This window comes from Halanaeroarchaeum sp. HSR-CO (assembly GCF_024972755.1).
Classification (GTDB): domain Archaea; phylum Halobacteriota; class Halobacteria; order Halobacteriales; family Halobacteriaceae; genus Halanaeroarchaeum.
Genome location: NZ_CP087724.1, coordinates 1568463 through 1799148, shown reverse-complemented (window position 1 = coordinate 1799148; position 230686 = coordinate 1568463). Strand labels below are relative to the sequence as shown.

Here is a 230686-nt window from a genome sequence, read left to right as displayed (position 1 = left end):
ATGGAAGTCGTCGGCACGTTTCATTCAGAATCACCAGAATCTGAAGGAACGTTCGAGCGGTTGGATATCCGAGACGGGGACAAATTTGAACGGGTGCTCGATCGCTACGGGCCTGATGTCGTTATCAACTGTGCGGCGATGACGGACGTGGATGGATGTGAGCAAAATCGTGACGAGGCTTTCCAAATCAACGCCCAGGCACCACGTAAAATGGCCAAACGGTGTCGTGTACGTGGGATTGATTTTGTCCAGATCTCGACTGATTACGTCTTCAATGGGGGTACTGAAACCCCATACACCGAAGAATCAGCGCCGAACCCCGTACAGGCATACGGGCAAACGAAATTAGCCGGGGAAATTGGCGTCCATGAGGTGGACTCGGAGTCTCTAATCGTTCGAACGTCATTCAATTACGGAATTCATGGGTTTACCGGACAATTGAATGGATTCCCTGCCTGGGTCAGAGACCAGCTGAAATCTGAAGGGGAGGTTTCCCTCTTCACCGATCAGCGAATCACGCCGACCCGTGTGGGCTTCGCTGCGCAGGCAATTCTTTCACTGATTCAAAGGGGTGCGTCTGGCCACTTCCACGTGGCATCTTCTTCATGCGTAACTCCGAAGGAGCTCGGCCGGATTCTCACGGAGTCCCTCAATTTGAAAGGCACTCTCCACTCATCGACGATGTCTGCTGTAGATTTTCTCGCAGAACGCCCACAATACAGCTGTCTTGCGACGGATAAGATCGCCCAGGAACTCACTGAATCCGTTCCGACAGTAGATGCTGATGTGTCCTTTATTGCGAGGTCGCTGTCCGATTAAACAGCGTATCGATCTGTATGGGCTTCGAGATGGTTCTGCGCCTCTTCAGGCAGATCTGAAAACGAGAGGACGTTGTCACAGGTAATTCTGGGGCACTTTATTTCGCGGCGCTTCTCGAGAATATTCCCTGCGACGACGGTACCGCATTGTTCACACGTTGTGGTGTAAATTTTCATCGTTACAATTTGAGGTTCGAATTCTCCCCGACGATCAGTCGCTTCCCTTCTGGCTTGAGGCCTTCAGCAGTAGATATGACCGTCCCACTGCCAAGGAGGCTATCGACGATTTTCTCCGATGTCGTTATCGTCGAGTCGCCGATGATGACACTGTTCTCGATGTGCGTGTTCTCTATCGTACTGTTTGGTCCGACCGAGGTGTACGGTCCAATGTACGTCCCGTCCTTGATTGTCGTTCCCTCAGCGATACTGACAGGGCCTCTAATGACGGCGTTTCCTTCTACTTTGGCAGTAGCGTGCAGGTCGACGTATCCCTCGATTGTCGCCCCGTCCTCGACAGTCCCGTTGAGCCCCCCGGGATGCTGCTCAAGTACGAGACGATTTGCCTCCAAGATGTCTTCCGGTTTCCCAGTGTCCTTCCACCATCCCTCCACGACGTGTGAGTCGATTGCATAGCCATCGTCGAGTAATGACTGTATGGCATCAGTGATTTCGAGTTCACCGCGCCAGGAGGGCTCCAGGTCATCGATGGCATCGAAGACGAGTGGCGAAAAGGCATAGATGCCGATCAGAGCGAGATTACTCGGTGGGTCGTCTGGTTTTTCGATGAGCTCCTGAACGGTTCCATTTTCGTCGACGTCGGCGATTCCAAATTGTTGGGGATTGTCTACCTCTTGTAATGCGATTCCGGCCGCGTAATCTCCCGCCTTGAAACTATCGACGAGATCGGAGATTCCCTGTTTGAGTATATTATCGCCCAGGAACATCACGAAGTCGTCATCACCAACGAAATCCTTTGCACATCCGGCGGCGTGTGCCAGTCCAAGTGGTTCACCCTGAACGATGTACGTGATCTCAACGCCGAAGTCCGAGCCGTCACCCAGGAATTCCTGGACGTCTTCTCGGCCCGTATTTCCGAGAATGACCCCGATTTCCGTGATTCCCGCCTCCCGATACGCCTCAATCGCATACTGGAGCACTGGTTTGTTTGCCACTGGGACCAACTGTTTCGGTCCAGTATGCGTAATTGGCCGAAGCCGAGAGCCAGTGCCACCGGAGAGGAGCACTCCTTTCATTGTCTTCAGTGGGTCTCCTCGTCCCAGTCTAACGGAATTTTGTCCGTGTCTGGAGGAAGGCGCTCTTCGTCGGGGTCGTCGTAATCGTAGAGGTTGGTGGGGTAGTTGATTAGGAGGGCCTGTTCATTACCTACGACTTTGAAGCCGTGCCAACATTCCCCCGGTATTCGAATCACCTGTTGATTGTGTTCACCGATTACGAATGTGTTAAGTTCACTCTGAGTTGGGGAGTCAGAACGGTCGTCGTAGATGCCAACCTTCACATGTCCTTGTGGGACGACAAAGTGGTCCACCTGTCCTCGGGTATGTCGGTGCCAGGCACGGACGACTCCCGGATAAGAGAGAGAGAAGTACGACATCGCTGGAGAAGGGTCGTAAATGTCCCAATCCTCCCTGAACATTTCGACGAGGTGTCCACGTTCGTCAGTATTGACTTCCAAGTTTCGTGTTTTTACCCCTTGAATCATCGTCTAGTACCTAAAATGGCGTGTACTTAGTGGTTATGTAACTTCCGAAAAACCGTCCAGATCAGCAGGAGACCCAATTTCAACTAGAGAGCCTGATTTCTTTGGTTTGGACTACGGAAGTTCTCGACTCAGAGAACGTCAAAGAGGGAAGACCCGTAACGCGGCGACCCCCCTTTTCGAGGTCTTCAGTGAACAGATGTTATTGGTTCCCCGCAATCTTAACAACGGTATAATGGTAGTCTTATGATCAAAATCTGAATGAATGAAGTGATTTTGAAAGGGTTTTTTCGTGCGGAGCTTCAATAATTAACTGCTCCAATTCTATGAAACACGAATATTTAGTTTATGATGATGGCTGGAAGCGTAATAATCATTCATAATAACAGTCAAATACACCTACTTGGATGGACAATTATAATGAACCCAATGAACGTGTCGGTAAAAGGTTTGGCTATGTCACGTATACCTGAGGATATTGAATTTGTAGCAATGGCTATCACTCCGTTCCATGCTCGGGGAATACGAGCAGCAGCCTTAAAATATGATCTTTCAAAAGGTATAATTCTCATCAAGCCCCATCTAGCAGATGGTTATTTATTGGAAAAGAATGATTTTAGTTACCTTGATGACGATATTAATGTATTTTATTGGGACGATATATTCGAAGACAACTTTCTATCGTGGATGCTGCTAAATATCTCATCTACAAAGGAATTATTACATCAGAATCTATCTGATAGCGGAAATATACTCTATATCATTGCCCCAATGAAGCCAGACATTAACTTGCTTTCAATCGGTCGTCATTTTTATGAATACTTTTCTCCTCAATTCATTACTATTGATGAAGGGTTCGGCACTTATATTAAGCAGGAAGAATTTCGGAAAATTAATCGCAAAGACCGATTACGAAAGTTTGATTTAGATTCTGGTCTGCGGCAAGTGGTGGCTGATACAGTCGGACAAATTCACAAACTAATCGAATCGCGATTGTTACAGCAATTTACCATCAAAACCTTCCATATTTTTTCACTTGAGGATTCCAAGCTTAGTGTTAATGATGACATCGCCGGTTTTTACCGCCAAACCTTCCATGTGGAGAAATCCATTCAAGAATATGACTGCATAATTATCACACAACCTTTCGGTGAGGCAAGCGATCTCTCTGAAAATGATGAATTATCTCTTATCCACGATATTATATCTCAGCTGCCAGGAGACTCTCACATAGGAATCAAGCCACACCCAAGGGAGACTGAGGATAAATATGAATCAATACAATCCAGATACGACTCTGTCGAAGTTTTGGCAAAATCGATTCCAGTTGAGGAAATTTATGATATCTCGGATCCCGATTCCGTCGTAGGCTTCACTAGCACAGCGTTACTAACTGCAGCAGCGATATTTGATATCCAAAGTTATACCGCAGCAAATTTATTGAGGTCTTATACATCATCCGACAGGCTATGCGATAATATTGATCACTTCTTGAATTTGACTGAAAATATTGTCACGATACTTTAATTATGCTTTGCAATTCGAATTTCAGTCGATTCTCGGTGTAAGTTCATTGATATCGTAAAGCCATTTTCCAGTCGCCCTTAGTGATTCTCGATCAACACTAATGCCAAATCTATCCTCCATTTGCGATAACGTCATATGATTTTCCACGACCTTTTCTTTGAATTTTCCAATATCTTGAAAATTTTCTGGCGTTTTTAACTTTTCAAACCGCATAGAATTCACATATGCGGGAATTGCCACGGAGAGATGCATTGCACCCCGCACCTTCGAAATTCGGGTCCTCTTTCCTACCATTTCCTCTGCAGCCCATTTCAGATAAGGAAGTAAATGGACCCCGCTCCGAAATTGATTGGATATAGTTTCGACACCGTTCGTAATCCAATCAATTATCGAGTCATGGTACCCAATTTCTGCACTAATTCCCCTGTGACTCAAACTTAGCCACGCATCTTTTGCAAGCAATCTCCTATATAGATCTCTGTCCTCACCATATCCAATACTACGATATGGAATATCGATTAGCAATTGTCGAGGCGCAATGTAAATACCAGTTCCGAGAAGCATAAAATTCTCTTCCTTTACGTCTTCTATTTGGTGGTAAATCTTCACGAATTCTTCTATTGATGGGCAGTAGACGTTATCAGCGTCAATATCGCCTATAATATACTCACCTTCGGCAAGCTGAACCGCATGATTTCTTGCTTCGCCATGATTTTCATTTCCCGCATGAAAATCTATCTTGAGATTTTCATATACATTTTCTAGTCGTTTCAGAATTTCTTCGCTGCCATCGGTGGAACCGTCATCTACTACGACTACTTCATATTCAGAGCCTATTTGATCTAGAATACTCGTTAATGATTGCGCAACAGTATCAACCATATTTAGGTGGATTATTGCGATGGAGTACCTTGGACTCATCTCATATGACTATCTTCAACCGAGTAAGATAATCTTTTGTCTATTTTCGGCTCTATTGAATTTAGAGACAGAATCTAGTTAATCTGACGGAACTAGTAGTACGATGCGGGAGAGTACAGTTGTGCCAAAAGTACTCTTCCGCTTCGTCAAGCAAATCAAGAGTCTTGCTCAAAAATATTCCGCCGCCGGTCTCCTCAAGGTTAGCAATCCGAAAGGTAACGGATTTGCTGGATGGAAACACGTTGTTCTTCACTACCTTCGAGTACATGAAGAAAAGTCGTACGAAGGCGTGGCTGACTTGGCCTCAGAGATGGATCACGTCCGTGGATTGTTTCAGTTACCACATCACGGTTTTCCATCTGGACCAACGCTCTACCGTTCGTTTAATCGTGCGCCGATGCAGGTCTGGCGAACATTGTTGTGACGGTCCGCAACCTTGCTAGAACGGTCCGGACGTGGGGCGGTTGATGCGACGTTTTTTGATCGGAATCAAGCGTCCTCAGATTACTCACGGCGGATTGATAGGTCGGTCGAACTACTCAAAGTAACGTTACTGATCGACACTGCCGACCAGGCAATAATTGACCTTGATGTCTCGGCGAAATGGCCAAATGACGCGAAAATTGGGCCGGAACTTTCACGTCGGAATACTGTCAGTTTGGAGAGTTTGGCTGCCGATAAGGGATATGATTAGGCGGCTTTCAGAGACCAGCTCCGTGAAAACGGTGTTCGTCCACTCATCAAACATCGTTTCTATCAACCGATAGACCACGCGCATAATGCGCGGCTTGATGCGGATTTGTACAATCAACGACCGTTGACAGAAACCGTGGACTTTTCGATAAAACGCTCAATCCTTGATTCCGTATCCTATCGGGCCTGGTTTCGTCAATTTCGGGAGATAGCTCTCGGCCCCCCGGTTCACAATGTTAAATGGTCCGTGAAACCGTGATTCCCGCGCCCTCTGTGGATTCAAAAGAGCCGTCCAAAACAAAACTAATGGTTTTATAGTTTGTAACCCAACGCTTTTAGCTGTTGATTAGCATCAAAAGTGTTCCGATCGGTACCGCTTCCCAATAGATCTGGGGTGTACGTTTGATTATTAGTGGCTGACGTTTCTACCCAAGGTACTTTTCGGATTTGAGGATGGATGGATCCAATCTTATGACCCAAAATCCCAAATTCACCAAAGGCCTCACCATGATCAGCAGTTATCACAACCCTGTCTGCATCAACATTATTTAATAATGTTTCAATACTATTTAGCACATATTTCAATTCATTAATATATGATTTCCAGACTTTGGTTTTATCTCCTTTGTTTTTTAAATAATCCCATGGGTTCTTCTCAAACTTTTTCAATGGTCTATTTTCGGTCAACCCCTTAACTGACCACGGAAAGTGAGGTTGGAAATAATGCGCAATAACCCGATCCGTTGAATTATTTCTCATGTGGTCTATAGTGTTATTAGTGACATATTCTGGCGGAGTCATTCCCTCTTCATGGCCCAGCGGTCCTCTCTGTCCAATACCTTCATGATCAAATACATAGATGAGTTCATTCAAAGCGGCATCGTCAACTGTGTGATGTCGGCGTAAACTCCTCAATAATAAATGGGCATTTTCACTATTTTGAACAGAATCTTCCAATATTGATTTTGCCATAGCATTAGCAGTAATATACGTTGTATTGCTGATCTCATCAGTGTAATCACTTACAAATGTACTCGCAACCCATTCTGGTGTTGCGCTTCCAAGGGATGTTATAGAATCAATCTCATTAATAAATTCATATTCACTACTAACCAAATTTAATGCATCGATACGACAAGTATCGAGAATGATTAACAAATCCCACTGTTTATCAAATACATTGGTTCCGATGTTGTATTTTGTATTCAATCGGGTCAAAAAGTATCTAAGTGTATAGTACAATAAAACATCATCAACAGCACGTTTTGGATACTTTATTGCTTTAGTAATATTTTCAATATTTAATTCATGGTCTGTGTTCGTCATTAATTCCGAATAATCGTACAACCCCCTTAAGGGTTACAATATACATCAAATAGCCAATTGATCATCGTAATAAATATATTTGGTTGTGTTTCAGACCTGTTTAGAACTAAAGTCCTGGAATGGGACGTATCGGGTGATCACCACGGAAACATCCCATACACGCCACAACCGACGTGAGGCTAGTCATACGAATAGCACAGGACAAATGCATCACGGTGGGTGCACTTGCCCAGGAGTTTCAGGAGACTGGATTCGGCCGGATCCAGTTTAAGCAATTGATCGAAAGTCTCGATGACCAAGCCGTCTAGGCATATTGCGGGTAGAAGCACAACCCCGGAAATGGGAGGAAGCGATACCGGCGAAGTGCCACATCGACTCGCACCATCGTCACGGTACTCGGTGAGTCGACGATTTGGCTCACGTACCTCGAAGATACGGCAGCAGATGATGACCAGCAATCACACTTCCGACCGATTGGCGACATTCTCACTTTCAACGGTTGAAAACAGTACCAACAGTGCAATTCATTCAGCGAGGCCACCTTAGCAACCAAGACCAGTTACTGGGACGCCACGGCGCTCGGCGAGCGAGTCCTTCCGATGTTGTCTCCCGCCACGATCAACCGGCGTGTCATCGAGTATTGACCACAACTTCGGGAACCTCTCACCGAACACACCGAGGAAGAAGGGTTCCAGACAGTCATTCCGGACGGCACGAAAGTCCATAGTTAAGAAGAAGACGCCTACTACACCATCCACGTCTCCCTTTCACGGGAGGTGTTGGCGAAGAATTCGATACCTCGCTGCTTGACGTGAGTGTTGACGAACCCTGGGAAGAGATAGCCACAGAGCTGACTGAGCGGTCGGTAATCACTCAAGACGCTGCCGTGGTGGGTGATGGCGAAGAACCTCTTGTCGGAGCATTCAGTCACGGCGATCGGCCCCATCAGTTCGATTTCGTGCAGGCACCTCAGTCGCTCCTGCATACGTTGTGGGAAGACGAGTAACTTCCCCTCACAGAACACAAAGCCTACGCGAACGAAATCCGTGGAGACGTCTCTATTTGAAGAATACCGTTGAGTTACACCACCCAGCCGGGGAATGGGATGCAATCCGTAAGCGCATTGCTTCGACGGAAAGCCGGCTGGAGCGCACTGCGTGGCATCTCGAATTGGATGGATGTGAGGGATCAGCCAGTTTCCTGAGGAAATGGATACTAGCTTTGACTCGGTTTGCTGAAGGTGCTATTGAGGGCCGTCGTGTGCCTTGGACCTCAAATTTGCTTGAACGGGTTATGGGAGAAGTCTCGAAACGGTGTAAGAACCGTGGATGCGTGGACTCGGGACGGAATTCAGGCGATGTTGACGCTTACGTTCGTCAATGTAATTCATCCCGAATTGTATGCTGACTTCGCTCGCGAACAGATCGGCACAACCGCCACTACAAACTTAGCAATCGAGGTGGAAAAACCGACTACCCGAGACCAATTCTAAACGCCTCTGCAACGGGACCAAAAGTTCGTCGAACTTTTTGACCAATTAATCAGCCTTGGTCATATACGTTCGTTGGCAACTATAAACCCTTTGCGTAAAAGGTCGAACGTAGGTTTTCTCCCGATTGGGAGCGAAGTGACGCAGCGCCAAGATTGTCGTTCTAGCCAGTGAAAAACATCATCATCCCCGAAACTTTGGTTGAGTCGTTTATTGTTTCCGTCTGCGAAATTCAGCAGAGAGTTTCGTTGTGATGTATAGGTGAGCGAAACGGGGTCTGAATCTGATATTAATCCGCGCTCAGCTGATAAGCGCCGATAATAATCTTCGAGCCGAGATACGACATTTTGGACGGAGAATCGATTGACGCGTATACCTGCCGCTTTCCCGAACTGCCGCCGTAATTTGTTGTCATTGAGTAATTTCGTTATTGCCTCACCGTACGACTGTGGTGAATTGGCTACATAGCCTGAGTGGCCATGGTTCACAAGCTCGATCTGCGCGTTGTCACGCATAGGTGTCGAATCGACCACGGGTACTACCCCATTGGCCATCGCTTCTGCGATAACGTATCCGTAACTTTCACCTATCGCACTCGTGTGTGCGAGCACGTCTATTGTTGCATAGAAATCTTTCACTTTGTCGGGGGGGAGAACGCCTTCATACGTTACTTTATGCCCCCACCCATAACTCTGAATTGCATTCTTGATTTTGTCTGGAACCCCTACGAGAAAGAGTTGGGCGTTCGGTACAGATTTAACTACCCGATCAAATGCGTCAATGGTGAGTTTTCCCCACTTTTCAGGGGCAGGCCTACCAATCTTACCGACTACAGGAGCAGTTTCGGGTATATTATATCTCGAACGCATCGACATCCCCTGAGAGACATTGTCAATATCCAGCGGATTATATAAAAGACCCATTTTTCGAGGCCAATCTTCTTCGAGACTAATTTGATTTAGCATGAGCGTTCGCAGGAGAATCGACTGGGAGGGGAAGAAAAAATAGTCAATAACTTTTCCATTATCTGGCTGGAAATATCTTCCAAATTGATCGGTTCGAACTACTATCGGGGTTCCGGCTTTGGCTGCGGCTTCGCTGATCAACTCGGGATCGCCAGAATGACTATGAATGATATCAATAGCGTTGTTCTGTAGATAATTGGCGAAATCGTCGGAATCGTCGGGAAAATAGATGTCGTACTCGTCTTCTAGTAACGAATCAGCTCTTGCACCGCCGCGATGGAGACCTGCCCCGTAGGCGTTGAAGTCTGAACCGAGATTTCTCAACAATAACTCTGCTGCCTTCTCCGTACCCCCTATACCCCATTGCCCTGAAGCAATAAGGACATTTAGTGTCATCTTATTAAAGATACTCGTCCGCAACTCTATTAATGGTTCTTCTCTCAGCACCTTCCGAAATGTGATAATCATAAATATATACCGTATTTATTGCACAAACCAAATAATCTAGGAATGAGAAGATCTGTAATTAACTAGTCGTCGGAACAACAAAGATTTTACTGACGGATATCGGCGTTCTTTGTAAGATGAAGGCTGTCATTCCAGCCGCCGGACAAGGAACCCGACTTTATCCGCAGACCCACACCAAACCTAAAGCCATGGTTCGACTCGCTGGGGAGCCAATACTTGGCCACATTCTCTCGAACCTAACGAAGACCTCTGTCCATCAAGTAGTGATCGTGGTGGGGGGACCAATGCAGAATCAGATTATAGAGTACGCGGAGACCTCGTTCAATGATGAGTTCGAAATTAATTTCGTTGAACAGGAAACTGCAGAAGGCCTCGGTCACAGCATCTATCAGACTGAAGCCGCAGTGCGAGGAGACTCAGCTCTGATCGCTCTCGGTGATATGCTGTTTGAGAACGGATATGGAACCTTTCTCGACGCTCACAATTCGCTCGACGAGCCGGATGCGAGTATTGGAGTGAAGACCGTCGAGGAACCGCGGCACTACGGTGTGGCGGAACTTGCCGAAAGCGGTCAAGTTGAGCGGGTCGTCGAGAAGCCAGAAGAGCCCCGATCAAACTACGCGATAAGTGGTGTCTACATCGTTGAAAATACGGATCTCCTGTTCGACGCACTCGCCCACTTAGTCGAAAACAATATCCGGGGAGCTGGTTACGAGTATCAGCTTACGGACGCCCTCCAACACATGATTCAATCCGATGCTTGCATCGACATCTTCGAGGTTGAGGACTGGTACGACTGTGGGCGACCCGAGACGCTTCTCGAGGCGAACCGCGTTCTCCTATCGAAGGGCGAGACGAACGGAGCAGACTCTTTGGATAATGCAGTCGTGATTCCACCGGTCGATTTCGGAGATAATGTCGTCGTCAAAGAGGGAATAGTCGGGCCTAATGTCAGCGTCGACAACGACGTTCGTATTACGGACAGCATCGTTCGTAACGGTATAGTCGGCGAAAATGCTACCTTAGAGAGTGTTCACCTCGAAGGCAGCATCGTCGGTAATGGGGCTACCGTTCGTAGCGAGGCGAATCAGCTAAACGTCGGTGACAATAGCATTATTGAACTGTGATGTCGAACCCTCACGCAGTTGTCACTGGGGGTGCAGGATTCGTCGGGAGTCATCTGGTCGACTCCTTGCTTGACGATGACTTCGAAGTTACGTCCCTCGACAACTTTGGAAGTGGTCGCCCGGAAAATCTCGAGCACATCAAGTCCGACCGCTTCAATTCAGTGGAGCACGATGTGCGAAATCCGTTCCCGGATCTAGATGACGCTGACTACGTGTTCCACTTTTCATCACGAGCAAGTCCGAAGGATTTCGAGTCCCATGCTGTCGAAATTGCATTGGCGAACAGCGAGGGGACCCACAACGCACTCGAATTCGCACGTAAACATGACGCTCGTACGATTTTGGCATCAACGAGCGAGATATATGGGGATCCTGAAGTCCACCCTCAAAACGAGGAATACAACGGAAACGTGAACCTCCGCGGACCTCGGTCGCCATATGACGAGAGCAAGCGCTTCTCGGAAGCACTTGCCGTAGCGTACCAGGAGCAGTACGACCTCGATATTCGGACGGTACGCATTTTCAACACCTACGGTCCTCGTATGCGCCCCGATGACGGTCGGGTAATTCCGAATTTCTTATCTCAAGCGCTGAACCGTGAGCCACTTACGGTCTATGGGGATGGAACCCAGACCAGAAGTTTTTGTTACGTGAGTGATCTCTTGGACGGAATTCGCCCATTCGCTAGAGCCGAAAAAGAAACTGCCGCCGGTGAGGTCATCAATCTCGGTAGCACAGAAGAGATCAAAATCTTGACTCTCGCAGAGACTATAATTGATGTCCTCGATGCTGACTCAGACATCGTATTCAGGGACTTGCCGGAAGACGATCCCAAGGTGCGGCGCCCGGACATTTCCCGAGCTAAACAATTACTCAGTTGGGAACCGAACGTCTCACTCGAATCTGGGATCAAGCGGACGCTACCATATTTCGAAAACGAACTTGGTGTATCCATAGATTAAAGTGACGGAAGGCAAAGGGATGACCGCACTGAATTCACATTATGATTGTGGGGAAGAACGGAAACGCGCTATTACTGGCATTTAGAGCGATTACAGCCGGTATTTCCGGCTGTAGCGGTCTTCGAGTCGGGCAGAGCCGTCGCTGTCGAGAGAAGGCTTTAGGCCGATGACTGGAGTGATCCTAGACCGGGACGTTTGGATCGTACACATCCTATATGGAGAGCATGTAGAAGATTGAGACGAGCATCTTGCGAGCCGTCGCAACGATCGCTATATGGTGGTCCTTGCGTTCTTTCAAGTGCGTGTTGAAATTCCCGAGATATTCATTGAATCGAACTGCGACGTTCGCACATTGCACGAATGCCCATCGCAGTGGTGCAGATCTTTCCTTGACGATTCCACCCCAGATTTCCTTGTCTCCCGGCTGCCGCACCGATGGGGTCAGGCCGGCGTAACTCACCAGTTGATTGGCACTTGGGACCGATTGATGTCTCCAATCTCGGATTTGATCAACAGCGACGCAAATTTACTCAGGCCCGGATCGACATCAGGCGTTGAGTGTCTTCGTCGGCACCGGCCACCTCTTCAGTGGTACGTTCAAGCTTCTCGATTTCCTCGTTCAACGTGTTTTTCAAGAAATAATACGTCGAACTAACCACTTTTATAACACGTTTTCGCGAGCATCGGTTGAATCAGCGGAAAATTGGTTCAAAGCGCTCGCGTGGGTATGGAATCAGCTAATCTGAACAACGCCTTAAGGAGGGACTTTATTTTAGATATCCTAGTGCCTTAAGTTGTTTACGCTCCTGATGGTCATCTGGAACTTGGATTTCTTCAGCCTTCTGATTAAATAATCGTTTTGGAATGGCCATTTTAAAATTTTGTACTACTTTCGGATAATTAGTTGCTATTGATTCTTTCTCTTGGGGGTCGGCCGATAAATCATAGAGTTCTTCTTCTCCCTCAATGTGAATGTACTTCCATTTGTTCCAACGACCTGCAACTACTGAACCATCATTCATTTGTGATCCTATAGCTATTACTCGCCGTTCTTTTTCATCAAAAAGATTATGACCATCAAAATGCTTGTCATCAAAATCAACACCATGGTAGTCTAGAATAGTTGGGGCTAAGTCTACCAACTCTCTTTGTTTAACTATATTATCATATTCGTCTGACGTAGGCCCTTTTACGATTAAGGGAACGTGAATCAATTCCTCGTAGGGTTGATATCCATGGAAGTAATGTTCATGTTCACCAAATCCCTCTCCATGGTCACTTGTGAATATTATATTTGTTTCGTCCCATATTTCCTCATTTTTCAAATACCTGAATAATTTCGAAATATGTTTTGAACCATATCGGATATCTGAATCATAAAGATTAATTAACATATTTTGCTCATCTTTAGTTAAGCTATTTGGCCTGATGTCCGCTCTCCGAGCTATGGCATTTGCTTCCTCAACATTAACAGTACCCTCGATGTATTTATGACTAGCATCATGGACTCCATATGGTCTGTGTGCTTCCATATAATGAAGCCATAAAAAATACTCCTCATTTTGATGGGCTTCCATCCATTCTATTGCGTTCTCTGTGACAGTTTCAGCGCTGGTATACCCAGCTGTTGGTACTGGATTACCGATCGATAATGGTAACTTATTGTGTATATATTTTGCCAAAGAATAAATCATATCATTCTTCAATAATTGGCTTTGTGCTATCTGTTCTGCTACTTTGTCCCTATAAGGCCTATTTTGTTCGAATTTATTTTTATTTTGATCTTGACCAAAATCAATAAACGTATCAAATATTAAGTCACCCTCAACATCAACCTTGTTTAGTCCTGCTTGGGTACCAAATCCCGCAGTCACTACCCCATTGTCTCCTAGGATTGATGCGATAGTTGGTGAATTTTGAATGATTTCATAGCCTAAATATTGTCCCGTATGGATTGATGGTACTGAAATTCTAGTGTACGGGCCATTTGCAAATGCGTTCTCAAACCGAACACTTTCTCCCTCTAACAAATCTAGTGCTGGTAGGGTTTTTCTATGATAACCATATTGGGATAAATGGTCTGCTCTCAACGCATCCACTGTAATCAATATTGTCTTCATTCGTCCTATTTACCACTCTTGTATACTTTAATCGTACTATTTCATTTGTAGGCGCTGTTCAGATCAGCTGTTTCCATGCCCACGCGAGCGCTTTGAGCCAATTTTCCGGCGATTCAGCTGATGCGCGGGAGAATATATTATAGAATTGTTGAGTTTGATGTTTTATTTTTTGAAAGACACGTTCTACAGGATTCCGCTCACCGAAGGTTTCGTGGCGAAAGTGCATGCCCAGTTCGAACAGCCCGGCATGCAGCCAGGGCGCCCCGTCCACGAAAAATTCAGCGTCTTCGACGTCGTGTTTCTCGCCCAATTCACGAAGAAACATCTTCGTTAAAGCCGTCGTTCTGGACGGATAGAGGGCTAAATACAGGATTTCATTGTTTTCTACATCGACCGCAGAATACAGCCAGAACCGTTCTCCGTTGACTTTGATGACCGTCTCATCGAGAGCAATTTTCCCGGGTTCTCGCCCAGCTTCCGGTTCGAGATCCGCTTTCTGCACCCAGTTGTGAATGGTCGATCGAGCACGAGAGATTCCTAACCTATCAAGAACAGAGACTGTATTTGAAATAGATAGTCCACAGAGATGAAGGTGAATTGCCAGCTCCATCATCTCTTTCGGCGTGGCTACGCGTTCCACAAAATCTAACTCGATAGGGTCGCTAGAACCATTGAGGCGGCTGATTTCTTCCATAAACACTTGAAATCATCCGCCTCATTTTTCTATAAAATTACCTTTCTAGTTTCTAGTACTAATCTAAACAGCACCCATTTGTGGAGGGTTATTTATATATGACTCCTTAAGAGACGGTATCGTTCAGCTTAGTGAATTTTCGGCCCATGCCAGTGCGGGCAACCGATTTTCGACGTTTTCGGCATCGGCGTTTCCAAAATGGTTGCAGAACTGTTCAGTTCGGCGTTTTTATCTCCTGAAAAACACGTTCAACGGGATCTTGTTCGCAGAATGTTTCATGACGAAAATACACACCATGCTCAAACAATCCTGCTTGGAGCCACGGCGCTCCGTCGATGAAAAATTCGGCGTCTCTGATGTCGTGTTTCTCGTCGAGTTCACCCAGAAACATCTTTGTGACTGCTGTATTTCGGGTGGGTAGTGTCTAACGTGAAGAATCTAGTTGTTTTCGGGATTGACTGCAGCATGGCTCTATTGAATCCGGGGAAGGCGTCTAGTTCATCCGACAGAACTAGTAGTATGAAGCGGGAGAGTGCAAGTGTGACCAAAGTACTCTTCCGCTTCGTGAAGCAAGTGGCGAGTCTCGGTCAAAAGTATTCCGCCGCCGGACTTCTCAAAGTCAGTATTCCGAAAGGAAACGGATTTGTCGGCTGGAAACACGTCGTTCTTCACTACCTTCGCGTCCATGAAGAACAGTCCTACGCCGGTGTCGTAGATTTGACTCCAAAGATGGATCGGGTCCGGGGATTGCTACACCTTTTTCTACTTGGTTTTCCCGACGCGTCAACGCTGTATCGGTCGTTTAACCGTGCGCCGATGCACGTCTGGTGAACATTGGTAAGACGGTCCGTAGGCTTGCTAGAACGGTCCGGACTTGGGGCGGTTGATGCGACGTTTATTTGATCGGAATCAAGCGTCCTCACATTATTTACGGCGGATTGATAGGCCGGTTGAAACACTCAAAGTACCGTTCCTGATCGGCACTGCCGACCAGGCAAATTTGCCCTCGATGTCTCGGCGAAATGGCCGAATGACGCGAAATACGGGCCGAAACTTTCACGTCGGAATACTGGCAATTTTGAGAGTTTGGCTGCCGATACGGGATATGATTCGGCGGCTTTCAGAGACCAACTCCGTGAAAACGGCGTTCGTCCACTCATCAAACATCATCTCTACCAGCCGATAGATCACGCGCACAATGCGCGGCTTGATGCGGATTTGTACAATCAACGAGCAATGACAAAAATTGTGAACTCTTCCATCAAGCGCTCGATCCTCGATTCCGTGTCTGCTCGGGCTTGTTACCGGCAGTTCCGCGAAATCATCCTCGCCGCCTCAGTTCACAACGTCAAACGGGCCGTGAAACCGTAATCCCCGCGCCCTCGGCGGATTCAATAGAGCCATCTTGTACATTAATTCGATAAAAACTACGACCCAACAAACATATCTATCGACATAGTGCATTACGCTCAAAACAGTTCTATCTTGCTTTGATTGTAATTGCGGAATCCCCGTTACACCCCTTGTCGGGGCGTTTTCTAGTAGAACTTGCAAATATCATTATTTTTCGAAACCGAGGATTCTTTACTTTGGCGCTGGACTCTTATCTATGGATAAGGCCTCTGAACCGATTTCACTTTTTGAAATCGATTGGGACGATTTTGATGTTTCAGGTGTGACGAATTCTGTCGAAAGAGGTAGTCACTGGGCGAAAGGTCCATTTGTCACCGAATTCGAATCAAATCTTGAGCAATATCTCGACGTGGAACATGCTGTGGTAGTAAATTCAGGTACTACTGCATTAGTAGCGGCATTTAATGCGGTTGGGATTAGTGATGGTGACGAAGTAATTGTTCCCTCCTTTACTTTCATAGCCACTGCAAACGCTGTCCGCCTTGCAGGTGCTGAACCGATATTTGCCGATATTGAACCAGAATACTATGGGCTGGACCCATCTGCAGTTGAAAAGAAAATTTCCGAATTGACGACCGCAATCGTGCCTGTACACCCATACGGAACGCCAAGTCACGTCGACGAACTCACTAAAATCGCCCAAAATCACGACATTTCTCTAATTGAAGATGCTGCAGAAGTCCTCGGTGCGGAACTTGAGAACCAAAAACTCGGCTCTTTCGGCGACGCGGCAACCCTCAGCTTTTGCCAGAATAAAATCGTCTCGACGGGGGAAGGAGGGGCCGTCGTTACTGACGACGACGACCTAGCTGAAAAGCTGAAATTATATCGATCGCATGGTCGCGCGTCAAACGACTATTTCGAGAGCTCGGACTCTGGACAGTACGTCGACCTCGGTACCAATATTCGGATGTCAGATCTTACGGCTGCACTAGGTTGTTCACAACTCAATCGAATCGACTCGCTCATCGGAGGACGTCGGCAAGCTGCAGCGGAACTTGATGACGGATTCGCAGACGTCGATGGAGTACAACCTCACGAGTCGCCAGAGAATGGAACTCATGTTTATCAACTGTACACTGTCGAACTAGCTCACTGGATCGATCGGGATCACGTGATCGAAACGCTAGACGCCCGAAATATCGCCTCGAAGGTGTACTGGGATCCGCCAGTCCATCGAACTGAGTACTACACAAACACGAAGGAAGTAATTCCGGACCTTCCGGTCACGGATGACATCTCGAGCCGGGTGCTATCGTTGCCCATGCACCCGAACCTCTCAACGGAGGAGGTAACTCGGATTGTTGACGGAGTGGCTGACGCGGTCGAATAGCTCTCTACGCTCGGACTTAGAAAACGGTTTAATCTTTGAATGAGGGTGTGAACACATGACATCTCTCGCTGGAAAGGACGTACTCGTTACTGGTGGCTGTGGTTCTATCGGCTCTCATCTGGTCGAAGAAATTCTGAAGCAGGATCCTTCCGTGGTTCGCGTTCTCGATAACAACGAGGAGGGCCTGTTCGAACTCCAAAACGAACTGGGTGAGGATAACTCCGTTCGATATCTTTTGGGGGACGTCCGTGATCAGGATCGCCTTGAGCTTGCAATGGAGAATATCGATGTCGTTTTTCATGCAGCTGCACTAAAGCATGTTAGTATAAACGAATACAACCCATTTGAGACTGTTCAGACGAACGTACAGGGAACGCAAAACCTGATTCGGGCGGCACTCGAGACCGAGGTCGGATCTTTCGTCACCGTAAGTACCGACAAGTCATCGAACCCGACATCCGTAATGGGTGCTACTAAACTCCTCTCGGAGCGCTTGACGATCGCTGCTAACGCGTACAAAGGGGATCGCGAAACCAAGTTCGGCTGTGTTCGCTTCGGGAACGTTCTAGGATCGAGTGGATCTGTGGTTCCTCTTTTCTTACAACAAATAAAGGACGGGGGGCCAGTGACAGTGACTAATCCGGAGATGACGCGGTTCATTATGCCGATTGAAGAAGCATCGGCACTGGTCCTTGAAGCTCATGAGCGCATGACCAGCGGAGAGGTCTTTGTGCTCAAAATGCCAAGCTTCGAGGTTGGTACTCTGGCCGACGGGATGGTTGAGGAGTATGCACCGCGTATAGGACAGAGTCCTGAGGAGATCGACATCGAAATCATGGGCTCGAGACCGGGCGAACGAATGCACGAAAAACTCGTCTCCGTTGACGAAAGTGTGCAGGCTCGTGAGTTGGACGACATGTACGTTATTCTTCCTCAGATTGATGTTCCTGGATACGACTCAGTGAACTATGCGGACGCTGAACTCGTCGACGATGAGTACACCTCTAAAGATGCACAGCGGCTTTCCAAAAACGAATTGATTGATCTCATCGAATCTGCCTCTCTTGACGTGGAAATGCCTGATATGGTGTGCTAGATTGATTGCAACTTGAGGCTCTTGTCCAGAAGATCACGATCAAATGTTGTCGTTACAAGGATGTCTACGATACGCTCAGCTACCCCTCCATGATAGTATGGGCTTTTCTTACAATCAACTGTTCTTTTGGGATGGTCTTCTGCAAGTCGGCGTTGTATCTCCTTCTTGATTTCGTCTTGTTTGTGCGAGACACGAGAAATTGTAACTGCCCGCTCTCGATTTCCTTGTCTCGTTCCAACATCAATCGTGGGCAATTCGAAACAGGGGGCTTCAATGATTCCGCTGCTAGAATTGCCAACAAGAAGGTCTGCGACGTGGAGTAGCCCGAGATAATCCTCCCGAGGAAGGTTCTCGGTTTCCACGATTTTTTCGTTTCTTTCACATACCTGTTTAATGTGGCTCACCATCCTGTCCCTCCCCGGATCTGAGTTTGGATGGATAATGACTGCTTGTTCACCGGATTGTTCTACCGCCCTGATCGTCGACTCTATTTGTTCGCCGGCTAACTCCGGTTTGGTAGTTATCGGGTGTTGTATGACCAAGATCAATTTCTCGCTTGGATCTAAATCAAGTCGATTGATCACTTCGTCCCCGTCTGAAAACTCGCCGGCAGAGATCTGATCCAGAGCTGGGGCACCAACGAGATGGATTCGCTTTGGATCTTCCCCGACTTGTTCAAGAACTCTTTTATCTGATTCTGATTGGACCAGATGTATGTGAGCAAAGCGAGTCAATGCATGGCGAATGGATTCATCGATCATTCCCCCTCCTCGAACACTTCCCCCGGCAATGTGAACAACCGGGATATTCATCGTTGCAGCGGACACTCCACCAGCCAACGCCTCAATTCGATCTCCCAGTACTAAAAGAGCTTCTGGTTCTAGAGAATCTAACGCTTGTGAGATACCCGTTATCCCGGTTCCGATTGACTTTGCAGTGCTGATCCCCGAATCACCTTCCAAAAGCATGTGGACTCTCTCATCGATATCGAACCCATCAGATGTGATTTCGGCAACTGTATTCCCAAATCGCGGAACGAGATGCATTCCAGTGACGACTATTTTTAAGTGGAGGTGGCCTGCAGCGTCGATTTGATTCATGGTTTCCTTTAGGAGACCATACTCTGCGCGTGTTCCGGTGAGTATAGCGATTTCCTTCATTGCAGATGATATTTTTGTATGGGGTTATTTTCGTCGATGGAAGAAGTGACTGTCGATCCGACTACAGTGTCGAAATCTACTGGTGATATACCGTCATTCGGACGGCATATCTTTATATCATCTTCAGTTATTTTGTCCCCTGATTCTAGTTTGTTGGATGCATGTATACTTCGGCGAACCTTGCGACGGTTTTCAGATTCCGCTTCCGTCGGACACTTCGTACCGTCCCCCAGCATACGGTATGCCAGTCGGGAGAGGGAAACTGATTTTTTGAGTTCTGCCGGTTCTAGAGACGCTTCTTGGTCTGGTCCTTCAAGGGACCGATCGAGTGTAAAATGTTTTTCGATAATGGTTGCTCCAGAACTCACGGCTATTGCTGGTGTTTCGGGATTCATCGTGTGATCCGAATACCCGATTTGAACTGGGAGATTTTGTCCCATTGTTCGGATTGCTTTCAAATTCACCGTGTCGTTGTCAGCTGGATAATCTGAAACACAATGTAAAAAGGCGAGGTTGACCTTTGCGTTTTGGTTTCTGATCACTTCGAACGCATCATTAACCTCTTGCATATATGACATTCCCGTACTCACGATCATCGGCTTACCGAGGTCAGCTGTAGAGGACAACAGCGGATGGTTGGTAATATCACTTGACCCGATCTTCAATATGGGAATATCCATCCCCTGAATGAGGTCCAGACTAGCCCTGCTTGATACCGTTGTCATAAATTCTATCCCCTTGCCTTCACAATATTTCAATAGTTCGTAATGGTCCTCTTGGGACAGTTCATATCGTTTAAGCATCTCGTATTGTGATTCTTCTGTTTTGGTGTTTTCCTCTTGGTAATCCGCCTTCCGCTCCTCCTTTCTTACTGATTCTTCTGCGACGAATGATTGGAATTTAATAGCATCTGCACCCGCCCCTTCCGCGGTATCTATCATCTTTTTGGCCCGATCTATAGACCCGCTGTGGTTGACTCCCGCCTCCGCAATATAGAAAATCCCGTCACCCCACGGTGATTCTGTGTTTGACATATAGGTACAATATAGAAGAAACCTTTAATACTTTCTTGAGCAAGTTTCGAATAGGGTATAAGAAGAGGTACTCATCAAACATGGTTACAAAAACAGTCGTTTTCGGTAATATTCCTCTCGCTCGAAATGTGATAAAGTATCTATCAGATCGCACAGATGCTAAACTAGTCGGTGTTGTTACAACGAACGAACCTGTTTCGGGATGGCGAAACACTGAGTTGAAAACTCCCGTATTGGACACTGCAAATTCTCTCGGGATCCCGATATATGATCTAGAACGTATACCCCAACTTGATCCCGATCTCGGATTTACCGTTCGGTATAATAAGATAATTCCTGAAGAAGTTCTAAATGTATTTGACCAGGGTGTTGTTAATTTTCACGGAGGTTATTTGCCGGAATATCGTGGTGTGGATACAGCTACCCATGTTATTCTTGATGATGCAGACTACTTTGGCGTCACGCTTCACTACCTAGACGTTGATATTGATACTGGGCCTGTGATTGATAGAAAGAAAGAAACGATTTCCACTGATGATACAAGCTACTCTCTTTATAAAAAGGGGGAACGAATGCTATGGGAACTCTTTGTGGCGAATATTGAAGATATACTTGAAAATGACGTGCAGACAGAACCACAACAGGAGTTACTTACAGATTCGACGACAAAATATTATAAGAAGGCTGATCTTGCAGGTGAAAGGGAAGTCGGTCTTGACGAGGACCCCAGCGAGATCGTTCGTCGTATTCGAGCGTTCGACTTTCCTGGGCATGAACCGGCGTTTACGCGAATAAATGGTAAAAAAGTCAATCTGAGATTAGAATCCAATGACGAAATCTCGTGAGTACTTGGAAGACAAAATCGAATTGTTCTCAAAACCTACCCCTCTTGAGGAACTCACTCGGGTGTCCTCTACATATCGGGCGAACTTCTGGATAAAAAGGGATGATCTTACCTCCATTGGTGCTGGAGGAAATAAGGCACGTAAATTGGAGTATATTTTATATGACGCAGTAGACTCGGGAGCGGATACGTTAGTGACTCTTGGTTCAATTCAGTCTAATCATGCGAGAATGACCGCGGCTACGGCAGCTAAACTTGGGCTTGAATGCCATCTTATTTTGATCACTGACACTGGGAGTCCTCCTGATAAGATTGAGGGGAATAGACTTCTTGAAGAGATACTCAATGTCGATATCTCATATACCACATCTTCGAATGCAAGTGCTGAAATCGATCGTATAATGGAGAACCTTAAGTCGAAAGGGAAATCTCCCTATTTCATAGAAGGAGGAGGTCATTCCGGAGAAGGCGCTTTGGGATATTTTAGCATCGTAGGGGAGCTTCTTGATCAAATAAGCGGGGATTCCATTGATTATCTCGTGACTGCAACGGGGACCGGAACGACCCATGCGGGTCTCCTCGCAGGATTGGCGCAACAAAACATCGATGTTGATGTTGTTGGGATTAGTGTGGCTCGTTCTACCGAACGGTGTAAAGAAGAAATCAAAGATATTCTGACTGATATAAATCGGAAAGAAGGATTAACCATCACAAATTTCGGTGATATCATCGTTTACGACGAGTATGTCGGGGAGGGTGGATACGGGACGGCTACGGATCGTGCTCTTGATGCAGTGAAATCGGTCGCCCAGTTGGAGGGCATTTTCCTAGAACCCACATATACTGGGAAGGCATTTGGAGCAATGCTTGACTTATTAAACGGAGGAGAGTTAGACGACGAATCGAATATCGTCTTCCTTCATACAGGTGGCTTCCCGGGCCTATTTGTATCTCGCTTCCAAAACGGGAGTGTATGGACGACGTAAATCGCGTTCTAATAACTAGTTCTGGCCGACGTAGTTATCTTGTAGAGTATTTTAAGGAGGCGTTGGGATCGTCTGGTAATGTGTTCGCTGCCGATTGTGACCCTCTTGCTCCTGTATTTGGAGATTGCGATCACGGATTTGTAGTTCCCCCATTCGACGAGGATAATTATATCTCGAGCATTCGGAATATTTGTATGGATAAAAACATTGATCTAGTTGTTCCCACGAACGACCAGGAATTACGGGTATTCGCTGAAAACACGGATGTTTTTAATGAGAATGGGACACGAATTTTGATTTCCGAACCACGTTGTATTGATGTCGCAAATGATAAATTAAGTACGTATGAGTTCCTCACTTCTAATGGAATCCTCACTCCATTTACTACGTCTAATCTAGATGCGATAAAGAGAAAAATTAACACAAATGAAATAGTGCTCCCTGTAATCGTGAAACCCCGGTTTGGAAGCGGGAGTGAAGACGTGTACGAAGCATCAAGCATGGACGAACTTGAGGTGTTCTGGAAGCGAATCGACCGACCGATTGCGCAGGAAAAATTACAGGGTCAAGAATACGGGGTAGATGTCTTCAATAACCAGGATCGAGAACCGATCTCGATAGTGCCCCGAAAAAAAATCGCCATGCGGGCGGGCGAAACTGACAAAGCAGTCTCTGTTGATGAGTCAGAACTCATAGAAATTGGCAAGACTGTGGGGGAGAAATTAGGACATCTTGGACCGCTTGATATCGATTGCTTCTATGATGGTGATAATGCGTATGTTATGGAGCTGAATGCCCGTTTTGGTGGGGGTTATCCGCTGACTCATCTAGCGGGAGGTGATTTTGTTACTGCTGCAGTTTCAATTGGTTCTGGAGAAAAAGTCGACTCGCGAATTGGTGATTTTGATTCGGGAATACACATGGTTAAGACCTACCGCATTTATTCACCTGAATTGGATCGTGGCCTAATAACAAACGCCAAACAAATATGAGTAACCGAATTCTCGCACTAATTCCTGCCAGGGGAGGGTCATCGAGAGTACCAGGAAAGAATATTCGTGATTTAGGAGGAAAACCGCTAATCGCTCATACAATCGAAGACGCTCTACATTCGGAGGTAGTTGATGATACGATTGTCTCCACGGACGACGAAGAGATTGCAGCCATCTCCGAAGAATGGGGTGCCGAAGTTCCCTTTCGACGTCCGGAAGAACTTGCCAGGGATACATCGCCTACAGGTCCCGTTGTTCGTCATGCTCTAGACTGGCTTGAATCAAACAGGGGTGACTATTACGATATTCTCGTTCTATTACAAGCAACATCTCCTTTCCGAAAATCTGAAGATATCGACAAATCCATCAGAAAACTTTCAAGCACAACGGGATTCTCTCTCATTTCAACTACAGAATACAGCGTTCCTCCTCAATGGGCCATTTCGGAGAACAGTCGCGGGTTTCTTCAACCACACTATGAAGACAGTCCATTATGGTCTATTTCATCTTCTAGAAGCCAGGATTTCGATCTCAAACACCCAAACGGTGCAATATTCGCTACATACACTGATAGTTACAGAGAGACTGGAACGTTCTATACCAAAAAAACGGTTGGGTATGAGATGCCGAGAGAACGTTCGATAGACATTGATGAACGGATCGATCTTGAAATTGCGCGAGCTCTCATTAGCGAAGAATAGTAACTGTTTGTAAATATTATATTGAAATTCTGATAAGTATGGACTGGTGGGCGTGGCGGAGTTAGATACTGATGGATGGAATCATATACTCAATTGAATCCTACAGTTTAGCATATTTGCCACCATTTTCGAGCAATTCTCGATGATCGCTGGTCTCTTTAATCCCCGTCGACGGTGGATCCGATCGACACACTTCACGGTCTACAGCTGATGTGCAACCCTCATGATCGCGTAATTGCACTACAACTTTTGGATCGCCTGCTGTACCAGTTTTCGTGATTCGAGCCGATGTCGCTGGCCACCTTGTTGAGGGATAAAAGGTCGGTGTCCTCAACAACCGTGCCACTCATCGATGCCTATCTCGTTGACTGTCTCTTTTAAGAAATGGACACTTCTACAAACATTTTGGGAATTCCGATCTTAAATTTGTGGAAAAATCGTTGCTCGCAGTGTAATGGAACGGAACTTGTTCAAATTGGATATGATAGAAAGCGTCTTGTCTGTATACTTATTATAAATATCTAATATATATTTATAATATCCGAAATATAGAATTAAACTAACCTTGGCCAAAATCCTCGTGGATTGCGAATATTCTAGTTTGGGAGTGTATAGTGACATCATTATCTCTATTTTCACACAGGGAACTCCGTATATTAACTTATCTCGGTATCGTATGAACCTAGCGTGGATAACTAAATCGTCGTCTGGGTTATGACTGATTACAGTCGTGATCTGAGCAATCCTAGACTGAGGGGCCATGCCGACACAATGCGCAGGATATTGATTATAAATGCCTCTCCTGTCTTGGCTATGACGAGTAGCGAGCCAATCCTGTACGCACTGGCAATTATTTCACACAGTATATTGTAAGGAATGTGGACCTTGCGCCGACCATCTTTGACTCTTTGGATGAGAAAATCTGGCAGTCATGAATCCTCACCGCTTTGTCGTCCCTTATCCATTTCGTAAGATCGTTTACGCCTTTGACTGTATTTCGTACAACTCTGCGTATTCTCCATTTTGCTCCAACAATTTTTCGTGGGTCCCCGCCTCGACGATCTCCCCGCTATCTACCGTATAGATCGCATCGGCATTCTGCACCGTGGACAACCGGTGCGCGATGGCGATCATCCCGTACTCACGATCCATCGCCTCGATGGACGCCTGCACCTGCCGCTCGAGATTCGAATCGAGATCGCTCGTGGCTTCGTCGAGTACCAGAAAGTCGGCGTCCTTCAAGAGCGCCCTCGCCAGAGCGATCCTCTGGCGCTGGCCACCTGAAAGCCGAACACCATCGTCACCTAGCTGTGAATCATAGCCATTCGGCAACTCTTCGAGAAATTCGTTCACCTTCGCAATCTCGCAAACATGCTTCACATCCTCCCGAGTCGCGTCCCGATTCCCGATAGTCACGTTGTTCTCGAGGGTGTCGTTGAAGATGAATGGTTGCTGGCGTACTACCGCGATTCGCTCTCGCCACTCACGAAGATCGTACTCCCCGATCGGAGAACCATTCGCTCGAATTTCTCCCCCGTCCGGCTCGTACATTCGCGCTAGGAGAGACACGATCGTCGATTTCCCCGCACCCGACTGACCGACGAAAGCGATAAACTCCCCTTTCGAGACGTCGAAGCTGATCCCGTTTAGGACGGTCTCATCCTCCGTATAGGAGAACTCCACGTCGTCAAATTTTACCTCGCGAATCTCGTCTATCGATCTGTCGCCGTCCGATTCGTGGCGCGATTGAAGCTCATCGACAAACCGCTGGGTCCGAACGAGATGCGAGAGGTTCCCCTCGAGGTCGTATATTCGACTATTGAGGCGACTAGCGAGTGGCGAGAGTCTGAACATCGCGAACAGGAATATTCCCAGTGCCCCGAGTGAAAGCCCCGAGTACGTGAATCCGACGTAGATCAAAGCGAATAGCGATACTGCGGCAGCGAGGTCGTAGCCATTCTGCAGTGCGGCCTTGTTCCGGGACAACTTGATCGACGAATCGGTATAACGCTCGATAGCCCCCCAAAATTCTGCGAACACTTCTCGTGTGAGGTTGAACAACTTCACGTCCCGGATCCCCTGTGTTCCGGCCTGCACTGATTGCTGTACCGATTCGTTCGCCTGAGCAACTCGATTTCCGATCGTGTAACCGGGTTCCAGGACGTTCCGGAGAAGGTAGGTGATGCCGCCCAGCAACACGATAGCGTAGACCGTCATGTCCGGCGCGATGTAGAGCATGATGGCGAGGTAGACGCCCACCAGTGCAAGTGTCTCCATTGACTCCACCCCACGCCGGATTACCTTCCCCGAGTATCGCGTCTCCGTGATTATCGCGTTCAGAATGTCGTCCGAACCCTCATCGTCGAAGTACCCGATTCGAGCGTTGAGTGCAGCACTGAATGCCTCCGTCCGCAGATACTGTTCGTAATTTCGTTGCAGGATGGCCTTCATCCAGGCGACCGTAAACGAAGAGGAAAATCGAACCGTCATGATGAGCGAAATTCCGATGATAAGATAGCCCAGCTCGAACGGAATTCCGAGTACTTCGTAGATCATCAAGAATATCTCCATGATCGTGTCCTGTGGGGTGACTTCCCCTTCGGATTGAGCGACCTCCATGATCGGGTAGATGAAACTCAATCCGATCCCCTCGAGAAACGCGGTCAGCCCACCGAGTCCCACGATCGGGAGGATGAACAGCGGGCGATATTTCACGACCTGGACGATTGCATCGAGCTTCTCGCGCCAGGTGATTTCCTCCGAATGGTCGACCATTGGACGTTGGTTCTGGTTTTCGTCCTCCAGTGATAAGGATGCTGTTTCCGCGTATCCTATTGTCCCGGGTCAGTCTCACAATTCATTCACGATAGCCAAAGTCGTCCAGTGCTGGTAACTAGCGAAAAGTACCTCAATGTTATGAACTGGATGAGTAGTCCGCTGATTTGAGGCGCCTACTTCACTGTAACGCTCTTCGCCAGATTTCGTGGTTTATCGATATTTCGCCCACGTAGATCCGCCACATAATACGCGAACAGCTGCAAATACACGTTCCCCACGAGCGGTTCGAGAATCCCGGTCTCCGGTACTGCAAGCGACGCATCCAGGTACTTCTCCGCGCTGTCAATCGACGACACGCCGATAACGGGCGCGCCCCGAGACTGGACTTCTTTCACGTTGTGAAGTGTCTCCTCTGGCTTCCCGCCCGCGGTCATAATTGCAATGACTGGCGTTTTCTCGGTAACCAGCGCCAACGTCCCGTGTTTCAACTCACCAGCAGCGAACCCTTCGGCGTGACAGTAGCTGATTTCTTTGAGCTTCAACGCCCCTTCCAGCGAAACCGGTGCCCCCATCGCTCGTCCAATGAAGAAAAAGGCTGACCCGTCCACGTACTCCTCCGCGATTTCCGCAACTGACTCGTCTACATCGAGTACCTGCTGAATCGCCCCTGGCAAACTTCGTACACTCTTCAACAATGCAGTCGCCCGGGTGCCATCCAGCACCCCACGCTCCCGCCCGAGATACACGGTGAACATCGCGAGGGTCGCCACCTGTGCGGCGAACGTTTTCGTCGCGGCCACGCCGATCTCCGGCCCGGCACGAATATACACCACGTCGTCGGCTTCACGGGCGGCCGTACTCCCGACCGTATTCGTGATGGCTAACGTCTTCGCCCCCGCATTCGCGGCCGTTCGCATCGCGTCGAGTGTATCGGCCGTCTCTCCGCTCTGCGTCACTGCGATGACCAGCGTTCGCCAGGGATCCCGGCCACCCCGGAACTCGTATTCGCTCGCCACCTCGACGGATACTCTGACCTCCGCGTACTCCTCTAGCAGTTGTCGAGCGTATAGGCCGGCGTGATACGACGTCCCTGCTGCGACGATCTGAATCTCCTCGAGGGATTGTAGGTACTCGGTCGGCAGTTCGACGTCGAGATCCACTTGACCATCGGTGAGGTCGATCCGCCCCGAAATCGTCTGGCGAAGCGCCGTCGGCTGTTCGTGAATCTCTTTGAGCATGTAGTGCTCGTAGCCCGCTTTCCCCGCCCGTTCGGGCTCCCAGTCGACCTGCTGATGCTCGCCCTCGACGACATCTCCATTCCGATAGATGGTGACGTCATCCCGAGTCAGCACGGCAACGTCACCGTTTTCGAGATACGTCACCTCCTGGGTATGCTCGACGAAGGCCGGAACGTCACTCGCGATGAACTGTCCATCGTCACCATATCCAACGACGAGTGGACTGTCTTGCCGGACTGCAACGATCCCGTCGAATCCGGTCGCGGTCACGCCGAGCGCGAAACTACCGGTTAGCTGCGTAACGACTTCATTGACCGCAGCAGGAAGGTCCGTTCCGTCGTACTCCTCTTCGAGGAGATGGGCGACGACCTCGGTATCCGTCTCGCTGGTGAAGGTGTGGCCGTCGAGGCCGTCCTTGAGCTCGTCGAAATTGTCGATGATCCCATTGTGGACGACGGCTATCTCACCCGAACAATCCGTATGAGGGTGCGCGTTTGCATCGGTCGGCTTTCCGTGAGTACTCCAGCGTGTGTGACCGATGCCAATCGTCGCCGGATCTTCATCTGGGAGCGTGAGATGGTCGATTTCACCTTTGCTCTTGTAGATGCGCATTCCCTCGGCGTCGGTCAGGGCGACACCTGCGGAGTCGTACCCGCGATATTCGAGATTCTTCAATCCGTCCGCGACGATTGGAAGCGACTCCTGGTCACCCACGTAGCCGATGATGCCACACATTATCCCCGTCGCACCTCCGTATTGGGCGGCACTCGATCATCGATCGTTACGCCAGTACCGATTCGCGCGTTCTCACCGACGATCGTTCCGGGTGCGACGGTAACGCCGCCACCGACACGCGAATTATCCCCGATAACACCCCCGAGTCGGACGTCTCGATGCACCTCGTCATCGACGACGATTTTGGATTCACCGCCAACGATCGTCGTGTTGGGGCCGACGACGGTATTCTCTCCCACAATTGCGTCTCGGAGAACGGCACCGTCCGCTATCGTAGCATCAGGGAGGACGACGGTATTCGAGAGCACTACGTTCGCCCCGATCGAGACGTTCGCTCCCAGCGCAACGCGCGAACGTACCGTCGAATTCGATCCGATCCTGACGTCTTTGCCGATAGCGATGTCATTCGCCACCGACGCACCCGTTCTGTCGTGGTCTTGACCGTCCCCCTCGACGAGTGACCCGGTGACGGTGAGCAAATCCCAGGGATAGGAGACGTCTAGCCACTGTCCGCGATACTGGACCGCAGTCAACGCATCTTTCTTGGCAATCGAATTCAGTGCCGTCGTCAATTCGACTTCGCCCGCTCCTTGGCTGTTCGTCTCTCGAATCACATCGAAGATGGACCGCTCGAAGCCGTAGACGCCAGCGTTGATGAGATTAGAAGTGGATTCGTAGTCCGTAGGCTTCTCGTGAATGTTCGTGACGCGTTCGTCGACGAGTTCGACGACCCCGTAGTTTCTCGCCTCCGAAACCCGCGTCACACTAACGACAGGACCTCCCTCATCCCGGAGTCGTTGGGCCACTTCCGAAACGAGCTTCGACTCGATGATACGATCGCCGTTTAGAACAAGAAATTGGTCTTCGACGTCGGCTTCCGCCTCGAGAACGGCATGTCCCGTCCCGAGTTGATGTTCCTGTACCGCATAGCTGATATCGACACCGTAGTCCTGTCCATTCCCGAAATGTGTCTGGATGCGCTCCCGCTTGTACCCGACCACCAACACGATCTCCTCGATACCGGCCCCGGACACGGCTTCGATCACGTGTTCGAGGATCGGTTGGTTCGCGACCGGTAACATCGGCTTGGGCCGGTGATTCGTCAGCGGTTCCAGACGGCGGCCTTCGCCTGCAGCCAGTATTACAGCTTTCATTGGGCATCACCCGGATCTTCGTACACGACTGTCCCCGGTCGCGTTCGGTGATTGCTGGGCAATTTGATACCCGGGTTCAAACTCGTGTTGATTCCTGTTTTCACGTTGTCACCACAGACGACCCCGAACTTTCGCCTCCCGGTGTCGACCGAATTACCCTTGACCAACACGTTCACCGTCTCCTCGTCGTGGCGGAGGTTCGCCACGTTCGTCCCAGCACTGAAGTTCACATTGGACCCGAGGACACTGTCGCCGACGTACGAGAGATGAGGGACATTCGTGTCTTCGAATAGTACTGAGTTTTTCACCTCGACTCCATGGCCGACGTGACAGTTTTCGCCGATTACCGTTGCACCGCGTATGTATGAGTTTGGACCAACTTCCGAACCGGATTTGATCACCGCTGGCCCTTCGATTACCACGCCAGACCGGATCTCGGCTCCGGATTCTACGACGACGTCGCCGACCAGTTGCGCGCCGTCGTCGACTGCCCCAGCGATTCGCCCCGTTTGGTCCTCGAGCAGTATCGATGTCGCCTGGAGTACGTCCCAGGGGTACCCCACGTCGAGCCAGGCTCCCTCGTGCTCGACGACCCGTACACGTTCCCTTGACTCGACGAGCGACTCGATAGCATCCGTGATTTCGTACTCCCCGCGAGTGCTTCGATCGACGGTCGCTATCGCGTCGAACACGGATGGTTCGAACGAATAGATGCCGAGATTTGCAAGATCTGTTGGGGGTTGGTCGGGCTTTTCGATCAGCCCGTCCAATTCGCCATCACTCACCTGGAGCACGCCGTAATTGCGTGGGTCTGGGACCGATTTGGCAGCGATAGCGTGCCCGCCCGCCTCCGCGAGTGCCCTTACGAGTGACTTCCGAACGATTACGTCTCCATTGAGCACGAGAAAACGCTCCGAGACGTGCTCTTCGGCCATTCCTACCGCGTCAGCCGTCCCGACCTGCTCGTCTTGCGTAACGTATTCGACGGGAACGTTCCGATAAGATGACCCGATCCGATCTTTCACGGCATCGCCTCGGTACCCCACCACTATCACGAACCCATCGACGACCGGGGTTGCGGCATCGAGCACGTGCTCGAGGATCGGCGTCCCGGCGACAGGCACGAGCGGCTTCGGCCGGGTATCGGTCAGAGGACGGAGCCGCGTCCCCTGACCGGCAGCCAGCACCACTGCTTTCATGGCCCACAATTCATCCCACGCCTGAAATAAATCCACGCATTGGGACGCCACAGCTCTTTCCGGGCGTCCTATTTCTATTCCGTGAAATTGTAACCGCAATGTGAGTGGGGCTTCGAAAGGGGCCGACTGGGTGGTCGGCTACGCCAACCACGTCAAAAGTGGCGGAGGAAGCCGCCACGGGGTCGACTCGGTGAGACGTTCACGAGAAGTAACGTGGCGCCGAAGGCGTCACGCATGTCTCGGGCGTTTCGGCTGCCCCCTTCCCGAGCGATGCGAGTGATATCCCAGCGAGCGTGCGTGAGCAGGAGGGGGTTTCGGGAGTGGCTGTATCTAAATTCCCCCTTTCCGATCACCCCTTGAAATCCACTATTGCAAAAGACCTACTCTCTTGAACAACGACAATTCGACTGAGACATCGTGAACCTCGACGGTGCCTTCCGCAAACTCTTCAAAGGTGGCGGAATCGTTCTCGACTGCTTCGTCGTCGAGATGGGCGTGTCCTTCTTTGCAAAGGTCGTCATCGCCCGCGTTCTAGGCCCGTTCGACTACGGCGCCGTCTCGCTCGGCGTCACAACCCTTGGCCTCCTGTCCACCCTCTCCCTCCTCGGCCTCCACGCGAGCATCGGCCGCTACCTCCCACGCTTCGACACGGACGAAGACCGCCGCGGCGTCATCATCTCCGGATTCCAGATCGCCCTCCCCGTCGCCACCGTCACGGGCCTCGCAGTCGTCGCCCTCGCGAACCCGATCGCGACCCACCTCTTCACCGACCCGGCTGTCACGCCCTACATCCGGGTGTTCGGGTTCGCGATTCCCTTCGCAGCACTGATGAAGCTCTCCATAGGTGTCGTCCGGGGCCTCCAGCAGGTGGTCCCGAAGGTCGTCGTACAGAACGTCACGCCCCCGGTCACCCGGTTCACGGCAGTCCTTCTCGCCGTCGGCATCGGCGCGGGAGCGCTCGGCATTACGACGGCGTACGCACTCGCGTATGTCGTGGCCGCCCTCGTCGGCCTCTATTTTGTGTTCAAACAATCGCCAATCCGCGGACCAGCCAAACCATCGCGAATGCACGGAGAACTCTTGACCTTCTCGGCTCCGCTCATCGTCAGCGCGGCGATGGCGTTCGTCCTCTCCGACCTTGACACGTTCATGCTCGGGTACTTCGCTAGCTAGGGCGATATCGGCGTCTACAACGTGGTCTACCCTATCGCCCAACTCCTCACGGTCGGCCTCTCCGCGTTCGGCTTCCTCTTCATGCCGATCCTCTCCGAACTAGAGGCAGAGGGTGCCACGGACGAAATGTGCCGCCCCTATTAGGTCGTCACCAAATGGGTGTTCATGGGCACCGTCCCAGTATTTCTCGTGGTCGCGCTCTTCTCCGACATGACCATCACGGTCACCTTTGGGAGCGAGTACATGGAGGGCGGGACGGCGCTCTCCCTGCTGGCCGTCGGTTACTTTATCCATGCCATCGCCGGCCCGAACGCCAACACCCTCACCGCCGTCGGCCGGACGCGCCTCATTATGTGGGACAACGTCGCCATCGGTATCACAACTTCGTCCTAAACCTCCTCCTCATTCCTGATTACGGTTACCTCGGGGCCGGGCTTGCGACGGCCATCTCGTATATGGTCCTGAATCTACTCTACTCCTCGCAACTCTACCGGGAGACGGGCATCCATCCGTTCTCGAGGGCTTTGGTCCAACCCGGAGTCGTTGCAGCTATTCTCGTCGCCGTTGTTCACTGGATCACAAGTATTTTCCTCCCCGTAACGGTCCCAGTTTTGATTGGGATGTTCGCGGTTTTTCTTACATTGTACGGTCTCGCCATCCTGCAATTTGGTGGAATCGAGGAAGAGGAGTTCATGCTTGTATTGAGCTTCGAGGACCGCTTTGGCGTGGATCTCGGACTGCTTAAGCGTGTCGGGAGGTTCCTGATGCGGTGACAGGCATCATTATCACCCCATTCTGTCATTTAATGTTACTATTAAACACGACATGTTTGATAAGTAACGGACGTCACTCGACTGAAGCACCGAGCGGGAAATCAGCCCCGTATCATCCGGCTATAATGCCTCAAAATCCGCAATATTTTAGGCGATAAAAATTTATAATCTCACTGAATAAAATGATTTCCGGCAAATATTCATTCGAGGACATTTTGAGGGGGGTTCGAAACCCCTATCTTATTTGGAATGAGATGTTGCACCAATTGCCATTTTCATTATTTGTAGACATTCCTTCGGGCCTTCCAATATCATCGCCTCATGCCATTCATAATTCTGCAAAAATAAGCCACAGATGTACAATTAGTGGAGAACTGGACGCGAAAGAGTCGGCAATAATCAAACCCTATTGCCAAATTGGGGGATCGGTCTCTTTGGGGCAAGAGGCAATTATTGGACCAAATAGCACGGTATACGGAAATATCTCAATTGGAAGATATTCAAATTTGAACGGCAATAATTTAGTTGCTGGTGAAATTGATATAGGTTCATTTTGTGCCATTGCGAACTCAGCTGATTTTCTTCAAACTAATCATCCTAGAAATTATCCTGCCATCCAGGCTCGATTTCATGAGAGTGTGATTGACTCAAAGCTTGAACCCGTAAATAAAGGGCCTATAAAGATCGGAAGTGATGTATGGATTGGTAGGCGAGCGATGATATTAAGTGGTGTAGAAATTGGTCATGGAGCAATTATCGGTGCTGGCGCTGTAGTAACTAAAAATGTGCAACCATATGAGATAGTTGCGGGAGTTCCAGCTATGCATCGGGGATGGAGATTTTCAGAGGAATTACGTGACCAATTATTATCTATTGCATGGTGGACATGGGATGATGAAAGAATTAACAATAATAAACAATTTTTTAAAACCGATCTTAGTAAGGTTGATGATATTTATAATATTATTAATTAAACCACACATTGAGAAATATAGTCACATCCATAATATGACTAATTATACTTATTATGATTTGTGCAATCATACAAATTGAAATTTGAACTCAAAAATCAATAATATACATTCTGGCAATATCCGCAATCATCCGGGAATTTCTGTGCCAGCTTAGAAAGCAAAGCGATAAATCGTAGTGTTGAAAAGCCAAAACTCCCATTTAGTTTCGAATGTTAAGTAAAACACGCCCTCATACAAAACATTCTTGGAAACACTGGTCATAAGAGTCTCGCCGTCCCTATTATTAACAATAATATTTTCATTCATCTCAAAACGTGGATCTCGGCCTGATGCTCGTTCCACTCTATCGCTTCGGTGAATAGCAATAATTCGTTTTTCAAGTTAGTTATGAGATTAACTGAAAACGTGACTCCAAGGTAAGTGCCGACCGCTTATCCACTTAATCTGTTATTATAAACACTGTTATAATTAATAATACGTGGCATTGAGGCAAAAGATGACTATCACACTATGCCTATAGTTCCGCTTCAAACAGTAACAATCAGACCGGATTTTCGGATCAAAAATTGAGATCGAAATATAAACATATATATAGTTACCCTCCATAAGAAATTTCTGATGAAGGATAATCTCGAAAAATTTTTTAATATACTTCAGAATCATGGCATATCAGTATCATTGATAAGAACTAAGAGATACTTTAAATCTAAAATGGTGGAAAAATATATTGGGTTATTCGAATATATATATATGGCTCCTTATTTGAGAAAATTCACGGGGAGGGAATATATGTAATGGAACACGATTGGGATAATTTAATATTATTGGATGCGTGCCGATGGGACGTTTTTCATGAGTATTCACAATTGGACGGAAAATTAATGAAGGTGGTTTCTAGGGGGAATTACAGCTGGGAATTCATGGAGGAGAACTTTATCGGCCGTGAACTAAACGATACTGTATACGTAACCGCCAATCCATATTCTGAAAATTTAGATCAAGAGCAATTTTATAAAATTGAATCTTTACTAAATGAATGGAACGAAGAAAAGGAAACAGTATTGCCAAATGATGTTGTAAATGCTGCTTTAAATGCCAGAGAAAAATACCCGAACAAACGATTAATTATCCATTTTATGCAACCCCATTTACCACATATTAGTGACATTGCGGAAGAAATTGAGTATGACCAAGTTGGATGGTACCATGGTGATGATGACTTACTTGACAGATCTGAGAAAAAGACTATATTTTCAGCGTACAAAAATAACGAAATATCTCAAAAAGAATTATTTGAAAGTTATCGACAAAATTTTACTTTTGTTGAAGGATATGTTAGTTCATTAGTGAATGACTTGAAGGGTAAAACAGTTATAACCTCTGATCACGGTGAAAACTTAGGTGAAAATTATTTTGGCTGTGAAATTTTTGGACATCGAAATGAAACTAAAGAATGTCGTTTTGTCCCTTGGTTGGAACTTCCCTATGACGAACGTATAAGGGTGGAAAAGGAAGATCCGATAGAGGATACAACTGTAGGCGATTCAATTGTAAATCAAAGACTCGAGGATTTGGGATATATTTAATACTTAATTCATTTTTAGGGACTATGGATAACTATACAATATAATAGAAATCCAAGTAATTATGGGGTATTATAATAAATGAATCACCAAAACTAAACGTCTTTGCGGAAATACGGAAAAATCCAATCAATTGTCGTTGTGGTGGATTATATTACCGGGATGGCGTAGCTCGCCATCTACTTCTAATGTTGAGGTTTATTGTTTATAAATACATAATCTTTTTATTGTTGTGTTTAATATGATTTATTTTTAACCTGGAATCACGGTGCTCCTTTTGGCCAGGTGGTATACCTGACGACTGCCTGGATGGATGTCGACAAAAACCTTACAGAAGACAAATTAACGGCATTTGTCGAGATCAACGGGAAAACCCCTCGTTGCACATGTTTTTGACCGCCTCATGACCTCCACGCCTCCGAACTGGTCGGCGTCGGCTATAAAATTATAATTAATCAGCATTTCGGCGGTGATTATCCCGACACTCCGTTCACCTAGACTCATCACCGAGAACAGTCGGGGATCGCTCAGCCCCTCCTCACCGACGAAGATCTTCGACTCCTCCGAGTTGGGTTCGGATTCGTGCACAGAACCCTGGCTGGTCGTCGATGAAGGCTGGGAGTCGGTGTCTTCTCTGGCCATACACCCTGCCAACCCGACTCCCACACCAGTGGCTCCGGCCACCCGAAGGAATTGCCGTCTGGTCTGCCTTCGCTCTCCGGTCACGGCTTCACGACCATGTGAGTGGGTCTCTCGAGTAGTTGCTAAATAGGTGTTCCTTGGTGGCCACTCTATCTCGGGATTTTACGTGACGTGCCCCCTCACTCTCCCCATCATCGACGACCCACAACACCCAATCCAACGTGAGTGAACGAACTCCCGAGCACTATCGACGAATCCCGCCGAGACCGGAACGTCGATGCCCCGCTCACCCAACTGTCGAATCGACGATGACCCAGCCTACCGTCGACGACCACTTCGACGAGATCGGGGAGTACGACTCCAAGGCCATCTTCAAACCGACGGTCCCCGCCCTCGTGGTGAGCAAACACGAAGACGAGGGGCCGAACATCATGACCGCCTCGTGGTGGATGCTGGCCGGCTATAACCCCTTCCGCTACCTCCTCGCGGTCAGCCAGAAGATTTACACCCACGACCTCATCGAGGAGAGCGGGGAGTTCGTCCTCGCCGCTCCCTCCACAGAATTGATCGACGCGGTCACCCTCGCGGGCATGGTGAGCGGCCGTGACATCGACAAGATCGACCACCTCGACCTGGAGACCGTGCCCGGGAAATCGGTGGACGTCCCCCTCCTCGCGGACGCCGTGGGCAACATCGAACTGAGCGTCATGGACTCCTTCGAGTTCGAGAACACGACGTACTTCTTCGGGAGCGTCGAGAGTGCGTTCGTCTCGAAGGGTGCCCTCGATGGTCGTATCCTCTCGCTCGACGCCGACATCCTCGCGTACATGGGCAGTGACTGGGCCGAAGAAGATGCACAGTCCAAACACCGTTTCTACGCGGACCTCGATCCCGAGAATCTGGAATCCTTCCCCGGTGACGAGATCATCGAGTCGCTGCCGCCGGAATTGCGCGAGCAGGTTACCGACTGAACGCTTTCACACACATATCTCGAACGGGAATTTCCCTTGGGTGGGGCTTCGAAAGGGGCCGACCGGTCGGGGAAGGCGGACGCAGCAAGCACTGGAGGGCGCGAAGCGCCCGAAGCGCGCAGCAAGTCCCCCGACCCGAGCGGGAGGGGGCTTTCGGAGGCACTGAATTCTCCGTGGAAACACACTCACCAGAGAACTAGCGGCGAAAGCAAATCTTTTCCACCCCTCCGAACACACTCCCGGTAATGCCGGAGTACGAGGACGTCTGCGCGCTCATCCCCACCCTGGACGAGGCCGAGACCATCGGCGACGTGGTCGACGGCCTCCAGGCCGAAGGTCTCGCAAACGTCCTCGTCGTCGACGGACACTCGACGGACGGAACCAGAAAAGTCGCCGCCGAACACGGTGCCGAGGTCATCGAGCAGTCGGGCCAGGGCAAGGGACAGGCAGTCCGTGAAGCCCTGGAGTACATCGAACGACCGTACATCCTCATGCTCGATGGCGACGGCACCTACCGCCCTGACGAGGCCCACCGACTCCTCACGCCACTCCTCGACGGAGATGCCGAGCACGTCATCGGCGACCGCTTCGCCAACATGGAACCGGGGGCGATGACTCGCTTCAACAAATTCGGCAATCGCCTCTTCAACGGGATGTTCCGCAAAGTCCACGGCCAGGACTTCGCGGACATCCTCTCGGGCTATCGCGCGTTCACGGTCGACTCGATGGAGAAACTCTACCTCGACGCCGAGGGCTTCGGCATCGAGACGGAGATGGCCGTCGAGTGCGCCAAACACAGTATCTCGACCACGGTCGTCCCCATCACCTACGAGGCGCGACCCGACGGGTCGGATACGAACCTCCATCCCGTCAAGGACGGCGGGCGCATCCTCTACACGCTCTACGCGCTCGCGAAGACCTCGAACCCGATGTTCTACTTCGGGAGCGTCGGCAGCCTCTCGCTGCTGGTCGGCGTGCTCCTCGGCCTCTACGTGGGCTACGAGTGGTTCGCCTTCGGCATCTCGCACAACGTCATCGCGCTCCTCGCCACGCTCGCCACCCTCTTCGGGGGGATGCTCGTCATGTTCGGCTTCCTCTCCGACCTGATGGTCACGCTCCACCGCGAGCAACTCAGACGCATCGAACGATTGGAAGACGACTGAATACGAGAGCGAACGTCTGGAAGACGAATGAGGGGACTGCCGACCAAATCGCGGCCCCTGACCCATCCGTACTGACCCAATTCTTTTTGTCCTGCTGGGTACCAGTTACCGTACTCACCGATGGATATTCTCCCCAAATCGTTCTCTGTCGGCAGCTATTCGCGGCGGAACCGTCGGGTCGTCTATTACCTTGTCGGCCTCGGCGTCATCATCGGCCTCTACACCGTGCTCTACAACGTCGGCATGCGCGTCTTCGAGGACGATCCCCGGTCGCTGTTCCACTCCCTCCAGATCGTCGTGGAGACGATGACGACCACGGGGTACGGCGCCGACTCGCCCTGGGAGTCGCCGGCCATGAACCTCTACATCGTGTTCATGCAACTGACGGGCATCGCCATCGGCTTTTTCACCCTGCGTCTCATCGTCATCCCGCTGTTCTCGAGTGCCGAGGTCGACCTCGACGACCGCCTCTCGCCGAAAAACGACCACGTCATCATCTGCGAGTACCGCCGCGACTCCGCGGTCCTCCTCGACGAACTCGAGGACCTGGACATCGAGTACGTCCTCATCTCCTCCGACGAGGAGAACGCCATCGACCTCTCGAACGACGGCTACTCCACTATCCACGGGTCGCCACAGGAGGAATCGGCCTTCAAACGCGCCAGCATCGATTCGGCTCAGGCCGTCATCACGGACGCCCACGAAGCCAACGTCGACACCATCCTGACGGTCCGGTCCATCCGGCCCGACGTGGAGATCGTGGCCTTGACGGACGACAGCGCGATGGAGGACGTCCTCCTCGACACGGGGGCCGACACCGTCCTCTCGCCACACGGCGTCCTCGGCCATCGGCTGGCGGAGAAGGCGGTCGCCTCCTTCGACGCGGAGATCCGTGACGCCGTCGAACTCGGTGAAGACCTCAACGTCTCGGAGATTCCCATCTCTCACGATAGTCGGCTGATCGACAAACGGATCCGCGAGTCGCGGATCCGCGAGCGGACCGGCGCGAACGTCATCGGCGCGTGGATCGACGGTGAACTCCAGCTCCCACCGAGTCCGGACGCCGTCATCAAGGCCAACACCGTGTTGCTGGTCTCCGGCGACGACGCAGCCCTCGACGAACTGGGCGAGTTCACCCGCCGACCGCGAACGTTCGGCGAACACGATCGGATCGTCCTCCTGGGGATGGGCGAAGTGGGACGTGCGGCGCACTCGGTGATCGAGGCGGCCGACATCGACGTCACGGTCGTCGACCGAGACGACGAACCCGGTGTGGACATCGTCGGTGACGCCAGTTCGCGGTCGACCTTAGAGGAGGCTGGCGTGGCAGATGCCGGAGCGATAATCGTCGGCCTTCCAAACGACTCGGCGGCGCTGCTGGCGACCGTCCTCACGAGGTCGATGAACCCCGACGCCGAGATTCTGGTCCGCATCAGCAAGGCAGGCGATACCCGGAAGGCCCTCAGCGCCGGCGCCGATTACGTCCTCTCGGTCCCGCAGGTCAGCGCGCGGATGGTCGCGCGGGAACTGCGCGGCGAGGAGGTCCTCGAACCGGCGAGCCAGATTCGACTCGTGCAGGTGTCTGCGGAGCCATTCGCTGGCAAGACGCTGGCGCAATCTCGCATCTACGAGACGACCGGGTGTCGGGTCGTCGCCATCGAAGACGACGACGGGATCACGAGCACCCTCGACCCGGAGCGCGTCCTGGCGGCACGCGACCGCCTGACCATCGTCGGAACGGACGACGCCATGCACGAGTTCTTCAAGCGCTTCGACGTCACGCGACCGGAGACGACCGAGGAGTGATTAGGGTTATACCAGCGACCGAAGACTCTTCAGCCACGCCTGGGGCAACCGGTTTCGCGAGCCGTCGATAGCTCTCGCGAGAGCGCACTCCGCGTCCTCGAAGACGCCCTCGCCGTGTCCGGTGAGGATCCGTGCCGGCGTCAGGTCTCGTAACGTGGTCGGGGGCACCGGGCGCAACATCGGATGGACGCCGATGCGCTCGGGGCGGACGACGAAGTACTCCACCGTGCCGAGTGCGTCCGCGACGATCAGCGTCTCGCCGTCGAAGAGGGCGCCCTCCTGCCAGAACGGCAGGTCGACCGTGTGGAGGACGCGGACGGTCGTCTCCGGCAGCCGAACACCGAGGCGCTCGACCGGCGCATCGAACTCGCGGTCGATGTAGGGAGGAAGGTAGACCGGCACGTCGAATCGCTGGGCGAACGCGTCGGCGTCCCGCTGATGCCGATCCAGAAGAACGACGACGCCCACCACCTCGCCGAGACCGGTGAGCAGGTCGTCGACGCCCGGTGCGTCGACCGGATCGATGACCCAGACGTCGCCGTCCACGACGATGGCGTGACTGGCCCGTTGCATCGTCTCCTCGGGATGGGGCATCCAGCCAACGCCCTCGTCCCACTCGTCGACGACGGTCAGGTCGCCCGGGTCCCCGGTCGCTTTGAACGGCATATCCCGTTGTACGGCAGGCGAGGGGATAAATGTCCACCTGGGGTACGCTATTGGGGCTTCGGCCCGTCCTGTCGGGTATGCTCGACGACCTGGCGTGGCTCTCGCTGGAGGTGCTCTACGCCGAGCGCGCGAGCGAGTTCTACGCGGAGACGTTCGACCTCGAACCCGCCTACCGAGACGGGTCGGTCGTGTTCCCCGTCGGCGACCACGAACTCCGCCTGGTCGAACCGGGACCGGTTCCGCGGGGTGGCCTCCACGTCCACTTCGCGATGGCGACGCCGCCAGCACAGTACGACGGGTGGGTCTCGCGTCTCGAGCGGGACCACGATATCGAAGAACACTCATTCGGCTCCTCGCAGTCGGTGTACCTGTTCGACCCGGACGGTCACTGCGCAGAGATTGGAAGCGTCGGCGATCCGGCTGCCGAGGAGTCGCTCACCGGTATCTTCGAGGTGGTCTTCGAGGTCGAGGACCTCGAGCGGGCGGAGACGTTCTATTCTGAGCTCGGCTTCTCGGTCGTCGACCGTGGGGACTCGCGCCGACGCGTCCGGATGACCGGCCCTGTCGACCTCGAACTCTGGGAACCCCAGCGAGGACTCGCCGATGCCAGGGGCGGCGTCCACGTCGACGTCGGGTTCACCGCGACCGACCCGGTGGCAGTGCGGGACCGGGTCGCCGATCTGGCGAGTGAGACCACTCGCGACGACGATTGGGTGCGGATTCGCGATCCAGACGGCCACTTTCTCACCATTACGCCGACCGGGTGAGGACGACTCGTCCCACGGGTTAGGCGCTGGCTATCTCACGGTCGCGACGCCTACCGGTGTGACGAACTAGTGTCCGCTGGAACTATCGCTGAACACATTACCCCCGAAATCGATACTGCCAGCATGGACGCTGGTCTCGGTCGCAAGCGCGCCCTCCTCGCCGCGCTCGTTGTCCTCTCTACTGCGGTCCTGACGGTCGGCTACGTCGATGCGGTCCGGCAGAGCGACCGGATCACCGGCGATCCGGTCGTCGAGCAGGCGTTCGTCACCGGTGATCGCTCCCCGGTCGTCGCCCCCAGGGAGAACGTGACCGTGGTCGCGACCGACTCGAACGCCTTCGTCGCCGACGAGGGTGACGGCCCACGTGCCCGCTCCGAACTCGTCGCGTTCGCGCCCGACGGCAGCATCTACTACTACGAGGACCAGTACACCCGATACTGGGACGTCGATCCGGTCGCGGGCACGACCGCCACCGTGGAGTTCGTCTACTCCGAACACCTCGAGGGCAGCGACTGCGACGGCAGCGGCGCCTGCACCCGAAACGGGGTCGACCGTGTCAACCTCACCACGGGTGAACGAGAGACCATCTACGAGCGCATCACCCCGGGCAAACACTCGAGTCGGTGGCACGACGTCGATCGGATCGACGAGGAGCGACTGCTCGTGGCCGACATCGACCGCGATCGCGTGTACATCGTGAATACCGTGACCGACGTGATCGAGTGGGAGTGGGACGCCCAGGCTGAGTACTCCATCCAGGGTGGCGGCCCCTGGCCCGACGACTGGACACACAGCAACGACGTCGAGTACGTCGAGATCGACGGGCAGGAGGCCGTCATGGTGAGCCTCCGCAACCAGGACCAGGTTGCTTTCGTCGGCCTCGAGAAGGGCCTTCTGGAGGACTGGACACTCGGTGCTGACGGCGAACTGGACACGCTCTACGAACAGCACAACCCGGATTTCATCCCCGCGGAGCGAGGCGGCCCCGCTGTGTTGATCGGTGACTCTGAGAACGGTCGCATCGTCGAGTACCAGTGGACGGGCGAGGGGTGGGAGCAGTCCTGGGAGTACGCCGATGCACGGATCACCTGGCCTCGTGACGCCGACCGACTGCCCAACGGGCATACGCTGGTCACCGACTCCAACGGTGATCGGGTGTTCGAACTCGACGAGCAGAGCGAAATCGTCTGGTCGGCGGACATCGGGTTCCCCTACGAATCCGAACGACTGGGGACCGACGACGAGAGCAGCGGCGGAGAGAGCGCGGCGAGCCTCGATCTCCCGTCCCGGAGCGCCGGTGATGACCCCGAGGACGTCGGCCTCTATCGCTCGGTCGTCCCGACGGATATCCAGAACCTCGTCTCGTACGCGTTCCCGCGCTGGGTCGGGCCACTCCAGCTCGGTGCGATAGTGGTCCTGATCCTCTCGGTTTCCACCTGGACCGCCGTGGAGTACCGCCACCGGAACGTCTCGGTGCGCCTTCGCTGGCCAGTTCGATTCGAGCGACGATGAGCGATCGAACCGCCCAACCGCGCCGTCGGGCGCTCCACCGATACACCCGCCTACTCCCTGTCGATCGTCGAGACGCTCGTTGGCTGGCACTGGCCATCCTCCCGGCGGTCATCGCGGTGGCCGTCTATCTGGCGACGAACCCGTATCCAGCTTACGGCGCTGGCCTGTACACGAAGATCGCCGAAGAGATCGTGGCCGGTGGGTATCTGCCCCCGGAACGGATTCCCGGGTACACCGCCGACGGCGTTCCGTTCGCCTATCCGCCGTTGCAGTTCTACGTCCTCGCCGTGCTCCTCGACCTCGGCTTGGACGCCGTGTCGCTCGCACGTGTCGTTCCGGGAATGGCGGTCGTCCTCGCGCAAGTGCCGTTATACCTCCTCGCGCGGGACCTCAGCGGTTCGCGGCCGGCGGGGGCGGTCGCCGCGACCGTCGTCGCACTGACGCCCCAGGCCATGCAATGGCACCTCTCCGCCGGTGGGCTGGTCAGGTCGTTCGCGTTCCTCTACGCACTCCTCGCAATCTACGCGGGATACCACGTCTTCGAGCGCAGGCGACCCGTACCGGTGATCGGCGGCACCGCTGCGTTCGGGCTGACCGTGTTGACCCACCCGACGTATTCGCTGTTCGTCGTCGTCACCTACCTGCTCTGGTGGGCGGTCGGCGATCGAACGGCATCCGGGTTCCTTCGCGGAGCCGTGGTGGGCGTGGGGGGACTGCTCATCGCCAGCCCGTGGCTCGTCTGGGTCCACGCGGTCCACGGGATCACCACGCTCACCGCCGCGGCCGGAACCCACGGAGGTATCGGTGGCGGCCTCGTCGCCATCCTCCTCGACCCGCCGACGCATGCAATACTCGCCGGGCTGGTCGCACTGCTCCTCGTGATCCGGGGGCGCCGATTTCTCCCGGCGTGGATCGTCGTCACCACCTTCGTCTTCGTGCAACCGCGGTTCGCGGCCGTCACCGCGGCCGTGGGTGTGGCGGTGCTCGTCGCCGCGACGCTCGAATTCGAGTCGCCGAACCACGACGACCTGCCCGATCTCGGGACCGCCGTCATGACGGTCGCGCTCGTTCTCGCGGCCGTCGGTGGTGGCGTCTACTACGCCCACACGATGACCCAGGTGAACGATCGGATGACGCCGTCGTTCCTCGACGACGACGCCATGGCCGCGATGGACTGGGTCGAACGCGAGACGCCGAAGGACGCGACGTTCGTCGTCCTCGGGGATACCGCAGAGGAGTTTTCCGCCCACGCTGATCGCACCATTCTGCTCGGTCCGTGGGGCGTCGAGTGGACGACGCCCGCGGCCTACGACCGCCACCTCGAGGGATTCGAGGCGGTCTCGGCGTGCCATAGCGTCGAGTGCGTCACCGCCGTCGCCGAACGCGTGGACGCAGCGCCGGCGTACGTCTACGTGCAGAAAGGGCAGTACACGATCCGTGGCGAGAACGCCGTGCAGTTCGGCACGCTCGAACGGTCGTTCGAACACTCGGGCGAGTGGCAACGGGTCATGGAGAACGACGGCGTCGTCATCTACCGGTCGGTGGATCGCTGATCCGTCGGTCGCGGCGGAAGTTCACAGCCTGTCTGTATCGACCTCGACGCCTGGTGGGGCGACGACGAGGAACTTGCGGAAGTGCATGAGCGTTCCGTCCACTTCCTTTATGTCCCGGGCGAATCCGGCGGCCAGTTCGTTCAGGTCGCCTTCGACGGCCAGAAAGCAGACGTTGTCGTCGGCGATCTCGGTTAGCCACTCCTCGTCGGGGGTCTCGCCGTCTAGAACGCCGAGTACCACGCCGACGTCGCGGACCTCGCCGTCGTCCTCGGCGACCTCGATGTGCTCTTCGGCATTACGCAGGTCGAGGCTGAAGTCGTCCATCGTGACGTACTCGGGTTGGGTCGGCCAAAAACCTTCGTTCGGGATGTGAACCGCGTATCGACCGTGGTCCGTACCGGGTATCTCGCCCTCCTCGATCCGTCAGAGCATCCGGTAGGCGTCTTTCATGTCGCCGTCGGACAGGCTCTCTAGCGATTCGGTGAGCGACGATTTGAGTTCTTTCATCCGGCGAGTGATCGCCCGGTACTCCGCTCGGTTCTCCCCGTCGAACGATGGACTGGCTTCGAGGGCCGCCCGTTTCGTCGCGAGCTGGAAGAATTCGCGGCTCTTCTCGTCGTAGTCCTTCCGCTCGAGAAGCAGGGAGACGACGTCGGTGAGCTTCGCTCTGTCGACTGGTTTCGTGACATAGTCGTCGAACGGCATATCGACGATATCGGCGCCCGGGTTGACCGCCGTAATCATCGCGATAGGGAACTGATATCCCCGCTCCCGGATCGCTTCGAGTATCTCGTCGCCGGTCATTCCTGGTATCCGGCGGTCGAGCAACGCGACGTCGACGTCGCCGTCGACCTGCGCCAATGCCGCTTCGCCATCGGTCGCGGTCCTGGTTTCGTACTCATCCTTGAGATACTGCTCGAACAGTTCGACGAGTGGTGGTTCGTCGTCGACGATGAGAACGGTTGCACGGTCGGGAGAAGCCATATAATTTCTGTGTGTGGCCCCTTCGCCTCATACCACCTTTAACCTGTGGACGAAATTTCGGCAAGAAATCCTGTGGTGTTTACATTTTGTCCAGGCACGATCGTCGACTGATGACAATTTGGCCAGGCACATTCGTCGACTGATGACAATTTGGCCAGGCCCAACCGACGACGCGACTGTCTGCTCGTGGGCGATCTGGACCACCAATGGACGATCATCGCGAACTTCCATAACAATCTTCGCGGTTTCGAAGCGATTATTACCACCACCAGGGGCGAATGTAGCATGTCGCTCGTATCGAGATACGAAGCCGGCCTCTGGTGGACGATCGAGGCATTGGGAATCTCGGAGTCCATCCGGGATAAAATTCTCGTGGCGGTGGGCATCCAGTTCGTCGTCTCGATCGGCCAGGCCGCAATCCCGCTATTTTTCACCGGTCCACTGCGGGTCGACCTCGCCGCGGTGCTGTTCGTCTTCGCGATCGTTGCGTTCGCCAACACGGTTCTGATCGTCAGACGGGATCTCCTGGAACCGATAGCGGGCCTCGAAGCCGCGGCGACAGACATTGCAAACGGTGAGATCCAGACGACCACCCCCACCACGAGACACGACGACGAAATTGCGGAGCTGGTGTCCGCGTTCGCTGCGATGGTCGACAACCTCCAGTTGGTCGCCGACCAGGCGACCGCACTCGCCTCCCAGGAGTTCGACGACCCCGTCCTCGACGAGCAGGTCCCTGGACGGTTCGGGCAGCTGCTCTCCACGATGACCGCCGAACTGACCGAGTACATCGACCGGATCGAGGCGGACCGAGATCGGTTCCAGCTGTTGAACTACCTGGTCGGACACGACATCCCGAACATTCTGACGGTCCTCTATGGTCGAATTGATCTAATCAAGACCACCAGTGAGGACCCCGCTGTCCTCGAGGAGGTGGAGACGATCGAGCGTCACGTCGAAGAGATTGAAGCGGTTTCGACATCGGTTAGCCAGTTGACGTCAGATAAACTTCTCCTGCAGATGGACGTCGTCGATATCGTAGCGGAGGTGGTCGCGGACGTCCAGCACAGCCATCCCGAGGCAACGATCAGCGTCCAGACGCCCGATTCGTCGATGTACGTGCGAGCAAACGAGTTACTATCTCGGGCATTCGTGAATCTCGTGACCAATGCGATCGAACACAACGACGCGCGCGACCCCGAAGTCGAGGTGTCCGTATTTTCGAACACCCAGGACGACGTGACGGTTCAGATCGAGGACAACGGGCCTGGGTTGGGGGTAGAAGAGAGCGACGCGTTCCTCGATTCGCTCTCGCCCGGGACGGGCCTTCACATCTCGATGACCATCATCGAACGATTTGGCGGCGACTTCGCGGTTTCCTCCGACGATTCCGGGACGACCGTCACCGCGACGATGCCTCGAAGCAGACCCTGATCGTTCTCCGGTGGCTGCCGAGACATTGCCAGCAACGGTGCCGGCGCCCTCACTCGCTATCGTCTGCCGACGCTGCCATCTCCCGAATCTCTTCCCACCGGCCGTTCGCTTCGAGGTGGTCCTGGAGTTGGGTTGCATACGCTTCCACCAGATCGATCGCCTCCGCACGCCGGGCTGCGTCGTCGTCTGACCCGTCGCCATTGTTGAGGCCGAGTGCGCTGGCGATGGAGCCGAATAGTCCATCTCCCGCGGCCGTTTGGTTCGAGTCCCTCCCGGCCATCGCCCCCATCTGTCGTTCGATCTCGTCGAGTTCCGGGAGGATCGCATCGAGTTCGTCGGTGTTGGCGACGATGCGGGCCCTGTCGGGGTCGTCGGCGTCCACGATCTCGAACGCCGTCGCCGTCATGATGAGACTCCACTGCTGTCTGGAAAAGGATGAGCCAGTGACGCGGTCTTCGAAATCCGAGTCCACCGCCATCCGGGCACCAACCACGCGGTCCTGCCAGGAGTCGTCGGTCATGCCCCAGGGTTCGGCGAGCGGGCGCTTGAGCCTTGCCCCGGCTGGTCCCGCTCGTCGGTGCGTCAGGCGGCGGAACCGCACGGCGGAGGAGGCAAGGCTTATGTACCAAACCCTGTGATTGTGTCTCAAGGTAACGAAATCATGCCAGAGACGCATTCTTTCGGTCGACGTGAGTTCCTCAAGACGACTGCCGCGGGGACCGGCGCCATCGCCCTCTCGGGGCTTGCGGGGTGTGCCGGTCTCGGCGGTGACGAACCGAGCGGCCCGCTGACCGTCGCCGTCTACGGCGGCGTGTTCAAGGAAGTTCTGGACGAACAGCTGTTCGCTCCGTTCAGCGAGGAGGTCGACTACGAGGTGGAATCGGAGGCCTCGCCGACGGCGGAGGAGGCCCTGACACAGTACGAGAACGCGGTCTCGGCCGGCGAGGCGCCGGTCGACGTCGCGATCATGTCGAACACCGGCGTCCTCAAGGGAATGAACTCCGACCTCTGGCACCTGTGGGGCGGCGACGAGTTCGAGAACCTCCAGTACATCAGCGACGGGCTGGTCAAGGAGACGGACGACGGTATCCCCAGCATCGGGGCGCTGTCGTGGTACATCAACCTCGTCCAGAACACGGAGGTCATCGAGGAACCGATCGACACCTGGCAGGCGCTCTGGGACGACCAGTACGAGGATCAACTCGGCCTGCTCAGCTACGCGTCGAACTCCTTTTTGCTCGAGGTGACCGCCACGGTTCACTTCGACGGGAAAGAGATCCTCGACACCCAGGACGGCGTCCTCGAGGTCCTGGAGAAACTCGAGGAGGTCAAGCCACAGGCCAACTTCTGGTACGAGAACGAGGCGGACTTCCAACAGCGACTCCGGGATGCCGAGGTCCCCGCCGGGATGCTGTACAACGACGTCACGCTGGTCATGCAGGACGAAGGGGCCCCCGTGCAGTCCAACTTCGTCGAGGAGGGGTCCATCCTGGACTCCGGCCACTGGGTGACGCTGGCCTCGACGGACCTGACCGAGCAGGCCAGAGAGTTCATCGACTTCGCCAGCCAGCCATCGATCCAGGACCGGATCGCCGAGAACCTCTACACGAGTCCAACCATCGAACGCCAGTACTCCGAGATCGACGACGACATGTACGAGACGATCGCCGGCCCCGGTCCCGGAGCGGCCATCGTGCCGAAGTACGAACTCTACGTCGAGCAAGAAGACTGGGTCAAAGAGCGCTGGAACGAGTTCCTCATCGAGTAGTGAATGAGCGGAATTTCACTCACGGGAATCACGAAGCGGTACGGGAGCGATGTGCTCGCCGTCGACGGTATCGACCTCGAGATCAAGAGCGGCGAGTTCGTCACGCTCGTCGGCCCCTCGGGCTGTGGGAAGACGACCACCCTGCGAACGATCGCCGGCTTCGAAATGCCGACGTCGGGGCGGGTCCACATCGCGGGCCAGGACGTCACGGACGTGCCACCGTACGAGCGACACACGGGAATGGTCTTCCAGGATTTCGCGTTGTTCCCACACCTGACCGTCGCGGAGAACGTTGCCTACGGCATGGAAGCCGAAGGCGGATACGACCGCGAGGAGATCGACGCTCGCGTCGCGGAGATGCTCGAACTGGTGGAGCTACCGGAGCTCGGCGAACGCTATCCCGAACAGCTCTCCGGCGGCCAGCAACAGCGGATCGCGCTGGCGCGGGCACTGGCACCGAAACCCGATGCCCTGTTGCTAGACGAACCGCTAGCGAGCCTCGACAAGAAACTGCGCGAGCAGATGCAAGTCGAGTTACGCCGTATCCAGCAGGACGTCGGGATTACCACCGTCTTCGTCACGCACAACCAGGAGGAGGCGCTGACGATGTCCGATCGCATCGCCGTGATGAACGCAGGGACGTTCGAGCAGGTCGGGCCACCGGAGGAGGTATACGACCACCCCGAGACCCGCTTCGTCGCCGATTTTCTCGGGACCGCGAACGTCTTCGACGGGGAGGTCGTCGCGGCGGACGACGATGGAGTCACCGTGGATGCGGGAGACCTGCAGATTACCGCGGGTAACACAGGTACTGCCGCGGTCGGGGATCGCGTGTCGGCGGTCGTTCGCCCCGAACGGTTCGCGTTCGAATCGATCGACGCGGCGACGGCGACCGACGAGCGCGAAACGGCCGACCGAACCGACTCGGCCGCCGACAACCGATACACCGGCGAGATCACGTTCAAACGCCATCTGGGCAGCAGCGTCGAGTATCGTCTGGAGACCGAACACGGACGGGAACTGATCGTGGTCCGCCAGAGCGGATCGACGCGCCGATCGCCCGGCGATCGGGTGGCCGTCTCGGTGGACCGCGCGGACTGTCGGATCGTGACGGGGTAATCGATGACGACGGAATCCTCCACCGACGACGCGACGCCCGCCGGTCGCGCTGGCCGCCGCGCTCGCTCGCGCTGGTACGTCCTCTCGTATCCACTGGCCTGGCTGGTGGCCATCTTCATGGTCCCGCTCGGCCTGCTGGTGGTCTTTAGCTTCTGGGTCAATATCCCCGGCGGGCAGTACGAGATGGGGCTGACCCTCGAGAACTACCGGCGCTTTCTCGGTAGCTCGCTGTACATGGGGCAACTGTGGGTCACCATCGAACTCTCGCTGGTGACCGCCGGCGTCTCCTTGCTGCTGGGCTATCCGCTGGCGTACTTTCTCGCTCGCATCGACTCCTCGCGCCTGCGCAGCGTGCTCCTCGTGACCATCGTCTCCTCGCTGTGGGTGACCTACGTGATCCGGGCGTACGCCTGGCAGGTCATTCTGGCGTCGGGCGGGATCGCCAGCTCCGTCGGCGTCGCCCTCGGACTCATCCCCGAACCACAGTCGTTCTTCCCGGGGTACTGGGCGCTCGTCGTCGGCATGGTCTACGTCTTCCTTCCCTTCATGATCCTCACGCTGTACAGCAGCCTGCGGAACATCGACGGCGAACTCCTCGAGGCTTCGAAGAACCTGGGCGCCGGCCCCGTGCGTACGTTCCGGAAAGTGACGCTGCCACTCTCGAAGAACGGCATCGCCAGCGGCACCGCCCTCGTGTTCATCCTGGCCCTCGGGGCGTACGTCATGCCCCGTCTCCTGGGAGGGACCGCCCAGCGCACGCTCCCGGTGTTGATCGAACAGCAGATCATGAGCGAGAGCAACTACCCCTTCGGGGCCGCGATGAGTTTCGGTCTCATCGTCGTCGTCCTGGCGTTCCTCTGGGTCCTTCTCCGGGTGACCAACGTCACGACCGGCGACCTCGGCGGGACCGATGCCATCGATGGCGAGAGCACGGGTAGGTACGCGGGAAGCGCTGGCGGCTTGCTCGAACGCCTCGGCGCGCTCCTCCGACGTGGATTCGCCGCGACCGGTCTCCCGGCGGTAATCGCCGCCTTCGGTCGAACACTGGGACGACCCATCGCCGCGGTGGACGCGAACCGGCGGGAAGCGATCCTCGGAGCGGCCTTTCGCACCTACGTCGCTGCCGTGATGGTGTTCGTCACGGCTCCGCTGGCGATCATCGTGGCCATCTCGGTGACGCCCGAGCAGTTCCTGACCTTCCCGCCGGGTGGCGTCTCGGCGCAGTGGTACGTGGAGTTCTTCACGAATCCGGCGTGGACGGGAGCGCTCGCGAACAGTCTGTTCATCGCCGTCGCGGCGGCCCTCCTCGCGACCTCGATCGGCGGGATCCTGGCGTTCGCCATCGACCGGTTCGAGTACCCCTTCGGACGCGCCCTCGCGACCGTCGGCGTCCTCCCTATTTTGATCCCGCCGGTGATCATCGGGGTGGCATTCCTCGTCTTCTTCCTGCAGTTCGGCCTCGCGGGGAGTCGGCTGAGCATCGTCGTCGCCCACGGGATCTTCTACGCACCCTTCCCCTTCATCCTCATCACGCAGGGCCTCCGGGAGATCGATCGGACCTTCGAGGAGGCGGCGATGAACCTCGGGGCTGGACCGGTCCGCACGATCAGGACGATTACGTACCCGCTGTTGCGGACGAACGTGATCTCTGGCGCCCTGTTCGCGTTCATCCTCTCGTTGAACGAGTACATCATCGCGTGGCTCCTGTCGCTGTTCCTCGTCGACACCATCCCGATCCAGATATTCAATCAACTCCGGTACTCCTATCCGCCGACCATCGCGGCAGCCAGCACGGTGTTCATCGCGCTCACCGTCGTCGTGATGACGGCCATCGACCGCCTGTCGGGAGGCATCTGGGAGTGACCGACGACGGCGGGACCCGCGTCGCAGTCGTCCAGACGGTCCCGGAATTCGGACAGGTCGCGGAGAACCGTGCCGAGACGGTCGACGCGATCCGGGCCCAGGCGGACGCCGACCTCGTCGTGCTGCCGGAACTGGCGACCTCCGGGTACGTCTTCGAATCGCGCTCGGCGGTCGTCGACGTCGCCGAACGGAACGACGGTCCCACGGCGGACGCGTGGACGTCGGTCGCGGCCGAGACCGAGACGTGGATCGTCGGGGGATTCCCCGAGGTCGACGGAGAGCGGCTGTACAACAGCGCGTTGGTCGTCTCGCCCGACGGCGTCGAGGGGGTGTACCGAAAGATCCACCTGTGGCACGACGAGAAGCGGTGGTTCGAACCGGGCGATGACGTGCCCGTCTTCGAGACGCCGTTCGGGCGGCTCGGGGTGCAGATCTGCAACGACCTCTGGTTCCCGGAACTCACGGGGACGCAGGCCCGCGCTGGCGTCGACATCGTCGCCGTTCCCACGAACTGGGTTCCCGAACCGCCCGAACGCCCGGCAAGCTGGACGATGGGGATCCATCAGGCGATCGCGAACGCCAACGCCAACCGGGTATTCGTCGCCTGTGCAGACCGTGCTGGAACGGAGCGCGGCGTCCGGTTCGAGGGACAGAGCGTCGTCGTCGACCAGGATGGGCTCCCGGTCGCCGGACCGCTTCCCGACCGCGGTAGTCACTCGGTCGCCGTCGACTGTGACCTGCACCTGGCTCGAGAGAAGTCGTTGACCGACCGCGATCACGTCCTCGAGGACAGACGGCCGGCCGTCTACGATCGGGACTAGACTGATGGCGTCGCCGCTGGAGTGCTGGCTGTCGGTCGGTGCCTTCCTGACTCCTCCTTGCGAATGTTTATTGCCAGGGCACCACGAGTTGTGGTGACACACCAACACCACCTGGAGATGATGACGAGCAACACCTATTCGATGGACGCGGCCGTCGCCGTACGGTTCGGCGTGTCCGTCCCGATCGACCGGAGTATCGCAGGGAGCGCGACCGACCGAGTTGACGACCGGCCAGGTTCCAGCGGACGAAAGCGGCCCGGTCGATCGTGGGCACCGACCGAGCCACTGGGGCGGGGCGAGGGGGTAACTCAATGAGCGACCCGCGTGACCGGGCGACCGCGTTCCGTGAATCGACGGCCGGTTCCGACGTCGAACTGGCGTACGCCGGTCTCGACACGTTCCTCAAGGGGGAGGCCCGGGCCATCGACGACGTCGACGACGTCGACGCGGCAGTTTTCGGCGTCCCCTACGACGGCGCGGCGTCGAATCGGCCCGGTGCCCGATACGGCCCTGGCGCGATACGGAAGGCCAGTCACTGGTGGGCGTACCTCTCCCAGTACAAGGGCGAACTGACCGACATGCGCAACGGCGACCAGATCGACTTCGGCCAGTTCTCGGTGGCCGACGTCGGCGACGTGCCGGTGTTCCCGATGGACCACGAGAAGACGGGCGAGAGCATCACGGCACACGCCGCGACGGTCGCCGCCCAGACGTTCCCCATCATGCTCGGCGGCGACCACTACTGCAGTTTCCCTGCCTTCCGGGGGTTCGCCGAGGGGACCGACTTCGACCGGATCGGTCTCGTCCAGATCGACGCCCACACCGACACCGTCGCCGAGAGTCCGGTCTTCGGCACCGACTTCCACGGGTCCAGCACCGCCCGCATCGCCGACCTGCCGAACGTGGACTACGACTCGGTCAGCCAGGTCGGGATCCGCGGCTACGAATCGCCGGACTTCTTCGAGTTCGCCGACGAGAGCGGCCTCAACCTGTTCCCGATGAGCGAGGTCGAACGGCGGGGGATGGGTGCGGTCATCGTCGATGCCATCGAGGCCGCCGCGGCAGGGACCGATGCGGTGTACGTCACCTTCGACATCGACTCGGTGGATCCAGGATTTGCCCCCGGTACCGGAACCCCCGCGCCCGCCGGTCTCTCCTCTCAGCAGGCTCTCGAGGCGATGAGCGTGCTGGGCGAACACGACGCCGTCGGTGCCATCGACATGATGGAGGTCGCCCCCCGGTACGACTCGACGGAGGGGACCGAACGGCTCGCGGCGTTCCTGCTCGTGAAATTCCTCGAACGGAGGTTCGCCCGATGACGGCCATTCGACACGACTGCCATCGACGAACATTGCAGGGACAGAGAGCCACTGGAGGTGTCGACTCGTGACCGAGTACAGGCAACCGGCCCGTGACGTAGGGACGGACCGCCTCGACGTGGTCTCCGAGTCGGTCATCCGCGAGATGACTCGCGAAGCCCACAGCCACGACGCCATCAACCTCTCGCAGGGGATTCCCGACGTGGGCGAGACGCCGGAATCGATCATGACGGCCGCGAAGGACGCCATCGACGCCGAGAGCCAGTATACGATCACGTGGGGGTTACCCGACCTCCGCGAGGCACTGAGCGACCGGTATCAGGACTGGAAAGGCGTCGAGTACGACCCCGAGACGGAGGTGACGGTGACGGCCGGCACCAGCGAGGCGATCGTCTCCTCGATGCTCGCCCTGGCGGGCCCCGGCGACGAGGTCGTGGTCTTCGAACCGGTCTACGAGAACTACATTCCAGCGATCCGGTTCGCGGGCGCGACGCCGGTCCCGATCGACATTACGGACTCACTCGAACTCCCGGTCGACCGTCTCGCCGAGGTCGCCGAGGACGCGACGATCCTGGTGTTGAACACCCCGATGAACCCAACGGGAAAGGTGTTCAGCCGGGAGGAACTCGAACGCATCGAGGAGATCGTCTTCGAACACGACCTCGTCGTGATCACCGACGAGATCTACGAGCACATCGTCTACGACGACGCGTATCGCAGCCCCGTCGAGGTCGGCGACCTCGCCGATCGAACCGTCGTCTGTACCGGGATGTCGAAAACGTACAGCGTTACCGGGTGGCGGGTTGGCTTCACACTGGCTCCCGAGTACCTCTCCAGAGAACTCAGGAAGGTCCACGATTACACCACCATCTGCGCCCCGACCCCGTTTCAGCGCGCGGGCGTCGAGGCGTTATCGCTCGATGAATCGTACTACACGGAGCTGTCGGAATCGTACGAACGACGGCGTGACCTCCTGTACGAAGGACTCTCGGCAGTGGGTCTCGACCCGCTCGAACCGGACGGCGCGTACTACATGATGGCGCGCTATCCGACCGACGAGACGGACGTCGAATTCAGCTACCGGCTCGTCAGAGAGGCGGGGGTCGCCGTCGTCCCGGGGAGCAGCTTCTACACGGATCCCGATGCAGAAGCGGACTGGGTCCGATTCACCTTCTCTCGGGACGAGTCGACGATCCAGGCGGCGATCGACCGCCTGCGCGAGAATCGGTGGTGGTGACCCGGGGCGCCTCCCTCGCCCACCGTCGCAGAAGTGTGGTCCGCCGTCATCCATGAGGGTGGCTCTCACTGCCACTCGTTCTTGGAGACGGGATTGCGCGGCTCGCGCCCCTGGATCGTTCGTTTCACCTCTTCGGCCGCGGACTGTCGAAGTTCGACGAGGGAGTCCTCCGAATACCAGGCCGAATGGGGCGTGGCGACGACGTCGTCGCGTGACAGGAGCGACTCGTCGACCGGCGGTTCGGTCTCGAGGACGTCGAGGCCGGCCGCCGCGATGGTCCCGTCGTCGAGGGCCGATTCGAGGGCGTCCTGGTCGATCACCTCGCCACGACTCGTGTTGACGAGGATCGCCCCCTCGCCCATCGTCTCAAGCGCCGCCGCATCGATCATCCCCGTGGTTTCGTCGGTCAGCGGTGGATGGAGGCTGACGACGTCCGATCGGGCGAGCAGCGTCTCGAAGGAGACGGGATCCACGCCACGGGACCGCAGCTCTTCCGGCGGGACGTACGGGTCGTAGGCCACGAGGTCGCCGAAAATCGGGGACGCTTTCGCCGCCATCCGCCGGCCGATGTTCCCCACACCGACCAGGCCGAGCGTCAGGTCACTGAGTCGGTCGATGCGCACGCCATCGGACCACTCCCAGCGACCGTCGCTGGTCGCCCGGTCGTAGACGTGGACCTTCCGCGCCAGGGTCAACAGGAGGGCGAGCGCGTGTGTCGATACCTCCTCGAGACAGTAGTCCGGAACGTTGGTCACCCTGATATTCCGGTCGGCCGCCGCCTCGAGGTCGATGTTGTCGAACCCGATCCCGGAGCGAGCGACGATTCGGAGGTCGTCCAGGCGCTCGATCACCGACGCCGGAACCGGGACGTTCGCGTCGACGATGATCCCGAACGCGTCGCTCGCCTCGGTGGCAACTCGTTCGGGACTGATGCCGTCGGCCAACGTCAGATCGACGCCAACGTCGTCGAAGACGGCCCGCTCGATCGACAGATCCGCGATTCGCTCGTCGAAGACGACGACACGAGGCGTATGCATACGTGCCAGCGAGGCGTCGTGCCGGTATAAATGGTGGTCCTTCGCTCGAGGCCTCGGGGAGATGCCCCGAGCCGGCGCTCACCCGGAGAGGGAGACGAGGATCGCCCCGACGACCACGATGGTCGCGGCCGCAGCCAGTTTCCACGTCACGCGTTCGAGTTCCCGGGGGAGGAACGCCGCGGAGATGGCGATGACTCCCAGCGGTGAGAGCTGGATGATGGGGATGACGACCACCACCGGCGCCAGCTGGAGTGCGAGAAAATACGCGGTGAGGCCGAACGTACTGGCCAGCGCCGCGACGACGTACCACCGGAGATCCGCCTGGCGGCCCGGTCGATAGAGCCGCCCGCCAGTGAGCCGATGGTAGGCCGTGTGGCTGAGGAGTGCCGCGGCCGTCATGATCGTCAGCCCGACGAGGACCGGGGTGCCCGAATCGAGGCCGATCCGAACGAATATCGGTTCGATACCGATGAACAGCGCCGCTCCCAGCGGCAACAGCATGGCGGTCCAGGCCTCTCGGAGCGACGGTTTCTCGGCTGCGTCGGCGGCGGTCAACCAGGAGATGGTCGCGATGCCGGCCACGATTAACACGATTCCGATGCCGTGTCTCGGGGTCAGAGTCTCGCCGAGGAACCTGACCGCCAGCACGGCGGAGACGAGTGCAGACGCCGAGACCACCGGCGTCGTTCGACTGGCGCCGACCGCCCTGATACCCCTGAACAGACAGATCCGGCCGAGCATGAGCCCGGAGAGGCCGGCCGCCGCGAAGACGGCCACGGCGAGCGGGGAGAGCCCGAACGTCGGATAGTGGAGAAGTACCGCGATGGGGCCGATGACGGCCAGGTTCGTCACCATGACGACGGTTATCGCGTCGGTGACGCTCCCGCGAACCGTTCCGAGTCGTATCGCGACGTTGTGGACGGCCCAGAGGAGGGCGGTGAGTCCCGAGAGGGCGATTCCCCCGATGTAGACGAGTTCCACGGCTGGTCTTCTTCGAGGGTGTTAATCAAAGAACCGAAATGTCGAGTCGAATCGTCCGGCCAACCGCCGACGGTGGGCAGAGGAGAAGGCCCCGATTCAGACCGTTATCGTCTCGCTCAGATCGAACGGTTCGTCGCCCTCGAGGACGTGCACCTCGGCGTCGCTCCCGGTCGCCTTCACCTCGCGACGGAAGTCCTCGGGGTCCTGTTCGATCGGTGGGAAGGTGTCGTAGTGCATCGGGAAGACGTGGTCGACGTCGAGCCAGTCGGTCGCGACGGCCGCCTGCCACGGTCCCATCGTGAAGTGGTCGCCGATGGGGAGTGCGGCCGCGTCCGGCTCGAGGAACGGTCCGATGACGTCGCGCATCTCGGTCATGAGGCCGGTGTCGCCGGCGTGGTAGAACGTCTCGCTCTCCTCGTCTGTGACCTGGGTCGGCTTCGTGTCGCTGATGACGACTCCGGCCGGCATGTCGCCCGAGACCTGGTAGTCGGTCTCGAAACCGTTGGTGTGGTCCGCCCGATGCATCGTCACGTAGGCGTCACCCACCTCGACGGTCCCACCGAGATTCATACCGATGGTGTCTTCGACGCCGTATTCGTCGGCGACGTAGCCGGCCAGTTCGGGGGTCGCGACGACGGTCGCCTCGGCGAACTCGCCGACGTGCGCGATGTGGTCGGCGTGGCCGTGGGTCAGCAGGACGAAGTCCGGGGTGTCGACGTCCGCCGGCGACAGGTCCGTCTTCGGGTTGTCGAAGAAGGGGTCGATGAGGATGTCGGTGCCGTCCAGCGTTACGTACCACGTCGAGTGGCCGTGCCAGGTGAGCTCCATACCACCCTAGGGTACGGGGGAAGGCGACTTAAATGATGATGAATCGACCAGTTCGCCACCGCCACACCGCGGCGGACACGGAAATCCTTAGGGTGGGTGGGTCGAAAGCGGAGGGCATGCGACGTGTACGCTTCCGAGACCCAGCAGGGGCCGTCAGAATCGGGGAATGGACCGACGATGCGATCGAATTCGCCGACGAGACCTACGATCCGGCCGAAGTCGACGTCATCGCACCGACGGACCCCTCGAAGATCGTCTGTGTCGGGCTCAATTACGCCGACCACGCAGCCGAGCGGAACAAGGACGTTCCGGACCGGCCGCTGCTCTTCTTGAAGACCCCGAACACCGTCTCCCATCACGGCGCGACGGTCACCCTCCCGGCCGGCAAAGACCGCGTCGACCACGAAGCCGAACTCGCCGTCGTCATCGGAGAGCAGGCGCGGAACGTCGACGCCGACGAGGGGATGGACTACGTAGCGGGCTACACCATCCTGGACGACGTTTCGAACCGGACCGACCAGGACAAGGAGACCAACTGGGTCCGTGGGAAGTCTTTCGACGGCGCCGCACCGATGGGTCCGGTGCTCGTCGACCCCGAGGACGTCCCCGACGACGCTGCGATCGAACTTCGCGTCAACGGCGAGGTTCGCCAGCACTCGTCCATCGATCAGTTCATCTTCTCCGTCCCGGACCTCATCGAGGAGATCACGACGTACATGACCCTCGAAGCCGGGGACGTCATCAGTACGGGGACGCCCTCGGGGGTCGCCCCACTGTCGGACGGCGACCACGTCGCAGTCGAGATCGACGGTATCGGCGTCCTCGAACACGACGTTCGTGTTCCGTAACGTCGGTTTCCCGTCTCTAGATGCCGGCCACCAGGAGTCCGACGTCGAGCAACAGCAGGAGGGCGACGATTCCGGCGACGCCGAGGATCGTGCGCCCACTCTTCTGGTCGTCGAGCACTCGCGATGCACCGATCTCGACGGTGACCATGAGTACGAGCCAGAGTACGACCATCGTGGAGAGCAACAGGCCCCGCGTCGAACTCGTGAAGTAACTGTGTGAGTAGCCGGTAGCCATGTAGCCACCGCTGAGCAGGGTGATGACCGCACTCGAGCGCGAGACGAGTCGCAGTCTGTCGACGACGAGGTCCGAGAGTGCACTCGCGGTGTCACTCGCCAATCCCCCGGCGAGCAGGGCGGTGAACACGACGGCGCCGGTCCAGAGCCCCCCGAAGACGACGTGGGAGACGACGGCGACGGAGTCGAGAAGTGCCATGGTCGAGACTTACCCGCTCGACCATTAAAGCCGGGGGTGGCGGCGAGGTGGGCCGTTTGCGGTGGGCACGTTTAAGGGCCACCGCCGAGTTCCTCCGGGCATGCAACCGCGGGACCTTGCTGCCCACGAGGAGTACGTCGCCGGTCGCGGTATCGAGGAGGTCGCCCGCGAACTCGGCCGGGATCCAGGGGAGTTCGTGAAGCTGGCGTCGAACGAGAATCCGCTCGGCCCGAGTCCCGCTGGCGTCGCGGCGATTCGGGACATCGCCGACGAGATCCATCACTATCCGAAGGCGGTCCACGCGGACCTGGTCGCCGCGCTGGCGAACCGGTGGGACGTCGCAGACGAACAGATATGGCTGGCCAACGGTGGTGACGGCGCCCTCGATTACCTGGGCCGGGCCATGCTCGACCCCGGCGACGCCGTCCTCGTTCCCGATCCTGGGTTCGCGTACTACGGGATGAGTGCACGATTCCACCACGGGACGGTCAACACCTACCCGGTCACCGAGGCCGACGGCTTCGCGCTCTCGCCGGCCAACGTCTTCGAGACCTACGACGGCGAGCGTATCGTCTATCTCACGAGTCCCCACAACCCCACGGGGAGTCGTTTCTCGCTCGAAGACGTGACGACCATCGCCGAGGGGACGGACGAGGAAACGCTCGTGGTCGTGGACGAAGCCTACGGCGAGTTCACCGAGGCCCCGTCGGCGGTCGAATTGCTCGATGACCGCGACGACGTGGCCGTCCTCCGAACCTTCTCGAAGGCGTACGGCCTCGCCGGTCTCCGACTGGGCTACGCCATCGTTCCAGGCGCGTGGGCGGATGCGTACGCCAAGGTGAATACACCGTTCGCCGCCAGCGCCGTCGCCTGCACGGCAGGGCTGGCCGCCCTCGGGGACGACGAACACGTCGAGAAGACCACGGACCTCGTCCGCTGGTCCCGTGAGTATATGCGAGAGCGCCTCGAAGCCTCCACCTACGAGAGCCACGGGAACTTCGTGCTGGCCGAGGTGGGTGACGCGAGCGACGTTACCGAGACCCTCAAACAGCGGGGCATCATCGTGCGCGATTGCTCGTCGTTCGGCCTCCCCGAGCACGTCCGGATCACCTGTGGGACGAAACGGGAGACCAAACGGGTCGTCTCGGCACTCAACGAGGTGCTGGCCGAGTGAGACTCGCGGTCACCGGCACCCCGGGGACGGGAAAGACCACGGCGACCGACCGTGTGGAGACCGACCTCGACGTCGTCCACCTGAACGAACTCATCCGTCGGGAGGGGCTCTACACCGAGGTCGACGAAGACCGGGAGAGCGTCGTCGCCGACCTCGACGCCGTGGCGACCAGACTCGAGGGGTTGGACGACATCATCGTGGACTCACACCTCTCGCACTATCTGGAAGTGGAGGACGTCGTCGTCCTGCGGTGTGAACCGGGCGAACTCGAACGACGCCTTCGGCGCCGGGGTGCATCGGCGGCGAAAGCGGCGGAGAACGCGGAGAGCGAGGCGCTCGACGTTATCCTCTCCGAAGCGGTCCAGGGACATGGCGAGGACCACGTCTACGAGGTAGATACCACTGACCGGTCCCCGGAGGAGGTCGCCGAAGAGATCGAACGGATCCTCCAGGGTGACGTGCGACCCTCGGCCGGGACCGTCGACTTCACGGGATATCTATGACCCTGGATAGACTCCGGCCGCTGGCGACGCGAGCGCTCCGACCGTTCGTCGCGGGGGCCGTTCGTCTCGGACTCTCTCCTGATGGCGTGAGCGTAATCGCGTTCGTCTTCGCCGTCGTCGCTGCCGCGGGGTTCTACGTAGCGACGCCGCTCGCCTACCTGCTGGGCGCGTTCTTCGTCTTCCTCAACGGGTGGCTCGACCTCCTGGATGGCGCTCTTGCCCGGGAACTCGACGTCGATTCACGGGCGGGCGACCTCCTCGATCACGTCCTCGACCGGTACGCGGACGTGATCGTCGTGGGCGGCCTGGCCGCGGGCATCGAGCAGTACGCCCTCGGGTTCCTGGCGGTTACCGGCGTCCTCCTTACGTCGTACCTCGGCACCCAGGTTGAAGCCGTCGGGCTGTCTCGCCAGTACGGCGGGTTGCTCGGGCGGGCCGACCGCCTGGCGCTCATTGGCCTGGTCGGGTTCGCGATGGCCATCGTCCCGCGGGTCGGTGGCATGTCCCTCGTCGCCTGGTTGCTCGTGCTCTTCACGGTCGTCGGCCATCTCACCGCGCTGCAGCGCTTCTGGGGTGCCTGGCGCGACCTCGCGGCGTAGCGGCGCACCATTTATAGGTTGTCGTCGGTAACTCCTTCCCATGGTCCAGTGTGAGATGTGTGGCGCGGAGACCGGGAGTCCCAAGACGGTCAAGGTCGAGGGGGCGGAACTCCAGGTCTGTGACTCCTGTGCCGACTTCGGCACGGAGGTCGAGACGCAGACCTCGAGCAGTACGTCCACCAAGTATTCGACGAGTTCGTCGTCGGGCAGTTCCTCGTCATCGAGTGGCGGCAGTAGCTCCGGCGGTTCCTCGGGTGGCCGACGCCGCCGTGACATGTTCGACGAGATGGACGAGGTCGCCGCGGATTACGACCAGCGAATCAGGAACGCCCGCGAGGCCGAAGGACTCACCCAGGAGGAACTGGCCGACCAGTTGAACGAGAAGGCGAGTCTCGTCCGCAAACTCGAACACGGGGACATCCTCCCCAGCGACGACGTCCAGCGCAAGCTCGAGAAGCACCTGGGTATCTCGCTCACCGAATCTGCAACCGGCGACGACGAGGAGTGGGAGTCCGGCGGCGACGGCCAGGGACTCACCCTCGGCGACATGGTCAAGCGCAAGGATTGAACCGACCCAAAGAACAACCTTTTTCGCTGCGCGCCGACCCGTCTGGGGTATGTTCGTTCTCGTCAATCTCAAGGCGTATCCCGCGGACCCCGTGGCCGTCGCGGAAGCAGCCGCGGCCGTCGCGGAGTCGTCCGGGGTAGACATCGCGGTCGCACCGCAGGCGGCCGACGTCGCTCGCGTCGTCGACACCGGCGCGGAGACCTGGGCCCAGCACGTCAGTCCCGTCGACTACGGGAGCCACACCGGGAGTACACTCGCCGAATCCGTGGCCGCGAACGGTGCCGTGGGCACCCTGATCAATCATTCGGAGCGGCGCCTGAAACTCGCCGACATCGACGCCGCCCTCGAGGCCGCCGACCGGGCCGACCTGGAGACGGTCGTCTGCGCGAACAACCCCGAGCAGATCGCCGCAGCGGCCGCCCTCGGCCCCGACGCGGTCGCCGTCGAACCACCCGAACTCATCGGGACGGGGACGCCGGTCAGCCAGGCCGACCCCGACATCGTCGAGGACGCCGTCGCGGCAGCCGAAGCCGTCGACCCGTCCATCGACGTCTACTGTGGCGCGGGTATCAGCACCGGGGAGGACCTCGTCGCGGCCCAGGACCTGGGCGCAGATGGCGTCCTCCTCGCCAGTGGCGTCGCGAAAGCGGACGATCCGAAAGCTGCTCTCGAAGACCTCGTCAGCCAGCGCTGAACGCTACCAGGTCAGCCCTTCGTAAACCAGTCCGTCGCGCCGTTCGATTATCCGCCGTCCGTCGATGACGACCGGCGTCGCCATCGCGTCGAATTCCTCGTCCAGGTCCGCGAACTCGGGCCAGTCAGTGACGACGAGTACCCCGTCCGCGCCATCGAGTGCGGTGGCCGCGGAATCGACGTAGCGAACCTCGGGGAACCGCTCTTCCATCTCGTCGGTAGCGACCGGATCGTAGGCGACGACGTCCGCCCCTCTCTCTTCGAGCCCGCGGATGACGGGGATGGCTCGGGAATTCCGGATGTCGTCGGTGTGCGGTTTGAACGAGAGGCCGAGGACGGCGACCTGTTTACCCTCGACGTCGACGTGTTCCTCCAGGAGGCCGAGCAGTCGCCGGGGCTGTTTGTCGTTCACTTCGACGACCGCATCCAGTACCCCGGGCTCGTAGTCGACGTCGCGGGCGGCGGCGCGGAGGGCGTCGACGTCTTTCGGGAAACACGATCCACCCCACCCAACGCCGCTCCGGAGAAAGTGCTCGCTGATGCGGTGGTCGAGTCCGATGGCGTCGGCCACCTCGTATGAATCCACCTCGAACTCCTTGGCCACGTTGCCGAGTTCGTTGACGAGGCTGACCTTCGAGGCGAGGAAGGCGTTGTTAGCGTACTTGATGAACTCCGCCTCGCGGATGCCGGTGTCGACGACGGCGGGGTCGGCCGTCTCGACGAGTGGCGCGAAGACGTCGTGCATCGCCTCGCCGACCCAGTCGGTCTCCCATCCGAGGACGACCTTGTCCGGGTCGAGGAAGTCGTCGACGGCACTCCCCTCGCGGAGGAATTCGGGGTTCATGCCGATCCCCACGTTCTCGCCGAGTTCGTTGCCCTCCACCGCAGCAAGCGCCGTACCGACCAGATCCTCGGTCGTCCCGGGGATCACGGTGCTCTTGACGACGACCGTGTGCCGGTCTTCTTTCGTCGAGAGTGCGTCGGCCACCGACCCAGCACCGGCCTCGACGATAGAGCGGTCGATGCTGCCGTCGTCCCGCGAGGGCGTCGGAAGGGCGAGGAAGGTGACGTCCGTCTCCCGGATGGCCTCGTAATCCGTCGTCGCCCGGAGGCCCGCCCCGGCGTGTTCGGCGACCAGGTCGTCGAGTCCTGGTTCGTGGATCGGAGCATCGCCGTCGTTGATGGCCCCGACGATCGATTCGTCGATATCGACGTTGATCACGTCGTGTCCCAGGTCCGCGAAGCAGGCGGCGATGGTCGATCCGACGTAGCCGCTCCCGACGATACTGACGTCCATTGGTGGCACAAGGGCGGGACCGCCTTTTACGGTTTCCGTGTCGGCTCAATCCTCGTCCGTCCGGTCCGGGTCGTACTCGAAGAGTCTCGCCTGGTCGTTCGTGTATCGGTCGGTCTCTTTCGGTTCAGTGTCCCGTCCGCCCGTCGCAGTGGCTTCCTCTTCCCCACCGCCGTCCCAGCTATCGAGGTCCGCCTGGTCCCGGTCCGAGAAGCTGAGATTGGCGACGCGAACCCCGACCTTCCTGATACGTTCGCCGTCGAACTCCTCGAGGAGGTCGTGAGCGACCGATTCGACCAGGTCGGGTTCGTCGACCGGTCCCGGAAGCGTTTTCGCTCGGGTGTTGACATCGTACGGCGGTGTCACTACTTTTACACCGATGGTGCGGTAGAGGGCCCCGCGGCGCTTCGCTCGCTGGGCAACGGCCCCTGCCAGGCCGGTCGCCCGTTCGACTACCAGGTCGAAGTCCTCGACTGCGCCGTCGAAGGCCGATTCCCGCGAGAGGCTCTTCGGCTTCCCGCGTGGCTCTACCTGACGGGGGTCGTCGCCCAGGGCCCGACGGTGAAACTCCTCGCCCCGCTCGCCGAATTTCGCCCGTAGTTCGGCGGGATCGGCGGCTGCCAGGTCGCCGGCCGTCTCGATGCCCATTGAGGTCAGTTCGTCTGCAGTCACCGGCCCGATGCCGTGGATGTCTCCCACCGGGAGCGGTGCGAGGAAGTCCGCGACCTCGTCCGGGGAAACGACCACGAGGCCGTCGGGTTTGTCGTGATCGCTCGCGATCTTGGCCGTGCTCATGTTGGGGGCGACACCGACGCTCGCCGGCACCCCGACCTCGCGAGCGATGCGCTGTTTGACGTGCCGGCCGAAGCCCTCGGCGACCTCCCAGGCGGTCCGCTCGGTCACGTCCAGATACGCCTCGTCGATGCTCACGACCCGCAGCGTGTCCGCCAGTTCGGTCAGTATCTCGCGGACCTGTTCGCTCACCGCCTCGTAGAAATCCATATCGACGGGGCGGTACCAGGCCGTCTCGGGGTCGTTCGGATTCTCTTCGCGGCGGGGGAGTCTGTCGAGGGCACTCGAGATGCCCATCGCGCTCTCGACGCCGTGGTCGCGGGCCTCGTAACTCGCGGTGGCGACCGCACCGGTCTGTTCGCCCGCCTCGTAGCCCATGCCGACGACGACCGGTTCGCCCCGGAGGGTTGGCTCGCGCAACCGCTCGCAGGACGCGTAGAAGCAGTCCATGTCGACGTGGAGGACGATGCGCTCTTCCTCCGTCGGGGCGCCTGGAAGGGTCTCCCCGCGCGGCATACCCGCCGGTAGGCGCCCGTCGGCCATTACCCTTCGGAACATCGTATCGAAGTAATCGGGCGTATGCGTCGATCGATGTCCGATTCGCGAGGCAGGTATCGAGCAATACTGGCCCAACGCAATCGTCATCGGCGTATCGGAGATGTCGGCGCTGGAACTAGTGGCCTTTTGTGATTGTTCGCGCTCTCCGGCGGTCGTCACTTGTTTGCCGGTGGATTACCGGGCGCCCCTCGATTGATAGTTGGATGAATTAGCGTTCTTTCATATGTTGGCACGTAACAATGTGGTCCCGGTCACAGAGGTAAAGGGATGACGCCAGCACCCATGTCGACGGTCACAGTACTCCATTCTCTCATTGGTCCCCAGACGGCCGCCGGAAACCGAGGAACGCGAAAAACACTCGACGTGATTCCCGGAACACCGCGGTGGGTCTCCGACCTGGGAAGATGACTACTGGCATCTCGGTCGTGATACCGACGTATAACGAACGCCGGAACATCTCCGGTATCGTGGCGCATTCGTTGGATGCGCTCGAAGAGTTCGAGTCCGAGATTATCGTCGTCGACGATGACTCTCACGATCTGACATGGCAAGTTGCCAGGACCGTCTACGACGATCACGATCACGTGCAAATCGTTCGTCGGACTGAGGAATCTGGACTTGCGACGGCAGTATCACGGGGATTCGAGGAGGCTTCATACGACTACTACGCGGTAATCGATGCTGATTTTCAGCATCCACCCGAGGTTCTCTCCGATATTGCTCGCGCCTTGGAAGAGGGCGCTGACATCGCAATTGGGAGTCGGTATGTTGCAGATGGTGCCATCGATAACTGGACGTCATATCGGAAATTCGTTAGTCAGTCCGCATCGTCCATCGCCAAGATCAGCATTCCTTGGATTCGTGATATTTCCGATCCGCTTTCCGGGTTTTTTGGTGTGGACAGTGACGTCATTGACGCGGTCGAGCTCGACCCCATCGGTTACAAAATCCTTCTCGAAATCCTCGCCAAGGGTGAGTATCGAACAGTTGCGGAGATCCCATACACCTTTCACGATCGGGAGCGGGGAGAGAGTAACCTCGGCTTCGAGGAGTATCTCAATTTTGTCTATCATTTGCTTTCGCTGCATTCGGAGCGATTGATAGCAGACGTGCGAGAGTACACGGGCAATCATGGTGCAAATCAGCGAACGTCGAGTGTGCATGGAAAAAACCGATGACCACGAGAATCGCGATCTGTACTCACTTCTCGATCGAACATTTTCGAGGGGGTGAGAAATGGGCTGTCAACCTGGCGAACGATCTTGTGAAAGACGACTCGATCGCTGTTTCCGTGCGGTCGCTCCCGTATGCTCCGAATGGTGATCGAAAGGTCGTTGCGGAGGACGTCCTCGACGAAGCAGTACCATATGTCGAAGCGTGGCGACACGACCTCGCTGGTGTTGATGCTGCGTACGTGATGTACCACCCTGGAGCGAGCGTCGTGAATTTCCATGGCGCAGATCATTATATCGCCGGCATCCACTCCTGGCTCTACGTTTCCCCACAATTGTTCGAACAACACTATGGCGTCATTCCGACGGTGACGAAACTCGCCTATCGGGCGTTTGGAAGATACGATTTGGATCGCTATGACGCGGTCCACTCGGTCACTCCCGTCACAGAACATATCTTCAGTCCCAGTATATTCATTCCAAATTTCGTCGACACAACACTGTTCGAACCAGATCGGGCGTCCTTATTCGATCGATTTACCGCGTTCGTCCCTGCCGCACATATCGACGAAAAAGGGTGGGACATTTCTAGAGCGGTCGCCGCACGAGCATCGCCCGATATTTCGTTCATCACCACCGGGACGACGGATTCGCCCGATATCGAGACGACCGGATTTCTCTCGGAACGTGAGTTGGCCGACCTGTATTCCAGGTCACATGTAGTCCTTCATCCAGCGCGTGTGGATACCGATAGCATGGTGATCAACGAAGCGATTGCCTCCGGTACCCCGGTCGTAACGACTCCATTACCCACACACGTTCGAGAAAACGACGCGATCGTGCACGCCAGCTCCGTCGACGAGATAGTCTCCGTTATCTCGGGACTAGCGTCCGAATTTTCGACAACCCGTGGGGCATACGATGCCCGGAGCGAGTTGGCACGCACCATCGCAGCAGATCGTAGCAAGGAAAAGATCCTCCCGAAATTACAGAAACTCCTCACGACAGTCGCAGACAGCGCGGAAGACCTGCATCCGGATGTCACTGAACGAACAGATCATCGATCAGCTCTCGCGAGCACACCACCAGGTCACGCCGAGGAGAAACTGTGAGTGGATTCGAACCAATCGCCTTGGTTAGAACCGTGGCCACTCCCAAAAATCGACGGTTATTGAAATATTTGTTGGTTGGAATTATCGGTGTGGCAATCAATCAAAGCGTCCTCTATGTTTCGACGGGGATTATCGGGATTTCGTATCTCATCGGTGGGTTCCTCGGCCAACTCGTCAGTCTCACCTCGAATTATGCCATCAATGACGCGTGGACGTGGCAAAAATTCGGCGCTACTGGATTCAGAGCATGGATGTATCGCGGCGTGAAATATGGCGGCACTCGCGCCGTTGGAGTTCTGATACACCTCATCTCCCTCGGTGCCCTCGTCGAACTGTTGCAGATTCACTATTTGATTGCGAATCTCATCGCGATCGGCCTCGGCGTTGCATGGGGATTTGGTGCGAGTGACAAATTGGTGTGGCAGACCGGGGAAACTTCGCCCCTCGAGCGACGGCTACGCTCCGTTTTGACATCTACCCTCGAATCGATCGATCATGGAACTCGGCAGGTTCTCCTCCTCTCCACGGTGGTATTCGTGCTCCTATCGACGTATACGATTTTACTCTATCACAGCTTTTGGATGACCGGGGGCGATTTCGGTTCGTACGTCCACGCGTTCGAGACGACTCGCCTGGGAACCGACTTTTTACACACTGGCCGCTACCGGGTTGGAAATCTCACGAGTTCGTACTGGGGGGAACACTTCTCCGTCACGTTACTTTTCGTCTACCCGATATACTGGCTCTTCCCCTATCAGGAGACGTTATTGGTCGTCAAATCGCTATTCCTGTCGCTTAGCATCCCTGTTCTTTGGTTCATTGCCCGTGAACACACGTCTTCTCGGCTCGCAAAACTCGTCGTCCTCGCATACGTATTTAACCCGTTTTTGTATTCTGCGTGGTTGTTCGACTTCCAAGAACAGATCTTCCTCCCTGCTCTCATCATGGGCGCGTACTACTTCTATCTGAAACGATACTACGCTCTATTTCTCGGGGCGATTGTCGCTGTCTTACTCACGAACGAATTCATGGTCTTTCTTATTGGCGGATCCGCAATCGGGCTTGGAATTGCCGCCTACCGATCTGAAAACCGATCGTTACGTCGGGAATGGGCCATATTCGCCATGTTGTTACTGATGGTGATTGGAACCCACCAACTAGCCGGATACGTAATCTCTCAATTCAACCAGTTCAGTGGGATCCCGGTGCGATCAATTGCAGAGCCATTTCGCCCGTATATCGACTCCCATCGGGTCGGTGCCGGTGAACTTATCCACGTTCTACTGAGTAATCCGGCAGTCGCCTGGGACAGTCTTTCTCATAATTTGTTAATGAAAGCGATATTCCTCGTCATGTTTCTCGTACCCGTGGCGTTCCTCTCGCTGTGGGACGATATCGCCGTGATGAGTCTTGTCCCATTCATCGGCTTTGCCTGGGTGTTTTCTAGCTCCTCCCAATACTACATGTTCGGCGCCCACTACCCGCTGTATCTTCTCCCATTCCTCTTTATTGGCCTCGTCAGGGTCATCGGATCGTTATCACTGACGGACGAGGCGTACCGAACACTCAAGCGAATTTTCGTCACGATCATCGTGGTGAACGCGTTCGTTGGCATCGCCGCTGGAATCGAACACCAGGCGATCCCTTCGCAATCCGAGCATGCAGAGACAGTTACCGAAGCGCTGGAAACGATACCACGGGATGCCTCCCTCGTCACTCAGAATGACATCTACCCACACGTTGCCGATCGGCCAAATGCCGTTTTCATCGCATCTGAGCACATCTATCTGAAGTATAAATCGACTCACGGCGTCGACCAGCCAGAGTATATACTGTTCGATACTGAGACCGACTCTCGACCCGAGCAGTGGTCACGGCCGGTACAGAATGCATACGCTGGAGAACTGACGGAGGACTACGGTCTCATTCGATACCAGGACGGTATCTGGATCTTCAAGAAAGGATATTCCGGTGCTCCACGGGGAATTACCGACGAGTATCATCCCCCCCGCGAAGCGTATGATACGACGGAGCTCATTCGAGGGAGCGGTGTCATCTCCGGTAACACCATCGAAAGTAGTCACGGAAACGAACAGGACGTCATTTGGTTTGGACCGTATGCTTCACTCCCACCCGCTACCTACAATGTCACATTCGAAGTGAACACTGAGACAGAACCCGGCGACGCGGCTGCACGTTTGGAAGTCGTCGACGACGTCGATAGTGAGCCGCTCAATTATAAACGGATTTCTCAGACGGATGGATGGGAGCAAGTCACCCTCACGGTCAGTTTGGCGAACTACTCCAACTCTCTCGAATTTCGTGGCATACGTTTGTCTAACGATAGCACGATATCTGTTAGAAGGGTCACGGTGACGCCTGTACCGGAAGAGTCCCTGAGGAGCACACCGTAGGAAAGGCCAACGCAGTTTGCAACGGCATTGGTATTCGCCGACGACTGCGCCCGTCTGGCAGCCGACCGGCAGTCAAGCCACAGTCTGCGTTGCCGTACGGTGTCGATTCGTGACAGGGATCCTGTGGGTGATGCAGTCGACTAACTGACCGCTCGTCATCTGGTAGCCGTTGTACCGGTATCCGTTACCCGGGCCTGTACCTACGCTTCAGGAGAACTGGCCCTCGATTCGCGTGCCCTTCTCCCGGCAGATTTCGAGGCCGTGTTTGGCAGCCATACCCGCATCGTGGGCGGTCGTCCCCCTCCCGACACCGACCTGGAGTTCGACGTCCGCGTCATCGTTGACGAAGTCGATTGTTTCCTCGAAGTCGTCGTGGCCCATTCCCGAGGTGATGGCGATGACGTTGTCGCCGCCGACGAAGAAGGCGAGCGAGCCGTGTGCGTCGTGGAGGTGGCGCATGAGCGAGGCGTATCCCTGCTCGATCTCGATGAACGTCGAGAAGGCGTCGAGTTCGTCGGTGTACTTGCCGGTCGCGTTGACGACGTCGTAGTGGGCGATCTGGACGTCTTCGTCCGTGCGTTCGTCCTCGTCGAGTGTCTGGCCCCGGAGGATCTCCGTCCGGTTCTCGTCCTGAGCGCTGCCCTCTTCCTGCAGTCGGGCGGTCGCATCCACGAGCGCGTTCGCGGGAGCTGGCCCGTGACCGATGCCCAGACTGATGGTCACCGGATACCGGTTCCGGATGGACTCCTGGATGCGCGCGTGGTCTTCCTCGTCCATCCCGTTCGTGATGGCGATCATGTTGTCGAACCGCGTGAAGAAGACGTAGCCGTCCTGCATCCCGAACGACTGGGAGAGATCCGCGAAGAGCCGTGACTGCATCGTCTGGAGGTCCACCTCGCGGCGAGGGGTCGGCGTGACGGTCCACGGGCCGTAGTTGTCGATCTGGATGAGGGTGACCTGTGTGTTCGACACGTTGGTCACGGGTTCGTACGACTGTGGTTAACCGCTTTCGATTGGTGGTCGATACCGCCGGGGCTGTTCGCACGTGGCTGTCTACCGTCTCGCCGCCGCCCGTTCACTCCTCGCGTTCGAGTTTCTGCTTCCGGCGATCGAACTCCTCTTCACTCAGGTCTCCCCGGGCGTACGCGGTCCGTAACTCCTCCATCGCGGTGTCGTGCTCGCGCGTGCCTCCGCTGGCGCGCTGGAGGAGCAGAACGCCCCCTCCGATGACGAGGAAGAAGAACAACAACATCACGAGGAAGCCGGCGAATGGAACCCACCCGGTTGCCGTCCCGAACTGCCCCGTCATTCCGCCGTACCCCATCATCCCACCGACCCCGATCGTCATCATGAGCAGCGGCAGGAGGACGATCACGCCCAGGATCAGGAGGACGATCGTCGTCGCGTCGAGGTCGTTCGCGGCCATCGCCGATCAGGTCTCCGTCGCGGCTCCGGGGCCCGCCGCGAGCGACTCGATGATCCGATCGTACCGTTCTTTGACCTCCGTGGCGATGCTGTCGAGTGCGTCGTTGTCGGCGATGCCGACGAGTTGCTCGGGATCCCCTGCGCTGACCACGACCTCCCCCTCGTCGGTCTCGTAGACGATGAGATTACACGGCAACAGTGCCCCCAGTTCTATCTCCTCGTTGAGTCCCTCGTGTGCGAGCGGCGGGTTGCAGGCAGCGAGGATGCGGTATCGCTGGAACTCCTCACCGAGTTTCTCCTGGAACGTCGCCTGGATGTCGATGTCGCAGAGCACGCCGAATCCCTCGTCTTCGAGTGCGGCCATCGTCGCATCGATCGCGTCGTCGAAACTGGCGTCCACCGTCGTTCGGGTCGTGTATCCCATGGTTCATCCTTCCATCCGAACCCGCTTAACAGTTTGTAACACTGACATGATATCGCTGTCTCACACCTTTTCTATCGACAGCCATCGCGACTGATGCGGTACGTCCCCGCTCAGGCGGCACAGTTGTTCGGCCCGAGTTCGAGTTCGGTCGCTTCACTCTCGCTACCGGCGGATTCGGCCCCGGTATTGATCGCGATGACCGACTCGTAGTTCGGGGGTTTCTCGGGGATGTCCTCTGTCAGGCGTTTCACGAACGTCTCCCGATCGAGGTGGAGCAACTCGAGGGCATCGTGAAGGTCGCCCAGGCGAGCAGTGACGGCCTCACCCGGGGACCCCTGCTCGTATCGACCGTCGTTCGTGACCGAGCGGTGTCCCGGGAGCACTGTCGTATCGGCTGGCAGTTCGAGGATGGTCTCGTGAAGCGTGTCGAATAGCATGTCCGCCCCGTGGGCGGCTTCGCCCTCGCCGAACTGGAGTTCGGTGCGACCGACCGAATCGACGAACAGGGTGTCACCCGTCAGAAGCAGTTCGCCGTCGACCAGATAGACCATCATCTCCGAAGTGTGTCCCGGAGCCGAGAACGCCTCGATATCCATGCCGTGTCGGTCGACGAGCTGCCCGTCCGAAAGCGGTACGTAGTCGTGCGTGACGTCTCGTTCCCGGGCGGACTCGCCGAGGGTGTACGGAACGTCGAGGTCGTCGGCAAGCGCCGCTCCTCCGGAAATGTGGTCGGCGTGGACGTGCGTATCGAGTACCCACTCGATGGTCAGTCCAGCGCCCTGGGCCGCGAGTTTGAACTCATCGGTCTGCCTGGTCGGGTCGACGACCACGGCTTCGTTCGTCACCCTCGATCCGATGACGTATCCCAGACAGCCCTTGGCTCGCCGCTGGACCTGTCGAACGACGAGGTCCTCGTTGTCCACCTCGATAGGAACGACTTCGTAGACCTTGCTCCACGCCTCCATCCCGCCGTCGACGATCGAAACGTCGTATCCATGCTCCTCGAGTTCGAAACTGAAGGGTACAGAGGTACGCCCCTTCCCACAGATGGTAACGATCGGTTCGCCATCGGTCACCGCGGCTATCTCCTCGAGCTGGGCTGCATCGATTCCCTCTTCCGGATCGTACGGGACGTTTCTGGCGTTCTGTACGTGCCACGCCTCGAAGCTCTCCGCGTCTCTGGTGTCGATGAGCGTGAAGCGTTCGTTCGCGTCGATCATGTCCGCGAGCCGTTCGGCGGTGATGGTCTCGACCATGGGTGTTGGGGAAGTGCGTTCGGTTTCCGAAGCCGACCACTGTAATCCGTGGCTGGTGTGGCCGACGAGGTCGGTGAAGTATGACTTCGGGCGTGAGCCACATTCAAGCTTGCTGTCAACCCCGTCCGATATCGGGGTGGGTCGTCCAGGAAACCGCGGATGCTGGTCCCTGCTTGGCATCGACTCGTCGGGACGAATCGGTAATTGAATCGGCTCGGGGTGCGGCCATCCCATCCCACACGATGCACGACTGTCCCGTGATGGATGCAACCGGCCGGCGGGCTCCCGGCCGACTGACCACGATCGAGGACTGGATCCGCGGCACGCCCGAGCCGTCCTTCGGTCAACTCGAGCGGTGCACGGTCGCCGTCCCCGTGAAGTACCGTGCTCTCCTTTCGAATCAACGAGATGCTGGCACAGTTGCTTCCGCGAGTGACTGTCGATTCAAACTCGTCAATAACTCTCCTTCGCCCAGCGCACCGACTGTCGATTGACAACTGTCCGGGGCCGATCCGATCTAGCGGGGGTGACCCACTGCCGTCAGCGGGCCCCACTCTCTCGACCGCGTTCGGTCAGTCGACCAGTCGCCGAGCGTACTTCTCCGCGATCTGCCGGCGCGCGGCCGTCAACCGCTTGGAGACGGCTCCCTGAGAGATGTCGAGTTCGTCGGCGATCTCCTCCTGTGTGGTCCCTCTCGGTCGTTCGTAGTACCCAGCGTTCAGGGCCACGAGGAACGCCTCCCGCTGTTTGGCGGTCAGCATGTCCTCGGCGTGGCGATCCGCGCTGGCGGGCGTGATCCGCTCGAGTCTGACCGTCGCACCGGTATCGTCGAGGCTGTTCACCAGGGACGCCAGGCCGGACCGGTCCGGGACGGTGATCGCGAACTGCAACGTTCCATCGTCCACGCCGGTCATCTCCCAGACGCAGTCGTGAGTGTCGAAGACGGGACACAGACACTGGTCGCCGATCTTCGCCGTCTGGAAGCTCGTCGACCTGCCGGAGCCGATGACCAGTCGGCATTCGGTTCCCGATTCGTTCCCCGCCGAGGACCGACGCACCGACTCGACGGTCTCGGTCATCAGCGGACAGGTCGCCTCGTTCGGCGGTCGGATCGCCAACCGGACGTCGAGCGGTGCTGGCGCGTCGGCCTGTGATTGGATCGGTGACGCCGTCCCGGCCATACTCATACGTTGTAGTCGAGAACTATAATTACTAGTGTTTTCGAGTATAATTCAACCGCTATTTACCGTAGTTGTGGTAGACCGCCAATCAAATCCGTTCGTCCTGTACGGACGTCGCCTCTCTGGTCGGCGGTTGCGCGCTCACAATGTCTTTGCAGACCGAGCTTGCTCTGAACGCCGGTGTAGCTGCTCGAGTCGCCGTTCGTTGGCTCGTTCGAGGTCGTCGGGGAGGTCGCCGCTCGCCTCCGCGAGTCTGGTTTCCACGCGGGCGAGTCGGTCCTGGACCGTTCGAAGGCTCTCGTCGGCACCTCCGCGGTCGCCTGCGTCGGCTCGCTCGGCTGCACGGCGGGCGGCTTCTACAACGGCATCGAGCGCTCGAGCGAGACCCTTGAGTGCGTTCTCCGCACCACCGCTCGACCCCCCAGTCGAACGCCCGTCATCGTTACCATCGCCCACGTTGCCGACAGCCGTACTCGTCTCTTCGGCCACGTCGGCGAGATACGCCGCCAGGGGCGCCTTGCCGGTTCGCGGTTCGCCGATGCGGACACGGGCCTGCTCGGCCGGATTGACGCGGTACGCCCCGATCTCGTCGGCAGAATCTCTGACCTCGGTCGTGTACGCACCGCCCCGGTGGAGATAGACCGCGTCCGGCTCTTCGAGCGGGGCATCGTAAATTCGGCCAGCGAAGTCGTCCTCGACGGCGAGGTCGGTCAGGTCGTCGTCCGTACCGCGGGGATCGACCTCGAGTTTCGTCGAGTTCTCGCGGGAGACCAGTGGGATCGCTCCCGCGACACCGGCTGTCGTCAGCCCGCCGTCGGCGGAGCCGACGGAGACCGTCTCGCTGTGTGGTTCGACACCGGCGCCGTTCACCGTCAATCGATGATCGCCGTCGGGAACGTCCTGCACGACGGCGAGGCCACTGAACGTCGGGACCGCCTCCGGTTCGCTCTCGAGCAGGGCGACCGATTCGACGGAGAGCGCCGCCGTCGTTATCCCCTCTCCATCGGGTGCCTGGTCGTTGGTGATCGCCTCCGCGACTGTTGCAACGACAGTGTTGATCGCCGGTGGCTCGCCGATGACGTCGTATCGGTCGGCCAGTGCCGCTCGATGGTTCGGCTCGGAGATGTCGTCGGCGGGCTCGTCGTATCGAGGTTGCTCCCACGGGACGCCCGAGGTCGTGATGTGACTCGCGATGGCGTCCTCCGCGAAGTCCGGGACGGCGAACTCGAAGCCGAGTTGTGGCCCCGCGAAGTCGGTGATGTGTTCGAGCTCCGCCGACGGGACGAGGTCGTATTCGACGTCGGCGTCCCCATCACGACCCGCGGCCTGGAATAGCAGTCCCGTCGCCCGTTCGGGCAGGTCACTCGGCGGTGACGTGAGGTCGGCGAACGACCGGATCGTCAGCTCGTCGGCGACGAGGTCGTCGCGATCGACCGAAGGGAGTCGCTCGTGGTCGTAGATCGGTTCGCCGTCGAGCTCCGGGACCAGATAGGGAAGTCGCGATCCTTCGTCTCGGGGGAGCCCGTACGCAACGGGGATGTTGGCGACGTCCTCCAGGCCCTCGATCGCGCTGTTGGTGATATCCGCGAACGTGTCCTCGACGGAGAAGCGCTGGAACTGGTCCACGACGTCGTTGACCGACAGCGCACTCGAGTGCGATCCCAGTTCGGAGAGGATCCGTGGCACGCGGTCCGGTTCGGGGTCGAGAAATTCGTTGTTCGGGACCCGCCCCGAATGGGAGCTGGCGACGTACAGCTGTGGGTCGCCGGAATCCGTGTCGACGAACACGTGGAGCACCTCCCAGTCGTGCCAGTGGAAGTTCGTCGTGAACTGGTCGAACGCCGAGTAGTACCAGAACTGCACGACGGCCAGCGGCGAGTCGTCGTACTCGACCGCGTGGTAGAATACCGTCGGCGACGGGGGCGCCCCGGAGCGTTTGAACCGCTCAGTGTACCCATCGAAGGCGGCGAACCCATCGACGACCGTCTCGCCATCCTGCTCGGTCTCGTAGGGTCGGGGATCGGTCGGGAACCACTTCTCCTCTTCGTCGAAGTACAACGTCGGCGCGAACCGCTCGGCGAGATCACGGGCACGGTCACCATCCACTGTGGACGTGTCGCCGTCATCGTCCCGAGCGAATGTCGAGCAGCCCGCGAGCGCCGTCCCTCCGGCGAGGGCTGCCACTGACCTGAGATAGCCACGCCGTCCGATACTGGACGGTGATCGCCCCGTCTCGGCTGTTCGCTCGTTGGCTGTATCTACCGGCTGATACCCTGGGGATCCTCTCGATGGGTCTTCTTCCATAGAATTCAGGCCACCTGTTCGCTGTCCCGGAACGTGACGGTCCGATCGTCAGTCTGGACTGTCGTCACGATGGTTATCCAGCCGTCTCGCTGGTTCACCTTCCGTGCATCGAGCAGTGATAGCTCGACTCGTCTCGTCGTCGTGTGTGCCTCACCGCCCTCGAGCGTTCCGACGTCCTCGCGCCCCTCCCACACGATGTCGTTCTCCTCGGTGGTGTCTTCGCCGGCATAGACCCGCGTATAGACGGTCACGCCCGTCGCGGTGTCGTCCTGTTCGTTGGTCAGGGTCGCCGTGACGTCACGACAGGTCGTCCCACACTCCTCGATATCGTCGATGGTGAATGTGAACGGCGGCGTTTGGGTCGTCGCCTCCTCGGTCGTCCCGTCATCGGTGGCCGTCTCCCGGGAGGGTTCATCACCGGGCGCAGCGGTCGCGGGGGTCTCCGTTGGTGTCTCGGTGGGGAACTCTGAGAGTGTATCGCCGGAGCCATTCCCGCCCGGGGCCGGTCCGACGCCCGACAAGACGGCGGCCCCGATACCCAGGGCAAGTACCAGCACGACCAGTACCCCGCCGACGACGTGCGTTCGGTTCATGGGCTGGGTTCGATCGAATGGAAGGGTAGGGAGTGGTCCTCGACAGACGGCGGTACTGGCAGGATGGAACTGTGGCTAGTCGGGATTCTCCCCTCGTACGGACCGTGATGTTCGGGAGGGCCATCGGTCGAAATCCATTCTGATGCCACGTCGGTGACTGTGATGATGGGCGTGTCTACGATCCGGAGACTCGAAAACACTTCGGGGCAATCGACCGCCGAGTATGCGGAAACCATCTCTTTTGTCTCCCGTTCTGCATCTCCCGTTCGGCTGGTGCGGTGACGATCGACACCTTACTAGTAAGCATCTGGTTATCAGTCGGCGTACGTACTCACTTGACCTATGGGAATCGTCGCCTCACCCGTGCAAACTATTCGATCACATTATGGCGCGAAACTCGGATTCGGCCTCGTGGCAATCGTGGGCGTAACGGTCGGGTTTGGAATCGCGATTCACCTCGAGATACAATCCCTCGTCGGGGAAACACAGGCCGCGAGGACGGTAACGTCGTACGTTTTCGGACTTATCCTGCTCATGGTCATTAGCTTTGGATTGCTCGGCGCGACCGTCGGGACGAACACGGTGATCACACTACGCCATCTCACGAAACAGGCCGAGTCGATCGCAAACGGTGATCTCGACACGGAATTCGACACTCCACGGGTCGACGAGTTCGGGACCCTGTACGCGTCCTTCGACGAGATGCGCGACTCCCTCCAGAAACACATCCGGGACGTGGAGGCGGCAAAAGAGGAGGCAGAGAGCGCGAAAGACCGTGCAGAACGCCGCCAACAGCAGGCTGAAGCATTGAACTCACATCTCGAGACGAAAGCCAAATCGTATCAGGATGTGATGGAAGCCTGTGCAGCAGGGGATCTTCGCCAGCGGGTCGACTCGACGAGCCAGAGCGAGGCAATGACCGAGATCGGCGTCGCTTTCAACGAAATGGTCGACGAACTCGAAGCTACTGTCGCGGACGTCCAGGCGTTCGCAGACTTCGTCGCCGAGGCGACTTCGGAGGCCACGGAAAGTGTCGACGCCGTCCAGACAGCCAGCACGAACGTCAATGAATCCGTGGATACGATCTCCCACGGTGCACACGAGCAAAGCGAAAAACTGCAGGAGGTCTTTTCGGAGGTCGAGCGGCTCTCGACGTCCGCACAACAAATCGATGCCATCGTCGACGATATCGGCGACACGACCGAATCGGCTGCAGAAGTCGGACAGGTCGGACAGGCGGCCGCGAATTCGGCGCTGCAGGAACTCGACGAAATTCAGTCTGCGACGAGAGAGACATCGACCGCGATCGAAAATCTCAACGAGGAGATGGAGGCTATCGACGATATCGCCTCCGTGATTACGGAGGTGGCCGAGCAGACCAACTTACTGGCCGTCAACGCCTCGATAGAGGCGGCGAGAGCGGATGTCGAGGGTAGCGGATTCGCGGTGGTCGCCGACGAAATTCAATCACTCTCCGAAGAGACGATGGAGTCAGCCGAGCGAATCGAGAACCGAATAGACGCCATTCGGAGTCAAACCGAAGAGACTGTCGATCGAATGCAGGAGACGACCCAGCGCATCGACGCCGGCGTCGAGACCGTCGAAGACGCCATCGACCAACTGGAAGCGGGGGCGGATCTGGTCGACGATATCCACGCCGGCGTCCAGGAAATCGATACGGCGACCGAGGAGCAGGCCAGGGCCACGCAGAACGTCGTTTCTATGATAGGCACGGCAGCCGACATCGCCGAGCAAACCACCGAAGAGACGGACGACGTCGCGGCTGCCACACAGGAACAGGTCGCGAGCCTCCGTGAGGTTCGTGAAGAAATGACGACGCTGACAGACCGTGCCAGCCAGCTACACGAAGCGACGTCGTCGTTCACCGCCGAAAGCGGTCTCGATTCCGAGTCGCCGACTGGCACTGCAGAGATCGGTGTTGCGGACGACTGATCGGAGGTGAGAATGCATGGAAACCACGATCTGGTACGTCTTCGGTGCGCTGGGGATGTTCCTGGGGACAGCCTACGCAGGCTGGGGGCTGCTAACGAGTCACGAGAATTACTGGCGCTACTATCTCGTCCTCACACTCGTGACGGGCATCGCGACGATTGCCTACGTGGCGATGGCGCTCGGTGTTGGCCGTGTGCATACGTATGGTGGCATCCTGTATCTTCCACGATACATCGACTGGATGCTCACGACCCCGTTGCTCGTCCTCTATCTCGTGATGCTTGCAAAGCCCCCGCGGCGAACCTACTATGTTCTCGTCGCTCTCGAAGTCGTCGTCATTGGCGCCGGGATCGTCGCCGCCTTGGTACGGGATCCGTTTCGGTGGATTTCGTACCTCGTTGGCGTCGCCGCCTATGGATATATCGTGTACTCACTACTGGTCGTTCTGCCACGACAGGCCGCCCTGGAGAACCATCGCCCACGAGCGGTGTTCGTGAAGCTACGGAATCTGACGCTGATCCTCTGGAGTATCTATCCGATCGTCTGGTTACTCGGCCCATTCGGACTCGGCTTGCTCGTCATCGAGACCGAGGCGATCGTGGTGACGTACCTGGATCTCTTGGCGAAGGTTGGATTCGTCGCCATCGCCGTGAATGGTCGTGATGCAATTGCGACCGTCACGTCGACGCCACTCCCCGATTAGAGATTGCTGGCGATATCGTCGTCGATAGCGGAAATCAAATCCGTGTCCCGCGTCCAGAACCCACGCCAGCGGTTCTCATCGATTTCCTCGCTGACGAGCGCCATCCCTGTGTCAGTGCTCCGGTCAGCAGGAGCGAATACCACGAACCAGAAATCCCGAAAGATCGAGGAGTATCCCCCGTGAATGACCGCGCCGAGGTCAGCGGCGGGAATCCAGTCCGGAACCCCATAGAGGTGAACGGCGACTGCCGAATCACCCAATCGCCGATAGACGTCTGCCGTGCCCCTCTCGTCACGTATTCGAGACAGTTTCTGAAAGCCCGACCGAAGTATCCCATCACCACTGTCGAATGCCATCTGCTCGATGAGCCGGGATATTGCGATAAATAGCACCTTCTCCGTATTCGATGCGGGATACCCGTCCAAAACGAACTCAGTATCCTCGAGGGCCTCCAGCACGTCGGGGAGGTCTAACTCCTCGATCTGTCGAGTGGTGGTCGTATAGAGATCGGAGTTCACGAGCAGGATCGTCTCTGCAAACCGATCGAGGGGAGAGGTGGCGACTACCTCCCCCTCCCGGATAGCAACGATATGATCGTCGGGGGCTGTTTCGGCCTCCTCCTCCTCGACGACAGAGATGGGTTGATCACGAAACAACTGGTCGGTCATTTCGACGAGAGTATCGGCTCTGTGTGCCGCCGAAATGTGAAGTCTGCCACCGTTTGCGGGGATTTCGTCGATATATCTGCGAAGGACCTTCGACATCGTCCGCATCCTAAACAAGTATCCCAAGCTTTAGAGGAACTCTACCTTACTAGTTAGGCAACTATCGGCCCGTACTGGATTCGAGAACGGGAAAACATGAGCTGGAAAGACTCTGACCCACAGCCACTCGCACGAACCGCACTCGATACACTTCCATTGCGAATCGCGGTTATCGACAACGACGGTGTAATCGTCGAAACGAACCGGGGGTGGCGAGAGTTTGCAGCGGAGCAAGGCATCAGCGATCCTGCCATGATCGGAACGCCGTACTTCGATGCTGGCGGGGAGGACGACCTCGAGTCGTACCAGGGGATTCGCCACGTTCTTGCGGGAGATCAGGACCTCTTCGTCCACGAGTATCCCTGTGAAACCGCGGCTGGCAAGCGGTGGTATATGATGCGTGTCGCACCGTTCGTCAGGGAGCAGGAACGGTTCGGTACCGTCGCTCACATCGACATTACGAATCGCAAACGACAGGAGCAGCGACGGAATGCGCTTCTGGTCCGTATCGAGGGGCTCATCACCGATATCTCGGTTCTCCTCTCGGGAGCAGATAACCCGGACATCGTTCTCCGGGAACTGCCCGGTATCCTAATCACAGTCGATGGATATCGAGTCGGCTGGACCGCCCGTCGCAATCTCGCCGACACACGAATCGAGACTATCGGTACGGCGGGCCCGACATCGATACGAGCGGGACAGACACTCCCGCTCGATCCATCCGAGGAGCCGTCGCCAGGCGTGAAAGCCCTCCTCGATGGGCAGCCTATCGAAGTGGCAGTCGACCCATCTGGGGACGGCCCTGCTCCATCGATTCCCGTCGAAGAGCCGATCTCACGGGAAATCGCGGTGCCGATACGGTTTCACGACGTCACCTACGGCCTCCTGGGCGTGTTTACCGACGATAGAATCGTCTTCCAGGAGCAAGAACGTGAGGTCCTGTCTGCTATCGCATCTCTCGTTGGACAGGGTCTCGCATCGCTCGAGCAACGTCATCTTCTCTCTGGCGCCAGCGGCGTGGCCCTTACCTTCACCGGTCGTGTCCCAGATTCGCCCCTCATTGCCCTCTGGAACTCCCTGGATATCGACTTCCAGGTCGTCGATCTGACCGATCGAGTCGAAGGATCCGAGTTCATCATCCAGATTCCCGACGGGACGTTCGAGGATGTCCAGGAACGAGTACACTCACTCGAGACGATCAGTGAGAAAACCCTCATTCAGACCGGTGACTCGACTCTCGTGGGCGTGGAGATGGTCGATCCGGTTCTCGAGTCGATCAAGCCCGAGCCGGCGGTTATCGAATCGTATCGAGTTACCAGCGGTGAGTTGCGGTGTAGACTCCTCGTCGAATCCCGACGTCAGGCACGTTCCGTCTATGATCGGGTGACCGACGAGTGGCCGGACCTCGAACTCCTCGCGATTGCGGAACGGGAGCCACGACCGGCATCCGAGCAACCGTTTCAGGACCGAATCACGTCCCAGCTCACCGACAGACAATCACAGGCCATCAGACTCGCTACTCACTCTGGATATTTCGACGCTGATCGGACCGTCGACGGGGAGACCCTCGCGTCGGCGATGGATGTGACCCGTCAAACGTTCCACCAACATCTCCGCGCGGCCCAGGCGAAAATCTTCGGCGAGCTTTTTCAGGGGGACGCGGATGGGCTCGCACTGCTAGATTTTTGACGGTCGACGTCGTACCGGGGGCACTATCTATTCGATGGTGCTATCGCTCGAATAGTTGTCGGGGGCTATCGCTCGCGATATCAATTGCCGAGTAACTAAGCCGGAGGGATGTTGAACCACGCCCGAGAACCTGCGCTTCGCGCAGAACCTCGGTCCGGTTCAAATCCCAATCCCACTCTCACGGCGGCGCCAATCGCGAGCGACGGCCCTGTCGCTCGCGATTTCAATTCGTGAGAGAATGGGGCCGGAGGGATTTGAACCCCCGATCGACTGATATCTCCGGTGCGTCTCGGAACTCCAGAGGGTCGTCAACGCGGCCGATGATCAGTCCGCCGCTCGGTATACCAGTCTGGAGTGTCGTCCCGGACGCTGTGACCTCTGGAGTCAGTCGCCCTGCCTGGCTGGGCCACAGCCCCGCGCTTGGTCCGTAATCGGGAACGGCTAAAGGGCGTTTCGATTCCTTACGCGTCTTCGACGGTCGCCCAGTCGCAGTCCTGGCACTTGTAGCCGTGACGATAGGCCGTCACGTCCGGCATATAGCCGACGGTTACGACGTCGCCATCGCACTCCGGACACTCACGGTCGGCATCGGTAATCTGGTCCGCCTCCATCACGTCGTCGCCCTCGACCATCGCGGCTAGCTTCTTGGGGGTGACCATCCGCCCCTGGACGACACGATTAGCACTCATGGTGATGGCCACGGACCAGACGAAAGTAAGGGTTCGTGTGCCAGCAGTACCCGACTACATCCACGGAGCGCGGTCGTCGGTGTGCTCCTCTCCGGGATAGCCGTATCCCTGGCGCATCGGATCGGCTGGTTCGGCGACGTCCGTGCCGAGCTCCTCACTGCCACCGTCGGCGGTGGGGGCTCTCGCCCGTGCGGCGGGGGCTTCACGCTCGTTTTCGCGTCCTGCATCCGGCTCGGCGGCCGGATCGAACGCGAGCAGACCGGCGACGATGAACACCGGGAGCGGGGCGTTACTCGGGATGAGGCCGATGACCGAGAACGCGAGCGTTCCCAGGGCGATGGCGGTCCCGAACCGGAAGCGGTCGATGTCGACGAGTCCCTCGATGTACGGGCGGAGGACCACGACGCCCATGGCGAAGCTGACACCGACGAGACCCGCTGCACCGGCACGGGCCATCAGTTCGATGTCCGGCGTCACGGTGAGGGTGGCGCCAGCGGGCTGGATGCTCGCGATGAGTCCGAGGACGACGATGATACTCGGCCGGGGGAGGTAGTCGCCGATGGTTGCCGAGGCAGTCTTCGCCGCGATAGCGATGATGACGACGGCGGCGAACCGCTCGAAGATCACGATGTCGAGGACGCTCGCGATGGTCGGGGCGAACGCGGCTTCGACGACCGCGATGACGATCAACGGGATACCGACGATGAGGACGCTCGCCGCCTGCTGGGGCATGTTGCGGTCCATCTCGGCGATGATGACCGCGAGGGTGGCGCTGCCACCGAAGACGAGCAGGCCCACCTGCACGATGCCGACGACGGTGTCGAGCGCGCCCGAGAGCACGAGGGCGGCGAAGATACCGTCGGCCAGGGGGAGGAGCATCACCGTCGCGAGGAGCTTGGTCGCACCACCTACCTGTCGCTCGAGTCTCAGAGCGACTGGGTGCCGTGAACTACTCATGCACTAGAGGGGGTGCCCGTGACCACGTGGGTGGTGGCGTTGAGAGCGACGATCCCGACGAGCACGCGGCTGGCTGCCGAGAACGGATTTCCCCGCCAGCAGTTTCGAGAAGGATCCGAAGACTGTTGTGAAACCGCCGGAGACGTCGCTCTGGTTGCCGGCGATACTCACAGTGAACGGACTGGCGGAGTCCATATGTACATTCATTATGGAAGAAAGTATAAAGATTGCGTGACACGTGTCCACAAGTCCTTCGACTTCGTCACCGACCTTCAAATCGGGCGTGAGAGTTCCTCACGGATCATCGAGAGCCATCGAACGAATCCGACTGGGACGTGGCGGCCCGGTGGAGGAACTTCGGACGCGGTCGTCTCGGAACGCTTTTGCACGCCCGTCGATTGGGATTTACATGGCGAAGGATTCACCAACGGACCGTACTTTCTCCGAGAAACTCGAGGTGCCGGAGGCGCTCACGTTCGACGACGTGTTGCTTCGACCGGCCGAGAGTAGGGTCGAACCCGACGAGGCCGACGTCTCGACGCGCATCTCGACCAATATCGAACTCAACGTTCCCATCCTCTCTGCGGCGATGGACACCGTCACCGAGGCCAACCTCGCCATCGCGATGGCGCGCGAGGGCGGTCTCGGCGTCCTTCACCAGAACATGGACGTCGATGACGCGGTCGCAGCGGTAGAACGAGTCAAGCGAGCCGACGAGATGACGATTCGTCGAGAGAACGTCGTCACGGCTGCTCCGGACCAGACCGTCGACGAGGTCGACCGGATGATGGACCGTGCTGGCGTCAGTGGGGCGCCCGTCGTCGACGAAGCGGACCGCGTGCTCGGTATCATCTCCGGGACGGACATCCGTCCGTATCTCGAGGTCGGTGAACGAGACGAAGTCCGCGAGGCGATGACCGACGAGGTGATCACTGCCGGCGAGGACGTGACCGCTCGCGACGCGCTCGAGTTGATGTACGAACACAAGATCGAACGCGTCCCTATCGTCGACGAGGACGACCATCTCGTCGGTCTCGTCACCATGCAAGGGATCCTGGCCCGCCGGGAACACGAGAACGCGGCGCGGGACGAGGACGGCCGATTACTCGTGGGTGTGGCCGTCGGCCCCTTCGACGAAGAGCGGGCCATCGCCGCCGACGAGGCCGGTGCCGATGCTCTGTTCATCGATACCGCGCACGCGCACAACCTGAACGTCGTCGATAGCGCCCGCGATATCAAAGCGAGAGTCGATGCCGACGTCATCGTCGGGAACATCGGGACCAGGGAAGCGGCGACCGATCTCGTCGACTTCGCGGACGGGCTGAAAGTCGGTATCGGCCCGGGGAGTATCTGTACGACTCGCGTCGTCACCGGTGCGGGGATGCCACAGGTCACTGCCGTCGCGCAGGTCGCCGACGTCGCGAAAGAACACGACGTCCCCGTCATCGCCGATGGTGGGATTCGGTACTCCGGTGACGCCGCGAAGGCGATCGCTGCCGGCGCCGATGCAGTGATGCTCGGGTCGTACTTCGCCGGAACGGACGAAGCACCGGGTCGTGTCATCACCATTCAGGGCAAGAAGTACAAGCAGTATCGCGGGATGGGATCGGTCGGAGCGATGCAGTCCGGAGGTGGCGACCGTTACCTCAAGGAGGATTCGGACGACGAAGATTACGTCCCCGAAGGCGTCGAGGCCGCGACCCCGTACAAGGGCAGTTTGGCGAGTGAACTTCACCAACTCGTCGGTGGCATCCAGTCGGGAATGGGATACGTCGGCGCCGGAACTCTCGACGAGTTCAAACACCAGGCCCGGTTCGTCCGCGTCTCACAGGCTGGCCAGCAGGAGGGCCACCCTCACGACGTGATGATCACCGACGAGGCGCCGAACTACAAACCCCAGTCCGACTGACCACACCTCAACCTTCTTGTAGGTGGTCGACGCAGGCAACTATGTGAACCGTACCTGGGCGGCGTCCGCCGGGTTAGCGCTCTCGGGGGTGGGCCTCGTGGCCGTGCAACTGTCTCGCTGGCCGTCGTCGACGCTCGTCGAGATGTTCGCGACGCTTCCGTTCGTCTGGATGGCGCTCTCGCTCGTCTACGCTGGCTACTGGCTTTCGAAGAGCGACCGGTACGGCGTGTACGGACAGCGGGTTCTCGTCTGGACGGCCGGTTCTGCCCTCACGTTTGCCGCCGTCGCCGTGCTCGTGGTCCTTGCCGCCGATAGCTCTTCACCGTTCACGTCCGCGTTCGGGCCGGTTGCCGACATGCTCACGGCTGGTGCCCTCGCTGGAACGCTCGTCGGGTTGTACGATGCACAGAGCAAGGACCGACTCGTCGCACTGGAGGCCGAACGCGACCACGTCAAGCAGTTCGCCGACAAAGCCGAGAGTCTCAACCACTACGGCAAGGCACTCAACCAGTCCCAGAGCCTCTACGAGGTGAGTGCGCTCTCGATAGAGGTCCTCGAACTGCTAATCGGGAGTCGCGGGTCCGCCGTGACGTACGAATCTGATGAGGACGTAACGATACTCGATTCCACGCTCGCTTCGGATGCGGCGGACGTCATCGAGGCGGCCGCCCACAGTCTCGCCACCCGAGAGTCGCTTGTTGCGGTTCGGTTCCCACATGACGCCGATCTACAGATACCAGACGACCTGGGCATCCAGGAGGTCATCGCCGTCCCGATAGCGTCCGCGAACGGGGGGACCCTCTCACTGGTCGCATTCCTGGACGGTGACGACAGCTACGACCGCGAGGACCTCGACTTGCTCGAATCGCTATCGGCACACGTCGGAACGGCCCTCTCCCGCATCGACACGTCCGGTATTCGTACCGATGCGTAGGGATCCGTTCAATTGAGCAGCCAGAACGCGTAGTTGAGATAACCGGCGAAACTCACCCACGCGAGGTACGGCACTAACAGCACCCCTGCCCGTCGGTCCACCCTGGCGAACGCCCAGATGGTTGCGACGATGAGAAGCCACAGTACGGCGATGACGATGAGGCCGCCGAGTAACGACCGAAGACCGAAGAACACCCCGGACCAGGCCAGATTGATGGCGAAGTGGACCACGAATATTCCGAGAGCGAAGCGAGCACCATCGCTCAGTTGGCCGGTGGCCTCCTTCCAGACGAGCCAGACGGCGACACCCATCAGTGCGAACAGCGTGGTCCAGACCGGGCCGAACACCCAGTTCGGTGGGGCGAGGTCGGGACGCGCCAGCTGCGGGTACCACGATGCCAGCCCCATTGACGTGAAGACCGCGCCCGACGCTCCGACAAGCACCGTCGCGACGACGGCGACCACGAGGGCGACCCAGGGACGGCGATCCGCCAACGACCATACCCCGTCGGTGAAATCCATGCAACGATGTTGGGGGTCCAGGACGAAATAGTTCGGTGGGGAGCGATCTCGGTCGACTACCGCTTTCGGCTTCCGGGGCCGGATCGAACTGGGTACCGTCGCTATCCGCCTGCGGGTTGTAACCACGTACCGTCCACCAGGTACTGTCTGCATGCCAACACTATTCATCCCTAAGTGGAGTGACGCCGAGCTAACAGTATGGGCTCGATGGGGAGTCGCGATGACGAAGGGGACGTATCGAGGCATCGAATCGGCGGAATCGACTACTCCCGGCGGTCGGTCGTCGGCGCGCTCGGATCGGTGATCCTCGTCGGGACGGCAGGGTGTGCAACGACCGTGAGCGCACAGTCGACAGCGCAGATGGACTCGCGGAATGCCGAAGTGACGACACCCGACGGGTCGGTCGACGAGATCGTGATCCCCGTCATGGTCGATTGCGAGTACAGTGGGTTCACCCAGGCCGAGGTCACTCATCAGGGCTTTACACTCGCGATAGACGAGGAAATCGTCGACGACGGTACCTGGTCGATCGAGCATCCAGACTTCCTGGGCGAACTCGGCCCCGATGCCGGTGATTTCACGTATCGGTCGTTCTTCTGGAAGGTGAACGACTGGGTGCCGGTCTTCGAGGAAACGTCGTACACGCAGGAGGACTTCTACGTGGACGAAGGCGAGTCGGAGACGTACGACTTCGATATCGACGTAGAGTGGCGGATCGTCTCGGACGAGGAGGTCCTCCGGACGGAATCGCTTTCCGAGACCGTCTCGATTACCATTCACCACGAGTCGAGTGGCGGTGACTCCGGGGGAGACTCACCGACGGCGACGGTAACCGAGACGCCCGAGTCAGGTGCAGCGTCGATGGAGACGATGGATATCCGTATCTATGCCGAAATCGACGACCGGTGGGTGGGACAGGACTCGGAATGACGGTCATCGATTGACCGGTGTCATCCCCCTCTCAGATAGAGGTCGTGGGTCGCTCTCGGCTGGGCCGACCACGGGAGACTCCTGGCGTGTCCCAGCGAGTGTTGGTCGTCCACCGAGGAGCCGCGGCGATAGCCGGTAGGGAGATTTCTTCGCACCGCTCCGGTACGGGCTCTTCTACCCAACGACGCGATGGCACGATCTGTGACCGACGAAAAAACCGGTGGGTGGGTGGTACTACGATTCGGATTCCGTCGTCATCTCGTCTTCGCTGTCTTCTTCATCGGTCGGTACAACGATCGTTTTGGTCGCGTCCTCTGCCGTCAGGACTTCGAACATCGTATCTGCGGGCGCCTCATCGGGGTTGAGGTAGCCGACGGCCATGGCCGAGTATGCCGTCCCGTTTTCGAGGGAGACATCGACGGTGGTGACGATATCGCCATCGTTATCTGCTGTCGCCGCCCGGATTTCGACGGTGTAGTTGCCCGCGGGCACGGTCGCGTAGTCCGATGCATTCTGGTAACTCACGTTCTCCGCCAGCACGACGCTACCGTCCCCGGCCGTGATGTCGACGGTAGGCGCATCCGGCGAGAGGTGGACGACGCGGACGGCACTGTCGTTCGCTCCGGGCGTGACCGCCGTGTCCTCGAACGCTACCGGTTCGAAGGACGTTTCGGCACCGTCACTGATTTCTCCGGTCGCGGCCAGCGTCGTTACCGTTCGTGGTTCGAGAGTGACGTTGCCATCGAAGACGACGGTATCTGGGTCTTCGGCCGCAGCGATCGTCACGTTGTACGTCCCGGCCTCGACAGGGAGGTACTCGCTGACGTCACCGAACGAGACGTTTTCGAGAACGGTCTCGTTCTCGACCATCACGTCGACTGCCGGCGCGTCCGGTGAAGCGTGAACCGCTCTGAGATACGACGTTTGCTGGGGGTCGGCATCGCTATCATCGCTATCTGCGGTTCCGCCCGCTATCGCACCGACGGCCATAATGGAACCGACGAGGGCGAGTGAGAGCGCTACCACGAGCAGCTTTCTGGATGTTTCTGTCACAACATTTCGGATAATAGACTCGATAGTACATTGTTATACACAGCCCATTGGACCGATAGAACGCCGTTGCACAGACAAGTAACAATTTATTGAATTGTTTAACTGGCCCGTGGATTCTCCACGTATCGCCGGAAATCGGTCACACGGGAAAGGGCGGAATACGTGTAGTGAGCAAACTCGCATGGTGGAATTCTCGGGATGCGCCATCGCGGTAATTCGAACGAACCACCGAGTAATCCAGGTGTATGACGGCTGTTTCGATAGTATTTGGAACAATGACGTGAGCGCTCGAGACGGCGGGCGACCGTCGATGGAGACGATGATATTCCCATCTCCGCCGAGCTGGCCGACCAGTGAGTGGCTCAGGAGACCGATTGCAGACCGGCCTCTGCCTGACGGCCGGAACGCCTCCTCGGTGTGGGACACGGGAAGGGCTGTCATCCGGTGCTGTCTCTCTGTTCGCGCGCCGCCCGAATAATTGGGCTCGACCCGTTTTCGACCGGGTGGTAAAACCGGCCTCGTCCACCATGGGCAACTGGTACCCGGTGATGGGGCAATATATCGTATTGCCGGACGGTTCCCGGGGAGGAGAGTCGTTTGGCATCGCCCAATCACCCCCAGGGGGGAGGAGTTGGGGGATATATCCCCCGTTTCCTTGAAATACTCGGTTGGCAATGGGTCGGGCGACCCTCCTGGACGAGTCTATCGACAGTCCACATCTGGAGTTGCTGCTAGAGGCGCTCGATCGTATCGAGGAGATCGTCGAGAACACGCTGACACTGGCGCGGGATGGAGAGACCGTCTCGGATTTCGCGCCGGTCGAACTGGCCGATATCGCCGGTCGCTGCTGGGGGATGGTGGAGACTGCGGGAGCCAGCCTGTCGATTGAAGGGACCGGAACGATCCACGGGGACGTCGACCGACTCAATCACCTCTTCGAGAATTTCTTTCGGAATGCCGAGGAGCACGGAGCGACGAACACTCTGATGGAATCCGAACACGGAGTCGAAGCCGATCGAAGTCCCGTCACTGTTTGGGTGGGTCTTCTGGAGGAGGGCGGGTTCTACGTGGCGGACGATGGCCCGGGAATCCCGGAACAGCTGCGCGAATCGATTTTCGATCCGGGATACACCTCGAGCGCCGAAGGAACGGGATTCGGACTCGCCATCTGTCGCCGAATCGTCGAAGCCCCCGGCTGGGCGATACGAGTGACCGAGAGCGACACGGGCGGTGCCCGCTTCGAGATAACTGGTATCGAGCGCGCCGATTGATCGGGCCGTCGACTAGAGTGGGACGAGACGATCTGGATGGCAGTGTGGACCGTCGGGCGTTATCGTGGCTGTCACGTATTGGCGCTCTCGATAGTCTATGGGCATCGCTGCGGAGGTCCTCTGCGTTCAAATCGGCGGCCGAGTCGCTTCTCGCGAAGGTGCTCGGAGCAAAGCGGGCCGGGCGCGATTGTGAACACACGGTCACACGGTCGCTCACTTCGTTCGCGCTGCGTGTTCCCTGCGTTCAAATCGCTAGTGGCCGCTTCACCGACGACGAAAGCTCACAGCGGTTCGCATGACTCACCGCTGTTCGGAATCTGTCGTCGGAGAAGCGGGCCGGGCGCGATTTGAACACGCGACCGTCTGATTAAGAGTCAGACGCTCTGCCTAACTGAGCTACCGGCCCAAGCAATTACTCCTACTCCGTGGGATAGTAAAGAACGTTCTGCTTTGGGAGTGCCTGCTGGGAACAATCCGGCCGGTCGTCGGGTCGGGAAGACTAAGTGATTGCCCGCGGAAATCACCGGTACCATGAGTAGTCGGGCCACCATCTCTTCGATGTCTTCGTATGCAATTTTGGGCTGTGGGAGCGTCGGCCACGCGGTGGCCGAGGAACTCGTCGAGCGGGGGAAAGACGTGCTCATCCTCGACCGGGACGAGGCACGCGTCGAAGCCCTCCGGGACCAGGATCTCAACGCGCAGACGGAGGACATCCGGAATCCGGAGGTGGCCGAGATCGTGACCGACCGCGAAGTCGTACTCATCCTCGCGTCGGACGTGGAGTCCAACGAGGAGGCGGTCAAACATATCCGGAATCGTAGCGACGAACAGTTCGTCGTCGCTCGTGCGAGCGATCCGGTCACGAGCGACGAACTCACCGAGCTGGGCGCTGACGTCGTCATCAATCCCTCGGCGGTCATCTCCGATGCGGCACTGCGAGCACTGGAATCGGGCGAACTCGAGTACAAGGCGCGGCAACTCGCGGACGTCATCGAGAGCACGAGCTCGCGCATCGCCATCGTCACACACGACAACCCGGACCCGGATTCGATCGCGAGTGCCGCTGCGTTGCAGGCCATCGCCGACCATCTGGGCGTCGACGCCGATATCGTCTACTTCGGGGACATCGGCCACCAGGAGAACCGAGCGTTCGTGAACCTCCTCGAGATCGAGCTCGTCCCCTTCCAGGACGTCGATATCGATGACTACGACACCATCGCACTCGTCGATCCGGCGAAGGCCGGTCAGACCCACATCGAACAGGACTTCGATATCGTCGTCGACCACTACGAACCCGAACGCGACTTCGACGCCGAATTCGTCGACATCCGCTCGAACGTCAGTTCCACCTCGACCATCCTCACGAAGTACATCCAGGAGTTCGATCTCAGTGTGAGCGAGGCGGTGGCAACGGCACTCCTCTATGGAATCCGCGCGGAGACGCTGGACTTCCGGCGGGATACGACACCGGCTGATCTTACCGCCGCTGCGTACCTTTACCCCTTCGCCAACCACGATACGCTCGAGCAGGTCGAATCACCGAACATGAGCCCAGAAACCCTGGACGTCCTCGCGGGGGCCATCGTCAACCGCGAGGTCCAGGGGAGCCATCTCGTCTCGACGGCCGGGTTCATCAACTCGCGTGACGCGTTGACCCAGGCCGCCCAGCAGTTACTCAATCTCGAGGGGATCACCACGACGGCGGTGTTCGGTATCATCGAGGACACCATCTACCTGGCCGCCAGATCGAAGGACATCCGATTGAACATCGGGAACGTCCTCCACGACGCCTTCGGCGACATCGGCGAGGCGGCGGGCCACTCGACACAGGCTAGCGCCGAGATACCGCTCGGCATCTTCACGGGTATCGAGACGAACGAGGAGAACCGTGATACGCTCCTCTCGCTCACCGAGGAGGCGGTGACGCGAAAGCTGTTCGATGCGATGGGCGTCGAGAAAGAGAGTGCGAACGGAAACTGATTACTCCGCCGTCTGGTCGACCCGCTCTTTCAATCGCTCGATGACGTCGTTGATGAGGACCACGTCGCCGACCGAACGGACCCACCGATACGGCACGACCACGCCTTTTTTGCCCGTGACGACCTCTTCGAACAGTTCCGGGTTGAGTGCAGTGACGGCGAGTCCGTTGACGACCTCCGTGTCGAGATTGAGTCGCAGGTCTTCGACCTCCCCCACGAAGACGCCGTTGTTGGAGTAGACCTCTCGTCCCACCAGCGTGGTGATTTCCTCGGGTTCTTCGTCCATATGCCGGCGAACGGTACGGTGCCCCTTAACTGTTCGAGGTCAGCGTCTGACGTCCGTCAGCACCTGCGCGAATCTGCCGAGCGAGACCTCGACGTCCGTCGGGGCACGGCCAGCACTCACTCTGAGTCTCTGGGGCACACCGTAGAACTCACCGGGAACGACCAGCACGCCCTCTTCCCAGGCCGCGCCGAAGACTTCCTCGACTGTGGCTTCGACCGGCTCGAGGAACGCGAACGTCGATCCATCGTGGACGGTCCCTTCGAGATCCGATCGGGACGCGACGAACTCCGAGAGCAATCGGTGGTTCGTCTCGACGCGCTCCCGTCGGTCTTCGATCAGGGCGTCGACGGAGTAGAGAGCTCGGCCGGCCAGTGCTCTGCTAGGACCTGCGACGTCTGGCAGGTGGTAGGCAATCCTGCGCGCCTGGTCGACGAATTCGCGGGGCCCGACGATCCAGCCGATTCGAAGCCCACCGAGTCCGAAGAACTTCGCCAACGACCCGGTGACGACGGTGTTCTCGAGGCTTGCAGCACTCGGTCCACCGAACGGCCCGTCGCGTTCGTCGATCACGTATGGCGCGTACACTTCGTCGACGAGCAGTGGCGCATCGTGACTCGCCGCAGCATCGGCGACACGGCGTATGGCGTCCGTCTCGGAGAGTGCGCCGCTTGGGTTGTGTCGATTGCTGATCGTGACGAGGGCGGTCTCGTCGGTTACGGCCTCGTCGATACGGGTCGCGTCCAGGGCGCCACCGTCACCACGATCGAACCGCGCTATCTCGGCACCCAGTCCACGCGGTGTCTCGACGAGGGGCGGGTACGCCGGGTCCTCGACGAGAACTGTGGAATCGTCTCCACCGAGTGCACTCGCGTACGCGAGGAAGTTGGCGTGCGTTGCGCCTGCAGTGACGAGGACCTGCTCGGGCTGGACCCCGTACTCCGTCGCGAGAAGATGTTCGAGACTGGCGCCGGCGGGCGAGGATTCCAGGTCGGCCAACCGGGGCGGGACCACCGTCGTACGATCGACGTCGTCGTCGCTCAGACCAGTGGTGCCGAGATCGTAGGGGACGGCGTCGGCACGACCACCCATCCACTCGAGGTACGAGAGGCGCGGAAACATGGACCGGCGTACTCGACCAGGGGGCTTACCCCTGGCGAAACCGGACGTATCTGGTCGCGACGGGCGAGGTCAGTCTTCGGGACCGAAATCGCCAACAACCATCCGGCCCCTGCCTCCGGTGTGGACGATATCGCCGCCTGGTTCGCAGAACGCCCGTACTACGACGGGCAGCTAACCCACGAGCGGGTCGTCGAAGCCCAGGAGGCAGCGACCCGAACGATCGACCTCGAGTCCCGCCTCGATTTGGCACTCGCTGACCGTGGGATCGACGGCCTCTACGAACACCAGGCCACCGCCGTCGAGGCTATCCGCGGCGGGCAGAACGTCGTCCTGTCCACGCCGACGGCGAGTGGGAAATCGCTCGCCTACACCGTTCCGGCCGCCGAGCGTGCCATGGACCACGGTGGCCGGACCCTGTACGTGGCGCCACAGAACGCGCTCATCGCCGACCAGGAGGAATCGCTCACCGAACTCGCCACGGACCTCGGCTTCGGCAGTCGCGTGTCCGTCGCGCAGTACACCGGTCGTCTCTCGGACGCGGAGAAGCGATCGGTTCGCGACCGACGTCCGACGATATTGCTGACCACGCCGGACATGCTTCACTACGCGCTCTTGCCGTACGCCCACCGCATCTGGGACTGGTTTTTCGGCTCTCTGGAGACGGTCGTCGTCGACGAGGTCCACGAGTACCGCGGCGTCTTCGGTAGCCACGTCTCGCTCGTATTTCGCCGCCTCGCCCGGATGACCGACCGATTCGACGCGGACCCCCAGTACGTCGCGTGTTCGGCCACGATCGGTAATCCCGTCGAGCACGCGAGTGCGGTCACCGGACAGCCCGAATCGTCGTTCGCGCTCGTCGACGAGGACACCAGTGCGCACGGACCGAAGCGGTGGCTCTTCTGGAATCCGCCGCTCCACCGCGGCGGCGATGGTCGACGCCGGTCGAACCACGTCGAGACCGAGCGGATCTTTGCCGATCTCGTCCAGCGCGACCTGCAGACTCTCGTGTTCGCCCGGGCCCGACAGACCACCGAACGCTACGCCCAGAAGAGCGCCGCGACGCTTCGAGACCGGGGCGAAGGGGCCCTCGCCAATCGGATCGCGGCCTACCAGGCGGCGCTGAAACCCGATCGTCGGCGGGAACTCGAGGACGCCATCGACGCTGGCGAGATCCGCGGCATCTGGAGTACGAACGCACTCGAACTGGGCGTCGATATCGGAACCCTCGATGCCGTCGTGCTTGACGGCTATCCCGGGACGCGGATGAACACCTTCCAGCAAGCGGGGCGTGCCGGGCGAGGCGACGAGGAGAGCCTCGTCGTGCTCGTCGCCGGCGAGGATCAACTCGACCAGTACGTGATGGCCCACCCCGAGGCGCTGTTCGACGGCGACCCCGAGCAGGCGGTCGTCAACCCGGAGAACGAGCAACTGCTCGACGACCACCTCGCGTGTGCCGCGCGGGAGGCCTGGCTCGAACCGGACGACGAGGACGTCTTCGGGGAGACACTCCCGGAGCGGGTATCACGGCTGACCGAAGACAGTGTCCTCTCGCGTCGGGCGACGGACGACGGGCTAAAGTGGGTGTACGACGGCGAGGGGAGCCCACAGCACGAGATGAGTCTCCGGACCATCGACGACCGGGAGATCCAGTTGCTCGTCCGTGGCGACACCGTTGCGTCACTGCCGCTCTCGGACGCACTCCGGGACGCTCACCCGGGTGCGATCTATCACCACCAGGGTCGCACGTACGAGGTGACGGACCTCGATTTGGACCGTGGGGCCGCGACCCTCTCGCCGACGTGGGCGGATTACTACACGAACGTGCTGACCGACAAGGAGATCCGCGTCCAGGAGGACCTCGAAACGCGTCAGCCGTTTCCACGCGAGGACGTCCCGGTGCGCTTTGCGGACATTACGCTCTCGACGACGATCACTGGGTACGAACGAAACGATGGGAAGACGGGCGAGTCCCTCTCTCGACACTCGCTGTCGCTCCCGACACAGACGCTTCGAACGAAGGCGATCTACCTCACCATCCCGGCGTCGCTCGAACGTCGACTCCGTACCCTGGGCGATTTCGAAGGCGGGATCCACGCGGCCGAACACGCGATGATTTCGATGCTGCCGACGACCGTTCTCTGTGACCGCAGCGATATCGGCGGCCTCTCGACGCCGATGCATCCCCACACCGGTCGGAGTACGATCTTCATCTACGACGGGTATCCGGGTGGCGTCGGTCTCGTCCGTGCCGGATTCGAGGGGATTCGCGAACTCGTCTCGGAGACGCTGTCGATGCTTCGCTCCTGTTCGTGTGCGGACGGCTGTCCCGCCTGTGTGCAATCACCCCAGTGTGGCAACGCGAACGATCCGCTGGACAAGTCGGTCGCCATCGCGTTACTGGACGCGCTACTCGGTGCCGACACACTCGATGGAATCGACTCGTAGACGATGAGAAACGGGCGTCGGTCGGCCGTCATGGCAAGCAGGATTTATGGTGGGTACTGCAGTCTATAGGGGTATGGATCCTCCCCGTGATGGTGACGACCCGCCGGACGACAACGCCCTCTCGCCGGAGGATTTGGACATTTCGTCCGAGGAGGAGGTGTCCGAGATAGCAGACGGGCGGTTCGTCATCGGTGCCGACGGACCCCCGAAAATGGAAGCAGAGACGACCGAAGGGACGACGACGTCCAAGGCCGGTAGTTCCATCGACAGGACCCTCGACGAACTGAAGCGGGAGACGGGCGTCGAGACGCCAGAGGAGTCGTCGGTGTTCGGTGACGATACGTCCGACCCGTCTCTCACTGGTACCGACGTCAAACGGTGGATCAGTGCCGAACTCGACCGGACCGACAGTCAGTACGCCTACCGGATCGCCGCGAAGACGGGCGAATCGATCCAGCACCAGCAACTCGCCTCGGACGACATCGGGACCGCTTTCGACGGGCTGTTGCTGTGGTACACCAGACAGGTGGCAGGGGGGACGCCCGTCGAGGAGGCCCTGGGGATCCTCCTCGCCGAGTCGTCGATCGGCATCCGATATCCGATCGCCGGGATGCTGGCGTATCTCGAGGACAACGACCTCGAACCCGAGGATTCGATCGCCGACCTGCTAGAGACCATCCGCGACTCGGACGGCCTGGTCTTCCCGTTGCGTCCTCGGGAGTAGTGAAACTCGCGTTTGATAACTGCCGCGAAAGTATTTTAATCGCTTCCAACAGGGTTCTCTACAATGGCCGAACCTGAAGGCGACCAGCTGGCAGCCCGGGACGTCGACGTGGCGGGGGTTTCCGAGTCCGCAGCGCACGTCGTCGAGTTCGCCCTCGGCGAAGAGACGTGTGCGATGGACATCGACTTCGTCGACAGCATCGTGGAGACGAAACAGATCACCAGGGTCCCCAGAGCCCCGGACGCGGTGGAGGGCGTCATGGACCTCCGTGGGGAGACGACGGCCGTCGTCGACCCACGAGAGTTCCTATCGGTCGGTGACGGTGGGGACGAAGAGAACATCCTCGTGCTCGACCGTGACGACGACAAACAGAAGATCGGCATCAGGGTGGACGAGGTGAACGAGGTCTCGACGTACTCTGTGGAACAGGTCGACCGGAACGGCGACCTCGGTGGCATCGATTCGACCGCCATCGCGGACGAACTGGTCAAGGGGGTCATCAGGAAACCGCTCGGCGAGATAGACGACGACGGGATTCCCGAGGACGTCAGATTGATCCTCTGGCTGGATATCGAGGCGCTCATCGGTGCGATCTCCGAGACCCGTGACGGACGTGTCGACGCCGACAATCAGGTCTGATAACTGGCGAGGAGGGTTTATTAGGTCCCTGTTCGAAAGAGAGGTATCTATGGCACGGGACGTCCTGCTCGTCGACGATTCTGAGTTCATGCGCAATCTCCTCCGGGAGATTCTAGAGGGCGAATTCGATATCGTGGGCGAAGCCGAAAACGGGGTCGAAGCCGTCGAGAAATACAAGGAGAACGCTCCGGACCTGGTGATGATGGACATCGTCATGCCGATTCGGGACGGCATCGAGGCCACATCGGATATCAAGGAACTCGATTCGAGTGCCCACGTTATCATGTGCACCTCCATCGGGCAGGAGGAGAAGATGAAAAAAGCCGTCCGGGCCGGCGCTGACGGATACATCACCAAACCGTTCCAGAAGCCCAGCGTGATGGATGCCATCGAGAACGTCCTCTCGACATGACCCGTGCGCTGGTGGTCGACGATTCGCATTTCATGCGGACCGTCATCACCGACATCCTCGAATCGTCGGGCATCGAGGTCGTCGATCAGGGACGGAACGGCCGGGAGGCGGTCGAACTCGTCCAGGAATACGACCCCGACGTCGTGACCATGGACGTGGAGATGCCGGAGATGAACGGTATCGAGGCCGTCGAGGCCATCATGGACCGTCATCCGGTCCCCATCTTGATGCTCTCCGCGCTCACTACCAAAGGCGCCGACGCGACGCTCGAAGCGATGGACAAGGGGGCCGTCGACGCGTTCGCCAAGCCGAGTGGCACCATCTCGACGGACCTCTCGAGCCACGGCGAGGACCTCGTCGAAGCGGTCGAAACCGTCGCGAGGGCGGACCCGACCGCCCACCGCACGACAACGACATCGAGGGACTCCAGCGCGAGTGTCTCGCGGTCGTCTGCGGCGGAATTCGTCGAGGACCCGACGCTCGTCATCGGGGCATCTACCGGTGGCCCGAACGTGGTCGAATCCCTTCTCTCGGAGCTGCCGCGGGAGGCGGACTTCCGTGTCCTCGTCGTTCAGCACATGCCCGACGAATTCACGGAGCGGTTCGCAAATCGCCTCGATGCCGGGTCGGCGTACGATGTGCGTGAGGCGACCGATGGCGAACGGATCGGCGGTGGCGAAGCACTCGTCGCGAAAGGTGATTACCACCTGGCTGTCACCGGCTACAGCAACGGCCGATTGCGCGTCCGACTCGACCAGTCGGAGCAGGTCCACTCGGTCCGGCCGGCCATCGACGTGACGATGGAGTCGGTCGCCGAGACGGTCACCGATCACGTGACGGCCGTCCTGCTCACTGGAATGGGTGCCGACGGCGCTGCTGGTGCGGTCGCCATCCAGGAGGCAGGCGGGGCGACCATCGCCCAGGACGAAGAGACCAGTGCCGTCTTCGGCATACCAGCCCGGGCCATCGAGACCGGGTGCATCGACACCGTCCTGCCGGCCGGGGACATCGTCGATGGAATCCTCGATACCATTCGGAGGGATACCTGATGGATGAATACCTGGAAGCGTTCGTCCGAGAGGGCGAAGAGCACGTAACCGATCTGAACAACGCATTGCTCACCCTCGAGAGCGACCCCGAGGACGAGGAGGCCATGGACCAGATCTTCCGGACTGCCCACACGCTCAAGGGCAACTTCGGTGCGATGGGGTTCGAGGACGCCTCTGATCTCGCCCACGCGGTCGAGGACCTCCTCGACGGGATGCGCCAGGGTGAAATCGCCGTGACGTCCGAGCGGATGGACCACATCTTCGCGGGCATCGACCAGATAGAGGGCTGTCTCCAGGAGATCGAAGCCGACGGGGAGGTCAGCCGGAACGTTCGGCCAACCATCGACGACCTGCGCGCCGTCTTCGACGAGAGTCAGGCCGATGATTCCGCCGCGGACTCTACAGCTGGTGATGCGATCGAAGTAGAGGCCGGCGACCGCTTCGACTCGTCCCTGCTGGAGGGGGCAGACGGCCCCCTCTTCCACGTCGAGGTCGACATGGGCGACCCGGACATGCCCGGCGTGGATGCAATGTTCGCCCTCGAGGAGATCCGGGAGGCGTTCGACATCGTCGACGCCGCACCCGACACCGAAGCGATCGAAGATGGTGAGTACGACCGGACCTTCGACCTGGCGATCGAGACGGAGGCCGCCGACGTCGGCGAGACCATCGCCGCAATCGGTCGCGTCGACGACGCGACGGCAGCGGAGATCGAACTCGAAGCCGATCAGTCCGCGGACGCCGAGTCGGATGCTGGCGATGACGGCGGGAGCGATGTGGGCGGAAGCAGTGGCAAATCCGCTGGTGACATCCAGTCCGTCCGGGTAGACGTCGATCAGCTGGACGAATTACACGGCCTCGTCGAGCAACTGGTGACGACACGAATCAAACTCCGACGGAGCGTGGAGGTCGACAACCGCCGAGCGGAGGACGAACTCGACGAACTCGACAAGATCACCTCCAACCTGCAGGACACCGTGATGGACATGCGTCTGGTCCCGATGAAGAAGATCGTCGGGAAGTTCCCCCGCCTCGTCAGGGACCTGGCCAGGGAGGAGGGAAAGCAGATCGACTTCCAGATCGTGGGCGACGACGTCGAGATCGACCGCACGATCCTCTCCGAGATCAGCGATCCGCTGATGCATCTCCTGCGCAACGCAGTCGATCACGGGATCGAGTCTCCGGAGGAGCGCGAGGCCGCCGGCAAAGACCCCACCGGCACCATTACGCTGGAGGCCGAGCGCGAACGCGACCGGGTGAACGTCAGGGTCATCGACGACGGCAGTGGGATCGACCACGACGTCGTTCGACGCAAGGCCGTCGAGAAGGGCATCTACACCGAGAGTCAAATAGAGGAACTCCCGGACTCGCAGGTGGCCGAACTCATCTTCCATCCCGGGTTCTCCACGAACGAGGAGATCACGGACGTGAGCGGCCGCGGTGTCGGGATGGACGTCGTCAACGACACCGTTGCCCGCCTGGACGGGACCGTCTCTGTCGAGAGCGAGGAGGGCGAGGGGACGACGATCACGCTGACGCTCCCCGTCACCGTCGCCATCGTCAAGGTCCTGTTCGTCGAATCCGGTGGCGAAGAGTACGGCATCCCCATCAAGTCCGTCGACGAGATCAGCCGGATGCGACCCGTCAAATCGGTAGACGGTGAATCGGTCGTAACCTACGGCGACACGGTGTATCCACTCATTCGACTCGGTGAAGCCCTGGACGTGCCCGGCGAGACCAGGAACGGCGAGGGAATGCTCGTGAAAGTCCGCGAATCCGAACGACAGGTCGCCATCCACTGCGACGAGGTACGGGGTCAGGAGGAAGTCGTGGTCAAACCGTTCGAGGGAATCTTGAGCGGGATTCCCGGCCTTTCGGGTGCAGCCGTCCTCGGCGAAGGCGACGTGGTAACCATCCTCGACGTGGCCACTCTCTGAACAATGTCAACGAAAATAGATATCCGCCAGTTACGGGACGTGAACGAACTCGCGAAGGCCGGGGCCGAGACGGTCGCCCAGCATCTCAATCAGTTGACGGGTGTCGAGACGGAGATGCAGATCACGAAGATCAACGTCATCGACGTCACGGATCTCGGCCGTCATCTCGGCCACGACAGGATGGTGGGCGTCAATATCCCACTGCTAGAACCGCCGCACGGGTCGGTGCTCATCGTCTTTGACGACGAGAGTGCAAAGACGCTTGCACATACCATGGTCGGCGGTGAGACCGACGACTCTCCGGGCTACTCGGAGATGGAACGATCGGCCATCCGCGAGGTCGGCAACATCATGACGAGCGGGTTCATCGATGGCTGGGCCGACGTCGTCGGCCGAACCATCGACATCTCCACGCCCCAACTGCTGCGGGCTGGCGGCGATGACATCGTTGATCACTGTGTCGAACCTGGCGAACACGAGATTGCGATGGTCTTCGACTCGACACTCAGGGCACCGGACGTCGACGTCGAGGCGACCATCTACTCGTTCCCCGATATCGAGGAGTTCGTCGCCCTCATCGACTCGATATGACATGCGTGTAGATCTCGCCTCCCTCGGGACGTTCAATCGGATCGGCACCGCCGGCGCGCAGCGGGCAGCGGACGCCCTGGCGACCTTGACCGGCATGGAGACGTTCGTCGAGACGAACAAGATCAACTTCGCCCCCGTCGAGACCGTCTCGACGCTCTTCGGCGAGTCCGAGACGGCCGTCGGCATCGAATTCGACGGCGGGCTCGAAGGACAGGCACTGCTGGTGTTCGACGAGGCCAGTGCCGAACAGGTGCTCTCCGAACTCGCGAGTGGCGAGACGGAGCCGACTGGCGAGTACCTACACGAGGTCGCGAACATCATGACGAGCAGTTTCGTCGATGGGTGGGCCGAACACCTGGACGAGATCATCGACATCTCCACGCCCTCGACCGTCGACTCCGTCCCTCGGTGGGACGAACATCCGGCGTTCGAGGCGTTCTCGTTCGTCTTCGAGAGCGACATCGCGATCGGGAGTGCGGGCCACGAATGTCGGTTCTACCTCGTTCCGGAACCGACCGGATTCCTCGAGGCAATTCGGGCCGCTGGAGACGAGTCACCCGAGACGGACGTGAACGTCCGCGAGCTCTCGACGTTCATCCGGCTGACCGCCGCCGGGGCGGAGACCGTCGCGACCAACCTAGAGGCCATGACCGGCATCGAGACCGACGTGGCGGTTTCCCATCTCGATTTCATCCCGGTCGAGGACGTCCCGGGGGTCGTGGAGGCCGACCAGCACGTTGGAACGGTCTTCCAGTTCTCCGGGGCGATGGATGGCTATCTGGCCGTGCTCTTCGAAGACCAGGCGGCGAACACGATCACCGGTGCGCTGACGCCGAATGACCCTGACGAAGCGATGCGACAAAGCGCGATCGAGGAGATCGGGAACATCACGGCGAGCGGGTTCGTGGACGGCTGGGCGAACGCGCTCGACACCACTATCGATCACTCGGTGCCGGATTTCGTCGACGACATGGGACGGGCCGTCCTCGAATCCATCGCCGTCGAACTCGGGATGTCTCAGGAGTTCGCCTACGTCTTCGACGTCGTCCTCACTGCCGACGAGCCGATGACCTGTCGGCTGTTCGCCTTCCCGGAGGCCGATGGATTCAGGTCGCTTGTCTCCAGTCTCGACGCCGACCTCGACATCTCGAGCGTGGAGCGTGTCTAAAACCATGGTGCGGTCGACGGCTGGGCGAATTCGGGTCGGGGTCGCCGACATGGCCGTCACCGACGGCGACGAACCAGTCGTGACGAGTGGTCTCGGGTCCTGTGTGGCCGTGGTGATCCACGACGAGGAGGGCAGGGGCGGAATGCTTCACGCAATGCTCCCGGAGGCGCCACCGGATTCGGACCGAGACGCGAAGTACGTCGATACCGGTATCGCGGCGCTCCTCGACGAACTCACGTCGATGGGGACGGATCCATCGGACGTCACCGCCAAACTCGCCGGCGGTGCGTCGATGTTGAAGATCGGAAACGGTTCACCAGTGGGCGAGAAGAACGTGGCGGCGACGGAGGCGGTGCTGTCGGACCTCGGCATCGACGTCGTCGACAGACGAACGGGCGGCGATGCCGGCCGGTCGGTCTCCTACGACCCGACGACCGGTGACGTGACCATTCGAACAGTCGACTCGAAGGAAGTAACCATATGAGTGCATTCGACAACCTGTTAGAGTTCATCGAGACGGAGACGACGTTCGCATCGAGTTACTACGACGAATCGTATCTCGACCGGCGCATCTCGGCCAGGATGCGTCGGACCGACAGCGATTCGTACCGGGAATACCACGACCTCTTGCGCGAGGATCCGGGGGAGCGAGATGAACTTCTCGATACACTCTCGGTTAACGTGACGAGTTTCTTCCGGGACGAGAAGGTGTGGACGGCCCTCCGATCGGTCGTCGCCGACCTCGCAGACTCGTCCGGGACCGTTCGCATCTGGAGTGCGGCCTGTGCAGACGGTCGCGAGCCGTACTCCCTCGCGATGCTCGCCCTCGACCTCGGATTACGACCGCGGCAGGTCGAAATCCTGGCGACCGACATCGACGAGAACGCACTCGACCGCGCCAGACAGGGCGTCTACACGAGCACCCGGACGACGGACCTGGACGACGAACTGTCCTTCCTCGATTCCCCGTCGTCGTACGTCGAGAAGGACGGCGACCAGATCGTCATCAGCGAGGAGACGAAAGACCTCGTCGATTTCCGACGACACGATCTCATCACGGGCGACCCGAAGGACGGGTTCGACCTCGTGCTCTGTCGCAACGTCTGTATCTACCTCGACACCGAGTACAAACGACCGATACTGGAGACCGTGAGCAGGTCGCTCGGGCACAGAGGGTACCTGGTTCTGGGCCAGACGGAGACGCTTCCTCCCGACGTGAAAGAGCGATTCGAAGCAGCTGACCCACGCCTCAGGATATATCGTCTGTCGGAATCCGACTAAGATAAGAGGGCTCCGAACACCAGCATGTACTACCTCGTGGCACCATGACCGACGGCGTCGTCGCAGACTTCACGACCGATGTCATCCCCGATACGGGCAGGTACGACGAACCCGTCCGCGGCCGGGTGCTCATGAATCGGAAACAGGTCGTGATCGTGACCGCCGACGATCGGACGACCTTCGCTATCGACGACGTGTTCGACCTGGCCTACGGTAGCGCCCCAGACGGGATGCGACGATTTTTCGAGGACACGGTCACCGTCGCCTACGAATCGGTTGGTCAGAAGCGGGTAGCACTCATCGAAGGGGCCGACGACGTCGTCGAGCGGTTCATGGATCTGTTGTTCAAGGGGGTCCTGAACGGGACCACGGTGACGGTCAAACATCCTGCCCGAATCGGTGGACGGGTAACGGACGAATCGTTTCGACGCGCATCGCTGTACATCGCCCCGACGGAGGTCAGGTTCAAATCGGAGAATCCGTTAGCGATAACGGTCTCCTCGGTCTCCCATTTCGAGCGGGTCGAACGTGAGGTGCGGGGAACCTCCCGTCCCCTCCTGTCAGTCCGTCACGTCGATGCCGGTGACACCGTCACGACGGAGGTCGGGCTGACGTCCGATCGGAAGATGAACGTCCTCGGTCGATACCTCCGAACCGAGTACAGCCAGCTCAAAGAGGAGCTCGCGGACGTCTCGCTCTCCGAGGAAGAGATAGAGGTGCTGGTGGGCCTCTACTCGGGTGCCACAGAAGGAAATCTGGCCGGAATGCTCGGGGTCGATGCCAGTCGTGTCACCTATCTCCTCAACTCCCTGGTCGAGAAGGGACTGCTCGAGGAATCGAGCGGGGGTATGGCGCTCTCGGCGACGGGAACGCTCGCCGTCGGCGAGCACATCGAGGACGTCAATCTCTGATCACTCCTCGTTGATGACTTCGCTCGCGATGTTCCGCCCGCGGGTCTTCATCGCGACTTCCCGTCGGGTTCGCACCTCTTCGAGGATGTCGAGTTCGATCAGTCGATCGTAGATCGACTCGACCTCGTCGACGTCCATTCCGAGGAAGTCAGGAATTTCGAAGGCCGAGACGCCCGAATACAGTCCCATCAGGACCCGTTTTTCCGTCTCGGACAGCTCCACGGAGCCCTGGCTCTCCTTGACGCCTCGCTTGAACAGTGACTCCAGGACCGCCATGGCGTGGGATTTCCCGGCGAAGTAACTCTGGACGCTCGTCCCCTCCTGTGAGTGTTCGACCTTGATGATGGGCCGGGACTCTCCGTTGACCTCCTGTTTGCCGGTGTCGACGCTCCCCACGTCGTCCAGGTCGATGGGGACGAACGACCCCGTCGAGAGGGCGACGTTTAGTTGCTTGTCCTCGCCATCGCTCACTTTCACTCGCGCCCGTTCGTAGGACGTATCCTGGACGACCCCACCCTCCACGGCCGGGTGTTTGACGTGAACCTCCTCCTGGTCCAACATCGCGCCGAAGAGTTCGAACTCGAAGGACTCGGTGTTCGACCCGACCGAAAGCAAGAGGACGCTCTCGGTCTTCAACTTGAGGCTGATGTAATCGGAGACCTTCGCGACCGTCTGGTTCACGTCGTACCGGCCGCTCAGACTGGCGATCTTCGAGAGCGGAACCGCCCGTTTCCCGTCGTTGCTCAACAGGATGATCCGCTTGTTGGAGAGGATGATGCGCCCAGGCGTCCACTCGGCGTCCTTCAACCGTCGGCCCTGCTTGACCGCCTGGAGGAACTTCCCCTTCGCGTCCTTGATCTTGTATTCCGACTCGCTCATCGGTCTTGTCCCCCCAACCACGCGTTCGAACCCCCGATCCGACCCAGCAGCCCGCAGACTCCTCGGCCGTGTCGCATCGCTCGGGGCCTCGACGGCACCATTATCGCTCTATGCTTCACGGGTTCGCTATATAACGCTTTACCCGGAGTCATCGTCGAACTATCAGAAATTCATATCACCGAGATCGTCGGGTTCGGACCTGATCTTCGACATGGCCGAGAAGGCGCGGCTTCGGACCTCCTCGCTTTCGGTGTCGTCGACCAGCCGTTCGAGTCTGCGTTTCGATCGGTCGCCACCGACCTTCCCCAGGGTGTACGCGGCCATCGCGACCGTGTCCTCGGACGTCGATTCGTCGATGGCAGTCAGCAGCGCCGTCTCGACGGTGCGACCACCGATTTCCGCGAGACTGGTCGCGGCGAACTGCTGTATCAAATGGTCCTCGTCGTCCAAGACGCCGATGAGCGCCTCGATCGCTGGCTTCTCGCTTTGCTCGCCGGCGACCCGCCCCAGCATCCAGACGGCGTTTCGTCGCTGGTGGAGTTGTGTCCCTTCGTCGACGATCTCCGCGAGGGATTCGACGATACTCGGGTCGTCACTGGCGCTCATCCGGTCGACGATCGACTGTCTGAGTTCGTCGCTCTTCGAGGAATCGACGTTCGAGAGGATTTCGATGAGCGAGAACACCGCTCCCCGACGGACGAGGTCGCTCTCGTCACCGAGCATATCCACCAGCGTCTCGATCGGTCTCGCATCACCGAACCGCCCGAGTGAGGTGGCGACCGTCCGCCGCATCACTTCGTTCTCGTCGTCGGCGATCGAGAGCAATCCCTCGAGGGCGTCGTCCCCGCCCAGATAGCCCAGCGCGTCCGCAACCTCCCGCCTCACCGGCAACGGTTCGCCGTGCAGGTGATCGACGAGTGCCCCCGCAGCCGTTGGATTTCGAATCTGGCCGATGGCCCGGGCGACTCGCGCTCGAACCCGTGGATCGGCGTCTTCTAACGCGGCCACCAGCGGTCGAACGGCGTTCTCGCTCCCGATCTGGCCCAGCACGTTCGCGGCCGCCATCCGGAGTTCGGGTGCCTCGGCGTTCAGATCGCGGACGAACGTCTCCGCTTTCGCCCAGTCCGCGCCGCTGTCGGGCACGTCCCGTCCCAGTGCAGCGAGGAGCGCGTTGATGGCCTCTAAGGAGGTCAGCGCGTCGATCGCCGCTGCCCGGACGGCTTCGTTGTCGTCGTTTTGCACTGCCGAGACGAGCGATTCGATCCCGTCCTGGCCCGTCTCGTCGAGATTGCCGAGGATCTCCGCGGCCCGCTTGCGGATCGTGGGATTGTCACTCGACGTGAGCAGCTCTCGGAGCGTCTCGACGTCCTTGTCGCGTTCGAGACCGAAGAGGGATGGCACTTCGTGAATGTACGAGGATATCGTATAAGTCGGTGTTGGTGGCAGTGAACCATTCTCCACTGAACTGCTGTCCGGCCCCGTCCCACGACGGTTGAATCGATGCTCGCGCTGCGAGCGATGACCCAAGGACCATATAGTCGTCGTTGCCTAGGCGACGGTATGACAGAGGACGACGGCCCCGTGGACGGGGCCTCACAGTCCGCCGACCCTTCGGCGGACTCGGGTGGCGGGCTTCCGGTTTCGCGTCGAACACTGATCGCTGGAATCGCGGGTATCGGTGTTGGGACAGCCGTCGGCGTTGGCTACGGGCTGATGGGTGACTCGGCAGACGGCCGGGAGATCGCGCCTACCGAACCCAACGACGACGGCGAGGCGACGCTCGCGGAATTCCACTACATCCTCGAGGAGAGCGGGCCCGAGGAGGGTCGCCTGGACGTCACCCGCTTCCGGTTCTTCGACGAAGAGGACGTCATCGCCGTCAACTATCGGACGCGTGCCAAAGAGGTGGAGGACGTCCCCCCGCAGCGTCAGCACGTCCGGGAGGTCGGCCAGATGATCCGGATGTTCTCGGAATACGTCGCACAGAACGGCGAGCGCGGGTCGGTGGTCCACGCGCGCATCGACAACCCGAGCGAGGCGGCCAAGCAACCGGATGGCTATCTGGTGCAACGCGAGTGGATCCGACAGTACAACGCCGAGGAGTTCTCGGGGGCTGAGATTGTGAATAAGGTCCTCGCGAGTGGCTACTTCGACGAGGCTCTCGAGGACGCGATGGATAACGGGACGACGTTTTCGGATTCGGACGGCGAATAAGCCGGAACTGTACGTCTGATTTTCCGCGGGTAGGCCGCGAGCTAGCCTGCTCTATCCCATTCGATAAATCGGAAAATCGGAGGGTTGGTCGTCCTTACAGCTGGACGGTGCCGCCTTCGTCACCGACGAGCGAATCGGGGACTTTGAGGTTCACGTAGCGCTGTGAGCCGGAGGAGGTGGTGATCGTCAACTCGACGTTGTCGCTCTCCGTGAGGAGGTCGAGCTCCGTGTTGTCGACGTTGTAGCTCAAGGACTGCAGGTTCTCTTCGATGTCTGCTTCGGATCCATAGGTCTCGTCCGTAACGTTCACTGCATTACCACTGTCGACAGATGCGTTCAAGACCTCAACGTGCGAGTCTCCGCCGGTGTTGTTCAGGTATGTTCCGGTCGGAATGATGATCTCGTACCGGTCACTCTTCTGGGTCATCACCGTATCCTCTTCGGTCTCGGCGGTGACAGCGTTCACGAAGTACGCGTTCGTCCGGTTTTCAGCCTCTTCACCTTGGCTCACATGGACGAGGTTACCAAAGCCGTTCGGGCCCACGTATTGGATCGAGAGCCCAGAGAGGTCGACGTCTGCAGCACCAGGTGACTTCTGAACGGTCAGGCGCATCTCGTAGACGACCGTTCTATTGATGTCTTCTGCACTGCTCACATTCGGTTCGTTAACTTCGCCGACCGCGCCGATGACGTTGATGTTGTTCGCGACCTGATCTGTACTGTCTGTGCCGGTATCCTCTGCTTGCGTTTGGAGGAAGCCGGCGGTGTTGATGAGGACGCCCGCGGCGATGGCGGCGACCAGGACCATCGCGATGAACACGATGAGTGTCCCGATCCCGACCTGCCCGCGTTCGTCTTCGTCTGTGATGAATTCGAACATTGGATTACTATTGTATTGTTTGTGGGTTGATTTTAGAGCTGGACGGTGCCGCCTTCGTCACCGACGAGCGAGTCGGGGACTTGCAAGTTCACGTAGCGCTGTGAACCGGATTCGGTGGTGATGGTCACTTCGATATTCGCACTCTCGCTCAACCGCTCGAGGTTCGTGTTATCGAAGCTGTGCGCACTCATGTTGACGTCGATGTCGTCTTCGTTCGCGTATTGCTCCACTGAGACGACCCCGTCGGTACCTGACTCGTTGACCAGCACTCCTGGTCCAGCATTCTCGCCTTCGTGATCGAGAGTGTGGTTCCAGTAGGTCCCGGTCGGGATGACGATTTCATAACGGTCACTCTTGGACGTCATGACCGTGTCGTCTTCCGTGTCGGCTGTCACAGCCTGAACCAGGTAGATGCTCTTGAATATTCCGTCTTCAGGCTGATCAGATTCGTTCAGCTGGGTGCCCGCGTGAACGAGGTTGTCGAAGGAGTTGGGACCGACGTACTGGATCGTCAGTCCCGAGAGGTCGACGTCAGCCGCTCCTGGCGATTTCTGAACGGTCAGCCTGAGTTCGTATGCATCGGGCGAGTCCGAGTCTGCGTACGTGGAGTTGAGGCTATTGGAACTATCTGGATCGAACGTGTTGTTGACGAGCACCGGATCGTTCACGTCGGCGACCGCGCCGATGACGTTGATGTTGTTCGCGACCTGATCTGTACTGTCGGTGCCGGTATTTTCGGCTTGCGTCTGGAGGAAGCCGGCAGTGTTGATGAGGACGCCCGCGGCGATGGCAGCGACCAGGACCATCGCGATGAACACGATGAGCGTCCCGATCCCGACTTGCCCGCGTTCGTCTTCATCAGTGATGAATTCAAACATTATTTGTGATGTGCTGTGGGGTATCCTTAGAGTTGGACGGTGCCGCCTTCGTCACCGACGAGCGAGTCGGGGACCTGGAGGTTCACGTACCGCTGTGACCCGGACTCGGTGGTGATTGTGATCTCGAGATTATCACTCTCGCCGAGCCGCGAGAGGACGGTGTTGTCCAGATGCGTACTGTTGAGATCAACGTCGATGTCGGTCTCAGAATCGTACTGCTCTGTCGCTACAGCCGTCTCGCCAGTGGCGTTCGTCAGTAATGCCCCTTGCGTGTTATCGGTGTCATTCCGTGTCACCGAGTGATTCCAGTACGTCCCGGTGGGGATGACTATCTCGTAGCGGTCACTCTTGGCCGTCATGACCGTGTCGTCTTCCGTTTCTGCGGTCACTGCCGAAACGAGATAGACACTACTGAACTCGTTATCATCGGGTGAGCCCGATTCGTTCGCCTGGGTGCTCGCGTGCACGAGGTTATCGAAAGAGTTCGGGCCGACGTACTGGATCGTTAGTCCAGAGAGATCAACGTCTGCTGCACCAGGCGATTTCTGTACCGTCAATCTGACTTCGTACGCTTCCGGCTTGTCGGAGTCGTCGTAGTACGATGTCAGATTATCCATCGAGCCGCCGTTCGTGGAGTCGTTGATCGCGACAGGGTCGTTCACGTCGGCGACCGCGCCGATGACGTTGATGTTGTTCGCGACCTGATCTGTACTGTCCGTACCGGTATCCTCCGCTTGCGTCTGGAGGAAGCCGGCAGTGTTGATGAGGACGCCAGCGGCGATGGCGGCGACCAGGACCATCGCGATGAACACGATGAGCGTCCCGATCCCCACTTGACCGCGGGAGTCTTCGTCCGTAATGAATTCGAACATGGTTTGGTATGCGGACAAGCACCGGCTATGGCGCTTGCTTACCAGATGGTTCTCCAATCCCCTATAAGAGCATTTGGGGCCGGTTATCGACTGCGATAATGGCCGCTGACCGCTTCTCGTAGCTGATTACTCGATTTTCGATCGTCGACCGAGGACGATAGCGATGGCCACGACGGCGAGTACCACGAGCACTGGTGACAGCGGCACACTCGTCTTCGAGACCGGTGTCAACGGGTCCTCCTGGACGGGGGTGGACTCCATTGCGACTCGAGTCGCGGTCGTCACAGTATCCGTGGTATTCGGCGATTCATTTGTGGTGGTCGTCGGTGTCGTCGCTAGCCAGTGGGAATCGTTGTCCGTATCGACCCGAATCGTCCGCTCGTGCTGGACGCCGAACGTGTCCGTCGCGCGGATGTGGATGACGTTTCGTCCCTCTTCGAGGGCGATCCGCTCGTAGATGGTGACGTTCGATCGCTCGGGCCCGTCGTAGATCACCGAGTGGGCGGTGACGTTCCCCCCTGGGACCGTCTCCGACTCCACGGTGACCTTCGATATCGACCCGTTCGTCGCCGCGGCGTCGAGTAGATAGGTGCCGTCGTTGACGATGCCGCTCTCGTTCTCGTTCACCTGGATTGCCGGGGCTGCCGCTTCGGCTTCCGTGATCGGGTCGTACGCGATGGTCTTCGTCACCTCGGTCGTCTTGTTCTCGACGTCCTTGGCAGTGAACGTGACGTTGTAGACGCTATCGTATCTGAAATCGAGGGTCACGTTCCGGACGACGTCGTGTCGGCCCTGGTCGAAGAGGTCGTAGGACGGCTCGATCAGGTCTCGCTGTGGTTGGCGATCGGGGTCGACGGTCAGCGAGTGCAGTCCCACGTCGTCGGATGCGTGGACCTGGACGGTGACGGGGTGTCTGCTCTCGTCGCGCCAGCCGCGGATCTCGATCGTCGGGTCCGCCTCGTCCTCGACGATCAGCATCGTCCTGACTCGTCGTTCGTTTCCATACTCGTCGGTCGCCTGGATCGTGAGATTCGCGGTACCCACTCCGAGGGTCGTGTTCAGGTCGAACGACGAATCGTTCTCGAGTCGTGTGGCCTGGACGACGCCGTCGCCGTCGATGCGGGCCTGGAAGTCGGTGACGTTCGATTCGTCGGTCACCGTCCCGTTGAGCGTGAGGTTCACGGCCTCGACCGTATGGTTGCCGGGGAACGCGTGGCCCGGCTCGACGGAGAAGGGTTCGGACAGACCGATATGCGGTGCGATCGAATCGCGGTACACCGTCGCTCGATAACTACTCGTTCGATCGGCGTCGTCCGTGGCGATGACGCGAATCTCGTTGTCCGCGCCGTGGAGATCAGGTTCGAAGGACCGCTCGAAGGAGGTCCCGTCCGGGTAGAACGGCCCGAGTTCCTCGCCGCCGACGCGGACGACGACCGTCGAGAGGGCTTCGGTTGCATCGACGTGTACCGTCAGATTACCCTCGGCGACGACGACCCGAGCACCATCCGAGATGTGCTCGCCGTTCACGTCGACCGCGATGGTTGGGCCTTCCTCGGCTGCACCGACGACCCCCGATGCGGCGACAGACGATACGATGAGCATACCGACGAGCAGTATCGTCCCGACGATCCGATCCATTCGTCTGTCTATCGAGACCGAGGGGGCTTCATCATTGTGCTGTGATTCGCACGTGGTATCGGTGCCACGTGAGCCTCGAACAGTTAAGTGCACCCCGGCCCTCGGACTCACCAACACCGCTCTCCCACTATGACCATCAACCCAGGTGACTACGACCCCGAGGACCTCCGTCGTGCCGCCCGTGAAGAACTCGACTCGCGCGAGCTCGAAGACCTCCGTTCCCGGATATCGGCAGCCGACACCGGATCGGCCGCGACGGTGAAGGCCGACCAGGTGAAAGAACTCGTCCGAATCGAGAGTGGTGCAGACCCGACCACCCTCGACCGGCCCTACCTGACGTCGATTCCGGACCAGTACGCCGGTCGATTGACGCTGTTCGAATGGCTCGATTTCGTGCTCAGGCGCGCCGGCGTGCGACGGACCCTCGAAGCGCTAGAATACTACGAGAAGATCGGCTGGATCAGCGGCGACGTCGCCGAAGAACTTCGTGACCACGTTCGCGCCTTTCGGGATGTCGCGCGCGAGACTTCGACGACGGATCTCGAGACGACCGACCACGTATTGAGTCTCGTCTACGTCGCCCGCCTGGCATCGATGGCCCCGAAATGACGATTTCCGGCCCTAAGTAAATACCTACTGACACATCTGCTGGTGATACGTCACAAACTGTCACGTATAACCGGCCATTCGCCGCGCGTAACGGTCTTCAATATTACAGATTTGCCGAAGATTAATTACCACGCACGCGCCATATTCGCTCAATGGTACTGGTCGATATCCCTCCATCCATCTCGATGATATTTTCTTTCGGTGTATTCGCGGTCGGAATGGCGAGTTGGCTGGGCGGGGGAGAGGAATCCGAGACGGAGGAGAGTGGCGACGACGAGTTCGCGATGGAAGACGACGAGTTCGGCATGGACGACTTCGACGACGATTTCGGTGGGATGGAGGAGATGGAGGATACCGGTGGGTCCTCTTCGTCGGAACTCGAACATCGGATCGAGGAGCTGGAGAGCGAGATAGCGAACGTCTCTTCTACCGCGAACACCGTCCGCAGCGAGAACGAACAGATCAGCGAGAAGGTCGACGACGTCGAGGAGAACGTGCGCAAACTCCTCGAGATATACGAGATGGTGACTCGGGGCGTCAATCCGTTCGTCGACGACGTGAGCACGGGCGCTGGAATGGATGCAGACGCGGGGAGTTTTGGGCTATTCGACTCCGACGAGGATGAGACGGCGGAGGAGGCGGACGAGGACCTCGATTCGGACATCGCCGACGCCGAGGCCGAAGACTTCTTCGACGACGACGCATTCGACGAATTCGACGACGAGTTCGACGACGGGGACGACGAGCTCGGCGATATGGACGAGATGGACGAGTTCGACGACGGGGACGACGACCTCGGCGACATGGACGGGATGGACGAGTTCGAGGACGGGGACGACGACCTCGGCGACATGGACGGGATGGAGGACATGATGGACGAAAGCATGGACAACGACCTCGAGACGATGGACGACGATTCGGACGATTCGGGTGGCGGTGGCACGTCGTTCGAGGAACTGAAAGCCGAATACGAGTCCGGCGAGGCGGACTGGGCGGACGAACTCGACGACGGGGACGATCCGGATGATTCGATGGATGCGGACCTCGACGTCGAAGACGAAACGGAAGACGAACCCGGAGATCTGTTCATCGAAGACGACCTCACTGGCGAGGAAGACGAACCCGACGCTGACGCCGGGATGGAACCAACCGAGGCCATGGGCGAGGATTCGTTCGAGGTCGAAGACGAGGAGATCCACGACGACCCCGCCCCCGAGAGTACAGTTGCTGCAGACGGACCCGCCGACCAGGCGGAATCGGGATCCGAGTTCCAGTTCGGGGCCGCACACGTGACGGCTGCGGGCGAGAGTCCGCATCTCGAACGCCCCCCGAATGGATATCTCGCCGACGTGGTCATCCTCGAGTGGTTGGACTTCCTCGTCGACGCGTACGACGCTCGGAACGCGGTTCGGGCGATCAACTACTACGAGCGTATCGGCTGGATCGGCGAACCGATGCGCGATCACTGCGTGGAGGTGCTTCTCGGAATCACCGACGCCGAGTACCTCTATCGTGACGAGTTCGGAACGACGGATATCACGATGAGCGACCACCGAAAGAGTCTCGGGTACGTCGAGGAGTTGGCCGGCGGACAACTCGAGAGAACGTTCGTCGAACGACTCGATACCCTGGAGAGCAATGGGTTTTAGCGTCAGTGCCTCGACGGCCATCCTCCTGGTCGCAGCGTTCGCCAGCGTTGGGATGCTGTACACCTCCGCGGCGAACGGGTTCGAGCAGGTATCCGATGCGACTCTCACTCAGCAAGAACAGGCACTGGAAACGGAGAATACCGACGTGTCGATCGTGAATATCACGCACAACACTTCGGGAACGACCGACTACGTCAACGTCACCGTCGAGAACGCCGGGGCGAGCACCCTCCACGTTTCGAAAACGGATCTGCTCCTGAACGGCACATACACGAACGGCTTCGAGTCGAGGACCCTCTCGACGGCCGACGGAACCATCGAGGCGGGGACGAACGGGACCGACCTCTGGCAGCCAGGCGAGAACCTCACCCTCGTGGTCCACGAGAACGTCTCGAAACCGTTTCGGGTGAAAGTCGTCTCGGATCGAGGTGTGGCGGCGACGGAGGTGGTCTCCTGATATGGCCTCGGTGTCCTCGGAGACGCTAATAATCTTCATCGCCTCGTTGCTGGTCGCCGCGAGCGTCGCCGGGACCATGACGACGGGGGTGAACCGGCTGAGCGACGCACTCGGTGACCGGAGCATCGATGTGAGCGACGAAATCCGAACGGACATCGAGATCATCAGCGATCCGGGGAGCAATCAGACCTACGATGGCTCCAACGTCACCGTCCTGGTGAAGAACACCGGTTCGGGCACGCTCGCTCACGATCCGGATACGATTGACGTCCTGATCGATGGCCAGTACCGGACGGCAGTCTCGACGACCGTCATCGAGCAGGACACGTGGCGGGAAGGGTCGGTCATCCGACTCACCGTCACCGGCGTGGATCTCGCCACGGGCGATCACCGGGTCGTCGTCGACATCGACGGTGATCGGGAGGTGCTCGAGTTCCGCACATGAGCCAACGACAGAACCTCTACTCGCTCGGACTGGAAGAACGGGATCGCCTCAACAAGGAACTGGGGGGAGGGATCCCGCAAGGCAGTATCGTCCTCATCGAGGGTGACTACGGCGCGGGCAAGAGCGCGCTGAGCCAGCGGTTCTCCTTCGGCCTCTGTGACCAGGGCGCTTCGGTTACCCTCCTCTCGACTGAACTCACGGTTCGTGGATTCATCGACCAGATGCATTCGCTGGATTACGGCGTCGAAGAGCACCTCCTGGACGAACGGTTGCTCTTCTTGCACGCCGACGTCGATACCGGCGGGAGCGCACTCCGGGGTGGCGACGACAACACCGACCGGAAGAAGCTCCTCAAACGACTGATGGAGGCCGAAGCGATGTGGGACGGCGACGTCATCGTCATCGACACGTTCGACGCCATCCTGCGGAACGATCCGAACTTCGAAGCGCTCGTCAGACAGAACGAAGAACGCCAGGCCGCTCTCGAGATCATCTCCTTTTTCAGGGACATCGTTACCCAGGGGAAAGTTATCGTCCTGACGGTCGACCCATCGACCGTCGACGAGGAGGCCATCGGTCCGTTCAGATCCATCGCGGACGTGTTCCTGGAACTGCAGATGGCCGAGGTCGGCAACGACGTCCGCCGTTCGATCCAGGTCCGCCGGTTCGCCGGGATGGGCGAACAGGTCGGTGACTCGGTGGGCTTCTCCGTGCGGTCGGGCACTGGCATCGTCATCGAGAGTCGGAGCGTCGCATAATATCATGGCAGATCACGGAACCCGGGAGATCGGACACGAACTGCGCGAGGCCGCCAGTCGCCATCCCCACCTGCGGGAGTACCTTCAGCGGTTCAAGCAGTTCACCGGCGAGTTTCCCGAATTCATCGAGGAACCGTCCGACGAGTGGGAGGCCCGGAAACCGAACGTCATCTACAACGTCGGGGGTCCGATCTTCTGTCACGTCTACGGCGACGTTGGAAAGGATACCAAGTACTACACTATCGAACCGGAACTCTCGGGACCCGAGGCTGCAGTCTTCGACGAAGTGCGTACCCGCATCCTCGAGAAGTCGGTCAAGCACACCGCGCCGACCGCCGAAGCCGAGTACGACGATCGGATTGAAGAACTCCTCGAAGACACTATTCGGGTGGCTGCCAACGATGCCGGCGGGAACCTCCTCTCTCGGCTCCGGAACATGGACGTCGCGTCGATCAGGAACCTGACCAGCGAGGACCTCGTCAACGAACTCAGTGGGTCCTCCCGAGGACAACTCTCGATGGATTCGGCGGACATCTCGACCGGCGGCGTCCTCGACGGCGCACGGTCGATCGCCGGGCGGCCCAAGCAGGCCGTCGAGGCGATGCGTGCCAAACTACCGGTCATTCAGGAGGCTGCCGAGCGGACGTTCGGCTACGGCCGTATCCCCGTTTCGGATACGACCTACGACACGATTCGATATCGTCTCAACCGCGACATCGTGGGGCTGGGGCCACTCGAACCGGTGATGCGCGATCCTTTCAACGAGGACATCCACGTCATCGGCCCCCATCAGACGTACGTCGACCACGGGACCTACGGCCTCATCCGCACGACGGTCGACTTCGGGGATCCCGAGGAGTTCGACAACTGGCTTCGCAACATCGGTGAACGAATGGGTGATCCGGTCTCCGATTCCGACCCGATCGTCGACTCGACGTTACCCGACGGGTCGCGTATCAACATCATCTACTCAGACGACGTGAGTCTGAAGGGGCCGTCGCTCACCATTCGTCAAGGTGACGAGGTGCCCCTGTCGGTCGGCCAGATCACCAAGTGGGGAACGCTCTCACCGGAACTCGCCGCGTACCTGTGGCTCTGTCTCGAGAACGAGCAGACGGTGTTCGTCGTCGGCGAGACGGCCTCCGGAAAGACGACCACGCTCAACTCCATCATGGCGTTCATCCCACGGGACTCGAAGATATACACCGCAGAGGACACCGCGGAGGTCCTTCCGCCCCACGACACCTGGCAGCAACTGCTCACGCGTGAGGGACAGGGAGAGAACAGCGCCGACGTCGACATGTTCGATCTGGTCGCGGCAGCCCTGCGATCACGTCCCGATTACATCATCGTGGGCGAGGTCCGTGGGGAGGAGGGGCGGATGGCGTTCCAGGCCGCCCAGACCGGCCACCCCGTCATGCTGACCTTCCACGCCAGCGACATCGTCTCGATGATCCAGCGGTTCACCGGCGAACCGATCGACGTCCCCGAGACGTTCATGGACAACGCGGACGTCGCGCTGTTCCAGAACCGGGTCAAACAGGGCAACGACGTGCTTCGTCGCGTCACCAGCGTGCAGGAGATAGAAGGCTACTCCAAAGAGATGGGTGGGGTCGTCACTCGGCAGGCCTTCTACTGGGACCCCGTCGAGGACGAGATCGTCTTCCAGGGCCGAAACAACTCCTACGTTCTCGAAGAGCAGATCGCGACGCTGCTCGGGTACGAGGATACCCGAGAAATCTACGACGAGATGGACTTCCGGACGGAGATCATCGAGCGGATCATCCAGGAGGACCTCATCGGCTATCACGACTTCAACGATACCGTCGCCTCGTTCCAGCGCGACGGCGTCGAGGGGCTCCCGTTCACGATGGCTCGCCGAGACTTCTAATATGGCGACGGAATCGGACGCCGCCACCGATAACTCGCTCGAGAACATCGACATCGTCTCGTTACTCGCGTCGATCCGGCAGTCGTACATCGACATGGAGATGTCGATTCCGCGGTATCTCCTCGTCATCGTCATTCCGGCGGTCATCGTCGCGATGCTGTCTTTCGTTGCGGCACTCGTTTTGGATCTCCCAGGGGCAGTACGGATGCCGATGCCGTTGCTGGGGGTGCTCGTCTTCGGGTCTGCCCTGCTGTATCCCAAAATAAAACAGGACCAGCGCCGGAAGCGAATGGAGGAGGTATTTCACCTCTACGTCACGCACATGACCGTCCTCTCGACCACCAACATCGACCGCGTGGAGGTCTTCCGTCGCATCTCTTCGGAAGCGGAGTACGGTCCGCTGGCGGAGGAGACCCGACGAATCGTACAGCTGGTTGACACCTGGAACCAGAGCCTCGACGACGCGTGCCGGATGCGGGCGAAGAAGGTACCCAGCGATCCGGTCTCCGATTTCTTCGATCGACTCGCCTATACTATCAACGCCGGCGAGAGTCTCTCGAGTTATCTGGTGAGCGAGCAATCGGCCATCATCCGCAACTACACGACGATCTACGAAGGCCAACTCGAGAACCTGGAGGTGATGAAGGACCTCTACATGTCGATGGTCCTCTCGGTGACGTTCGCGCTCGTGTTCGCGACCGTCTTGCCGATCCTCTCGGGAACGAATCCGACGCTGACAGTGGCTGCCGTCGTCGTGATGTACACCTTCATTCAGATCGGGTTCCTCTATGCCATCTACACGGTTGCGCCGAGTGACCCCATCTGGTATTTCCCGACCGATCGGACCACCACCATCGAACGAAAACTGCAGGTCGGTACGGCCGTCGGTGTCGTGCTCTCTATCGCCGTCATCACCGGGACGCTGGCGGTCATGCTCGGGATGACGCGAATCGACCCCCAGTCGGTTCCGTTGCCGATCTATGCGGCGGTGCCGACGACCCCACTCATCATCCCCGGACTCATTGCCCGGAATGCAGAGGTAGACGTGAAGGGCCGCGACGACGAGTTCGTCAGCTTCATCCGTGCGCTGGGGTCAAGCGAGACGGCCCAGCAGACCACCACGACGAAGGTCCTCTCACGACTCAGGCGAAAGGACTTCGGACCCCTCACCGAGAACATCGACGACCTGTACAAGCGACTCAACATGCGACTGTCCGGCCCCGACGCCTGGCGATTCTTCACGGCCGACGCCCACTCCTATCTCATCCAGAAGTTCTCGGAAATGTATCTCATCGGTCGGGAGATGGGTGGTGACCCGAAGCATCTCGGCGAACTCATCAGTCAGAACATGAGTGAGGTGCTTCAGCTGCGCGAACGCCGTGATCAGTCCACCACTACGCTCATCGGGGTGATGTACGGTATCTCCGCCGCCGCGACGTTCGCATTCTTCATCGGCCTCGGCATCGTCGAGGTGCTCGCCGGAATGTCGATGGGGATCGAGTCGACGGGACAGTTCAACTTCGAGAGCCTGATCAACACCCAGGTGTACGACGTGGACGTTATCGAGTACCTGCTCACGGTGACGGTGCTGGTCAACGCCGTGCTCTCGTCGCTCATCATCCGCGTCGTGGACGGGGGTCACAAGGTCAATTCGTATCTGCACTTCGTCGTCCTCACCTGGATCACTGCGGTCATCGGGTCGATGACGCTCGAACTGGTCTCGATGTTGCTCTCGGTGTAGGCGTGGGCCACACTTATGTACCAAAGGAGGTAAGCAGACGACAGATGGACGACGACGCCTCGGGCGGGTTCGCCCTCGCGATAGCCTCCGGTAAGGGCGGCGTCGGCAAGACGACGACCGCGGTCAACCTCGGCGCGGCGTTCGCGGACAGGGGTCTCGACGTCGCCATCGTGGATTTCGATCTCGGGATGGCGAATCTCGGTGCTTTCGTGGGGCTCACCGACCCCGAGGCGACGATTCACGACGTTCTTCGAGGAAATGCCTCGATCGAATCCGCCTGTCACGAGGGAGGCGGACTGACGATCGTCCCCGGGGCCACGGATCTCGATAGCTTCGCGTCACTCGATACTGCGGCGATCGAGGACGTGGTCGAGACACTCAAAGTGGATTTCGACGTGGTCCTCCTGGACGCCGGGGCGGGCCTCAGCCACGAGGTGGGCGTCACGCTCAGCGCAGCGGACGGCGCCGTCCTGGTCACGACGGCGGAGCTGGCCTCGTTGACAGACGCGGCCAAGACCGGCGAACTCGTCGATCGACTCGACGTCCCCGTCGTCGGCGCGGTCTTCACGCGCACGGGCGACGGTTCGTTCGACGACGTCGAGGGTATCGCCACCGCCCTCGGGACGACGGACGCCGTCACCGTGAGCGTCCCGTACGACCGTGCCGTCCACCGGAGTATCCGCGGTGGCGTTCCTGTCGTCATGTCGGCCCCCGCGGCTCCCGCGTCGAAAGCCTACGATCGACTGGCAACCCGATTGACATCGCTGCTCGATTTCGATATCGAATCGCCAGGCGAATCGGGTGCCGGCTTCGAATGGGTCGACCCGGCCAGCGGTACGGCGGCGGAGACAGACGGTCCCGACGACGAAACTGTCGTCGAGGTCCCACTGGAGGAACTTATCGCGGAAGCGGGTCTCGATGATGGGGAGACGGCGACGAAAGAACGGGTACGGCTCCTCGATAGGGTCTGGTCCCGGCTGTCTTGATCAGCCGCGTGAAACGATGGAGTACATGACGAAGATATACCCCGCCGTCGTGATCACGTAGTTGACGGTCAGGAGACTGCGAGCCCCCGAGAATCCGGTAATGAACGCACTGATGGTCGTCCCGATGGCCGCGGCGACGACGAGCGCGAATCCGATAGAGAGATGTAACATCGCCCGTCTCGTGGTCTGTGCGTACGCTCGAATGGCGAAGCCAACCATCGAGAGGCCGGCGACCGTCAGGGTCAGGCTGAACACCACGTACAACATCTCGATGGTTCGCATTGGCTCTCTTCGTAACTGGTCACAGAATTGCCCTTAAATCTACCCCGCCAATTATAATCTCGGATAATTAGAGACAACGCACGAGAAACCCCACGGCTTTAGCCGTCCACTGCACGGGGGAAATGGGGTCTGACACGCCGGCCCAGGCAACGACCACGCACGGAACGGTGCTTGGCGGTGACCTCGGCGTGAACAACCTCGCCGTTGCTTCGACAGGCACGTTCTGGACTGGCGACGAGTTCGACCACTGGCGGCGCGAATACGAGAAGCGGCGTGACGACCTACAGGAACCCGGGACGCGGTGGGTACACGAGAATATACCGGCGGTCGGTCGGAAAGAGGAAGGCCGCATCAGAATGACGCTTCGCCGCATCTCGAAGGAGTGGGTAGCTGAAGCTCGTGACTACGCCTGTTCGGTGATACCGTTCGTGGACTTGACGTCCATCCGCGAGCGCACTGGCGCGTCGTGGGTAGCTCACCCGTCGCGACGGAGATCCGACCACACGTCGACGAGGTTGTTCTTCGCTTCCGTGCGCTCTTTGAAGTCGAGTTCGACGGACTGCGTTCCGAACTGCACGGATATCTCGTCGACCCGTCGTCTGTAGACCTTCGTCCGCCGCCCCTCCTCCGAGAGTTCCTTCCCTTCGAGGGCCAACAGGTCGTTTTCGACCAGTTCCTCGATGCGGCGATAGGACGTGGCGATCGGAATATCTAGCTCGTTTGAGAGTTCTTGCGCCGATTTCGGCGTGTGCGTGGCCCGAAGAATCTCGGCGTTGTACTTGTTGCCGAGAACACGCAGTACCGCAACCGGTTCCATCAGGTTGGACAATGACCCCGGGGTGAAAAAGAGTATCGACCTTTTTCAGGGCTCGGCCGTCATCGGACGGGGATGCTCACAGAAACGGCGTGCTCGGACTGGACGTATCGGGATGCCGTCATTACGTTCGTCGCCTGCGAGCGGTCGGGACGGGGTCGCCCGTTTCGACGCCGTCGGACCAGCTGTCGTACCCCTCGAAGCGGTTCTGGGCGAGTGGATGACTTCGCGGGGTGTCTCTCCCGTGAGCATCACCATCCCGTCGCGAAATCTGGCCGGTTCTGGACGTTACGGCGGGCGGAATCTGCCTTCGTCGTCGAGTCCACGGTCCCGGATGAGCCCCTGCGGCCGCCGACAGATGATGAAGCGCCGTTCCTCGTTGGGACCGCGCTGATCTGCGGAGTGCACATTCGAGCGATCCGGTCCCCGCGGAACTGCTCGAAATAACCAAACGCTTATTCGAAACGGCGATGAGTCCCGTGTATGACGGCCGAGACGACAAACGTACTCGAGTTCTCGCTCGGCGACGGTCGCTACTGTATCGACATCGCCCACGTCGACGAGATCGTCGACGCGACCGAAGAGATAACCCCGGTGCCCGACGCCGACGATCACATCGTGGGCGTCGTCGATCTTCGAGGTGAGACAACCCGGGTCGTCGACCCGAAGGTATCGCTCGACCTGGACGCGGACCGTACCGGACGGCGAATCGTGGTCCTCTCGGATCAGGATGGAACGGGCCTGCTCATCGACGACGTCCATCAGGTAGAAGACGTTCGAACGGAGGACGTCGACACGTCACTGGCCTCCGAACGAACGCGAGGGGTCATCCGACGCGACGACCGATTCGTCGTCTGGATCGACCCAGCAGCGCTCGTCTGAACCGTCAGTCCAGCAGCGCGTCGACGTCCACGTGTTCGTTCAACAGGCCGTACATCGTCTCGACGGTGCGAACGTCGCGGACGCGGCCGCCGCGGATGAGTTCTTCTGCGCGCTCGACCGTCGCCAGGGTGTCCGACTGGACGACCAGCACCGGGACGTTTCGTTCCTGTGCCTTGCCGAGGACTGCTCCCGGGGGTTCCATGCCGCCGGTCAGGATGAGCGCTTTCACGCCAGGCGCCTCGAGCGCCGCCGTCTGGACGTCCGAGCGGTCGCCACCGGTGATCACGGCGGCGTCTTTGGTGCGCCGGAAGTGGCGTAGCGCGGACTCGCCGGACATCGCCCCGACGAGCACGCGTTCGACGAACACCTCGTCGTCGACGTTCGTCAGGATGTCGCCGCCGAGTTCGTTGGTGATGTCGGAGAGCGTGACGCCGGCGAGGGTGCGGTCGTGCGGGATGACGCCGTGAACGGAGACGTCCCGCGTCTGCAGGAACGGGACGACGTCCGATTCGACCATGTCGTACATCGAGTCGCTGACGGCGTTGAAGACGACACCCTCGAGTCGGTCGCCGAATCGGTCGGCTGCCGCGAGGAGCTCGTCGACGTCGCTCGCCGTCTGGATCCGTTCGACGAGCAGGACGTCGGCATCGATGGCCTCGGCCACGTCGTCTTCGGCCAGGTCGACGATGCCGCCGGTGGTGTACCGGCCACCACCTTCGACGATCATCATGTCCCGGTCCTCGGACAGGGCATCGAAGGCCTCCCCGATGCGGTCGCGGAGCTCCGTCGCGTCCTCCTGTCCGCGGATGGCGCCCTCGATGAACGTCGGCGAGTAGACGATAGGCTCCATCTCGTGCATCTCCGAGTCGAGGTCGAGGATGTCGCGGGCGAGCATGGGGTCCGCGTCGAGGGTCTTGCCGACGTTGCTCTGTAGTCTGGTTCCCTTTGGTTTCATGTAGCCGACCGAGGCGCCTCGCTCCTGTGCGAGCTGGCCGAGCGAGAGCGCCAGGGCCGTCTTGCCTGTACTTTCCTCCGTGGAAGCGACGAGTAACGTGTTCATAGCTGGTCGGGGTCAACGGTGAGTCGGATGTCCACAGCCTGTACGCCGTCCGGGGTCGCGACGAGCGGGTTGATGTCGAGTTCGAGGATGGCCGGGAAGTCGGTGACGAGTTGCGAGAGGCGCTGGACGCTCTCGACGACCGCGTCCTCGTCGACCGGGTCGCGGCCTCGGGCACCCCGCAGCAGGGGCGCGGACTGGATCTCGTCGATCATCTCTTCGGACTCCCGTTCGCTGACGGGAGCCACCCTGACGGTGGTATCCTCGAGGATCTCGACGAAGATCCCGCCGAGACCGAACAGCATCAGCGGCCCGAACTGTGGGTCCCGGTTCATTCCGAGGATGGTCTCTGTACCCGAGTCGAGATCGACCATTTCCTGGACCTGCACCCCCAGGATGGTCGCGTCGGGCTGGTAGTTGCGAGCGCGGGTTACGAGGTCCTCGAAGGCGTCCTCGACGTCCTCGTCCTCGACGCCGACCTTGACGCCGCCGATGTCGGACTTGTGGAGGATGTCCGGACTCACGATCTTCATCACGACGCCGCCGTCGATCCCCTCGGCGACCTCGCGGGCCTTTGTCGGCGTATCGACGATGTCGCCGGCCGGTGTCGGGATGCCGTACGCGTCGAGGAGCTCCATGGCCTCGACGCCCAGGCGGTTCGTGTCGCGATTCTCGACCGAACGCAGTATCTCCTCGGCCCGGTCGCGGTCGACGTCGAACTCGATCGGCGGTTCGTAGTCGAGTTCGGTGATGTCGCGGTAGGTCGCGAGCGCGTCGAGACTGCGGACGGCTCGTGCCGGGTCGAAGTAGTTCGGGATACCGTGGTCGCGTAGCGTGTCCGCTGGCACCTCCACCCGTTCGCCACCCATCAGGCTGGCGACGACTGGATTGCCGTGTTTCTGCTGGACCTCCGCGATGTCGTCGGCGAGTCCCTCGTATTCGATGACGGCGGTCGGACACGAGATGACGACCGCGCTGGAGACGTTCTCGTCCTCGAGGACGATATCCAGCGCTTTCTTGAACCGTTCGTTGTCGGCGTCACCGATGACGTCGACCGGGTTGTAGATGTTCGCCTCGTCCGGCATCGTCTCGCCCAGTCGCTCGACGGTCTCCTCGGTGAACGACGCCATATTCAGGTCCGAATCACCGATGGCGTCGGTTGCCATCACGCCGGGGCCACCGGCGTTCGTGATGACGGCGACGTCGTCGCCGTCCGGGACCGGCTGTCCGTCGAGGATGCGGGCGTAGTCGAACAGTTCCTCGACGTTTTCGGCCCGGAGGACGCCAGCCTGGTCGAGGCCCGCCTCGTAGGCGCGCTCCGACCCGGCGATGGTCCCCGTATGCGAGGACGCGGCCTGCGCCCCGGCATCCGTCCGACCGGATTTTACCAGTACGATCGGGGTGTCTTCGGTGACGTCCCGAGCGGTGTCGATGAACTCGCGGCCGTTCTCGATCCCTTCGAGGTAGCCGAGGATGACGTCCGTGTCCCCGTCCTCGTTCCAGATCTCGATGAAGTCGGTCTCGTCGAGGACGGCCTTGTTCCCCAGCGAGACGATGTCTTTGAACCCGATATCCTGGTCGTTGGCCCAGTCAAGCACCGCCGTGATGAACGCGCCTGACTGACTCATGAAGGACATCGATCCCGGGAGTGCGTCCTCGGGACCGAACGAACCGTTCATGTCGACCGGCGTGCTCATCACGCCCAGGCTGTTCGGACCGACAAGGTTCAGGTCGTATTCCGATGCGATCTCTTGCAGTTCATGTTCGCGGGCTGCTCCTTCCGACCCCGTCTCGCCGAAGCCAGCGGTAATCACGACGACGTTTTTGACGCCGTTCTCGGCGAGGTTCCGGACCGCGTCGACGGCGATATGCGGTGGGACCACGACCACGGCCATGTCGACCGGGTCTGGTACCGCGCCGATATCGCTGTACGCCGCGATGCCGAACACCTCGTCTCGCTTCGGGTTGATTGGGACGACGTCTCCGGCAAACGACTCGAGGTTCTCCATGATCGCCCGTCCGATGGATCCCTCTCGTTCTGTCGCGCCGACGACGGCGACCCGTTCGGGGGCAAAGAGCCCACGGGCTCCACGTGGCATCGTCATAATCACGTACATCTCGGATAGGCTTAAATGTGGGTAATTCGCCCGTGACGCGGGAGAGAACCTTTCACGATGCATAATATTAGTGCACGTATCAGAAAAATGGTGTAGAAATCGTACGGTCGTCGTACCGTGGTTTCAGTCGTCGTCGAATATTTTCCATCACTAATCGTATATATTACACGTCAGTACGATGGCTCCCGGCAACCCCTCCATGTTTGCCACGTTTTTTCGTCCGTGGGTGTGAACCGTGGGCCATGACGCCCGATCTGTTCTCTGCACTTTCGATACGAGACACGACGGCACGTAATCGCACGATGGTCTCTCCGATGTGCCAGTACTCCTGTGAGGATCGGGACGGACTGGCGACGGACTGGCACCACGTTCACCTCGGGAGTCGGGCCGTCGGCGGCGCCGGTATCGTGATGTCCGAAGCCACTGCCGTCGAAAAGCGGGGCCGCATCTCGCCACAGGATCTGGGCATCTGGTCCGACGAGCACGCGGCCGCACTCGAGGAAACGACGACGTTCATCCGCGATCAGGGTGCCGTTCCCGCCATTCAGCTCGCCCACGCCGGCCGGAAAGCGTCGACGCGCAGGCCGTGGGAGGGTGGGGGCCCGCTCCAGCCGACGGAGGGTGGGTGGGACGTGGTCGCACCGAGTGCGAACCCATGGCCGTACGCGGACGCCACTCCCCCGGAGACGCAGGAACTCTCCGTCGCCGAGATCGACCGGATCGTCGACGCTTTCAGGGCCGCGGCTCGACGTGCGGTCGATGCGGGCTTCGAGATACTCGAGATCCACGGTGCCCACGGCTACCTCGTTCACGAGTTCCTCTCGCCCGTTACGAACGATCGCACTGACGCGTACGGGGGTTCCTTCGAGAATCGGACCCGATTCCTCCGGGAGATCGTCACGGCGGTCCGCGAGGCGGTGGCCGAGTCGGTCCCGCTGTTCGTCCGCATTTCCGCGACCGATTGGCTCGGGGACCGTGACTCCTGGACGCCGGATCAGTCCGTGCGTCTCGCGGCCCGACTCGGTGACCTGGGGGTCGACCTCGTCGACGTCAGTACGGGGGGCATCAGCCCCGACCAGGACATCGACTGGACTGGCCCGAACTATCAGGTTCGCTTTGCAGAGCGAATCCGCGAGGAGACCGACGATCTCCTCGTTGGAGCGGTCGGCGGCATCCAGACGGCCGAACAGGCGCAAGCGCTCGTACGGAACGGTCGAGCCGACGTGGCCATCGTCGGTCGCGAGTTCCTCCGGGACCCGTACTTCCCGCTGCACGCCGCCCAGCGACTCGGCGAGACGGACCGGCTCCAGCCCCCGGCCCAGTACCAGCGAGGGTTCTGAGCACCGGTACGCCTTTTTCGCTTCCCTTCTCTCACCTGGTATGGTGGAATACCGCCCATTTCCCGAGGACCGGCGGGCGACGTTCTCGGCGATGCTCTCCTACGCCTTCAGTCCAGAATTGGGGCCGTTTGCCCCAGCGGACGAGGACGAGACGCCGCCTCAGGCCCGCGTCGGCGAGAATCGGGGGCTCTTCGACGGCGACCATCCCGTATCGGTGTGTCGGCATCATTTCTTCGACACGCGCGTACGCGGGACGACGCTCTCCATGGGTGGGATCTCGGCTGTCGCCACACCCCCGGAACATCGTCGCAAGGGGTACATCCGTCGGCTCCTAACCGAGACCCTGGGCGAATATCGGGATCGCGACGTTCCGGTAGCCTCGTTGTGGCCGTTCGAGACATCGTTCTATGCCCAGTTCGGCTGGGCGACTGCCTTTCGGACGGCAGTGCAGACGGCCGACCCAGCGGTCTACCGGATCGGTGACCCACCGGCGGGCCGGTACTATCGGGCCGAGAAGGACGACTGGGATGCCCTCGATGCCGTCCTCGACTCTCACGCCCACGAGTACGAACTGGCCGTCGACCGGTCCGAGTCGTGGTGGCGCAATCGTGCGTTCCACGGCTGGGAGACCGACCCGTACGTCTACGTCTGGGAGCACGATGGTCGTCCGAGCGGGTACGTCGTCTATGCGATCACCGAGGAGGACGACGAGAAAACGCTCGACGTCTGGGATATGGCCTTCAGGGATACGGACGCCCATCACGCACTGTTGGGATTCCTCGCCAACCACGATTCGCAGGTCGAGACGGTTCGGCTGCCGACTCCGCCTCGGGAGATGCTCCTGGACCTGGTAGCGGACCCCGAAGAGTTGGACGTCTCGTTGAAGACCGGGGCGATGGTCCGCATCGTCGACGTCGAGATGGCATTCGAGGCCATCACCTACCCGGAGGACGTCGACGGGCAGGTGGTCCTCTCCGTCACCGACCCGCTGGTCGACTGGAACGACGGGACGTTCGCGCTCGATATCGCAGACGGCGTAGCCTCCGTTTCCACGGTGGATCGACCGGCGGACGTTGACGTCGACATCGGGTCGTTGTCACAACTTTTCGTCGGCTATCGCGATCTCGAGACGATGGCCACCGAGAACACGATGACCGTAGAAGACCACTTCCGTGCGGCCGTCCTCGATAATTCCCTCCCGGCGTCGTCGGTCTATCTTCGGGAAGGGTTCTGATACCCCTGGACCGGTCAGTCGACCGGTTCGAATCGGTACCCGTCCCACTCTTGACTCTCCGCCTCCCGGATCCCGGCGTCGGGATCTCTGAGTTCGTCGACGTAGACGGGTTCGACCGTATCGCCGGTATCGACGTCCGCAGTCGTCAGTTGGCCGATGACTCGAACGGTGTCCTCTTCGACGACGAACTCGACGATGGCGAGGGCGTTCGGTTGTCGAACACCTGGCGGCGTGGCCGTACTCTCGGTCCAGGTCACCACGGTTCCCGATCGTTCGGTGAGGTCTATCGGTTCGCTCTCGGCGGTCCCGCAGGTCGGACACCGCGGGTGGTCGGGGTAGTAGAGGTGACCGTTCGTACAGCGGGAGGCCGTGAGACTCATCGTGGCCCCTCCAGGATGGTGGTCGTGACACAGTTCCCAAACCCACCGACGTTACACGCGAGCCCGACGTCGCCGGCCACCTGACGGTCGCCGGCCTCGCCGAGGAGTTGTCGGTACAGTTCGAAGACCTGCGCGACACCGCTCGCTCCGAGCGGATGTCCCTTCGACTTGAGCCCACCGGAGGTGTTCACCGGTAACTCGCCGTCGCGGTGGGTTATCCCGTCGCTCGCGGCACGCCAGCCCTCCCCTTTCTCGAAGAATCCGAGGTCCTCCAACTGGAGCACCTCGAGGATAGTGAACATGTCGTGGAGCTCGGCGAAATCCACGTCCGTCGGGTCCATATCCGCCATTTCGTAGGCCTGCCGGCTGGATTCGGCGACGCCCCGCATGGTCGTGGGGTCCTCGCGCTCGTGGACGACGTGTGTGTCGGTGGCGCCGCCGATGCCGGCGACGGTGACGTACTCGTCGGCCACCTCCTCGGCCACCGACTCGGGGGCGAATACCAGCGCTGCACTCCCGTCGGTTATCGGGCAGAAGTCGTAGAGGCGCAACGGGTCGGCGACGATCGGCGAGGAGAGCACCGTCTCGCGATCGACCGCCTTCCGGAACTGTGCGTGGGGGTTGTCGAGTCCGTTGCGATGGTTCTTTACCGCGATATCGGCGAGGGATTCCCGCGGTGCGTCGTGCGTCTCGAGGTAGCGTCGAGCGACGAGGCCGGCGAAACTCGGGAGCGTGAGACCGTGTTTGTACTCGACTGGGTGCGTGAGCGACGCGATGACGTCGGTCGCCTCGGCAGTCGACCGATGGGTCATCTTTTCGCCGCCGACGAGCATCGTCATCTCGCTGGCCCCCGAGGCGATGGACTGCCAGGCAGCATAGATGCCTGCTCCGCCGCTGGCACTCGTCTGATCGACGCGCTGGGTGTACGCCGGTACAGCACCGAGGTCGTGGGCCAGGGCATTCATGACGCCAGTCTGACCCTCGAACTCGCCGCTCGCCATATTCGAGACGTACAGGTGGTCCAGATCGGACGCGTCGATGTCCGCGTCCGCCAGCGCCTCGGTGCCCGCCGCTGCGAGCAGATCACGAATCCAGGCGTCGCGTTCCCCGAACTGGGTCATCGACGCGCCGATGATCGCTACGCGTTCCATATCCCTCGTCCGCCCTGGGCCCCCTTCTAGGTACTGACTCCACTCGGTCCCGTCTGAGACCGATGCCGAGAGGACAATGCATTAATAGAATGCCCGTCCTCTTTGGAACATACTCTGGCGAGCAGTCATGAGCGAGGAACCTATGGAGGGCGATGATCACGCGAGCACCACCATACTGGTGGTCGACGACGAGCGGGATCTGGCCGATCTCTACAAAGCGTGGCTCACCGACGAGTTCGACGTCCGCGTCGCATACGACGGCGAATCCGCCCTCGAGCAACTGGACGATGGGATCGACGTCGTCTTGCTCGATCGACGGATGCCGACGTTGTCCGGTGACGAGGTACTCGATACGATCCGCGAACGGTCCATCGACTGCCGTGTCGCGATGGTAACCGCCGTCGAACCGGACGTCGACATCGTCGAACTGGGGTTCGACGATTACCTCCAGAAGCCCGTCGACCGCGAGCAACTCGTCGACACGGTGAATCGACTCGTCCGCCGATCCGAGTATGACCAGCGTCTCCAGGAGTATTTCACCGCCGTTCGGAAACGGTCGCTGCTCGACGAACGCCTGGCGCCGGGCGAACGGGACGCGAGCGAGGAATATCGGACATTACAGGCCCAGTTGGACGATCTCGAAGCGGATATCGACACCGTCTCCATGGAACTCGACGAAGCGGACTTCGAGACCCTGTTCAGGCAACTCGAGTAACCGGCCGGCCATCGTCGACACGATTTCAGCAGCGTGCCTGCGTGGTAGACCCCCGAGATAGAGCTTCCCGGTATCGAAACAATACATGTCCGGAACCGATGATCCCGCGGCGCTCGTCGACGTCCCCGACCTCGATGACATTATCGATCGCCTGTTTCGCAACAGTCGGACCAACGCGATGATTGCGTGGCTCCTCGTTGCAGTCCTCCTGTCGGTATTTCTCGAGAGCCTCGTCGGGTTCGACATCCAGTGGCTGGTGTTCGTCGGATTCGTGGGGTTCGTCGTCCTGTTACCCCCGATAGCCTATCGAGAGTGGCGGGTGATGCTTCCCTGGGAACTCCTCGTCCTCGCGTTGCTTCCGATCATCGTCCGGGCCGTCTTCGGGGGAACCCTGGGAACGTTCGCGACGTATCTCTCACTGGCCGGTCTCGCGCTCATCGTCATCGTCGAACTTCATATGTTTACGTCTCTCAAAGTCACTCCGTGGTTCGCCGTGGCCCTCGTCACGATGACGACCCTGGCGACCGTGGCTGCATGGACTATCTTTCGGTGGAACGCCGACAAATTCCTGGGAACCACCTATCTCGTGGATAACGAGACGTTGATGATGGAGTGGATTTACGTCACGCTCGCCGGCCTCGTTGCTGGAATACTGTTCGAGACGTATTTCTCCAGACGCGATCGCACCCTCTGGCAGCGGCTTCGACGGGTGGTACGACGATGAGAGGGCTCCCACGACCGTCAAGGAACAATCAGCGACGGCTCACCCGAGGGATGCAGGCAGTCCTGCTCTCACTCGTGATCTATGGTGTGGTCGCCGGTCAGCCCAAGGCCATCAGCAACGGTGGAATCGGGTTGGCCATCACGTTCATCCCGGCGATTCTCGAACGGAATTACGAGTTTCCCCTCGATCCCTGGCTGGGGCTCTGGATCACCACGGCCGTCTTCTTGCACACCCTGGGCTCGGCTGGTCTCTATGGGCGACTGTTCTGGTGGGACAATCTGACCCACGCGATGTCCGCGACAGTCGTCGCAGGTGCCGGGTACACTGTCGCTCGCGCCGTCGACCTCCACAGTGACGACATTTTCGTCCCCCGCCGGTTCTTCTTCGTGTATATTTTCGTGGTGGTGCTCTCTTTCGGGGTCATCTGGGAGCTCTTCGAGTTTGCCCTCGACCTCATCGCCCTCTCGACCGGTGTGACGATGCCGCTGGCCCAGCACGGGCTCGACGATACGGTCCGCGATCTCATGTTCAATTCCGTGGGCGCACTCGTCGTCGCGGTCTTCGGCCAGGCACACCTCAGCGGTGTGGCCGAAACCCTTCGTGATCGCTTGGGCTCGAAGGGGTAGTCGTCTCTGGCCATCTACGCCGGGAATCTATATCGTGCTAGAGATTCTATAGCAGGTTCCTAGGGGACTATATGCGTCGGATGGAAACTAGTGATGGGATGGCACGTAGCACCTTGCAGGACGTCCTCGACGAACGGGTAACGGAGTTCGAAGCCAGTACGACCGTCGGCGAAGCCATCGAGACGATCCGTGACTCGGCGCCGGCGTCCGAGAACACGATCTACTACGCCTTCGTCACCGCGCCGGACGGAACGCTCGAGAGCGTGGTCTCGATGCGGGAGTTGCTCAACGCCGACGACGACACCGAGGTCTCCGAAGTGGCCTCCGATCAGGTGGTCTACGTCGAGACGGACGATTCGATCGAGGCGGTCGGCAAGACCTTCGGGCGATACCAGTTTATGGCGCTTCCGGTCGTCGACGAATCGGGCACACTGGTGGGAACGGTTCGAGCACCCGCGATCCTCGAGGCGCTCGACGAGGAGTCCGCGAGTGAGGATCTCAGGCGATTGGTTCGCGACGTGGAGTACGACGCTTCGAAGGCGCGTACCTACGAGTGCTTCTCGTGTGGTGCCACCGTCACTGCCGTCGACAATCCGATGGAGTGCCCGGAATGTGGTGGGGACCTTCGCAACAAGGGCACCCCGATGGAGTGACGTGCCGATTTCCTTTTGCGCACAGGCGAAACACAGTGGACCCACCGTGGTTCGACGATCGACCGGTACCCAGTGTTTTTGATCGCGTCATTCGAACCTGCTTGCGATGCCAACCGACCTACTATTGCCGCAATCGAGCGAACAGGACCCGCTCGAACTGGGGCTGTGGGCCGAGGACCTCGGGTACGACGGCCTGTGGCTCGGGGAACTCTGGGGCTCGAGTTCGGTCGTCAAACTGACCGAACTCGCCGTGCGAACCGATTCGATATCGCTCGGGTCGGCTATTCTCAACGTCTTCTCCCGGACGCCGGCGGTCCTCGCGTTGACCGCTGGCACGCTCGATGCGGTCTCGGATGGTCGGTTTCGACTCGGCGTCGGCACCTCGACCAGGAAAGCCATCGAAGACCTCCACGGGATGGACTGGTCCGCGTCGAATCCGATCCGTCGCGCCCACGAGACTATCGAACTCGTCCAGGCGTTCCTCGACGGGGACGAGCGTGTCGACTACCAGGGAGAGATTTTCGACGTTCAGGACTTCCCCACACTCGACGCAGACGTTCCCGTCTATCACGCGGCGCTCGGGAAAGCCAACCGTCGAGTCGTCGCGAGGCTGGCCGATGGCTGGATCCCGCACAACGTCCCGTTTCCGGACCTCGACGACGCATACGAATACATCCGCGAGACGATGCACGAGGAGGGTCGGGAAGCGACCATCGACGTCGCCCCTTACGTTCCGGCCGCGGTCGCCCCGGACCCAGCCGACGCCCGTGACGTCATCCGCGGCCACGTCGCGTACTACGTCGGGAACGGGCGGGGGTACGAACGGGCGGTCTCCCAGCGATTCCCGGACGAGGCGGCCGCCGTGGCCACGGCGTGGCGGGACGGAGACAGACGGACGGCGGCAAAACGGGTCACCGACGAGATGGTGGCCGCTCTGGGCGTTGCTGGCACTCCCGAACAGGCCAGAGACCAGTTCGCGGCGGTCGCCGATATCGACTGCGTCGACAGGCCGATGGTGACGATTCCCGGGAATGCGGATCGTGTGGTCGTCGAGCGTACCATCGAGGCGCTCGCCCCTACGACTGCGTGATCGACCACGGTCACCGGTCTCTCCGTGGTGTGACCGGATCGTTTCCATCGATCAGATTTCGTGCGACCACTACGGACCCCGTCGAGACGAACAGGCCGATCGGTGCCGTGATTGCAGCGGCGAGGATGCACCGACGATCCCGTTCCCGCACGCCAGCTTCGATACCGGCACCGAGATGATGGCGCCCGTGGCGAGGAACACCAGAAACGCAACGATGGCCTCGGAACGGTCGAGAGTGAGTGAGACACTCTGTACGAGCGCTTCGACGATGCCGACGTCGGCCCCGACGACCAGATACGGTACGAGGTACGTGACGTATCCGAGGCCGAAGATGGCGATCGCCGCCACAGGAAATAGGGCGGGCGTCCAGGACAGACCGCCTACCAGGACGAGCAACACCAGGACCGAGGATCCCTCGGTGGCCACCAACGGTTTCGCGTATCGCTGGACGTTGGCGACCAAATCGAACGTGCCGTCGGTCAGTCCTTCCTCGATACTGCCCAGGTACCCCGCGAGGAACAGTCCGTGAGCACTACGTAGGAGGTGAGCATTCCGACGAACAGGACGCCGAATTGAAGTCCAGCGATCGACAGGAGCGGTGTGCTGGCGACGGCACCGCCGGTCACGGTGCGTTGACGAACGACCACAGCGAGATGAACGAGTGCGGTGTGGGGAACGTGACGGTGAACCGCGACGTCGTGTCGGCACCCGTCCTGATCAGATCGTTCTAGCGGAGCAATGCGACGACGAAGTGGACCACGGCGAGGATCGCGAGCTGTCGCGTACCGGGACGGGCTTCGCCGAAAGTGGAGGAGGGACGCATTGGGGACGGTACGAAAGTGACCAACTGGATCGATAAACGTATTGAACTGTTATGGCACTCCGGAGACGCCGGACAGCAATTTTATTGGAATCCGTCGAGACAGTGTCGACGTGCCGCAACTGGAGTTACTGAATTCCATCCTCGCGGTCCTCCTGTGGGTCGCGCTGGCCGTATACGCGTTCTCGTCACTCTGGTGGCTCTTCGAGACGGTACTGCTCTCCTCCGGATGGAAATCCGATGACGAGGGCGTCTGGGGACTCGACGACATCCAGGTACGGATTCTCACCATCGACGCAGCCTCCGTCGTCCAGACCACGGTGGATGCGCTTCCCGACCAGATCACGGACGTCCGGGTGATCGCCGAACGGGATATCGATATCGATGGTGCGACCGTCTACGTCGTCCCCGAGGAATTCGACTGCCAGGCGACCAACAAGGGCCGTGCCGTCGAATGGGCCCGCCGAAACGTCGATTGCCATCGCGAGTACATCCTCTACCTGGACGAGGATACTATCGTCACTGACCTGACTGGTCTCCCGGATGCCGATTTCGTCCAGTTCACGGAGAAACCGATCTATACAGGGTCACGACTTACGTACCTCGCGGAGGTCTTCCGGACGGGATACCAGTTCGAGCAACTCGGTTTCCACCGACTTTCGTATCCCCTCTATGCCTGGGGTGGTGGGTTCGCGATTCGGACCGATATCGAGGCGGACCTCGGGTGGAACGTCGCGACCATCACCGAGGACACGAACCTTATCTGGCGTGCGGCCGACGCGTACGACCTCGACTACCGACTCGTCGACTCGCGATTCCGGAATCAGGCACCTCCATCGGTCGCTGCCATGCTCAAACAGCGGCGTCGCTGGATGTCGGGGACCATCGGCGACGATCATCTCCTCCCCATCAGGTATCGGCCACTCTACCTGACCCGCGTGATCGCCTGGGCGTTTTCACCGTTCGTCCCCCTCCTTCTCGTGGCCGCGTATCTCCTGCCCGGTTCGGCCCCTGGAACGGCTCTGTATGCCCTCATCTCGACGGGGTTGTTGGCAATCATCTTCCTGTATATGCTGTTCGGTGTCGTGGCTTATCGGAAGCATCCGCTACTCTGGCCGCTGTACCTCCTCATGACGCCTGTGGCGGTGGTCCTTCACGCGGTGGGGGCGATTTGGGGTGTCGTCGATCCCGTAACGGAGTTCGAGGTGACCGAGAAGGTGGCCCCGGAGACCGTCGAGACGATGAATGCGGGCCTGGATTCTGGAGCGTTGGCGGACCACGATGGGACGGAGCGATTGGTCCGGGATTCGGCCGATGAATACGACACTCACCTTTTTGATGACTGACACCCCCACACGATAGCCATTGATGGCTTCGATAGTCGCCCCGTCACCGGTCTGAGGACTGATTGCTTCGAACGCCTTCACCGGGTGTAGCCTCCAGCGGTGGCAAACACCGATGCCCCATAGCCCGCCGATCCAGCGCAGACCGATGGATTCCGGTAGTTCGTCCTAACCGATAGAACGATCAGTCCCGGTTAATTATCTGGTTTCGGAGTCGATCGAGTCCGAACGTCGCGACGAAGAAGGCACCCCCGATGTACAACAGCGACTGGGGGTCGACGACCAGTCGAGCGACGATACTGTTCCCGTACCCGATCAGCGTCCCGAGATATCCCAGAATAGAGACCGTCCATCCGAGACCCGTGATGCCCGCGAGTTGATCGAGAAGGTCGTTTTCCGCCGTCAGTTGTTGTTTCAGGGACATGATGGGATTACGTCGCGTAAGCGAATCTTACCGGCGACGGGATCAAGAAGGTAGTTTCGAGTTACTCATCGCGTGATTACGGCATGCCGTGAGAACGCGACCGCTTCCTCTGACACCGGTCGGTTGCCACCCTAACGGTCGTGTGGTGACGGCCGTTCACTCGAGAACCTGATCCGGTTTTTGGCTGAAACATCGTTTCGGATCGGTGCCAGTGTCTGGTGGCATCGAACTGCACTTATTTGATTTGCAACTGTAAGGGTCCACTATGAAGACGCGATCTCGCGTCAAGAGCAGTTTCGTTGCGGGACTGATCTTGATTGCCCCACTGGTCGTGACGGTCTTCGTCCTCCGGATCCTCATCGGGTGGACCCAGCAGTTCGTCGACCCGGTCGTTGCGGGGACACGACTGACCCAGTACACAGGCAACAACGAACTCGTCGCGCAACTCGCGGCCGTGATCCTGATACTCGGTGCCATCACGCTGCTCGGGTACCTGGCCCAGCGAAGTATCGGCCGGCAGGTGTTCGGGAACATGGGCCGAATCGTGAACGTCATTCCGTTGATCAGCACGCTCTATGTGAGTGTCCGACAGGTCTCGAATTCCCTGGTCGAGCGGCGAACGGCCTACGACGGCGTCGCACTCGTCGAGTACCCCCGAGAGGATATGTATTATCTCGGTCTCATCACCGGCAAGAGCCCGACCGTCGTCGAGGAGGCCACCGAGGAGACGATGTACAACGTCTTCCTCCCGAACAGTCCCAATCCGACGGGTGGACGATTGCTTCTCCTCCCCGAACGGCAGGTCCACGAAATAGATATGAGTGTTCGCCGTGGGATGCAGTTGATCGTGACCAGTGGCATCGGTGCCGACCAGGGGTCGTCGTACGATGCTGACGCCGCGTTCAAACACGGATACAGCGACTGATCGGTGGGGTGTTTTCCAGGTGACGCACTGAAAGATTGTCTACCGCAGAAAAGGGAAAGCGGGTCCCCCGATCGAAGGGAGGGAGGGAGTCGTACAGTCGGTCGGGCCAGTATTTGCGACTCCGCAGGGAGACCGTTTGCATCGTTCGGCGCTGGGAGACAGTCGCCGATCGAATGCCGAGTAATATTCTGTAGCACCTGGGAACCCCCGACTGTGCCACATCACGATTCCCACCTCGACCGTTGGGTGGTCTTGCTACCATCAGAGTGACCGAAACGAGGCATCGGCCACGATCTAGCTTCTATATAGCGACATACGATATATACGTACGAGATACTGCATCTTACTATATCAGATTGTAGATATTATCTTCGTAGACGTCGCGGACTCGGTCGCCCCAGTTGTGCGTATAGGTGTCGATGATGTCTCGCGCCACGTCGCCTCGCAGATACTTCACGATGCCTCGATCACCGGTGCGGTCTCGAAGGTGGGTGGTGAAAAAGTGTCGAAAGTAATGCGGAGTCACGTTCGCCCCTGCACCCCCGTTCGTCTCGTACCAGTCGTTCTCTCTGGCATGCCGTTCGACGACGTAGTGCACACCAGGGCCGGTCACACGCTGTCCCCAGTTTTGATCCGTGCTGACGAACAGGGGGCTAGCGGGCGATTGGGTGTCGGGGCGGATTGCGAGCCATCGTTCGAGAACTCGCTTGAGTTCGGCATCGACGGGAATGACGGTGTCTCGCTTTCGTTTGTTCGACTCGGAGCGCGGTTCGCCATTGACCGATTCGCCCGCCGTGGGCGCCTGTGAGACGAACAGCGAATCCGGGCGACCGCGCAGCGTCGGTCGGATCGGTCCGCTCTCCACCGATATTCCCGACAGATTCAGATCGCGGAGGTCCAGATTACACAGCTCTCCGGCACGGATACCGGTTTTGAGTAGCGTCACGACGATTGCTATCTCTCCTGGGTGGGCGATCTGTCCGACGAACCGACGCATCTCGTCGACGGAGACGTCTCGTCTGCTCGGGTCTGTCTCGATCTGTTCGTCCATCTCCTCCATGACGAGAGTCATCGGATTGTCGTCGAACTCGCCGACCTCCACCATGTACGAGTAGAACCGATGGAGGTAGGAGGCGTACGAGGCAATGGTGCTGGAAGCGACGGACCCCCTTCGTTCGTGTATCCAGCCCAGACAATCACGATGCGTGGCTTCACCGAGCCCGACAGCATCGTCACCCGCCCGACTTTCCCCCGCCTGTAGATACGCCCGAAACTGGCTGAGTACCCGTTCGTAGGCCGCTATCGTCCGGTCAGAGCGACCGTGATAGGCCATGTCCTCGAGGAAGTACTCGATCGGATCGGTCTCCGTAGCAGGCATGATCAGTCCTCCATCAGGACGTAGCCGCCTTCGCGTGGGCTATGAGAGATACGGCCCTCGTCGTCGAGTGAAAGAATCACGGCCTCAACTTCGTCGGCGATGTCCTCGATAACCGTATCGAGAATCTCGTCGAAATCGCTGTACGAGTCGGTCGAGAGTGCGTTCAGAACCGATTTCCTCATGCGGTCGTCTGTAACCCCGTCTTCACCCCTCGAACCCTGGGGGTCAGGGCTCGAAGATGGGGCTGCAGAATTTCCAGTGCCGTCCCCACCGAAACCTCGTCGACCGGCCTGGACCATCGTCTTCACGAATTCGCTCTGGCTCATCCCCAACTCGTCGGCGTGTGACTGCCACTGTTCTTTCTGGTACGCTGGGACGTACGTCGTCACCACCGATCGTTCGGAATCCCCCTCGCCTGTGTCGGCCATACGTCGAAAATATATGGCCACTGGCATAAAACTAGTGGGTATCAAAATAAAGTATTTTATTTCAAACTGTGACTTCGTTTTCTCGGCCCGTTGTAGGAGTGTATTTAGAATCACGATATCATTCGACGAAAGACTGGTTGTACATTTCAAAATAAGAAATAGACTCGTGCGCCACCGACATGTCGGAGTCACTACGACGAATTGGCTCGAAAGCGTTGCCAGCGATTCGGACCGCTGCTCTGCATCACCACTACCTCGAAACAGTGAACTCGCGCTGTCGGTGGTGGATTCCACGCAACTCGATCAAATCGACGGCTGCCACTCGATGTCGTCCTCGAAAGTACGCATCGTTGCACCGTCGATAGGGAATCCTGGATCGTCGGTCGCGGAACTCTGGACCATTCTCATGAGGTGGTGTCGATCGATTCCTGGTCCGATTTGGTGCTGGTTCGAGCGGTTCGGACCGTCGTCAGCCTCTGTAGTTACACAGTTGCATCCTTCGTCGGAGAGGTTCCAAACGGTCCCGGTGACTGTCGTCGCATCAACGTGGTAAAACGCGTGCCAGTGGCGGTATCGAGATGTCTCTTGGCGAGCGTCATGGACGGCGCCACAATGGACGAGGAGCGATATCGGCGGGTGAATAGCGGTATCATCGTCGATATCGTCCGCTCACCGTCTGTTTGAACGTGAGTCGAGTCGATAACTGACCGATGAAAATGGTCACGACCGATGGTGGATCGAACGTATATAGTGTATATCGCTATACGATCTGGGCGTGATGATCGATCGGCGGTCGGTCGTCAACTGTCTCTATGTCCACGGGGGTCTTCGGCGAACGAGGCGATTCAGATTTCCGCGATCTCGTGATCGGCGTCGACGTACTGTGCGTCGTCGGGGAGGAGGGCGACCAGCAGATAGGTCGCATGCTCGCTCACGTAGTCGACGAGTGTCCCGATTCGTTCTCCGTCGATTGCCTCGATTGAGTCCAGGACGAGAAATGGCATCGATTCGAACACCTCGTGGGCCAGGTAGCCCGCGAGGGCGAAAACGAGTCCGGTAATCTCTCGTTCGCTCTCGCTCAAGTGGTCGACGGTATCCTCGTAGACGGTCCCATCTTCGGCGGCCCGGATCACGTGCAGATCGAACGAGGTATCGGGAACGAGCTCGCCGTTCTCGGTGTGTTTCCGTCGTTCGAGCCAGATACGCTCGACGTTGTCGTATCCGAGCTCGTCGAGGATTTCCGCCATCGTCTCGTTGAACTCCTCGATGGTCCGTCGTTCGAGTCTGTCGACCTCGTCTCGTTTATCGGTCAGCGTCGTGGTGATCCTCTCCCGTCGTGACTCCAGGTCGGACAGTTCGTCCAGTTCGGTCGTGACGGAATCCAGTTTTGCGACGATCTCTTCGCGTTCGTCCTCCAGGTGGTCGATCGTCGCTTCGAGTCGACTCGCTTCCCCGTGGGCCTCGAGGATCGAATCCTCGCTCGCAGGGTGACCGTCGGCCTCTTCGGCGTCTGCGATCTGTGCTTCGAGTTCCGTCTCACGACGTTCGAGTGACTGGAGACGTTCCTCACGCCGTGATACCTCGCTCGCTATTTCGTCGAGGCGGTTCCGCAATGCCCGAACTCGGTCCCGGGTTTCGTCGAGTTCGTCGCGTTGGCGTTGTAAATCAGTGAGTTCCTCGTCGATCGTCTCACGACGGTCCAGTAGATCCCGTCGGTACGACTGTAATTGTTCGACTGTCGAGCGTATCTGTTCCGTCGGGACCGTCGACCCACACGTCCAACATGAGGTTTGCTCTTCGAACAACTGTTCCGTCGGTTCGCCCTCCGTGGCGACGGCTTCCTCGGTCAACGCGCCGTTCGCATCGAGTCGTCGTCGATTGAACTGGACGACGCGCTGTAATTCACTCATCTGTGAATCGAGACGGTTACGTTCCGCTCGTTTCTCCGCAATCTCGTCGCGCAACGCAGAAGCGTCCGGGACCGGCTCGAGGGCTTCGAGTTTCGAGCGTTTCTTCTGGCGCTCGTCTCGAAGGGCCGAACAGCTCTCCTCTACGGTCGTTCTATCGTAGCGGATCTCTTCCAGTTCGGCGTGGCGTTCCGCGACGGCCCGATACCGTTCGGCGAGGGTGCCCTCGTCGGTCTCTTCGATTGTCGAGTGCAGCGTCTCCTGTCGGTCTCTGGCCGTTGACAGCTCCTCATCGATCCGCTCCAACTCGGCCTGGAGTTCCCTCTCCCGGCTCTCGAGTGACGACCGCTCTTCTAACTGCTCGTCGATACCAGCGCGTTCCCGTTCGAGGTCGCGGATCTCCTCGCGAAGTCCGTCGATGTCCAGCGGGTCGAGGACGACATTTCGAAGGTCCTCGCCTCGTTCGACCGCTCGGCGGGCGTTGTTCGATTCCAGGAGGAACGCGAACGATTCTGCTTCGTCCGCGGCATCCAGATATGGAGTCCCCTCGGTCAGCACAGTTCCGTTCTTCCTGGTGGCGGTTCGGACGTATTCCGTGTCCCCGATGACACATTCGATGCGCCCCGCCGATTTACCGGCCTTGAGCGGAACTTCGTCGCTCCCGAGAACAGCCATCATGGCCTTGAGAAACGAGGTTCGATTCGTCGCGTTCCGACCGACCAGGACGGTCACGCCTGGTGGAATCGTAGCGGTCGTCTCGTCGATACCACCGACGTTCTCGACCTGGACCTCGACGGTCCCGACGTCTCCCGAGACCGGATTCATTATCAATAAGTATCACTTACCCGGGATTAATTTATTGTTACTGCTATCCTCTCGGTCAGATCGGCTGTCGGGTGGGACCGCGTCGTCGCTGGGAGGATCGTCTAACTGTTACGATCGTATGGACGGTACACCGACTGGACGTCGGCGACCGATTACGGTGTGCTCGACCGGTTGCCATCACCTATTCTGCCCGACATCCACAACCGCCTTTCGAGAAGAGTTCTCCGAGTTCGTAGTAGGTGCCACAGTGTTCGCAGGTCGCCGTCACGTCGACGATGATCTGGTAGTCCCCGTGATCCAGCCCATCGTTCCCGGCAAGCCGCTCTACACGGTCGCCCGCGACCGCCGCTGTCCGGTGCTGGACCGCCCGGACCTGGTCCAACGCTGTGTCGGCGTCGATGGGGGCACGCTCGAATTCGAGGCCGAGACAGTCGGTCAGGTGGCGGTATACCGTCTGGTGGGAGACGAACTGATTCTGTAGTCTCTCCACGTCCACTCCCGCTTTGCTGAGGTGGCGACGCTTCTCGATCCGAGCGGCGTCACTGACGTCGTCCCCGACGAGAAGGTCGTACGTCGTCTCGAGTTCTGGGCGGAGGAACTCGACGTCAGCGTCGTCGAGGGTTCGTGCGAGCACGCGCTCGTTCACGTCTCTCGGGAGCTGTCGTACACTTACCCCCTCGTCGCGCCACGATCGTTCGAGCGTGTCGTCGAGATCATCGAACCCGAAGGTCTGGATGAGTGTTCCGACCTTGCAGTGACAGTCTGCCGATTTTTCGTCCGCCGGTCCTGGGTTCATGGTCCCCAGGAGACGAGGGTGGCCCTAAACCGTTGTGTCGAAGCTGTGTCTCTATTTGGTGACAGCGAAAGATTATTAGTAGTTTGGGTTACATTATACACTGTATGGGGGAACATCTTTCAGAGAGCGACTGGGAGCGAATCCGCAAATTCGCGGAAACGCCTGCTTACAAGCGGTCACCCGAGATTCTTTCCGAAGCCGGTGAGCAAAATGACGAGACACCCGATCGGGTTCACGGTGGGGACGAAAACGAATAGCGACCACTCATTCGACCAATTTCTCCGACTCGATACGGGTCCACACGGTTCGGCCGCGGTCGGTCAGATCGTAGATGCGTCCTTTCTTCCGTTCTTCGGGGACGAGCAGGTCCACGAGGGACCGATCTCGCAAGCTATGCAGTGCCCTGGAGATGTGTGATATCGACCTGTCGGAGTCCTCCGCGATCTGCGACGGCGTCGCGGGCCCCGCCGAGAGCCGTCGCATGACTGCGATACGGTATCCGGAGCTGATCACGAACCCTATTTCCTCCCAGTCATCGTTCATCGTTGTACCTCTATCGGGTCCGATGGGGCATAATACGTGTATATTGTTTCGACCCCCGTTCGAAACGCCCCGCCGGTAACGTCCGATTACTCGTCTCGTACGTTCGATTTTATTCCCGTTACCGAGACGTAGCGACGGCCGGCGTTTCCTGTGCCCGGTCGATAGCCGGGCTTTCTCCCCGATAGCAACCGCATAACAAACGTGGGTGCCTGCGCGGTACACCCTGTATCATGTCCCACGGTCAGCAGACCACGACTCGACTCGGTACGGACTCGGGGAAGCGATACTGCGGACACTGCGGCTCACACGTCTCCATCGCGTTCGCGCGCGTGTTCGGAAACAATCACGACGAGGTGTACGCCTGTCCGGACTGCGCCACGATGCGTGAACTCCGTAACGGCCTGGCCCGCAAGGCGTGACCGAGTCCGGGACCTTTCCTGGTAACTGCCACTCGCGCTGGTTTGCGGTGGATGCGGTGGCGAGCGCTCTCCTCGTTCGATCCGTCGGTCACTGATGCGTTGGTCTCGAACCCTGCTGGCCGACTGACTCCTGCCGACTGTTGTAGCCAACGAGGTGCCAATATGGGTTCGTTACGTCCCGGATAAGATACACTTTACAACGACCTCGTGGCCCCTCGGACGGGCCATGGGTACACCAAGTACGCGTTCGAAACGCTCGCTGGACCACGAGACGACGAGGTCCGTCCTGGTCGGTCTCTTCGTCGTCATCGTCTCCCTCGCGGTCGTTGCAGGGTCGGTATCGGCCGCCATCGGCGGAGTGGCTCCCCTGGGATCGTCGACAGACGTGTCGTACGCCGAGACGGATGGCATCGTCGCTGCCGAGAACGAGACGGTCGAGAACGAAACGCAGGCAGTCGACGTGGTCCTGGTCTTCGACCGGTCCGAGAGTATGGACGCGAATCGACACGAGATAGCCAAGGAGATGGAGGGCTTCGACCAACGCCTGGACACCGACGGGAAAGACATCCAGTATGCCCTGCTCACCTACGGACCGGAGTCCGACGTTCGCCAGTCGTTGACCGACGACTACGAGGACTTCCAGACGGCACTCAATTTCGGCACCGCCGATTCGCGTGAGAACGCTTCTGACGCCCTCCTGGCGGCGACCGACGAGTTCAGAGACGACTCCGAACGGATCGTCATCATCGTGACGAACGAGGACGACGACAGTTCGGCCGCTCAGCGACAGGCAGCGACGGATGCGATGTCTTCGGTCGACTTCCTGGCAGTCTCTCCGGACGACCCGATCGATAGCTCCTGTGAGTTGCACTCGCCTCCCTGTGACACCGATACCGACAACGAGCTCCGGACGATGGCCGCCGATGCTGGTGGCGACTGGATCGACGTCGATTCCGACAGTTCGACCATCGTCACGAAGATGGCGACGACCGTCGGTATCGACGAGAGTGAAACCTCGACCGGTGGCGATTCGTCAGGCACCTCCGGGTCGTCGTCGTACAGCACGAGTTCGCCCGACGTCGACCCCGTCAACGGCTCAGTGAACACATCGACGGTCGAGATCGGCGAGAAAGTCCAGTTTTCGATCACGCTGGAGAACGATGGTTCGGCCGACGGGACGGCCGATGAGGACCTGATGACCGAAGACGCGTCCATCGCGTCCCTCGACGTCGACGTCCCCGAAGACGAGACGGTGACGGCGACCGTCAACCACTCCTTTGACACGCCAGGGACCTACGAACTGTTCTACGACCACATGCACGTCGCGACCGTCGAGGTGACGCCGCTACGGGATACCGGTGTCTCACTGGCCGCTCCCAGCGAGACCCGCCTGGAGGCGACCGTGACCGATGCACGGACGAACGAGACGGTTCGAATTCCCGTCACCCATCCGGCAGTCTCCGATAGCGCTTTCGGACCGATAACCGCTATCTGGGTGACGACGACACAGGATGCCGACTTCTCGGTCACGGTCGATGCCGATTCGAAGACGGCGACCGAGACAGCCCCATTCACCGACCACGTTCGCCCCCTCGCCTATCCGTCAGTGAATACGACACTCGAGGAGAGCCAGATCGAGTCCTTTGGCATCGAATACGCTGACGGCGATGATCGGATCGAGTTCTACGCACAGGTGAACAACTCGTCCTGGACCGAATCCGAGGGGATCGCCATCGATCCCGAAGCGGCCGGTGCGACCACGACGAACGGGACCTTCGCGGAAACCGGCAACGAGTCGGGCACCGGGGTCCAGTACGACGTCCTCACGATAACGACCGAAGGGGTGGAGTCGTCAGCGGAGAACGAATCGGTGACGGCCAACGGGACGGTGAACGAGACGTCGACGGCCAACGGGACAGTGAACGAGACGTCCACGGCCAACGGGACAGTGAACGAGACGACAACCGTCCAGACCACGACGGTGTCCGACTCGATCGAGGTCGCGTCGAACGAGAGTGCGACCGGCGTGACCCTCGCCTGGGACCAGACGGTGGAGCGCTACGTCGCAACGGTGCCGGCGAACACGACAGTCGCCTTCGGGGTGCAGCAACCGGGCTTCGTCGTCGAGTCGCTCACGCTCGATCGCGACACCGTCGAGGAGGGTGAGCAGGTCGTCGCCACCGTCACCGTCGATAACGACGGACTCGTCCCGGGTTCCTACGAGACGATCCTCCAGGCGAACGGTGACCCCGTCGCAGACACGACCGTCTACGTCCCGGCGAACGACTCCCGTGAGGTCTCTCTGTCGTTCAGTCCCGACACACCAGGTGAGTACACGCTCGACGTCGGTGGATCTGGAGAGACGACACTCCTCGTCGAGGCGGTAACTGAATCGCCCAACGAGACGACCACGACCGAGAACCCCGAGACCGAGACCGCTTCACCCGGATTCACCGCGATCGGTGTCTTGGTCGCTGCTCTGCTGGTCTCGCTCTTCGTGAAGACGCGTACCCGGTGATCGGCACCGGCCCGTTTTCACGTCATTTCCCGGACGACTGACCGGTTCGGAAAAAAAGTTCAGGACGCCCGATTCGTATTCTTCAGCTGGCTACCGTTGCCCGTTCGATCGTCGACCTCGTCGACGGCTTCACTCCTCGAAGCAGCGGCTCCGTCCGCATTCTCTTCTGGGGAGTCGTCCGATTCTGGATCGACTTCGACCTGCAGTTCACGGTTCTTTTCTCGGTCCTGCACGGTCGCCCACAGGAACACGATCGCTCCGACGACCGTCCCGAGGAACCACGAGCCCGTGTCCTCTCGCGAGCGGTCGACCAGCGATCGCATGAATCCCAGGAGCCCGCCGGTCGTGGTCGCCCCACCGAGTAGGTACAGTGGCGCGATGGGTTCGTAGCTCTGCAGCAGGTACTTCCGCCGGAGTCGACGGAGGAATCCTGAGAGGAGCATGATGGAGACGCGAGGGATATATTCGGTGTAGTCGATGTGGCTCTTCCAGTCGTCCGCGTAGACGTATTCGGCCGACTGTGGGACGTCAGCGATGGTGACGTCCCCTTCGTTGAGGCGGATGAGCAAGTCGTTGCAGTAGCCGTAGTACTCGTACATCGCCTCGACGTCGGTGTCCTCGAGCGCCGACAGCGAGATGGCGGTGTACCCGTTCTGGGAGTCCATCGACTCCCAGTACCCACTCGCGATCTTGGTGAGATACGAGAGCGTCACGTTTCCGACGAGCCGGAAGGTCGGCATCCTGCTCCAGTCCTCGGACCGAGAGAATCGATTCCCCTTCGTGTATTCGGCCACACCGTCGGCGATGGGGTCGATGAAGGTCGGGAGTCGTTCGGGGTCCATCTGATCGTCGCCGCCGAAGACGGCGGTGACGTCGATCGATTCTTCGCGCGCGCGAAGATAACCAGTCTTGATCGCGGCACCGACGCCCCGGTTCTCGTCGTGACGTATCGGGACCACCAGTGAGTCGAAGACGCCGTCGTGCTCGCTATTCCGACGTGTGGCCGAGCGTTCGATCTCGTCCCAGGTTTCGTCGGTCGAACCGTCGTCGATCACGTAGGCTCGGTCCACGATGGACGGGATCTTCTCGACGACCTCGCCGACGTATCCCGCTTCGTTGTACGCCGGGACGACGATGCCGACGGTCAGTCCTCGGTACATCGGTCCTCCGCAGTCGGTTCGACGCCAGCAACTGGTGGGCCCCGCGCCACGTCCTGGTCGATGCGGCGGGCAGTTGATTCCTCGCACATGCTCTGTGAGGGGTGTCTGAGCGGATTAGTAATGGTCGGCTTACCGTCGCAAGACGGCGAGGCTAGATCGTTTGAGGCGGCGGATGCCCGGTGTACCGTCCACGATCCAGAGCACGAGCACTGCGCTGGGTAACGCGAGGTACCGAACGACGATGGTGGTCGCGTCCATCGACCCGAAGGACGCCACCAGGTCGAGAAAGTAGGTGAGGCCACGACTGAGTCCCAGATCGGTGCCGTATCCCTCGAAGGTCACCAGCGGCCAGAGGACACGGGAGAATCCGAGGGCGTCGCCGTTACGGAGCGGACTCAGTACGTCGGCGGCGAGGTGCGACCAGTAACCGAGGACGACTGCACTCGCCACCCGAAGGCGTCCCTTCCAGTAGCCGAGTGCGAGGACCCCGGCACCGATCGGTCCGGCGACCAGCACGGAGTGGCCGACCGCGTACCCGGTCGGGAAGACGCCGAGTCCCCACGAGAGTGGCTTGTCGATCAGATCGGGGCCCTGTGAGGCGATGACGAGGGCGACGGTGTCACGGCCACCGGGCGGGGTTCCGGCCACGGCCCGGATGGCGAGGGAGTACGCGAGATAGGCGACGGCGACGTGTTCCCACGGCCACATCTATGCCACCATCGTCAGGCTTCGATCGTGGTCTGCTGGAGGGCAGCGGTGATGGTCTCGACGTCGTCCGCCGATAGCTCCGGATGGACCGGGAGGGAGACGACCTCTGAGGCCGCTCGCTCGGCGACGGGGGCGTCGACGTCGAAGTCGTCGTAGGCCCCCAGCTGGTGTATCGGCGTCGGATAGTAGATGGCCGTGTCCACCCCCGCACCCGCAAGTTCGTCCCGGAAGCGCTCACGATGTTCCGTACGGATGGTGTACTGGTGGTACGCGTGCGTCCGCCCGTCGGGCTCGACGGGTGCTTCGACCCCCGGAACCGGTTCTATCGTCTCGGTCAGCCGGGCGGCATTCGACCGGCGCGTCCGGACCCAGCCGGCCAACTTGTCCAGCTGGACGCGACCGATAGCCGCTGCGAGACTGGTCATCCGGTAGTTGGTGCCCAGTCGTTCGTGCGCGTAGGTGCCATCCTGGGTCCGACCGTGATTCGCGAAACTTGCGGCCCGTCGGGCCACGTCCTCCCGGTCGGTGACGACCATCCCACCCTCGCCAGTGGTCATGTTCTTGGTCGGGTAGAACGAGAAGGCGGCCGCGTCGCCGAACGAGCCGACGGGGTCGCCACCGTACTGGGCCCCGTGTGCCTGGGCAGCGTCCTCGACGAGCGGGATACCGGCGTCCTCGGCGATGTCTCCGAGGGCCGCCATATCAGCGGGGAGGCCGTAGAGGTGGACTGCGAGGATGGCGTCGGCGTCCGTCTCGCGGACTCGCCGTTCGGTCGCGTGTGGGTCGAGCGCGAACGTCTCGGGGTCGATGTCGGCGAACGCGGGGGTCGCCCCGGCCAGCCTGATGGCGTTCGCACTCGCGACGAACGAGAAGGGCGTGGTGACGACGGTGTCGCCGGCACCGATGTCGAGTGCCTCCAGCGCGGCGTGGAGCGCGAGCGTGCCGTTGGCCATTCCGGCCCCGTATTCGACGCCGCAGTACGACGCGAACTCCGCTTCGAACTCACGGACGACCGGTCCATCGGCCACCGTCCCGTCTTTCAGGACTTCGGCAACGGCCTCGCGCTCGGTCGGGCCGAAGGTCGGTGCAGCGATGGGGATCACGAGCGGTTCCCTCCCTTGAGGGGGTCCGGGAGTGGTCGATGTTCGCCCGGGATACCCACCACGAGACTTTCGGGTGGGACGTCGTCCGTGACGACGGCGCCTGCCGCGACGAACGACCCCTCACCGATAGTGAGATCAGGCAGGACGGTCGCGTTCGCGCCGACGGTCACGTCGTCCTCGAGTGTCGGACCGACCAGGTCGACGTCCTGGCGAAGTGGGTACGGATCGTTCGTCAGCACGGCGCTAGGGCCGAGGAACACGCGATCGCCGATGACCGTCTCGGTCGGGACGTAGACGTTCGTCTGGATGCTGACATTCGACCCCACGGTGACGCGGCCATCGAGGACGGATCCGGTTCCGAGGAGGGTCGAGGAGCCGACAGTCGTGGCCTCGCGGACCAGTGCGCGATGCCCCGTCGTGACGTCCGCGCCCAGTTCGACGTCGGCGTAGACGATAGTGCCCGAGCGGATGTGTGCGCCGTCTCCGACGATGGTCGGTTCTGCGTGCTCGTCGTGGACGTAGCCGACCGTCGCGCGCGCCTCGACTGTCACGTTCGAACCGAGTCGAGCGTGCCCGATCTCGCCCGCGATACGACTCTCCTCCGGAGTAGACTGTGAAACCATGGATATGGGGACGCTATCCGGTAGAGTGCCCCAATCGGGCTTTGTTATACGCGGCCTTCGCGTTAGACGATCGAGTCGAGCGTGCCGTAGGCCCGTTTGGCCAGCGACATCCCGGCCCCCGACGTCTCGGCGACGTAGTACGGTTCGAGATCGGCGCCGAACTTGCTCTTGTAGCGGCAGAGCCGTTCCGTGTTCGCGCCGACCAGGTCGTATCTGGTGACCGACTCGATTGGCGGATCCTCGAGGATATCCGTCAATATCGTCCAGTGGACGAGGCTGTTGACGTTGACGTTCTCGTATGTCGCTCGGGCCCCGCCCTGCCAGTAGTACGCGGCCTCGTTGGAGTACAGCGCCGTCACCCCTGTAAGGAACTCTCCGTCTTCGTCGCGAGCGACGTACACTCGCCGTCGGTCGACCTCGGCCAGTTCCCCGAGGAGGTCGCGGACGTAGGGCCACTCCATCGAGTACGACCGGTCCTGTTCCCGGTATCGGTCGCGGGTCCGCTCGAATATGGTTCTGGCGGCCTCCATTCCCTCGACGGAGACCGACACGTCCAGTTCCTGGGCGTCGCGGATCTCCCGCCGGAGGCTCTTGCTAAACGAGGCGAGGAGTTCGTCGGGATCGCTACCGGCTGTATCGAGCGAGTAGGTGAACGACGGTTCCACCGATAGCCCCTCCCAGGAAAACGGGCGGGGGTCCGTACAGCTGACCGGACAGATGATGCGGACGAGCGTTCCCGACCCCGAAGCGTCGAGGGTATCGAGGACGGATTCGGTGAATCGGCGGGCGACCCGTTCGCGCTTGCGGCGTTTCGGGCTCGCGGGCATGACGAGCGGGCCGAGACGCGGGATACCCATTCCCGGGGGTGGCGAGACGACGGCCCGCCCCAGGCGTTCCCTGACGACGACGGGGAGCATTCCGACCGGTCGATCCCCCTTGTAGCCGACGTACAACTGGAGCTCTCCGGTCGCGTGGTCTGCGAGCACTCGAAGAGCTTCGGGGGTGTGGAACACCTCGAAGCCATCGGCTGGGAGGGCCTGTTCCCACGCGTCGAGATCGACACGTTCGATATCCACGTCAGACACCGCCCCGTGCGTCGTCGATCAGTGATTCAGATTCCGTCCAGCCCGCGCGGGTGGTCGGATGGTCCAGCGATCGGTAGATCTCCCCGGGTGGGCCGACCCAGGCACCCATCTCCAGTGCCCGTTCGATCAGTCTGCGGTAGATCGTCCCGTAGTTCGGGTGGTCGCGGTCGTAGAAGTAACTGGGGTGCCAGAGCACCGTCATCACGGCTGCGTTCTCGCGTGCCTCCTGGAGGAGATCCTCGCAGACTGCCCAGGCGCGCTCCGGATCCGATTCGACGGCCGGCAGGGTCTTCTCCATGACCGTCAACGGGAACACCACGAACTCGTCGTCGAAGGGCCGGAACGGCTCGTATCGCCCATCGAAGCCGTACTCGGAACTCGATCCCAGCGACGAGTCGTAGCGGAGCCCCGCGGCCGCCTGGTACTTCCAGGTGTCGGGCCGCTTCAGGTTCAGGTAGTGTTGACGGCCCCCCATGACGGGGTGGCCGAGGATGCGCTCGAGTCGTCGCTTCTCTCTCCGGAGCTGGTCCGGGTTTCGGTAAGAATCGTAGGACCCGTGGAGGCCGATTTCCCACCCGCCTTCGTCGAGTTCGACGACAGTGTCCGTGATCTCCCGCTCAGCCAGGTCGTATCGACCCGCGTACAGGCGCCAGGATGTCGGATCGAGCCACTCGCGAGGTGGCCGCTCGCCGAACAACGATCGCTCGTCGAGGAAGTAGAACGCCGAGCGGACGCCCAGGTCGGATTCGATGTCCATCACCGTCTGGAACTGCCAGTAGGGGCTCCGACCCGGCAGGAGGTCCAGGAGTGATCCGGGGTCGCGACGCGTCATCGCGTAGTAGAGTGCCTGGTAGGTCTTTCTGACCCGATCGACGTCGTGCGTGAGCGCGAGCGCGAACGGATGGTCATCGAGGGTGGACATCGGCTCCTCCTGGTGGTCGTGGCTGGTCGGCGACTCTCGATGGTGGTTCGGTAGCGTGCCGTCTGTCGAACCGTCCGCTGTTCATGTAGTTTCTGACACACGGAACGAACACTTCGTTATGCCGAGCATACCGAGTTCGGTCAGTTCGTGGCGCCTGGGACCGTCGACAGTCCCTCGGAAAGCTCCACCTTCGAGTCGAATCCGAGCCTCGAACGTGACTTCTCCGTGTCCGCACGGCTCTCGTCGATATCGCCGTCTCTCGGTGCGGTGTGGACGATGTCCACGTCCGGATCGACGAGCGACCGTACCTTCTCGCCGAGTTCTCGGATGGTCACGCTCGATCCCGTTCCCACGTTGAACGCCTCGCCGACCTCATCGGTGGTCGCCGCACGGAGGTTCGCCCGGACGACGTCGTCGACGTGGACGAAATCTCGAGTCTGTTTCCCATCGCCGTGGACCGTGATGGGTCCACCCGATCGCGCCTGCTCGACGAAGGCCGTCACGACCCCGGCGTACTCGCCCGACTGGCGTGGACCGTAGACGTTGAAATACCGGAGCGCGACCGTCGGCACGTCGTAGAGGTCGGCGAAGAGTCGGACGTACTGATCGGCGGCGAGTTTGCTCACCCCATACGGTGATTCCGGGGCCGTCCGGTCGGATTCGGGTACCGGAATGCTGTCGGGGTGGCCGTACACCGCCGCGCTCGACGCGAACACGACTCGCGCACCTTCGCGACGGGCCGCTTCGAGGACCTGCAGCGTCCCGTCTACGTTGATAGAATCCGTTTCGAGCGGGCGGGCGATGGAGTCGTCTACGCTTACCACCGCGGCTTCGTGGAAGACCACGTCCACGCCACTCATCGCCTCGACGAGTGTGGTCGTCTCGCAGACGTCGCCGACGATGAGTTCGGCAGTCTCGGGGACGTAGTCGGCCTTTCCGGTGGAGAGGTCGTCGAGGACCCGAACCTCGGCACGGTCGACGAGGGCGTCCGCGATGTGACTCCCGATGAACCCCGCACCGCCGGTCACCAGGACCGTCGCCCCCTCGAGGGAACGGTCGCTCACCGTTTTCACCCTCCCTCGACTACGATCCAGCGGTGGACGGAGTACGGTGCTTCGGCGGGCCGTGGTTCGTCGGGGAGCCCGCCCTTGTACACGGCGGTGTGGAGTCGGAGCTCGGACCCGGTCATGGTGGGGGCGATCGACCGTTCGACGACCGCCCGTTTTCCGTCCTCGACGGTGACCGTCGTCTCGTCGAGACGCTGTTGGGCCGTGACGGACCCGTTCGAGTCGACCGATTGGACGACCGTCACTACTCCGTAGGTCGTCTCGTTCCCCTCGTGGTTCCAGACGGCGATGTGATGTGGCTCCTCCTGACCCGCGACGTACGTCGAGGTGTAGCCAGTGGCCACGAGGTCGCCGGTCTCGTTCTCCGAGAGCAGGGCCACCTCGGAGTAAGCGTCGCCATCCGCGGGGGTAACCCCGACGTAGGCGACGGCGACGACGAACGCGATCAGCGCGACGGCGGTCGTCACCTTCTGGAGGCCACTCGTCCCGAACAGGTTCTCGACCACCGGGAGTGCGCCGTCCAATGGTGCAGCACGCCCGTTCGGCGCGAGACGGTTCCGACGGACGCCAGCGACGAGCACCCCGAGAACGGTGACAGTGCCGATTCCGACCACCGCTGGCACCCGGCCGATGCCGACCGTCAGACTGAGCAGGTAGCCGACGGCCGCGACGATGACCGGACTCGCGGCGATCGCCATCGCGAGTCTGCCGACCCAGCTCGTTCGACCGCCGTCGAACCGCTCACCCACGACCTCCTGGGACGGGGCTGCCGGAAAGATGGCGGCCATCAACGCGTAGCCCGGGAGGAACACGAGCAACGGGAGCCCTACCGCCGCCATCACCCAACTTGGGTCTCCGAGGGCGACGAAGCCGAAACTCGCGATCACGGTCCAGAGGACCACGCCGACGAGGTCGGTCGTCCAGGGTTGGGTGCCGTCGAACCGATGGGACCGATCGAACCACCCACTCATGCTGGCGCCTCCACGTCATCGCCGACCGGAGTGCACATCGTGACTTCGTCGTTGACGTACACCCGATCCCAGTCGGACTGACAGACGAAGTCGGCCGGATAGCTACCGGCGACACTTGCTCTCGGCTCGTCCGCACCAGCATCGAAGACCACCCTGCCCTCCGACTGGTAGCTTCGATACAGGACCGGTGTCGGTTCGACCGGCCCACTCTCGTTCACGGCCAGCGTTCGAGCGTCGTACCCACCTGGTGATTTGTAGATGGCGACGTAGGGGTGGTCCGTCCGGATGTCGTCCTCGACGCTCGGCGGGTGGATCGTTCCGATGGTCTCGAGGGCGGCTATCTCGGATTCGGAGTACGCGTACTTCGTGAACGTGTCCTCGAAGGCGGGACTGTCCAGGGACGACTTCTCCGCGACGACCATCGTGGCCGGGTAGACCGCTGCGAGCAGGACGACGGCGGCGATGATGACACCCCGTGGTGCCCGATCGTAGAGCGTCGCGACACCGATCGCACCCAGGATAGCCAGTAGCGCGTACAGGAACACGGTCCATCGTCCCGGGATCAGGATCCGGAAGCCGATGAACTGCAAGCCGAAGACGGCGACGAACAGCAACCCGGCCGTGACGAGCAGGAGGTACGTCGGTCCCGCTGGACGGTCCCAGTCCAGCGCGGTCAAGCCCCCGACGGCCGCGATACCGAAGAGCACGGTGAACCCGACGACGTCGGCGAGCCGACCGACGGGTGATGGCGACCCCGACACTGGCAGCTCCATCGTCGGTGGGGCCGCGTGGTCGGCGGCGAGTTGCAGGAAACCGATGTCGTTGGCCGCGACCGCGAGCAGTTCGAGTCGGTTGTAGAGGAATATCGATTCGTCCCCGAACGGGGTGTTGAGCCAGCTCAGAACCGTCACCCCGAGGGTCAGGACGAAGACTCCCGCGACCGGGACTGGACTCGGTGCATCCGTCTCCGTCATCCGGGCGAGCGTCGCGACTCCGACCCCCACCGCGAGGAGGACGAGGAGGATCGCCGTCGTGACCTGGTGAGTGAACACGACTGCCAGGCTGAAACCGACCAGGAGCGTGAGGACCCACGGTTCCCGATCGCCGAGGAGGGTCAGTGTCAGCAGATAGAGCACGGCCAGGAAGAACACGAGTGCGAGACTGGTCGGGATGACGTGGATCCCCCAGCGGATGAACTGGTCGGCGAACGCGTAGACGGTGGCGGCGAGCACGGCCCAGCGAGCGGAGACGAAGACCGCTGCGGTCGCGTAGACGAAGACCATGGAGAGGGGGATGAGGGCCCCGATGGCGAGGAAGACGGCGACCCGTGGATCGCCGAAGAGGGTGGTTCCGACTGCCCCCACGAGGTGGTAGATCGGCGCCATGACGTACTTGCTGTCCGCGATGGCCGATAGTGATCCGCTGGCGGCGATGTTCTGCACGTAGACTGGGACGTGGGTCCAGGCATCGACGCCCACGAACCCGGCCGTCCCGAACAGGACGCTGAACCGGATGACCAGCGCTGCCAACCCAACCTGGACGAGGACGGGCGCCGGTGCGAATCGGTCATCACCGACGAGCAGTACCTGGGCGAGAATCGCTCCACCGACGACCGCGGCCAGGAGGTAATCGATACCCGTTCTGGGAGTGGGCGTTCTGGTCCGGAAGACCAGCACGGCGAGCGCGAGGAGGACGACAGACGGGAGAACGTCGATCGCCCGTGTCGGAACGGTCGGGATGGGGCTGCCAGACCGCCATCGCGAGCTCGCGAGCACGTAGAGAATGGATGCGACCCCCAGTCCGAGTGGGATGGCGAGAAGGTATACCTGGTCGGCAAGGAGACGGAGACCCAACAACAAGACGGCCACAGCGATCCCGAGCCACGCCACGAGGAGACCGAGTGAGCTGGACGTGGACCGATCGCGATTCGAGGAACGAGGATTCATCCTGTGAGGAATTCGTACAGATAGCGCGACGATTGTTATGCAGGGCGTACCGCAGATAAGGCGGGGTTATCTCGACGCCGCCCCAACGAGCAGAGTGATCTGCGAAGAGCGACGGATGGACTCGATCGGGAGCGGCTCGTCGACCGGGTACCGATGGTCGTTCGGGTCAATTGGCCCGGCCGGTGCGTCGATCAAAGAGGAACGGATGGGCTACCCGGTACGTCGATACGCGGTGGACCGTCTGGACCAGCGAAGTGGGCCCAGCAACCGAACTATTCGGTCGACCGTCTGGTCGGATCAGACGACCGACTCGTACACCGACCGTATCTGCCTGGCCATCGATTCCAGACCGAGCGACTGTGCGACCGCCCGTCCGTTCGAAGCGACCCCACGTTCGAGGACGTCGATCAGGCCTTCGACGAGTTCTTCATCGGACTCCCCGATGTGGGAGGGATGGACGTCCGAGAGACGCTCGCGGACGTCGCCGACGTCGGTCGAGACGACTGGCAGATTACACGCCATCGCCTCCTTCACCGTATTCGGTGAGCCTTCCCGTCTCGAGGTGAGTAGCATCACGTCGGCCGCGTTCATGTACGTCGGCACGGTCTCGTGGGGGACGTGATCGAGCGACTGCAGGACCACAGGTTGGTCCAGTCGTTCGTCGACGCGCTCGACCACGCGCTCTGCTCGCGGATAGTCTTTGACGGAGCGCGAGGTCGAATAGGGAAACAGGACGTGTTCGACGTCGTGATCCCATCCCACCGCTTCCCTGGCCTCGCGTTTCGACGTCGGTTCGAACAACGACAGATCGACGCCGTGTGGGATGACGTGACTGTCGGTGGCGAGGACCGCGTCCATCTCGGCACTCATCACGATGGTCGCGTCGGCGAATCGGGCACACCACTGGCTGAGGCGACTATACTGTCCCATGAGGTCGGATCCCCACAGGGAGACGACGACCGGTAGCCGGAGTTGACAGAGCGCCGCTGGTGCGGTCAACCCGTAGTTGGCGTGGACGACGTCGAAGTCCCCGAACGATGCGCGAAGGACCGACGGATAGAATCTGAGGTAGTCGACGATCGACCGCGTCGTCTCGCCGTTGTCACCCGTGCGACGGGTTCCCGGGACCGAGACGGTCGTCTGTTCGACCCCGATGTCGGCGAGGGCCGCCACCTGCTGGGTGAACGGCGGGACGGTCGGGTCGGTGATGAGATTGAGTACGCGCATTGGACTACACGTGATTTCTCGGACTCCGGCCCCGGCATCTGCTCATGGGCTACCGATGTTCGGTCTCGGTTATGGTTATACGACGCCTACCTCCCTGTTGACACCCGATGGGGTCGTTCTGGCGACGCTATCGGCCGATCGTCAGGAATCCAAAGGAATACGGCCCGCGAACCTGGCCGCTGCGCGCTCGTTCGCCCGACGATTGGCGCGAACGATTCGGGCGAACATTCGACGCTACCGCAGCACGGACCCCGTACTGGGGCGGCGAAAGTAGCGGTGGCATTACAATGGCTTCAGGATGGGTTACTCGGACCATGGCCAGTACCGGGTCCACCCGCGAGTCCGCATTGATCCCCATGGGGTTCGAACCAGGAGGATACGTCAGCACGCGGTCGTTGTCCCGACGTGGTATTCACACCATCGTCGCATCTGAGTACGAAGACACCCCTTCTGCGGCCTCGCGGTTCGCTGACGAATTCGTCGAGATACCATCGCCGTACGACGACCTCATCGCCTACAAGGACGCACTCCTGGGCATCGCGGCCAGAGCGGACGTACAGACGATATTGCCACTCCGGGCCCAGGACGCGTTCCTGTTCGCCCGTTACGAGGAGGAGTTCGAACGCTACGTCTCGCTGGTCTCTCCCTCGTCGGCTCTCCTGAACGTCGTCTTCGACCGGATGCAACTGGTCGAAGCCGGCATCGAAGCGGGGGTGCCCGTTCCCGAGACCACACTTCTGTCGGACGTCGACTGCTGGGATACCGATCGGATCATCAAATCGCGATACAACCTCCTGACTCCGGAGAACGTCTCTCACTTCGAGGATGGCGACGTGGCGACGGCGAAGTCGGTGACGCCCGTCCCGGCCGGCACGGCACCCGACGTCGACGCCATCGAATCCGAGATGTTGCATACGCCGATCGTCCAGGAGTACGTTACCTCCTCCGACGAGTACCTCTACGGAGCGCTCTACGACCACGGGGAACCGGTGACCACCTTCCAGCATCGCCAGATCCGTGGCGACTCCTACAGCGGTGGTGGTGGTGTCTACCGGAAATCGATCGACGACCCGGAACTCGACCGGGTGGCTCGGAGGCTCCTCGATCATCTGGATTTCCACGGTCTCGCCTGCATCGAATACATGAAACGCGCGGACACGGGCGAATACGTGCTGACCGAGATCAATCCCCGCCTGTGGCAGTCGCTCGCGTGTGCCGACCACGCAGGGGCCGACTTTCCCTATCGGTACTGGCAGGTGGCCAACGGCGAGGTCGAGGCCGAGGCCGCCATCGACGACTACGAGGTGGGGGTCGGCTCCCACCTGCTGTACGGTGAACTCGGGCACCTCCAGAGCATCCTCACCGAGGATTCGCCCTTCGTCGAACCCCCCTCGTTCACCAGAACCGCCTGGGAGGTCGGCGCCTCCTGTATCGATACGCCGAACTTCGACTTGCTGCGATTCGACGATCCGATGCCCTTCGTTCGTGGCCTCGAACACGTTCTCCTGAAGTGAATGATCGAACCAGACCGAGCTATGGCGGCCGATTTCACCTACGACGCGTACGCTGCGTTACTCGACGATCTGCACCGCCGAGACGGGCCGGTACTGACCGTACGCGAGTATCTCGAGGCCGAGTCGGTGCCCGACGGCGCGGTCGTCCTTCGTCACGACGTCGATCGCAAGCCGAAGAACGCACTCGACCACGCTCGACTCGAATCCGACCGCGGCCTCTCGAGTACGTATTACGTTCGGACCGAGCAAGGTGCGTTCGACCCCGCGGTAATCAGAGAGATAGCGTCACTCGGACACGAGGTCGGCTACCACTACGAGGACCTGGACCGATCCGACGGCGACGTCGACGCCGCCCACCGCTCGTTCGGGACCAATCTCGAGCGGGTTCGTCGACTCGTCGACGTCGACACCGTCTGCATGCACGGGAACCCGCTCACGCCCCACGACAACCGTGATATGTGGGCGTCGGGCCCGGACTTCGAGTCGTACGATCTCCTCGGCGAGGCGTATCTCTCGGTGGAGTTCACCGGCCTGCAGTACTACTCCGATACCGGACGAACCTGGCGGGACGGAGCCCTGAAGGTCAAAGACCACCCGGTCGGCGAAGCGGCCACCACGGTGCCCATCGAGACCACGTTTCAGCTCCGCCGACTCCTCGAAGCCTTCCCGGACACGCGCTTTTATCTCCTCACCCATCCCGAGCGGTGGACGAACTCCGTCCCCGAACGGGTCATCGAGACGTCCTTCGACGTCGCGAAGAACACGGCGAAGTTCGCTCTCGACCTCGCGTCACGTCGGTGAGCGGACCGGAACAGGGAACCATCTCCTCGACCCCTCTCGGGGATTCACGTCCGCCGGCCGCCGATGGTGAACACCGGGGTTTCGGGGTCGATGTCCTCGAGGACCTTCCGGCCATCGAGGATGGGCGCGTCGAACGACGACCAGTCGAGGGATTCGAACTCGTCGTGGTCGGCAAGAACGAGGACCGCGTCCGGGTCCGTCTCGGTCACCGCTCCGACCGAGATGGGCTCGACGCCATCGAAGGCGGCCCAGTCATCGAGGATAGGGTCGCTCGCGAGAACGGCGGCTCCTCTGTTCTGGAGCATTCGCGCGATTGGTATCGACGGGGCGTTTCGTATCTCCACGACGTTTCCTCGATAGGTGAGTCCGAGGACGAGCACGGTGGCGCCATCCATGGCACGTTCTCGCTCCTCGAGGATCGAATCGAGCGTCGCGACCGTGTGGGCGGGCATTCCGTCGTTGACGCTGCGCGCGATGGACAACAGTGGCGCCTCCACGTCGAACGACTGGAGGAGGAAATGCGGATAGACCGGGATGCAGTGGCCGCCGACACCGGGTCCCGGGTCGTGGATGTCACAGAACGGCTGGGTGTTGGCCACCTCGATGGCGGCGTTGACGTCGACATCGGCGACCTCGGCGTATCGCGATAGCTGGTTGGCGAGAGCGATGTTGACGTCCCGGTAGACGCCTTCGAAAACCTTCACGGCCTCCGCAGTACGAGCATCGGGGGTGGTGATGACCCGATTGTCGCTCACCTCGTCGTAGACGAGTGCCGCGACCCGGGTGCTCTCGTCGTCGACACCACCGACGACCTTCGGGTAGGCGCCGCGAACGTCCTGGAGCGCCCGCCCGCTCGAGGTGCGTTCCGGACAGGCGGCGGCCCCGAACTCACCCTCCTCGAGACCGCTCTCCGCTTCGAGGAGTGGGACGATCCTGTCTGCCGTCGTGCCCGGCGGGACCGTCGATTCGACGATCACGAGGTCACCGGGTGAGAGGCCGGTCGCAACGTCGCGAGTCGCAGCGAGGAGGGTGCTGAGATCGGGCGCGTCGTCCTCGGTGAGAAGCGTCGGAACCATGAGTACGTGGACGGCTGCCCGCCTCGCGGCCTCCGTCGGGTCCGAGACGGCTTGCAGTGCCTTCCGGTCGACCAGCGACTCGACGAGTTCGGGGAGTCCGGGCTCGCGCTCCACGTGACTCTCTCCCGCATTTATCCGTTCGACGACATCGCCGTCGATATCGGCGCCGACGACGTTCCCAGTCACCTCCGCGTAGACAGCGGCGAGCGGGAGCCCCATCTTTCCGAGGCCGTAGACGGCGACGGGAACATCGCCCCCGGTGAACGCGGTCCGTTGTTCGCTTTCGGTCGCCGTCGATCCGTACAGTCCCTGTGGACTGTCGATCTGTTGGCTCATTCGGCTTGCACCTCTATGGAGTCCTTCGGGGCGAGTGCAAGCGATTCGATGCGTTCGGCCATCTCGAGTGTCTCGAGGGCATCCGCGGCCGTGACCTGCGGGTCCGTTCCCGTCGTCACGGCATCGACGAACGAGACGAGTTCCCGTTTCAACGGTTCACCGTTCTGTATTGTCGGCCGTTCGACGACGCTCTCGTGACGGTACTGGAGGTCGCCATCGGTGGTGATGTACTCCGGGACGGAGCGGCGATGGATCTCCACGTTCTGTGCGATGAAATCGACGTTGATGCGGCGGGTGTGGGCCGTAATCGAGAGGTTGCGGACCTTCTGCTGGGTGAGACGGCTCGCGGTCACGCTCGCGATCGCGTGGTTGTCGAAGGCGAACTGCGCGGCGACGTGCTGTTCGTCGTGGGCGACCGCGGACACTCCGGTGACGTCGGCGTCCACGAGCGAGAACAGGATGTCGATGTCGTGGACCATCAGGTCCATCACCACGTTGTCGCTCGTCTCACGGTCCAGTGGCGGCCCGAGGCGGTCGATGTCGATGGCCACCACGTCCAATCCCGGTACGATGTCCCTGACGACGTCCATCACCGGGTTGAACTGCTCGATGTGGCCGACCTGGAGTGTGAGGCCCCTGTCGTCGGCCAGCCGGGCGAGTTCTCGCCCCACCTCCAGGTCGTCCACGAACGGTTTCTCGACGAGGACGTGTACGTCTGCCTCCATGGATTCCCGAACGATGTCCGCGTGGTACTCGGTCGGGACGGCGACGACGACCACGTCCGCGACGGAGAGCAGTAGCGACCGGCTCATCGCTCTCGTCCCGTATTCCGCTGCGACCGCTTCGGCGCGGCCGCCGTCGGCATCCGTCACCCCGACGAGGTTCACGTCGAGCGTCTCGCTCAACACTCTGGCGTGATTACGTCCCATGCTGCCGACCCCGATCACGCCCGCGTCCAGCGGTGAAGATGGTCTGTTATCCTGACTCATGACGTGGATCCCGGCGGCCGTGCCCACGGTCGGCGCCCTTCCTCGATACGATGTGCCGCTGTTCGCTCTCGATATCGCTCGCGCGACGTGTCCATGGAGAACAGTAGCGAAGACCGAGAGATTGTAATTCCCAGCTTGTCTGTGAACCGTTTCGTAAGCCCATATTTCTCGGAACTGTTGCGTTTCGGGTACCTGGGCGCCGCCGACAGCGTCCTCGATAAGCCGTCAGTAACTATCGTTTCCCGGCCTGAGGGTGCGTGTATGAGCAACGCGGGGTGGTCGCCGTGGGATCGGTCGTGATCTCGGTCGATGCCGAACTCGGCTGGGGCTTTCACGACTTCGCGGAGCCACCGATGGAACGTATCGAGGCCGCCCGTGACGGCTGGCGGTCGCTCGTCGACCTGTTCGACCGGTTTTCGGTGCCGGCCACCTGGGCCGTGGTCGGCCACCTCTTCTGGGACGATTGCGACGGCGTCCACCCGGACCATCCCGCCTCACCCGACTGGTTCTCGACGGAGCGGACCGAGTGGGCCGACCGCCCCGACCTCCGATTCGGGGGCACCGTCCTCGAAGCGCTCCTCGGTTCCGACGTGGACCACGACGTCGGGAGTCACACGTTCTCACACGTCGTCGCCACCGAGGACTGGGTCTCCCGGCAGACCTTCGCTGCCGACGTCGAGATGGGCGTCGAGGCGCTCGAACGACGGGGGATACCCGTACAATCGTTCGTCTATCCTCGCAACTACGTCGCTCACCGAGACGTGCTGGTCGAGAACGACATCGTCACGTATCGAGGCGAGCGCTCCCTGCCACAATCCACCGTCGGACGACTCGCCGCGAAACTCGGTCCGGCGGTGTCGTCGAATCGGGTCCGGCTCGTCGATCCATTCGTCGACGAGTACGGACTGGTGGTCGTTCCGCCGTCGCTGTACCTCTACGGTTTCGAAGGGTCGCTGGCGACGGTGGTCGACCGGATCTGGACCGATCCGATGCTCGCACACGCCCGACAGGGGATCGATCGGGCCGCGATGGACGACGGTATCTTCCATCTCTGGCTCCATCCGAACAATCTCATCGATACCCCCGCAGTCGACCGTCTGGCGACCGTCCTCGCGTATCTCGACCGGCGGCGACACGAGACCTCACTGCGGGTCGAGACGATGGCCGACGTCGCACATCGAGTCACCTGACCGATAACGTCGATCGAACCGCATTCCACGTTTCGGCGATGGAAGCACTGGAACTGCCGACCGTCCCCCTGACGGCGTTCCAGGTGTCACGGACGAACGGACCGGGGTCGTCCAGGCTGGCAACGTCGAAGTTCGGGTGTCGCAGCGTGGAACTCGCGATGTCCCAGACGGTCGCACCGACTCCTGGCCGCTCGACCATCGGATAGTCCTCGACGACGACGCTGTGGAGGTGGGCGACCTCGCCACGGAGGAGATGTGATGCCGTACCGGGACGGTAGTCCGGTGGGGGATCGAGTGGCTGGTCGGTCGCCAGGTTCCACACGTACCCGGGATAGTCCACGCCCGCGTAGATGTCGACGGGGATGCTCGCCGGAAAGCGCGGATTCACCTCCAGGAGGTTGAATCGCCCAGATTCGTCGCGGATGAAACCGACCGAGGCGATCCCTTCCCACTCCAGTTCGTTCAGCAGGCGCAGTCCAGCCGTTCGCAGTTCGGGGATGTCGGCGGCTTCGTGATAGATGCTCGGCCCTCGTGAGTACTTGTATCCACGTCGCAGCCGTTTCTGGGACGTCGCGACCGGTTCGCCATCGTGGTAGAGGGCCCGGAGACAGTACTCCGTTCCGCGGACGTACTCCTGGGTGATCGGGACGTGGCCCATCTCGTCGATTATCGATTCGACGTACGGGACCGTCCCTGGTTCGAGGAAAATCGTTTTCGGCGGCGATGCAACTCGCCCCGGGGGGACCGTATCGACGAACTCGTTCACCAGGATGGCGAAACGTCCCTTGACGATCCGTTCGCGGTCCCAGTCTTCCACCTCGGTCAACAATGTCGTCTCGGGCGTGTGGACACCGATCCGATCGGCGACGTCGAAGAGGCGAACCCGGTCGTGGACTGTCCGGAGCGCATCTGCGGTCGGCCAGATTGGGGCGACGTGTTCCGCGAACGCCGCCCGATCGGTCGAGAGCGCGTAGACGTCCGTCTCTCTGACCGGGAGAATCGCCCGCACGTCGTCTCTGCGTGCGAGGGCCAACAGCTCCGCACGATACCTATCGATGTCCTCGCCGGGGACCGGGACCGCCACTCGCTCGTCGACGTACCGGGAGCGGAAGGCGGGCGGACGATCGTGTTCCGACACGGCGATCGTGTCGACCCCCTGGCGGCCGAGCGAGCGAAGGAGTGCCACCGAGTTCGGTGCCTTGATCGCTGGGACGACTGCTGCTCCGTCGCGCGCTCGATTCATAGCGGTACTCAGGTCTTCGAACTGGTATGTTATTTGTAGACTACCAGACCCGCACAACGGTGCCTACAGCGGGTAGGTCGTCGTATCGCCAATCGGTGCCACGAACTCCGGGATGGGTCAGTCCGTGTGACCGACCGTCGGGTGCTGGCAGGTATCCGGCACGGATTCTCTGTCGTCCGACAATATGCCGGCCGTCGTGCTGCTCGAACCCGTAACAAGCCCTTTTGCAGTAAGTTTCTCATACCGGGTATGGAGCGACGTAACGACGAACCTACTCGCGATGGCACAACTCGGCAATCCGGCTCGTTCACGCGGCGGCGTATCCTGCAGTTCGCGGGCGCTGGCATCCTCGGTAGTGCGGTGACGGCGGGAACGGCAGCCGCCGAAAGTGGTTCTTACGCACACACCCTCGAGGTCGTGGCCGAGGAAAGTGTGTCCTATACGTTCACGACAGACGGCCAACTGGAACGGCTCTTCGACAATGGCGAGAACTCCGCAGAGCGGTTCAACGATACCGTCACCGAGAACGGAGACGGCACCTGGACGGCGAAGGGGTATACTGGGAACGGCAAGGGAGATGGGTTCGCTTTCGATGGATCGGTGAGGGACTTCGAGGTGCTCGAGGGCGACTGCACTATCTACCTCGATGGCGCGGAGGTCTCCGTCGAGGAACTTCTCGGCGATGAGAATGAAGATTCCCCGTCTGCCAGCGAGGACGGGCCAGTCGGTGGCGGCAAGGGCTACGACGACCTCGTCAGGCGTGCGGATGCCGACGTCGTCGTCTCCACGAAATCCGAACTCGAAGCGGCCCTCTCGGACGCCAGTTCCGGCGATCTCGTGTTTCTCACCGCCAACGCGAGTATCGACATGGGAACGACGGACATCGTCGTCCCCTCGGGCGTGACGCTCGCTTCTAACCGGGGCGTCGACGACGCACCGGGTGGTCACCTCTATACGGACGAGGAGACGAAGTCGATCTTCCTCGAGGAGGGTGCTCGACTGGCCGGCGTCCGCGTGCAGGGCCCCTTCTACGAGTACTTCGACCCGGACTGGTATGCGACCGGGTCGGGCGTGCGGGCGGTCGGTGGCGACGTGGAGATCGACAACAACGAGATCTGGGGATTCGCGTACGCCTCGGTGGTGACCAACGGCAACTCCCCGCACGTCCACCACAACAACATCCACCACAACCCGCGGGACGGCCTGGGGTACGGTGTCGTCGCGAGCAGTGGGCGGCCGGTTATCGAGTGGAACGCCTTCGATTACAACCGTCACTCCGTCGCCTCATCGGGCTCGGGCGGGTACGTCGTCCGGTACAACCACTTCGGATCGTCGACGATCGGCCACGTCATCGACATGCATCGTCCTGGGGGTTCGAAAATCGAGATATACAACAACACCGTGGCGGCGGAGATGTCGGTCGCAGACGGTGAGCGAAAACCGGCAGTCGCCGTCCGCGGTGTCCCTGACGACCAGGCGACTATCAGGGACAACTGGTTCTACAACGACGTCGAGCCGCGCTCGACGCCGAGCGGCTGGACGGACGAGGCTATCATTCAGGTCCACGTCGACTCGTGGACGAATGTCCAGTGGTCAAACAACCACTTGGGATCTACGGAACCCCCTGCAGACATCGGTTGTCCACGTTGAATCCCGGTCGGAGTGAACGGCAAGTTCGAACGACATGGCTGTCATCTTTCACCTAACCGGATCGCGAATCCGTGTCCCTGCAACTGTCTTTTCGCCCCCGCACGATCACACCGTCTGAATCGCAGCCCCAACCCCATGCAATCAGTGTGAATAGAAGTAATAACTTCATAACTAACACGGCGCTGGCGATGTACTATTGCTAGATGACATCCGTCGCGCTCGTGGTCCTCGATACGCTCAGAGCGGACTCTTTTGAGGAGCATTTCGACTGGCTCGATGGTGCAACGTTTACCAGAGCCTATTCGAGCTCACACTGGACGATTCCCGCGCATGCGTCGCTCTTTACAGGGCGGTATGCAAGTGAGGTAGGCACGACTGGCACGTCTCCTTCCCTGGATTGGACCGGCCAAACCCTCGCGGAAGCTTTTCAGGAGGCGGGCTATCGGTGCCGCGCTTTGAATGCAAACACTCAGCTCTCCCAGTACGAGGGATGGGAACGTGGGTTCAACCTCTTTGAGGGTGCTGCGAACCTCGGGCGAATTGACGATTCCATCTTCGATTGGGGCCGACATATCGATGCGACGGAACCCGGTATCGAACGGTATCTCTCCGGAATTTGGGGCTGTCTTACCGAGGACTGCAACACGATGGAGTCACTGCAGTATGGCTATGGGCTCGTGAAGCGACCCGCCTGGGATGGCGGTGCCCGTGCGGTCCGCCGTCGTCTCGAGCACATGGAGGTCGAAGACGAGGAGTTCTTGTTCGTCAATTTGATGGATACGCACACGCCCTATCATCCGCCTCCAGGAAGCGAGGATCCGGTGACGGTTGTTATTGCCGACGCCTTTGCGGATGGCGTCACGGAACCCGAAAAAATCAGAGCGGCCTATCGTGCAGCAACGACCGACCTGGCGGAGGTGTACAGGGACATCGTCGCCATCCTCGAAACGGAGTACGAGTACGTGATTACGCTATCCGATCACGGTGAGTTGCTCGGCGAACACGGGCTGTGGAACCACTCGGTTGGACTCCATCCCGAACTCGTCCACGTCCCATTGGTTGTCAACGGCCCGGATATTGAGTCGGGATACCGGCACGAACCGGTCAATCTCCTCGATGTCCACCGCACGGTCGCAGAACTCGCATCGGTCGACGTTGCATCGAATGGGAGAGACCTGTTCGGCTTGCTAGAGCCGAAAGAGCTTCTCTTCGAATCCCACGGATTGCTCCCCTTCCATAGATCTCAGTTCGAAAGAGTCGATGCGCCGCTAAAGGAGTTCGAGCGGTGGCAGACCGACCTGGCTGGCTTCGTGACGAAAGATGGGGCGTACTACTACGAGTCCGAGCCTGGCGAGTTTGCGGTTATCGGGAAGACGAAAGAACGGGCCCCGCGTGACCGACTCGAGGAACTGAAAACAGAGCTCGATCGGCGGGAGGTGGAGCCTGCGGAAATCGATATCACGAACGAGGTCCGGAAACGTCTCGAGGAACTCGGGTACGCCTGAGACTCCACCGAGTTACTGTGCCACAAGAGCAATTAATTGCCATATCGCCGGTTGCGGGTCCACGGGATCAATACCTCTCCACGGGCGTGGAAGTAGCCACGCTGAAAGCGATATCTGCGCGGTGCAACGACGTCGACGAAATTCGGTCAACTGGTTCGAAAACGAGGTCGAACCGCTCGATTGGGATATAGCCGTTGGCAATCCACGTACATCTTTCATCGCTGCTCGAGTGGAGCAAATTCTACGGTTCATCGTCTGGATCGAATGGCTTCGGTCACTCCTTCTGGACCGTAGACCATTTGTCGACACCGCGCGCACCGATTTTCGAACCAGCGCGACGCTATTCGCCATCTCGATAGGTACGTACAGGACTGGTAGGAAGAGACTAATCGCGGTAAGCAAGACGATACGCTGATCGATAGACAGTTGAAGCGATTCGATAGCATCCGGTAGCTACCTGGCATCGAAATTACCTCAAACGGTAATTTGGCGGGGGTAGTGCTGCTCAAAGCCGTAAAAACGCCTTTTGAAGTAAGATTCTCATACCCGTCCATGGAGAGACGTAATGATGATCCTACTCGGAATATCCCAGCAGAGACATCCGGTATCCTCTCTCGGCGACGCATCCTGCAGCTTGCGGGTGCTGGCATCGTCGGGACGGCGGTGACGGCGGGCACGGCAGCGGCGGAAAGCGGATCTTACTCTAACACTCTCGAGATCGTTGCAAAGGGCAAGGTCTCCTATGCGTTCACCACGACCGGTCCGGTCGAGCGACTCCTCGACAACGGTGACAACTCCGCGGAGACGGGCAACGACACCATCGTCGAGAACGGTGACGGCGCCTGGACCGTCGAGGGCTTCACCGGCAACGGCTACGGTGACGGGTTCTCCTTCGATGGCTCGGTGACGGAGTTCGAGGTGCTCCAGGGGAAGTGTACCATCTACCTCAATGGCGAGGAGATCTCTCCCGAAGACCTCGTCGAAGACCCCGACACGCACGTCATCGAGATCGTGGCCGAGGATCTCGTCTCGTACACCTTCTCGACGACGGGACCGATCGAGATGCTCCCCGATAACGGCGACAACTCCGCGGAGACGGGCAACGATTCGGTCACCGAGAACGACGACGGCACCTGGACCGCGGAAGGGTTCACCGGCAATGGCTACGGTGACGGGTTCTCCTTCGATGGCTCGGTGACGGACTTCGTGGTGCTCGAGGGCGCCTGCACCATCTACCTCGATGGGAGGGAGGTGTCGATCGAGGAACTCGTCGGCGAGGAGGCCGACGCCGAGGATCCCGAACATCTCCTCGAGATCGTCGTGCCGGACAGTCTGGAATACTCGTTCACGACGACTGGCGAGATCGCAAAGGACCTGGACAACGGCGACAACTCAGCCGAGGAGACCAACGACATCGTCACCGAGAACGACGACGGCACCTGGACCGCGGAAGGGTTCACCGGCAACGGCTACGGTGACGGGTACACCTTCGAGGGGACGGCGACGGCGTTCTCGCCGATGGAGGGCGACTTCACGCTCTACCTCGACGGCGAGGAGATCACCCCCTACGAGCTCGTGGGCGAGGACCCGACGCACACGCTCGAGATCGTCGTGCCCGACGAACTCGACTACTCATTTACGAGCACGGGCCCGATCGAGAAGGACCTGGACAACGGCGACAACTCAGCCGAGGAGACCAACGACATCGTCACCGAGAACGACGACGGCACCTGGACGGCGGAGGGGTACACCGGCAACGGCTACGGTGACACGTTCGTCTTCGAGCGCTCCGTGACGGACTTCTCGCCGATGGAGGGGGAGTTCGCGCTCTACCTCGACGGCGAACAGGTGACTCCGTACGAACTCACTGGGGAGGAAGAACCCGAAACGACGACGAACACCGTCGAGGGCGGACCGGTCGGCGGCGGCCAGGGCTACGACAACCTCGTCTCTCGCGACGAGGCCGACGTGGTCATCTCTACGAAATCCGGGCTCCTGCAGGCCCTCTCGAACGCCAGTTCCGGTGACGTCGTCTACCTCGCGGGCAACGCGAGCATCGACATGGGGACGACGGACATCGTCGTCCCGTCGGGGGTAACCCTCGCTTCCAACCGGGGTATCGACGACGCACCAGGGGGGCATCTCTACACCGACGAAGAGACGAAATCGATCTACCTGAACAGCGGCGCGCGCTTTACCGGCATCCGTGTCGAAGGCCCCTTCTACGAGTACTTCGACCCTGACTGGTATGCGACCGGGTCGGGCGTGCGGGCGGTCGGTGGCGACGTGGAGATCGACAACAACGAGATCTGGGGATTCGCGTACGCCTCGGTGGTGACCAACGGCAACTCCCCGCACGTCCACCACAACAACATCCACCACAACCCGCGGGACGGCCTGGGGTACGGTGTCGTCGCGAGCAGTGGGCGGCCGGTTATCGAGTGGAACGCCTTCGATTACAACCGTCACTCCGTCGCCTCATCGGGCTCGGGCGGGTACGTCGTCCGGTACAACCACTTCGGATCGTCGACGATCGGCCACGTCATCGACATGCACAAACCCGGTGGGACGGACATGGAGATCTATCGGAACACGGTCGAGGCGACGTACTCGGTGGCGGATGGCGATCGTAAACCGGCGGTCGCGATTCGCGGGGTTCCGGAGGTTCTGGCGTCTGTCCAGGACAATTGGTTCTACAACGAGGCGGAACCACTCGCCTCACCAGACGGGTGGACGGGAGAATCGATCATTCAGGTTCACGTTGACGAGTGGGCCAACGTGGAGTTCCCCCAGAACCACTACGGGTCGAGTGAACCCGCTGCCGACATCGGCTGTCCGCGATGATCGACGTGGAGCGATAAGGCGGGAATAATCGTTTTGCCGGTCTCGGTTATCGACTGGGCATTCGCTGGTCGATGCTCAACTGATAGAATAGCGCATAGCAGTTCCGTAATAGTTGCATTACTAAGGCGTTTCCGTGGGTGCCAACTTGTATAGAGGTCTTCATGGATCGACGTGAATATTTGAAAACCGCCGGCGTCGCCGGCACAGTTGGTGTGGTTGGTGCTGTCACAGTACGGTATCGAGGGCGTACAACACCTTCGGAACCCGAAGAAGACAATACACCCGAACCGACCGAAGAACCAACGGCCGAACCGGAGGACGACATCCCGTATGCGGATGCATTCGCGACGGTGATCCGAGCGACCGATCACGGTGTCGTGCCGAATTCGTCCGAATCGATCGACTCGTTTCTCCGAGAATACAGTAGCAACGACACGTTAATGGCGTTACCGGAGGGTGAGTTTCGGATTTCCTCTGGCATCATTGGGGGGTACGAAAATCTCGGGATCATTGGAATGGAAACGGGCCGCTCGACGTTGGTACCGACCGATGGGACCTGTGTGGGCGACGGGCCATTCTTATCTTTCGAATCCCTCGATGGCCTGCTTGTCGATGGTATAACGTTCGACTTTCGACAGTCGAACGGCGGCGGTCCGATTCACTTTCGAACACAGGGTGACGTTACCGTTCGTGACGTCTCTGTCGTGGGTAGCTGTGAAAACCAGATATCGTTGGTTCGTATCGACGCACTGAGCAAGGACGGGACGTTCGAGTTCGACCAATTCAAGGCACGCAACACGGACGACAATCCCACGCTCACCGGTGTCTACGTCGGCGATTCACACGCGGGTGAACTCGTTTTCAAGGACTGTGAACTCGAGGGCTTCTCGGATAATGGATTGTATGCGTCCTCGCCTGGGTTACGCAGTGGGAAAAACGGTATCGTACGGGTCGAGGGTGGCAAATACCGGAACAACAATATCTCCAACATTCGCCTGGGTTCGACGGGGAGTACGGCACGAAACGTCGACGTCGTCGCAACCGACCCACCGGATGCAGAATCGGTAAATGTCCGAGGTATTCGGTTTCGACACCGCCAGGATCAACTCGTGGAGAACTCCCGCATACACATCGGGCCCGACTCGGGTAATGGCTTCGGGGCCGTCGTGTTCCATCCGGAAAACCGCGGAGCCACCGTGAAAAACACTGCCATCGAAGTCCACCGAGACGACTACAAAGCGATCTTTGCACTCCCGGCGATCGAGCCTGCGGAGTCGGGTCCGGTGTTCGAGAACGTCTCCATCTCCGGCGAAGCGAACGGCGGATTCGTGGGTAAGATCGAGGGCCGGACGGGGACTGTTTTCAGCGGATGTACCATCGATATGAGCGGTGTGGATAGACACGGTCTCCGCTTCTCGTCGGCGGAGGACACACTCATCGAAGACTGTCGGATCGCCGTTTCCGGCGATCCGATCGTGCTGCGACAGTCGACAGCGACGATCGTGAACACGACGATCGTGTCCCCGGATGGCGAAACAGAACATATCGAACGGATGGACGCCAGTGACGGTGATTTCACGCCTCGATGACCCTCTCGACTGCTGACGACCGCGACGAGATCGCGCTGTCCGTCGTGATCGTTACGAAAAACGAAGCCGACAGAATCGAGCGCTGTCTGGAGTCGGTAATCGAGGCCTGCCAACAGACGGTGTCTCGGTTCGAAGTGGTCGTCGTCGACTCGAAATCCACTGACGACACTGTCGAGAAGGCATCGGCCTATCCGGTCACCGTCGTTCGTCTCACGACCGACGATGTCACACCGGGTGCCGGACGACGTGTCGGGACCGAATTGGTCGACGCTTCTCGGATCCTCTTCGTCGATGGGGATATGGAGATCGAGGCCGACTGGCTTACAGCAGCCATCTCCTACATGGAGGGCCACCAGGTGGCGGCCGTCGATGGTCATCTCAACGAAACCGGTTCGAACCGTCCAGAACCCGTTTCGTCGGTTCGTGGGGTTGCCCTGTACGATCGGGAGGCGCTCGAATCTGTCGGAGGATTCGATCCCTACCTGGGTGCCCTCGAGGACATCCACCTCGGATTCGAACTCGGTGTCGCTGGCCATCGTATGGTCCGACTTCCGGAGGTCGCCGCAACCCACCCCGATCGCGCTCATCTATTCGAACCATTGCGTCGGTGGAGGCGTGGGTATTCGAAGGGGACGGGTCACGCGTTACGGCGATCGTGGCCGTCGCCCACTCTTCTGGGAAACCATCTATACAGGATCCGATTTCGACTGACGATCCTCGCATGGTTACTCGCGGGGGTTCTCGCGATCCGCCATCGGCGGACACTCGTCGCCTGGATCGGTGTCGCGGGACTTGCGTTCGGCGTGGTCGTCCGGCACCGTGGAGTCAGCGATTCGTTGCTGTTTTTTCTCCACAAAACCGTGGGCCTCCTCGGACTCGGTCTCGGTATCGTCGATCCGGTCCCGCCACCGGAGCGATATCCGGTCGATTCTGTAGAAGTACTCTCCGAGGGAGATAGTATCCATGGCGTCCCTTCGGTGATGGATCGTTAAGCGAGACGGTCGAGAAGTACGATCATTCGGTCGGTAGGCCCAGGGAGCCGTTCGCCGATGTCATACAGTTCTTCCACGTCGATGGCCCCAACGCGGATTGCAACGATCGAGAAGAGAACCCCGCCAAACACCGGAACGAGCAGTAGCGCCACAAGGTCCGACCGAATAGCCGCGTCGAGTGCCCAGATGAACGGTGCGGTGACGACGACCGTCGCCACGATACGGCTGGCCCGGAAGTCGTGGAGTGGGTCGTACCCGATCCGGCGGGCCGCCCACACGAAGAGACCGAACATCGAGCCGTACCCGATACTCGTGGCGACGGCGGCTCCGTTCATGCCGTATCGCGGGATGAGCAGGGCGTTCAATACGACGTTCGCTCCCGCTGCTACCGATACGGCCATGATGAGAACGGTCAGCCGACCGGAACCCTGACTGATAGACTGGAGTGGGCGAGCGATCGCGAACCCGATCGTTCCTGGGAGCAACAACAACAGGGGTGTGACCGAGACGATGAATTCGGAACCGTAGTACAGGACGACGAATCGGTCCGCCAGGACTGCGACACCGACGGCCATGAGGACGACGAGCAACGTCGTGTACCGTGTTATTCGGCTCGCTATCGACGTTATCGTCCCCAGGCGTTCGTCGCTCCAGAGACTCGAACTCGTATGCAGGAGTATCGTCTGGAACGCGATGGGGACGAACCAGAGATACTCCGCGAGCGCGAGCGCGGCCTTGTAGAACCCGGTCGTCTCCGCCCCGGTGAACGAACGGAGCATGACGATGTCCACGTGGTAGAGGGACATGACCAGCAGTACCAACACGATGTTCAACACGTTGAACGAGAGCAATTCCCGGTAGGGAAAGTCCCGCTCGGGACCGGCGAGCAATGCGGGAATCGAGACCCGGCGGAGGATGACGATCCCAGCAACCACTGCGACGAGGCCATTGGCGACGATATGTCCGACCATCATCCCGGTCACGCCGTACCCGATCGCGACAAGGGCGATGCCGAGTCCGATGATAGCGAACTTCTTGACTACCTTCAGCGACTCTGAGATCGGCTCGAGTCCCAGTCCGAGGACCGTTCGCCCGGTCACCGCGCGGAACTGGCCAACGAGGACGAACACCGTGAGAAAGTAGAAGTACCGGGTGAAATCGTCGTCGAAGAGCATCGCCGCCCCCCCGAGACTGGTGAACACGAGCAACCCGACAACGCCGACGAGGACCATGACGGCCGCGAGCTGGAGGTAAAAGCGGAGGACGTAGGCCCGCCAGTCGTCCATCCCCCGGTCCTCGCCGACGAACTTCTGGACCCCTTCGGTGATGCCGGCACTGATCGGTATCATGTAGAGCGAGTACACCGAGAGCCACACCGCGTAATCACCGTATCCCCCCGGTCCGAGGAGCCTCACGATGATCGGCGTCGAGACGATAGCCGTCAGCGACGTGACGACCTTCGCGCTGAAGATGGACAGAAACCGGTTGACGAAGTTCTCGGTCCCACTCATCGTCGTCGGGGCGTCTTCGGCAGGGCGGGTACTGTTTCGCACCTCCAGCAGGACGCCCTTCCCGCGCCGTGGCGGTAGAACGAGACGCTAAGCACGGACTCGGTCGGTTGCATTCGGTTGCCCGGAGGTACCGCCGGTCACCGTATAGTTATGGTTCGTCTATCTCAGGCTGCCGGTGTCGGAGATACCGTGTTCTTCGGCTCGAATGGGCAGCCCTCCCGACCGAACCGTCATCTGGACGGTGGTCGTCGGTTTGACATTCTTACCGGACGCAATTCAGTTATTAAGATTCCATTACTGGCACTACTCCGCACTTCCCGGGAGTGAGAAACGAGACCTCATCAGGTACGTATTCCGCTCGTTCGTCGGCACGTCCGCGAAACCGACCCGCCACAACCATTAAGCCGGTAAGACCTGATTACCCGGTATGCACACCCGTTCAGCCGGGATTTCTGGGAAGTATGACTGTCCTACTGCCCGCCAGAACGATCATGGTCTCCGACCAGGTTCGGGGGTGACCTGAGGTGGAGTCGACGCCTGCACGGGCACAGTGGTCCCGCGTCTCCGCCGACCCCGACCCCCACAACGATCTGGAGTATCGGATGGTCGACCTCGACGTCATCCACGTCGAGGGGTCCGAAACCGTCGTTGTCCTTCCGAACGAGGCGGATATGCTGCGCGAGAACGCATTCGTTGTCACCGACGAAGCCGATCTATGCGACCTCGAAGCCTGGGCCTGATCAGTCCTCCAGGTCGAGAAGCGAACTGATCGACTCGCCGTTACGCTTCTTCGATTGCATCCAGTGCCAGCTCGCGACCGCCAGGAACGCGGCCATGATCGCACCGGCCACGACCATCTCGCCGGCCGGGGATAGCGCCACGATGTCCAGAGCGATCGTCGCGTAGATCAGTGCACTCGCCACGGCGAGCACGAGGTAGTAGGCGTCCCACCGGACTTCTTTTGATTCGTCGGAGAGGTACCGGCCAATTTCGTCGATCTGCTCAGTGACTCTGACCGTCCCAGCGTCGCTGTCGTACTCCACGATACCGAACTCCTCCAGTTTCGGGATGTGGGTCTGATAGAGGGAGACGTAGACGCGTTTGCGCTGCTGGCTCGTGAGTTCCTCGACCGGCGTCTCGTTCTCCCAGGCGGCGACCTCGTCGGCCAGGTTGCCGAGTTCGACCGGCTCTCCCGACCGTCGGAGATAGTGGATGACGTACCGTCGTCGTGGGCTACTCAGCAGGTCGAAGGCTTCGTCCTGTGAGAGCCGTGTGGAGTCCGTTTGGGACATGTTCGGTGGATTCAGTGGTGATTCGGTGTGTTCGAACCGGTGGATTGGACCCATGATGGCTTCACTCGACGGTCACGCTCTTTGCCAGGTTTCGGGGCTTATCTATCGATCTGGAGAGCAGTTCCGCCACGTGATAGGAGACCAACTGGAGTTGAACGTTCGCCAGTACCGATGCGACGATGGGATGGGAGTCCGGAACCGTCAGTACCTCGTCGGCGACCGCGAGCGCGTCGTCGGCACCTTCTGGAGCGACCACGATGACCGGTGCACCCCGTGCCTGGACCTCGCGAACGTTGCCGATGGTCTTCTCGTCGCCGGGCCCGAGAATGACGGCGAAGACCGGCGTGTCCGCGTTCACCAGGGCCAGCGGTCCGTGCTTCAACTCTCCGGCAGCGAATCCCTCCGCGTGCTCGTACGTGATCTCCTTGAACTTCAGCGCTCCTTCGAGGGCGATGGGATAGGCCCCGCCACGACCGATGAAGAACTGCGCCTCGCTTCCCGCGTAGAACCGAGCGATCCGTTCGGCACGGGAGGTGTCGAGGATTCGTTGGACAGCATCCGGGAGGGATCGGAGCGAGTCCACGATCTCCTCGAAGTCCTCGATTCCCGACCCAGTCATACTTCGCGTGATCAGCTCCGCGAACATGATGAGCGTCGCGACCTGTGAGGAGAACGTCTTCGTCGCCGCGACACCGATCTCCGGTCCCGCACGGATGAATATCGATTCGTCGGTCTCTCGCACTGCCGTCGACCCGGGAGCGTTGGTCACGGCGATGGTCTTTGCTCCCCGTCGGGTCGCGACCCGGAGGGCCTCGAGCGTGTCGGCCGTCTCCCCACTCTGCGTGACACCGACGACGAGGGAGTCCTCGTTCAATGGGGGCGGTGTGGCGACGAACTCGCTCGCCCGATACGTCGAGGCCGGAACGCCGGCCCTGGTGAGGATATGCGTTCCCTGGAGGCCCGCGTGGTACGAAGTTCCACAGGCGACGAAGTGGACGTGATCGACGTCCACGTATCGGTCGGGGTCGATCCCGAGATCGACGTCGCCGTCGCCAGTGAAGCGGTCGCTCAGCGTCTGGCCGAGTGCGACGGGCTGTTCGTTGATCTCCTTGAACATGAAGTGGTCGTAGCTACCCTTCTCGGCGTCCTCCGGTGACCACTCCACGGTCTCGACCGGGCGGTCGAGTCGCCGTCCCTCGCTATCAAATATCGTGTAGCCGTCGCCGTTCAGGACGACGACATCGTGGTCTTCGAGGTAGACGACGTCGTCGGTGAACTCGAGGAAAGCGGGAACGTCGCTCGCCAGGTAGTGTCTGTCACCGTCGATTCCGAGGACGAGCGGTGAGCCGTTTCGGGTAGCGTAGAGTGCATCACCGCCTTCGACGGTGGCGACCAGAGCGTAACTTCCGTCCAGTTCGTCGACGGCACTCCGGAACGCCGCTTCGGGTCCGTCACCGTTCGCGAGGTGGCGTTCGATGAGATGGGGGACCACCTCGGTATCCGTCTCGCTCGTGAACTCGTGTCCCTCGGCGATCAGCCTGTCCCGTAACTCGTCGTGGTTATCGATGATGCCGTTGTGGACCACCGCGACCGAGCCGGTGCAGTCGGTGTGGGGATGGGCGTTCTCGTCCGTCGGTGGACCATGTGTACTCCATCGCGTGTGCCCGATACCGATATTCCCGACGGGTTCGTTCCCATCGATGGCGGACACGAGGTCGTCGACGGACCCCTCTTGTTTCCTGATGTCGATCGACTTCCCATTCGGAATCGCGACACCGGCGGAGTCGTACCCGCGGTATTCGAGGTTTTTCAGTCCGGTGAGTAGTTCGTCGACGGCCCCTCCCTCGCCGACTCGAGCGATAATCCCACACATCTTCATCCCACCGTCTTGACGATGGCAGTCCTCGCAAACGAACGCCGCCGAGATGTACTGCGGGCCGGATGCGAGTGGGCCTCCGTGGTCACAAACATGATATCCGTATTACACAGACCTGCTACCTTTGTTATGTATCGGTTGCCCAGATGACAGTCAGTCCTTTGCACGGATACGGTCCGTCTACTACCGTTGCGCGACCGGCATCGATGGGACGAACTCGTAATAGTCGATGAGAAGAGTCGTCTACGCGTCGGTGGTCGTCGAGTGGACGGCGGCGGTGACGAGCACGGCCAGGAGCACTGCTCCGGGGAGCATCGACGAGATGGTACCGAACCCGCTCGCGCCAGCGACGACCACAGCGAGGAGACCGAGTACAGAGAGCCCGAAGTAGTACTGGTGCCACGGTCGCTGTTCTTCCGGAACGTCCACGTATTTCATGACGTCGGGGGCATTCTTTCCAAGCGTGATATTCGAATTGCGCTCGGACTCCACGACACCGGCGGCGTCCATCTTCGGCAGATGGCACTGGTAGAGGCCCACGTAGACACGCTTTCGCTCCGAGGAGTTGATCGCCTTCACCTCCTTGTCGTTCTCTATCGCCGCGATGTGTTCGGCGAGTTCACCGAGGGCGACGGGCTCTTCACGCTCCGCGAGGTACTCGAGGACGAGTCGTCGCCGTTTGTTTTTCACGATGTCGAAGGCGACATCTAACGAGAGTGAGGTCGCCGCTTCGTCGTCGGGTTCGTCCGCCGTGAAGTCGTCGGTCTCACAGGTCTCGCCTTCCGATATCTCCTCATCCGTCCCCTTGACCGCAGGTTGTTCGGGGCCCGGTTGGGTGGTCCTGCTCGATTCAGTTGCCATGATCGGTAGCCCCGCTGCTCGCGGTAGGTCTCCCTTTGTTTTCCCACTGTCGATGCCACTCGTCCGTCATCTGTCTGACGGCATTCCATGGTCTGGCAGTTGGTGCTGACATTCGTTCCTCCCCCATTACCGCAGTGGTAATGACGCAGTATAATTGTTGCACTGCTAATACTTAGATGTAATGGTCGTTTACTCTCTTCCGCGTGGGCGACACGACGGGTCTGTATCCGGTGAGGAACGACGGAGTCTCCGACCCTAGCAGACAGAACCCGGTAACGGTCCAATTACTATGCGAACGAAGGCCGCCTGCAACGGTATGGACGTCGTGATTCTGGCTGCGGGTGCCGGAACGAGGATGCGACCGTTGACGGACCGAACGCCCAAGCCGCTGCTCACCGTTGGTGACCGTCCACTCGCCGCGCACGTCGCGGACGTCGCGGTGGAAAGCGGAGCGTCGTCGATCGTCTTCGTCGTCGGGCCGGATGCCGACCGTGTCCGCGCGACGTTCGGCGATCGGTATCTGGGAGTGCCAGTCACCTACGCCGTCCAGGACCCCCCGGAGGGTACTGCGGGGGCCGTCAGGACCGCATTGCCTCACGTGGACGGGCAGTTCGCCGTCCTCAATGGCGACAACATCTACGACCAGGAGAGTATAGCCAGGCTCTTCTCGACGGGGCCCAGTATCGGCGTCCACGAGGTCGATGATCCATCGTCGTACGGGGTCGTCGACGTCGATGGCGGTCGGTGTGTGGGGATCGTCGAGAAGCCCGCGAACCCTCCCTCGACGTTGGCCAACGCTGGCGCGTACGTGTTCCCGGCTGTAGAGGACGATTGGTTCGATGTCGACCGGAGCGACCGAGGCGAGTTCGAACTCACCGACGTCATCACTCGGCTCGTGGCCCAGACCGACGTGACGGCGGTCGAAATGGAACGATGGATGGACGTTGGTCGACCGTGGGAACTGCTCGAGGCGAACGAGACACTCGTTCCGACCTATCCGGGCAGCGTCGAGGGTGACGTTCATCCGAGTGCAGTCCTTTCCACCGAGTCGGTCGTCGAACGCGGTGCGACGATTCTGCCGGGAACGGTCATCGAGGGAGCGGTCTACGTCCGCGAAGGGGCCACGGTCGGCCCTCACGCGCGGGTCCGAGGGACGACACTCGTCGGTGAGGATGCGACGATCGGCCATGCAGTGGAAGTGAAAAACTCAGTTCTCGCACCGAACAGTACCGTTGCCCATCTATCGTACGTCGGTGACAGTGTTCTCGGTCCGGACGTGAACCTCGGAGCGGGGACCAACATTGCAAACCTCAGACACGACGACCAGGCGGTCGAGGTGACGGTCCGGGGCGAGCGGGTCTCGACGGGTCGGCGCAAGTTCGGCGCCGTCGTCGGGCCCGGTGTCAAGACGGGCATCAACACGAGCATCGATCCGGGTGTGACCCTCTCGACCGAGGCGAGGACCCTTCCGGGGGAGGTCATCCATCGCGACCGCTGAGGGCCGTATCGAAGCGTCGTCGAGCGGTTATAGTCCCTACTTACCACGCACAATCGGGTCTCAGGCTGTGTATTACTAATCTATGTTCGGGAAAATCGTGTAGTGATGGGCGCGTATCGAATCGATCGGGAAGTGACGACAGGACGGGTCGATGGGCGTCGAAGCCCCCGTTCAAGGACAACCTGCGGGAACAATGTTCGGTGAGGCGTCGGCCATCGGTGGTACGCTCTTCGCGAGCACGGTAGCGCAGGCCGCCATGGACGATCCGATGTCCGGCACGGCGCTGTTCGTTGGTGTCCTCGCTGGTCTTCTGCTCGTCTCGTTTTTGCTCGGACGCCAACTGACCGACCCCTCGTCCGACGAGGATTCGTCATCGACCACGATCAGGTCCGACGGATCCTCGGATCCGTCAAACGTGACGACGGGTACCGGTGGAACGTCTGATTCGTCATCTGAGACGCCCCTCAAATCCCGACCCGAACCGGCCGTCGAGTGGAACACTGGGGACGGCAGCCGGGACCTCGGCGACGACGAGCGCGTTCTCGCGATGCTGGAAGATGCGGACGGGCAGCTTCGACAATCGCGCATCGTCTCGGAGAGTGGATGGTCCAAAACGAAGGTCAGCCGGACGCTGTCAGGCCTGGCCGACGACGGGGACGTGGTGAAAATCCAGTTGGGCCGCGAGAACCTTATCTGTCTCCCGGAGCAGGTGCCTTCTATCGGTCACGAAGAGGATCGCTGACGCTCGGTGACAGGCGGTATCGTTCCGAATGCAGCCGGACAGCGAGCGACAGCTATGGATGCGTTTCGTCAAAAAACGGACCGGTACCGCTTCAGCGGGTCGCGGTCTCGTCCGCTCGAGCGGCAATAGCGGCAATCGTCTCGCCGGTCAACCGCGTGGCGAATCGACGATTCACGCTTCGGCTTCGGTCGTGGTCTCCGCTCCTGCGTCGTCTTCTGTCGTGGTCTCGTCAGTCGCTTCTTCCGTCGTCGTTTCGTCAGTTGGTTCCTCAGTGGTCGTTTCGTTAGTTGGTTCCTCAGTGGTCGTTTCGTTAGTTGGTTCCTCAGTGGTCGTTTCGTTAGTTGGTTCCTCGGTGGTCGTTTCGTTAGTTGGTTCCTCAGTGGTCGTTTCGTTGGTTGGTTCCTCGGTTGTCGGCGCGGGCTCATCAGCTTCGACCGTTACCATTGCATCGTCGACGACAGCCTCACCGTCTTCGGTGTAGGGACCGTCTTCTGCACCTTCCTCGGACACGAAGTCGAACTCACTGTTGTCGTTCGTGTCGAGGTGCGGCATCGCGGTCAGGTTCGTGTCGTCTTCGAGTTCGGTCTCAGTGAAGTCCTGGCCCGGGACGTCGAAGAGCGTGACCGTCACGTTCTCGTGCGTGCCTGGAGACAGGTACTCGGAGACGCCGATGGTACTTCCCAGTGCGTCGCCCTCGGCGAGCGAGGCGCTCTCGTGAATCACCACGAAGCCGCCATCGGAGAGGTTCGCTTCGTCGACGACTACCGCTGTTCCGTTACTGGTCTGGTCGTCGAACGTGACACTCGCGGTGGGTTCGGCGTCCTCCTCGATAGTCACGGACGCGTCGTCGACGACCGCCTCACCGTCTTCGGTGTACGGTCCGTCTTCAGCACCCTCCTCGGACACGAACTCGAACGCCATGTTGTCGTTCGAATCGACGTGGGGCATAGCGGTCAGGTCCGTGTCAGCGTCGAGCGATGTACCGTCGAAGTCCGCACCCGGGACGTCGAAGAGCGTGACAGTCACGTTCTCGTGGGTGCCCGGAGTCAGGTACTCCGAAACCCCGATGACGCTACCGACCGCGTCGCCCTCGGCGAGCGAGGCGCTCTCGTGAATCGCCACGAAGCCGCCATCGGAGAGGTGGACCTCGTCGACGACGACTGTGGTCCCGTTACTGGTCTGATCCTCGAATGTGACGTTGGCTTCGAGTTCTTCAACTGGTTCTTCCTCGGCCAGTGACATCACTTCGCCGTAGTCGTGGCTGAGGATGGCGACGGTGTGGTCATCGTCTTCCCACTCGCTCGTGTCGAGGGTGAACGACACGTGGTCGGTCTCGTGGCCCTCGAGAGCGACGTGCGTGCGCTCGACGACGTCACCGTCGGCCCTGAACTCGACTGACTGGACAGCGAGCCAGTCGTTCGGGTTGGTCACTTCCGCGGTTACTTCTATCATCTCGTCATCCTCGGCTTCCGAGATGGTCAGATTCTCGACACCGTAGGCCTCACCAGCCGGCGTGGTGTACGTGATGTAGTCGCCCGCACGTGTCAAGGCTGGCTCTTCGGTGGTTTCGTCGTCAGCCGGCTCCTCGGTTGTTTCGTCGTCAGCCGGCTCCTCGGTTGTTTCGTCGTCAGCCGGCTCCTCGGTTGTTTCGTCGTCAGCCGGCTCCTCGGTTGTTTCGTCGTCAGCCGGCTCCTCGGTTGTTTCGTCGTCAGCCGGCTCTTCGGTGGTCGTTTCGTTCTCTTCTACCTGCTGGACCTGGTCCGCGCCCGTCACCGCTGACGGGTCGTCGGCTGTCGCCGGTGCAGCCAGCACCGCGCCAGCTGTCATCCCAGCGGCGACGAGCAGGACGACGACGACGGCGACCGTCCTGCGACTGAATGTGTTCGTGTCTCGTGTCATAGTGTAGGTATTCAGTGCTCGAAGTGTCGCGTGGTTGTCTCGCCAGTGCCGCGACGGAACATAGTGGCACGGCAGAGGGGATGAACGGCCGTGATTGTTCCACTCCTGGACACGAACTTACTCGCAGGTAAGGTTGGATTTTCGAAACTATTACGGCCGTACCTTTGTAACAACTAACCAGAGCATCGGCAGTAACGAGACTCCCATTGGTACTGGGCACCCGGTGAATATTTACGCCCTCACAATCGTTCTTCGAACGACATGGAGGGGTCATCCGCCGACAGCATCGATACGGGAACGAGTTCGGACCGATACACACGAACATTCGAGTTCACAGAGACGCTTACACCGAGTGTCGCTGTCGTCGAAGCCGTCTCCGACGTAACTGGCACTGACCCGAAATCCAGTCCACCGCTTCACGAGGTCGTGGATGCCGATGCGCTCAATGGACTGCTCACGGAATCGAATTCGAATCCCGAAACCGTGCGGGTGACGTTCGAGTATCAGGGCCACGAGATCACCGTCGTGGGTAACGGAACCGTCTACGTGCGCCCTGCCCAGGGCAACACTCGATAATCAGTACGTATCGTTCGAACAACGGTCTCCGTGGTTTCTGCCGTGGAAGGACCGCAACTGTCGGCGGGTGCGACCCAGCACGAACACCGTACCGTCGATCGAGCAACGTCTCCGTGAGGACTCTCCGCGACGGACCATCGACGAAATCTATTCCTCGTCCCGGCCCATAGCAGACACCATGACAGAACCGGTGGCGTCCGAACCCCGACTCACCAATCCGATCACGGTCGTCGGTGAACGGTCGGTCCGCGTCACACCGGCGGTCGCCGCATCGCTCCCCGAGGAGCGTCTTACCGCAGAGGTCGTCTGTGCCACCGGCAATCGTTACGAAGCGACCTGGGCCGGTGTCGGCATCGGCTCCCTGTGCGACACCGTCGATGCGCAGGCGGACACGACACACGTCGTGGTCGGTTCCATTGACGGATATCGTATGGCGGTTCCGATCCTCGACGCCCTCCGCGGTGTCATCGCATTCGAGAAAGACGGTCGCCCCATCGACGAGCAAGCACCGTATTCGAATCGGTTCGTCGCGCCCGCCGTCGAGGGTGCCCGGGACGTGAAGGGAGTCTCCCGGATCGAATTCCACGCCCTCGAACCGGACGCCGATCCGGAACGACTCGAGCAGTTCGAACCCGACGACGACAGATTCGAAACGGTCCGAGCGACGGACTCGACCGAAACTCAGACGCAGTAGACGAACGGGTAAAGGAGGGCGATACGGTCGTCGTCTTCGAGTATCGTATCCAGGCCGTCGAGATGTTCGTTGAACGTGCCGTTGACCAGCACCCTGGCATATCTTCGCGTCTGTTCGCCCGGCGGATTCTTGTTCCAGCGGCCAGGGAGGGAGTCGGGCCTGGGCGCCCACCCTCGCGTCGTCGCGTCGTCTTCCGTCTCCGCGATGAGCAGGTCACGGACGTCGTAATCCGCGAAGAACGCCTCGAGGAGGTCCCGCAATCATCGTCCCTCGAATCGATACTCCGTCTTCCCGAACCCGACCGCTCGTCGAACGTGACCGGTACAACGGAGGTCGACCGTGGTCACCGGCGCCCCCGTCCTGTCCCTCTCGACTCCCAGCCGCTGGTCACTCATAGGTGCCCGAACAGTCCGTCGTCGGAAAAGCTGCGCGCCGAAGATGTTCGGTGGTGGGGCGGTGTCGGTCCCTACGGGTATCCACCGTATATCGAATAGGCCAGGATGGCGAACCCGGTCGCGAGGAGGAGACTCCCGACGAGGTCGGCGCCGTCGACCGCTGCTTTCGCGTCGAGGAGGAGCAGTTCGATGACTGCGGTGCCGATGGTGATGAGTGCCAACCCGGTGGCGAGACTCCACAGCGCTCTGGCGCTGGTCCGGCGAGCGGCACGAACGCTCAACGACGTCACCACCCCGCCGAAGACGAGCACGGTCAGTATCGTAACCAGGATGACGGCCCCTCGGATCTCCATCGCTGTTCGTCCAGAAGTTCTCGTTCAGGTGATATATAGCGGGCGGCCGGTTACCGGAAGTTGGCAACGACACCGGTCGGGTGTCGGCCGGATGGCGAACAGGTTCGGGACCGAATACAGGACAGTGGGGGCCCAGGAGTCGACAACAGTCACCGTTCATCATGTTCGGACAGGACCTCGACACCGACCGGCGACCGCTCGTCCTCATCTGGGAGCTCACCCAGGCCTGCGATCTCTCGTGTAAGCACTGTCGGGCAGACGCCCAGTCCGAACGCCACCCGGCGGAACTCTCGACCAGGGAGGGGAAACGGCTGCTCGACGACGCGAGCGAGTTCGGTGAAGGGCAACTCGTCGTCCTCTCTGGCGGTGATCCACTGGTTCGCGACGACGTCGTCGAGTTGATCGACTATGGGGTCGACCAGGGATTGACCATGACGATGACGCCGTCCGGCACGGAATCGCTAGACGCCCCGACCGTCCACCGACTCGGCGATGCGGGTCTTCGGCGGATCGCCGTCAGTATCGACGGACCTGGACCGGAGAGTCACGACGATTTCCGGGGCGAGAACGGGAGTTTCGAGCAAACGCTCCGGGCGGCGAAGGCAGCGGCAGACGTCGGCCTCCCCCTCCAGGTGAACACGACCGTCTCGCAGGAGACTGTTCGCCACCTGCCAGCGATGGCCGAACTCGTCGAAGAACTCGGTGCCGTCCTCTGGTCGGTCTTCTTCCTCGTCCCGGTCGGACGTGGGACGGTGTTGACACCGATATCGCCGGAGAAGGCCGAACGCGTGATGGAGTGGTTGGCGGATCTGAATCGCGGGACACCGTTCGAGATCAAGACCACCGAAGCGCCACACTACCGCCGCGTACTCTCCAAACGAAGGGGAGCGTCCAGCCCGGAGGCCATGTCCGACGATGGGATCCGGCGGCGGATGGGGATCACGGCCGGAAACGGTTTCGCGTTCGTTAGCCACACGGGACTCGTCTACCCGTCTGGATTCCTGCCGAAAGCCGCCGGGTCCGTTCGCGAGGAATCCGTCGTCGATATCTATCGAGACTCCCCGCTTTTCACCTCGTTGCGCGAACCGGACGACCTGAAGGGGAAGTGTGGGGTCTGTCCGTTCAGGAACGTCTGCGGCGGCAGTCGGTCCCGAGCCTTCGCGTACACCGGGGACCCGCTCGAATCCGACCCGCTGTGCGCGTACGTGCCGCCGGACTACGAGGGCAGTCGGCCCGTCCAGACCGTGTCGAAGGTCGTCGAGTGATCAGGCGACGGGGGTCGTCGACAGTGTCTCGTCGAGAAATCAAACAACAGGCACGGTCGACACTGTCTCGTCGAGTTGGATGGCCGATTTCACCGTCTCGATGTCCGGATCGTCGGCTTCGTTCTCGTTCTCGAGGAGGACCGTCTCGCTCGGGAATAGTTCCTCTCCGACGAGCAACCCCGTGTCCCGAGCCGTGCCACCGGTGACGGTGAGGTAGATTCCGATACCCGTTCTGGCGATGGCTGGCTCCTCTTGCTCGTCCGGGGCGGGATACTCGAAGGTGAGACCACGTGTCGCATCGGTGCCGAGAACCGCTTCGACGAGCCGTTCGTACCGTGGGGAGATGACCAGCGGTCCCTCGTACTCCGCGATGAACGACCGATCGGGCGCATCGTGGCCCGCTTCCTGGACGACGGATGGCTTCGCGAGGACCGTGTGATGGACGGTATCACCGAGACCGGTGACCACCCTGACGTCGGTGTCGTGGGGATCGATACGATCGTTGAGGTCCGCGAGCGCCGAGAGCGGTTCGGGTTCGAGCGAGACCACCTCCTCGAGAACGAGGTCTGCACTATCGAATCCGAGGGCGAACGAGTGCGTCCGGAGTGCCCTGAACGGTTCTTCTCGACCGACGAGTTCGACGGGGACGCCCTCGATGTCCAGCGTCACAGAATCGAAGACGATACGGCGCGGTTTCCCGTCTCGGTCGTCACGGAGCAGCGTGTACTCCGGCTGAGAGGGGTCTTCAAGGTTGCTGTACCTCGCGAGCCGCTCGTAGACGGTGGTCTCTACAGACTGTTCGCCTTTGGTCACGGCCTTCTCGTATCGGAGCGTCGAGATGACGTCGTCCGCGACGGTTTCGCCACCGGAGACCGTAGCCAGTCGATCCAGAACGGCTTCGAGGGGTCGTCCTTTCCGGGGAACGGCGATACGAACCGGCGCAGTCATTGTCGACATCAGCAGGGCCGCCGCTTTACTCCTTGCGTTTTGCCCGACGGCTTAGTTGAAGAGATCCGAGAGCTGACTGCGCCACTCCTGGAACTCTTCGACGTCCGCTTCGACGTCCTCGACGTCTTCTTCGACGTCTGCCATGTCTGCTTCGACGTTCGCGAGCTGTTCTTCGAGTTCGGCGACCTCGATCCTGGCCTCCTCTCCGTCGGCGACCCGCTCTTCGATGGCCTCCAGGTCGCCGGCCAACCGGTCGACACTCTTCGCGACGTCGTCGATCGCGTTCAGATCGTCGGCGAGACTGTTGATGCGCTCGCGCAGTGCCTCCCGTTCGCCCTGGGCCGAATCCACTCGTGAACCGATCTCCTCGATTTCACCCGCGAGATCGTCGACTGCGGATTCCACGTTGGCGAGCACGTATCGCGCACGACCGTTCTCGTCGAGGAACTCCTCGAGTGCGTCGGTGTACGCCTCGAGGTCGGAGACGCGTGCCTGCAGGTGTTCGACGCGAACCGTCTCGCTCGCTGTTGGTTCGCCGACCGCTTCGCGGATCACCTCGAGGTCTTCGTCGTCGACGGTTCCGTCGCGGATCTCCGCAGCGAGCGTCGCAGCGAGGCCGTCCTCGACGGCAGCCGTGGATTCGGCGATCGTTTCGTCCGATCCGATCTGCCCGTCGTCGGATTCGGGAGTTGGTTGCGGTTCGGTCGGGGATGGGTCAGTGGGTTCGTCGCTCATGGCTGGGTCGCTCTCGATTTCGACAGCTTTCGGTTCTTCTTCTTCGGACGGTTCGTCGGCGGTTGATTCGACCGTCGATTCCACGGATTCGTCGGGTTCTGTACCGTGGTCCTCCCGCTCGATCTCGGCTGCGGTGGCGGAATCGAAAGCAGATTCCGGATCCGCCTCGGGTTCTGCTTCGCTGGTCTCTTCGTCCGGTTCGTCCTCGAACGTCTCGTCCTCGGGTTCGACCTCGAAGGCCTCGTCTTCGGGTTCGGCTGCGGTGGTATCCGCTGTCGTCTCCGCCTCGGCCGCTGCTTCTGGGTCGCCCTCGAACCCCGTTTTTTCGGGCTCTGCGTCGAATCCGCCGTCGTCGGTCTCCGTCTTCCGGCCGAAATCGTCGGTTCCTGCGGTGAGCAGGTTCTCGTCCGTTTCTGTCGCGGGCTCCTCGTCGACGTCGTCGGCCTGGGACGCCGTCGTATCGGCCGCTCCGACCGCATCGGTTCCAGCCTCGACGATGTCGTCGTCGGTCGTCGACTCGACCCCCGTCTGGAAGTCGTCGTCCGCGACCCCCTCCGTTGGTTCTGCTTCGGACGCCGCTTCGCCTTCGGGAGGCGCATCGGCAGCGGGTTCACTCGTGTCGATGATCTCTGCGTCGTCGTCGGCGACGGCGGTGGTGGCGGGTTCGGACTCCTCGGTCTCCGCTTCGAGGCCGGGGATCGACTCCCGCTCGCCGTCGGCGAGCTCTCTGACGACGTCGGAGCTCTCCTTCGGGACGACGTCCTCGATGGCCGAGTCGTCTGCCGCACCTGGGTCGACCTCGATCGTCGGGGCCTGCAGGAAGGGTTCGGCGCGTTCGTCGTCGGACATCTTGACACCGTAGACCGTTGTAAACGCTTCTCCGGCGTCGACGGAGCGTTCGAATCTGACCACCCCTTCCCCGGTGGCGGTCCAGTGTTCGCTCTCGTAGTCCGGATGGAACCCGATCTGTTCGATGCCGAAGTCCGCTGGGATCGTATCGACGATGCGGATCGTCACTTCGTCGGTGCGGTCAGACTCGATCCTGAACGTGACCGCGGGGACCGGGAACCCCTCCCGGTCGAATGCCTTCGTGACGGTTATCCCCCTATCCTCGACGATGGTCTCGTCGCTCACACGGACCACCCCGTTGGTAGACGATACATACGCCGTAGTTATCGAAGATCCACTTAAAACAACCGGCGCTATGTCGACAGATCGATTCGATCACCGATCTCGACGATAGCCAGCGATCGTGGATACTCGAAGGTCCGGATGTGCTCGTAGAGTGCAGTGGGGTCGGCCGTGAGCCCCTTCCACATGTCCCAGTGTGTGGGAAGTAGCCTGTCCGTCCGTAATGCGCTGGCGGCCTCGACGACCTGATTCTCGTCGTTGTACCAGCGCGTGCGTTTCGGGATCCTGGTCTGTTTGTCGCGGATCATTCCGACCGATCCGAACGCCAGTGCCGCGACGTCGATGTCGTAACGCTCGCCCAGGTCGTCGAACGCCGCTGTCGGTTTGGTGTCACCGCCGTGGAAGAACGTTCCCGCAGCGTGTTCGATCACGTAGGATACGGGATGGTCGGCGTCGGGGTCGTTGGCGGCCTCGACGTGGACGACGAATTCGCCGACGTCGAAGGATTCGCCCTCGCTCACCGTCTCGTACTGCGACTCGGAGACGTCGTAGGCGTCGGTCCACGTCTCCTCGTCGAGTGCCTTCGTGACGCTCGCGTCGGGACCGAAGAACCTCGCGTCTGTCCGTGCGAGGATGGGGGCCTGCGTCGGACCGTGGACGTGGTCTGTGTGCTCGTGTGTCGCCAGTATCGCGTCCGTCGCGGTGACGTCCTCGGGATCGAACGGTACCGGTATCATGCGAACGGTACGGGGTGGATCGCCGGTCCCGAGATACGGGTCGATGAACAGCGTCGTTCCCATCGATCCCTTGAGGACGAATCCGTTACAGCCGAGATACCAGATGGCGAGGCCGTCGGGGTCGGCGTCGGCCACCGCCGTGGGAAGCCAGTCGCCCCAGTCACTGTGGATGGACATGATATCGTGCTCATCCGCGGGGCGCTAATGGCTTGCGGTGTCGCGCAGAACCACCCACCATATCGAGGGGTTTGAGGGGAAACCGCCGACGTTTTACCCGCCTGCCGAGTACCGAGGGTCAATGAGCAACGACGAACGGTCGGTTGGGGACCTCCGCAACACGGGGATGGCCCTCAAGTACGACCGCGAGTGGGATTACGAACTGGAACGGGTGGCCGAGGCCGTAGCGGACCGCGAGGCCGAGTCCGTCGGCCTGCAGTTCCCCGAGGGATTGAAGCGTCGGGCCGGTGGGGTCGCCGACGACCTCCGAGACCTCTTGCCGGCGGGCGTTACCGTCCTCATCTCCGGGCAACCATGCTACGGTGCGTGTGACCTGGACCTCGAGATGATGCGCCGGACCGACGTCTTCGTCCACTTCGGCCACTCGCCGATGAAGGAGTCGGGCAACATCATCTACGTCCCGCTGTTCTCGAACGTCGACGTCTTTCCCATCATGGAGGAGGCCGTCGAAGAACTCGAAGACGGTGAGGTCGGTCTGGTGACGACCGCCCAGCATATGAGTCACTTCGACGAGATGAAGGAATTCCTCGAAGAGCGTGGTTTCACGGTCCTCACTCGGAAAGGAGATGAACGACTGACACACGAGGGACAGGTTCTCGGATGCAACTACGCGAGTGCCGACGTGGACGCCGACCAGGTCCTCTACGTCGGCGGCGGGAAGTTCCACCCCGTCGGTCTCGGCATGGAACATCCCGACAAGCGCGTGGTCATCGCCGATCCCGTCAACAACGTCCTGACCGAGGCGACCACCGAGGAGTTCGTCAAACAGCGCTACGGAGCCATCCACCGTGCGATGGACGCCGAGACGTGGGGAATCATCGTCTCCTCGAAGATCGGACAACGCCGCTGGGACGTCGCCGAAGATCTCGTCGCCGAACACGAGAGCGCCTATCTCATCAGCCTCGACGAGGTGACCCCCGACCGATTGCGAAACTTCGGGTTCGACGCATACGTCAACACGGCCTGTCCCCGGGTCACGACCGACGACGGGCCCCAGTTCCACGAGCCACTGTTGACCCCGCAGGAGTATCGTATCGCCATCGGCGAGGAACCGATGGACGCCCTTTCCTTCGACACCTTCCACGGCACCTGGTAATGATGCGGCCGCGGTAACCGATGAAACGCGACCTCGCCCGCCGTCTCGAATCCGTCTCGCCCTTCGACGATCCGGCACCGGCACTCGAACAGTATCGCACACCGGCGGACATCGCCGCGCACGTCGTCCACGTCGCCGCGATGCAGTCTGACCTCGACGGTCGGACGGTCGTCGATCTGGGTTCGGGGACCGGCATGCTGGCACTCGCTGCAGCCTTTGGGGGACCGAGAGCGGTGGTCGGCGTCGAACTGGACGGGGAGGCGCTCGAACGGGCGAGGGAGAACGAGCGGCAAGTCGATCCACCGATTTCCATCGACTGGATCGAGGGTGACGCGACGACCCTGCCGGTTTGTCTCGATGACGCGACGGTGGTGATGAACCCACCCTTTGGCGCCCAGTACGGGAACAGACACGCGGACAGGGCGTTCCTCGAGACGGCCGCGACGATCGGGGCGGTGTCGTACTCTATCCACAACGAGGGCAGTCGGTCATTCGTCGACCGGTTCGTGGCGGACCACGATGGAACGGTGACGCACGCATACCAGGCCGAATTGGAGATCCCCCACCAATTCGAATTCCATCGAGAGGAACGCCGGACCGTCGACGCCGAAGTGTTCAGAGTAACGTGGTCTGGATGACGTCTCACTGGTAGGTTTCTTTCGTCGCGACTCGGACTCTCGTCCCCTCCGCTTCGGCGAACACGTAATCGTTCGAATTCCTCGTGATCGTCAGTTCGCCGACGGACACCGATTCGTTCCGTGCTGGCAGCCGGAATTCCTCGCTTTCTTCGCTCCCCGAGGTCACGGTGACGAAGAAGACTCCTCCTTCCGGACGGATCGTCACGTTCGACCCGGCTATCATCGGCTCTGCTCGAGCCTCTTCGGACGTGTACACCCAGGTTGCGTTCTCGCCCGCCGGTCTGAGGGCAATCTGATAGACGGTGGTGTTCCCGGTTACCGACCATCCTTGCCGGATAGCCGTAACCGATTGGCTCCAGCCGATGCCGCCGACCTTCGTCGTCCGTTGGCCACCGAACGATAACCGACCGGCGGGTATCGCCTCGGTCCAGATGGACCGGTCGTCGTTCGTGACGATGACCCCACTGACGTTGAACCGAGTCGTCTCCCCGAGCGCCGAGATATCGATGGCACCTACCCGCTGATGGGGGACGTCTTCGGCGTAGCCGACCGAGTACCCGTCTACGTCGACGGTTGGTCCGGGTGGCTCACCGTCCTCGATCACCGTCGCGTTCAGCGGGACGGCCACGAACGCCATCGTGAGTAGCGGCAGTGCCAACAATGCGATTGCGAGCTGCCGACTCGTCACGCTGCCGACAAGTGGTTCGTCACGCGACTGGACGGCAGAGGTGACCACGATGGCGAGGGTGACCACGAGGAGTATTCCAGCCCCTCGGTAGAGGACGAACCCGCCATCTCGATACCACCACACGGCCCACAGGGTCATGTTCGAACCGACCAGGAGACCGCCGGTCCAGAGCTTCAATGCACTCGGGGGATTGGAACGCGACCGTCTCGAGACGACGATCGCGCCGAGGGTCACGCCGAGCAGGAATCCGAGGAAGTGACCCTGGATGGCGATTCCCGCCCACCACGGGGGACCGAACGACGGACTCGCCGAACTGGTGATCACCGGGTCGCGCAGGACGTAGTACAGCGTTCCCAGCATGTCCCTGGCCACCAGCGCGACGACGGTCGCGAGTGGATACCTGACGAGTGCGAAGCCCGCGAAGGCGAAGACGACGCCCGAGAACCCGATGATGGGGCCCCAGGAGAAGATGCTCGTCAGGAGTCCGACCCCGATGGCACCGGCCGGAAAGAGGACGAAGGCACGGACGTACGGATTCGTTCGCCAGGTTTCGAAGGCGGTTCGGCCTCGCTGAGTGGGGAAATGTGAGACGGCGTATTCGGCGAGCGGCGCGAGGGCTATCGTTCCGAGGAGATTCCCAGTCACGTGGCCGAGGCCCTGATGAGCGAACGGGGCGGTCAGCATACCCAGCGGGTAGAAGTACGACCAGGAGGTGAACGGGATGTGGAGTGGCGACCGCGGGGTCTGGAGGCCGTGCTGGAGGCCGAGATACACGACGAGAATGATCGCGATAGTCGTCAGCGTCCCCCAGGGGACGCCGAGCAAGAGCCTGGAGCGTACCTCTCGACCCCAGCGACCACGTGGTCCATCGAGGGTGCGAACGATGGCTAGCGAGACGAGCAGCGCTATCGGTACGCCGATCCGCAGTCCGACCGACAGCGCGTCCATACCCACTGGACCCATTCGCAGGCACAAAAACTTGCGTGGCTCGCGACCCGGCACCGTTCGGTCGCTTCGAAACGTTCAAACGCCTCTCACCACAATCTGCCGACATGGATCTGCGGGTCATCGAAAAGAGTGACGAAGAACTCACCATCGAGATCGCTGGCGAGGACCACACGTTCATGAACGTCCTCAAGGGGGCACTGCTGGAGTCCGAGGGCGTCGCCGCGGCGACCTACGACATGAACCCCGAGCAATCCGGCGGGCAGACCGAACCGGTGTTGACGATCACCACTGAGGCGGGAACGGACCCGCTGGACGCCCTGGCCGATGCGACCGGCGTCGTGACCGAGCAACTGGATGCGTTCCGCGAGGCGTTCCAGGCGGCCGTCTGATCAGGTTGCGGGACTGGCTTACTTTCTGACCGGGACGTCGTTCTCGTCGAGGTACCGTTTCGTCTCTTCGATCGAGTATTCGTCGAAGTGGAAGATGGACGCGGCAAGTGCCGCATCAGCACCGACGTCGTACACCTCGCGCATGTGTTCCGGCGACCCACATCCTGAGGAGGCGATGACCGGCAGCGAGACGCGGTCCGAGACGGCCTCCATGAGTGCCAGGTCGTACCCGTCTTTCGTCCCGTCGCGATCGATGGAGTTGACGAATATCTCACCGGCTCCCCGTCGCTCGGCCTCCTCGACCCACTCCAGAACGTCGATGCCAGTCCCCTCTCGACCACCTTTCACCGTCGCCTCGAACCAGACACGCTCACCGTCGACGTCTACGTAGTTCTCGCCTTCGTCGTCGGTTCGACGACGGGCGTCGACCGAGACGACGATACACTGACTCCCGAATGCCTTCGCGCCCTCCGTGATGAGTTCCGGCCGCTCGATGGCACCGGTGTTGATGGAGACCTTGTCGGCACCCGCCCGGAGGGTCTCCTTGATGTCCGCTACGGTCCGAATTCCGCCACCGACGGTCAGGGGGATGAATACCTCGTCGGCGACTCGTTCGACGACGTCGAGCATGGTCTCGCGCCCCTCGGCACTCGCGGTGATATCGAGGAAGACGAACTCGTCGGCGCCGGCCTCGTTGTATCGTTTGGCCATCTCGACGGGGTCGCCGGTGTATTTGAGGTCCTCGAACTGGACGCCCGTGTAGACGGCCGCATCACCGTTGTCGTCGATGTCGACGTCGATACACGGGATGACGCGTTTCGTGAGCGTCATCGACTCCCTCCCGACGATGGCCGTCCAGTGGGTCGCATGCGGGTGAGGGCAGCGGTGGTGTCCATAGTTACCTGCAAGCGACGATGCCACTAACTGCTTCTGGTAACGGCAGGCGTAGAGCGGAACGACGGCTGTCCGTTCGCTGTCCGGGGACGCCAGTAGTTCTTTGCCAATCGACGCTGACGGGTCTGCTATGCACTTCGTCGTGGCCTACGACGGCACGCCGATTACAGATACGGCTCTCGCTCGGGCGGGGACCCTCGCCGACGGCGTCGACGGTGCGGTGACCGCAGTGACCATTCTTCCCCAGGGAAACACTGAGTACGCCCGCGAACGAGGATGGATCGGGGACGACGACCCGTGGGAAAGGGATTCGATACTCGATGGCCTCCGGCGTTCGGTCGATTCGGTCGCGACGAATGCGACGTTCGTTTTCAAAATGGTCGACAGATATGCGCCTCGCGGGAAGATCGGCCGCGTCATACGGACTACAGCAGAGACAGCGGACGTCGACGTCCTCGTCATCGGCACGGAGAACGCCGGTCGCGTCTTCGCCACGCTCACGACGGTCACGCAGAGCGTCGCGAACGGCACCTACGACCTCCACGTCGTCCGATCGGTGCCATCGCTGTCCGAGTGAGTCGCTTCGATACTACAAAGTACCGGCGGCTGTAACCGACACGTATGTCCGAGGAAACCCACGAGGAACCAGTCGACGCCCGGGTGACGGCACCGATGCAAGAGTACACCGGAACCGACGTCATCGTCGGATTCGTGGTCCTGTCGATCGGGCTGTTCATGGTCGCCGCACTTCCTTACGTCTTCTAGGCGCTCACGTCGACCGCCCCGTTCGTCCCATCGACCGTCGTTCCGCGGACGAACGTCTCGTTCCCGAGAAGGATGACGACAGTCTCGTCGTCGACGCGCGTTGCATCGAACGCGGCCCCCTCGTCGACCCAGACACCGTCTACACGACTCGCACGTGCGTCCAGATACACCTCGAACGCGTCCTCGAACTCGGTCGCGTTTGCCGGGTCGTCCCACCGCAGCGCCCACACGTACGCGCGGCCGTCATCGCTCGATAGCGCCACACGCGAGTCTGTGCCCCAGCCGGCGGCCGCGTCTTTCGCCGCTGCGGTCGACAGTTCCGTATCGAGGGCGACGCGAACGAAGAGTTCGCCGGTCCGGTCCGTACTTTCGACGGTCCAGTCCTCGGCATCGACCGCGACGTCCAGTCGGGGGAGGGGCTCCGAGCCCCCGGGCAATCCGTGGAGCAACTCCTCGGAGGTGTGGGGTGGAGACGCGTACAGCTCCTGGACCTCGGCCGGCGACTCGGTCCGCGTGTCGACGTACACGTATCCGAAGTGATACGGGGCGAACACCCACTGTCGGGCACCCGAGGTCGCCCGGTAGGACCGCTCCATGCGCTCGGCTGGACTCCTCCCGTCGTCGACGTGTCGTTCCCAGTAGCGCGTCTCGACCAACATTGCGCCCCCTTCGAGTACCGACCGGCGGACGATCGTGGCGTCGGTGGTGTTCGACGCCGGTATCTCCGTACGGAGGCGTTCGAACGTTCCAGTGCGTCCCTGCACGATATGGACGTACTCGTGGACGAGACTCTGACGGAGCTGCGTCTCGTCATCGACCAGTTTCTCGTTGAGGTGGACGGTGCTCGGGTCGGCGACGTACCCGAGCGCCGTCGCGATCCGTGCGGTTCCGGCCGGCCGTTCGATACCGACTAACTGGAAGAAGGTGGGCATCGGCTCACGCTGGATACCCATGTTCTCGTCGGGTTCGAGCCGAATCGTCTCGGGTGGTTCGGCGTCGACGGCCAGCATCGCCGTCACCTCGGCGAACAGTCCCTCGTGGTCGAAGGGAATGGTCCCGTTCGTGACCGTTATGCCCTCCCGGGACTCGTTCGCCTCGTTCGACGGACCGTCGGCGGGACTCCCTCCTGGCGGGGCGATGGCACTCGAACACCCCGCCAGCACCACGAGTAGCAAGACGCCGAGGGTCGCCCGTCGCATGGACGTCCCTTCCCGAGACCGGCAAAAAACCTTCCGGCCGATCAGTCGAGGGCCGATTCGAGGGTCGAGCGGAACGCCGCGATGCGGGTCGCGTCGTATTCGAGGTCGCCATCGTCGTCCACCGCGATGGAGAGGCGACCGTCCGACGTCGACCTGCCGAGGTCGACGACGGGTGCGATTACGTCGAACGCCGCTTTCACCGCCTCCGGGTCGGTCGTCTCCACGACCGCACGGCCGGGTGCCTCGGCGAAGAGGGCCAATCGGTCCGGCACGCTGACGTCGGCACCCGCATCTTCGGTCACCATCTCGGCGACCGTGACGGCCAGTCCACCGTCGCTCACGTCGTGGATAGCGAGTGTCGTCGATTCGTTCGCGACGTTCGCGAGCGTCGAGATGACGTCGCCCGGGTCCTCCGGGAGCGTGGGGAACTCGTCCGTGCCGCCCAGCTGCGCGAGGTACTCTGAGCCACCGACCTGGTCGACGTGCCCCCCGACCAGGAGGAGCGCGGCCTCGCCCGAGAGCGAGAGTGGCGGTGCGTCGTAGCCGTCCTTGACGCCGATCATCGAGAGCGTGGGTGTCGGCGGGATCGGGCCCTCGACGGAGTCGTTGTACAGCGAGACGTTCCCACCGACGACCGGGATATCCAGGGTCGAACACCCGTCAGCCAACCCGTCGACCATGGCGGAGAAATCCCCGTACACGTCCGGTTTCTCGGGGTTGCCGCCGTTGAGGCAGTCGACGGCGGCGAGGGGCGTCGCTCCCTTGGCCGCGATGTTGGTCGCGTTCTCGATGGCGACTGCTCGTGCGCCATCGTAGGGAGCCGTCTCCGTCCACCCTGGGTTCGCGCCGGCGGAGATGGCCAGCCCCGTTTCGGCCTCACGGATCGCCATGATCGCGGCATCGTCGCCCGGGAGCAGAGCCGTGCGTGTGCCGACCTCGTGATCGTACTGGCGATAGACCCAGCGTTTGCTGGCCGTGTTGGGACTCGAGACGACCGTCTCGAAGGCGGTCTCGAGGTCGGCGTCGGGCAGGTCACGCTCGGGCTGGGTCGGTTCGATCGACGGCAGGTCGTTCATCGGTGCTCCATCGGCGACGAAGGTCGCCGGGACGTCGACGACCGTCTCCCCGTCGAAGTGACAGACGTACCGACCGGTGTCGGTCATCTCGCCGATGACGGAGAACCCGAGATCGAAGCGGTCCGCGACCGATTCGACGGCCTCGACGTTCTCGGGTCGGACCTCGTAGGCCATCCGCTCCTGAGACTCCGCGAGGAGTATCTCGGTCGCGTTCATCCCCGTCTCCCGGAGGTGAACCGAATTCAGGTCGATATCGCAGCCCAGCTCTCCTTTCGCGGCCATCTCGGAGGTCGCACCGCCGAGACCCGCCGCCCCCAGGTCCCGTGCAGCTTCGACCAGCCCCTCGGTGACGAGTTCCTCGTTGGCCTCGATGAGGAGTTTCTCAGTGTACGGGTCGCCGACCTGGACGGCTGGCCGGTCTTCGGTCTCCGCGTCCTCGCTTAGATCCTCGCTGGCGAAGCTGGCACCGCCGAGACCGTCCCGCCCGGTGGCGTTGCCGACGAGAACGAGTTTGTTGCCCGGTTCTTTCGCGTCCGCGGTAACCAGTCGGTCTTCGTCTAGTAGTCCCACACAGGAGACGTTGACGAGCGGATTTCCCTCGTATTTCTCGTGAAACTGCGTGCTCCCACGGACGGTCGGGACGCCGATCGAGTTGCCGTAATCGCCGATACCCTCGACGACACCCTCCAGCAGGTACCGCGAGTGTTCCCGGTCGAAATCACCGAAATAGATCGAGTCCGTGAGTGCGATGGGGTAGGCGCCCATCGAGAGGATGTCACGGACGATGCCACCGACGCCGGTCGCCGCACCGTCGTAGGGGTCGACGTAGGAGGGGTGGTTGTGACTCTCGATGCCGAAGGCGACGTACGTGTCCTCGTCGATGGCGACGATGGCGGCGTCGTCGCCGGGGCCGACGATCACCTGTTCGCCCGCGGAGTCGAACCCTGAGAGTAATGGTCGTGAGGAGCGGTACGCGCAGTGTTCGCTCCAGAGGTTCTCGAAGAGCGCCGCCTCGGCGGTGGTGGGCTCACGCTCGAGGGCGTCGACGACGAGGTCGCGATCCGAATCGGGAAGACTCATCCATGTTGTTGGTCAAAGGGTACGAATTTATTCGTTTCGTTGTGCACGTTCGTGGGGCGGGCCGCAATCGGGGGGCTTTTTGTCGGCCCCCGCCAACCGGTACCCGTGCTGACGGTCGAGCTCCACTCCCACTCCGCGTTGTCCTACGACGGTCGGGACCCCGTCGAGATGTTGTTAGAGCAAGCGGCGGCCGTCGGGCTGGACGCGCTCGTCGTCACCGACCACGACGAATTCGCAGCGAGTCGGGAGGCTGCAGAACTCGCGCCCGAATACGGCCTCCTCGGTATCGCCGGGATGGAGGTGACCTCCGAGGCCGGTCACGTTCTCGCCATCGGAATCGACGAACAGGTCCCCTCCGAACTCCCCTTCGAGGAGACCATCGACGCCATTCACGACCGCGGGGGTATCGCGATCGTTCCCCATCCGTTCCAGAAGTCACGAAGTGGCGTCGCACCGAACGTCTCCACCGAAGTGCTCCGGAGCGCGGATGCCATCGAGGTCTACAACTCGCGACTCTTGACGGGTCGGTCGAACCGGCGTGCAGAGCGGTTCGCAAGGAAATATGGACTGCCGATGACGGCCGGCAGCGACGCCCACATCGCGGAGATGGTGGGCCAGGCGGTCACTCTCGTCGACGCCCCGGAGACGACGGTCGAATCTGTTCTGGAGGCCATTCGTACCGGACAGACCACCGTCGAGGGCAAGCGGACCCCCTGGCGGATCAGCTTCCGGCAGATGGCGGGCGGCGTGAAACGCCGCATCAAGAACCGGATCGCCGACGCGTTCGTATGATCCGTGGGGCGGAGCCATCTACCGTCCTGCGGGCACTCGCTTCCTCGAATCCCTTTCCAGGTGGTCGTGGTTTCGCCGGTCAACTACCGGATGGGCCGCTCGTCAGGGACGTCCTCGGCCGCGTCCCACTTTCCACCGAGGGGCCGCCGGAGACCTGGTCGCCAGGTGACGACTGGGCGTTCGATCCGATGTCGCTCGAAGATGCCCACCTGGTTGCTGCCGGTTCGGTCGTCGATGACGACGGTATCGCAGACCAGTGGACCCTCCCCGATCCGGATCCGATCCCACCGGACGAGGCGCTGGCGGGACTTCGAGCCGCACTGGAATCCGCTCTCGTGCGCGTCGATACCGAGGGACTCGCGATAGCGTTCTCGGGTGGCGTCGATTCCGCGTTGCTCGCGAGCATCCTCGAGGCCCCACTGTACACGGTCGGCTTCCCGGAGAGCCACGACCTCGAAACGGCTCGTGCCGTCGCCGAGAAACTCGGACTGGATCTCACGGTGCGAGCGCTCTCCCTCGACGAACTCGAATCGGTCGTACCACGCGTCGCCCGCTCCATCGACGGGACGAACGCGATGGACGTCCAGATCGCGATCCCACTCGCCTTCGTCGGGGAGGCCGCCGCCGACGATGGATTCGATCGCCTGGCCCTGGGACAGGGAGCGGACGAGTTGTTCGGTGGGTACGCGAAGATCGAAGCCGTCGACCATCGGGTCGCGGCCACGACGATACGGGGCGCCCGCTGGGAAGTGCTGGCCGCGATGTCGCCGGGACTCGCTCGGGACACCCTGGCTGTCCGTGCGACGGGCATCGAACCGATCTTTCCATTCCTCGACGATGCGGTCGTCGAGGCGGCACTCGCACTGCCGTCGTCGCTCATCGTCGACGACGGCGTTCGAAAACGAGCCCTTCGAGCGGTTGCGACCGATTATCTTCCCGGTTCGGTCGCAAACCGGGACAAGAAGGCGATGCAGTACGGAAGCCTCGTCGCTCGAGAACTCGACCGCCTCGCCAGACAGGCGGGATTCAAACGGCGAATGGACGATCACGTCAGCCAGTACGTTCGCGCACGCGTCGGGGATCATTCTCAGAACCTGTAACTCAACCTACTGTTTTAGGTCCGCTCCAGCCGTATCGCTACCCGGTATGTCTGGAATGCTCGATGGCAAGACGGCAGTGATAACGGGTGGCGCGAGCGGTATCGGTCGACAGATCGGCCGCCGATACGCCGAAGAGGGAGCGAATCTCGTGGTCGCCGACCTCCAGAACGAACCACGAGAGGGTGGCACGCCCCTCGTCGAGGAGGCGGAGTCGATGGGCGTCTCGGCGACGTACGTCGAGTGCGACGTGACGAACACGGCGCAGTTGCAGGCCGCCGTCGACGCGGCGGACGAGTTCGGCGGCGTCGACGTGATGGTGAACAACGCCGGCATCTTCCGCGGGAAGGAGTTCACCGCGGTCGAAGAGTCGGAGTTCGACCAGATGATGGACGTCAACGTCAAAGGCGTGTTCTTCGGCGCCCAGGCGGCCGCGAAGAAGCTGCTCGAAGACGGTCGCGAGGGTTCGATCATCAATATGTCCAGCGTCGCGGGACTGACCGGGTCGGCCCAGTATACGACCTACTGCGCGTCGAAAGGGGCCGTTCGTCTCCTCTCGTACTCGCTGGCGTCGGAACTCGGGCCCGAAGGAATCCGTGTGAACGCCATCCATCCGGGGCTCATCGAGACGGAGATGACCACCGAGGACGTGCCGATCATCGGGACGGAGGGCGGCGATCAGTACAAGCAGAGTATCCCACTCGGACGGTGGGGTGAGCCTGCGGACGTCGCGGACGGGGCCCTCTTCCTCGCCAGCGACCTGTCCTCGTACGTGAACGGTGAAAGTCTGGTCATCGACGGCGGGATGACCTACGCCTGAACGCCATCGGCTCACTCACTCCTGGACGACTGCTCGTCCGATCGCTCTGCCTGTATCTCGAGCAGTTCGTGGTAGCGGTTCCGGATGGTGACCTCCGAGACGTTGGACACCTCGCTCACTTCGCTCTGGGTCACCCGCTCGTTCGCGAGGATAGCCCCCGCGTAAACGGCGGCTGCGGCCAGGCCGACCGGACTCTTCCCGCTGGTCTGACCCGTCTCCCTGGCCGTCGCCAGCAGTCGTTTCGCCTCCCGTTCGACGGCGTCTGAGACTCCAAGGGCAGACGCGAATCGCGGGACGTACTGGGCGGGATCGGCGGGTTCTACCTCGAGTGAGAGTTCGCGGGCGACGTACCGATAGGTCCTGGCGATCTCGTCCCGATCGACGCGGGCGACCGTCGCAACTTCGTCCAGACTGCGTGGCGTTCCCGTCTGCCGAGCGGCGGCGTACAGCGATGCGGTCGCGACACCCTCGATAGACCGGCCCGGGAGGAGGTCTTCGTCGAGCGCCCGTCGGTAGATGACCGATGCCATCTCCCGGACGTTGTGGGAGAGGCCGAGGGCCGATGCCATCCGGTCGATCTCGCCGAGGGCCTGTTTGAGGTTGCGTTCTTTCGAATCGCGCGTTCGGAAGCGCTCGTTCCACGTTCGCAGCCGCTGCATCTTCTGGCGCTGGCGCGAGGAGAGCATTCGACCGGCGGCGTCACGGTCTTGCCAGCCGATGGTCGTCGAGAGCCCCTCGTCGTGCATCATCTTGGTCGTCGGTGCGCCGACGCGGGATTTCTCGTCGCGTTCGGCGGCGTCGAAGGCTCGCCACTCCGGCCCCCGGTCGATCTCGTCCTCCTCGACGACGAGTCCACACTCCGAACAGACGACTTCGCCCCGCTCCTCGTCGGTTACGAGACGGCCGCCACACTCCGGGCAAATCTGTTCGCGCTCGTCACGTTCCCGCTCTGTCCGTTCCTCCTCGTCCGTTTCGGCAGTCGCTCGCTCTCGGACCCGCGTGCGATCATTCCCCTCGTCCTGATCGGTCATTTTGGCGTTTATGGTGGCCGCCTCGAGCACTCGCTGGTGAACCACCTGATAATCGGTTCCGGAGACTGATAAGTATGGGCGCGGTATCGGGACCGTTCTCGAGACGTCTCCCAGTACGGGTCGGCGAATCGGTGCATCGAAACGCTTACCGACGATACGCGCTTTCCGGCGGACATGAGCGATTCGCCCGTAGACGCCGAGGAGGTCCGTCACGTGGCGAGCCTCGCGCGAGTGGACCTGGACGACGACGAGGTCGCCACGTTCACCTCGCAGTTCCAGGACATCCTGGCATATTTCGATGCCCTGGACGAGGTTCCCGCGGTCGAGGCCGAACCGGACCTGGTGAATGTGATGCGCGACGACGAGATCCGGGAGTCACTCTCACAGGAGGCGGCACTCGAGAACGCCGAAGAGACCGAGGACGGGCGCTTCAAGGGACCACGCGTCTCATGAGCGTCAACGCGTTCATCACCGAGGAGCGGATCGAAGGCGAGGACGGCGGCCCCCTCGATGGAACGACCATCGCCGTCAAGGACAACATCTCCACCGAGGGCGTCAGGACGACCTGCGGGTCCGACATGCTCGCCGACTACGTGCCGCCGTACGACGCGACGGTCGTCGAGCGGCTGAAGGATGCGGGGGCGACCATCGTCGGGAAGGCCAACATGGACGAGTTCGGAATGGGGACGACCACCGAGACGTCGGCCTTCGGTCCGACGACGAACCCGGTCGACGAGGAACGGGTGCCCGGTGGTTCCTCCGGCGGGAGCGCCGCGGCGGTGGCTGCCGGTGAGGCGGACCTCGCGCTCGGCACCGACACCGGTGGCTCCATTCGCTGTCCAGCCGCGTTCACCGGAACGGTCGGTATCAAACCGACCTACGGCCTCGTCTCTCGGTACGGCCTCGTCGCCTACGCGAACAGCCTCGAACAGATCGGTCCCATCGCCCCGACCGTCGAGGCCGCGGCGGCACTGCTCGACGTCATCGCCGGGCCCGACGAACGCGACGCGACGACGCGCGAGGCGGGCGAGGATACCGATTTCGCAGCGGCTGCCGACGGGGCTGTCGACGGGATGCGCGTCGGTATCCCCAAACAACTGACCGACGGTCTCGAGGACGCCGTCGAGAACCGGTTCGAGGCAGCACTCGACGACCTCCGCGACCGGGGCGTCGAGACGACCGAGGTGAGCCTCCCGTCGGTCGAGTACGCCGTCGCCGCGTACTACGTCATCGCGATGTCCGAAGCGTCCTCGAATCTTGCTCGTTTCGATGGGGTTCGGTACGGGCATTCCGGTGGATTCGAGGGGAACTGGAACGAGGCGTTCTCGCAGTCACGGTCCGAGGCGTTCGGCGACGAGGTGAAACGCCGGATACTGCTCGGAACGTACGCACTCTCGGCCGGCTATCACGACAAGTACTACAAGCAGGCTCAGGACGCCAGAGCCTGGATCAAACAGGACTTCGACGATGCGCTGGCGGACGTCGACGCGCTCGTGACCCCGACGATGCCGGTCCTCCCACCGAAACTCGGGGAGAGCCTCGACGACCCGCTCAAGATGTACCTCATCGACGTGAACACGGTGCCGGTGAACCTGGCGAACCTGCCCGCCATCTCGGTTCCCGCCGGCAAATCCGACGGTCTCCCCGTCGGCGTCCAGTTCATCGGTCCGGCGTTCGGCGAGGAGACGATCGTCCGCCTCGGTAGCGCGCTGGCCTAGTGCTCCTCGTAGACGAGGTTCATGATCCACTGGGAGAAGGCGTCGGATTGTGGATCCATCTCCTCTTCTCCGACGAACGGTGAGAGCATCTCGCCGGCCATCAGTAGCATATAATCGAGGTCCCGGTCGCGGATGACCGGTTTGAGTTCGTAGGTGGTGTTCCCCTCGTAGACCGCCTTTTCGCGTTCGACGAGGCCCGCCTCTTCGAGCGAGGTGGCGATACGGCTCCCCTTGCGCGACGAGACATCGAGGGCCTTCCAGAATTCCGACTGATACATCGACCCGGCCTCGCGCACTAGCTCCAGTCCGCGACGTTCGTCTTCGGAGAGTTCCTCGATGACTTCGGCGCTCATATCACCAACAGCGTGCGCGGTCAGTTTAAATCTGACCGTCCAGACATCGGTTCTCGATGTCTCGCGCTCCCACTTCTTCACTTCCTTCGGCGAAACCCTGGAACGTCCACCCGTCTGAACTCGGTCCGACACGGTTGACCGTCCGCATACCACCAGTCGACGTGCCCGTCGGCACCCAGTTCGACGAGCGACGACGACACGGTCTGATACCGGTCGTGGTGGACGCACGCCCCGTATTCGTGATCGCCAAGCGCCGCGCCGGCCCGGTGTACCCACTCCTCGCCAGTCTCGCCGGACCTGGGTTCCAGGGCGTCGCGAAGGGAATCTGCTGCATCGGCCTGTCGCTGACCGACGGTCTGGCGCTCTTCCGGAATGCTGTACGAACCGTCCATCCCGGTGTTGACGAGGACGTGAACCCCCGGCTCCATCGACTCCTCTCTGAGGACGCCGTCCCACCCGAAGACCGTCGCGTCATCGCCCGATGCGACGAGCAAAGCGAACCCATCGTACTCGGCCTCGGCGGTCTTCTCCCGGACCGTGGTGGCCGCCTCGTCGACGGATTCCGCGCCGAGGACATCCCGTACGAGCAGCCCCCGTGACCGCTCCCCCGCCAGTTCGTCGTTCGTCCATCGATTGGCAACGATGGCGAACAGACCGTGTTCGTTGACGCCCATCCAGGTCCCGCCGGCTCGTTCGTCGAGTGGCATGAGGATTCTCGGGCCGCCCGCCACCACTCGTGGAGGACTCGCGGGTCGGTCCGGCGATTCGTCACGGTTCGCCGCGACGGCCAGCGGTACATCCTCGAACTGCTCCAGGGCGAAGAGGATGGTGCACACGGGACTTGATTCCCACCGCCACGCCTTAAGCGTCCGCGTCCCGGAGAACGGATCGGGCCGCTTCCCGGTCGACCGTCCCCGACGGCGTCCGCGGCAGCGAATCGACGAATCGGATGTCACGGGGCAGTTTGAACCCAGCGAGGCGTGCTTCGAGGAACGAACGTAGGTCGGTCCCGGTAAGCGTCGACGTCGTCACGACGAGCGCCGCGACCCGTTCGCCCCACTCCTCGTCTGGCAACCCGACCACGACCGCGTCCTCGACCGCCCGATGAGCCAGAATCGTCTCGCGAACCTCGCCCGGAACGACGTTCTCGCCACCAGTCACTATCAGTTCGCTCGCCCGGCCAGTGACGTAGAGTCGACCGGCCTCGTCCCGATAGCCCACGTCGCCGGTTCGGAACCAGTCGTCCGCGGGCCGGGGGTCCTCTCCCCAGTAGCCTGGCGAGACCGTCCACCCTGCGACGGCTATTTCTCCCTGCTCGCCGATGGCCGTCGGTTCACCGTCGGGGTCGAGGATGGCGAGGTCGGTGCCGACGAGTGGTCGACCGACGCTATCGGGGGCGGCTTCGAGGTCCGACGGGGTCGCCGTCGTTATCTGGGAGGCCGTCTCCGTCATTCCGTACGTCGGGTGGATCGGTACGCCACGTTCGAGGGCTCGCTCCGCCAGTTCGACGGTCGTCGGCCCGCCACCGACGAGCGCAAACCTCAGCGAATCGGGCAGGTCGTCCTCGTCCAGCAACCGCCTGAGCATCGTCGGCACGAGCGAGACGCCGGTGATGGAGTGGTCCTCGAGCGTCCGGATGACCGCCCCAGGATCGAACCCTCGGCGCACTACCGTCGTCGTCCCGTAGACCATCGTCCGAATCGGTATCGAGAGCCCACCCATGTGGTACATCGGAAGACAGAGGAGCCAGCGGTCGTCCGGAACGACACCGAGACGGAACGCCGAGGCAATTGCACTGGCCAGGACGTTCTGTGCCGTAATTCGCACTGGCTTGGGCTCGCCGGTGGTTCCGGAGGTGAACAGGATGGCGACCGTGTCTTCGAGCGACACCGCTCGTCGGGCGACCGTCCCACTCGTCGTGTCCTCGAGGGACTGCGTCGATACGACCGTTGGCTCGTTGACGCTGACGACGGGCGTTCGACGCGAGGACATCGACGCGTCTCGCTCGGCCGCAGTGACCACGGTGCGTTCGTTCTCTCGGTCGGTGACGAAAAGCACCGGTTCGATCGTTGCCCGCTGGTCGGCGATTTCGGCTGGCGTCAACCGGGCGTTGAACGTGACCAGCGTCGCTCCGAGTCGCTGGACCGCCCACAGAAGCCTGACGAATGTGGGCCGTGTCTCCATGACCACGCCGACCATATCGCCAGGACCCACGCCCAGCGTCTGCAGTCGCCCGGCCAGGACATCCACGTCAGCATCCAGTGCTGCGTACGTCCAGCGCTCGGCGGTCTCGGCATCGACGAGTGCGAGGTCACGAGGGGTCGCCTCACGCCGGATCGTGAGCCAGTCACGCATCGATGGTCACCTCGGTGATGCCGATACCGGGTGCTTGCGGGACGGCTATCCGGCCAGCACTCACGGGCGCCGGGTCAGGGGCCAGATCGGTTTCGAGCATCGACGCAGTGGCCAGCCCCGAGGCGGTTCGTTCCGGGAGACTCGCGGCCAGATGGACGGCGGCCGTTCTCCCTATCGTGCCGTCGATGGTGTTCGAGACGATCACGTCGATGTCGTTCTCGAGGGCTCGCACCGCGATCGCGCGGGCGACGTCCGGTCCCCCGAGCGCCATCGGCTTGAGGACGAGCGCGTCTGCGGCCGCAGTCTCGAAGATCGACTCGGGGGAGGCCTCGAGGAGTGATTCGTCGAGTGCGATCGGGAGTCGGCCCCGCAGATTCCGATGGCCGACGAGGTCGGCCGGTGGCAACGGTTGCTCGACGAGCGCGACGTCGTACTCGCGGAAGCGGTCGATGGCGTCCGTGGCCGTCGCGCGGCCCCAGCTTCCGTTCGCGTCGACGCGGATGGTGACGGTCGTCCCGACTGTCATCCTGACCGATTCCAGCCGGCTGACGTCTCGGTCGAGACTCCCAGCACCGACCTTGATCTTGAGCGTCTGGAACCCCTCGTCGACGGCTGTCCGGGCCGTCTCTGCTGTGGCCGTCGGGTCGCCATCGCCGATGGTCGCCTGAACGGGGAGTCTCTCGACGGCACGTTCGGCACCCAATTCGCGGTAGAGCGGCCGGCCGGCGTGCCGAGCGTCACGGTCGAGCAGGGCCGTCGAGAGTGCGTTACGGGCAGCCGGAGTGCCGGTGACGGATTCGTAGGCTGCTGGAATGTCGCCGTCCTCGACGTGGTCGATGGCCCGGTGGAGCGCCCTTTCACAGGACGATCGGTCCTCGGTGAACCCAGCCAGCGGGGTCGCTTCACCGAAACCCATCGGGTCCGAGCCGGCACGGAGGACCCACCCCCGTCGGCCGTCGATCCGCCCGGCACTCGTCCGGAGTGGCGTCGAGAGCGACAGTTCGAACGGGGTGAGTGACGTCTTCATATCACGACCCCGATGGCGAAGAGCACGGCGTAGATGGCGAGCAGTTTCCCCGTGTCCTCGAGTGCCGGGTTCAGCGCCTCACCCGACGTCTCGGTGCTGACCGTCCGCCAGACCCTGGCGGCGAACGGGAGGCTCAGCAGTGGAAGGAGCGACGTGACCCCATACCCCGCGAGGACGAAGAACCCGGGGACGAGGTACGCCAGTGCCAGCAGCCAGAGGAACTCGAGTCGACTCCCGCGGTAGCCGAGTCGGACGGCGAGCGTGATCTTCCCCGTCGCTCGGTCGGTCTCCAGGTCGCGGACGTTGTTGACGACGAGGATGGCCGTCGAGAGCGCGGCCATCGGGAGGCTGGCGACGAGGACGTCGACGGTGATGGTCCCAGGGGGCATCCAGAGCGGGAACGCGCCGGCGACGAAGGACGCGGCCTGTACGTAGTAGGTGCCGGTGACGGCGATCAGTCCGAAGAAGACGAACACGAACAGGTCTCCGAGACCGTGGTACCCGAAGGGGTACGGGCCGCCGGTGTAGGTGATGCCGGCGAGGATGCTCGCGAGCCCGATGACGACGATCGGAAGCCCGCCGACGACGACCAGGTAGATGCCCACGAGGAAGGCGAGTCCGAACGTCGCTGCGGTGGCCACCTTCACCTGTTCCGGTGGGATCAATCCCGATTGCGTCACGCGGGTGAATCCCTGCCTGTCGTCAGTGTCGGCGCCCTTCACCGCATCGAAATAGTCGTTCGCGAAGTTGGTCGCGATCTGGAGCAACTCGGCACCGACCAGCGCCGCGAGGGCGGGAAGAAGCGCGAAGACCTCCGCGCTGTACGCCATTGCCGTCCCGACGATCACCGGGGATGCGGCCGCGGGGAGCGTCTGTGGCCGGGCTGCCATGAGCCAGGCCTTCGTGCGGTGCTGAACGTCGGTCATCAGTAGTGCCAGGGGAACTCGTCGAATTCCGGGTCCCGCTTCTCGACGAACGCCTCGCGTCCCTCCTTCGCCTCGTCGGTCATGTACGCGAGGCGAGTCGCCTCGCCAGCGAACACCTGCTGGCCGACCATCCCGTCGTCGGTCAGGTTGAAGCCGTACTTGAGCATGCGGATGGCCGTCGGGCTCTTCGACGTGATCTCCGCGGCCCAGTCGAGGGCGACGTCCTCTACTTGTTCGTGCGGGACGGCCTCGTTGACCATTCCCATGTCCGCTGCCTCCTCGGCGTCGTAGGTTTTCCCGAGGAAGAACACCTCACGAGCCTTCTTCTGGCCGATCTGTTTCGCGAGGTAGGCCGACCCGAAGCCAGCGTCGAAACTCGCGACGTCGGGGTCGGTCTGGAGGAACTTCGCGTGCTCCTCGCTCGCGACGGTGAGATCGGTCACGACGTGGAGGCTGTGTCCGCCGCCAACCGCCCATCCGGGCACCGCTGCGATGACCGGTTTCGGGATGTGACGGATGAGTCGCTGGACCTCGAGGATGTGAAGGCGGCCGGTCTTGCCCGGGTCAGCCCCTCCGTCTTCGCCGTCACCGTATTCGTAGCCGGAATCGCCCCTGACGGTCTGGTCGCCTCCCGAGCAGAAGGCCCAGCCGCCGTCCTTGGACGACGGCCCGTTCCCGGTCAGGATGACGGCGCCGACGTCCGTCTGGCGTTTGGCGTGGTCGAGGGCGGTGTAGAGTTCGTCCACGGTCCCCGGACGAAAGGCGTTGCGGACCGCCGGGCGGTCGAAGGCGATCCGGACGGCTCCGACGTCCGTCGCCCGGTGGTAGGTGAGATCCCGGAAATCGAACGCGTCGACAGTCTCCCAGCGTTCCGGGTCGAAGAGTGCAGAAACCATTGCTGAACATGGGTTCCGGCGGCCCCAAATATGTTCCTTTCGGGCCCGGTCAGGCGAGGGACCGAACGACGTCCCGCTTGATGGCCTCCCGCTGGCGGTGACTCCGTTCGGCATCGGTACGCACGGCGATGACGTCGGTCCCCGGCGAATCGAGCGATTCGCGGTAGCTCGACGCGAACGACGCCAGGTCCTCGACCGCGTCGAAGGTCAGGCCGTAGAGGTCCTCGGTCGCCGAGAGGTCGATCCCGTGGGGCGTCTTGAATTGGTCGGTGAACGGTGGGTCGTGGTCCTCGATGGGCAGCATGTGGAAGATGCCGCCGCCGTCGTTGTCGATCACGACGATGGTCGCGGAGCAGTCGAATCTGTCGAGTGCGAGCAGGCCGTTCATGTCGTGGAAATAGCTCAGATCGCCCGTCACGTACACGAGTGGGTCCTCGGTCGCACTGCCCGCCCCCAGCGCCGTACTCGTCGTCCCGTCGATACCGCTCGCTCCTCGATTGCCGACGACGGTGAGGTCCGCGTCCCGTGGACGGCCGAACCGGTCGAGGTCGCGGACTGGCATACTGTTCCCGACGACGAGCGTGGCGGGGTCGGGGGCGTCGGCGACCACCTGCTGGAGATACCGACCTTCCAGCGCATCATCGGCCCGCTCCTCGACGGCCTCCCAGTGCCGTTCTGCGGCCGCGAGGAGCGACTCGTGCCACTCACGGGCCGCGGGCCTGGAGACGCTCTCGGCCAACTGGGTGGCCAGGCGGTTCGGATCGGCGACGACGAGATCCGACGCCGTGAACGTCGCCTCTCGCCACCCTGCCGCAGGGTCCACGACGAACTGACGGCCCCCCGTGTCTGCGAGGAAGGAGCGAAGCGGCTTCGAGGTCGGCGAGGCTCCGAATCGAAAGACGACGTCGGGCAGCGACCAGTTCGCGTACGCGGACTGGTCCAGAAATCCATCGTACGAGCCCAGAATCGTTGCCCGGTGTCGATGGGGACCGTATCTGACCCCGGAGAGCGGGTCGGCGAACACGGGGAATCCGCTCGCCGCAGCGAGATCGGCGATCGCCGTCGCCGACACACCGCGCGTGTCGTCCGGACCGGCGACGATGAGACCCCGGTCGGCACCCTCGATCGCCGCTTCGAGGTCGGACAGTTCATCGTCCGTCACGGTGGGACGACCCACGGTGGGAGCGATGAACGGGCCGTCGCGGCCTCGGGCAGCGAGTCGATGCTCTTTGGCAAACGAGTCTGGAACGTCTCCTGGAACCGCGACCGGTTCGAGGGGCTTTCGGAACGGAACGTTCAGGTGGACGGGACCGGCAGGCGCCCCCTTCGAGGTCGCGAGTGCGCGACTCATTGTGGTCCGCAACGAGCGAAGTTTTCTATCGTCGGGTTCGGGTTCTGGGAGGTCGGTCTGGTCTCTGACTGCCGACCCGTACAACCCCACCTGGTCGATGGTCTGATTGGCGCCGGAGTCACGGAGCTCCGGCGGTCGGTCTGCAGTCAGCAGGATCATCGGTGTCCGAGATTGGTCGCCCTCCACCACGGCGGGATGGAAGTTCGCCGCGGCCGTCCCGGACGTACAGATCAATGGCGTCGGGTCGCCGGTGCGCTTGGCCCGACCGAGCGCGAAGTAGGCCGCTGATCGCTCGTCGGGGTGGTTGTAGACCGTGATTCGGTCGTCTCTGGCGGCCGCCACGGTCAGGGGTGTCGACCGGCTGCCCGGTGCGACCACGACCGCGTCGACACCGCCCTTCGCGAGTTCGTCGACGATTGCCCGTGCCCACAGCGTGTTCCGATTCGGCGCCGTCATCGCAAGGCGTCCAGGATGGGTTCGTATTTCAGTTGTACTTCGTCCCACTCCGCGTGTGGGTTCGAGTCGGCCACGATACCGTTTCCGGCGAACAGCGTCGCCGTCGTCGCCGCGGCGACCGCAGACCGGATGCCGACCGCGAACGTCCCATCGCCCGACTCGTCGAACCACCCGACGGGAGCAGCGTACCAGCCGCGATCGAACGCCTCGGTACGACGGATCGTCTCCAGAGCCACCGACGGTGGAAGGCCGCCGACCGCCGGGGTCGGGTGGAGTGCCTCGACGAGGTCGAGGACGTGCTCGGCTATCGGCGTGGCTTCGACCGGCGTGTAGAGGTGCTGGACCGAGTCGAGTTTCCGAACCGACCGCTCGCCGGGACGGACGTTTCGGGCGACCGGCGCCAACTGATCGTGGATACTCTGGACGACCACCTCGTGTTCGCGCTCGAACTTCTCGTCGGACTCGAGTGTCGCGGTCAGTCTGTCGTCTTCTGCCGGCGTCTCCCCGCGGCCCACGGTACTCGCGAGTGCGCCCGTGAGGAGTGACTCCCCTTGTTTCGTCACGAGACGCTCTGGAGACGCGCCGAAGAACGTGGGTGCAGCGGCCGGTTCCTCGCCAGGTGGCGTGGTGGGATACTCGTCGGCGTCCGGCCTGAACGAGAAGCGAAAGCAGTCGGGATAGGTCTCGCCGAGGCGTTCGAGCGTTCCTGCGAGTGCGAACGGAGCGCCGAGTTCGGCACGGAGCGTCTGTGCCAGCGTCACCTTCTCGATTTCGCCGTTCTCGATCCGTGCCAGGGCGCCGTCGAGCTGGTCGGTCCACTGGTCGTAGGTCGTGGCTCTCGTGGTGGATTCGACCCCGGGTGCAGTCCCGACCGGTCCTGCCGTGAGGACACCATCGCGAATGGAGTCAGCTAGCGTATCCAACTCCGTCGTCGTCCGATCGCTCGCATCCGCCGTCACCGTGATCCACCCACCGTCGTCTCCAAGGACGACCTGGACCTTCGGGAGGACGAACCACGCGCCGGGGAACTCCTGCCAGGGTGTGACCCGGTCGTGTCTATCGTGGAAGGCGAATCCACCGATGAACCGCGGCCGGGCCTCCCGTGCGACGTCTGTCGTGTCGAGTGTGTCGAACGCATTCGCTCCTCGGTCTCGTATCGTCGCGAATCGGTCCGACCCGTCCGTCGCGACCGTCGTCGCTGCGCCGCTGGCGACCAGGGTCCGTTCACCCGGGGCGGTCCAGGCTGCGTGTATCGGTCGGTCCATTCGAAGGACGTCACGGAGCGGCGTCGGCGGGATGGACACCGACCGACTGACGAGTCGAGCCGCCGTCTGCGTCGTTTCCTGCCCGTCGCGCGATGCCATTAGTTCACCGGAAGGGGAGCGGCGCCTTTACGCTAACTGTATCGGTCTTCGGCCCAGGGGTCGGCGGTCACCGAGTAGCCCCGCTTCTCCCAGTACCCACGACGGGGTTCGGTTAGAAATTCGACCCCGGTGATCCACTTCGCACCCTTGTAGGCGTACTTGTGTGGGGTGACGACTCGAAGCGGCCCGCCGTGGGCCGGTTCCAGTGGCTCGCCGTCCTCGTTCCAGGCGAACAGCACCTCGTCCCGAAGGCAGTCCGCAAGCGGGAGATCCGTCGTGTACCCGTCTCGTGCGTGGAACAGGACGTGGACCGCATCGTCGTGGACACCGACGCTGTTCGCGAGCTCGGTGAAGGGGATGCCGGTGAAGACACAGTCGAGTTTGCTCCAGCCGGTGACGCAGTGAAAATCCTGGCGCTGGGACTCGCTGGGGAGCGCCTTGAATTCCTTTAGGGAGAGTGTCAGTTCGTCGTCGACGGCACCCCACACCTCGAACTGCCAGGACCGCTCGTCGACCGACGGCGTCCCATCCATGGAGAAGATGAGGAAATCGTCGGTGCGCCGTTGTCCCGGCGGCAGCCGTTCGTCGCCGAACTCCGTGTAGAGGTCCGTTACGTCCCGAACGGTCATGTTCACGGGTACGTCGCGAGTCACTTCCGACTGCCGATTCTCACGTGCGTTAATCATCCGCTGTTCTCGAACGAACAAATTCTCCCCACAGGTCGACTGTGGTTCTCGAAGTCGATATTTCACCCCGTCAGGCTTAAGACGGGAGGGGGCCAACCCCCGACCGTTAAATGCCCACGGTGGAAGTCAACATCCCCGACCACATCGAGATGCAGATTGCCCAGTTCGTCGAACAAGGAGAGTTCGTCAGCCAGGAGGAGGCCGTCGAACAGTTGCTGTCGGCCGGCATCCGTGCCTACAAGACGAGTGGCCCCGTCGACGAGGACGGTTCCCTCGAGGACGAGGGGATGATGGGACACGACGACGAATACGTCTTCTGAGGCGTTCGTCCGCCGTATGTGACCCGATCCCCTTCACTCGCGGTCCGTCACACCGCCCCTTCTCCGGATCGCGATGCAGGCCGTCACGGTGACGTGTCCCAGTCGCGGCTGCATTTCTGGCCCAATTCGAGGCAGCTATCGCGTGGCCAGGTCGGCACTACACAGTTCTACAGCGGTGCAGGGCTGTTGCGTGCGAGGTACTGGCGGACAACACTTAAACCTCGATGTTCCCTACGAATACCCAACATGCACAAGGACGAACTCCTCGACCTGCACGAGGAGATGGTTTCAATCAAAGACCAGTTCCTCGAGTTCGACCACATCTCGGCGTCGGATTTCGATTCGTACGAACAGCTCGATGTCGACCCGAGTCACGTCCACAAATCGAAGAGCGAACACAAACACGCCGTCTTCGTGCTCGGCAACGCCATCGCGGCGGCGATGAGCGAAGACGAGTTCTCGAGTGCGGGTCGCATCAGCAAGCGCATGTCGGAACTCGCCGACGACGCGTCACAGAAGCTGTAAGGTCCACCTCGAGATCAGACAACGTCGCGATGCCGAGACGCCGCTCGACGGTCGCCTGTCAGACAGCACCCGGAAAGTCTTTTACGGCCAACTGACGTTCGGTCGCGTATGCAATCACGCACGGTCGAGCAGGTCGAGTCCTGGGACGCTCGACCGTTCTCTGGGGGGGTTCGCGAGCTCCACGAACTCGCGGACGACGACTTCTCCGGAACGGTCATCGGCGACGACACCTGGGCGTTCTTCTTGAACGGTCGGGTCATCGGCGTCTTCCAGGGCGATATCGAGGACCTTCGAGAGACGAATGGGACCGTCTACACGGCACCGGATCCGTCATTGCCGCTCCTGTTCACCATGCAGGAGCGCGGCGGGAAGACACAGGCGAAGTACTTCACCAACGACACGTCGATCGAATCTGCAGACGCGACGCTACGTGACGCGAACTTCACCGGCTATCTCGAACTCTCCGAGAACGTTTTGAGCGGGGATTACTACGTCACCTATTACGGAGGGAAGTCGATGAGCACCGCGTTCATCGGGCAGAACGAACGTCTTGAGGTCGGAGACGAGGCGTTCGAGATGGCGAACGACGAAGTCGGGGTCTTCGAGGTGCGGAAGGTTTCGATGACTATCACCGAACTCCCACCCCTCCCGGACACGGACGAGTCCTCCTCGACCGGGAGCGGCGTCGCCGAGGTCGGACGTGCTGGCACTGCCACCGCGTCCACGCCGTCTGACGAACCGGAAGACGAGCACAGAACTGCGGACGACGATACCGAGAAAGCGGACCACGCACCCACACAGCCCGAACAGGCAGACTCGTCGGGGAGCCCGGTGACAGTCGAGGAAGCGGAACCAGCCGACGACGCCGCTGCAGAGGCGGCGGAGTCAGACGAGGATCCGGCCGGACCGCCGACTTCCCATGAATCGACCGCGGACGCTGAGACGGCGACCGCAGAACAACCGACCGCAGACATCGATTCCGTGGACTCAGACGAGCCCTCTGCGGAGACCACACGGACGGAGGAGCGGTCGTCAGGGACCGAGCAGATCGAATCCACGACTGCCGATTCCGAACCGTCGGCGCCAGGAGTACAGGAATCGCAGGTGGACGGTGTCGAATCGGCGGACTCCGAACCGATGACGGACCACGAACGCGCAGTGCGGGAGTGGGCCGCAAAGGATCGATCGGAGCGCGAGGAAGAAACGAACCAGAACCTCTTCCGAGAGGAGGCGCAATGGCGGAAGACGAAATCGATTCCGGCCCTCGACCCCGAAGAGAGCGCCACAGCCCAACCGCCCGGCGGGGAGACGGGTGGTCGTCGAGCGGCAAAGACGGGGTCGTCGACGACTCGCGCTAAAGAGAGCGGGCGGTCCAGGACGAAAGGTGCCGACTCGACACAGACCCGCGCACCGGATTCATCCGCAACCGCCGCCGAGTCGACGCCATCGAACGAAGCGAATCCGGCCCAACTCGAGCAACTCGAAGCTGCCGTCGAGAAGCGTGACCGTCGTATCGAGACGCTGGAATCCGAGCTATCAGCGGCGGAGTCGGAACGGGAGGAACTCGACGCGTCGGTCGCCGAACTTCGCGAAGAACGCGCCGAACTCCAAAATCGTCTCGAGACCCTCGAGTCGAAACTCGAGTCTGCCGAGCAGGGGGGTTCGGCGGCAACTGTGCCAAGTGACACCGATATCACCCCGGAAGATGCACTGGCTGGAACGAATCTCTTCATCAGATACGATTCCAAAGGCAAGGCGACCCTCGATTCGCTGGCGGATTCGTCCGTCGACCCCGAGGCGGTGAACGAGAACCTCCGACTCGACCATCACACGCAGTTCGACGCGGAAGAAACGACCGTCGAGGGGACGCCCTTCCAGCGGTTCCTCCACGATTCGAGTCGATACCGGTTCGTCGATTGGCTGGTCAGGGAACTACCCTACGAACTGGTGGATTCGGGGGCCACCTCCGGTCTGCAAGACGTCTACGACGCCGTTCCGGCGTTCGACCGCGTCGAGTTCGGTGGAACCGTGGACGTCGAATCGGAGTCCGGTGAGACCGCGACGCACGCGTTCGACGTCGTCATTCGCGACCGGATGGGCGAACCACTCGTCGTCGCCGATATGAACGATTCGCGCGATCCGGTCCCGGAGGATTCGATGGACCGTCTGGTCACGGGAGCGACGGACCTGGGTGAGACCGTCGAATCACTCGCCGGTGCGTTCTACGTGACGGCGAGTTACTTCGAACCAGGGGCCCTCGAACGCGCCCAGGCCGCCGCCAGTGCGGGCGGGTTCTTCAGTCGGAGTGACAGACAGAGCTACGTGAAGGTGTCGAGAAAGAACGGGTATCATCTCTGTCTGGTCGAGGACCGCCGAGACGCGTTCCACCTGACCGTTCCCGAACTGTAATCACTCGGCTTCGGTCGGTACCGAATCGATCTTCATCTCGTCGAGTTTGTCGATGATCTCGTTGATCTTACCACCGAGGTCGTCGACGAACTCGGAGGTTCTGTCGGTGGTGATCGCTCCCTGGCTGGAGGGCTCGATGAGATTTTCTTCTTCGAGGACGCGGAGGGAGTAGCGGACCTTGTGATGGGGGTAGCCCGTCTCGTTGGACATCTTGACGATCCCGATGGGTTCGTTCTCGATGACCATCTTTAGGACCTGCAGATGTCGCTCCAACATATCCACTTCCTTCTCAAGCCTATCTATCATGGCATTTGTTAACTTGTCATTCCACGCTTTAAAGGTTGTCCTCGGCAGACGGGACGAGAGATACAGATATGATGGTTCTTCGAGCAGCCCTATAATCTTTGTGGCGTCGGGCGGCCCCGTCTCCCATTCGGGACGCCCGAACGGAACCGATCTCGAGCCCGGGTCGTACCGATCCCGCAATCGGCCGGGTTCGTATTGCCACCATCGGCAGGCTCGGCGTGCGGCCACCCTGTCTCGATGCCAGGATCGCTGGTCGCGTTGCGCGTATCGTAATCTGTTTAGCCTGGGCGAGGGAACGCTCACACATGACCGTCACCATCGTGGGTGCGCAGCTAGGCGACGAAGGCAAGGGGGGAATCGTCGACCTCTACGGCGATCACGCCGACGTCGTCGCTCGATACCAGGGCGGGGACAACGCCGGACATACCGTCGTTCTGGACGGCGACGAATACAAACTCTCGCTCGTTCCGAGCGGAGCCGTGCGGGGAAAGACCGGCGTCCTCGGCAACGGCGTCGTCATCAACCCCCGGACGCTCTTCGACGAGATCGACGCTCTCAAAGAACGAGGCCTGGACCCCGACGTCCGGGTTGCTCGCCGTGCGCACGTCATTATGCCGTATCATCGCCTGCTCGACGGTATCGAGGAGGAGGCAAAGAGCGACTCCGACCTCGATGCTGGCACTACGGGCCGGGGCATCGGCCCCACCTACGAGGACAAGGTCGGTCGTCGAGGGATCCGGATCGGCGACCTCCTCGACCACGAGGTTCTCCGCGAGCGCCTGGAGTACGTGGTTCCCCAGAAGCGTGCCATCTACGAGGACGTCTACGGAAAGACCGCCGGGGAGGAGTTCGACGTCGAGGCACTGTTCGAGGAGTACAGCGCCATCGGTGACCGCATCCGCTCAGCGGAGATGGACGTGAACGCAGGGGAGTTCCTGGCCGAGCACCTACACGACGGGGACAACGTGATGCTCGAGGGTGCACAGGGAACGTCACTCGATATCGACCACGGCATCTATCCGTTCGTGACGTCGTCGAATCCGACCGCTGGCTACGCTGCGACCGGCACCGGTCTCGGGGTAACTGACGTCGGACGGGGGGAGGTCATCGGGATCGTGAAAGCCTATCTCTCACGGGTCGGGACGGGCCCGCTTCCAACCGAACTCGACGGTGAACTCGCGGAGTACATCCGCGAGGAAGGTGGCGAATACGGGACGGTTACGGGGCGGCCGCGCCGTGTCGGCTGGCTCGACCTACCGATGCTTCGCCACGCGGCCCGTGCGAGTGGGTTCACCGGTATCGCGATCAACCACCTCGACGTCATCGCCGGCCTCGACGAAGTGAAGGTCGGACACGCCTACGAACTCGACGGCGACACCATCGAAACGATGCCGGCCACGACCGAACGCTGGGGCGACTGCGATCCGGTCTATCGGACTTTCGACGGCTGGCCCGAGGTCGACTGGGACGAGATCGCCGCGGAAGGGTACGACGCCCTTCCGGCGGCCGCACAGGAATACGTCGAGTACGTCGAGACGGAGGTCGGTGTACCGGCATACGCACTCAGCATCGGTCCCGGTCGCGAACAGTCGATCGTCCGAACGAATCCGTTCGCCTGATCGTTCGCTGACCCGGACCGGGTTTCCAGACCGACCACGACCCAGCACCTTTTTTGGCACCGGCCACGAGAATCCACACAGGTGACGAACACGTGAAAGAAGACCTGATGGATATCATCTGCTGCCCGCTCGACAAACACGAACTGGAGTTGACCGTCGAAGAGGAGACCGACGGGGACATCGTCTCGGGAACGCTCACCTGCACGGACTGTGGGGAGGTCTATCCGATCGAGGACGGTATTCCGAACCTCCTTCCGCCGGACATGCGTGACGACGTCGCGGCCTGAACCTTTTTCTCACGGCTCTTCGAAATGACACGTATGCGACCGACCCTTCGCGTCCACGTGAACAGAGCCGGTCCGAGAAGCGTGGAACCGGAGGACCACTCCTTCGACGTCGACGGGCCGTTCGACCTCGTCCTCGACAATCACGGCCAACCGACACACGTCCACGTCCACCTCGACGACGCACTCGCCGGCGTCACCGATATTGGCGACGCGAACTGGTTCGTCGATCAAGATGCCGCCGAGACCATCCCGGTCGGGGTCGAATCGATCGACCCCGTCGATGGGTTGCTCGAAGTGGCCACGGGGTATGGCGCGGAGCGGTCGGGTGTCGAGGTTCACGTCGCCGCTGGCAGCGGTGGCGTCGAGGTCGACGACGAGTTGGGCAAGATCCAGCCCGATACCGAACCCGAGTCGACGACGACCAGTACGTACGCCATCGCCGCCGCGTTCGTCCTCATCGGCATCGTCGTCGCGATCGGAATCACGCTCTTGCTCGACGAACTCGCGGCCGTTGCCTTCGGCCTCCTCACCGTTACCGTCGCCGTCGCCATTTCGCTCTACCTGTTGCTCGCCAGCTGAGTCGTCTCGAACCGTTTTTCTCGTCGCCGGCCCGAATCGCTCGTATGTCATCGCTGGCAGCGGCGACGCGGGAAGCGGTCGATGCCCATCCCTTCGTCCGAGATGGCCTGCGGGCGGGTGTCGTGAATTTCTCTGCTGCGGCCCGATTCCTCGACGTCGAGGGTGGGGACGAGGCCATCGCCACGGCGCTGCGTCGGTACGCCGAGGAGTTGCCCGAGATCGAATCCCGGGACGGTAGCGTGCGTGTGACGATGCAGAGCGGCATCGGGAGCGGCGATGGATCGGTACTCGCCGTCGGGGGGATCTCCTTCGCGGCGGACGCTGGTTCCTTGACGGCGATACAGGCTCACGGTGACGTCGATGCCCGCCTTCTCGCGACGGTGGCGACCAGACTCGCGGATGCGTCGGTCGGGGTCGAGGGTGTCGGGTTGACGGGCAGTTCGCTGGTGGTCGTGGTCGAGCGACGGGATGGGACCACCGCGCTCACCATTGTGGAAGACGCTGCGGACGGTTTCCGATAACGACGGATTCCGTGCGTTTCGACGCATTATAAAACGGTGGCTCGTGTACGGCTACCCGATGACGCTCACCGTGACGAACACCTTGACGGGGGAGCGCGAACCGTTCGAGCCCCAGGATCCCGATTCGGTCCTCCTCTACTTCTGTGGACTGACGGTCTCGGACGACGCTCACCTCGGTCACGCTCGCGCCTGGGTCCACGTCGACGTGATGCATCGCTGGCTGGATCACCTGGGATACGACGTCCGACACGTCGAGAACTTCACCGACGTGAACGAGAAGATCGTCGCGCGGATCGGCCAGGACGAGTTCGGTGAGACCGAGACCGCGGTCGCGACCCACTTCATCACCTCGGTGATCGAGGACATGCGGAGTCTCAATCTCCTCCGGGCCGACGTCTACCCTCGGGTCTCCGAACATGTGCCGGAGATCCAGTCGCTCATCGAGACGTTGCTCGAACGTGGCTACGCCTACGAGGCGAACGGATCGGTCTACTTCGACGTCACGGCCTTCGAGGACTACGGCAAACTCTCGAACCAGCAGATCGAGGCGATGGAGGCCCAGGGATCCGAAGACGAACTCGCCGAGAAACGCCATCCCCAGGATTTCGCCCTCTGGAAGGCCGACGGCGTGTCGCCAGACGCCATCGCCGAACACCGCGACGGTGGTCTGCCGGACCCCGCGGTGGCTCCGGAGGGACAGACCTGGGAGTCCCCATGGGGTGAGGGACGCCCGGGGTGGCACATCGAGTGTTCGGCGATGAGTATGGCTCATCTCGACGATTCCATCGACGTCCACGTGGGCGGTCAGGACCTCGTGTTCCCCCACCACGAGAACGAGATCGCGCAGAGCGAGGCAGCGACCGGCAAACAGTTCGCGAAGTACTGGATGCACGTCAGACTGCTCGAGACCGGTGGGGAGAAGATGAGCACGAGCCTCCAGAACTTCTTCACGGTCTCGACTGCCATCGAGGAGTTCGGTGTCAACGCCATCCGGATGTTCCTCGTCTCGACGGCGTACAACCGTCGGCAAACGTACTCCGAGGAGACGCTCGCCGAGGCGGTCGAACGGTGGGAAACACTGGAGCGAGCGTACGATCGAGCGGTGGGGGCCTGTGATAGCCCCGACGCGTATGCCACCGAGACGGACGGGGCCCTTCGCGATGCCATCGACGAGGCCCGGACCTCGTTCCGCGAGGCGATGAACGACGACTTCAACACCCGGCGCGCGGTCACGGCCTTGCTGGAACTCGCCAGCGCGCTCAATACCCACGTCGACGAGCACGAACGGTACGACTACCGTGCAGTGAACGAGACCATCGAGGCGTTCGAGGACCTCGGTGGTGCCGTTCTCGGGTTCGTCTTCGGCGATAGCGAGCCGACTGGAGAGGCGGGGCTCGCCCAGGAGGTCGTTCAACTCGTGCTCGACGTGCGCGAGGCCGAACGCGAACGTGGTAACTACGAGCGGGCCGACGAACTCCGCGACGAACTCGAAGCCCTCGGGATCGAGGTCCAGGACACCGACGACGGTCCGAAAGCTCGGTTCTAACCCCGAGGAACTGTTCTTACCCGACGATTCCCCGCAGCGCGATCGGAACGAGCAACACCCCCATCAGGTGGACTCGTCTGGCCCCGAAATGTACGGGGAACAGGCCGACGGCACTCGCGATCCCAAGTATCCCGATGCCCGGGACTCCGGTGAACAACCCGACGAGGACGGCGAGCAGGAGTGCGACGGCGACCGATAGCCGCCGCGGATCGACCGATCCGACCAGAGAGAGATACCGGTCTCCCAGGACGGGGACCAGGACGAACGAGACCGCGGCCGCGATGACGATAGACGCGAGGACCAGGGGCAGGTTCACCGGGAGTTCTGCGCGCTCGATCGCGACCAGCACGCCGGTTCTCGGCGTTCCAAGGGCGACGAGGGCGAACAGGGCGAATATCGTATTCGAGGTGTTCACACCGCTCACCGTCGCGACGAACGCCCTGTCACCGGACGTCGTCGGCAGGACGGAGAAGGCCATGGCCGCCGCGACCGCGGCGGAGACGCCCGGTAGATAGGCGACCAGCGACCCCGAGAGGGCACCGACCATCCCCCAGCCAAGCGTCTCCTCGGAGGACGCGGCCACCGTCGGGCCGCCCTGTGGCGGCACACCGGCACCACCGTACGCGTGGACGAGGATCGGGATACCGAACAGTCCCGACAGCAACGGTAACAGCGTGTCGCCGCCCGGAACGAGGCCGCCGGTCGTCACGTCGAGAAACGCGATTCCGAGCAGTCCGCTCGCGCCGAGTGAGAGGGCCCCACCGACCGTCGCCCGATATCCGTGTTCGGTGACGACGAGGAACAGTGCGATGGCGCCGATGGCGGCGGGGATCCAGCTATCCAGGGTCGTGACGACCGAGCGCATCACGTAGGTCACCGGTATTCCGAGCACCGCCGCTGTCGCGATGGCACTGGCACTTCCCACGGCCGAGATGCGGAGTGCCTCCCGACCGCGACCGCCCATCACGAGTCGGTGTCCAGGGAGCGCGCTGACTGCCATGGCTGCATCCGGGACACCGATCGCCAGGGTCGGGACGACGTCGAGGAACGAGTGGGTCACGCCCGCGGAGAGCATGCTCGCGCCGAGGAGATGTGGCGGTGCGGGGATGGTGGGGGCCAGAGACGCCATGATGACGGCGACGGTGTTGACGTGAAGCCCGGGCGTCAACCCGCTCACCGTCCCCAGGGCGATACCGCCGCCGACGAACGCGAGCGCGAGCGCTGCCGATTCGGGATCGGCGAGGATTCTGACGCCGATGACCTCCATCGCTGCGAGGTGGGCGTGTCACCGTATTTGAACCCTCACCGGCGTCAACGGATACCGATGCGCCACGAGGCGGCTACGCGCAATCACTAAACCGGTGGACCCGTAAGCCGAGACAGCGTGATCATCGGAATCGACACCGGGGGAACCAACGTCGACGCAGTGCTCGTCGACGAGCACGGCATCGCGAACGCGGCGAAGGTACCGAATACCGCCCGCCGAGAGAGCATCGAAGCGGTCCTCGAGGAGCTGCTCGCCGGTCGTGGGGCTACCCAGATCGATCGTGTGGTCGTCGCCACGACGCTCGTCGTCAACGCGGCCGTCCAGGATCGACTCCCAGACTGCTCGAACGTCCTCGTTCCGGGGCCGGGGTTGAGCCCGGAGCGGGCGTTCTACGGCGAAGAGAACCTCGTCACGGCCGGGGGTATCGACCCCCGCGGTCGCGTCACCGAGCCAGTCTCGCTCGCGGACAGCGTCGCCTATCCGGTCGTCGCTGTGACGGCGAAGTTCTCTGCCCGGAACCCGGACCTCGAACGGACGCTCCGGGATTCTATCGATGCGGACCACGTGGCACTCGGTAGTGAATCCGGAGCCGGTCTCACGTTCCCCGAACGGGCCGCGACGACCGTCGCGAATGCGAAGGCGAAACCCGTCTTCGACGAATTCCTGCGGGACATCGAAGCCGCCGTCGAGAGGGCGGCTATCGATGCGCCCGTCTACTATCTCAAAGGTGACGGTGCGATGCTCGCCGCCGATTCGATGGCCGAAACCCCCGCCCACACGCTCCGAGGTGGCTCGGCGGCGAGTTCGCTCGGGTTGTGTGCACTCTCGGGGGCGTCCGACGCCGTGACCGTGGATATCGGCGGGACGACCACCGACGTGACTCGGGTCGTCGACGGCTTTCCAGCGATCGAGGGCGGCATTCCGGAAGGAAAGATCGAACCCGGCTACGATGGAGTCGTCGCCGAGAGTCTGCCGGTCGGGGGCGACACGCGCGTGATTCCGGGGGACGATGGTCCTGCACTCGCCGACGAACGGGTGGGCGACGCGGTGGCCTTCGGCGGCGACGAACCGACGGTCACGGACGCGCTCCACGTACTCGGCCGGTTCACCGCCGGCGACCGTTCCGCCGCCCGAGACGCGATAGACACAGTGGGTGACGGGTCGGCGTCGGAACTCGCGACGACCGTGTTGGATCGGTTCTTGCAACGGGTGCGCGCCACCGTCACGTCGATATCCACCGACCGGACGGCGTCGCTCGTCGTCGGTGGTGTCCTCGCCCCGTATCTCGCGGACCCGCTCGCGGACGGTACCCACTTCGATGCGGTGGTTCCCGACCACGCCGACGTGGCCGGTGCCGTCGGCTGTGGGGTCGCGCGGGTGAGCGTCGAGACGGCGGTGCACGCCGACAGTGCCCGGGGGGTCATGACGGTCACGTCGATTGGCCCCGAAACGGTGGAATCCCTCGAGGTCGGCCAGCGGTTCACCGACACACAGGCGAAGGATATTGCCATCGAGCGGGCACGGGCGGCCGCAAAAGCGGCCGGGGGTGACCCGACCGCAGCGGTCGATGTCCGGTCGTTCTCTCGGTTCACCGTCGTGGAGGACTCGGAGGTCGTCGGACAGATATTCGACGCCGAGGCGCAGGTAACTCCTGGCATCGAGTTCTCCTTCGCGGAGGGGTCGTCGTGACGCTGGGACTGGTCTACGACGAGGAGTACCTGCTGCACGAGCACACGCCGACCCATCCCGAGCGAAAGGAGCGTCTCCAGTACACGATGGACCAGTTGCGGGAAGAGGGGCTACTCGACGACCCGTCGGTCGCGCGGCTGGCACCCGAGATGGCGTCGAACGAGCAACTCTCCCGGGTGCACACCGACGACTACCTCGAACGGCTCCGTTCGATGTCGGCCAGTGGAGCGGGGATGTTGAGCGTCGATACCCACATCTCCGCGCACACGTGGAACACCGCCAAACTCGCCGCCGGTGGCGTCGTCCGGGCGATGGACGCGGTCGCTACCGGTGAGACCGAGTCGGCGTTCGTACTGGCCCGTCCGGGTGGCCACCACGCGTTTGCCGGGGACGGGCACGGCTTCTGTTATCTCAACAACACCGCCATCGGGATCCGCCACCTCCAGGCCGAATACGACGTAGAGCGGATCCTGCTCTGGGACTGGGACGCCCATCACGGCGATGGGACGGAGTCCATCTTCTACGACGACCCGAGCGTCCTCGTGATGTCGACCCACCAGGACGGACGGACGCTGTTTCCCGGCACGGGGGACAGCCGCGACGTCGGGGAGCTCGCCGGTGAGGGATACAACGTCAACGTGCCCGTGCCACCGAAGACGAGCGACGACGGCTATCGCACCGTCGTCGAGGAGATATTCGAACCGATCGCCGAACAGTACGACCCGGACTTCGTCTTCATCGAGGCGGGCCAGGACAACCACTTCACCGACCCCATCACCGACCTGGGCGTCACCGCGCAGGGGTACGTCGATCTGGTCGAACACGCGATGGACGCGGCCAACGACCTCGCTGGCGGCGACATCGTGGCATCACTCGCTGGCGGGTACGGCATCGAAGGAGGATTGCCGTACACCAATCTGGCAGTGATCGCGACGATGCTCGGGTACGACACCGCCGGGATTCGCGAACCCGCCATCTACGAACCGCCGTCCTACGAACCGGATATCAGCGACGTCGTCGAGCGGGTACAACGCATCCAGTCGGCGTACTGGACGTTCTAAGGCCACCGATCGGACGGTGGGCGTCCTACTTGTGGTCCACAAGATGGCCGACGAACCCCGAGGTCAGATCGGCGACTCGCATGGCCCAGTTCGCGGTGCGATCCGTGACGGCCGCTCCGGTCTCGGCGTCGGACTCCTCGTGGGCCGCCGCCAACTCGAGGAGCGCCTGGTAGAGGTCGAGTCCGTAGAGGTCGGCTTCGTTGCCTCGCTTGACGAGTTCCGTTCGTGCTAGCGACGTGTCGATGGTTTCGGCGTCCGTCACCGCGAGCAGACCGCCGGTGATGTATCCCTCCCAGAACGAGAGCAGGTCTTCGACGGCGTCCCGACTCGGTCCGTCCTCGAGTCTTTCCTCGATGTCGGCGACGATCGCTATCGCTTCGTCGATTGTCGCTTCGTCTAGATCGGGATGGGCGGTCGCCGCGACGCGACCCGCGACGTCTCGAATCGTCTCTCGGGAGGGTCGGCTCTCGGTCATCGTGTCGAGTGTGGGGCGGGGCGGCCTTAATTGCTACAGACTCGAACCGGGCCTCGCCATAGCTATTTGTCACTTGAAGACGATGTTCGGCCATGGACCCGAAACGATTTCTGTTCCTCTCGCTCGACTCGGCGCTTATCGGTGATCTGGCGTGGCAGGTAGCACGCGAGGGCCACGACGTACGGTACTACATCGAAGCCGAGTCCGACCGGGAGATAACCGATGGCTTCGTCCCGAAGACGGACGACTGGCGGGCGGCGGTCGACTGGGCGGACGTCATCATCTTCGACGACATCTGGGTAGGCGACGAGGTGGGCACGGGCGAACTGGCCCAGGAGTTGCGCGATGCTGGCCACGCGGTCGTGGGCGGCACGCCAGCGACCGATCGACTCGAAGAGGACCGTGGGTACGCTATGTCCGTCCTCGAGGACAACGGCGTAGACACCCTCGATCACCGGGAATTCACGGACTTCGACACTGCCATCGAGTACGTCCGGGAACATCCTGCTCCGTACGTCATCAAGCCCCTCGGTGAGGTTCAGAACGTCAAACGGCTCCTGTACGTCGGTCGTGAAGTGGACGGCAGCGACGTCGTCGAGGTCCTTCGCGCCTACAAGAAGGCCTGGGGCCACCGGATGAAGGGGTTTCAGTTACAGCGACGCGTGGAGGGCGTCGAGGTAGCCATCTGTGGGTTCTTCGACGGTGACCAGTTCGTCGAACCGATCAACTTCAACTTCGAGCACAAGAAGCTCTTCCCCGGCAACATCGGGCCCTCGACGGGAGAGATGGGCACGTCGATGTTCTGGGCCGGGCGGAATCGGCTGTTCAGGGAGACCCTCGGACAGATCGAATCGTGGCTCGCCGACGAGGGGTACGTGGGGAGCATCGACCTGAACTGCATCGTCAACGATCACGGCATCTATCCGCTCGAGTTCACACCACGCTTCGGCTATCCGACCATCGCGTTGCAGGAAGAATCGTTCGAGTCACCGACCGGAGCCTTCTTTTACGACCTCGCACACGGCACCGACCCGGCACTCCGGGTTCACGAGGGCTACCAGGTGGCCGTCCGGATCGTGTTGCCGCCGTTTCCCTTCGACGACCCGAAGACGTACGACGAGAACTCCCGGAACGCCGCCGTCGTCTTCGAGAGGGATTCGCGGGATGGTATCCACCTCGAGGACGCAAAGAACGTCGACGGACAGTGGCGTGCCGCGGGAGAGAGTGGGATGCCGATCATCGTCACTGGAATGGGAGAGACGATGCAGGACGCCCGCCGGCAGGCGTATGGACGCATCGACGACATCGTGATACCGAACATGTACTACCGCGACGACATCGGCGAGCGGTGGATCGATGGGGAGGGTGACCGTCTGCAAGCCTGGGGGTATCTGGGTCCATGACGGTCCTACACACTGACCGGAACTCCGTCGTAGCAACCCACGAGAACGGGAGTAATGCAAATGATTATCGTGATCGATACGTGTATTTCTAGCATGGCCACATCTGGGGGATCTGTTCCATTCGCTATCGACGGCTCGTCTATGTCCCCGGTCAACGAGGCGGTTTCGGGGATCGGACTGTCACCGCTCCACGAAGTACTGCTCATCGCTGCGTTCCTCGGGCTCGTGCTGGTGGGGGTCGCCAGCGTCCTCTCTCACCTGTATGATGCCGAGGACCGCGTCGAAGCGGAGATGCGGGAGGTCGTCGCGGAGCGAAACGCGTATCGTGCGTTCGCCGAGGCCATCGACTCGATTCCGGTCGTCCAACCCGCAGGGGCGGTCGCGACGCCACAGTCGATACAGACCATGGAGACCAGAGCGGCGCCGGTCGATCACGTCCGCCGGGCGTTCGAAGAGACCGTCATGGCCGTCGACCACTACGACGACACCTATGGCGAGACCTGGGAGACGCATCTGGTGAACGAATTCGACGCCGACTTCCTGGGTGGGCTTCGCGAGGGGAGCGGCGTCAATCGACCCATGAAGCGGGCACTCCAACAGCGAGCCCTCGACGCTGCGTCGAGACGCGACGAACTGATACAGGTGCTCTCGACCGAGCAAGCGGCCGTCGAGGATGCGACGGCCACCCTCGACGAGATAGAGACGTCGCTCTCGTCGATGGACGATGGGTCGCTCGACGAACGGTCGTTCGAGGAGCTCATGGAGACGTATGCCGCCCTGGAAACGCTCGAGGACAGAACCGTCCGACTCGCGCGACGGCGCCAGCGCCAGATACATAACGAGACGCGCTGTGGACGGTGGGATACGAGCGATTTGACCCTGCAAGAGTACCTGTACGGACCATTGTCGATGACGTATCCCGTCCTGCATACGACGACGCGACTGACCGACGACCTGGGGACTGCTCGACACAGCGTCGTGGAGACGATGACCGCCAGAGTGTAGCTGACGGGGACAGCCCGTCGAAATCGGCCCAGTTTCTCAGCCATTACCGACAGCACCTGTCGATTCCCACCGTGTATTTATTCCTGCCGAGTCGATGGAGGCCCACTGATGAACGTTGCGCAGAACGTGACGGAACTCGTCGGCGACACGCCCCTCGTCGCCCTCGAGACCGTCGGCCCGGACGTCTATGGAAAGGTCGAGTCGTTCAATCCCCTCTCCTCGGTGAAAGACCGGGTCGCGCTCTCGATGATCGAGCGGGCCGAGCGACGGGGCGAGGTGACCGAAGCGACCACCATCGTCGAACCGACGAGCGGGAACACGGGTATCGGCCTGGCCTCCGTGTGTGCGGCAAAGGGGTACGATCTCGTGTTGACGATGCCCGCGTCGATGAGCGAGGAACGTCGGTCGATGCTCCGGGCGCTGGGTGCAACCCTGGAACTGACGCCCGCGGACGGCGGGATGGGGGCTGCGATAGCGCGTGCGGGGGAACTCGTCGACGACCTCGATGATGGGTACATGCCCCAGCAGTTCGAGAATCCGGCGAATCCGTCCGTCCACCGGAAAACGACGGGGCCGGAGATATGGGCGGATACGGACGGGCAGGTCGACGTGGTCGTCGCAGGGGTCGGTACTGGCGGAACGATCACCGGGATCGGTCGGTATTTCGCCACCGACGTCGATGCGGACGTCGAGATGGTCGCCGTCGAACCGGAGACGTCGGCGGTCCTCTCCGGCGGGGAAGCCGGAAGCCACGGTATCCAGGGGATCGGTGCGGGGTTCGTTCCCGAGAATCTCGACGAGGCCGTGATCGACGAGGTCGTCCAGGTCGCCGACGACGACGCCAAAACCGCGTCGCGAACGCTGGCCGCCGAGGCGGGCGTCCTCGTGGGCATCTCGGCTGGTGCGGCGATCCACGCCGCGAAGTTGGTACGGTCCCGGCCGGAATACGAGGATTCAACAATCGTCGTGGTCTTACCGGATACAGGCGAACGGTATCTGTCGACAGACCTGTTCAGAGCCATGGCATGATCTCACGAATCGCCGAGGACGTTCGGACGGTGCTCGACCGCGACCCGGCTGCGCGGAACGTCGCAGAGGTATTGCTCACCTATCCCGGGCTGCATGCCATCTGGTTCCACCGGGTGAGTCACTACCTCTGGACACACGGGTTGAAACTGTTTGCTCGACTCCTCTCGCACCTCTCGCGGTTGCTGACTGGTATCGAGATCCATCCCGGAGCAACCATCGGGCGACGGTTCTTCATCGACCACGGCGGTGGCGTCGTCATCGGCGAGACCGCGGAGATCGGTGACGACGTCCTGCTATTCCAGGGATGTACCCTCGGTGGGACCTCGAACGAACCCGTCAAACGGCACCCGACGTTGGAGGACCACGTCGTCGTCGGCGCGGGCGCCATCCTGCTCGGCCCCATAACCATCGGCGAGCACTCCCAGGTAGGGGCTGGCTCAGTCGTTCTCGAGGACTATGGCCCCAATTCCACCATCGTGGGTGTCCCGGCCTCCTCGACAGACGAGGCGTCGGGAACCGACCTCGATGCCCTGGAACATGGAGATCTGCCAGACCCGATCCATCGCGAGTTCGAGGAGTTGAACGAGGAGGTCGAGGCGCTTCGTACTCGCATCGCCGAACTTGAGACCCATCTCGAGGCGAACGAGGAGTAGTCCCAAGGGCTTCGGTCCCACCCCCCCCGTTGGTCGAAATCGTCAGC

At 60.6% G+C, this 230686-nt stretch carries 214 protein-coding genes, 2 tRNA genes and 6 pseudogenes (1 of these 222 running past the window's edge); 120 read left to right on the top strand and 102 right to left on the bottom strand.

Annotated elements, in window-relative coordinates:
* Nucleotides 1–819 carry the 3' portion of an NAD(P)-dependent oxidoreductase gene (locus tag HSRCO_RS09220; protein WP_259517354.1) on the top strand. The gene continues 72 nt to the left of window position 1, outside the view, so the window shows 819 of its 891 coding nt (coding positions 73–891); the start codon falls outside the window, past its left edge; its stop codon occupies nt 817–819.
* A gap of 178 nt (nt 820–997) precedes the next feature.
* Here the strand turns inward: HSRCO_RS09220 and HSRCO_RS09215 are convergent, their stop codons facing one another.
* Entirely contained in the window at nt 998–2071 is a 1074-nt protein-coding gene (locus tag HSRCO_RS09215; RefSeq protein WP_259517353.1) for a glucose-1-phosphate thymidylyltransferase, read from the bottom strand.
* 5 nt (nt 2072–2076) lie between these two features.
* Complete coding sequence (locus tag HSRCO_RS09210) at nt 2077–2538, bottom strand: dTDP-4-dehydrorhamnose 3,5-epimerase family protein (protein ID WP_259517352.1); 462 nt, start codon at nt 2536–2538, stop codon at nt 2077–2079.
* 417 nt (nt 2539–2955) lie between these two features.
* Between HSRCO_RS09210 and HSRCO_RS09205 the strand changes: the two genes are divergently transcribed.
* A complete protein-coding gene (locus HSRCO_RS09205; protein WP_259517351.1) occupies nt 2956–4062 on the top strand; it encodes an alpha-2,8-polysialyltransferase family protein in 1107 nt (368 codons plus the stop codon).
* 21 nt (nt 4063–4083) lie between these two features.
* Here the strand turns inward: HSRCO_RS09205 and HSRCO_RS09200 are convergent, their stop codons facing one another.
* Nucleotides 4084–4983 (bottom strand): glycosyltransferase family 2 protein, encoded by a 900-nt coding sequence (locus tag HSRCO_RS09200; protein ID WP_259517350.1) that lies wholly within the window; start codon nt 4981–4983, stop codon nt 4084–4086.
* Between the two features lie 103 nt (nt 4984–5086).
* Here HSRCO_RS09200 and HSRCO_RS09195 point away from each other — a divergent pair.
* Nucleotides 5087–5935: pseudogene (locus HSRCO_RS09195) on the top strand (IS5 family transposase).
* Between the two features lie 53 nt (nt 5936–5988).
* On the opposite strand, the gene HSRCO_RS09190 reads toward HSRCO_RS09195, so the two are convergent.
* The 3 genes from HSRCO_RS09190 to HSRCO_RS09180 all read right to left on the bottom strand — a co-directional run bounded on the left by HSRCO_RS09190 (nt 5989) and on the right by HSRCO_RS09180 (nt 9852).
* Nucleotides 5989–7002, bottom strand: coding sequence for a hypothetical protein (locus HSRCO_RS09190; RefSeq protein WP_259517349.1), 1014 nt, complete (start codon nt 7000–7002; stop codon nt 5989–5991).
* Between the two features lie 745 nt (nt 7003–7747).
* The gene (locus HSRCO_RS09185) at nt 7748–7987 is read right to left on the bottom strand and encodes a hypothetical protein (RefSeq protein WP_259517348.1); all 240 of its coding nucleotides are present in this window, start codon (nt 7985–7987) and stop codon (nt 7748–7750) included.
* Between the two features lie 566 nt (nt 7988–8553).
* Nucleotides 8554–9852 (bottom strand): glycosyltransferase family 4 protein, encoded by a 1299-nt coding sequence (locus HSRCO_RS09180; RefSeq protein WP_259517347.1) that lies wholly within the window; start codon nt 9850–9852, stop codon nt 8554–8556.
* A gap of 188 nt (nt 9853–10040) precedes the next feature.
* On the opposite strand from HSRCO_RS09180, the gene HSRCO_RS09175 reads away from it, so the two are divergent.
* Nucleotides 10041–11051: a sugar phosphate nucleotidyltransferase gene (locus HSRCO_RS09175; RefSeq protein WP_259517346.1), complete on the top strand. Its 1011-nt coding sequence runs from the start codon at nt 10041–10043 to the stop codon at nt 11049–11051.
* The gene (locus tag HSRCO_RS09170; RefSeq protein WP_259517345.1) at nt 11051–12013 is read left to right on the top strand and encodes an NAD-dependent epimerase/dehydratase family protein; all 963 of its coding nucleotides are present in this window, start codon (nt 11051–11053) and stop codon (nt 12011–12013) included. Before HSRCO_RS09175 ends, HSRCO_RS09170 begins: the two co-directional genes overlap by 1 nt.
* Nucleotides 12014–12224: 211 nt before the next feature.
* Here HSRCO_RS09170 and HSRCO_RS14625 read toward each other — a convergent pair whose 3' ends face one another.
* The 3 genes from HSRCO_RS14625 to HSRCO_RS09160 form a co-directional block, all read right to left on the bottom strand.
* Nucleotides 12225–12518: a transposase gene (locus HSRCO_RS14625; protein ID WP_396266431.1), complete on the bottom strand. Its 294-nt coding sequence runs from the start codon at nt 12516–12518 to the stop codon at nt 12225–12227.
* A gap of 262 nt (nt 12519–12780) precedes the next feature.
* Complete coding sequence (locus tag HSRCO_RS09165; protein WP_259517344.1) at nt 12781–14133, bottom strand: sulfatase; 1353 nt, start codon at nt 14131–14133, stop codon at nt 12781–12783.
* A gap of 58 nt (nt 14134–14191) precedes the next feature.
* The gene (locus HSRCO_RS09160) at nt 14192–14827 is read right to left on the bottom strand and encodes an IS6 family transposase (protein WP_259517343.1); all 636 of its coding nucleotides are present in this window, start codon (nt 14825–14827) and stop codon (nt 14192–14194) included.
* Nucleotides 14828–15346: 519 nt separating this feature from the next.
* Here HSRCO_RS09160 and HSRCO_RS09155 point away from each other — a divergent pair.
* The 3 genes and pseudogenes from HSRCO_RS09155 (at nt 15347) to HSRCO_RS09145 (ending at nt 18669) form a co-directional block, all read left to right on the top strand.
* A pseudogene (locus HSRCO_RS09155) lies at nt 15347–16198 on the top strand (transposase).
* 238 nt (nt 16199–16436) lie between these two features.
* Nucleotides 16437–17573, top strand: coding sequence for a DegT/DnrJ/EryC1/StrS aminotransferase family protein (locus tag HSRCO_RS09150; protein WP_259517342.1), 1137 nt, complete (start codon nt 16437–16439; stop codon nt 17571–17573).
* A 55-nt stretch (nt 17574–17628) separates the two neighbouring features.
* The gene (locus HSRCO_RS09145) at nt 17629–18669 is read left to right on the top strand and encodes a polysaccharide biosynthesis protein (protein ID WP_259517341.1); all 1041 of its coding nucleotides are present in this window, start codon (nt 17629–17631) and stop codon (nt 18667–18669) included.
* Here HSRCO_RS09145 and neuC read toward each other — a convergent pair.
* Both neuC and HSRCO_RS09135 read right to left on the bottom strand, forming a co-directional pair.
* Entirely contained in the window at nt 18666–19829 is a 1164-nt protein-coding gene (gene neuC / locus HSRCO_RS09140) for a UDP-N-acetylglucosamine 2-epimerase (protein WP_259517340.1), read from the bottom strand. The two genes, HSRCO_RS09145 and neuC, sit on opposite strands and share 4 nt — an antisense overlap.
* Nucleotides 19826–20863 carry an N-acetylneuraminate synthase family protein gene (locus HSRCO_RS09135; protein ID WP_259517339.1) on the bottom strand — a complete coding sequence of 346 codons (1038 nt, stop codon included), beginning with the start codon at nt 20861–20863 and terminating at the stop codon, nt 19826–19828. The genes neuC and HSRCO_RS09135 overlap by 4 nt, the downstream gene beginning before the upstream one ends.
* Nucleotides 20864–20898: 35 nt before the next feature.
* Here HSRCO_RS09135 and HSRCO_RS09130 point away from each other — a divergent pair, with 35 nt between their 5' ends.
* The 4 genes from HSRCO_RS09130 to HSRCO_RS09115 are packed head-to-tail and all read left to right on the top strand — an operon-like array spanning nt 20899 to nt 24386.
* Nucleotides 20899–21708 carry a methionyl-tRNA formyltransferase gene (locus tag HSRCO_RS09130; protein WP_259517338.1) on the top strand — a complete coding sequence of 270 codons (810 nt, stop codon included), beginning with the start codon at nt 20899–20901 and terminating at the stop codon, nt 21706–21708.
* Complete coding sequence (locus HSRCO_RS09125; RefSeq protein WP_259517337.1) at nt 21692–22693, top strand: pyridoxal-phosphate dependent enzyme; 1002 nt, start codon at nt 21692–21694, stop codon at nt 22691–22693. Before HSRCO_RS09130 ends, HSRCO_RS09125 begins: the two co-directional genes overlap by 17 nt.
* Nucleotides 22681–23685: an ATP-grasp domain-containing protein gene (locus HSRCO_RS09120; protein WP_396266393.1), complete on the top strand. Its 1005-nt coding sequence runs from the start codon at nt 22681–22683 to the stop codon at nt 23683–23685. The genes HSRCO_RS09125 and HSRCO_RS09120 overlap by 13 nt, the downstream gene beginning before the upstream one ends.
* Complete coding sequence (locus HSRCO_RS09115; protein WP_259517335.1) at nt 23682–24386, top strand: cytidylyltransferase domain-containing protein; 705 nt, start codon at nt 23682–23684, stop codon at nt 24384–24386. Before HSRCO_RS09120 ends, HSRCO_RS09115 begins: the two co-directional genes overlap by 4 nt.
* A 978-nt stretch (nt 24387–25364) precedes the next feature.
* Here the strand turns inward: HSRCO_RS09115 and HSRCO_RS09110 are convergent.
* From HSRCO_RS09110 to glmU (HSRCO_RS09095), 4 genes are all read right to left on the bottom strand, one after another.
* Entirely contained in the window at nt 25365–27161 is a 1797-nt protein-coding gene (locus tag HSRCO_RS09110; RefSeq protein ID WP_259517334.1) for an ABC transporter ATP-binding protein, read from the bottom strand.
* Between the two features lie 176 nt (nt 27162–27337).
* Complete coding sequence (gene glmS, locus HSRCO_RS09105; RefSeq protein ID WP_259517333.1) at nt 27338–29137, bottom strand: glutamine--fructose-6-phosphate transaminase (isomerizing); 1800 nt, start codon at nt 29135–29137, stop codon at nt 27338–27340.
* Nucleotides 29137–30291: a sugar phosphate nucleotidyltransferase gene (locus tag HSRCO_RS09100; RefSeq protein WP_259517332.1), complete on the bottom strand. Its 1155-nt coding sequence runs from the start codon at nt 30289–30291 to the stop codon at nt 29137–29139. The genes glmS (HSRCO_RS09105) and HSRCO_RS09100 overlap by 1 nt, the downstream gene beginning before the upstream one ends.
* On the bottom strand, nt 30288–31490 hold the full coding sequence (gene glmU, locus HSRCO_RS09095) for a bifunctional sugar-1-phosphate nucleotidylyltransferase/acetyltransferase (RefSeq protein WP_259517331.1): 1203 nt from the start codon (nt 31488–31490) through the stop codon (nt 30288–30290). The genes HSRCO_RS09100 and glmU (HSRCO_RS09095) overlap by 4 nt, the downstream gene beginning before the upstream one ends.
* A 417-nt stretch (nt 31491–31907) precedes the next feature.
* Here glmU (HSRCO_RS09095) and HSRCO_RS09090 point away from each other — a divergent pair, with 417 nt between their 5' ends.
* The 5 genes from HSRCO_RS09090 to HSRCO_RS09070 all read left to right on the top strand — a co-directional run bounded on the left by HSRCO_RS09090 (nt 31908) and on the right by HSRCO_RS09070 (nt 35996).
* Complete coding sequence (locus HSRCO_RS09090; protein WP_259517330.1) at nt 31908–32663, top strand: oligosaccharide flippase family protein; 756 nt, start codon at nt 31908–31910, stop codon at nt 32661–32663.
* A gap of 165 nt (nt 32664–32828) precedes the next feature.
* Nucleotides 32829–33056, top strand: a complete 228-nt coding sequence (locus HSRCO_RS09085; RefSeq protein WP_259517329.1) for a hypothetical protein — start codon at nt 32829–32831, stop codon at nt 33054–33056.
* Nucleotides 33017–33436, top strand: coding sequence for a polysaccharide biosynthesis C-terminal domain-containing protein (locus tag HSRCO_RS09080; RefSeq protein ID WP_259517328.1), 420 nt, complete (start codon nt 33017–33019; stop codon nt 33434–33436). The genes HSRCO_RS09085 and HSRCO_RS09080 overlap by 40 nt, the downstream gene beginning before the upstream one ends.
* Nucleotides 33437–33618: 182 nt before the next feature.
* On the top strand, nt 33619–34410 hold the full coding sequence (locus tag HSRCO_RS09075; protein ID WP_259517327.1) for a CatB-related O-acetyltransferase: 792 nt from the start codon (nt 33619–33621) through the stop codon (nt 34408–34410).
* A 794-nt stretch (nt 34411–35204) separates the two neighbouring features.
* Nucleotides 35205–35996 carry an LTA synthase family protein gene (locus HSRCO_RS09070; protein ID WP_259517326.1) on the top strand — a complete coding sequence of 264 codons (792 nt, stop codon included), beginning with the start codon at nt 35205–35207 and terminating at the stop codon, nt 35994–35996.
* A gap of 339 nt (nt 35997–36335) precedes the next feature.
* Here the strand turns inward: HSRCO_RS09070 and HSRCO_RS09065 are convergent, their stop codons facing one another.
* Both HSRCO_RS09065 and HSRCO_RS14620 read right to left on the bottom strand, forming a co-directional pair.
* On the bottom strand, nt 36336–36635 hold the full coding sequence (locus HSRCO_RS09065) for a hypothetical protein (protein ID WP_259517325.1): 300 nt from the start codon (nt 36633–36635) through the stop codon (nt 36336–36338).
* 3 nt (nt 36636–36638) lie between these two features.
* A pseudogene (locus HSRCO_RS14620) lies at nt 36639–36719 on the bottom strand (twin-arginine translocation signal domain-containing protein); the annotation flags it as partial.
* A 224-nt stretch (nt 36720–36943) separates the two neighbouring features.
* Between HSRCO_RS14620 and HSRCO_RS09060 the strand changes: the two are divergent.
* From HSRCO_RS09060 to HSRCO_RS09050, 3 genes are all read left to right on the top strand, one after another.
* Nucleotides 36944–37606 carry a flavin reductase family protein gene (locus HSRCO_RS09060; protein ID WP_259517324.1) on the top strand — a complete coding sequence of 221 codons (663 nt, stop codon included), beginning with the start codon at nt 36944–36946 and terminating at the stop codon, nt 37604–37606.
* Nucleotides 37607–37851: 245 nt separating this feature from the next.
* Entirely contained in the window at nt 37852–38769 is a 918-nt protein-coding gene (aglJ, locus tag HSRCO_RS09055; protein WP_259517323.1) for an S-layer glycoprotein N-glycosyltransferase AglJ, read from the top strand.
* A 120-nt stretch (nt 38770–38889) separates the two neighbouring features.
* Complete coding sequence (locus HSRCO_RS09050) at nt 38890–40575, top strand: TrkA family potassium uptake protein (protein WP_259517322.1); 1686 nt, start codon at nt 38890–38892, stop codon at nt 40573–40575.
* 6 nt (nt 40576–40581) lie between these two features.
* Here HSRCO_RS09050 and HSRCO_RS09045 read toward each other — a convergent pair whose 3' ends face one another.
* Nucleotides 40582–41241, bottom strand: coding sequence for a hypothetical protein (locus HSRCO_RS09045; RefSeq protein ID WP_259517321.1), 660 nt, complete (start codon nt 41239–41241; stop codon nt 40582–40584).
* 77 nt (nt 41242–41318) lie between these two features.
* On the opposite strand from HSRCO_RS09045, the gene HSRCO_RS09040 reads away from it, so the two are divergent.
* The 3 genes from HSRCO_RS09040 (at nt 41319) to HSRCO_RS09030 (ending at nt 45073) form a co-directional block, all read left to right on the top strand.
* Complete coding sequence (locus HSRCO_RS09040) at nt 41319–42008, top strand: VOC family protein (RefSeq protein ID WP_259517320.1); 690 nt, start codon at nt 41319–41321, stop codon at nt 42006–42008.
* A 123-nt stretch (nt 42009–42131) separates the two neighbouring features.
* The gene (locus tag HSRCO_RS09035) at nt 42132–43520 is read left to right on the top strand and encodes an arylsulfotransferase family protein (protein WP_259517319.1); all 1389 of its coding nucleotides are present in this window, start codon (nt 42132–42134) and stop codon (nt 43518–43520) included.
* The gene (locus tag HSRCO_RS09030) at nt 43517–45073 is read left to right on the top strand and encodes a glycosyltransferase family 39 protein (protein WP_259517318.1); all 1557 of its coding nucleotides are present in this window, start codon (nt 43517–43519) and stop codon (nt 45071–45073) included. The genes HSRCO_RS09035 and HSRCO_RS09030 overlap by 4 nt, the downstream gene beginning before the upstream one ends.
* A 21-nt stretch (nt 45074–45094) precedes the next feature.
* On the opposite strand, the gene HSRCO_RS09025 is transcribed toward HSRCO_RS09030, so the two are convergent.
* Nucleotides 45095–45397: a DUF5779 family protein gene (locus HSRCO_RS09025; RefSeq protein ID WP_259517317.1), complete on the bottom strand. Its 303-nt coding sequence runs from the start codon at nt 45395–45397 to the stop codon at nt 45095–45097.
* A gap of 99 nt (nt 45398–45496) precedes the next feature.
* The gene (locus tag HSRCO_RS09020) at nt 45497–46057 is read right to left on the bottom strand and encodes a response regulator (RefSeq protein WP_259517316.1); all 561 of its coding nucleotides are present in this window, start codon (nt 46055–46057) and stop codon (nt 45497–45499) included.
* A gap of 285 nt (nt 46058–46342) precedes the next feature.
* Between HSRCO_RS09020 and HSRCO_RS09015 the strand changes: the two genes are divergently transcribed.
* A complete protein-coding gene (locus HSRCO_RS09015) occupies nt 46343–47491 on the top strand; it encodes an ATP-binding protein (protein ID WP_259517315.1) in 1149 nt (382 codons plus the stop codon).
* Nucleotides 47492–47540: 49 nt separating this feature from the next.
* On the opposite strand, the gene HSRCO_RS09010 is transcribed toward HSRCO_RS09015, so the two are convergent.
* Complete coding sequence (locus HSRCO_RS09010) at nt 47541–48011, bottom strand: DUF5799 family protein (RefSeq protein WP_259517314.1); 471 nt, start codon at nt 48009–48011, stop codon at nt 47541–47543.
* A gap of 141 nt (nt 48012–48152) precedes the next feature.
* Between HSRCO_RS09010 and HSRCO_RS09005 the strand changes: the two genes are divergently transcribed.
* From HSRCO_RS09005 to HSRCO_RS08975, 7 genes are all read left to right on the top strand, one after another.
* The gene (locus HSRCO_RS09005; RefSeq protein WP_259517313.1) at nt 48153–49259 is read left to right on the top strand and encodes a PotD/PotF family extracellular solute-binding protein; all 1107 of its coding nucleotides are present in this window, start codon (nt 48153–48155) and stop codon (nt 49257–49259) included.
* Nucleotides 49260–49262: 3 nt separating this feature from the next.
* On the top strand, nt 49263–50378 hold the full coding sequence (locus HSRCO_RS09000) for an ABC transporter ATP-binding protein (protein WP_259517312.1): 1116 nt from the start codon (nt 49263–49265) through the stop codon (nt 50376–50378).
* Nucleotides 50379–50381: 3 nt separating this feature from the next.
* Nucleotides 50382–52241: an ABC transporter permease subunit gene (locus HSRCO_RS08995; RefSeq protein ID WP_259517311.1), complete on the top strand. Its 1860-nt coding sequence runs from the start codon at nt 50382–50384 to the stop codon at nt 52239–52241.
* Entirely contained in the window at nt 52238–53062 is an 825-nt protein-coding gene (locus HSRCO_RS08990; protein ID WP_259517310.1) for a nitrilase family protein, read from the top strand. Before HSRCO_RS08995 ends, HSRCO_RS08990 begins: the two co-directional genes overlap by 4 nt.
* A 93-nt stretch (nt 53063–53155) precedes the next feature.
* The gene (locus HSRCO_RS08985) at nt 53156–53377 is read left to right on the top strand and encodes a hypothetical protein (RefSeq protein WP_259517309.1); all 222 of its coding nucleotides are present in this window, start codon (nt 53156–53158) and stop codon (nt 53375–53377) included.
* The gene (locus tag HSRCO_RS08980) at nt 53374–54381 is read left to right on the top strand and encodes an agmatinase family protein (RefSeq protein WP_259517308.1); all 1008 of its coding nucleotides are present in this window, start codon (nt 53374–53376) and stop codon (nt 54379–54381) included. The genes HSRCO_RS08985 and HSRCO_RS08980 overlap by 4 nt, the downstream gene beginning before the upstream one ends.
* Before the next feature lie 145 nt (nt 54382–54526).
* On the top strand, nt 54527–55618 hold the full coding sequence (locus HSRCO_RS08975; protein WP_396266430.1) for a pyridoxal phosphate-dependent aminotransferase: 1092 nt from the start codon (nt 54527–54529) through the stop codon (nt 55616–55618).
* Nucleotides 55619–55683: 65 nt separating this feature from the next.
* Here HSRCO_RS08975 and HSRCO_RS08970 read toward each other — a convergent pair whose 3' ends face one another.
* The 3 genes from HSRCO_RS08970 to HSRCO_RS08960 all read right to left on the bottom strand — a co-directional run bounded on the left by HSRCO_RS08970 (nt 55684) and on the right by HSRCO_RS08960 (nt 58464).
* The gene (locus HSRCO_RS08970) at nt 55684–56655 is read right to left on the bottom strand and encodes a C-terminal binding protein (RefSeq protein ID WP_259517306.1); all 972 of its coding nucleotides are present in this window, start codon (nt 56653–56655) and stop codon (nt 55684–55686) included.
* Nucleotides 56656–56733: 78 nt separating this feature from the next.
* Entirely contained in the window at nt 56734–57636 is a 903-nt protein-coding gene (locus HSRCO_RS08965) for a DMT family transporter (RefSeq protein ID WP_259517305.1), read from the bottom strand.
* 96 nt (nt 57637–57732) lie between these two features.
* Nucleotides 57733–58464, bottom strand: a complete 732-nt coding sequence (locus tag HSRCO_RS08960; RefSeq protein WP_259517304.1) for a metal-dependent hydrolase — start codon at nt 58462–58464, stop codon at nt 57733–57735.
* Nucleotides 58465–58580: 116 nt separating this feature from the next.
* On the opposite strand from HSRCO_RS08960, the gene HSRCO_RS08955 reads away from it, so the two are divergent.
* A complete protein-coding gene (locus HSRCO_RS08955) occupies nt 58581–59312 on the top strand; it encodes a fumarylacetoacetate hydrolase family protein (protein ID WP_259517303.1) in 732 nt (243 codons plus the stop codon).
* A 16-nt stretch (nt 59313–59328) separates the two neighbouring features.
* Here the strand turns inward: HSRCO_RS08955 and HSRCO_RS08950 are convergent, their stop codons facing one another.
* On the bottom strand, nt 59329–59745 hold the full coding sequence (locus HSRCO_RS08950; protein WP_259517302.1) for a hypothetical protein: 417 nt from the start codon (nt 59743–59745) through the stop codon (nt 59329–59331).
* Nucleotides 59746–59845: 100 nt separating this feature from the next.
* Here HSRCO_RS08950 and hisC point away from each other — a divergent pair, with 100 nt between their 5' ends.
* From hisC to tpiA, 5 genes are read left to right on the top strand one after another with little or no spacing between them, the layout of a single operon-like run.
* On the top strand, nt 59846–60919 hold the full coding sequence (hisC, locus tag HSRCO_RS08945) for a histidinol-phosphate transaminase (RefSeq protein WP_259517301.1): 1074 nt from the start codon (nt 59846–59848) through the stop codon (nt 60917–60919).
* Nucleotides 60916–61422: an adenylate kinase family protein gene (locus HSRCO_RS08940; RefSeq protein WP_259517300.1), complete on the top strand. Its 507-nt coding sequence runs from the start codon at nt 60916–60918 to the stop codon at nt 61420–61422. The genes hisC and HSRCO_RS08940 overlap by 4 nt, the downstream gene beginning before the upstream one ends.
* Nucleotides 61419–62021 carry a CDP-alcohol phosphatidyltransferase family protein gene (locus tag HSRCO_RS08935; protein ID WP_259517299.1) on the top strand — a complete coding sequence of 201 codons (603 nt, stop codon included), beginning with the start codon at nt 61419–61421 and terminating at the stop codon, nt 62019–62021. Before HSRCO_RS08940 ends, HSRCO_RS08935 begins: the two co-directional genes overlap by 4 nt.
* Nucleotides 62022–62061: 40 nt before the next feature.
* Nucleotides 62062–62589 (top strand): multiprotein bridging factor aMBF1, encoded by a 528-nt coding sequence (locus HSRCO_RS08930; protein ID WP_259517298.1) that lies wholly within the window; start codon nt 62062–62064, stop codon nt 62587–62589.
* 49 nt (nt 62590–62638) lie between these two features.
* Nucleotides 62639–63283 (top strand): triose-phosphate isomerase, encoded by a 645-nt coding sequence (gene tpiA / locus HSRCO_RS08925; RefSeq protein ID WP_259517297.1) that lies wholly within the window; start codon nt 62639–62641, stop codon nt 63281–63283.
* 3 nt (nt 63284–63286) lie between these two features.
* Here the strand turns inward: tpiA and aglM are convergent, their stop codons facing one another.
* Both aglM and dinB read right to left on the bottom strand, forming a co-directional pair.
* A complete protein-coding gene (gene aglM, locus HSRCO_RS08920; protein WP_259517296.1) occupies nt 63287–64579 on the bottom strand; it encodes a UDP-glucose 6-dehydrogenase AglM in 1293 nt (430 codons plus the stop codon).
* A gap of 45 nt (nt 64580–64624) precedes the next feature.
* Complete coding sequence (gene dinB, locus HSRCO_RS08915) at nt 64625–65884, bottom strand: DNA polymerase IV (protein ID WP_259517295.1); 1260 nt, start codon at nt 65882–65884, stop codon at nt 64625–64627.
* A 446-nt stretch (nt 65885–66330) separates the two neighbouring features.
* Here dinB and HSRCO_RS08910 point away from each other — a divergent pair, with 446 nt between their 5' ends.
* Genes HSRCO_RS08910 through HSRCO_RS08900 form a run of 3 tightly spaced genes read left to right on the top strand, consistent with a single transcriptional unit; the run spans nt 66331 to nt 70624 of the window.
* On the top strand, nt 66331–67104 hold the full coding sequence (locus HSRCO_RS08910; RefSeq protein WP_259517294.1) for a polyprenol monophosphomannose synthase: 774 nt from the start codon (nt 66331–66333) through the stop codon (nt 67102–67104).
* Nucleotides 67101–68210 (top strand): glycosyltransferase family 4 protein, encoded by a 1110-nt coding sequence (locus HSRCO_RS08905; protein WP_259517293.1) that lies wholly within the window; start codon nt 67101–67103, stop codon nt 68208–68210. The genes HSRCO_RS08910 and HSRCO_RS08905 overlap by 4 nt, the downstream gene beginning before the upstream one ends.
* A complete protein-coding gene (locus tag HSRCO_RS08900; protein ID WP_259517292.1) occupies nt 68207–70624 on the top strand; it encodes a GtrA family protein in 2418 nt (805 codons plus the stop codon). Before HSRCO_RS08905 ends, HSRCO_RS08900 begins: the two co-directional genes overlap by 4 nt.
* 207 nt (nt 70625–70831) lie before the next feature.
* Here HSRCO_RS08900 and HSRCO_RS08895 read toward each other — a convergent pair whose 3' ends face one another.
* From HSRCO_RS08895 to HSRCO_RS08865, 7 genes are all read right to left on the bottom strand, one after another.
* Nucleotides 70832–71596 carry a GTP cyclohydrolase III gene (locus HSRCO_RS08895; protein ID WP_259517291.1) on the bottom strand — a complete coding sequence of 255 codons (765 nt, stop codon included), beginning with the start codon at nt 71594–71596 and terminating at the stop codon, nt 70832–70834.
* A gap of 103 nt (nt 71597–71699) precedes the next feature.
* Nucleotides 71700–72050 carry an SHOCT domain-containing protein gene (locus HSRCO_RS08890; RefSeq protein WP_259517290.1) on the bottom strand — a complete coding sequence of 117 codons (351 nt, stop codon included), beginning with the start codon at nt 72048–72050 and terminating at the stop codon, nt 71700–71702.
* 6 nt (nt 72051–72056) lie between these two features.
* Nucleotides 72057–72473 carry a DUF302 domain-containing protein gene (locus HSRCO_RS08885; protein ID WP_259517289.1) on the bottom strand — a complete coding sequence of 139 codons (417 nt, stop codon included), beginning with the start codon at nt 72471–72473 and terminating at the stop codon, nt 72057–72059.
* Between the two features lie 110 nt (nt 72474–72583).
* Nucleotides 72584–73729, bottom strand: a complete 1146-nt coding sequence (locus HSRCO_RS08880; RefSeq protein WP_259517288.1) for a rhodanese-like domain-containing protein — start codon at nt 73727–73729, stop codon at nt 72584–72586.
* A gap of 572 nt (nt 73730–74301) precedes the next feature.
* Complete coding sequence (locus tag HSRCO_RS08875) at nt 74302–74910, bottom strand: helix-turn-helix domain-containing protein (RefSeq protein WP_259517286.1); 609 nt, start codon at nt 74908–74910, stop codon at nt 74302–74304.
* Nucleotides 74911–75051: 141 nt separating this feature from the next.
* Complete coding sequence (locus HSRCO_RS08870) at nt 75052–77214, bottom strand: hypothetical protein (RefSeq protein ID WP_396266392.1); 2163 nt, start codon at nt 77212–77214, stop codon at nt 75052–75054.
* A gap of 5 nt (nt 77215–77219) precedes the next feature.
* Entirely contained in the window at nt 77220–77807 is a 588-nt protein-coding gene (locus tag HSRCO_RS08865) for a hypothetical protein (protein ID WP_259517284.1), read from the bottom strand.
* Nucleotides 77808–78149: 342 nt separating this feature from the next.
* Between HSRCO_RS08865 and HSRCO_RS08860 the strand changes: the two genes are divergently transcribed.
* Together HSRCO_RS08860 and HSRCO_RS08855 are read left to right on the top strand one after the other, a co-directional pair.
* Nucleotides 78150–79760 carry a methyl-accepting chemotaxis protein gene (locus HSRCO_RS08860; protein WP_259517283.1) on the top strand — a complete coding sequence of 537 codons (1611 nt, stop codon included), beginning with the start codon at nt 78150–78152 and terminating at the stop codon, nt 79758–79760.
* Between the two features lie 16 nt (nt 79761–79776).
* Nucleotides 79777–80463 carry a bacteriorhodopsin gene (locus HSRCO_RS08855; RefSeq protein WP_259517281.1) on the top strand — a complete coding sequence of 229 codons (687 nt, stop codon included), beginning with the start codon at nt 79777–79779 and terminating at the stop codon, nt 80461–80463.
* On the opposite strand, the gene HSRCO_RS08850 is transcribed toward HSRCO_RS08855, so the two are convergent.
* Entirely contained in the window at nt 80460–81227 is a 768-nt protein-coding gene (locus tag HSRCO_RS08850) for a hypothetical protein (RefSeq protein ID WP_259517280.1), read from the bottom strand. The two genes, HSRCO_RS08855 and HSRCO_RS08850, sit on opposite strands and share 4 nt — an antisense overlap.
* A 96-nt stretch (nt 81228–81323) precedes the next feature.
* Here HSRCO_RS08850 and HSRCO_RS08845 point away from each other — a divergent pair, with 96 nt between their 5' ends.
* Nucleotides 81324–82916, top strand: a complete 1593-nt coding sequence (locus HSRCO_RS08845; protein ID WP_259517279.1) for a helix-turn-helix domain-containing protein — start codon at nt 81324–81326, stop codon at nt 82914–82916.
* A gap of 239 nt (nt 82917–83155) precedes the next feature.
* Here the strand turns inward: HSRCO_RS08845 and HSRCO_RS08840 are convergent.
* The 3 genes from HSRCO_RS08840 to HSRCO_RS08830 all read right to left on the bottom strand — a co-directional run bounded on the left by HSRCO_RS08840 (nt 83156) and on the right by HSRCO_RS08830 (nt 84562).
* Nucleotides 83156–83332 (bottom strand) — tRNA-Trp (locus tag HSRCO_RS08840).
* 45 nt (nt 83333–83377) lie between these two features.
* Complete coding sequence (locus HSRCO_RS08835; RefSeq protein ID WP_259517278.1) at nt 83378–83605, bottom strand: DUF5795 family protein; 228 nt, start codon at nt 83603–83605, stop codon at nt 83378–83380.
* Between the two features lie 54 nt (nt 83606–83659).
* A complete protein-coding gene (locus HSRCO_RS08830) occupies nt 83660–84562 on the bottom strand; it encodes a DUF5794 domain-containing protein (RefSeq protein WP_259517277.1) in 903 nt (300 codons plus the stop codon).
* Nucleotides 84563–84971: 409 nt separating this feature from the next.
* Here HSRCO_RS08830 and guaB point away from each other — a divergent pair, with 409 nt between their 5' ends.
* Both guaB and HSRCO_RS08820 read left to right on the top strand, forming a co-directional pair.
* Entirely contained in the window at nt 84972–86471 is a 1500-nt protein-coding gene (gene guaB / locus HSRCO_RS08825) for an IMP dehydrogenase (RefSeq protein ID WP_259517276.1), read from the top strand.
* Between the two features lie 43 nt (nt 86472–86514).
* On the top strand, nt 86515–87405 hold the full coding sequence (locus tag HSRCO_RS08820; protein WP_259517275.1) for a GAF domain-containing protein: 891 nt from the start codon (nt 86515–86517) through the stop codon (nt 87403–87405).
* A gap of 8 nt (nt 87406–87413) precedes the next feature.
* On the opposite strand, the gene HSRCO_RS08815 is transcribed toward HSRCO_RS08820, so the two are convergent.
* Nucleotides 87414–87926, bottom strand: a complete 513-nt coding sequence (locus HSRCO_RS08815) for a TspO/MBR family protein (protein ID WP_259517274.1) — start codon at nt 87924–87926, stop codon at nt 87414–87416.
* 198 nt (nt 87927–88124) lie between these two features.
* Between HSRCO_RS08815 and HSRCO_RS08810 the strand changes: the two genes are divergently transcribed.
* Nucleotides 88125–88856 (top strand): hypothetical protein, encoded by a 732-nt coding sequence (locus HSRCO_RS08810; protein ID WP_259517273.1) that lies wholly within the window; start codon nt 88125–88127, stop codon nt 88854–88856.
* Nucleotides 88857–89090: 234 nt separating this feature from the next.
* Here HSRCO_RS08810 and HSRCO_RS08805 read toward each other — a convergent pair whose 3' ends face one another.
* A complete protein-coding gene (locus HSRCO_RS08805) occupies nt 89091–89909 on the bottom strand; it encodes a DUF4397 domain-containing protein (RefSeq protein WP_259517272.1) in 819 nt (272 codons plus the stop codon).
* A gap of 674 nt (nt 89910–90583) precedes the next feature.
* Here HSRCO_RS08805 and HSRCO_RS08800 point away from each other — a divergent pair.
* On the top strand, nt 90584–91180 hold the full coding sequence (locus HSRCO_RS08800; RefSeq protein WP_259517271.1) for a HAMP domain-containing sensor histidine kinase: 597 nt from the start codon (nt 90584–90586) through the stop codon (nt 91178–91180).
* A 332-nt stretch (nt 91181–91512) separates the two neighbouring features.
* Here HSRCO_RS08800 and HSRCO_RS08795 read toward each other — a convergent pair.
* Nucleotides 91513–91586: transfer RNA gene (locus tag HSRCO_RS08795), tRNA-Lys, on the bottom strand.
* 125 nt (nt 91587–91711) lie between these two features.
* On the opposite strand from HSRCO_RS08795, the gene HSRCO_RS08790 reads away from it, so the two are divergent.
* Nucleotides 91712–93160 (top strand): DHH family phosphoesterase, encoded by a 1449-nt coding sequence (locus tag HSRCO_RS08790; RefSeq protein ID WP_259517270.1) that lies wholly within the window; start codon nt 91712–91714, stop codon nt 93158–93160.
* Here HSRCO_RS08790 and HSRCO_RS08785 read toward each other — a convergent pair whose 3' ends face one another.
* A complete protein-coding gene (locus HSRCO_RS08785; protein ID WP_259517269.1) occupies nt 93161–93445 on the bottom strand; it encodes a PRC-barrel domain-containing protein in 285 nt (94 codons plus the stop codon).
* 39 nt (nt 93446–93484) lie between these two features.
* Nucleotides 93485–94564 carry a pyridoxal phosphate-dependent aminotransferase gene (locus HSRCO_RS08780; protein WP_259517268.1) on the bottom strand — a complete coding sequence of 360 codons (1080 nt, stop codon included), beginning with the start codon at nt 94562–94564 and terminating at the stop codon, nt 93485–93487.
* 120 nt (nt 94565–94684) lie between these two features.
* Between HSRCO_RS08780 and HSRCO_RS08775 the strand changes: the two genes are divergently transcribed.
* The 11 genes from HSRCO_RS08775 to HSRCO_RS08725 all read left to right on the top strand — a co-directional run bounded on the left by HSRCO_RS08775 (nt 94685) and on the right by HSRCO_RS08725 (nt 105721).
* Nucleotides 94685–97009, top strand: a complete 2325-nt coding sequence (locus tag HSRCO_RS08775) for a DEAD/DEAH box helicase (RefSeq protein ID WP_259517267.1) — start codon at nt 94685–94687, stop codon at nt 97007–97009.
* Between the two features lie 73 nt (nt 97010–97082).
* A complete protein-coding gene (locus HSRCO_RS08770) occupies nt 97083–97733 on the top strand; it encodes a hypothetical protein (protein ID WP_259517266.1) in 651 nt (216 codons plus the stop codon).
* 63 nt (nt 97734–97796) lie between these two features.
* A complete protein-coding gene (locus HSRCO_RS08765; protein ID WP_259517265.1) occupies nt 97797–98372 on the top strand; it encodes a chemotaxis protein CheW in 576 nt (191 codons plus the stop codon).
* Nucleotides 98373–98421: 49 nt separating this feature from the next.
* Nucleotides 98422–98784, top strand: a complete 363-nt coding sequence (gene cheY / locus HSRCO_RS08760) for a chemotaxis protein CheY (RefSeq protein ID WP_259517264.1) — start codon at nt 98422–98424, stop codon at nt 98782–98784.
* Complete coding sequence (cheB, locus tag HSRCO_RS08755; protein ID WP_259517263.1) at nt 98781–99833, top strand: chemotaxis protein CheB; 1053 nt, start codon at nt 98781–98783, stop codon at nt 99831–99833. Before cheY ends, cheB begins: the two co-directional genes overlap by 4 nt.
* The gene (gene cheA / locus HSRCO_RS08750; RefSeq protein WP_259517262.1) at nt 99833–101770 is read left to right on the top strand and encodes a chemotaxis protein CheA; all 1938 of its coding nucleotides are present in this window, start codon (nt 99833–99835) and stop codon (nt 101768–101770) included. Before cheB ends, cheA begins: the two co-directional genes overlap by 1 nt.
* Before the next feature lie 3 nt (nt 101771–101773).
* Nucleotides 101774–102361, top strand: coding sequence for a chemotaxis protein CheC (locus HSRCO_RS08745; protein WP_259517261.1), 588 nt, complete (start codon nt 101774–101776; stop codon nt 102359–102361).
* 1 nt (nt 102362) lies between these two features.
* Nucleotides 102363–103529, top strand: coding sequence for a chemotaxis protein CheC (locus HSRCO_RS08740; protein WP_259517260.1), 1167 nt, complete (start codon nt 102363–102365; stop codon nt 103527–103529).
* Nucleotides 103522–104013 (top strand): chemotaxis protein CheD, encoded by a 492-nt coding sequence (locus tag HSRCO_RS08735; protein WP_259517259.1) that lies wholly within the window; start codon nt 103522–103524, stop codon nt 104011–104013. The genes HSRCO_RS08740 and HSRCO_RS08735 overlap by 8 nt, the downstream gene beginning before the upstream one ends.
* A complete protein-coding gene (locus tag HSRCO_RS08730; protein WP_259517258.1) occupies nt 104010–104810 on the top strand; it encodes a protein-glutamate O-methyltransferase CheR in 801 nt (266 codons plus the stop codon). The genes HSRCO_RS08735 and HSRCO_RS08730 overlap by 4 nt, the downstream gene beginning before the upstream one ends.
* Nucleotides 104811–104854: 44 nt before the next feature.
* Nucleotides 104855–105721 (top strand): CheF family chemotaxis protein, encoded by an 867-nt coding sequence (locus tag HSRCO_RS08725; RefSeq protein WP_259517257.1) that lies wholly within the window; start codon nt 104855–104857, stop codon nt 105719–105721.
* On the opposite strand, the gene HSRCO_RS08720 is transcribed toward HSRCO_RS08725, so the two are convergent.
* Both HSRCO_RS08720 and HSRCO_RS08715 read right to left on the bottom strand, forming a co-directional pair.
* Nucleotides 105722–106600: a CheF family chemotaxis protein gene (locus HSRCO_RS08720; RefSeq protein WP_259517256.1), complete on the bottom strand. Its 879-nt coding sequence runs from the start codon at nt 106598–106600 to the stop codon at nt 105722–105724.
* A 162-nt stretch (nt 106601–106762) separates the two neighbouring features.
* Nucleotides 106763–108001, bottom strand: a complete 1239-nt coding sequence (locus tag HSRCO_RS08715) for a HEAT repeat domain-containing protein (RefSeq protein ID WP_259517254.1) — start codon at nt 107999–108001, stop codon at nt 106763–106765.
* Nucleotides 108002–108160: 159 nt separating this feature from the next.
* Here HSRCO_RS08715 and HSRCO_RS08710 point away from each other — a divergent pair, with 159 nt between their 5' ends.
* On the top strand, nt 108161–108814 hold the full coding sequence (locus HSRCO_RS08710) for a hypothetical protein (RefSeq protein WP_259517253.1): 654 nt from the start codon (nt 108161–108163) through the stop codon (nt 108812–108814).
* 94 nt (nt 108815–108908) lie between these two features.
* Here the strand turns inward: HSRCO_RS08710 and HSRCO_RS08705 are convergent, their stop codons facing one another.
* The 4 genes from HSRCO_RS08705 to HSRCO_RS08690 form a co-directional block, all read right to left on the bottom strand.
* Entirely contained in the window at nt 108909–109694 is a 786-nt protein-coding gene (locus HSRCO_RS08705) for an archaellin/type IV pilin N-terminal domain-containing protein (protein ID WP_259517252.1), read from the bottom strand.
* Between the two features lie 32 nt (nt 109695–109726).
* Nucleotides 109727–110572: an archaellin/type IV pilin N-terminal domain-containing protein gene (locus HSRCO_RS14615; RefSeq protein WP_396266391.1), complete on the bottom strand. Its 846-nt coding sequence runs from the start codon at nt 110570–110572 to the stop codon at nt 109727–109729.
* A 26-nt stretch (nt 110573–110598) separates the two neighbouring features.
* Entirely contained in the window at nt 110599–111444 is an 846-nt protein-coding gene (locus HSRCO_RS14610; protein WP_259517251.1) for an archaellin/type IV pilin N-terminal domain-containing protein, read from the bottom strand.
* A 126-nt stretch (nt 111445–111570) separates the two neighbouring features.
* Nucleotides 111571–113082: a hypothetical protein gene (locus HSRCO_RS08690; RefSeq protein WP_259517250.1), complete on the bottom strand. Its 1512-nt coding sequence runs from the start codon at nt 113080–113082 to the stop codon at nt 111571–111573.
* 129 nt (nt 113083–113211) lie between these two features.
* Between HSRCO_RS08690 and HSRCO_RS08685 the strand changes: the two genes are divergently transcribed.
* From HSRCO_RS08685 to HSRCO_RS08650, 8 genes are all read left to right on the top strand, one after another.
* Entirely contained in the window at nt 113212–113691 is a 480-nt protein-coding gene (locus HSRCO_RS08685; protein ID WP_259517249.1) for a FlaD/FlaE family flagellar protein, read from the top strand.
* 218 nt (nt 113692–113909) lie between these two features.
* Complete coding sequence (locus tag HSRCO_RS08680) at nt 113910–115340, top strand: FlaD/FlaE family flagellar protein (RefSeq protein WP_259517248.1); 1431 nt, start codon at nt 113910–113912, stop codon at nt 115338–115340.
* Nucleotides 115330–115797 (top strand): flagellin, encoded by a 468-nt coding sequence (locus HSRCO_RS08675; protein ID WP_259517247.1) that lies wholly within the window; start codon nt 115330–115332, stop codon nt 115795–115797. The genes HSRCO_RS08680 and HSRCO_RS08675 overlap by 11 nt, the downstream gene beginning before the upstream one ends.
* Nucleotide 115798: 1 nt before the next feature.
* Nucleotides 115799–116242: a flagellar protein G gene (locus tag HSRCO_RS08670; RefSeq protein ID WP_259517246.1), complete on the top strand. Its 444-nt coding sequence runs from the start codon at nt 115799–115801 to the stop codon at nt 116240–116242.
* Complete coding sequence (locus HSRCO_RS08665; RefSeq protein ID WP_259517245.1) at nt 116239–117000, top strand: ATPase domain-containing protein; 762 nt, start codon at nt 116239–116241, stop codon at nt 116998–117000. Before HSRCO_RS08670 ends, HSRCO_RS08665 begins: the two co-directional genes overlap by 4 nt.
* Before the next feature lie 4 nt (nt 117001–117004).
* Nucleotides 117005–118891, top strand: a complete 1887-nt coding sequence (locus tag HSRCO_RS08660; RefSeq protein ID WP_259517244.1) for a type II/IV secretion system ATPase subunit — start codon at nt 117005–117007, stop codon at nt 118889–118891.
* Nucleotide 118892: 1 nt separating this feature from the next.
* On the top strand, nt 118893–120632 hold the full coding sequence (flaJ, locus tag HSRCO_RS08655) for an archaellar assembly protein FlaJ (protein ID WP_259517243.1): 1740 nt from the start codon (nt 118893–118895) through the stop codon (nt 120630–120632).
* Between the two features lie 44 nt (nt 120633–120676).
* Complete coding sequence (locus HSRCO_RS08650) at nt 120677–121618, top strand: MinD/ParA family protein (protein ID WP_259517242.1); 942 nt, start codon at nt 120677–120679, stop codon at nt 121616–121618.
* On the opposite strand, the gene HSRCO_RS08645 is transcribed toward HSRCO_RS08650, so the two are convergent.
* Nucleotides 121619–121900: a hypothetical protein gene (locus HSRCO_RS08645; protein ID WP_259517241.1), complete on the bottom strand. Its 282-nt coding sequence runs from the start codon at nt 121898–121900 to the stop codon at nt 121619–121621.
* A 98-nt stretch (nt 121901–121998) separates the two neighbouring features.
* Between HSRCO_RS08645 and HSRCO_RS08640 the strand changes: the two are divergent.
* Nucleotides 121999–122370: pseudogene (locus tag HSRCO_RS08640) on the top strand (RNA-guided endonuclease TnpB family protein); the annotation flags it as partial.
* Between the two features lie 5 nt (nt 122371–122375).
* Here HSRCO_RS08640 and HSRCO_RS08635 read toward each other — a convergent pair.
* Nucleotides 122376–122717 carry a helix-turn-helix domain-containing protein gene (locus tag HSRCO_RS08635; RefSeq protein WP_259517240.1) on the bottom strand — a complete coding sequence of 114 codons (342 nt, stop codon included), beginning with the start codon at nt 122715–122717 and terminating at the stop codon, nt 122376–122378.
* 480 nt (nt 122718–123197) lie between these two features.
* On the opposite strand from HSRCO_RS08635, the gene HSRCO_RS08630 reads away from it, so the two are divergent.
* Complete coding sequence (locus tag HSRCO_RS08630) at nt 123198–123596, top strand: chemotaxis protein CheW (RefSeq protein WP_259517239.1); 399 nt, start codon at nt 123198–123200, stop codon at nt 123594–123596.
* A 4-nt stretch (nt 123597–123600) separates the two neighbouring features.
* Here the strand turns inward: HSRCO_RS08630 and HSRCO_RS08625 are convergent, their stop codons facing one another.
* Nucleotides 123601–124656: a phosphotransacetylase family protein gene (locus tag HSRCO_RS08625; RefSeq protein ID WP_259517238.1), complete on the bottom strand. Its 1056-nt coding sequence runs from the start codon at nt 124654–124656 to the stop codon at nt 123601–123603.
* Nucleotides 124653–126758, bottom strand: a complete 2106-nt coding sequence (gene acs, locus HSRCO_RS08620) for an acetate--CoA ligase alpha subunit (RefSeq protein ID WP_396266390.1) — start codon at nt 126756–126758, stop codon at nt 124653–124655. The genes HSRCO_RS08625 and acs overlap by 4 nt, the downstream gene beginning before the upstream one ends.
* Nucleotides 126759–127012: 254 nt before the next feature.
* Here acs and HSRCO_RS08615 point away from each other — a divergent pair, with 254 nt between their 5' ends.
* Entirely contained in the window at nt 127013–128110 is a 1098-nt protein-coding gene (locus HSRCO_RS08615; protein ID WP_259517236.1) for an NADH:flavin oxidoreductase/NADH oxidase, read from the top strand.
* 40 nt (nt 128111–128150) lie between these two features.
* On the top strand, nt 128151–129344 hold the full coding sequence (gene eis / locus HSRCO_RS08610) for an enhanced intracellular survival protein Eis (RefSeq protein ID WP_259517234.1): 1194 nt from the start codon (nt 128151–128153) through the stop codon (nt 129342–129344).
* Nucleotides 129345–129358: 14 nt separating this feature from the next.
* On the opposite strand, the gene HSRCO_RS08605 is transcribed toward eis, so the two are convergent.
* Nucleotides 129359–129724, bottom strand: a complete 366-nt coding sequence (locus HSRCO_RS08605) for a Zn-ribbon domain-containing OB-fold protein (protein WP_259517233.1) — start codon at nt 129722–129724, stop codon at nt 129359–129361.
* Nucleotides 129721–130875: a thiolase C-terminal domain-containing protein gene (locus HSRCO_RS08600; protein ID WP_259517232.1), complete on the bottom strand. Its 1155-nt coding sequence runs from the start codon at nt 130873–130875 to the stop codon at nt 129721–129723. Before HSRCO_RS08600 ends, HSRCO_RS08605 begins: the two co-directional genes overlap by 4 nt.
* A 127-nt stretch (nt 130876–131002) precedes the next feature.
* Between HSRCO_RS08600 and HSRCO_RS08595 the strand changes: the two genes are divergently transcribed.
* From HSRCO_RS08595 to HSRCO_RS08575, 5 genes are all read left to right on the top strand, one after another.
* The gene (locus HSRCO_RS08595) at nt 131003–131590 is read left to right on the top strand and encodes a response regulator (RefSeq protein WP_259517231.1); all 588 of its coding nucleotides are present in this window, start codon (nt 131003–131005) and stop codon (nt 131588–131590) included.
* Between the two features lie 85 nt (nt 131591–131675).
* The gene (locus HSRCO_RS08590; protein WP_259517230.1) at nt 131676–132314 is read left to right on the top strand and encodes a hypothetical protein; all 639 of its coding nucleotides are present in this window, start codon (nt 131676–131678) and stop codon (nt 132312–132314) included.
* Nucleotides 132311–132940, top strand: a complete 630-nt coding sequence (locus HSRCO_RS08585; protein WP_259517229.1) for a hypothetical protein — start codon at nt 132311–132313, stop codon at nt 132938–132940. Before HSRCO_RS08590 ends, HSRCO_RS08585 begins: the two co-directional genes overlap by 4 nt.
* Before the next feature lie 98 nt (nt 132941–133038).
* Nucleotides 133039–133593: a rubrerythrin-like domain-containing protein gene (locus HSRCO_RS08580; RefSeq protein WP_259517228.1), complete on the top strand. Its 555-nt coding sequence runs from the start codon at nt 133039–133041 to the stop codon at nt 133591–133593.
* 106 nt (nt 133594–133699) lie between these two features.
* Nucleotides 133700–134683, top strand: a complete 984-nt coding sequence (locus HSRCO_RS08575) for an LLM class flavin-dependent oxidoreductase (RefSeq protein WP_259517227.1) — start codon at nt 133700–133702, stop codon at nt 134681–134683.
* Nucleotides 134684–134752: 69 nt separating this feature from the next.
* Here the strand turns inward: HSRCO_RS08575 and HSRCO_RS08570 are convergent, their stop codons facing one another.
* Entirely contained in the window at nt 134753–135145 is a 393-nt protein-coding gene (locus HSRCO_RS08570; RefSeq protein WP_259517226.1) for a hypothetical protein, read from the bottom strand.
* A gap of 110 nt (nt 135146–135255) precedes the next feature.
* Between HSRCO_RS08570 and HSRCO_RS08565 the strand changes: the two genes are divergently transcribed.
* The gene (locus HSRCO_RS08565; protein ID WP_259517225.1) at nt 135256–135414 is read left to right on the top strand and encodes a hypothetical protein; all 159 of its coding nucleotides are present in this window, start codon (nt 135256–135258) and stop codon (nt 135412–135414) included.
* A gap of 202 nt (nt 135415–135616) precedes the next feature.
* Complete coding sequence (locus HSRCO_RS08560) at nt 135617–136849, top strand: glycosyltransferase (protein ID WP_259517224.1); 1233 nt, start codon at nt 135617–135619, stop codon at nt 136847–136849.
* A gap of 181 nt (nt 136850–137030) precedes the next feature.
* On the opposite strand, the gene HSRCO_RS08555 is transcribed toward HSRCO_RS08560, so the two are convergent.
* On the bottom strand, nt 137031–137270 hold the full coding sequence (locus tag HSRCO_RS08555; protein ID WP_259517223.1) for a hypothetical protein: 240 nt from the start codon (nt 137268–137270) through the stop codon (nt 137031–137033).
* 265 nt (nt 137271–137535) lie between these two features.
* On the opposite strand from HSRCO_RS08555, the gene HSRCO_RS08550 reads away from it, so the two are divergent.
* Entirely contained in the window at nt 137536–138195 is a 660-nt protein-coding gene (locus HSRCO_RS08550; protein WP_259517222.1) for a DUF502 domain-containing protein, read from the top strand.
* Between the two features lie 346 nt (nt 138196–138541).
* Here the strand turns inward: HSRCO_RS08550 and HSRCO_RS08545 are convergent, their stop codons facing one another.
* From HSRCO_RS08545 to HSRCO_RS08525, 5 genes are all read right to left on the bottom strand, one after another.
* Nucleotides 138542–139573, bottom strand: coding sequence for a tyrosine-type recombinase/integrase (locus tag HSRCO_RS08545; protein WP_259517221.1), 1032 nt, complete (start codon nt 139571–139573; stop codon nt 138542–138544).
* Nucleotides 139574–139575: 2 nt separating this feature from the next.
* A complete protein-coding gene (locus tag HSRCO_RS08540) occupies nt 139576–140001 on the bottom strand; it encodes a DUF5805 domain-containing protein (protein WP_259517220.1) in 426 nt (141 codons plus the stop codon).
* A gap of 845 nt (nt 140002–140846) precedes the next feature.
* Nucleotides 140847–142733: an archaea-specific SMC-related protein gene (locus HSRCO_RS08535; protein ID WP_259517219.1), complete on the bottom strand. Its 1887-nt coding sequence runs from the start codon at nt 142731–142733 to the stop codon at nt 140847–140849.
* A gap of 181 nt (nt 142734–142914) precedes the next feature.
* The gene (gene rdfA / locus HSRCO_RS08530) at nt 142915–143529 is read right to left on the bottom strand and encodes a rod-determining factor RdfA (protein WP_259517218.1); all 615 of its coding nucleotides are present in this window, start codon (nt 143527–143529) and stop codon (nt 142915–142917) included.
* A 264-nt stretch (nt 143530–143793) separates the two neighbouring features.
* Nucleotides 143794–144072, bottom strand: a complete 279-nt coding sequence (locus HSRCO_RS08525) for an ArsR family transcriptional regulator (protein WP_259517217.1) — start codon at nt 144070–144072, stop codon at nt 143794–143796.
* Between the two features lie 230 nt (nt 144073–144302).
* On the opposite strand from HSRCO_RS08525, the gene HSRCO_RS08520 reads away from it, so the two are divergent.
* Nucleotides 144303–144491: a hypothetical protein gene (locus HSRCO_RS08520; RefSeq protein WP_259517216.1), complete on the top strand. Its 189-nt coding sequence runs from the start codon at nt 144303–144305 to the stop codon at nt 144489–144491.
* A gap of 226 nt (nt 144492–144717) precedes the next feature.
* Nucleotides 144718–147009, top strand: coding sequence for a vWA domain-containing protein (locus tag HSRCO_RS08515; RefSeq protein WP_259517215.1), 2292 nt, complete (start codon nt 144718–144720; stop codon nt 147007–147009).
* 59 nt (nt 147010–147068) lie between these two features.
* On the opposite strand, the gene HSRCO_RS08510 is transcribed toward HSRCO_RS08515, so the two are convergent.
* The 10 genes from HSRCO_RS08510 to HSRCO_RS08465 form a co-directional block, all read right to left on the bottom strand.
* Complete coding sequence (locus HSRCO_RS08510) at nt 147069–148169, bottom strand: glycosyltransferase family 2 protein (RefSeq protein ID WP_259517214.1); 1101 nt, start codon at nt 148167–148169, stop codon at nt 147069–147071.
* Between the two features lie 129 nt (nt 148170–148298).
* The gene (locus tag HSRCO_RS08505; protein WP_259517213.1) at nt 148299–148877 is read right to left on the bottom strand and encodes a metal-dependent hydrolase; all 579 of its coding nucleotides are present in this window, start codon (nt 148875–148877) and stop codon (nt 148299–148301) included.
* Between the two features lie 14 nt (nt 148878–148891).
* On the bottom strand, nt 148892–149980 hold the full coding sequence (locus HSRCO_RS08500; protein ID WP_259517212.1) for a DegT/DnrJ/EryC1/StrS aminotransferase family protein: 1089 nt from the start codon (nt 149978–149980) through the stop codon (nt 148892–148894).
* Nucleotides 149977–150603 (bottom strand): acyltransferase, encoded by a 627-nt coding sequence (locus HSRCO_RS08495; RefSeq protein WP_259517211.1) that lies wholly within the window; start codon nt 150601–150603, stop codon nt 149977–149979. The genes HSRCO_RS08500 and HSRCO_RS08495 overlap by 4 nt, the downstream gene beginning before the upstream one ends.
* A 62-nt stretch (nt 150604–150665) precedes the next feature.
* A complete protein-coding gene (locus tag HSRCO_RS08490) occupies nt 150666–151679 on the bottom strand; it encodes a GNAT family N-acetyltransferase (RefSeq protein ID WP_259519788.1) in 1014 nt (337 codons plus the stop codon).
* Between the two features lies 1 nt (nt 151680).
* Nucleotides 151681–152610: a polysaccharide deacetylase family protein gene (locus tag HSRCO_RS08485; protein WP_259517210.1), complete on the bottom strand. Its 930-nt coding sequence runs from the start codon at nt 152608–152610 to the stop codon at nt 151681–151683.
* Between the two features lie 140 nt (nt 152611–152750).
* Nucleotides 152751–153674, bottom strand: a complete 924-nt coding sequence (locus HSRCO_RS08480) for an NAD-dependent epimerase/dehydratase family protein (protein ID WP_259517209.1) — start codon at nt 153672–153674, stop codon at nt 152751–152753.
* 5 nt (nt 153675–153679) lie between these two features.
* Nucleotides 153680–154648 (bottom strand): DUF1616 domain-containing protein, encoded by a 969-nt coding sequence (locus HSRCO_RS08475; protein ID WP_259517208.1) that lies wholly within the window; start codon nt 154646–154648, stop codon nt 153680–153682.
* Entirely contained in the window at nt 154645–156537 is a 1893-nt protein-coding gene (locus HSRCO_RS08470; protein WP_259517207.1) for a glycosyltransferase family 39 protein, read from the bottom strand. Before HSRCO_RS08470 ends, HSRCO_RS08475 begins: the two co-directional genes overlap by 4 nt.
* A 354-nt stretch (nt 156538–156891) precedes the next feature.
* The gene (locus tag HSRCO_RS08465; RefSeq protein ID WP_259517206.1) at nt 156892–157821 is read right to left on the bottom strand and encodes a glycosyltransferase family 4 protein; all 930 of its coding nucleotides are present in this window, start codon (nt 157819–157821) and stop codon (nt 156892–156894) included.
* Nucleotides 157822–158135: 314 nt separating this feature from the next.
* Here HSRCO_RS08465 and HSRCO_RS08460 point away from each other — a divergent pair, with 314 nt between their 5' ends.
* Both HSRCO_RS08460 and HSRCO_RS08455 read left to right on the top strand, forming a co-directional pair.
* Entirely contained in the window at nt 158136–159335 is a 1200-nt protein-coding gene (locus tag HSRCO_RS08460; protein ID WP_259517205.1) for a carboxylate--amine ligase, read from the top strand.
* Between the two features lie 21 nt (nt 159336–159356).
* Nucleotides 159357–160136 carry a hypothetical protein gene (locus tag HSRCO_RS08455; RefSeq protein WP_259517204.1) on the top strand — a complete coding sequence of 260 codons (780 nt, stop codon included), beginning with the start codon at nt 159357–159359 and terminating at the stop codon, nt 160134–160136.
* A 44-nt stretch (nt 160137–160180) separates the two neighbouring features.
* Here HSRCO_RS08455 and HSRCO_RS08450 read toward each other — a convergent pair whose 3' ends face one another.
* Both HSRCO_RS08450 and HSRCO_RS08445 read right to left on the bottom strand, forming a co-directional pair.
* Nucleotides 160181–161548, bottom strand: a complete 1368-nt coding sequence (locus HSRCO_RS08450) for a nucleotide sugar dehydrogenase (RefSeq protein WP_259517203.1) — start codon at nt 161546–161548, stop codon at nt 160181–160183.
* Complete coding sequence (locus HSRCO_RS08445) at nt 161545–162564, bottom strand: Gfo/Idh/MocA family protein (RefSeq protein WP_259517202.1); 1020 nt, start codon at nt 162562–162564, stop codon at nt 161545–161547. Before HSRCO_RS08445 ends, HSRCO_RS08450 begins: the two co-directional genes overlap by 4 nt.
* 257 nt (nt 162565–162821) lie before the next feature.
* Here HSRCO_RS08445 and HSRCO_RS08440 point away from each other — a divergent pair, with 257 nt between their 5' ends.
* Entirely contained in the window at nt 162822–163727 is a 906-nt protein-coding gene (locus tag HSRCO_RS08440) for a polysaccharide deacetylase family protein (protein WP_259517201.1), read from the top strand.
* Here the strand turns inward: HSRCO_RS08440 and HSRCO_RS08435 are convergent.
* Nucleotides 163720–164970, bottom strand: coding sequence for an ATP-grasp domain-containing protein (locus HSRCO_RS08435; protein WP_259517200.1), 1251 nt, complete (start codon nt 164968–164970; stop codon nt 163720–163722). The genes HSRCO_RS08440 and HSRCO_RS08435 overlap by 8 nt on opposite strands.
* 249 nt (nt 164971–165219) lie before the next feature.
* Between HSRCO_RS08435 and HSRCO_RS08430 the strand changes: the two genes are divergently transcribed.
* From HSRCO_RS08430 to HSRCO_RS08410, 5 genes are all read left to right on the top strand, one after another.
* The gene (locus tag HSRCO_RS08430) at nt 165220–166620 is read left to right on the top strand and encodes a hypothetical protein (RefSeq protein ID WP_259517199.1); all 1401 of its coding nucleotides are present in this window, start codon (nt 165220–165222) and stop codon (nt 166618–166620) included.
* A 203-nt stretch (nt 166621–166823) separates the two neighbouring features.
* Nucleotides 166824–168125: a sulfatase-like hydrolase/transferase gene (locus HSRCO_RS08425; RefSeq protein WP_259517198.1), complete on the top strand. Its 1302-nt coding sequence runs from the start codon at nt 166824–166826 to the stop codon at nt 168123–168125.
* A 552-nt stretch (nt 168126–168677) separates the two neighbouring features.
* Nucleotides 168678–170969 (top strand): hypothetical protein, encoded by a 2292-nt coding sequence (locus HSRCO_RS08420; protein ID WP_259517197.1) that lies wholly within the window; start codon nt 168678–168680, stop codon nt 170967–170969.
* Nucleotides 170970–171673: 704 nt separating this feature from the next.
* Nucleotides 171674–172558, top strand: a complete 885-nt coding sequence (locus HSRCO_RS08415; RefSeq protein WP_259517196.1) for a hypothetical protein — start codon at nt 171674–171676, stop codon at nt 172556–172558.
* Nucleotides 172555–173550 carry a glycosyltransferase family 2 protein gene (locus HSRCO_RS08410; RefSeq protein WP_259517195.1) on the top strand — a complete coding sequence of 332 codons (996 nt, stop codon included), beginning with the start codon at nt 172555–172557 and terminating at the stop codon, nt 173548–173550. The genes HSRCO_RS08415 and HSRCO_RS08410 overlap by 4 nt, the downstream gene beginning before the upstream one ends.
* Here the strand turns inward: HSRCO_RS08410 and HSRCO_RS08405 are convergent.
* A complete protein-coding gene (locus HSRCO_RS08405) occupies nt 173547–175061 on the bottom strand; it encodes a polysaccharide biosynthesis C-terminal domain-containing protein (RefSeq protein ID WP_259517194.1) in 1515 nt (504 codons plus the stop codon). The two genes, HSRCO_RS08410 and HSRCO_RS08405, sit on opposite strands and share 4 nt — an antisense overlap.
* 524 nt (nt 175062–175585) lie before the next feature.
* Between HSRCO_RS08405 and HSRCO_RS08400 the strand changes: the two genes are divergently transcribed.
* A complete protein-coding gene (locus HSRCO_RS08400) occupies nt 175586–175801 on the top strand; it encodes a hypothetical protein (RefSeq protein ID WP_259517193.1) in 216 nt (71 codons plus the stop codon).
* On the opposite strand, the gene HSRCO_RS08395 is transcribed toward HSRCO_RS08400, so the two are convergent.
* From HSRCO_RS08395 to HSRCO_RS08385, 3 genes are all read right to left on the bottom strand, one after another.
* Nucleotides 175802–176407 (bottom strand): hypothetical protein, encoded by a 606-nt coding sequence (locus HSRCO_RS08395; RefSeq protein ID WP_259517191.1) that lies wholly within the window; start codon nt 176405–176407, stop codon nt 175802–175804.
* 7 nt (nt 176408–176414) lie between these two features.
* The gene (gene glmS, locus HSRCO_RS08390; RefSeq protein WP_259517189.1) at nt 176415–178226 is read right to left on the bottom strand and encodes a glutamine--fructose-6-phosphate transaminase (isomerizing); all 1812 of its coding nucleotides are present in this window, start codon (nt 178224–178226) and stop codon (nt 176415–176417) included.
* A 246-nt stretch (nt 178227–178472) separates the two neighbouring features.
* Nucleotides 178473–179090, bottom strand: a complete 618-nt coding sequence (locus tag HSRCO_RS08385) for a hypothetical protein (protein ID WP_259517188.1) — start codon at nt 179088–179090, stop codon at nt 178473–178475.
* Between the two features lie 316 nt (nt 179091–179406).
* Here HSRCO_RS08385 and glmU (HSRCO_RS08380) point away from each other — a divergent pair, with 316 nt between their 5' ends.
* Nucleotides 179407–180588: a bifunctional sugar-1-phosphate nucleotidylyltransferase/acetyltransferase gene (glmU, locus tag HSRCO_RS08380; RefSeq protein WP_259517186.1), complete on the top strand. Its 1182-nt coding sequence runs from the start codon at nt 179407–179409 to the stop codon at nt 180586–180588.
* A 193-nt stretch (nt 180589–180781) separates the two neighbouring features.
* Complete coding sequence (locus HSRCO_RS08375) at nt 180782–181330, top strand: hypothetical protein (RefSeq protein WP_259517185.1); 549 nt, start codon at nt 180782–180784, stop codon at nt 181328–181330.
* A gap of 171 nt (nt 181331–181501) precedes the next feature.
* Here the strand turns inward: HSRCO_RS08375 and HSRCO_RS08370 are convergent, their stop codons facing one another.
* Entirely contained in the window at nt 181502–183229 is a 1728-nt protein-coding gene (locus HSRCO_RS08370) for a hypothetical protein (RefSeq protein ID WP_259517184.1), read from the bottom strand.
* A gap of 261 nt (nt 183230–183490) precedes the next feature.
* On the opposite strand from HSRCO_RS08370, the gene HSRCO_RS08365 reads away from it, so the two are divergent.
* Nucleotides 183491–183805 (top strand): HalOD1 output domain-containing protein, encoded by a 315-nt coding sequence (locus HSRCO_RS08365; protein WP_259517183.1) that lies wholly within the window; start codon nt 183491–183493, stop codon nt 183803–183805.
* Between the two features lie 178 nt (nt 183806–183983).
* Nucleotides 183984–184499, top strand: a complete 516-nt coding sequence (locus tag HSRCO_RS08360; RefSeq protein ID WP_259517182.1) for a molybdopterin-dependent oxidoreductase — start codon at nt 183984–183986, stop codon at nt 184497–184499.
* Here the strand turns inward: HSRCO_RS08360 and HSRCO_RS08355 are convergent.
* Nucleotides 184487–184894, bottom strand: a pseudogene (locus HSRCO_RS08355) (MoaD/ThiS family protein). The gene HSRCO_RS08360 and the pseudogene HSRCO_RS08355 overlap by 13 nt on opposite strands.
* A 71-nt stretch (nt 184895–184965) precedes the next feature.
* Complete coding sequence (locus tag HSRCO_RS08345) at nt 184966–185247, bottom strand: hypothetical protein (protein ID WP_259517177.1); 282 nt, start codon at nt 185245–185247, stop codon at nt 184966–184968.
* Between the two features lie 161 nt (nt 185248–185408).
* On the opposite strand from HSRCO_RS08345, the gene HSRCO_RS08340 reads away from it, so the two are divergent.
* Nucleotides 185409–186512: a TIGR04053 family radical SAM/SPASM domain-containing protein gene (locus HSRCO_RS08340; protein WP_259517176.1), complete on the top strand. Its 1104-nt coding sequence runs from the start codon at nt 185409–185411 to the stop codon at nt 186510–186512.
* 39 nt (nt 186513–186551) lie between these two features.
* Here the strand turns inward: HSRCO_RS08340 and HSRCO_RS08335 are convergent, their stop codons facing one another.
* The 3 genes from HSRCO_RS08335 to HSRCO_RS08325 form a co-directional block, all read right to left on the bottom strand.
* The gene (locus tag HSRCO_RS08335; protein ID WP_259517175.1) at nt 186552–187460 is read right to left on the bottom strand and encodes a hypothetical protein; all 909 of its coding nucleotides are present in this window, start codon (nt 187458–187460) and stop codon (nt 186552–186554) included.
* A 51-nt stretch (nt 187461–187511) separates the two neighbouring features.
* On the bottom strand, nt 187512–189329 hold the full coding sequence (locus HSRCO_RS08330) for a hypothetical protein (protein ID WP_259517173.1): 1818 nt from the start codon (nt 189327–189329) through the stop codon (nt 187512–187514).
* A 68-nt stretch (nt 189330–189397) separates the two neighbouring features.
* Entirely contained in the window at nt 189398–190240 is an 843-nt protein-coding gene (locus tag HSRCO_RS08325) for an MBL fold metallo-hydrolase (RefSeq protein WP_259517172.1), read from the bottom strand.
* 121 nt (nt 190241–190361) lie between these two features.
* Between HSRCO_RS08325 and dph2 the strand changes: the two genes are divergently transcribed.
* Together dph2 and HSRCO_RS08315 are read left to right on the top strand one after the other, a co-directional pair.
* Nucleotides 190362–191396, top strand: a complete 1035-nt coding sequence (gene dph2 / locus HSRCO_RS08320) for a diphthamide biosynthesis enzyme Dph2 (protein ID WP_259517171.1) — start codon at nt 190362–190364, stop codon at nt 191394–191396.
* Between the two features lie 20 nt (nt 191397–191416).
* Nucleotides 191417–192034 carry an METTL5 family protein gene (locus HSRCO_RS08315; RefSeq protein ID WP_259517170.1) on the top strand — a complete coding sequence of 206 codons (618 nt, stop codon included), beginning with the start codon at nt 191417–191419 and terminating at the stop codon, nt 192032–192034.
* Between the two features lie 4 nt (nt 192035–192038).
* On the opposite strand, the gene HSRCO_RS08310 is transcribed toward HSRCO_RS08315, so the two are convergent.
* The gene (locus HSRCO_RS08310) at nt 192039–193670 is read right to left on the bottom strand and encodes a rhomboid family intramembrane serine protease (protein ID WP_259517169.1); all 1632 of its coding nucleotides are present in this window, start codon (nt 193668–193670) and stop codon (nt 192039–192041) included.
* A 104-nt stretch (nt 193671–193774) separates the two neighbouring features.
* Here HSRCO_RS08310 and HSRCO_RS08305 point away from each other — a divergent pair, with 104 nt between their 5' ends.
* Nucleotides 193775–194059: a DNA-directed RNA polymerase subunit L gene (locus tag HSRCO_RS08305; protein WP_259517168.1), complete on the top strand. Its 285-nt coding sequence runs from the start codon at nt 193775–193777 to the stop codon at nt 194057–194059.
* A gap of 18 nt (nt 194060–194077) precedes the next feature.
* Here HSRCO_RS08305 and hisF read toward each other — a convergent pair whose 3' ends face one another.
* Complete coding sequence (gene hisF / locus HSRCO_RS08300; RefSeq protein ID WP_259517167.1) at nt 194078–194890, bottom strand: imidazole glycerol phosphate synthase subunit HisF; 813 nt, start codon at nt 194888–194890, stop codon at nt 194078–194080.
* 193 nt (nt 194891–195083) lie between these two features.
* On the opposite strand from hisF, the gene HSRCO_RS08295 reads away from it, so the two are divergent.
* Together HSRCO_RS08295 and HSRCO_RS08290 are read left to right on the top strand one after the other, a co-directional pair.
* On the top strand, nt 195084–195530 hold the full coding sequence (locus tag HSRCO_RS08295) for a universal stress protein (protein WP_259517166.1): 447 nt from the start codon (nt 195084–195086) through the stop codon (nt 195528–195530).
* Nucleotides 195531–195574: 44 nt separating this feature from the next.
* Complete coding sequence (locus tag HSRCO_RS08290) at nt 195575–195718, top strand: hypothetical protein (protein WP_259517165.1); 144 nt, start codon at nt 195575–195577, stop codon at nt 195716–195718.
* On the opposite strand, the gene HSRCO_RS08285 is transcribed toward HSRCO_RS08290, so the two are convergent.
* Both HSRCO_RS08285 and purL read right to left on the bottom strand, forming a co-directional pair.
* On the bottom strand, nt 195715–196917 hold the full coding sequence (locus HSRCO_RS08285) for a hypothetical protein (protein ID WP_259517163.1): 1203 nt from the start codon (nt 196915–196917) through the stop codon (nt 195715–195717). The two genes, HSRCO_RS08290 and HSRCO_RS08285, sit on opposite strands and share 4 nt — an antisense overlap.
* Nucleotides 196918–196958: 41 nt before the next feature.
* Nucleotides 196959–199073: a phosphoribosylformylglycinamidine synthase subunit PurL gene (gene purL, locus HSRCO_RS08280; RefSeq protein ID WP_259517162.1), complete on the bottom strand. Its 2115-nt coding sequence runs from the start codon at nt 199071–199073 to the stop codon at nt 196959–196961.
* A 105-nt stretch (nt 199074–199178) separates the two neighbouring features.
* Between purL and HSRCO_RS08275 the strand changes: the two genes are divergently transcribed.
* From HSRCO_RS08275 to HSRCO_RS08265, 3 genes are read left to right on the top strand one after another with little or no spacing between them, the layout of a single operon-like run.
* The gene (locus HSRCO_RS08275; protein ID WP_259517161.1) at nt 199179–199865 is read left to right on the top strand and encodes a PHP domain-containing protein; all 687 of its coding nucleotides are present in this window, start codon (nt 199179–199181) and stop codon (nt 199863–199865) included.
* Nucleotides 199862–200965, top strand: a complete 1104-nt coding sequence (locus HSRCO_RS08270; protein ID WP_396266389.1) for an asparagine synthase C-terminal domain-containing protein — start codon at nt 199862–199864, stop codon at nt 200963–200965. The genes HSRCO_RS08275 and HSRCO_RS08270 overlap by 4 nt, the downstream gene beginning before the upstream one ends.
* Before the next feature lie 46 nt (nt 200966–201011).
* A complete protein-coding gene (locus HSRCO_RS08265; protein ID WP_259517160.1) occupies nt 201012–201782 on the top strand; it encodes an SDR family oxidoreductase in 771 nt (256 codons plus the stop codon).
* Between the two features lie 11 nt (nt 201783–201793).
* Here the strand turns inward: HSRCO_RS08265 and HSRCO_RS08260 are convergent, their stop codons facing one another.
* A complete protein-coding gene (locus HSRCO_RS08260; protein WP_259517159.1) occupies nt 201794–202813 on the bottom strand; it encodes a transcription initiation factor IIB family protein in 1020 nt (339 codons plus the stop codon).
* Nucleotides 202814–202987: 174 nt separating this feature from the next.
* On the opposite strand from HSRCO_RS08260, the gene gatC reads away from it, so the two are divergent.
* Both gatC and gatA read left to right on the top strand, forming a co-directional pair.
* Entirely contained in the window at nt 202988–203266 is a 279-nt protein-coding gene (gatC, locus tag HSRCO_RS08255; RefSeq protein WP_259517158.1) for an Asp-tRNA(Asn)/Glu-tRNA(Gln) amidotransferase subunit GatC, read from the top strand.
* The gene (gatA, locus tag HSRCO_RS08250) at nt 203263–204531 is read left to right on the top strand and encodes an Asp-tRNA(Asn)/Glu-tRNA(Gln) amidotransferase subunit GatA (RefSeq protein ID WP_259517157.1); all 1269 of its coding nucleotides are present in this window, start codon (nt 203263–203265) and stop codon (nt 204529–204531) included. The genes gatC and gatA overlap by 4 nt, the downstream gene beginning before the upstream one ends.
* Here gatA and HSRCO_RS08245 read toward each other — a convergent pair.
* The 9 genes from HSRCO_RS08245 to HSRCO_RS08205 all read right to left on the bottom strand — a co-directional run bounded on the left by HSRCO_RS08245 (nt 204528) and on the right by HSRCO_RS08205 (nt 213888).
* The gene (locus HSRCO_RS08245) at nt 204528–204884 is read right to left on the bottom strand and encodes a MarR family transcriptional regulator (RefSeq protein WP_259517155.1); all 357 of its coding nucleotides are present in this window, start codon (nt 204882–204884) and stop codon (nt 204528–204530) included. The two genes, gatA and HSRCO_RS08245, sit on opposite strands and share 4 nt — an antisense overlap.
* Nucleotides 204885–204961: 77 nt before the next feature.
* Nucleotides 204962–205720 (bottom strand): NRDE family protein, encoded by a 759-nt coding sequence (locus tag HSRCO_RS08240; protein ID WP_259517153.1) that lies wholly within the window; start codon nt 205718–205720, stop codon nt 204962–204964.
* Between the two features lie 25 nt (nt 205721–205745).
* Nucleotides 205746–207239, bottom strand: coding sequence for an o-succinylbenzoate--CoA ligase (gene menE / locus HSRCO_RS08235; RefSeq protein ID WP_259517151.1), 1494 nt, complete (start codon nt 207237–207239; stop codon nt 205746–205748).
* Entirely contained in the window at nt 207232–208266 is a 1035-nt protein-coding gene (locus HSRCO_RS08230; RefSeq protein WP_259517150.1) for a mandelate racemase/muconate lactonizing enzyme family protein, read from the bottom strand. The genes menE and HSRCO_RS08230 overlap by 8 nt, the downstream gene beginning before the upstream one ends.
* Nucleotides 208263–209192 carry a 1,4-dihydroxy-2-naphthoate polyprenyltransferase gene (locus HSRCO_RS08225; protein ID WP_259517148.1) on the bottom strand — a complete coding sequence of 310 codons (930 nt, stop codon included), beginning with the start codon at nt 209190–209192 and terminating at the stop codon, nt 208263–208265. The genes HSRCO_RS08230 and HSRCO_RS08225 overlap by 4 nt, the downstream gene beginning before the upstream one ends.
* The gene (locus tag HSRCO_RS08220) at nt 209192–210088 is read right to left on the bottom strand and encodes a 1,4-dihydroxy-2-naphthoyl-CoA synthase (protein ID WP_259517147.1); all 897 of its coding nucleotides are present in this window, start codon (nt 210086–210088) and stop codon (nt 209192–209194) included. Before HSRCO_RS08220 ends, HSRCO_RS08225 begins: the two co-directional genes overlap by 1 nt.
* 49 nt (nt 210089–210137) lie before the next feature.
* Nucleotides 210138–211895: a 2-succinyl-5-enolpyruvyl-6-hydroxy-3-cyclohexene-1-carboxylic-acid synthase gene (gene menD, locus HSRCO_RS08215; RefSeq protein ID WP_259517146.1), complete on the bottom strand. Its 1758-nt coding sequence runs from the start codon at nt 211893–211895 to the stop codon at nt 210138–210140.
* Nucleotides 211892–213259, bottom strand: a complete 1368-nt coding sequence (locus tag HSRCO_RS08210; protein ID WP_259517145.1) for an isochorismate synthase MenF — start codon at nt 213257–213259, stop codon at nt 211892–211894. Before HSRCO_RS08210 ends, menD begins: the two co-directional genes overlap by 4 nt.
* A 32-nt stretch (nt 213260–213291) precedes the next feature.
* On the bottom strand, nt 213292–213888 hold the full coding sequence (locus tag HSRCO_RS08205; RefSeq protein ID WP_259519786.1) for a molybdopterin-dependent oxidoreductase: 597 nt from the start codon (nt 213886–213888) through the stop codon (nt 213292–213294).
* A 167-nt stretch (nt 213889–214055) separates the two neighbouring features.
* On the opposite strand from HSRCO_RS08205, the gene HSRCO_RS08200 reads away from it, so the two are divergent.
* From HSRCO_RS08200 to HSRCO_RS08190, 3 genes are all read left to right on the top strand, one after another.
* Nucleotides 214056–214265, top strand: coding sequence for a cell surface protein (locus tag HSRCO_RS08200; protein ID WP_259517144.1), 210 nt, complete (start codon nt 214056–214058; stop codon nt 214263–214265).
* 246 nt (nt 214266–214511) lie between these two features.
* Complete coding sequence (locus HSRCO_RS08195) at nt 214512–214790, top strand: UPF0058 family protein (RefSeq protein ID WP_259517143.1); 279 nt, start codon at nt 214512–214514, stop codon at nt 214788–214790.
* A gap of 108 nt (nt 214791–214898) precedes the next feature.
* A complete protein-coding gene (locus HSRCO_RS08190) occupies nt 214899–217199 on the top strand; it encodes a hypothetical protein (RefSeq protein WP_259517142.1) in 2301 nt (766 codons plus the stop codon).
* Here HSRCO_RS08190 and HSRCO_RS08185 read toward each other — a convergent pair whose 3' ends face one another.
* Nucleotides 217200–217505 carry a hypothetical protein gene (locus tag HSRCO_RS08185; protein ID WP_259517141.1) on the bottom strand — a complete coding sequence of 102 codons (306 nt, stop codon included), beginning with the start codon at nt 217503–217505 and terminating at the stop codon, nt 217200–217202.
* 305 nt (nt 217506–217810) lie between these two features.
* On the opposite strand from HSRCO_RS08185, the gene HSRCO_RS08180 reads away from it, so the two are divergent.
* From HSRCO_RS08180 to cysS, 5 genes are all read left to right on the top strand, one after another.
* Nucleotides 217811–219124 (top strand): adenylosuccinate synthase, encoded by a 1314-nt coding sequence (locus tag HSRCO_RS08180; protein WP_259517140.1) that lies wholly within the window; start codon nt 217811–217813, stop codon nt 219122–219124.
* Nucleotides 219125–219216: 92 nt separating this feature from the next.
* Nucleotides 219217–219411 (top strand): methytransferase partner Trm112, encoded by a 195-nt coding sequence (locus HSRCO_RS08175; protein WP_259517139.1) that lies wholly within the window; start codon nt 219217–219219, stop codon nt 219409–219411.
* A 33-nt stretch (nt 219412–219444) separates the two neighbouring features.
* Nucleotides 219445–219990 (top strand): hypothetical protein, encoded by a 546-nt coding sequence (locus tag HSRCO_RS08170; protein ID WP_259517138.1) that lies wholly within the window; start codon nt 219445–219447, stop codon nt 219988–219990.
* Between the two features lie 44 nt (nt 219991–220034).
* The gene (locus HSRCO_RS08165; protein WP_259517137.1) at nt 220035–220511 is read left to right on the top strand and encodes a hypothetical protein; all 477 of its coding nucleotides are present in this window, start codon (nt 220035–220037) and stop codon (nt 220509–220511) included.
* Nucleotides 220512–220569: 58 nt separating this feature from the next.
* On the top strand, nt 220570–222057 hold the full coding sequence (gene cysS / locus HSRCO_RS08160; protein ID WP_259517135.1) for a cysteine--tRNA ligase: 1488 nt from the start codon (nt 220570–220572) through the stop codon (nt 222055–222057).
* Nucleotides 222058–222073: 16 nt separating this feature from the next.
* Here the strand turns inward: cysS and HSRCO_RS08155 are convergent, their stop codons facing one another.
* Nucleotides 222074–223324, bottom strand: a complete 1251-nt coding sequence (locus HSRCO_RS08155) for a tripartite tricarboxylate transporter permease (RefSeq protein ID WP_259517134.1) — start codon at nt 223322–223324, stop codon at nt 222074–222076.
* 117 nt (nt 223325–223441) lie between these two features.
* Between HSRCO_RS08155 and HSRCO_RS08150 the strand changes: the two genes are divergently transcribed.
* On the top strand, nt 223442–225013 hold the full coding sequence (locus HSRCO_RS08150; RefSeq protein ID WP_259517132.1) for a hydantoinase/oxoprolinase family protein: 1572 nt from the start codon (nt 223442–223444) through the stop codon (nt 225011–225013).
* Entirely contained in the window at nt 225010–226074 is a 1065-nt protein-coding gene (locus HSRCO_RS08145) for a histone deacetylase (protein ID WP_259517131.1), read from the top strand. The genes HSRCO_RS08150 and HSRCO_RS08145 overlap by 4 nt, the downstream gene beginning before the upstream one ends.
* Before the next feature lie 25 nt (nt 226075–226099).
* Here HSRCO_RS08145 and HSRCO_RS08140 read toward each other — a convergent pair whose 3' ends face one another.
* On the bottom strand, nt 226100–226549 hold the full coding sequence (locus HSRCO_RS08140) for a hypothetical protein (RefSeq protein ID WP_259517130.1): 450 nt from the start codon (nt 226547–226549) through the stop codon (nt 226100–226102).
* Between the two features lie 92 nt (nt 226550–226641).
* Between HSRCO_RS08140 and HSRCO_RS08135 the strand changes: the two genes are divergently transcribed.
* The 4 genes and pseudogenes from HSRCO_RS08135 to cysE form a co-directional block, all read left to right on the top strand.
* On the top strand, nt 226642–227952 hold the full coding sequence (locus HSRCO_RS08135) for a phosphoribosylamine--glycine ligase (RefSeq protein WP_259517129.1): 1311 nt from the start codon (nt 226642–226644) through the stop codon (nt 227950–227952).
* Between the two features lie 93 nt (nt 227953–228045).
* Nucleotides 228046–228957, top strand: a complete 912-nt coding sequence (locus HSRCO_RS08130; protein WP_259517128.1) for a hypothetical protein — start codon at nt 228046–228048, stop codon at nt 228955–228957.
* Between the two features lie 108 nt (nt 228958–229065).
* Nucleotides 229066–229986, top strand: a complete 921-nt coding sequence (gene cysK / locus HSRCO_RS08125; RefSeq protein ID WP_259517127.1) for a cysteine synthase A — start codon at nt 229066–229068, stop codon at nt 229984–229986.
* Nucleotides 229983–230492: pseudogene (gene cysE, locus HSRCO_RS08120) on the top strand (serine O-acetyltransferase); the annotation flags it as partial. The gene cysK and the pseudogene cysE, both read left to right, overlap by 4 nt.
* Nucleotides 230493–230686 lie beyond the last annotated feature (194 nt).

Excerpts from the sequence above, each read along its gene's own strand:
- HSRCO_RS09215 (WP_259517353.1), bottom strand. The coding sequence starts at position 2,071 with ATGAAAGGAGTGCTCCTCTCCGGTGGCACTGGCTCTCGGCTTCGGCCA.
- HSRCO_RS09210 (WP_259517352.1), bottom strand. The coding sequence starts at position 2,538 with ATGATTCAAGGGGTAAAAACACGAAACTTGGAAGTCAATACTGACGAA.
- HSRCO_RS09205 (WP_259517351.1), top strand. The coding sequence starts at position 2,956 with ATGAACCCAATGAACGTGTCGGTAAAAGGTTTGGCTATGTCACGTATA.
- HSRCO_RS09200 (WP_259517350.1), bottom strand. The coding sequence starts at position 4,983 with ATGAGTCCAAGGTACTCCATCGCAATAATCCACCTAAATATGGTTGAT.
- HSRCO_RS09190 (WP_259517349.1), bottom strand. The coding sequence starts at position 7,002 with ATGACGAACACAGACCATGAATTAAATATTGAAAATATTACTAAAGCA.
- HSRCO_RS09185 (WP_259517348.1), bottom strand. The coding sequence starts at position 7,987 with ATGCAGGAGCGACTGAGGTGCCTGCACGAAATCGAACTGATGGGGCCG.
- HSRCO_RS09180 (WP_259517347.1), bottom strand. The coding sequence starts at position 9,852 with ATGACACTAAATGTCCTTATTGCTTCAGGGCAATGGGGTATAGGGGGT.
- HSRCO_RS09175 (WP_259517346.1), top strand. The coding sequence starts at position 10,041 with ATGAAGGCTGTCATTCCAGCCGCCGGACAAGGAACCCGACTTTATCCG.
- HSRCO_RS09170 (WP_259517345.1), top strand. The coding sequence starts at position 11,051 with ATGTCGAACCCTCACGCAGTTGTCACTGGGGGTGCAGGATTCGTCGGG.
- HSRCO_RS09165 (WP_259517344.1), bottom strand. The coding sequence starts at position 14,133 with ATGAAGACAATATTGATTACAGTGGATGCGTTGAGAGCAGACCATTTA.
- HSRCO_RS09160 (WP_259517343.1), bottom strand. The coding sequence starts at position 14,827 with ATGGAAGAAATCAGCCGCCTCAATGGTTCTAGCGACCCTATCGAGTTA.
- HSRCO_RS09150 (WP_259517342.1), top strand. The coding sequence starts at position 16,437 with ATGGATAAGGCCTCTGAACCGATTTCACTTTTTGAAATCGATTGGGAC.
- HSRCO_RS09145 (WP_259517341.1), top strand. The coding sequence starts at position 17,629 with ATGACATCTCTCGCTGGAAAGGACGTACTCGTTACTGGTGGCTGTGGT.
- neuC (WP_259517340.1), bottom strand. The coding sequence starts at position 19,829 with ATGAAGGAAATCGCTATACTCACCGGAACACGCGCAGAGTATGGTCTC.
- HSRCO_RS09135 (WP_259517339.1), bottom strand. The coding sequence starts at position 20,863 with ATGTCAAACACAGAATCACCGTGGGGTGACGGGATTTTCTATATTGCG.
- HSRCO_RS09125 (WP_259517337.1), top strand. The coding sequence starts at position 21,692 with ATGACGAAATCTCGTGAGTACTTGGAAGACAAAATCGAATTGTTCTCA.
- HSRCO_RS09120 (WP_396266393.1), top strand. The coding sequence starts at position 22,681 with ATGGACGACGTAAATCGCGTTCTAATAACTAGTTCTGGCCGACGTAGT.
- HSRCO_RS09115 (WP_259517335.1), top strand. The coding sequence starts at position 23,682 with ATGAGTAACCGAATTCTCGCACTAATTCCTGCCAGGGGAGGGTCATCG.
- HSRCO_RS09110 (WP_259517334.1), bottom strand. The coding sequence starts at position 27,161 with ATGGTCGACCATTCGGAGGAAATCACCTGGCGCGAGAAGCTCGATGCA.
- glmS (WP_259517333.1), bottom strand. The coding sequence starts at position 29,137 with ATGTGTGGCATCATCGGCTACGTGGGTGACCAGGAGTCGCTTCCAATC.
- HSRCO_RS09100 (WP_259517332.1), bottom strand. The coding sequence starts at position 30,291 with ATGAAAGCTGTAATACTGGCTGCAGGCGAAGGCCGCCGTCTGGAACCG.
- glmU (WP_259517331.1), bottom strand. The coding sequence starts at position 31,490 with ATGAAAGCAGTGGTGCTGGCTGCCGGTCAGGGGACGCGGCTCCGTCCT.
- HSRCO_RS09085 (WP_259517329.1), top strand. The coding sequence starts at position 32,829 with ATGGGCACCGTCCCAGTATTTCTCGTGGTCGCGCTCTTCTCCGACATG.
- HSRCO_RS09075 (WP_259517327.1), top strand. The coding sequence starts at position 33,619 with ATGATTTCCGGCAAATATTCATTCGAGGACATTTTGAGGGGGGTTCGA.
- HSRCO_RS09070 (WP_259517326.1), top strand. The coding sequence starts at position 35,205 with ATGGAACACGATTGGGATAATTTAATATTATTGGATGCGTGCCGATGG.
- HSRCO_RS09065 (WP_259517325.1), bottom strand. The coding sequence starts at position 36,635 with ATGGCCAGAGAAGACACCGACTCCCAGCCTTCATCGACGACCAGCCAG.
- HSRCO_RS09060 (WP_259517324.1), top strand. The coding sequence starts at position 36,944 with ATGACCCAGCCTACCGTCGACGACCACTTCGACGAGATCGGGGAGTAC.
- aglJ (WP_259517323.1), top strand. The coding sequence starts at position 37,852 with ATGCCGGAGTACGAGGACGTCTGCGCGCTCATCCCCACCCTGGACGAG.
- HSRCO_RS09050 (WP_259517322.1), top strand. The coding sequence starts at position 38,890 with ATGGATATTCTCCCCAAATCGTTCTCTGTCGGCAGCTATTCGCGGCGG.
- HSRCO_RS09045 (WP_259517321.1), bottom strand. The coding sequence starts at position 41,241 with ATGCCGTTCAAAGCGACCGGGGACCCGGGCGACCTGACCGTCGTCGAC.
- HSRCO_RS09040 (WP_259517320.1), top strand. The coding sequence starts at position 41,319 with ATGCTCGACGACCTGGCGTGGCTCTCGCTGGAGGTGCTCTACGCCGAG.
- HSRCO_RS09035 (WP_259517319.1), top strand. The coding sequence starts at position 42,132 with ATGGACGCTGGTCTCGGTCGCAAGCGCGCCCTCCTCGCCGCGCTCGTT.
- HSRCO_RS09030 (WP_259517318.1), top strand. The coding sequence starts at position 43,517 with ATGAGCGATCGAACCGCCCAACCGCGCCGTCGGGCGCTCCACCGATAC.
- HSRCO_RS09025 (WP_259517317.1), bottom strand. The coding sequence starts at position 45,397 with ATGGACGACTTCAGCCTCGACCTGCGTAATGCCGAAGAGCACATCGAG.
- HSRCO_RS09020 (WP_259517316.1), bottom strand. The coding sequence starts at position 46,057 with ATGGCTTCTCCCGACCGTGCAACCGTTCTCATCGTCGACGACGAACCA.
- HSRCO_RS09015 (WP_259517315.1), top strand. The coding sequence starts at position 46,343 with ATGTCGCTCGTATCGAGATACGAAGCCGGCCTCTGGTGGACGATCGAG.
- HSRCO_RS09010 (WP_259517314.1), bottom strand. The coding sequence starts at position 48,011 with ATGACCGACGACTCCTGGCAGGACCGCGTGGTTGGTGCCCGGATGGCG.
- HSRCO_RS09005 (WP_259517313.1), top strand. The coding sequence starts at position 48,153 with ATGCCAGAGACGCATTCTTTCGGTCGACGTGAGTTCCTCAAGACGACT.
- HSRCO_RS09000 (WP_259517312.1), top strand. The coding sequence starts at position 49,263 with ATGAGCGGAATTTCACTCACGGGAATCACGAAGCGGTACGGGAGCGAT.
- HSRCO_RS08995 (WP_259517311.1), top strand. The coding sequence starts at position 50,382 with ATGACGACGGAATCCTCCACCGACGACGCGACGCCCGCCGGTCGCGCT.
- HSRCO_RS08980 (WP_259517308.1), top strand. The coding sequence starts at position 53,374 with ATGAGCGACCCGCGTGACCGGGCGACCGCGTTCCGTGAATCGACGGCC.
- HSRCO_RS08975 (WP_396266430.1), top strand. The coding sequence starts at position 54,527 with ATGACTCGCGAAGCCCACAGCCACGACGCCATCAACCTCTCGCAGGGG.
- HSRCO_RS08970 (WP_259517306.1), bottom strand. The coding sequence starts at position 56,655 with ATGCATACGCCTCGTGTCGTCGTCTTCGACGAGCGAATCGCGGATCTG.
- HSRCO_RS08960 (WP_259517304.1), bottom strand. The coding sequence starts at position 58,464 with ATGGAGCTCACCTGGCACGGCCACTCGACGTGGTACGTAACGCTGGAC.
- HSRCO_RS08955 (WP_259517303.1), top strand. The coding sequence starts at position 58,581 with ATGCGACGTGTACGCTTCCGAGACCCAGCAGGGGCCGTCAGAATCGGG.
- HSRCO_RS08950 (WP_259517302.1), bottom strand. The coding sequence starts at position 59,745 with ATGGCACTTCTCGACTCCGTCGCCGTCGTCTCCCACGTCGTCTTCGGG.
- hisC (WP_259517301.1), top strand. The coding sequence starts at position 59,846 with ATGCAACCGCGGGACCTTGCTGCCCACGAGGAGTACGTCGCCGGTCGC.
- HSRCO_RS08935 (WP_259517299.1), top strand. The coding sequence starts at position 61,419 with ATGACCCTGGATAGACTCCGGCCGCTGGCGACGCGAGCGCTCCGACCG.
- HSRCO_RS08930 (WP_259517298.1), top strand. The coding sequence starts at position 62,062 with ATGGTCCAGTGTGAGATGTGTGGCGCGGAGACCGGGAGTCCCAAGACG.
- tpiA (WP_259517297.1), top strand. The coding sequence starts at position 62,639 with ATGTTCGTTCTCGTCAATCTCAAGGCGTATCCCGCGGACCCCGTGGCC.
- aglM (WP_259517296.1), bottom strand. The coding sequence starts at position 64,579 with ATGGACGTCAGTATCGTCGGGAGCGGCTACGTCGGATCGACCATCGCC.
- dinB (WP_259517295.1), bottom strand. The coding sequence starts at position 65,884 with ATGCCGCGCGGGGAGACCCTTCCAGGCGCCCCGACGGAGGAAGAGCGC.
- HSRCO_RS08910 (WP_259517294.1), top strand. The coding sequence starts at position 66,331 with ATGACTACTGGCATCTCGGTCGTGATACCGACGTATAACGAACGCCGG.
- HSRCO_RS08905 (WP_259517293.1), top strand. The coding sequence starts at position 67,101 with ATGACCACGAGAATCGCGATCTGTACTCACTTCTCGATCGAACATTTT.
- HSRCO_RS08890 (WP_259517290.1), bottom strand. The coding sequence starts at position 72,050 with ATGGCCGCGAACGACCTCGACGCGACGACGATCGTCCTCCTGATCCTG.
- HSRCO_RS08885 (WP_259517289.1), bottom strand. The coding sequence starts at position 72,473 with ATGGGATACACGACCCGAACGACGGTGGACGCCAGTTTCGACGACGCG.
- HSRCO_RS08880 (WP_259517288.1), bottom strand. The coding sequence starts at position 73,729 with ATGGTCGAGACCATCACCGCCGAACGGCTCGCGGACATGATCGACGCG.
- HSRCO_RS08875 (WP_259517286.1), bottom strand. The coding sequence starts at position 74,910 with ATGGCCGGGACGGCGTCACCGATCCAATCACAGGCCGACGCGCCAGCA.
- HSRCO_RS08870 (WP_396266392.1), bottom strand. The coding sequence starts at position 77,214 with ATGGAAGAAGACCCATCGAGAGGATCCCCAGGGTATCAGCCGGTAGAT.
- HSRCO_RS08865 (WP_259517284.1), bottom strand. The coding sequence starts at position 77,807 with ATGAACCGAACGCACGTCGTCGGCGGGGTACTGGTCGTGCTGGTACTT.
- HSRCO_RS08860 (WP_259517283.1), top strand. The coding sequence starts at position 78,150 with ATGGGAATCGTCGCCTCACCCGTGCAAACTATTCGATCACATTATGGC.
- HSRCO_RS08855 (WP_259517281.1), top strand. The coding sequence starts at position 79,777 with ATGGAAACCACGATCTGGTACGTCTTCGGTGCGCTGGGGATGTTCCTG.
- HSRCO_RS08850 (WP_259517280.1), bottom strand. The coding sequence starts at position 81,227 with ATGTCGAAGGTCCTTCGCAGATATATCGACGAAATCCCCGCAAACGGT.
- HSRCO_RS08845 (WP_259517279.1), top strand. The coding sequence starts at position 81,324 with ATGAGCTGGAAAGACTCTGACCCACAGCCACTCGCACGAACCGCACTC.
- HSRCO_RS08835 (WP_259517278.1), bottom strand. The coding sequence starts at position 83,605 with ATGAGTGCTAATCGTGTCGTCCAGGGGCGGATGGTCACCCCCAAGAAG.
- HSRCO_RS08830 (WP_259517277.1), bottom strand. The coding sequence starts at position 84,562 with ATGAGTAGTTCACGGCACCCAGTCGCTCTGAGACTCGAGCGACAGGTA.
- guaB (WP_259517276.1), top strand. The coding sequence starts at position 84,972 with ATGGCGAAGGATTCACCAACGGACCGTACTTTCTCCGAGAAACTCGAG.
- HSRCO_RS08815 (WP_259517274.1), bottom strand. The coding sequence starts at position 87,926 with ATGGATTTCACCGACGGGGTATGGTCGTTGGCGGATCGCCGTCCCTGG.
- HSRCO_RS08810 (WP_259517273.1), top strand. The coding sequence starts at position 88,125 with ATGGGCTCGATGGGGAGTCGCGATGACGAAGGGGACGTATCGAGGCAT.
- HSRCO_RS08800 (WP_259517271.1), top strand. The coding sequence starts at position 90,584 with ATGGGTCGGGCGACCCTCCTGGACGAGTCTATCGACAGTCCACATCTG.
- HSRCO_RS08790 (WP_259517270.1), top strand. The coding sequence starts at position 91,712 with ATGAGTAGTCGGGCCACCATCTCTTCGATGTCTTCGTATGCAATTTTG.
- HSRCO_RS08785 (WP_259517269.1), bottom strand. The coding sequence starts at position 93,445 with ATGGACGAAGAACCCGAGGAAATCACCACGCTGGTGGGACGAGAGGTC.
- HSRCO_RS08780 (WP_259517268.1), bottom strand. The coding sequence starts at position 94,564 with ATGTTTCCGCGCCTCTCGTACCTCGAGTGGATGGGTGGTCGTGCCGAC.
- HSRCO_RS08770 (WP_259517266.1), top strand. The coding sequence starts at position 97,083 with ATGGATCCTCCCCGTGATGGTGACGACCCGCCGGACGACAACGCCCTC.
- HSRCO_RS08765 (WP_259517265.1), top strand. The coding sequence starts at position 97,797 with ATGGCCGAACCTGAAGGCGACCAGCTGGCAGCCCGGGACGTCGACGTG.
- cheY (WP_259517264.1), top strand. The coding sequence starts at position 98,422 with ATGGCACGGGACGTCCTGCTCGTCGACGATTCTGAGTTCATGCGCAAT.
- cheB (WP_259517263.1), top strand. The coding sequence starts at position 98,781 with ATGACCCGTGCGCTGGTGGTCGACGATTCGCATTTCATGCGGACCGTC.
- cheA (WP_259517262.1), top strand. The coding sequence starts at position 99,833 with ATGGATGAATACCTGGAAGCGTTCGTCCGAGAGGGCGAAGAGCACGTA.
- HSRCO_RS08745 (WP_259517261.1), top strand. The coding sequence starts at position 101,774 with ATGTCAACGAAAATAGATATCCGCCAGTTACGGGACGTGAACGAACTC.
- HSRCO_RS08740 (WP_259517260.1), top strand. The coding sequence starts at position 102,363 with ATGCGTGTAGATCTCGCCTCCCTCGGGACGTTCAATCGGATCGGCACC.
- HSRCO_RS08730 (WP_259517258.1), top strand. The coding sequence starts at position 104,010 with ATGAGTGCATTCGACAACCTGTTAGAGTTCATCGAGACGGAGACGACG.
- HSRCO_RS08725 (WP_259517257.1), top strand. The coding sequence starts at position 104,855 with ATGACCGACGGCGTCGTCGCAGACTTCACGACCGATGTCATCCCCGAT.
- HSRCO_RS08720 (WP_259517256.1), bottom strand. The coding sequence starts at position 106,600 with ATGAGCGAGTCGGAATACAAGATCAAGGACGCGAAGGGGAAGTTCCTC.
- HSRCO_RS08710 (WP_259517253.1), top strand. The coding sequence starts at position 108,161 with ATGACAGAGGACGACGGCCCCGTGGACGGGGCCTCACAGTCCGCCGAC.
- HSRCO_RS08705 (WP_259517252.1), bottom strand. The coding sequence starts at position 109,694 with ATGTTCGAATTCATCACAGACGAAGACGAACGCGGGCAGGTCGGGATC.
- HSRCO_RS14615 (WP_396266391.1), bottom strand. The coding sequence starts at position 110,572 with ATGTTTGAATTCATCACTGATGAAGACGAACGCGGGCAAGTCGGGATC.
- HSRCO_RS14610 (WP_259517251.1), bottom strand. The coding sequence starts at position 111,444 with ATGTTCGAATTCATTACGGACGAAGACTCCCGCGGTCAAGTGGGGATC.
- HSRCO_RS08690 (WP_259517250.1), bottom strand. The coding sequence starts at position 113,082 with ATGGATCGGATCGTCGGGACGATACTGCTCGTCGGTATGCTCATCGTA.
- HSRCO_RS08685 (WP_259517249.1), top strand. The coding sequence starts at position 113,212 with ATGACCATCAACCCAGGTGACTACGACCCCGAGGACCTCCGTCGTGCC.
- HSRCO_RS08680 (WP_259517248.1), top strand. The coding sequence starts at position 113,910 with ATGGCGAGTTGGCTGGGCGGGGGAGAGGAATCCGAGACGGAGGAGAGT.
- HSRCO_RS08675 (WP_259517247.1), top strand. The coding sequence starts at position 115,330 with ATGGGTTTTAGCGTCAGTGCCTCGACGGCCATCCTCCTGGTCGCAGCG.
- HSRCO_RS08670 (WP_259517246.1), top strand. The coding sequence starts at position 115,799 with ATGGCCTCGGTGTCCTCGGAGACGCTAATAATCTTCATCGCCTCGTTG.
- HSRCO_RS08665 (WP_259517245.1), top strand. The coding sequence starts at position 116,239 with ATGAGCCAACGACAGAACCTCTACTCGCTCGGACTGGAAGAACGGGAT.
- HSRCO_RS08660 (WP_259517244.1), top strand. The coding sequence starts at position 117,005 with ATGGCAGATCACGGAACCCGGGAGATCGGACACGAACTGCGCGAGGCC.
- flaJ (WP_259517243.1), top strand. The coding sequence starts at position 118,893 with ATGGCGACGGAATCGGACGCCGCCACCGATAACTCGCTCGAGAACATC.
- HSRCO_RS08650 (WP_259517242.1), top strand. The coding sequence starts at position 120,677 with ATGGACGACGACGCCTCGGGCGGGTTCGCCCTCGCGATAGCCTCCGGT.
- HSRCO_RS08645 (WP_259517241.1), bottom strand. The coding sequence starts at position 121,900 with ATGCGAACCATCGAGATGTTGTACGTGGTGTTCAGCCTGACCCTGACG.
- HSRCO_RS08635 (WP_259517240.1), bottom strand. The coding sequence starts at position 122,717 with ATGGAACCGGTTGCGGTACTGCGTGTTCTCGGCAACAAGTACAACGCC.
- HSRCO_RS08630 (WP_259517239.1), top strand. The coding sequence starts at position 123,198 with ATGACGGCCGAGACGACAAACGTACTCGAGTTCTCGCTCGGCGACGGT.
- HSRCO_RS08625 (WP_259517238.1), bottom strand. The coding sequence starts at position 124,656 with ATGAACACGTTACTCGTCGCTTCCACGGAGGAAAGTACAGGCAAGACG.
- acs (WP_396266390.1), bottom strand. The coding sequence starts at position 126,758 with ATGACGATGCCACGTGGAGCCCGTGGGCTCTTTGCCCCCGAACGGGTC.
- HSRCO_RS08615 (WP_259517236.1), top strand. The coding sequence starts at position 127,013 with ATGACGCCCGATCTGTTCTCTGCACTTTCGATACGAGACACGACGGCA.
- eis (WP_259517234.1), top strand. The coding sequence starts at position 128,151 with ATGGTGGAATACCGCCCATTTCCCGAGGACCGGCGGGCGACGTTCTCG.
- HSRCO_RS08605 (WP_259517233.1), bottom strand. The coding sequence starts at position 129,724 with ATGAGTCTCACGGCCTCCCGCTGTACGAACGGTCACCTCTACTACCCC.
- HSRCO_RS08600 (WP_259517232.1), bottom strand. The coding sequence starts at position 130,875 with ATGGAACGCGTAGCGATCATCGGCGCGTCGATGACCCAGTTCGGGGAA.
- HSRCO_RS08595 (WP_259517231.1), top strand. The coding sequence starts at position 131,003 with ATGAGCGAGGAACCTATGGAGGGCGATGATCACGCGAGCACCACCATA.
- HSRCO_RS08590 (WP_259517230.1), top strand. The coding sequence starts at position 131,676 with ATGTCCGGAACCGATGATCCCGCGGCGCTCGTCGACGTCCCCGACCTC.
- HSRCO_RS08585 (WP_259517229.1), top strand. The coding sequence starts at position 132,311 with ATGAGAGGGCTCCCACGACCGTCAAGGAACAATCAGCGACGGCTCACC.
- HSRCO_RS08580 (WP_259517228.1), top strand. The coding sequence starts at position 133,039 with ATGGCACGTAGCACCTTGCAGGACGTCCTCGACGAACGGGTAACGGAG.
- HSRCO_RS08575 (WP_259517227.1), top strand. The coding sequence starts at position 133,700 with ATGCCAACCGACCTACTATTGCCGCAATCGAGCGAACAGGACCCGCTC.
- HSRCO_RS08555 (WP_259517223.1), bottom strand. The coding sequence starts at position 137,270 with ATGTCCCTGAAACAACAACTGACGGCGGAAAACGACCTTCTCGATCAA.
- HSRCO_RS08550 (WP_259517222.1), top strand. The coding sequence starts at position 137,536 with ATGAAGACGCGATCTCGCGTCAAGAGCAGTTTCGTTGCGGGACTGATC.
- HSRCO_RS08545 (WP_259517221.1), bottom strand. The coding sequence starts at position 139,573 with ATGCCTGCTACGGAGACCGATCCGATCGAGTACTTCCTCGAGGACATG.
- HSRCO_RS08540 (WP_259517220.1), bottom strand. The coding sequence starts at position 140,001 with ATGGCCGACACAGGCGAGGGGGATTCCGAACGATCGGTGGTGACGACG.
- HSRCO_RS08535 (WP_259517219.1), bottom strand. The coding sequence starts at position 142,733 with ATGAATCCGGTCTCGGGAGACGTCGGGACCGTCGAGGTCCAGGTCGAG.
- rdfA (WP_259517218.1), bottom strand. The coding sequence starts at position 143,529 with ATGAACCCAGGACCGGCGGACGAAAAATCGGCAGACTGTCACTGCAAG.
- HSRCO_RS08525 (WP_259517217.1), bottom strand. The coding sequence starts at position 144,072 with ATGAACGATGACTGGGAGGAAATAGGGTTCGTGATCAGCTCCGGATAC.
- HSRCO_RS08520 (WP_259517216.1), top strand. The coding sequence starts at position 144,303 with ATGTCCCACGGTCAGCAGACCACGACTCGACTCGGTACGGACTCGGGG.
- HSRCO_RS08515 (WP_259517215.1), top strand. The coding sequence starts at position 144,718 with ATGGGTACACCAAGTACGCGTTCGAAACGCTCGCTGGACCACGAGACG.
- HSRCO_RS08510 (WP_259517214.1), bottom strand. The coding sequence starts at position 148,169 with ATGTACCGAGGACTGACCGTCGGCATCGTCGTCCCGGCGTACAACGAA.
- HSRCO_RS08505 (WP_259517213.1), bottom strand. The coding sequence starts at position 148,877 with ATGTGGCCGTGGGAACACGTCGCCGTCGCCTATCTCGCGTACTCCCTC.
- HSRCO_RS08495 (WP_259517211.1), bottom strand. The coding sequence starts at position 150,603 with ATGGTTTCACAGTCTACTCCGGAGGAGAGTCGTATCGCGGGCGAGATC.
- HSRCO_RS08485 (WP_259517210.1), bottom strand. The coding sequence starts at position 152,610 with ATGTCCACCCTCGATGACCATCCGTTCGCGCTCGCGCTCACGCACGAC.
- HSRCO_RS08475 (WP_259517208.1), bottom strand. The coding sequence starts at position 154,648 with ATGAGTGGGTGGTTCGATCGGTCCCATCGGTTCGACGGCACCCAACCC.
- HSRCO_RS08465 (WP_259517206.1), bottom strand. The coding sequence starts at position 157,821 with ATGCGCGTACTCAATCTCATCACCGACCCGACCGTCCCGCCGTTCACC.
- HSRCO_RS08460 (WP_259517205.1), top strand. The coding sequence starts at position 158,136 with ATGGCCAGTACCGGGTCCACCCGCGAGTCCGCATTGATCCCCATGGGG.
- HSRCO_RS08455 (WP_259517204.1), top strand. The coding sequence starts at position 159,357 with ATGGCGGCCGATTTCACCTACGACGCGTACGCTGCGTTACTCGACGAT.
- HSRCO_RS08450 (WP_259517203.1), bottom strand. The coding sequence starts at position 161,548 with ATGAGCCAACAGATCGACAGTCCACAGGGACTGTACGGATCGACGGCG.
- HSRCO_RS08435 (WP_259517200.1), bottom strand. The coding sequence starts at position 164,970 with ATGAATCGAGCGCGCGACGGAGCAGCAGTCGTCCCAGCGATCAAGGCA.
- HSRCO_RS08430 (WP_259517199.1), top strand. The coding sequence starts at position 165,220 with ATGGAGCGACGTAACGACGAACCTACTCGCGATGGCACAACTCGGCAA.
- HSRCO_RS08425 (WP_259517198.1), top strand. The coding sequence starts at position 166,824 with ATGACATCCGTCGCGCTCGTGGTCCTCGATACGCTCAGAGCGGACTCT.
- HSRCO_RS08420 (WP_259517197.1), top strand. The coding sequence starts at position 168,678 with ATGGAGAGACGTAATGATGATCCTACTCGGAATATCCCAGCAGAGACA.
- HSRCO_RS08410 (WP_259517195.1), top strand. The coding sequence starts at position 172,555 with ATGACCCTCTCGACTGCTGACGACCGCGACGAGATCGCGCTGTCCGTC.
- HSRCO_RS08405 (WP_259517194.1), bottom strand. The coding sequence starts at position 175,061 with ATGAGTGGGACCGAGAACTTCGTCAACCGGTTTCTGTCCATCTTCAGC.
- HSRCO_RS08395 (WP_259517191.1), bottom strand. The coding sequence starts at position 176,407 with ATGGGTCCAATCCACCGGTTCGAACACACCGAATCACCACTGAATCCA.
- glmS (WP_259517189.1), bottom strand. The coding sequence starts at position 178,226 with ATGTGTGGGATTATCGCTCGAGTCGGCGAGGGAGGGGCCGTCGACGAA.
- HSRCO_RS08385 (WP_259517188.1), bottom strand. The coding sequence starts at position 179,090 with ATGGCAACTGAATCGAGCAGGACCACCCAACCGGGCCCCGAACAACCT.
- glmU (WP_259517186.1), top strand. The coding sequence starts at position 179,407 with ATGGACGTCGTGATTCTGGCTGCGGGTGCCGGAACGAGGATGCGACCG.
- HSRCO_RS08375 (WP_259517185.1), top strand. The coding sequence starts at position 180,782 with ATGTTCGGTGAGGCGTCGGCCATCGGTGGTACGCTCTTCGCGAGCACG.
- HSRCO_RS08370 (WP_259517184.1), bottom strand. The coding sequence starts at position 183,229 with ATGACACGAGACACGAACACATTCAGTCGCAGGACGGTCGCCGTCGTC.
- HSRCO_RS08365 (WP_259517183.1), top strand. The coding sequence starts at position 183,491 with ATGGAGGGGTCATCCGCCGACAGCATCGATACGGGAACGAGTTCGGAC.
- HSRCO_RS08360 (WP_259517182.1), top strand. The coding sequence starts at position 183,984 with ATGACAGAACCGGTGGCGTCCGAACCCCGACTCACCAATCCGATCACG.
- HSRCO_RS08345 (WP_259517177.1), bottom strand. The coding sequence starts at position 185,247 with ATGGAGATCCGAGGGGCCGTCATCCTGGTTACGATACTGACCGTGCTC.
- HSRCO_RS08340 (WP_259517176.1), top strand. The coding sequence starts at position 185,409 with ATGTTCGGACAGGACCTCGACACCGACCGGCGACCGCTCGTCCTCATC.
- HSRCO_RS08335 (WP_259517175.1), bottom strand. The coding sequence starts at position 187,460 with ATGACTGCGCCGGTTCGTATCGCCGTTCCCCGGAAAGGACGACCCCTC.
- HSRCO_RS08325 (WP_259517172.1), bottom strand. The coding sequence starts at position 190,240 with ATGTCCATCCACAGTGACTGGGGCGACTGGCTTCCCACGGCGGTGGCC.
- dph2 (WP_259517171.1), top strand. The coding sequence starts at position 190,362 with ATGAGCAACGACGAACGGTCGGTTGGGGACCTCCGCAACACGGGGATG.
- HSRCO_RS08315 (WP_259517170.1), top strand. The coding sequence starts at position 191,417 with ATGAAACGCGACCTCGCCCGCCGTCTCGAATCCGTCTCGCCCTTCGAC.
- HSRCO_RS08310 (WP_259517169.1), bottom strand. The coding sequence starts at position 193,670 with ATGGACGCGCTGTCGGTCGGACTGCGGATCGGCGTACCGATAGCGCTG.
- HSRCO_RS08305 (WP_259517168.1), top strand. The coding sequence starts at position 193,775 with ATGGATCTGCGGGTCATCGAAAAGAGTGACGAAGAACTCACCATCGAG.
- hisF (WP_259517167.1), bottom strand. The coding sequence starts at position 194,890 with ATGACGCTCACGAAACGCGTCATCCCGTGTATCGACGTCGACATCGAC.
- HSRCO_RS08295 (WP_259517166.1), top strand. The coding sequence starts at position 195,084 with ATGCACTTCGTCGTGGCCTACGACGGCACGCCGATTACAGATACGGCT.
- HSRCO_RS08290 (WP_259517165.1), top strand. The coding sequence starts at position 195,575 with ATGTCCGAGGAAACCCACGAGGAACCAGTCGACGCCCGGGTGACGGCA.
- HSRCO_RS08285 (WP_259517163.1), bottom strand. The coding sequence starts at position 196,917 with ATGCGACGGGCGACCCTCGGCGTCTTGCTACTCGTGGTGCTGGCGGGG.
- purL (WP_259517162.1), bottom strand. The coding sequence starts at position 199,073 with ATGAGTCTTCCCGATTCGGATCGCGACCTCGTCGTCGACGCCCTCGAG.
- HSRCO_RS08270 (WP_396266389.1), top strand. The coding sequence starts at position 199,862 with ATGATCCGTGGGGCGGAGCCATCTACCGTCCTGCGGGCACTCGCTTCC.
- HSRCO_RS08265 (WP_259517160.1), top strand. The coding sequence starts at position 201,012 with ATGTCTGGAATGCTCGATGGCAAGACGGCAGTGATAACGGGTGGCGCG.
- HSRCO_RS08260 (WP_259517159.1), bottom strand. The coding sequence starts at position 202,813 with ATGACCGATCAGGACGAGGGGAATGATCGCACGCGGGTCCGAGAGCGA.
- gatC (WP_259517158.1), top strand. The coding sequence starts at position 202,988 with ATGAGCGATTCGCCCGTAGACGCCGAGGAGGTCCGTCACGTGGCGAGC.
- gatA (WP_259517157.1), top strand. The coding sequence starts at position 203,263 with ATGAGCGTCAACGCGTTCATCACCGAGGAGCGGATCGAAGGCGAGGAC.
- HSRCO_RS08245 (WP_259517155.1), bottom strand. The coding sequence starts at position 204,884 with ATGAGCGCCGAAGTCATCGAGGAACTCTCCGAAGACGAACGTCGCGGA.
- menE (WP_259517151.1), bottom strand. The coding sequence starts at position 207,239 with ATGCGTGACTGGCTCACGATCCGGCGTGAGGCGACCCCTCGTGACCTC.
- HSRCO_RS08230 (WP_259517150.1), bottom strand. The coding sequence starts at position 208,266 with ATGAAGACGTCACTCACCCCGTTCGAACTGTCGCTCTCGACGCCACTC.
- HSRCO_RS08225 (WP_259517148.1), bottom strand. The coding sequence starts at position 209,192 with ATGACCGACGTTCAGCACCGCACGAAGGCCTGGCTCATGGCAGCCCGG.
- HSRCO_RS08220 (WP_259517147.1), bottom strand. The coding sequence starts at position 210,088 with ATGGTTTCTGCACTCTTCGACCCGGAACGCTGGGAGACTGTCGACGCG.
- menD (WP_259517146.1), bottom strand. The coding sequence starts at position 211,895 with ATGACGGCGCCGAATCGGAACACGCTGTGGGCACGGGCAATCGTCGAC.
- HSRCO_RS08210 (WP_259517145.1), bottom strand. The coding sequence starts at position 213,259 with ATGGCATCGCGCGACGGGCAGGAAACGACGCAGACGGCGGCTCGACTC.
- HSRCO_RS08205 (WP_259519786.1), bottom strand. The coding sequence starts at position 213,888 with ATGACCGTTCGGGACGTAACGGACCTCTACACGGAGTTCGGCGACGAA.
- HSRCO_RS08200 (WP_259517144.1), top strand. The coding sequence starts at position 214,056 with ATGCCCACGGTGGAAGTCAACATCCCCGACCACATCGAGATGCAGATT.
- HSRCO_RS08195 (WP_259517143.1), top strand. The coding sequence starts at position 214,512 with ATGCACAAGGACGAACTCCTCGACCTGCACGAGGAGATGGTTTCAATC.
- HSRCO_RS08190 (WP_259517142.1), top strand. The coding sequence starts at position 214,899 with ATGCAATCACGCACGGTCGAGCAGGTCGAGTCCTGGGACGCTCGACCG.
- HSRCO_RS08185 (WP_259517141.1), bottom strand. The coding sequence starts at position 217,505 with ATGATAGATAGGCTTGAGAAGGAAGTGGATATGTTGGAGCGACATCTG.
- HSRCO_RS08180 (WP_259517140.1), top strand. The coding sequence starts at position 217,811 with ATGACCGTCACCATCGTGGGTGCGCAGCTAGGCGACGAAGGCAAGGGG.
- HSRCO_RS08170 (WP_259517138.1), top strand. The coding sequence starts at position 219,445 with ATGCGACCGACCCTTCGCGTCCACGTGAACAGAGCCGGTCCGAGAAGC.
- HSRCO_RS08165 (WP_259517137.1), top strand. The coding sequence starts at position 220,035 with ATGTCATCGCTGGCAGCGGCGACGCGGGAAGCGGTCGATGCCCATCCC.
- cysS (WP_259517135.1), top strand. The coding sequence starts at position 220,570 with ATGACGCTCACCGTGACGAACACCTTGACGGGGGAGCGCGAACCGTTC.
- HSRCO_RS08155 (WP_259517134.1), bottom strand. The coding sequence starts at position 223,324 with ATGGAGGTCATCGGCGTCAGAATCCTCGCCGATCCCGAATCGGCAGCG.
- HSRCO_RS08140 (WP_259517130.1), bottom strand. The coding sequence starts at position 226,549 with ATGACCGAGAGCCGACCCTCCCGAGAGACGATTCGAGACGTCGCGGGT.
- HSRCO_RS08135 (WP_259517129.1), top strand. The coding sequence starts at position 226,642 with ATGGACCCGAAACGATTTCTGTTCCTCTCGCTCGACTCGGCGCTTATC.
- HSRCO_RS08130 (WP_259517128.1), top strand. The coding sequence starts at position 228,046 with ATGGCCACATCTGGGGGATCTGTTCCATTCGCTATCGACGGCTCGTCT.
- cysK (WP_259517127.1), top strand. The coding sequence starts at position 229,066 with ATGAACGTTGCGCAGAACGTGACGGAACTCGTCGGCGACACGCCCCTC.